Here is a 230,686-nt window from a genome sequence, read left to right on the forward strand (position 1 = left end):
GGTTCAGATGGTGGCTTCGCGCGCTGCGCTCGCACCATCTAACCTTATTCGTTAGGCGACGAATGGCCAAACATGGCGCCCTTCATTTGTATATATTTTCCACCGAACCGGCATAGACCATTGCTTAAACATTTCAGGGACTGGGCCAAACCGATGCTCGAATATTGCAATAGCTTTATGACGTCTCACCCTCCATAAGAATGGCGATAAACATTTTTCTCGACTATTTGATTCTCTCCGTGCAAATCGCATGATCAAAGTGTGTAGCTCTCGCCTAGTAGTTCTTTTCCAATATGCTTCTCTTAGAAGGGGGCTTCCTTCCAGTAATTTATATTTAAAATTTTGGTATCTCATGAAGCAGAATTAGCTACCTAACTACAATTAGCCATCCTAAATGACGTAAAACATTGCGTCAAAGGGTTGCCTAAATAGTTCTCTAAAACTAGAATTTTAGATAAATCATTCATGTGCCGAAATTTAGCATATCCTAAAAATTATGCAAGAACCGTCAAATACTATATCTGGGCGGCCACCTAAGTTGCTCGATCAGGTTAGAGACAAAATTCGCTTGAAGCATTACAGCATTCGTACCGAACAGGCCTATACGGACTGGATTAAACGCTATATTTTATATTTTGGCAAGCGGCATCCGCGAGAGAGGGGCGCTCCGGAAGTGGAGCGGTTTTTGACGCATCTGGCCGTTAATGGCCGGGTCTCGGCTTCCACGCAGAATCAGGCGCGCTGCGCCCTGTTATTCCTCTATAAGGAAGTGCTCGCTGTCGAATTGCCGTGGCTGGATAATGTCGAGCAGGCGAAGGCGCCCAAGCGGTTGCCGGTAGTGTTGAATCGCGAAGAGATTCAGGCGATTCTGTCGCGCCTGAACGGTGTGCACTGGCTAATCGCCAGCCTTTTATACGGTACCGGCATGCGGATCATGGAATGCTTGCGGCTCAGGGTTCAGGATGTCGACATGAAGCGCAGGGAAATTTTGATCCGCGATGGCAAGGGCGCAAAAGACCGGGTCACGATGTTGCCGGTTTCTCTGGTCCAGCATGATAGGATGGGCTGAGGTACGAAGCCCATCAATCGCGAACGATGGGCTTCCTTCGTCAGCCCATCCTATGGTTCTGAATCAGGGAGGTCGGGGTGAAGAGTCCTCTCGATAATCTGCCGTCTTAGTTTTTCCTTCATTCTCGCCTTCCCTCTTTGGAGACGGAGCGAATACACCGCTAAAACAGCTCCATTGCCAGCATCAGCGCATCTTCCCGGCCTTCGGCGGCAGGATAATAGCCCTTGCGGATACCGATCTCGTTGAACCCCATTTTTTTATACAGCCCGAGCGCCACGATATTGCTCGGCCGGACTTCCAGGAATATCGTTTCGGCCTTGCCGCGGGCCGTTTCGATCAGGTGTTCGAGCATTTTGCGGCCGATGCCCTGCTTTTGTGCCTCGGGATCGACGCTGATGTTCAAAATGTGCGCTTCGCCCGCGCCGATCGAAAGGATGCAATAGCCTACGATCTTGTCCAAATCTTCGCAAACGAAGCAGTGGTAATTGGCCCGGAAGCAGTCGATGAAAATGTCTTCGCCCCAGGGAAATTCGTAATTCTGATTTTCGATCGCGAGCACGCCAGGCAGATCGCCATGGGTCATCGTACGCATTCTGAGCAGGTCGATCCGGGAGACCGATTCTGGAAAGACGCGGGCGTAGAACTCCCGGTCGGCATCATAGAAGACATAGCTTTTGATTTTGTCCAGGAGTCCGCGCATGGTTAACCTTTTATTTTTGTTCTCGATAGGTGTTGAGTGCCAGTTGTAAATCGAGCCAGGCCTTTTTCTTTTCGCCGGGCGAACGCAGCAGATACGAAGGGTGATAGACTACAACAACCGGCGTCTGATTTAAAGTATGGGTCCTGCCGCGCAGCTTGGAAACCGCCGCTTCGGTGCGCAGCAGAGACTGGGCGGCGATGCGGCCGACCGCCAGAATGATTTTCGGTCGGATCAGCGCGATCTGGCGATCTAGGTAAGGACGGCAGGCGTCCGCTTCATCCGGCTTGGGGTCACGGTTGTTGGGAGGGCGGCATTTTACGATATTGGCGATATAGACCTCGTTCCGGCCGAGGCCGATCGCCCGCAGCATTTCGGTCAGGAGCTGTCCGGCCGGGCCGACGAAAGGCAGGCCCTGCAAGTCTTCCTGCTGGCCTGGGCCTTCGCCGACGATCAGCCAATCGGCTTTTTTGTCGCCGCTGCCGAAGACGGTCTGTGTGCGGGTTTCACAAAGGCGGCATTTCGGGCAGGTTGAGACAGTTTTTTCCAGCGTGTCCCAGTCCATTTCCGCGACATCGTTAGGGGCTGCGTAGTCGCTGCTCGCCGCGAGGCTTATTGATGCAGGGGGAGGTAAGGGAGGAGTCGGTGCCGCATAAGGCGGGTCTTCACTGTGTAGGGCGATCGCTTCCGACGGCGTATTGCCGGCGCCGGCAGAAGGCGGGGCGGATACAGGGCTGTTCGAGGCTTTGGGCTTCCAGACAGTAATACCCATCGCTTCGAGATAAAGCAGGCGAATCGCGTCGTCCATCGTCAGGCTCCGTAAAATCGAGGGAAAGGCAGGGCGCTGGACCCTGTCCTTTGCTCGTTAAGACAGCCGCCGCGGTCAGACATTCCCTTTTTGCGGATGCTGGCGCAAATCGCTGGACTGCAATTTATTTACCGCATTCACATAAGCTTTGGCCGAGGCGATCACGATGTCGGTATCGGCGCCCAGGCCGTTCACGATCCGTCCGCCTTTTTCGAGGCGTACGGTCACTTCGCCCTGGGAGTCGGTACCGTTCGTGATGTTGTTGACCGAGTACAATTCCAGGCTGGCCTTCGACTGGACCAGGTTCTCGATCGCCTTCAGGCTGGCGTCGACAGCCCCGCCGCCTTCCGCCTCGCCGGTCACTTCCTGGTTGTCGATGCGCAGGGTGATCCGTGCGACCGGGACTTCGCCGGTTTCGGAGCAGACTTTCAGCGAAATCAGCTTGATGAATTCGTCTTCGGCCTCGAAGCTTGCTTCGGAGACCAGGGCCTGCAAATCTTCGTCGAAGATATCATGTTTCTTGTCGGCAAGCTGCTTGAAGCGCATGAAAACGTCGTTCAGCTCTTCTTCCGAATCGAACACCAACCCCAGTTCGGTCATCCGGCTCTTGAACGCATTGCGGCCCGAGTGTTTGCCCAGCACCATCCGGTTCGCGGTCCAGCCGACATCCTCGGCGCGCATGATTTCGTAAGTCTCGCGGTTTTTCAGCACGCCGTCCTGGTGAATGCCGGATTCGTGCGCAAACGCGTTCGCGCCCACGATCGCCTTATTCGGCTGTACCGGGAAACCGGTGATCGACGAGACCAGCTTCGAGCAGGTCAGAATCTCGCGCGTGTCGATGCCGGTGTCGCAGGCGAAGACGTCCTGACGGGTGCGTACCGCCATCACGACTTCTTCGAGCGAGGCGTTGCCGGCGCGTTCGCCGAGACCGTTGATCGTGCATTCGATCTGGCGTGCGCCGTTCATTACTGCGGACAACGAGTTCGCGACCGCCAGTCCCAGGTCGTTATGGCAATGTACTGAAAAGATCGCTTTGTCCGAATTGGGAATGCGTTCGATCAGGTTTTTGATCGTCGCGCCGAACTGCTGCGGAATGCTGTAGCCGACCGTATCGGGAATGTTCAAGGTCCGCGCACCGGCATCGATCACCGCTTCGAGAATTCTGCACAAAAAATCTTCTTCCGAACGGCCCGCGTCCTCGGGCGAAAATTCGACATCGTCGGTATATTGGCGGGCGCGTTTGACTGCACGCACCGCGTATTCGATCACCTGGTCCGGCGTCATCTGCAATTTCTTCTGCATGTGCAGCGGCGAGGTCGCGATGAAGGTATGGATGCGGGCGCGGTTGGCGCCTTTGAGCGCCTCGCCGGCACGGTCGATGTCCTTGTCCAGCGCGCGCGCCAAGCCGCAGACGGTGCTGTCCTTGATCACATTCGCGACCGCCTGGACCGATTCGAAATCGCCGGGGCTGGCGGCCGGGAAGCCGGCTTCGATCACGTCGACCCGAAGGCGCTCCAGCGCCCGGCCGATCCGGATTTTTTCGTCGCGGGTCATCGAGGCGCCGGGGCTTTGCTCGCCGTCGCGCATCGTCGTATCAAAAATGATTAACTTGTCTTTCATGAAAAACTCCCTGCATGGAGAATCATCCACGCATGCCTTGCTGCGGATTTAAAAAAACGGGTTTGTAAAACGATTCTGTAAAGTCGAGATTATGTGCCCCTCAGGGCAGCAGTAGTCTCAGAGACAGCAGGGAAGTTGCCGGCAACAGCAAGGAAGCGGCCTGGTGAGCGGCCGGTATGGAATGGACTATGAAAGGGTATTGTGCGGACATAAGGAAAATATACGCGAAAGAACGTCCATCCTCAAGCGGATTTTAGGTTTTTCTTGCCTGCATCCGGCGGCGCCGGCGCAAGACCAGCGTCAACACCGGGCCCGATACTGCATAGATCACCGATAGAAAGAACAGCATCGATTGCGGCTGGGCCATCACGAACGCAATGCTGAGCATTGCGACGATCGCGAACACGAACGGCACCTTGCCTTTCAGATCGACGCCTTTGAAGCTGAAATAGCGGAAATTGCTGACCATCAGCAGGCCGGTCGCCATCGTCAAAAACAGCGCGGGATATTTCAGGTAGCTCACGCTGTATTGGTATTCGGTCGCAAACCAGATAAAGCCGGCCAGAATCGCGGCCGCGGCCGGGCTCGGCAGTCCCTGGAAATAGCGCTTGTCGGCCGTTTCGACCTGGGTATTGAAGCGGGCCAGACGCAGGGCGCCGCCGGCCATGTGCACGAACGAGGCGAACAAGCCGACTTTGCCGAGGCCGGAAAACGCCCATAAATACATCACCAGAGCCGGCGCAACCCCGAACGAGACCATATCCGATAGGCTGTCGTATTGCACGCCGAATTCGCTTTGTGTGTTGGTCAGCCGGGCGACGCGCCCGTCGAGCCCGTCCAGCACCATCGCAATGAACATGGCGATGACTGCAGTTTCATAGCGTCCGTCGATCGCGGAAGTGATCGCATAAAACCCCGAGAAAAGCGCGCCTGTCGTAAACAAGTTGGGTAACAAATAGATACCGCGGCGGCGTATGGACGGCTTTTTGGCAGTCATGCTGTGATCAATCCTTCTGTCTCGATAAAAATTCCGCAAATTATACAATGAGCGGGCAAGCCGTACCTAGCCTAATGGGGCTCTTTCTTTTGCAGCGTGGTGCCGGCGGGTTTGAAGGTGTGCAGGTCGACCGTACGCTCGTCCCGGTCGGTGGCGCAGCCCCACGATAACGCTTCGTCCTGGGTATAGCGTTTGCCGAGGCGCCAGGCGATTTCGGCGCGGGCTAGTTCGACGCCGAGATAAAAAGCATGGCCGCCGTCGGTTTCGACGCCGAGCTTCGGGAAGAGGTCGAACGGATCGGTTGCGGTGTTGATGCCGTCCCGGTTGAAAATATGCATTCCTTCGGGGCTGATTTGAATCCGGTAGCTCGGGTCCTTAATTTGGGCGGCCAGCTCGCTGATCTCGGCGAAAGAGTACGGGAAAGGCGACGGTTCGTGCAGCGCCATCAGGCCCGGGTCGATGTGTTTCGGCAAGGTATTGTTTTCTTTTGCCGCATGCATGATGCGCCGGGCCAGGTCGGCTTCTTTGACCGCGCGGCAGGCGTGCCGGCTGACTTCGGTGGCCAGGATTTGGTTGATGTTCAGTTCCGAGCAGATCCCGAGCAGCAGCGCGTTCATCCCGGCGGTATCGGCATGGGTCAGTTCGGTGAGGTTGCCGACGCCCATCATGATTTCGATGTCGGGGTGACGCTTTCTGACTTCGTGATAACGGACGACCGATTCGGTGAAGCCGAAATGCAGCGGGTCGAGGATCGGGTCGACGATGAAGGGACGGTTTTTGGTCTGCATGGCCGCGATGCTGCGGTCGAGCGAAGCCAGATCTTCGTGCTTTTCCGGAATCAGGATCGGCGTCGATTCGACCTCGTCCGCGATCCACAGGGTGCTTTCGTGCAGGCTGAGCATGAAGTCGGCGCCGGCTTTCCCGCCTTTGAGCAGGTCGTCGGGGTTCAAAGAGTCGATGCTGACCTGAAAGCCTTCCTGCTTCAGCGCGAGGATCATTTCTTCCATCTGCGGGAACGGCGTGCTCGGCAGGCAGCCGATGTCGATCACGTCGGCGCCGTTCCGTTGATAGTAGTGCGCGCGTTCGATGGCCGCTTCGATGCTCAGGTTCGGCGCATCGACGATCTCGGCGAATATCTTGACCCGGTAGCGGCTGAGATCCGGCTTGTGCGCGGCTTGGCCGAAGTATTGGGGCAGGTCCTTCAGTTCGTCCGGTCCCCGTTCGATCGGCAGGCCTTTGTCCGCCGACAATTTTTCGAGATCGCCCCGGCAGCGGCCCGGCACGATGATCCGGTCGGCGCCGAAGGTGTCGGTCAATCTTCGACCGATCATCTCCGCGGTCATCAACGCGGCGACTTTGACGCCGAGCTGGTGCACTGTATAGCGGAATTCGGGCTGCATCTTTTCGAGGATTGCACGCAGCTGTTTTTCCGCCAGCTTGCCGGTCAGGAAGAGGATATGTTCGCTCATGCGACGGCCTGCAGGCGCGCTTTGACCTTGACGATCAGGTCTTCGACCGTATCGACGACGGTGGTGTATTCGAACGTGCGTAGTTTTTCGGTGCCTTCGAGGTCGATCTTGCGCGGATAGACCATCACCATCCCGCCGGGTGCGGTGGTTTCCATTTCGGGAGCGGTATCGCAGGGAAAGACGATGCTCGGCACCTTGCATTTGCCGGCCTGCGCATACAAGTTGGTAACCAGGCTGTCGGAGATACCCAGCACGCATTTGGCGACCGTGTTCGAGGTGGCCGGCGCCATTACGAAGGTATGGTAATAGCCTTTGTAAAACAGCCCGACCGGCGGCGCCGAGGCGGCTTTGTCGCGGTAAACCGGCATTTGTTCGCGGATGTCTTTCAGGTCGTAGCCGTACATGCGGAGTACCTCTTCGCCGGCTTGGCTGATGTATAAATCGACATGATCGAGCGTTAAAAGAAAGTCCAGGCACTCTTTAATATAGTGACCGGAGCCGGTAATGGCCCAGGCTAAGCGCGGATTATCCATCAATTATTTGTTTGGGGTGTATAAGGTCCGGGTATTATACTCGAAGGTTTGACCGCAGTTCGTACAGAGGAGTTGGGATTTTGTTTGCATCTTTCGAAAAACCGCTGATCATGGGAATCTTGAACGTGACGCCGGACAGTTTTTCCGACGGCGGAAAATATGTCACGGTCGGGGAAGCGGTTCTACAGGCCGAGCGGATGGCGGTCGACGGCGCGGATATCATCGATATCGGCGGCGAGTCGACCCGCCCCGGATCCGATCCGGTGCCGGCGGCGGAACAAATCCGCCGGGTCGTGCCGGTGATCGAGGCGGTCAGAAGCCGATTGCCCGCTTTGTCGATCAGCATCGATACGACGTTGTCCGAAGTCGCCGAAGCCGCCTTGCAGGCCGGCGCCGATATGGTCAACGATGTGTCGGGCGGCACCGGCGATCCCGATATCCTGGCGCTGGCGGCGCGCTTTAATGTGCCGATCGTGCTGATGCACAGCCAGGGAACGCCGAAAACGATGCAGGACAATCCGTATTATGACGAGGTGGTCGGCGAAGTCAGGTCGATTTTGCTGGAGCAAGCCGAGACGGCGTTGCAGGCGGGCATCAAAAGGGAACGGATCGTTCTCGACCCCGGCATCGGTTTCGGCAAGCGCAAACAGGATAATCTCGACCTCTTGGCGCATCTGGATGCGTTCGTCGAACTCGGCTATCCGGTAATGCTGGGGGCGAGCCGCAAGCGCTTCATGGGCGCGTTGTGCAATGTTCAGGAACCGGCCGAGCTGGTGACCGCGACCGCGGTCACGACCGCGCTGGGCGTAATGGCAGGCGTCAAGCTGTTTCGCGTGCATGACGTGAAGGAAAACCGGCAGGCGGCGGATGTCGCCTGGGCGATCAGGCGAAGCCGGGAATCCCGGTAAAACCAGCGCCCCCCAAAAAAGCTCCTAAGGAGCCTTTATCTTGACCGAACCGCAAACCAGTTCCCCTTCCGTGTTGCGCAGATTGCTTTCGGCTCTCGGAACACGGGCGGTTGACTGGTTAATATCGGCTCTTTTGCCTACCCCTTGCCGGCTGCCTCAGCTTGTTGCCGGTCAACGCCAGGCCCGCCGTCGGCATCAGCGGAATGGGCGTGCTGGAGCAACAAAAGCAGGAGCTACGACTTTTTCCAAGGCGAAGATCCCTTTGATTTGGCGCTATTGCACATTCTGCATAACTCATTAGAATGACGCCTAAATATTTTATAAGAGAGCCTCTATGCCTTATGTCAGCCGTAACGATGCGGGCGAAATTATAGGATGATTGCATTATTCGCCGTGCCGGAGGAAATACAGCGCAAGCTCGGCTCCCGAAGGCGGCTGCGCGAGGATTTGGGCATGTTGACCAACCTGATCGACAAGGACGACAGGATTTTTTGGCGCCGTAGCGCGCTTTAGAACGAATGAGCAAAAAAGAGAAAACCGCCTTCGTCTGCACGGAGTGCGGCGCCGACTTTCCGCGCTGGGGCGGCCAATGCACCAGTTGCGGTGCCTGGAATACGATCAAGGAAGTGCGCCTCGGCGCTTCTGCCGGGGAACGTCATAAACGTCGGGACGGCTATGCGGGCAACAAGTCCGAAGTGCAATGGCTGTCCGATGTCGTTTTAGTGCGCGAAGAAAGAATTCAGACCGGTATGTCGGAATTCGACCGGGTCCTCGGCGGGGGGCTGGTCAAAGGCAGCGTGGTTCTGATCGGCGGTGCGCCGGGAGCGGGCAAGAGCACGATATTGCTGCAAATCATCGCGCATATCGCGCAGCAGGGCATTAAGGTTCTGTATGTTTCCGGTGAAGAATCGCTGCGCCAGATTGCCGACCGGGCGCATCGCCTCAAGCTGCCCTCCGATAAGATTTTGATGCTTGCCGAAACCTCGGTACAACGGATTGCCGATGTCATGGACGAGGTTGAACCGCAGGTCGCGGTAGTCGATTCGATCCAGGTCGTTTACACCGAGCAGACCGAATCGGCGCCCGGTTCCGTTTCGCAGGTGCGGGAATCGGCAAGTTATCTGACCCAGTATGCCAAAAAGAATAACGTCGCTCTGTTTTTGGTCGGCCATGTGACCAAGGATCAGTCGCTGGCGGGGCCGATGACCTTGAGTCATATCGTCGATAGCCAGGTGATTCTGGCCGCTACCGATGACGCCCGGTTTCGCGTAATGAGGGCGGACAAAAACCGCTTCGGCAGCGTCGGGGAGCTCGGCTTCTTCGCCATGGACAGCACGGGCCTGAAGGAGGTCAGGAATCCTTCCGCGATGTTTCTGAACCGGCCGGAAAAACCCTCTTCAGGCAGCGTAGTGACCGTGCTGTGGGAAGGAACGAGGCCTTTACTGGTCGAAATTCAGGCGCTGGTGACCGAATGTCAGTACGGCAATCCTCGGCGTCTTGCGGTCGGCTTCGATCAAAACCGGCTGGCGATGCTGCTCGCCGTATTGGCCCGGCATGGGGGTATTTTTACTGCGAACGACGAAATTTACGCAAACGTGGTCGGCGGCATCAAGGTGACCGAAACCAGTTCGGATCTGGCGATCATCATCGGGATCGTTTCGAGTTTGCGCGATAAAATCATCCCGCATGACGTATTTTTTTTCGGCGAGGTAGGGTTGAGCGGCGAGATCAGGCCGGTTGCGAACGGTTACGCCCGGCTCAACGACGCGGCCAAGCACGGCTTTAAAAAGGCGGTGATACCGAAAGCGAATGCGCCCAAAAAGCCGATCGACGGGCTGACTGTCTATCCGGTCGCCACGCTGGCGGAGGCACTGGATATCGCCGCGGAGCTGTAGCCGCATTAAAGTCCGTCCTCAGCTCAGAAAAAACTGCAGGGATTTGTCGTTGATGCCCAAAATGTCGTTATTGCTCAACTTGACGATCCGGTTTGCGATCGGTTCGCCGTTAACGGTCAGCGAACCTTTGTTTTCCAGCGTGGAAACGAAATAGCCTTCTTTTTTCCGAGTGACTATGACAATGCCTTGGCCGGGGCGACCCAACTGTACCATCGTTTTTTTGATCGGGATGATTTTGCCGATATTTTCTCCATCCATGATCTGAAAATTGCCGTTGGGCAGTTCCGGCTCTACACCAAAAAGAAGGGGGGCTGGTGGATCGTTTGCGATGGATTCGTCAAACGGTTTAGGTCCGTCGACCGAACTGGAGTGATTGAACAGAACGTGATGTTTGCCCAGGGCAATCATGTCGTTTTCGTTTAGAACGGCTTCTTTGGTCTTTCCACCGTTTACGATAATCGGAAATTCATCCTGTAATGCCCGGATCGTCGCGACCCCATTGTGCAAGGTGATCACCGCATGAACCGGCGCGATCGCAAGGCTGTCTATGAGGATTTCGTTGGTCTCATCGCGGCCGAGTCTTACCTTTCCTTCATTGAATATGAAGGAACCGATTTCTTTATCTCTAAAATAAACAGTCAGTTTTGGCATTTCATTCAGCCGATCGATAAAAATAACTGTCTTAAATTATAGACAGTATTTTTTTTGATATTCAAGCAACTGATGCAGCAAAATCAGCGCGAAGGCGTGAGGTGCTTGTTGCGTCCCATCCCGGCAGGGACGGGAATTGCCGGGATGGGGGGTGTCCGTGCCAGGTGCGGTTGTTCTGACGGTAATCGTAAAAACTGCAGAACAATCGGTCCAGGCTTTTCGGGGAAGTATCCGGAAAGGATTCGTGGAGAGGAAAGTCGACGGATATTTATTGGGTTGATTTAGGGGCCGGTTTTTCCATCGTTTTTTGATGATGTTGTTTTCTTTCCATCCGCTTCGTCATCATCTGTTCGTGGTGAGCCTTCATCAATTCAAGTTGCTCGTTTTTCAACTGCTCTTTTTTCTTTGGGTCGGTTTCGGATAGGATTCGATTGGAAAGATCGTGCATCTTCAGCATATGTTCCTGATTCATCCGCATATGCTGCTCCAGTTCCTCCTTCGACTTAGGTCCTTTCATTCCCATGCCATGACGCATTCCCATGCCTTGCTGCATGTTCATCGGTTCATCGGGGGTGTCCGTGCTGCCGGCATGGCTTGGCAGGCTGAAAGCGAGCGATAGGAAAAACGTAGCGGCTGTTATTTTTATTGGCTTCATGGCAATGTCCTTGTGTGTTGTGGAGAAATTCGAAAAATATGATAAGGAGATTCCGAATGAGTCGGAAAAGTTCCGCCTCCAGGGAATCGAGCCGATCGGGTTTAAAGGCGAAGAAATCGGTATGCGGATTTCTTTGCGCTGTTGCAAGTCCACTCGGGTATAATCCGGAATATCAAAAACCAGCTTTATTTTTTTGTGATGAGCTATTACAAACACCATGTATTTTTTTGCACCAACCAGCGCGATGACGGCAGAAGCAGCTGCGGGGATCATAATCCTCAGGCTCTGCGCGATTACGCGAAAGAGCAGATCAAAAAACTGAAATTGAGCGGTCCCGGCAAATGCCGGATCAATAACGCAGGCTGCATGGACCGCTGCAATAAAGGGCCGGTGCTGGTAGTGTATCCCGAAGCCGTCTGGTATACCTTCAAAAATCAGGCGGATATCGACGAGATCATTCAGGAGCATCTGATCGGCGGCAGGGTCGTCGAACGGCTGAAAATTTAGTCCGTCGAACGGGGACGGTCACCGGTCGGTTTTTTTGAATTTTACGACCTTGTTCAAGGGGCTCAGGCTGATTTCGTCAATTACGATATCCGCCCGCGAGTCCAGCACATACGAGACCGTTTCGGCGACGTCTTCCGGCAGAATGTAATTGCTGGCGTGATCGCCGGGTTCGAAAGCCAGGCTGTCGAAAAATTCGGTCTTGACCATGCCGGGATTGATCAGCGCGACGCGCAGGCCGCTTTTGCCGCATTCCTCGCGCAAGGCTTGGGCGAATCCGCGTACCGCAAACTTGCCGGCGCAATAAACCGCCCCCTGGCGGGAGCCTTTCAATGCGGCTTCCGAGCCGATAAAGATCAGATCGCTGCGGGCCTTGCGCTTTAACTGCGGCAGCAAAGCGCGGGCCAGAAAGGCCTGCCCGGTAAAATTGACCGCCATCAAAGTCTCGATTTGCGCATAGGAAAATTGTTCGAGCGCGCCGAAACGCCCGATGCCGGCACTGAATACGACAGCGTCGAGCTCGGGGAAGCGTTGGGCAATGTCGGCGATTTGGGTGGGCAGGGCGGCCAGATCGGCAAGGTCCAGTTCGAGTGCATGGAAGCCTTCCCTGCCATGGCTGAATTTGCGGATATCCCTCGATACGCCGATTACCTGGTGCCCTTCCGCCAATAATCGCCGGCCAACGGCCCGGCCGATGCCGGAGCTGGCGCCGGTCACCAGAATGAAGCGTCTCACGCTGCGCATGGAAAAAACTGTTCGGCGGTGATGTAATTCGACAGCAGGTCGCCGCAATACGCCAACATGTCTTTTTCGAGCGAGCGTTCATAGCCGATCATTCCTTCCTTCAACTGCATCGGACCCGCAAACAGTTTTTCATCGGGATAGAGCTTCTGGGCTTTTTTGAAGTACTGCTCGGGTAGGCGAAAAGCGCCGAGGCTGACCGAATGCAGCCGCTTCGGATCGATGTGCGCAAAAACCTGGCCGAAAAATCGCCGATATTGGTTCTGGTAGTCCGATTGAAAAATAAGCGGATCGAAGCGCAGGCCGACCGGCCAGCCCTGTTCCTGCAGCTTGCCGATCGCATCGAGCCGCTTTTGCAGGGAAGGGGCTCTGTGTTCGAGTTTTTCGCTGATTTGTTCGGGGCTCAGGCTGAACGCCACTACGCAGCGCGGTAAGGGTTCCCGAGCCAGCAGGGTTCTGATCTGAGTACTTTTGGTGCGCAGTTCGAGCCAGGCGTTCGGAACTTCGGCGAAAAACGGCAGAAAATGCGCGGCGAAACCGGTTACCGGTTCCAGCGCCAGGCTGTCGCAATCGTAGCCGGAAAAGAAATGCACCGCTTCGTCCCGATGCGCTTCGGCGATCCGGCGGATATCCTGCTGAAAATCTTCGTAATTGACGAATAGGACATAATGCGCGGAAGGGTACATGCCCTGCAGGAAACAGTAGCGGCAATCGTACAGACAGTTGAGCATGTGCGAAAAATAATAATTGCGGCGCGCGCCGATCCCGTAGCCCGAAGGCGTCGGCAATACGAAATTCTTGAATTTCTCGGCCAGGATCAGCGCCGGCCGCTGTTTTTGCAGCCGGAAATTCTGCGCTTTCGGATTGAAAACCTCGCCGTAGCGCCCGCAGGGAATTCGGCGCGCCTCGGGAAAGCGGGCGACGATTTCCTGCACGCGCGGATGGTTCAGCAGGTTTTCTTCGATGTAGATCGTTTCGATCATGGGGTGATCAAAAAAGCAGTAAAAACGGCCCTACATTGTACAAAATTCCGGGCTTGGCGCTGGGATAAGTTACTATTGCGAGTCGTCTAATTCTGCCGTAAAGTAGGTGTGGGTAATGAAGAGGAGTTTGTAATGGGATTGGCTTTAAAAGACACTTTATATCACTGTTACGGCGATTATCTGACTTGGCCTGACAACGTGCGCTATGAGTTAATCGACGGTGTGGCTTACATGATGGCTCCGGCGCCTGACGTAGCGCATCAGGACGTCGCTGGGGAAATTTACTTTCAAGTACGGCAAGCGTTACAGGGTAAATCCTGCCGGGCTTTTATCGCGCCGATAGATGTACGTTTGCCCAAATGTGCCGAATCGGACGACCAAGTCGACACCGTCGTACAGCCTGATGTGCTGGTCGTCTGCGATCCGGGCAAAATAGACCGCCGCGGCATACGCGGCGCTCCCGATTGGATCGTGGAAGTATTGTCGCCTTCGACCGCCGGGCACGACCAGATCAAAAAGCGCCGGCTCTACGAACGGCACGGGGTTCGCGAATATTGGCTGGTACACCCGGTCGATCGCGTGCTGACGGTTTACCGCCTCCAGGACAACGAATTCGGCAAGCCCGAAATCTACGAACTGAAAGGCGAAACCGCAGTCGGCATCCTGCCGGAGATTGTCATCCGTTGGGACGAACTGGCCGCGCGTCTGCCGACCGATTATTGATCAAAAGACCTGCCGGGTTTTAAAAACCCGGCAGGTCTGATCCTGGCCCATTTATCGTATAATAGCCGCATTTTACCGGCTGTTTTGATGTCCCTCAGCGAAACCCTCAAGCAACTCTCCCGCCAGTTACCTCAGTGTTTAAACCAGGACCGGCACGGTTTTAAGCGCCAGCTCGACCGCCTGCGCAGCGAATACCAGAAAGGCAAGAATCCGATCGCGCAAGTGGCTGCGCTGCATGCGAAGATCGGGCAATCGGCCGAAAGACGCCGGCAGCGTCTGGCGAGCGTGCCGGTGCTGAATTTTCCCGATTTGCCGGTCACCGGCAAAAAAGACGAGATCGCCGAACTGATCCGTAACAATCAGGTGGTGATCGTCTGCGGCGAGACCGGCTCCGGCAAGACCACCCAGTTGCCGAAGATCTGCCTGTCGATCGGGCTCGGTTCGGGCGGCTTCATCGGCCATACCCAGCCGCGCCGTATTGCTGCGCGCACGGTCGCGGACCGGATCGCGGAAGAACTTGGTGAGCCGCTCGGCAAGTCGGTCGGCTTCAAGGTGCGTTTCACCGATAAAACCCATGCCGATTCGCTGGTCAAGCTGATGACCGACGGGATCCTGCTCGCCGAGACCCAGAACGATCCTTATTTGAACCAGTACGATACGATCATCATCGACGAGGCGCACGAGCGCAGCCTGAACATCGATTTCCTGCTCGGCTACATGAAATGGCTGTTGCCGAAGCGCCCCGACCTGAAGTTGGTCATTACTTCCGCCACGATCGACCCGGAACGCTTTTCCCGGCATTTCTTCGACGCCCCGATTATCGAAGTGTCGGGCCGCACTTATCCGGTCGAGATCCGCTACCGGCCGGTCGAGGAAACCGAACAGGACGAAGAGGGCAAGAAAACCGCGAACGACGAAACCAGCGACAACCTGCAGCAGGCGATCCTGGAAGCGGTCGACGAACTGACACGCGATTTGCGCGGCGACATTCTGATCTTCATGAGCGGCGAGCGCGAGATCAAGGAAACGACCGAATCGCTGAAAAAACACCATCCGAGCCGGTACGAGATTCTGCCGCTGTATGCGAAGCTGAGCACCAGCGAGCAGGAGCGGGTGTTCAAGCCGAAAGGCGGCAAGATCCGGATTGTGCTCGCGACCAACGTTGCCGAAACTTCGTTGACCGTGCCCGGCATTCGCGGTGTGATCGATACCGGCCATGCGCGGATCAGCCGTTACAGCCACCGCAGCAAGATCCAGCGCCTGCCGATCGAACGGATTTCGCAGTCGAGCGCGAACCAAAGGGCAGGGCGCTGCGGCCGGGTCGCCGAAGGCATCTGCATTCGCCTGTATTCGGCGGAAGATTACCAGGCGCGGCCGGAGTTTACCGAGCCGGAAATCCTGCGCACCAACCTCTCGGCCGTCATCCTGCAAATGACCGCGTTGAACCTCGGCGACATCGAAGATTTCCCGTTCATCGAGCCGCCCGAAGACAAGATGATCCGGGACGGCAAGACCGTCTTGCAGGAAGTCAATGCGCTGGACAAGCAGGGCAAACTGACCGAAACCGGCAAGCAACTGGTCAAGTTTCCGACCGACCCGCGCTTGGCCCGGATGCTGATCGCGGCCGAAAAGCAGCACGCGCTGCACGAGGTCGCGATCATCGTCTCGGCGTTGAGCATTCAGGACCCGCGGGAGAAACCGGCCGACAAGCTGGCGCAGGCCGAGGCGAAGCAGGCGCGTTTTCGCCACGAGGATTCGGATTTTCTGACCCTGTTGAATCTCTGGAACGACTTCGAGGAACAGAAGAAGCACCTGTCGAACAGCAAGCTGCGCAAATACTGCAGCGACCATTTCCTGTCCTATATCCGAATGCGCGAATGGGTCGACATCCACGCCCAAATCATGCAGGTGATCAAGGGCGACCTGAATTTGAAGATCAATACGGTGCCGGCCAGCTACGTGGAAATCCACCGTGCGCTGTTGCCGGGCCTGCTCTCGAACATCGGCTTCAGGCACGAGATCTACGAATACCTCGGCGCGCGCGGGCTCAAGTTCTTCATCTTTCCGGGCTCCGGCCAGCACAAGGCGCGTCCGAAATGGATCATGGCGGCCGAGCAGGTCGAGACCAGCAAGGTTTATGCGCGGACCGTCGCCAAGGTCGAGCCGGAATGGATCGAAGAATGCGCGAAGCACCTGGTCAAACGCAATTATTACGATCCGCACTGGGAAAAGAAAGCGGCGCGTTCTGCGGTGCACGAGCGCACCTTGCTGTTCGGCCTGACGCTGCAGGCCGGGCGCAAGGTGCCTTACGAACATGTCGATCCGAAGGCCGCGCGCGAAATCTTCATCCGCTCGGCGCTGGTCGATCACGACTACCACAGCAACGCGCCGTTCTATCTCGCGAACCGGACACTGCTCGAAGAGGTCGGCTATATCCAGCACAAGGGGCGCCGGGTCGATCTGGTCGAGGACGAGGAATGGCTATACCGGTTCTACGACGAGAAGATCCCGTCCGAGGTCGTGAACGGGATTACCTTCGATCAGTGGCGCAAGAAAGTCGAGCGCGACAATCCGAAATTCCTGTTTTTGACCAAGGAAGATTTGACCCGCGAGCAGGATCATGCGGTCAACGAATGGGATTATCCGGACAGCAAGAAGATCGGCAATTTGACGATAAGGCTGCAATACCGCTTCGAGCCCGGCCACGATGAGGACGGCGTGACCGCGATCATTCCGGTGCACCAGTTGAACCAAGTTTCGCAGGCGCCGTTCGACTGGCTGGTGCCGGGGCTGCTCGAAGAGAAATGCGTTGCGCTGGTCAAGTCGCTGCCGAAGCCGATCCGGAAGCATTTCGTGCCGGTGCCTGAAACGGTCAAAAAATGTCTCGAAATCGAGCCGGATTTCAAGGGGTCCTTATACGAATGGCTCGGCAACCGGTTGCGCAAGCTGACCGGGGAGGCGATTCCGCTGAATGCCTGGAATCCGGAGTCCTTATCCGAGCATCTAAAGATGAATTTCCGGGTCGTCGACGACCAGGACAAGCTGCTCGACTACGGCCGCGATTTGAAAAAGCTTCAGGCCAAGCATGGGGTTAAAGCCGGCGACAGCTTCGACCAGCTGGCCGCCGACGAACTGAATTACACCGGCTGTATCCAGTGGGCGTTCGACGATCTGCCGGATACGCGCCAGTTCATGCAGCGCGGCCAGTCGTTCATCGGCTATCCCGCGATCGTCGACGAAGGCGATGCGGTCGGCGTGCGCCTGTTCGACACCGAACGCAAGGCCGCGCAACAGCATCAGGCCGGCCTGATGCGCCTGTATCAACTGCAGCTTCGCAAGGAATGCACCTACATCCAGAAAAATGTACCGCAATCGGCCGCGGCCGAACTGGCTTATCAACGTCTGCCGAAGCATCCGATCATCCGCTATCAGCCGTCCGGTTCGTATAAAGAGGACCTGTTGTTCTGCATCTTGAGCCATGTGTTTATCGAGGGCCGGACGATTCGAACCAAGGAGGTGTTCGAGCGCAATCTGCAGGCCTCGAAGCCGGATCTGATCTCCGCCGGGAACGACATCGGCAAAATCGTTCTGGACATCATGCAGCAATATGCCGACATCAAAACCTGCCTTGGTCGCCTGAATGCGAACGATCCGTTGACCAAAGACATTAATCAGCAGCTCGACCTGTTGATTTACGCCGGCTTTATCCGCCACACGCCGTATGATCAGCTCAAGGCGATTCCGCGCTATTTGAAAGCGGTCCTGTACCGGCTGGACAAGTTTGCGAACGATCCGCAAAAAAATCAGGAAATCCAGCGTTATGCCATCCGCTTTTGGCAGGATGTCGAGAAAAAATCCAAAAAAGAAACTGTCATTCCGGAGCAGGACCCGTTCCGTTGGGCGCTGGAAGAATTCAGAGTGTCGCTGTATGCGCAGCAACTGAAAACCGCGTTTCCTGTGTCCGCGAAGCGGCTCGAAAAGGCGTGGGACGAACGCGGCTGATTCGAAATTTAAATATTCGAGCAAAATAATTTTGACTCAATAGCATTTATGCACAGGATGAAATCAATGGCTTACAGGATGTCAAGCTGTACGGTAAAAAATCTTTAATGCATCCGTAAGTCATTGATTTTTTATTGATCAGTGGATTGATTCGTTTTTGTACAAACTAACCAAAATCCAATAAAAACGGCACTTTTGGAAGCCCGAAAACAATCTATCCACAAAGTTATCCACAGGTTTTGTGAATAAATATTTTGGATGCTTTTTCGCGTGAAGGAAGCATTTGATCCGCTGCAAGCGATTTGATGCACAAGGTAGACTTTTTATAATAGGCGAAAAATTTCATGCGGCCTCGATACCGGGACTGCCCCGAGCGTCAAGGGCAAGAAAGAACGGAATGAACGGGATTGATATTTTCCGGAGAACGCAGAGCAGGTCGCTTTTGTCTCCGTCCGGCTTATGCTATCGCGGTGGGACGCTTAGGGTGAACCCGGTAAATTCCTGGATCGGAAAATCGGTTTGCCGTTGACAATCGGTTTTTTAATGAGGGCGTTTATGCACAGCAGAAATCAATGACTTACATCATGCCTGACAAGGCCGCCCAAAAACCCAGTATATGATCTAAGTCTTTGATTTATTATTACTTCAGTGAATTGATTCGTTTTTATACAAACTGACTAAGGGGTAATAAAAACGGTACTTTGGAAAGCTCGAAAACAATGTATCCACAAAGTTATCCACAGGTTTTGTGAATAAAATGGCGATATATAATTTCAGGCCCGGAGTCGGCCGGATTTGAAGCGAACGACTCCTTTAAAAGCAGGAAATGACCTTGAGGAATGGGCATATCCTGGCCCTTTTCCCGTATTAATCGTTTTGCTAGGGTTTTCCCCAATAAAGTTTATCCCCGCCGCCAGGCATGAAACTTAGCCAGCCAGTTCAGCAAGGTCTCCGGCTGATGGCCGCGTTTCCAGACGCCTGCTGCGTATTTATTCGCTTCGGCAAGGGTCGGATAGATATGAATCGTACCGAGAATTTTGTTCAGACCGATCCGGTGTTTCATCGCGAGGATGAATTCGGCGATCAGGTCGCCGGCATGTTCGCCTGCAATCGTAACCCCGAGGATTTTATCCTTTCCGGGAACGGTCAAGACTTTCACAAAACCTTGTCCCTCGCCGTCCGCAATCGCCCGGTCCAGCTCGGCCAGGTCGTACAGGCTGGTTTCGTAAGGAATGCCCTGTTCTTTCGCCTCCTGTTCGTTCAGCCCGACGCGTGCGACTTCCGGATCGGTGAAGGTGGCCCAGGGTATCACCGAATAATCGGTGCGGAATTTCAAGATGCCGCCGAACAGCGCGTTGACGGCCGCATACCAGGCCTGATGCGCGGCGGTGTGAGTGAATTGATAGGGTCCGGCCACGTCGCCGCAGGCGAAGATATGCGGGTAATTGGTCCGCTGAAACGCATCGACCTGAAGCGTTTTTTTCGGCGACAGCGCCACGCCGAGTTCCTCGAGTCCGAAACCGTCGACATTGGCTGCCCGCCCCAAGGCGACCAGCACTTCGTCGAAGGCGATGTTCACCGTTTCGCCGTTATGCTCCGCCACTACCGTTTTCTCGTCGTTCCCGACGATAAACCGCTTTGCGGTATGGCCGAGCCTCAGGTCGATGCCTTCCCGGCGGAACCGCTCTTCGACCAGGACCGAGACTTCCGGATCTTCGCGCAGCAGCAAGCGGGGGGCCATTTCGAGCAGCACGACCCGGATGCCGAGGCGCGCAAAACACTGGGCCAACTCGCAGCCGATCGGGCCGCCGCCGAGGACCAAAAGGCGCCTCGGCGCCTTGCGTAAATCCCAGACGGTGTCCGAGGTCAGATAACCGATCCGGTCGAGGCCTGGAATCGGCGGCACCAGCGGCCGTGCGCCCGCAGCGATTACGATCGAGCGCGCAGTAACGTGCCGCGGGCCATGCTCGCCGTTAATTTCGACGGTCCAGGGCGAAATGAGCCTGGCGCTGCCGGCCGCGACATTTACGCCGAGTCCGCTGTAACGCTCGATCGAATCGTGCGGCGCTACCGTTTCGACGACCTGTTGTACCCGTTCCATGACCTCGCCGAAATCGAATTCGGCCTGCATCCGCCGGATGCCGAATTCGCCGGAACGTTTTCCGAGTGCGATCAAGCGGGCGGTGCGAATCAGCGCCTTGGAGGGAACGCAGCCGGTGTTCAGGCAGTCGCCGCCCATCCGGTGTTTTTCGATCAGAATCACCTTGGCCTTTACCGCCGCGGCGATATAGGAGGTGACCAGCCCGGCCGAGCCCGCGCCGATTACCGCGATGTTATAGTCGAACTTTTTCGGGGGCTCCCAACTGCTGGCGGTATCCGGCTTCATCGGGGGAAAGTCTCCACAAATTTTCTGGCGGCGAGCGGGAACAGGCCCAGCAGCACGAAAGCGCCGACCAATGGCGGGGATAAGATGCCGGACAGCGAGTCGATCCTGGCCAGCTGCGTCCCCGCATTCACGTAAACGATCGTGCCGGCCAGCATCCCAAGCTGGCTGACCCAATAAAAGGTAAAGGTCCGGATTTCGGTCAGCCCCATTGCCAGATTGATCACGAAAAACGGAAACAGCGGCACCAGGCGCAGCGAAAACAGGTAATACGGGCCGTCTTTGGCGAGGCCGGCGTCGATTGCGGCGAGACGGTCGCCGAACCGGGACTTGACCGCGTCCCGAAACAGAAAACGCGCAGTCAGAAACGCCAGCGTCGCGCCGATGCTCGACGCGAACGAGACGATCAACGTTCCCCAGACCAGCCCGAACAAGGCGCCGCCGGCGAGCGTCAGGACCGTGGCGCCGGGCAGCGACAAGCCGGTCACCGCGATATAAATACCCGCAAACGCCAGCGTGGCCAGCACGGGATGCGCGTCGCGGTAGCCGATCAGGCGGGCATATTCCGTTTTGAAGCGTTCGAGCGTCAGCCATTGATCGAGATCGAAAAGAAAGAATGCCCCGATCGCGAGAGCGATGATAGCAAGCAGGCGGATTTGTAAGCCCGTCATCGTGTTATTCCTGCAGTGTGTTGAAAATTGGCCGAATAACCGGAAGAATCCTGACAATGTTTATTGTACAATGCGCGCATGTCAAACCTGTTTTCCTTATTGATACTGTTTTTCCCCGGCCGTCCGCCGACGGAAACCGCCTTATTCTATATCCGAAATCAAGCGCGTCTCCGCCGCCGCGGGCGAGACGGCAACGCCTTTTAGATGTCGATGGTGACTGAAGCCATTAAGTTCATCCAGGGGGCCGCTCATTGCCGGGCGCTAGCTTTCGGAGCTTTCTCTCATTTTCAAGGCGTCATTTCGGTTAGTTTATGAATTTATTGACCCGTATCGCTTTTATCGAAGAAGTCGGACGGATTGCCGAAACCAATCAGGACCAATATACGCTCTTGTATGCGGAGATCAACCATACCCTGCAGCTTGCCAGCCTGACGCAGGGCACCGCGGCGGCGGAAGAGCTTTTTTCCCGGATACAGTCGCTGATCATCGGCAAAGTGGCGTCGATTGCGGGCGCCCGTATTGGTAAACTGGATCGCAGCCGCTTCGGCATCCTGCTCAAATTGCCGGTGCAGGAAAGCGTGCAATTCGCCGAACAGCTGGCCCATTTGATCGATCAGCAATGCATTATTGTGGCGGACATCGCCTATTATCCGAAGCTGATTATCGGTGTGACCTCGTTGTCGCCCGAATATAAAACTCCCGAACGCATTCTGGCTGCGGTGGATGAAGCATTGTTTCAGGCCAAGCGGGCCGGCAACAGTGTCGTCAAGCTGATCGAATACGACGATCCGGTGCTGCACGAATATTACGATCTGTTGAAATTGCTGCCGGAGCTCAGGGAAGGGCTCACCAACCATGCCTTCGTGCTGTTTGCACAGCCGATATCGCCGATCAACGGCGCCGACGCCGAAAAAAAAGCCGAGGTCCTGCTGCGGTATAAAAGCGACCAAGGCGACAGCCTGACGCAACGGCGCCTGCTCAGGGCTGCCGAACTGTTCCACATTAGCCGGGAAGTGGACCTCTACGTCGTGCAGCAGTTGTGCCGCTATCTGGCCGAAAATCCCCAGCATGCCATCTATTCGCTGAACATTTCAGGCAGCACGATCCGTTATCCCGGCTTCATCGGGAAAGTCGAACAGAACTTCAAGTATTACGGCATCGATCCGAAAAAGATCTGCTTCGAGATCACCGAAACGGTCGCCGACCATGACTATCAGAACGCCTGCGAGTTCATGCTCCTGTTGAAGAAGCATCTGGGTTGTTTGCTGTCGCTGGACGATATCGGCATCGGCTCGAGCAACCTCGCCAACCTGTCCAAATTCAATGTCGACTTTTTCAAGATCGACGGTTTATTCATGCAGAATCTTCTCAAATGCCCTTATTCGGAGCTGGTCGTCAGCTTTATCTGCACAGCGGCGAAATTATTCGAGCGGGAAACGATTGCCGAATATGTCGAAAGTGTCGAGCAGCTGGAGAAATTGAAGGTTTTAGGTGTCGATTATGCCCAGGGTTATTATGTGGGCAGACCTTCGTTACTGTTCGATCCGGCTTAAAGAACGTTGGTTTTTTGCCCGGCATTCGGTAGAGTGTTCAGTCTTCAATTCAAATCCATCATTATGACTTTATTCCATTCTTTGACTTTTATGGTTCACGGCGGCGCCGACCACGGCGGCGGCATTGCGGCAGCCGTGGCAGGCCTGTTGAACTTTCTCGAAAAACTGGCCGGCATGGAGCCGCCGGAAATATTTGCGGCAGTTTTTCCGGGTATCGAATCGATGCAGAACATCCACCCGATGCTGGTGCATTTCCCGATCGCGTTTTTATCGGCTTTTTTCTTGCTGGATTTGGCGGGCAGTTTGTTTCGAAAGCCGGTCTGGCGTGCGGTCGCGAGCTGGCTGTTATACCTCGGAGCTCTTACCGCGATTTTTACCGCGGCAGCCGGCTTGATCGCCGCCAATTCGGTGGCGCACGGGGGCGATGTGCACGGCATCATGGACAGGCATGAGCATTTCATGCTTACCGTTCTCATCCTGTCGCTGCTGCTTTCGGCATGGCGCGCCCTGCAGGGCGGCGCGATCGAGGGAGCGGCCAATACCCTCTTCCTGATACTGGCTGCGGTGATGGCCGGCGTGCTGGTGCTGGGCGCCGATTTGGGCGGTTTGATGGTATACCGTTACGGGGTGGCGGTATCCGCGGTGCCGGTTACCGAAGAGGCGCTGATGCACAGTCACTCGGGCGAAGAAGCGGCGCACGAGCACGATCATGGGCCGGCTGCCGATCTTGATCATGATTTAGGGCACGCGCACGAATCCTTGCCTGCGTCCGAGCCAGCCCATGACGATCATCAGCATGAGCATGGGCATACTCACGATCATCCGCCAGCAAGCAAATAATCAAAGACCGTAATATTTCCGCTTGCGCCAGAATGTTGCGCGGCTCATTCCGGCGAGCCGGGCCGCTTCGGTAATACGGCCGTCACTTTGCCGCAGCGCTTCGCCGATCGCCAGTTTCTCCTGCTCCGGACTGAGCAGCGGTGAAGATTTCGTTGCCGCATCCGGGACGACCGCTTTCGGTTCGGTAAACTCGGGGGGAAGTTCGGTCGGCCGCAGCGTTGTGCCGCGCCCGACCGCGAACGCGTATTCGATCACGTTGTGCAGTTCCCGGACATTGCCGGGCCAGTGATAGTCGAGCAGCAGGCGCATTGCCTGCGGATCGATCTTCTCGATTCTTCTGAAGCTGCCGGCATTGTGCAGGGCGATGAAATGCCAGATCAGCAGACTGACATCCTCGCGCCGCTCCCGGAGGGGCGGAAGGAAAATCGGCACTACGCGCAGACGGTACATCAGGTCTTCGCGAAAATGCCCGTTCTTGACTTCTTCCCTGAGCGAGCGGTGGGTCGCGGCGACGATCCGTACGTCCGCGCCGATCAGGCGGTCGCCGCCGACCGGCATGAAATTTCTTTCCTGAATCACCCGCAGCAGTTTGGCCTGCAGTTCCAGCGGCAGTTCGGCCACCTCATCCAGAAACAGCGTGCCGCCTTCCGCGCGTTGGAACACGCCTTTGTGGTCCTTGATCGCGCCGGTAAACGCGCCGCGCACATGGCCGAACAGTTCGCTTTCGAGCAGATTCGCGGACAGCGCCGCGCAGTTGACGGCCAGAAACGGCGCGTTTCGGCGTGCGCTGAGGTCATGAATCGCGCGCGCGACCAGTTCCTTTCCCGAGCCGCTCTCGCCCCGTACCAGCACCGTCGCTTCGGTTTCGGCCGCGTTACGGATGATCTGGAACACATTCTGCATGGCCGGCGAACGGCTGATGATGCCTTGAAAGTTTTGCTCACGCTCAGCCGTATTCCTCGATTCGATGGCCGGATTTTTCTGTCCGGCGTCCGCCGTCAACAGGGCGATGCCGCCGGCCGCAGCGCCGTTCCGTCCGTAAAGCAGCCGGGCGGACCGGTGCAGGGTCAGCGTGCCGGCGCGGACGGTGTCTTTCGCATCCGAGCGAATCCGGAATTCCGGCGGGCAGGTATTTCCGGGATCGAGGCCGGTCAACTGTACAGCCCCGGGGCTCCAGTACAGGAGATGCTGATCCCGGTCGACGAGATAAAAGGCGATAGGCCGGCATAACTGGAGAAGGCCGGTAAGGGCGGAACGGCTGTCGAGCTTTTCAAGCCAGGCCTCCGGCAGGTTTAAGGTGTCAGGCATCGATCGGAACGAGGTTTATCGGAAGGATAATCGCAAGCATTGGGAACGCCGATATTAGCCGAGCCGGACAGGCAAATCAATCATGGACATTTCATGGACAAAAGTGGAGTCAATGCGCCTATGGGGAGCAAAGGATGGAGCGGAAGGCTTCTGAGGTATAATTGCTTTTTTTTGCAAACCGAGTTCAAGCGCAAGTGATCGATCAAATCAATTCCTTGTTGCCCCAGACCCAATGCGGCAAATGCGGCTACCGGGGCTGTTTGCCCTATGCGGAGGCCATTGCGGCGGGTAAGGCCGACATCAACCGTTGTCCGCCCGGCGGCGAAGAAGGCATTCAGGCACTGGCGGATTTATTGGGCGTCCTGCCGAAGCCGCTCGATTCCGCCTGCGGCGAACATAAACCCAGAGCCGTTGCGACGATCATCGAAGAAGACTGCATCGGCTGTGCGAAATGCTTGGCGGCTTGCCCGGTCGATGCGATTATCGGCGCCGCCAAGCAGATGCATACGGTGATCGCCTCCGAATGCACCGGCTGCGAGCTCTGCATTGCGCCGTGCCCGGTCGATTGCATCGAGATGCGGGAAATCCCGGCCGAAAGCCCGGTGCTCGCCAAACGCTTGAAGCCGCTGCGCGCGGAGCTGGCGCGGAGCCGCTACGAACTGCGCGGCCTGCGCCTCGCCCGTGAAGAAGCGGAAAAAGCGGCGCGGGCGCGTGAGAAGAAAGCGGCGCTGCTGCTTAAAATGCAGGCCACGGCGAAGCCCTAAACGTTGGTTGACGGCTCGGGACCTGCCAGGTTTTTAAAACCTGGCAGGTCTGAGATGGACGAGTTTCAATCGAATCGTTCGGCCTTGCGTTCCTGCCTCGGCTCTTTCGAGATGCTCGTGCGGATGATTCGCAAACAATCCGCAACTCCCCGAGCGACCGCTTCAGCAATCCGAACTCGGCCCACCTTGCCGGTGACACGGAGTTCGTCTTCCAGATTCACCGCCACGCCGGCCTCGATTAGCACGGCCGGCTGCCGTGCGGTACGCAATACGGCCAATCCGTCGTAATAATGGATACCGCGGTCTCGATCCGCGAACGGCCGGTTTTCGCCTGCGACCGGTGCAGCATGATAGAGAGACGGATGAAAACCGGCCGCCAGCAGGCGGTCGCCGATCTCCCTTGCACAGGCAAGGCTTTCGCCGATTTTCGGATTATGGCGCGAGACGAACAGCGAATAGCCGCGGTAACGTTCGACCTGCTTCAGCCATTCCGGCTGTACGGAATCGTGATGCAGCGAAATAAAAAGGGCGTCGTGCTTCGCCAGATCGGTCCGTTTCGCCAGCACCTCCATCGCGCCGTCCGCGCCGATCAAACGGTAACTGACATCTTTTTGCCTAAGTCGTTTTGCAATCTCTTCCGCAAGCTGCCGGTTCAGCTCCCACTCCGGTACGCCGCCTGCGCTTATTACGCCAGGATGGCGCCGGGAGTGGCCGACGTCAAGCGTTACATCGGCGGCGTTGGCAGAGGAGATTAGGAGAAAGCACAATATTAACTTAACAGTCATAAAAATCGGCTTTTACCCTGTCGGATGAAAATGTAGTTCATATTAGAACGATGCGTAGGGTGGATGCGCTGTCGCTTATCCACTCTACGATTAGGCAACTTTTCGCGGTAACGGCATTGGGCCGGCCGTGAGGCAGTGTCAGAGGGAAATCGATTTGCCGCTGACCATCAATTCGATCTCTTCGACGATTTCCTCCTGCCGCAATCGGTTCCGCTGCCGGATCAGTCCGCTGCTGCCCTCTTCGAGGTGGTGCAGAGCATTCTCCATTTGCATCAGGCGCATGTGATTCTCCACCCGGATCGAGCGCAATAAAATCGCCAGGATCTGGTGGAACAGGTAGTGCTCGGCGATACCCGCAGCGGTTTCTTCCGGAGAGGCGTAAACATGTGGCGGAAATCCGGAAACGTCGGGTTGCGCCTCGGTCAGCGGCAGCAGGCGCTGGCTGGAGGCGCCGCGGTCGTCATGAAAACAGGCAACCAACCCTGCCGTTCCCCGGTGTTTTTGCCTTGACTCGGCAATGGCCGGCAGGATCGCTTCGATCGTAGCCGCGGCGTCGAGTCCGCCGTTCGCGCCCGGCACGCGCAGGTCGTTGGCGCTTTCCGGAAGCAAATCGTGGAGCCGTTCGCCGATCAGGATCGCCGGTGTCCGTTCACCGGTTTGTTCCTGCCAAAGCCGCAGTACGTCCTCGTTGAAACTGCCGCAAAACCCGCGTACCGAGCCGAACAGCAGCCAGATATCGTAGTCCGGCTGTTCGGGCGGAGGCAGCGCGAACGCGACATCGTTCAGTGCGGTGCGCAGGTTTTGCACGAGCAGTTGCTGGTTCTCTTCGCGTTTGCCGATCCTGCGCAGTTCGGCCAGCGCAAAGCTGCGCATCGCGCCGAGAATGCCGGTCAAATCGTCATACAGGGCCAGGCGGGTTTCGATCTCACGCCGCTGGCTCATACGTTTCACTCAACCAGTGTTTCAACCTGTCCAGCCACTGCGATTTGGAAGATTCCAGCTTCAGACCCGAGCCCGGCAATTGTTCGAAGACCTGCTGCAGCCCGGCGGCGGCCTGTTCGGGGGACAGCTCGTTCAGCAAGCCCTCGCCATAGGCCCGCAGCCAGGCCAGATGCGCCTGTTCGGACACCGGTTCGAGCGGGTTCTGTTTCAGGATTTCGCGCAGCAGCCGCCCCTGGCGGAGCTTTTCTTCAACCGCGGCTTCAAGACGCGCCCCGAAGCGGGCGAACAGTTCGAGCTCCAGAAATTGCAGATAATCGAGCCGAATCCGCGCAGACGCGGCCTTGATTGCAGGATGCTGCGCCTTGCCGCCGATCCGCGACACCGAGCGGCCGATGTCGATCGCGGGCAGGATGCCCGAGGCGAACAGTTTGCTGTCGAAATAAATCTGCCCGTCAGTGATCGAGATCAGATTGGTCGGAATATAGGCGGACAGTTCCCCTTGCCGGGTCTCGATGATCGGCAGCGCAGTCATGCTGCCGCCGCCTGAAGATAAGCCCAGTACGGTCGAGCGTTCGAGCAGACGCGAGTGCAGGTAGAAAATATCGCCGGGATAGGCTTCGCGTCCGGGCGGGCGCTGCAGGAGCAGCGACAGTTCACGGTACGACTGCGCATGGCGGGTCAGGTCGTCGTAGATCACCAGCGTATCGCGGCCCAGGCGCATCCAGTGTTCGGCGATCGCGCAGCCGGCGAACGGGGCTAGGTAGCGGAAGCCGGGCAGGGCGTTCGCTTCGGCGACCACCACGACGCTATAGTCGAGCGCGCCGGTCTGGCGCAAGGTTTCGATCGTGCCGGCGACCCCAGCCCGCGTCTGGCCGATCAGCACGATCACGCACAGGACATCGCGGCCCTTCTGATTGATCACCGCATCGAGCGCGAGCGTGCTTTTGCCGGTTCCGTCGTCGCCGATGATCAGCTGGCGCTGGCCCTTGCCGATCGGTATCAGGGCATCGACGATCTTGTTGCCGGTGTAGAGCGGTTCTTTGACGAAGTCGCGTTCGATGATCGGAGGCGCGGCGGCTTCCAGCGGATGAAATTCGCGGAAGCCGGGATCGGGCAGACCGTCCAGGGCATTTCCCAACGGGTCGACGACACGGCCCAGTAAGACTTCTCCGACTCCGATTTCCAGTTTGCGGCCGGTATGCTGAACGGACATGCCGGCTTTGACCCCTTGCGATTGCGCCAGCAGGATTGCTCCCAGCATGTCTTTGCCGAGCTGGAATACCAGGCCGGTGCTGCCGTCGTCAAAGCTGATCAGTTCGTCCAGCCGTGCCGTCGGAAGGCCGCGGATCAAGGCAATCCCGTCCCCTATCCCGACGACATAACCCCTTTCGCTGAGCCGGAGGCCGAACCGGTAGTTCTGCGGATCGAAAGCGACGCGGCTATTTTGCATGATTGGCTTGGCGTTTGAAAAATGCCAGTTCGTCGGCAAGATTGGCATGCATCTGACACTCGCCGACGATGGTCCTGATGCCGGCTATCAACGAGGGATCCTCGGAGAAGGCGGAATCCAGATCGATATCCTGGCCTGCCGCTCCCGACAAGGCTTTGCGGATCGCGGCTTGAAGATCTTGATCGAGAGGATGGGCCGATACGACGGCGGCAAGCGAATCGGCCGACAGCGACGCTGCCGCCTTGCGGAGCGCGGATTGATCGGTCTCGTTCAGCGCGGCCAGGTCTTCGAGAAAAATGTCTACGATTTTTTGGGTCAATTGCGGCGACGCCATCCTGTTGAGCATGGCCGCCGCCTGCTCATACGCCTTGTCAACCGCAGAACGGGCGAGCACCGATTCGCGCGAGGCCAGCAGCTTTTCATTGCGGGCCCGCAATTTTTCCTCTTCGGCGGCAAGCGCTTTCTTGAGATTGTCCATCTCCCGGGTTCGGGTGAGGGCCAGTTCCTCGTGCAACTGACGGCGGTTGTTCTCGCATTCCCGCTGCCAGTCGGCCAGCCGGGATTCGTATTGAAGACGCAACGCTTCGGCTTCCTCGCACATCTTTTGCGCATGTTCGGCGGCATCGCTGAGTTTTTGCTGACGGGTGGCGAGCAGATCCAGGACCGGCCGATAAAGAAAACGTTTAAGGATCCAGACCAGAACCAGGAAGTTGAGGATTTCGAGGATGAATGTCGTCCAGTCGAGTTGCATGGTGTCGGAGTCCCGGCCGGTTATTTCAGGAAATATTCGAGCAACGGGTTGCGGAATAAAATGATCAGCGCAATGACGAGGCAGTAAATGGCCAGAGATTCGATCATCGCTAGGCCGATGAACAAGGTTCGGGTAATCGTTTTTTCGGCTTCGGGCTGCCGCGCCAGGGCTTCCAGCGCGCTGGCGATCGCGCGGCCCATCGCAATGGCAGGCAGCATGGTGCCCAAAGCGATGACCAAGCCTGCGGCTCCCGTCGAGATTATGCCGAATATATGCAGATCACTCATGATTTTCCTCAGAAGAATTTGAAGTCGTTTCGTTTGCTTCGGCTTCCAGCGCGCCGGCAATGTAAATCAGCGCCAGCATGCCGAAAATATAGGCCTGTATGACGGCCTCGACGACATGCAGCATCAACAGCGGCACCGGCACCAGAAAACCGGCAATCAGCAGCACGAGCAGGGCGGCCATTTCCAGACTCATCATGTTGCCGAACAGACGGACGGCCAACGCCAGCGTGCGGCTGATTTCACTGATGATATGGAAGGGCAGCAAAATGATGCTGGGTTCAATATAATGCCGGAAGTGGTTTTTTAAACCGCGACCGCGTATCCCGAACCAGTGGCTTGCCGCGAACACCAGCGCGGCGAGGGCCGAAGTGGCGGACAAATCGCGGGTCGGCGAATGCAGGCCCGGAATCAATCCCACTAAATTGGCGGTCAGCACAAACAGCCATAAGGTAGCGACGAACGGCAGGACCCGGCGCACCGAATCGGGCGGCAATATTTCTATCAGGGCTTCGTCGATTGCGGTCAGCACCGCTTCGACCAGCGTCTGCAGGCGATTGGGTTCGGTTTGCAGCTGCCAGCGCACCAGCAGCGCCAGCAGGGTGAACAGCAGCATGATGCCCCAGGTGGTGGCCACTGTGTTGGTGATCTCGACAGGGCCGATTTTGGCGACGATTTCCGCTCCGAGCTCCGAGCCGATCATGTTTTGTCTCTTAAAAACCGAAATACATTATAGCCGCCTACGGCTATGCCCAATAGGATCAAGTTAAGGGTCCACTGGTCCGAATACCCGGTAATCAATTCGTCCAGCCAGAGGCCGAGATAGGCGCCCCCGACGATCGGAACGATGAACAAGAATCCCAACGTTCCGCCGTACAGAAAAATCCCGGTCCAGGTTGCAGGTTTATGGCCTTTATTCTTAAGGCGCTTGATATCGCGGCGTGTTTGTTCGAGCAGTTTGTGGCGGAACGGCATGGCTATAATCCTCCGCCTTTATGACTGCTTAATTCGACCAGCCGTTTGATCAGCGAGTGTTCGATCTTGGCCAAGGCGGCTTTGGCGGTGTGCACTTCGGAATCGGTTTGCTGCATCGCGGCTTCCAGGCTTTCACAGATGGCGTCTTCACTGTCGCCCAGGAAATAGCGCACCGTAGTGATCGTTAACTGATTGTCCGCGAAACGTAAAACCGCAGCCGGCACCGCTAAAAAACGCCAGACTCCGGTATGATCGGCAAATCGGGCCAATCCGTAACGCAACAACGCCACCGTATGGATATGATCCGCCAGAAGTCCGAAGCTTCCTTCGGCGTCGGCGCCGATAAATTGGCTCACCGTATCGAAACGGGTCATCCCGGCAGTATCGATCAAGGTCAGGCTGAACGTCTTCATGAACCCATTCCCCCTCTCATATAGCAGTCGGCTTCGCTCAGGTGATCGTATTTTCCCCCGATGAATCCTTCGCAGTCGCCGATCGTCTGCTCCAACGGCACATGGACGCCGGGGATGCCGGTATGGTCGGCGACGGTGTTGAAAGGCTGCGTCAGATAGCGCTGCAGGCGACGGGCGCGTTCGACGATCTGGCGGTCTTCCTTGGACAGTTCCTCGATCCCGAGCATGGCGATGATGTCTTCCAGTTCGCGATAGCGCGCCAAATGTTCGCGCACCGCGCGGGCGACCTGATAATGGCGGTCGCCGAGAATACGCCGGTCCATCATGCGGCTGGCGGAACTCAACGGGTCGACCGCGGGATAGATGCCTTTGGCGGCCTGTTGCCGGGACAAAATGACGATACTGTCCAGGTGGCCCAGGATGGTCGCGACGGCAGGATCGGTCATGTCGTCGGCCGGCACATACACGGCCTGCACCGAGGTGATCGAGCCGGACTTGGTCGAAACGATCCGTTCTTCGAGCGAGGCGACTTCGGTCAACAGGGTCGGCTGATAACCGACCGTCGCCGGCATGCGGCCCAGCAGCCCTGAGATTTCGCTGCCGGCCTGTACGAAGCGGAAGATGTTGTCCATCAGGAACAGGACTTCCGATTGCAGGGTGTCGCGCAGGTATTCGGCATAGGCCAGGGCGGTATAGCCGACATGGAAGCGGACGCCGGGCGACTCGTCCATTTGCCCGAAGACCAGCAGCGCCCTGGGCAATACGCCGGCTTCGCCCATTTCCTTCCAGAGTTCGTGGCCTTCGCGCATCCGTTCGCCGACGCCGGCATAGACCGAGACGCCCTGCATCGCGCTGCTGACCGCGTGCATGAACTCCATCATCAATACGGTTTTGCCGACGCCCGCGCCGCCGAACAGGCCGGTCTTGCCGCCGCGCACGAACGGGCATAAGAGGTCGATCACCTTGATGCCGGTTTCCAGGATCCGGCTGGCCGGCAAGGTTTCCGAAAGCAACGGCGGCGGCGAAAGAATATTCCGGTAGGTTTCCGAGGCCAGGGGCGGGCCGCCGTCCAGTGCTTCGCCGAATACGTTCAGCATGCGCCCGAGGCAGGAAGGGTCGACCGGCACGTGCAGCGGGACGCCGCGGTCGTACACCGGCATGCCCCGGTAAATGCCGGAGACCGGATGCAGGGCGATCGCCCGGATCAATTCGGGGTTGATGTGCTGATAGACCACCAGCACGTAGCGGCCTTCGCCGTTCACCACATCCAGCGCCTGGCCGATCGGCGGCAGATAATCGCAGTAAACGTCGACCACGGGTCCATGGGCCGCTTCGATGCGGCCGACTGTCTTTTCGCTTGGAGGTAACATGTACTCCCGATCGGAAATCAATTTCCCGCCGATTCTAACATAGTCCGAAGGTTTCAACAGGGAGACGGCGGCCTTGCAGGGCAAGCGCGCTATGTCAAAAACGGCGGCTTTTTGTTCCCTCTCCGTCGGGAGAGGGTTAGGGTGAGGGAATTGAAACGGCTTTTCTGCATTTTGCCCTCCTTTTACCTCGACAGAATGAGATTTTTTAGAGGAAAAAAGTCCTTTTTGATCCCCTCGTCCCGCCCTCTCCCGAAGGGAGAGGGCGGTCTCGCGCTAAACCGACATAGCGCGCTTGCCCTGGGCGGCATTGCGGGCGTCGACGGCTATCCGTTACGCGCGGCAGGCGGGCCGGCTTGATTCGGTATGGGGCAGGCCGAGCCGCCGTTTTCGAGCCTCGCACCTGCCGTTAAAGCAAAGGGCATTCGTTCCCATGAATGCCGCTTATAGGATCCGCTAGAAATTGGACAACGAAAGCCCCGCTCTGGCATCATGAGCGCCCGATCGCCTTGCAAGGCAAGGCTGCGAATCAATCAAAGAAGGAATAAGCCATGAACAATCTTCCCCCATGCCCGGCATGCGGCTCCGAATTCACCTACGAAGACAACGGTCTCTTCATTTGCCCGGAATGCGCTCACGAATGGACCGCCGATGCGGCGGCCGAAGACGGCGGCGAGGCTCGCGTCGTCAAGGATGCGCACGGCAACGTGCTGCAGGACGGCGATTCCGTGACCGTGATCAAAGACCTCAAAGTGAAAGGTTCGTCGCTGGTCGTCAAAGTCGGCACCAAGGTCAAGAACATCCGCCTCGTCGAGGGCGACCATGACATCGACTGTAAAATCGACGGCATCGGCGCGATGAAGCTGAAGTCCGAATTCGTCAAGAAGAGCTGACTCCGGTTGATTTAGGCGCGTTATTCGCCTATAGTCATCCGCTGCTCTTACGGCCCCTGTTCGTTGGGGGCCGCATGCGGCTACACCACTTTTTTAAAAGACTGCGGACGGGATTAGCCGCGGCTAATAAGAGTAGTATCTCTCTGAAGCACAAGCATCGATGGAAGAATTATTTTTAGGTTGGCTGAAAGAATACGGCTATGTCATCCTGTTCTTATGGTCGATATTAGAAGGCGAAACCGGCCTGATCATGGCCGGGGTGATGTCCCATACCGGCGATATGTCCTACTTGCTCGCGGTCTTCGTGGCCGGGCTCGGAGGATTTGCCGGGGACCAGCTTTATTTTTATATCGGCCGCTTCAACAAGGGGCTGATCCAGCGCAAGCTGCACAAACAGCGGCGCAAATTCGCGATCGCGCATTTGCTGCTGAAAAAATACGGCTGGCCGATCATTTTTATCCAGCGCTACCTGTACGGACTGCGCACCGTCATTCCGATGTCGATCGGCATCACCAAATATTCGGCAAGGCGCTTTGCCTTCATCAACCTGTTGAGCGCCTGGGTATGGGCGGCGATCACGATTACGCCGGCGTATATCTTCGGCGAGGAAATCCTCCGGCTCGTCGTTTTCGCCAAAGAACACTGGTATTATGCCTTGCCGCTGGCGGCCGGTTTTCTGTTCGCCATTACGACTTATTTCCATAGGCTGGAGCGGCGCCTGTTGGAAAGACGGCGGAATCGGATTTCGAAGTAGAGAAGCTGACGTGTTTGCCGAAATGCCGGCCTTTTGCGGCAAAAATCGGCCTTTGGAAATCGTCGGCCCTTTTCTACCTTAGGCTCGGGTGTTGGCCCGTCCATCGTTGCGCCGGCTCTTAGGGTTTCGTTAAAAACCACCTCCCCTTGAAAAAAGGGGATTTCGTCAAAACAACTTCCCCCTTTGAAAAAGGGGGATCGAGGGGGATTTATCTAATAAATCTCCCCCGCCCCCTCGGCAATTGCTCCTGCATTGCCCTACCTCCTGCATGAACGCCAGGGATGGCGTGAATGCAGAGATTGCAGGAGCAAATCTCTGCCCATGCAGTCGTCTTTTTCAAAGAGGGGAGTGAATAATCCGCTTTTCAATAATCGATTTCGGAAAGTTATTTTCTACCAAATCCTTAGCGCACGGCTGTTCCATCAATCGCCAGTTTCGGGACTAAATTTAAGAATCTGAAGGTCGATGTGCTTTTGCGCTAATAATTAACCAACACAATTACTGTATCTACTGTATCCGAGATTCCCGGTATATCGTTTATGATGGAATTAGTTTGGGTCGGCACGGCCTATCTCGTCGGTCTGCTTGCCAGCCGTTTGTCTTTTCCGCCGTTGGTCGGCTATCTGGCCGCGGGCTATATCCTGCATGCGTTCGGGATTGAATCGGAGAGCAGCTTGACGCATCTGGCCGATATCGGTATCGAGTTGTTGCTGTTTACGGTCGGCCTGAAGCTTAAATTACGCTCCCTGCTGCGGCAGGAAGTGCTGAGCGTCGGCGGCTGGCACCTGTTTTTGGTGACCGGCGCTGCCGGCATCGTTTTTCTGCTGCAGGGCGAGCAGACTGCAGGCGGTTTGGTATTGGGCGCGAGCCTGGCTTTTTCCAGTACCGTGCTGGCGATCAAGGTGTTGGAAGACAATGGCGAATTATCCACCCTGCACGGACGGGACGTGCTCAGCATCCTGATCCTGCAGGACATCGTGGCGATCGCCCTGCTGGCTTACGCCGACGGCAGGCAGCCGTCGTATTGGGCCTTCGCGTTATTGCTGCTGCCGATGCTGCGCCCCTTGGCGCACCGGCTGCTTACGTTCAGCGAAGCCGACGAGCTCAAGCTGCTGCTGGGCGTTTCTTTGGCGCTGGCGGGCGGCTTATCCGCCCAGAACGTCGGCGTTTCCCCCGATATCGGCGCCTTGCTGATGGGCGTAATGCTGTCGGCCCACCCACAAATCGAGGAGCTTTCCGATAAACTCTGGAGCCTTAAGGAAGTCTTTCTGGTCGCTTTTTTCCTGCAGATCGGCCTGGCCGAACTGCCGAACCGCGATCAGGTTTTCGATGCGCTCGGCCTGTTGGGACTGTTGCCGCTGCAAGGCATTTTGTTCTTTGCTTTGTTCCTGCTGGCCGGCCTGCGTGCCCGTACCGCCTTTATCTCGTCGCTGGCCTTGATGACCTACAGCGAATTCGCCCTGATCACTACCGGCGCGATGGTAAAGGCGGATCTGTTGACGCCGGAGTGGAATTCGACCGTCGCCCTGGCTGTCGCCGGTTCGCTGGCCGTTGCGGCGCCGCTGAACCGCTACTCGCATGAGCTGTTTTCGAGGTTCGAACCGTTCCTGGTCCGATTCGAAAAACGCGCCTGGCATCCGGACCGTTTGCCTGAATCCATCGGCGTGGCGGAATGGCTGATTGTGGGGATGGGCCGCACCGGCCTGTCCGCTTACCAAACCCTGTATCGTCTGGAAAAGCGGGTCGTCGGCCTGGACGCCGACCCGACCGTGCTGGAAAGCCTGCTGGCCGAAGGACGGCGGGTAATTTACGGGGATGCGGAAGATTCCGAATTGTGGTCAGGACTGCCGCTGGACCGGGTAAAAGGGATCATTCTGACACTGCCCGAATTCGATGCCCGATGCTCGGCGATACGCCAGCTCAGAAAAAGGGGGTATCGGGGGCTGATCGGCACGATCTGGTACTTTCCCGAAGAGCAACAGCAACTGGAGCTGCTCGGTGCGGATTTCATGATTCATCCGTTGGTCGAAGCCGGCAACCAGCTGGCTTTACAGCTCATGCAGAATCCGGCCGGGCCTCGGGAATGACCCGGCCGATAAAACCGATAACTCAATCTACTTGGCTTTAGTTGACCAGTTTATGGTCACGCTGACGCATACAGGTTTTGAATGCCCGTTTAAAGTCCTCGTTGGCTTCATAACCTTTCCATAATCCGGCGGGAATCGCTAACAGAGCACCGCCCGCAGCCCCTGTGGCCGCACTGCCCGCTATCGCGCCAACCGCTGCGCCACCCGCCGCGCCCGTAACGGCGCCCACACCGGCGCCCATGCCGACTTCTTTGGTAATATCCGACGCTTGTTTCGCCAGCTCCTTGCACTCTACCATGTCGCGCTGCACGGTTTCCGGATGCGGATCCATGCGAGGATCCACAATCGGATGCCAGCCGCTCACAGAGGCGCATCCGGTGGCTAATACGGAAAGCACCAAAATCGTCGATAAATTATTTCTTTTCAAGTTTTTCTCCAAAAAGCATATTTTTTTAATCATGCAATAAAATCTTATAATTTTAGAATTAACTAAAAGTTAACAACGTGCTGTTTTGTAGGACAAATTTTTCTCAGCATTCCAAGATTGCTGGAAAATGCGGCATTAGGGAGCCGCTTTTAAGTCCTGTGCCGGTACGGAAGGGAGGGTGTCGAGGGACTGCTTTTGGCGGATGGCGGAGCATGTTGAGTCGTATGGTAGAAGGTGCGCCGTGAGTACTTTTGGAAGCCTTCAAGCCGGGCGGACGTGGATATCCATGCGCCCCAGTTTTTCGAACAGAGTGCGCAAGACGTCGAGTTGTCTACAGGGTGTCGAGTTGTCTACAGGGTGTCGGTGACGGACAGCAGCAGGGTGTATTGGGCGGCTGTGCCGGCGATGTCGAGAACGTCGCGTTTTAGTTTAAAGAGCAGGTCCATAAGATGGGCTGCCGAAGAAAGCTCATCATTCGCGATTGATGGGCTTCGTGCCTCAGCCCATCCTATTGCGCTGGTAATGGTGGAGAGTTCCGGCAGCAGGTTGGCATCGGCCGAGCCGGGGGAGGGTACCCAGGATGCCAGACGGGCATCGTCGAGCGAGGCGGCATTGTGAGCTACCATGCTGGAGCCCGGTTTGTTTTCAACCTCCCAGATGCCGAACAAATTTTTTACCGCAGAAAAAACGCTCATAGCACCACCTGAATCGGCTTGCGCACGGAAGTACCGGCCGCACGCGCCGTTTCGGCGTCCACTTGCGCCTGCCAATGCGCGACCTCGTCCCGAAGCACTTTAATATCGTGCTGTTCGAGCCATCGGCCGTCGAATTTGGTCATTTTGCCCTTCAGCGCGTTGGCGTAAGCCGTTTGCGCCTGGGCGGGCATGTCGGTAGCGAAACTCATGGGGATAGGCTACCGAAACGGATTCTCATTTTCCCGGTGAAAATGAGAAAATTTTTAGGGCTTGACGTGTGTAGTCTGCAGGCTACAATAAGATCATGATGTACGAAATCCGAACTACCGATACGTTTGAGAATTGGCTAAAAGCACTTTGGCCATTGCCAAACGCTTGGACAGAGCAATGAAAGGCAACTTGGGCGATGTGGAGGCGGTTGGCGATGGCGTCTCGGAAATGCGTATTTTTTTCGGACCGGGTTACCGTCTTTATTTCACGATGCAAAACGGAAATTTAATCGTTTTGTTGTGCGGCGGAGACAAGTCATCTCAACAACGGGATATTCAAAAAGCCAAGGAACTGGCCGGAAACTTATAGGCGACACTATGAAAACCGAAACAAAACCTTACAATCCCATCAACTTTTTTCAAAGTAACGAGGAAATCATCGATTATTTGAACGATGCGTTTATGGATGAAGACCCCGACATGTTCATCATTGCGCTGGGACATGTCGCCAAACATAAAGGCATTGCCCAACTGGCCGCCGACACCGGACTGAACCGGGAAAGTCTATATAAAACTCTATCCGGCAAATCGAAACCGAAATGGGACACCGTGCAGCGCATTCTCAAGGCGTTGCACGTGCAATTGAAAGTGGCGGCGTAGGTGGATTGCGGTAATGACTGTAGGGCCGTAGGTACGATTAGCGAAGCGTAATCGTACGAATTCGAGGTTGCATTCCTCCGATTACGCTTCGCTAATCGGAGCTACGCGGGCTCAGGCATGTTTTTCATAAGAATTTATACAGGAATTCCCGTTTGAAAAACACAATGGGATAATACAAGGATGGGCTGACGAAGGAAGCCCATCGATCGCGATAGATGCGCTTCGCAAGCTCAGCGCATCCTACGAGCTTCCGGTTTTTGATTCCAAAGTTATTTTCTAATCGTCTTCTTGATTGCATACATCAGTGGCCGCTGGCCGCCGAACATCGCCCTCGGCGCGCGCATCATCAAGCTGTAATTGCCTTGGTATTTCAGCAACTGTTTATCCCTCAGCATGCGGGCGGTGTCGGTTGGGTCGTAGTCGCCGCAGAGTTTTTCGAAGGCCGGGCGGCGGAAATAGTAGTAGCGGTCGTCCTGCGCTTCGGCTTGTTCCGGCACTTCTTGTTGCAGCAGATGGAACGGCATCGGGTTGGGGTCGTGGTCGGGCGGCGTGGCCAGCGCCGCCGGCGAGGCGTCGAGCCGGGCCAGTTGCGCGGCGATGTAGTTGGGCGTAACGCCGCATTCGAGCAGGTAGACTTTGGCCAGGCTTTTCGACATGCGGCGCAGTTCGGACAGCAGCGCCGAACTGACCCGGTGCAGCGGCGGCAGGTCGGGCAGGGTGTTGTCGTAGTGATGGGCGGGGTTGACGTAGTAGCCGTGCTTGCGGATGGCAGGGAGGACTTCATGGGTGACCCAGCGTTTGAAGGCTTTGGCTTCGGGCTTGTGACTGGTTAGGATGCTGGCGTACAAACCGGATTCGTTGATCGTGGTCACACCGCGATTTCCAAAACCTACAATTCGTAGGTTTTGAATTTCGTCTTCATCCAGTTTTCGGGTCATTGCCTCCGTATCTTTGTATCCCAGAATCTCGGCGACATCCATGGCGATAAACCACGGTTCGCCGTTTTCGTCGGGAATCATGCGCAGGATGTGGGATTGAAATTCGAAATTTTGAACAGGATGGGACATTTTTAGATTCCTCTTTTTGGGGTGCTCTTTATCAAGGGATGGGTGTGTTATTTCTTTTGCCCGACCACCCGGTACAGTGTGGCCTTGCTGATCCCGAACTTTCGGCAGACCATGTCATGGTTGACGCCGTTGAATAGCCGCCGGATGTATTCGTTCCGGCGATGTTTGTTAGGACCCGGGATATAAACGACGTCACCGGCATGCTTCGTCTGGATCCGGTCGATTAATGTGGCCGCAAACTCGCGCGCCTGCGGCTCTTTCATGCCGAACGCGACGGCGGTCATCACAACGTCCTGGTGCAATTGATCAAGATAGGCGCTCATTCCGGAATAAATAAACGGGGTTGATGAAGCTGTTTGGTTGGGATCGGAAAATCGCCCGACGCGGGATCGCCGTCGACGGGCGGCTCGACGGGTAGGGCGAACAGGTCGTTCTGGGCCGGCTGGATAATCGCTTCCAGGAGGTCCCATTCTTTCTGGGCCTTTTTCTGCAGGCGGACCTTGTCGGCGCAGAACAGGGTCATCACGGTGCAGTCCAGGCATTCGTTGCGGGCGCCGGCACGGCGCAAGGTCCAGAGGCTCATCTGGCCTTTGGGGGGGGCTTAGTGACGCGCACTTCGTTGGTCAGGTGCTCGAAGAAGGTGTCGGGCAGGTGCTTGGACAGGTGCTTGGACAGGTGCAGATAGCCGGGCCCGGGGGCGGTGATCTGCAGGCGGTTGAAGAGCAGGTCTTTGGCGATGTCGGTGCCGATCAGGTAAAGGCGCAGGCCGTTTTTGATGACCTTGCTGCGCTGATTGACGTCGACCAGGCTGGATTTGCCGTGGATCTTCTGGCCGGGCGTGCTGGACCCTTTGGTGGCGTAGAGCCGGGGCGGGAGTTGGCCCGGGTGCTGACGCTGCCAGCCGTCCGCCTGGCGGCGGTCGCGGACGAAGCTGTAGGCTTCGTGCGTCCAATGGCCGCCGGTGTCGAGCGCGGCGTGCTCGATCGACGGCCTTGCGCCGGAGCTGCGTAGGCAAGGTTGCGCTTTTTGTAATCCAACAGCTTATACAGCGTTATGTTGGGGTTAACGGTAAACCGATTAATCCAACTTACCTGACCGCTTGACTGCATCGGAGCTCGACATTCGTCGGACTACGCTTCGCCAGTACGCCCTACACGGGCTTGTAAATTAGACTAATCTTAAGTTATTCAATATCTGAAAACGTGGACGAGTCGATAGGATAACAAGTGAACAACTTGCAACGGGTCAGTCAAGCCATTGCCTCTTCACAAGAGCTGCTCGACCTCATCCAGGATGGGGTCTATTATGCCGATGACACCGGCCGTTACACCTACGCCAATCCGATAGCGCTGCGGCAAGTGGGCTACCGTTTGGACGAGTTGACCCGCCTGAGCATTTCCGATCTCATCTGTCCCGAGCAGCGGCAGCTTCTGCCCGAGCATCTGGCGTGCATGGACGCAGGCGAATTGCTGTCGAGCGAGTGGATGCTGGTACGCAAGGACGGCACCTTCCTTCACGTCGAACTGTCTTCCCGCCGACTGCCGGACGGCGGTTACCTCGCCATTGCCCGTGATATCAACGAGCGCAAAGCGGCCGAGGCGGTGTTACTCGAACAGCAGGTGATTTACCGTGCGATCGTGGAAACGCCCGCCGCAGGATTCTGGCTCACCGACACCTCGGGGCGCCTGCTCGAAGTCAACGAGGCTTATGCGCAGCTCTCGGGCTACAGCCGCGACGAGCTGCAGACAATGCACGTCACGGATCTGGAAGCCAAGGAAACGGCAGAAGAGACGGCCGCCCATATCGAGCTGCTGCTGCGCCAGGGTTACGGTCGCTTCCGCACCCTGCATCGGCACAAGGACGGCCGCATCCTGCCGGTGGAGATCGTCGTTACCCTGCGCCAGGACATCGCCGGCGGCCGCTTCTTCGTCTTCATCGAAGACATTGCCGAAAAGATCCGTTACGAAGAGCAGCTGAAAATTGCGGCCACGGTGCTGGAGACCATGGACCAAGCCGTCGTCGTGACCGATGCCGGCAACCGCATCCTCACCGCCAATCCGGCACTCACGCGCATCACTGGCTATACGTTCGACGAGCTGCACGGTAAGAATCCCCAGGTCTTGGCTTCCGGCCGTCACGACAAAGACTTCTACCGCGCCATGTGGGAGGCGCTGATGGCTACCGGCCATTGGGCAGGCGAAATCTGGGATCGCAAGAAGGACGGCGAGATCTATGCCATATGGATGACCATCAATGTCCTGCGCGATGCGGACGGCAATGTGAGCCAATACATCGCGGTCTTCGCCGACATCACCGAAAAGCAGCGTACGGAAGAACTGATCTGGCACCAGGCCAACTTCTGCCCCCTTACCGAACTGCCGAATCGGCGCATGTTCCACGACCGCCTGGAGCAGGAGATTCGCCAGTCGCATCGGAGCGGCGAGCGTTTCGCACTGTTGTATCTGGATCTCGATCACTTTAAGGAAGTCAACGACACGCTGGGCCACAGTATGGGCGATGCCCTGCTGCGGGAGGCGGCGCAGCGCCTGACGGCCTGCGTGCGCGAGACGGATACCGTGGCCCGCCTCGGCGGCGACGAATTCACCCTGTTGCTGCCCGCTTTGCATTCCGGCGAAACCGTCGAGCGCATCATTCATGCGATACTGCAGGCCTTTGATAAGCCGTTCCAGCTCGGCGTCGAGACCGGCTACGTGACGCCCAGCATCGGCGTTACCTTTTTTCCCGACGATGCCGCCGACGCCGAAAACTTGCTCAAACACGCAGACCAGGCGATGTATGCCGCCAAGCAGCAGGGGCGTAACGGCTATCACTACTACACCCCCGGCATGCAGGAAAAGGCTCAATTCCGCATGCGGCAACTGCGGGATTTGCGTTCCGCCCTTGCCAACGGCGAGTTTCACGTGTATTACCAGCCCATCGTCGACCTTGCCGACCAGCGTATCTGCAAGGCGGAGGCGCTGCTGCGCTGGCAGCATCCGGAACGCGGGCTGATCGGCCCAGGCGAGTTCATCGCCCTGGCGGAGGAAAGCGGGATGATTATGGACATCGGCAACTGGGTGTTCGAGGTGGCGGCCCGCCAGGTGCGCCAGTGGCGCGAGCGCTTCCTGCCGACGTTCCAGATCAGCGTCAACAAGTCGCCGGTCCAGTTTCGTTACGATGCCGCCGGCTATGCGGGCTGGCTCAGCCATTTGCAGGCGTTGGAGCTTCCAGGGAACAGTATAGTGGTTGAAATCACCGAGAGCTCGTTAATGGAGAACAACCAGACCATCGAGAACAAGTTGTACGGATTTCGCGACCATGGAATCCAGGTCGCTCTCGACGACTTCGGTACCGGCTATTCGTCGCTCGCCTATCTCAAGCGCTTCGATATCGACTACGTCAAGATCGATCAGTCCTTCGTCCGCAATATGACGGCCGGCTCCGACGACCTCGCGCTCTGCGAGGCCATCATCGTGATGGCCCATCGTCTCGATATTAAGGTGGTCGCCGAGGGGGTGGAGACGCGGCAGCAATATGACCTGCTGCGCGCTGCCGGTTGCGATTACGCTCAGGGCTACCTGTTTTCCAGGCCTATCCCCGCCGATGAATTCGAGCGATTATTGAGAGTCGAGGAGCCTTACCTAAATCCTGCCAAAGCATGAAGGCCCCTGTGAAATACCTTCGCAATCGTAAATGTTTGATACCGGAAATTTACGGTCTTAGCGGCTTTGTTGCCCGTATTGCTCCAGCACATGCCGTATCATGCCTTTGGCAAGCTCATCCTCGCCCAGAAAAACTTTTTCGGCCGATTCCTTTTCCAGCAGCGAGGCTTCCAGTTCACTGTGGGTACGAACCACCGTTTCAATGCCGGGATTATGCATCCGGGCGGTCTTGATCATTTGCCGAAGGTCAAAGGTGTCGGGCGTGGCTACGATTAGCAATCGGGCCTGGGCAATGTGCGTCTGGCTCAGGACCACCGGGTCCGAGGCGTCCCCTGCAACGGCCGGGGTTCCCTTCGTCCTCAGCCGTTCAACCAGTTCGCGGTTCTGCTCGATCACCACAAAGGGAATATCACGCTCGGCTAATGTTTCACCGATGCGCCGTCCCACGCGGCCGTACCCTACCAAGACGACCTGCCCGCACAGGTATCTTTCATCGACCGATGCAGGCAATTCGGCCAACGGGTCATCGGGCCGTTCCAGCAGTCGGGACAACTTCGAGCGGGACCTTATCCAGACCTGAATCGGCGTCACGGTCGCAAAAAACAGGGGATTGATGGCAATGGAGATCAGTGCGCCTGCGAGAATCAAGCTTTGGCCCTCGTGCGGCAACAGTCCCAGGTTTACGCCTAGCCCGGCCAGAATAAATGAGAATTCGCCGATCTGGGCCAGGCTTGTCGCTACGGTAAGCGCCGTACTCAACGGATAGCCGAAGGCGAGGATTAATGCCGTAGCAGCAAGTGTCTTGCCGGTGATGATGATGCCGAGTACGGCCAGAACCTGTATCGGCCGCTCCACCAGAACCATCGGGTCGAACAGCATTCCCACCGACACGAAAAAGAGCACCGCGAAAGCTTCTCGCAGCGGCAAGGATTGTTCGGCGGCACGATGGCTTAATTCGGATTCCCGCATCATCATGCCCGCAAAAAAAGCCCCCAGCGCGAAGGATACGCCGAACAAGGCGGTCGCTGCGTAGGCAATGCTGACCGCTGCGGATACGATGCACAAGGTGAAGAGCTCACGGGAGCCGGTACGGGCGATCTGCCAAAGCAGCATGGGGAAGACCCGGCGCCCAGCCGCGAGCATTAAGGCAATAAACGCGGCCACTTTTCCCAGCGTAATGCCAAGGGCTTGCCATAGTATCCCGTCTTCACCGCTCGGGTTTGTACCGCCGAGCCAACCGGCTAAGTTGGGCAGCAGCACAAGTACGAGTACCATGGCCAAATCTTCGACGATCATCCAGCCGATCGCAATGTGGCCGTTCACCGATTCCAGCGCACCGTGGGCTTCCAATGCCCTAAGCATCACCACGGTGCTCGCCACCGAAAGCGCCAGACCGAACATCAACGAAGCGCCCAATCCCCAACCCCATGCCGTGGCTACGCTCGCCCCGATCGCAGTAGCGACGGCAATTTGCAGCATGGCCCCCGGCAAAGCGATTTTGCGCACTTCCAGCAGGTCATCGAGCGAGAAATGCAAGCCCACGCCAAACATCAGCAGCATCACCCCGATCTCAGCAAGCTGTTCTGCGATTTCGGCATCGACCATGATGCCCGGCGTAAAAGGGCCGATAAGGATGCCGGCCAATAAGTAGCCCACCAGGGCCGGCAGTTTGAGCCGGACGGCCAGGAAACCCAGCACCAGGGCTAAGCCGAACGCGGCGGCAAGGGTCGTAATCAGAGGAACATTATGGAGCATCGACATTCCCCGTCTTTGCAGCGCATTGGATAAGGTCGAACATGAAGGTTTCTTGAAGGGAATGTCGGCTTGAACTATCCCTTAGACTGATGCCGGGATAGCATGTTCAGAACCGCCGAGACTGTATCGAACGTTGAATTGGAATCAGCTCACTGCGGGATTCGATCCAATCTGAACTATCCTATCCCCCTGTTCCTCAGAATGCTCAGGAGTCGAATTTCTTTAATTCCCGATATATACAGACCTTAAGCAACAGCATGGTAGGGATATTAATAGTGGGGATAAGCCGCCCCGCTAACGCAGCATAAAAATCGTCCCCCTGCCAAACATCAATAGCCGATAGCGTTTGAAGAGGAGAAATGACGGATGGCATCGCAATTTGAACATTACGCCTATGAAGGCGATATATTCCTTAAAAAAGTGGCGGGAGAACTCGGTACACCGGATGACACGGATTGTGCCTTCAGAGTGAGCCAGGCTGTGTTTTATGCGTTGAGGGACCGGATCACGGTAGAAGAATCGCAAGATTTGATCTCCCAGCTGCCCATGGCCATCAAAGCGGTTTATGTGAACGGCTGGAAACTGGGAAAAGAAAGGGAAAAATACAAGACCCGCCAAGAGTTTTTAAACGCCGTTTATGCCCATGGGGCCCGTACGGCAGGAAGGGATTTGGGGGATGATCCCCGTCCCAAAGTTCAGGCTGTTTTCAAGGCAATCAAACACTATGTCTCCGAGGGTGAAATGCGGCATGTCAGAAGCCAGCTTCCTCGGGAAATCGCCGACCTTCTGGACGTATAACTTCGGCTCGAGGCTATGTGCCTGCTTGGCGGCGCAGGGCGCTCATCTATGCGTATTCACGGATTTGCGGCTTTGTGTCGGTTTTGCTCATTCAATTTCACTGAGCCTTCCCGGCCAATTTCTGCCATTTGACGAAATTTTCGAATGAATGCTCAGGCTACAAAGCGGTAATGCAGTTGTAGCGCTGGAAGAAAAGCTACGCTTATAAAGCCTGAGTAAGCCCGTATCCTCAAAAGAAAGACCTTGTGAGGCTTAGTACGAAGATGTTTAGGCTTTATCCGTTATGTTTGCCAATAACGCTTTCAGTATCTCCAAGTCTACCGGTTTGACGAGGTGGTGGTTGATGCCGGCTTCTCGTGATTGACGGCGATCTTCTTCCTGGCCCCAACCGGTCAGGGCAATTAATATGATATCTTGGCCTTTGGGTTGCCGCCTGATCCGTCGGGCGACTTCAAAGCCATCCATTCCCGGCATGCCGATATCCAAAAACACTTCAGTTGGCTGAAAGTTTTCGAGGATTTGGAGAGAGGAAGGACCATCATGGGTAGTTATGACCTCATTCCCAAGACCCTTCAGTAACAGGGCGAGACTGTCGGCGGCGTCGTGGTTGTCGTCAACTACCAGCATACGGCGTGAAGATAATGGCAAGGGCAAGGCAGAGCTGTCGTTTTGCAAGCTGCTGCCTGGGTTGTTTCCCTTGTCCGTTAAGGGTAAGCGCACCGTGAACTCACTTCCTTGGCCTGCTCCCTCACTGTCGACCTTCACATTGCCTCCATGCAAGGTCACCAGGCTGTGAACTAAGGTCAGCCCGATGCCTAACCCCCCTTGGGCCCGGTGAGTGGTTCGGTCGACCTGGGTAAAGAGATCAAACACCTTCGGCAGCATCTCGGCGGGTATGCCCATGCCATTATCCCTTACCGATACGACGGCCTGAGCAGCCTCACGCCGGGCGCTTAGCCAGATCCGGCCGCCCTCAGGCGTATACTTGGCGGCATTATTTAAAAGGTTGGCGAAAACCTGGGTCAATCGCATCTTATCCCCCTCCAGCATCAGCGGTTCGGCTGGTAAGTCAAGGTCAAGCTGGTGCTGGCTGGCCTCAATGAACGGCCGACTGGTTTCGACGGCGCTCTGAAGCACCTCGGCCAGGTCAATTTTCTCTTTATGCAGATCGATCTTGCCGCGCGTGATGCGCGATACCTCCATCAGCTCATCCACCAGACGAACCATGTTATTGACTTGGCGCGTCATCATCTCGCGCACACGCTCGACGGTTTCATTGTCAATGCCTGGCAGCCGCAGAATATGCAGGCCATTACTGATCGGGGCTAAGGGATTTCTTAGTTCATGCGCCAGCGTCGCCAGAAATTCATCTTTGCGGCGGTCGGCCTCGCGGAGCGCGTCTTCCAGGCGGTGGCGTTCGGTGATGTCCTGGCTGATGCCGAATCCACCCCGCAGTTTGCCGTTAGCCTCATATTCCAGGTAAGCCTTCTCGCGCACCCATTTGACGTGACCCTCCGCCACAATACGATGCTCAAGGTCATAGGATTCCCCTTTAAGTGCTGCCCGCCATTGGGTATCCACAGATTGACGATCCTCGGGATGAACGCGTTCTAAAAATGTCTCGTAAGTCAGTGGGGTTGCTTTAGGCACGCCGAAAATGCGATAGTTTTCGTCGGACCAGGTCAGCACATTTCGCTGGATATCGAGACGCCACCATCCCATATTCCCGACTTCTTGTGCCCGATCCAGGTCTTTCTTGCTCTGCATTAACGCTTCCTCAGCCCGCTTGCGCTCGGTGATATCCCGAATAATGGCGGTATAAAAACGGCGTCCCTCTCGATGAAACTCGGTAACGGCAATATCCAGGGAGAACTCATGGCCGTTTTTATGGAATCCTTTCGCTTCGCGGTGGACGCCGATCACTTTTTTCACCCCGGTTTCCAGGTATTTTGCTAAATAGTCAGCATGGCGATCCTGATCGGGCCCCGGAATCAGGCAGGCCACATCCTGTCCGATAAGTTCATCTTTGGCATAGCCGAAAATCGCCTCAATGGCGGCATTGACCGATTCGATGGTTCCGGTTTGATCTATGGTAAGGATGCCGTCGGCGGCGCTCTCAACGGTTGCTTTGAGTTGTTCCTCGCTTTCCCGCAAGGCCCGTTCGACCTGGTGACGCTCTTCGATTTGTTGCTTTAAATGACGATTGGCTTCGCGTAAAGCCAGAGTTCGCTCTTCAACTTTTTTTTCCAGTTCCCGGTTTAATAACTTAACTTGATTTTCGTGCCGTTCTTTCTCAAGCACTTCTTCTTGCAATAAGGCATTGGCGCGTGCCAATGCGCTGGGACTCGGCAGTTTTAAAACGATGGGAACGAAAGGCCATAACATGACGGCGGTTGTAAATGAAACAGCCGCCGTGACGGCTTTTGCCAGTCCTTCAAAAAAATAATCCGGATGCCAGATGGTCCAGACTTTTAACAAATGGGTGGTGCCGCAAGCCAAAATAAAAAGGCCGAAAAGGATGAATAGCCAGCGAAAGCTCAGGTCTTGCCTTTTTATGACAAAGTAAAGCAGGGCAAAGGGAATAGAAAAATAAGAAAGCGCAATTAAGCCATCCGAAATCACATGCAAGTACAGTAAATGAGGTTGCCACAGTAGACACATTCCATGCGGCATCAGTCCTTCAATCGATGACAATGGTTGGATTTGGGTTGTCATGGGAAATCTCTCTTATAGATAGAGATGGCAGAAAAGCAGGCGTCTGCATACGAATATGAAAAGACCAAATCAAGCAGGGCCTGAGCCGCTTCGACTTGATCGGCGCATTTTCAGGCACCTCGCGCTCACAATACAAACCGACGGCAAAGGTTTGCGATTGTCCGTTCTGAAAATTAAGCCTACTACTGTTAATATCCTGAGCTAAAAGGAAGTAAAGGTTTTTGTCTACTTAAAGCCTATCCCGGTAGGCTCGCGGCGTGCCAGGTGATGAGGCCGCAAGCCAGGCGGAACATGGCCCATGGCCAAATAAAACGCCACGCGTTCCTCCCAGCGGGTCAGAATCCGGCGAAACCGATTCATCCAACTGTGGGTGCGCTCTACGACCTGAAGCCGCGCCTTGAAGCCGGCTTCCCGCTTGAGGGGCTGCGCTTCTTCACCGCGTGTCCGGCTGTGCGCCCTATATCCGAACGCCTCCGCCAACTCGCGAATTTCCTTAGCGTCGTAACCTCGGTTCGGGCAGAGATTTTGCGGCTGCTCAGGCGTCGGATCGGGACGCGGGATGCCAAGGGCTTCTAAGGTGGCGTACGTCAACTTCCTATCGTGCCGGTTCGCGCCATCAATCACCCGACTGACCGGCAGTCCCGCCGCGTCGGTCAATACGCTGCGTTTGACGCCTTGCTTGCCGCGATCGGTGGGGTTGCGGCCGACTTTTCTCCGCCCCCGCTAATGGAGCTTTGGTCATCGCTCCATCCAGCGACAGCCACGACCAGTCCAGACCTTTCAGTCCGTCATAGGCCAACAGCCCTTCCTGCCAGAAGGCTTGAAAGACGCCGGCCTTAGTCCATTCCATAAAACGCCGATGCGCCGAGCTGCTGGAACAGATGCCGGTGGCGCTCAACGCATTCCACTGACAGCCGGTGCGGAGCACGAACAAGATTGCATTCATCGCCTGCCGATCCGGCACGCGAGGATTATGGCAGCCCAAAGGATGCGGCTTACGCGGCGGCGGCAAAGGTTCCATCCGTGCCCACAACGCATCCGAAAGCCGCCACCCATCATCTTTTAGCGCTAATCCCATACGCGAAATACCTCTTCAATAATCGTTTCGGAATTAGAGGACATGAATCGGGCAGATGTTCCTAATGGGATAGGCTTTTAGCAGCATTTCGACTTTCCACGATGACATGGTCAAATTGAAAGAGGCCTTGACTGGAGTCCTCCAAAAGTAGCCTGCCGCTTAATCATCGCAAAAGCCGACGGTTTGCTAACTACGAATTGGTGCCTGGATTAGAAATCCGTGAATGCCGGTAAAGTGTCGAAATGAGGCGGTCGATGTAAGACACCGGCAAGGGCCGTAGATCCGATTGCGTTGCGCTAATTAGAGCGTGCTGGATTTAACGCTTGATCTGTTACCTGAAAAAAATCGCCGCGCCGATCATGGCCGTGCCGACCAGGATCGTCCACAACGTAGTTTGATGGTTCGCTTCGATCTGCTTGCGCAGCTCGGCGAGTTCGCGGGTTTGCGCTTCGCTGGTCTGTTTTGCGTAGGCCGCGTTGTCGAGCGCTTTGTAAAGCAGCGACGGGACTTCCGGAAGCTGTTCGGCGAGTTCCGGAAAGTGGGACATGAACTGGCTCAGTTTGGCTTTCGGTCCCATCCGTTCCTGAAACCACTTTTCGAGGAACGGCTTGGCGGTTTGCCACAGGTCCAGTTCGGGATAAAGCTGGCGGCCCAGGCCTTCGATATTCAGCAGGGTTTTCTGCAGCAGTACCAACTGCGGCTGCACGTGCATGTCGAAACGGCGGGCGGTCTGGAACAGGCGCAGCAAAAGCTGGCCGAACGAAATATCGCGCAGCGGTTTCTCGAAGATCGGCTCGCAGACGCCGCGGATCGCCGATTCGAATTCCTCGATTCTTGTCGAGTTCGGCACCCAGCCCGATTCGACGTGCATTTTCGCGACCTTCCGGTAGTCGCGATTGAAGAAGGCCAGGAAATTCTCGGCCAGATAATGTTGGTCGGACAGCGACAGGGAGCCGACGATGCCGAAATCGACCGCGATGTATTTGGCCGGCAGGTCGACGAAGATATTGCCGGGATGCATGTCCGCATGGAAGAAATTGTCCCGGAACACCTGCGTGAAGAAGATTTCGACGCCGCGTTCGGCGAGCAGCTTGAAGTCGGCGCCGCCGGCCTTCAGCTGTTCGATCTCGCCGACCGGAATGCCCTGGATTCGTTCCATCACCATTACCTTTTGCCGGGACAGCGGCCAGTGGATTTCGGGCACGTAGATGATCTCGGAGTTTTCGAAATTGCGCCGCAGCTTGGCCGCGTTCGCGGCCTCGCGGACCAGGTCGAGCTCGTCGAGCGTGGTCTTTTCGAATTCGGCGACCACTTCGAGCGGGCGCAGGCGGCGCGCATCCGACCAGAAACGTTCGGCGAAACGGGCCAATTCGTAGAGCAGGGCGATATCGGAATGGATCCGGTCTTCGATGTCGGGCCGGAGCACCTTGACCACGACGGCTTCGCCGCTGTGCAGCTTCGCGGTGTGCACCTGCGCGACCGAGGCTGAGGCCAAAGGATTCGGGTCGAATTCGGCGAATGCCTTGCCGATCGGCATGCCCAGTTCCTGTTCGATGATCCGGCGGGCGACTTCGTTCGGGAACGGCGGCACGCGGTCCTGCAGCTTGACCAGTTCGTCGGCGATGTCTTCCGGCAGGAGATCCTTGCGCGTGGACAGCGCTTGGCCGAACTTGACGTAGATCGGGCCCAGGTCTTCGAGTGTTTTGCGGATCCGCACGCCGCGCGGCTCGTTGCATCGCCGCAGCCAATAATAAGGCGAGAGCGCGGCTAGGAACCGGACCGGACGGAACAGGTGCGTTTTCAGCACGATCTCGTCGAGGCCGTGGAATACCAGCACCCAATTGATATGGATCAAGCGGAGTAAGGTTCTAGGATTGATCACGTCGGATTTGGCGCGGACAGGTGAGGGCGTACGGGATTATTCACTATCCGTAAGCGGTTTGCGGTTTAATACGTTTTCCAGCCGTTCGATCCGGCTGTTCAGGCGGTCGAAATCGGCGCGCAGTTCATCGACCTGGCGGTAAAAAATCTCCGCCTCGGGGGCGGCGGGCAGGTCGCGCGTTTCTTCCTGCAGAAATTCGCTGAGGTTCAGTTCGAAAGTCCGGATCGACTCGCGCGTCCAGCGCGTACCGGTACGGAAGAAGTTGCCGATTTGATGCGCGATTACGTCGCCGGTGAAACGCGACAGTTGTTCTTCAAGATCGATGTTCAGCCTGTCGAACAGGGCCTGGAATTTGCGGCCGGTCGCAACGTCGCCTTCGATTTTGACTTCGCCGGAAAACACCGCGCGCATCGGCCTGGAACTGATGCCCATCATGCCCAGGGCCGACAGCGAACCGCTGATCCGGGTGTCGGGCGGCTCGGGATAGGCGTCGAGTACCTGGATCGCGCTTTCGGTCGGGCACAGATAAACCGTTTCGCCGAACGGTTCGACCGTTAGCGCGATCACCTTGCCGGCCAGGGGCGCGAGCAGTTCGCCGGCGTCCATATCCAGCTTTAGATAACGGTTCAGCGCGCTTTCGAGCGCGGCCGCCAAAAACGGTTTGAACGCCATCTCAGATCTTGTAGCCGCGATGCACCGCGACGATGCCTTGCGTCATGTTGAAAAATTCGCAGCGTTCGAAGCCGGCGTTTTGCATCATCGTTTTCAATTCGGCCTGCTTCGGGTGCATTCGGATCGATTCGGCCAGATAGCGGTAGCTGTCTTCGTCTTTCGCAACGAATTTGCCGATTTTCGGCAGCAGGCTGAACGAATAGAAATCGTAGACTTTTTCGGTGACCGGGTCGGTCGGATGCGAAAATTCGAGGACCAGGCAGCGCCCGCCCGGTTTCAATACCCGGTGCATCGAGCGCAAGGCGGCGTCTTTGTCGGTCACGTTGCGCAGGCCGAAGCCGATGATCACGCAGTCGAAGGTATTGTCTTCGAACGGCAGGCATTCGGCGTTCACCTGGGCGTATTCGATGTTGCCGGTCAGGCCCCGGTCGATCAGCCGGTTACGCCCGGTGCGCAGCATTTCCGAATTGATGTCGGCCAGCACGCACAGGCCCTCCTTGCCGACGCGCTTTTCGAGCAGCGTGGTCAAGTCGCCGGTGCCGCCGGCCAGGTCGAGCACTTTTTCGCCGCTGCGCACGTTGCAAAGCTGCACCGCGATCCGTTTCCAGATGCGGTGAATGCCGAGCGACATCAGGTCGTTCATGATGTCGTATTTTTCGGCGACCGAATCGAAAACGCCGCGCACCAATTTAACCTTGTCCTCGGTGGCGACTTGTTTGAAGCCGAAATGGGTCGTTTTGTGATGAGTCATGTTGTTACTGTAAGGGTTGGGGTTCCTGGCGGTTGTAGCCGGCCGCCTTCAGCCGTTCGAGATAGTCGGCCCATAAGCTGTCGTATTCGGCGCCGAGTTGGTAAAGCAGATCCCAGGTATAAATGCCGCTGTCGTGGCCGTCGCTGAATACCGGGCAAATGCCGTAATTGCCGACCGGCCGAATCTCCCGGATCGTGACCGCTTCCTTGCCGACCTGCAGGATTTCCTGTCCCGGCGCATGGCCCAGGGCTTCCGCCGACGGCGTGTAGACGCGCAGATATTCGCACGGCAGCCTGAAAACCCGGCCGTCGTCGAAACGGATTTCCAGGATCCGGGAAACCTGATGCAGTTTGATTTCGGTCGGCAGCGCGTTGCAGGGTGGGGTATGGAGTCGCATATCTAATCAAAGTGTAGGTTGGGTTAGCCCGATAGGGCGTAACCCAACATGGTGGCTGCATCCATGCAGTCGTCGGCAACTGCTCCCTGCGTTGCCCTACCTCCTGCATCCATGCAGTCGTAACTCAACCTCGCAGTTTACAGAATATACCGGCTCAAATCCTCGTCGTGGACGAATTCGCCCAAGTGGCGGTCAACGTAGGCTGCATCGATCATGACGTCTTTTTCGAGCATGTCCGGGGCGCTGAACGAAATCTCTTCGAGCAGGCGTTCCAGGATCGTATGCAGGCGCCGAGCGCCGATGTTTTCGGTCTTCTCGTTCACTTCCCAGCCCAGTTCGGCAATCCGGCGGATGCCGTCGGTCGCGAAACTCAGGTTGACGCCTTCGGTCTTGAGCAGCGCCGCGTATTGTTCGGTCAGCGAAGCGTCCGGTTCGGTCAGAATCCGGAAGAAATCGTCCGCGGACAGGGCATCCAGCTCGACCCGGATCGGAAAGCGGCCCTGTAATTCCGGGATCAGATCGGACGGTTTGGTCAGATGGAACGCGCCCGAGGCAATGAACAGGATGTGATCGGTCTTGATCGCGCCGTACTTGGTGCTGACCGTGCTGCCTTCGACGATCGGCAACAGGTCGCGCTGCACGCCTTCGCGCGAGACTTCGCCGCCGCCGCTGCCGCCGACATCCGAGCGTTTGCAGATTTTGTCGATTTCGTCCAGAAACACGATGCCGTTCTGCTCGACCGCTTCGACCGCCTTCAGTTTGATGTCCTCGTCGTTGACCAGGCGCGCCGCTTCTTCTTCCTGCAGGACCTTAAAGGCTTTCTTGATCTTCATTTTGCGGCTGCGGGTGCGGCCGGAACCCATGTTCTGGAACAGGCCCTGCAACTGGTTGGTCATTTCTTCCATGCCGGGCGGCGCCATGATTTCGACGCCCATCGGCGCCATCTGCACGTCGATTTCGATCTCCTTGTCGTCGAGGTCGCCTTCGCGCAGTTTTTTGCGCATTTTCTGGCGAGTCGACTCGCGCGTATCGGACAACATACCGGCGTCCGCCTCGGGCAGCAGGATGTCGAGAATACGGTCTTCGGCGGCGTCGTAAGCCTTGATCTGCACTTTTTCCATTTCGGACTGGCGCATCATTTTGACTGCGGTATCGGCCAGATCGCGGATGATCGATTCGACGTCGCGGCCGACATAGCCGACTTCGGTAAATTTGGTCGCTTCGATCTTGATGAACGGGGCGTTGGCAAGCCGCGCCAGCCGGCGTGCGATTTCGGTCTTGCCGACGCCGGTCGGGCCGATCATCAGGATGTTTTTCGGGGTGATTTCTTCGCGCAGCGCAGGGTCCACCTGCTGCCGCCGCCAGCGATTGCGGAGCGCGATCGCGACCGAGCGCTTCGCGCTGGCCTGGCCGACGATGTGCTTGTCCAGTTCGTGAACGATTTCTTTAGGTGTCATCTGGGTCATTACTTTACTCGCTCGGTTCTGCGTCCAATTCTTCGATGCGCAAGTTATGATTCGTATAAATGCAGATATCGGCGGCGATCGCCAAGGCTCTTTCGACGATTTCGCGGGCGCTCAGATCGGTATTTTCGAGCAGCGCGCGCGCGGCCGCCTGGGCGAAGGCGCCGCCCGAGCCGATGGCCATCAGGTCGTTTTCGGGCTCGACCACATCGCCGTTGCCGGAGATGATCAGCGAGGTTTTGGCGTCGGCGATCGTCAGCATCGCCTCCATGCGGCGCAGGGTACGGTCGGTGCGCCAATCTTTCGCCATCTCGACCGCCGCGCGCATCAGATGGCCGCGGTGTTTTTCGAGCTTGCCTTCGAAATGTTCGAACAGGGTAAAGGCGTCTGCAGTCGAACCGGCAAAGCCGGCGATCACCTTGTCATGATACAGGCGGCGGACCTTGCGGGCATTGCCTTTCATGACCGTATTGCCCAGGGTGACCTGGCCGTCTCCGCCGATCACGACTTTGTTGCCGCGGCGCACGGATAATATGGTGGTTCCTCTCAAATTCACGTTTAAAGTCCAAAGTTAAAACGGTGCGTTAATGGCTGCATTTTACATGGTCTGACGCCGGGACGTGCGAAAAAATGCACAAAACAGAACTCTTCAGAAACGGGAGCCGGACGGTAATGGACGGGCTGGACATGAAGGTTCGGTTAAGGTCAGTGTCCATCTCGTTGTGCTACCATGCGACATTATTCAATCCACAATCGGCTGACTTCTATGGATTCACTGAACCAGATAACCGCGACTTTGGCGATGACGATGGGCCTGGCGTGGGCCAGCGGCATCAATCTCTATGCGACGCTGCTGACGCTCGGCTTTCTCGCCAACAGCGGCAACATCGTGTTGCCGCCGGATTTGCAGGTCGTTGCGAATCCGGCCGTGATGCTGGCGGCGGGCCTGATGTACTGCGTCGAATTTTTTGCCGACAAGACGCCGGGCGTCGATACCGGCTGGGATGCGATCCATACCTTCATCCGGATACCGGCCGGGGCGATGCTGGCCGCCGGCGCGGTCGGCGAGCTGAACCCGGCGGTCGAGCTGGCCGCCGCGATCGTCGGCGGCGGCATGGCGGCCGGCTCGCATATGACCAAGGCCGGCAGCCGGGTGTTGATCAATACTTCGCCGGAGCCGTTCAGCAACTGGGCCGCCTCGGTCGGCGAAGACATGGCGGTCGTGGCCGGCGTCTGGGCGGCGCTTCAGCATCCGTTGGTGTTCCTGATCGCGCTTGTGCTTTTTATTGCGTTGATGGTCTGGCTGTTGCCGAAGCTTTGGAACGGCATCAAGAAGGTTTTCCGGGCGATTACGCGGTTTTTCGGCTCGGAGTCGGAACAGCAATCCGGTTCGAATTCGCCTTAATTTCAGTAAGAAGTGCATTCCACAGTCGATTTGAAACAGAAAGCCGTCGTCGATTTATGATTAGAGTCTGAAGCCATAAATCCGATGCCCAAAGCTCGCCATGCCGATTCTTGGCAATGTAAAAAAGTTATCAAATCCGGTTTTGGGCATGGCATCGGGACTCATTGCTTCGCTATAGTGCAAGGCGATCAATGTTGGTGCGTTTCTGCGATATCCATAATTTTGCCGTTTTCTCTCGGCTTATGCTCAAGAATCAAGGGCAAAAAATTGCGTGCATGTGTTTTCGTCGATTCCGGCAAATGTGCCGCAATATGAAGACGAACAATTGAGAAGCTTTCAATCACTTTCGAATGATTTTATCGATTGGCGCGCATCTTGCTTAACCTTGGGGCGTCATTAAAGGCGATAAACGATGACGCTATATTTTTATGTTAGCGCCAATTTACGAAAAATCATGAAAATGAGATTTAATGGACCCCGCACAATCAATGTCACTCACTTCGCCGGCTTTCCCGAAAAGGAAGGACAGCGTCTTAAGATCAGTAACAGGCTCTCCTTTTCCCTATTACGATCAGCAGCGTCGTAATTGGACAATTGCCATGTCTGACTCGATTTCATCGAAGGCTATTGAAAAAATCCTGTTTCCTTATTTCCAACCGATTATTTGTACGGCCAGCGGCAGTATTGTCGGCTATGAAGTCTTAGCCAGACAATACGATGAAAACGGCCATGTCATTTCCGCAGGAGGTTTGTTCAATTCGCCCTTTATCACGGACAGTCAGTTAATATTATGGGATCGCATGTTGCGGCGCCAGGCGCTGAAACACTTCGACGAAAGCAATTTTCAAGGTTATCTTGCAATCAATATTTCCGCCTCCTGGATAAATTACATTGACGATTTTACGGCACTGCCGACACTGCAAATGTTGCAGGAGCTCAACATCGACAAGAGCCGCGTGATCATCGAAATTACCGAATCCAAAGTCGAATTGGAAAAGCTGATCGGCGTGGTGAAGGAATACCGCAAACACGGTTTGAAGGTTGCCATTGACGATTTCGGTGCCGGTTATTCTCAACTGGAGCGAGTCATTGCGATTCGCCCGGATATGATCAAACTGGATATGGAATTGTTCAAGCAGGCTTTGAAAGGAGGAATCGAGCACGATGTCGTGCATTTGATTACCGATTTATGCAAACGCACCGGGTGCCGTCTCGTTTGCGAAGGCGTCGAGTCCGAGGAGGAATTCTTTTATGCATTGGACTGCGGCGCCCATTTCATCCAGGGTTATTTATTTTCGAAGGCGGAGGCCGAATTTAAAAACCCGGATCATTACCACGGCCAGTTTGGGCTGCTGAGAAAAAAATTTCTCCAAAGAACATTGCATAAAGAAACTCGAAAACTGACATTTTTCGAACAGATAAAAAGGTCGGTCGAATTGTTGCGGGTTGCACTGACAACCGATTTCAATCTCGGCGAGTTAGCGACCACCCCCTTCGAGCTCAGCGGCGTACTGCGGTTTTATCTTTGCGATGCCGAGGGCAACCAGATTTCGCCGAATTTTAATTTCGGCGAGGGAAAGTGGCATGAAGAGCCGACGGAGGCCGAATTCAACTGGTCGTGGCGCTCCTATTTTTACCAATTGCTGGCGTTAGAGCATGTCCAGAACAGTCATCGGATCGTGGCGTCCGAACGTTACCGGGATTTCAGCACCGGCCTGCTCTGCAAGACACTGTCGCTCCGTCTGGATGAGCAGCGCATTTTGCTGGTCGACATCATTGCCGAATATTGACTCGAAGGGAGAAAAACGATCCAAGTAACCGAATTCGGCATTGAGAATAATGGGACGTTTTCATCGGCGGGGTGGTCGAAGAGGTTGTGGACAAATCCGCGTCATGAGAGAGGTGCGAACTTTATCGTAAGGAGGCTAACGATGACCCGTATTCTCGTTTTGTATTACAGCATGTATGGTCATGTGGAAACCCTGGCGAAGGCGGTTGCCGAAGGGGCGCGATCCGTCGAAGGGATTGAAGTCGTCGTCAAGCGGGTGCCCGAACTGGTGCCGGAAGAGGCGGCCCGCAAGGCCGGGGCCAAGTTGGATCAAGAAGCGCCGATTGCAACGATCGAGGAATTGCCCGATTACGACGCGATCATTTTCGGAACTCCCACCCGTTTCGGGAACATGTGTGCGCAGATGCGCAATTTTTTGGACCAGACGGGCAAACATTGGCTGAGCGGCGCCCTGATCGGGAAGGTCGGCAGCGTTTTTACCTCCACCGCAACGCAGCACGGCGGCCAGGAAACCACCGTCACCTCGTTTCATACGACACTGCTGCACCACGGGATGGTCATCGTCGGCGTGCCTTATTCCTGCCAGGGCATTCTGAACATGGAAGAGATCACCGGAGGTTCGCCTTACGGCGCGGCAACGCTGGCCGGCGGAGATAATCGCCGGCAGCCGTCGGGTAACGAATTGGGCATCGCCAGGTTCCAGGGCGAGCATGTGGCGAAAATCGCCAAAAAATTGTCCGCCTGCACGGTTTCCGGAAATGCCCGCTTTTGAAATGGGAGCGGTTGCGGAGCGGTTTTCAGTGTAACGCAGAGCTGGAAAAATGAGGCGTTTTCCGTAGCGGTCCGGCGCCTCCTCACTTTGGCCGGGTAAATGAATGGCCCGGCGTTACCGTGCCCGGGCGCTCGCCGGGTTCAGCCTTCGGCCGCTAAATCGACGATTCGGGGTTGCCGATCAGGCTGCCCTGAACCAGATCAATGCCGAGTTCGTTAAGCGTTTCCAGCACGCCGCCGTTTTCGACCGATTTGGCGATCGTAAGTTTGCCGAACGTATGGGCGACGTCGGACAAGGATTTGACGAACATCCGATCGTCAAGGGTATGATCAATCTGGCGGATTAGCGGGGCGCTGATTTTTACGTAATCGATCGGCAGGTTCTTCAAATAATAAAACGATGAAAAGCTGACGCCGAAATTATCCAGAGCGACGCCGCAGCCCAGCCTCTTGAATTGTTGAATGAGTGTTTTTGCCTGCGTATAGTGCGATTCGACGGCCGCTTCGGGAATTTCGAAAATGATTTTTTCCGCGCCGATATCGTAGAGGTCGAACAAGTAAGCCACATCGTCGTAAAAGCCGGAATCTTCGAAAACTTTGCCGGACAGGTTGATCGACAGGCGAAAGTCTTTTCCTTGCCGGCCGGTTTCGTTTAGGGTGCGCAGCGCCTGCTTGAACGCAATGCAGTCGATTTTTCCGGCCAGTCCGAGTTCTTCCGCGTGATTCAGGAAAACTTCCGGAAGCAGCTGCTCGCCGTCGTCCTGCGGCAGGCGCAGCAGGCATTCGTAATGATGCAGTTCGGACGATCGGCTGTCCAGCACCGGCTGGTATTCCAGTTCGAACCGATCTTTCATGATCGCCTGTTCGAGCATCTGCCGGAGGTTCAGCATTTGCTCGATCTTCAGCTGGCTGTCCTGACTCAACCTGCAGCAGTGGAAGCTGCCCGGGCCGATCTGTCCGGCGTGCAGCCGCGCCGCATCCGCATTCGCGTAGAGATCGTTCGGCGTCAGTCCGTGCTCGGGATACACCGCGATGCCGATATGGGCGTTGAGCCGATAATTTTTCCCGGTATGAATAAACGGCGAGGCGCCGATGTCCTGAATCAGTTTTTTCGCGAAGTTGTCGAGGTGATCCGGCTTGACGTGCGAAATCAACAGTGCAAAAACGTTTTTGTTGATTCGGCTGAGCCTGTCGATCGAGCGAAGGCTGTCTTTCAGCCGGCGCGCCACCCAGGTCAGCATCATTTCGCCTGCCCGCGGACCATGAAGATTGTTGATCTCTTCGTACGGATCGATATCGAACAGGAGTACCGCGATCAAATAATCGTAACGCCGCGCGGTTGCCAGCGCGATCGTCAGTTCGTCGCGGAATTGCTGATAGCTGGCGAGGCCGGTGACCGGATCCTGGATCGGCTGGGTCAGCATTTTCTGCTGATACTGCGACCTTTCGCTGTTATCGACGCCGAGGGTCAGAATCACGGCTTCGTCCGGGTTGTTCGGCGGGTTGAACAGCGAGTGCAGCCAGGAGATATCGCGGGTCTTGCCGGTTTCGGAAATCAATTGCCCGTCGACCTGGAACTGCCCGGTAATTTCTCCCGATCTGAGCATGCTCAGTTTTTTGTGGTGTTCCCACTCGGTTTCGGGGATTAAAAGATCGAAAATCTTGCCCTTGATCGAATGTTCTTCCCGGCCCAATTCCTGTACTCCAGCCTGATTGATCGTCAGGATAATGCCGTTCAGTTTTTGCGTCAGAATGATAATCGGCGCGGTGTCGATCAATTGCCGGATGAAGTCGCGCTCGATTGCCAGTTCCCGGCTTTTCTTGATCAATGTCAAGGTATTGCTGTGCACTTCCTGTTCCAGCGATTGCAGTTGCTGGGCCAGCGTCAAGGCGGTCTGGTGCAGTTGATCGACCTCGTCATAATCGGTCGAAGCGATTTTCTTGAATCCGATCCGTTCGCGGAACTTGTCGTACTGGTGTGCCGCCAGCAGTGGCAGCGCTCCCGAAAGCCGCGCGACACGCGAAAAGGTGTAGTGCAGCAGAACTGGCAGCAGGGTCAGGGAGCCCAACAGGCTGATCACGCCATACAGCCAGACTTTCTGCAGGTCTTTTTGCAGGTTTTCTTCGATTTCGGTGATATCGTTGATGAACAAAAACAGTGGCGACTGCTTTTTATCTTCCTGGATCGGCACAATTCCGATTTCGTATGTGGCGCCGGCGAGGTGAATCGTTTTAGTTTGATCGTTCAGTTCGGACAGCGCTACATGCGCGGCGATGTATTGATACAGTCCTTTATTGTCGGACAGGGTCAGCCCTGCCAGTTGATACGGCCAGGGATGCTCGGGCGCGCCGGATAAGGTGGTGTCGGCGGAAAGAATGCCGATATCCGCACCGGTGGCCTGTTTGTATTTAATCATGATGTCCGCGAATGACCGGGTCACGCCGTAGGCGCCGACGGTTTGGGACCGGCCGATAACCGGCACCACGGCCTGCTGAAAACAGATGGAGTCGCAAATGGTGCGGTGTCCGGGTATTTCGGAATGGATCACTTTGTGGATGGTGGCGTCGTCGGTCGGCATCGGACTTCCCCAGGATTTGATCGTGGCGCCGTTGCTGTCGAAAAAAACGATGTTTTCGATACCCCAACTGAGCTGCCATCGCGACCATTTTTCGTCCAGCATCGTGAATGAGGTTTGCCCCCGGCTTGTGTCGGAGCGGGAGCGTTGTTCCCCGAAGATGGACAGCATTTCCGCGAGCTGTTCGAGTACCAAAAACGAATCTTCGGTCAGGGCCCGGGCGATATGGAGATGATTCCGGTGCTCCTTGACACGGTCGAGATAGAAGCTTTCGATCGCATGGCGATAGGCGAAATAGGAAAAAATGCTGTGCATCAGCAGAAACACGCTGCCGAATAAAATAGCGAGTTTCCATCTTAGGCTGAAAAAGAACGGCGATCTCGGCATGGGGGGTCAGAAACGGAAAGAGATTTGCACACCGAACAGGTCCCAGTCCTCCTGGGTGGTATGCAAACGGTCCGGGTTATCGGCCTGCGGTAGCCACATCGTGCCATGCACGCGGTGATATTCGCCGCGCACCATCCAGCTCCGGTTGATGTCCCAACGCAGGCCGAATGTCCAGTCCTGGGCATAGGCGGCGTGGTTGGGCAGGCCGATCCGTTCGAAGCCCATGCCGTTGCGGTTGTCGGTGTTGGCGTAAATCGTATCGTAGCGTACCGTGACTTGCCAGTTCGGTAGAAACCGATAACTGCCTTCGACATACCAGCTTTCGGTCGTAAAACGGCTATTGGGGAGAATGCCGTAGCCTTTGACCACGTTTCGGCGGTAATTGTATTCTCCGGTCAGCGTCAATTTTTCGCCGTTGTACTGCGCGGACAGCATCAAGGGACGTACAAACGAAGTGCCCGGCCCGAATCTGTCGCCCGCCAGCGGATGGTAATCCAGCTGCAGGTCCGCATAGCTGACCGCGAAGACGTATTCGCCGCCGTTCAGTTCGTAGCTCAGTTGGGTGACCACGGTGGGTTGGGCCTCAAATTCGCCGCGCGCGAAAGGGCCCAACTGGATCGACCGGATTTCCTGATTGTTGCCCAGCGGAACGACATAGTTGAACTTAAAGTTGAAATCGCCGTACCCGGTATGCTGTTCGGCATAAAATTGGCCGCCGTCGCCGGAAGTCAGCAGCGAGCGCGAGCGTTCGAAATAATTGCCTTGCGGCAACAGGATTGTCGGATGCGTAAATGCGACGTCGCGGGTTTCGTTGTATAACCCCAGCGGCACTTTGACGCGCCCGCCGCGCAGCCCGAGCCGTCCCGATGTGTATTCCCACAAGGTCAGGTCGGCAAGTCCGTAGTCGACCCGGACGCTGCCGCGATCGATGTTTCCGGCCCGGCGGTAGAGCCCCTGAATCGCAAAGCTCAAGCGGTTAGACGGTTTATAGGACGAATTGAGGCCGATCTCGGTGATGCCGAGGCTGATGCCGTCGTCGCTTTGCCCGAACAGATTATTGTCCGAGGTGTGGAACAGACTTTGCGCGAGAAAGCCGTGCACCTGGATTTCGTCGGGCAAATCTCCGGCTCTGCCCGCCAACGGCAGGCTCCACAGGATGCCCAGACTCAGCCCGCTATTGATAATCGAACAGACGAATTTGCGCATTGCTGTCGGGTTTCTTGCTTACATAGCCGATCGCATTCGGCGTGTTGGTGACTTTTTCGATCATCTCCCGTTCCGAGTCGAGCTGGACCGGAGCGATGCCGGTACCGGAATAGATCATTCGGTCCCAGGCGCGCCGGAACTGGTGCGGAAACATGTCCAGGCTGTTCTTGACGAAGTCTTTATGGACCGGGTCGTCGTCGGTCAGCGTAAAAACCTTGATCGGTTCGCCGTTAGGCCAGATCCTCAGATGCATCGCGAAGATTGCCCGGGTATCGGCGCGTGAATAATGCGCGGATGGGACCGAGGCGTTGACGATGATTTCCGCCGCCCCCGCGACAACCGGGCACAAGCCCAGGCAAACGCCGACGATTGCCGAAGTAATCAGTTTCCTGATGATCGGTTTCCGAAGGCGCAATTTAGCCGTCCCTTGCGCAGGAGCGTCTAGTCACCGGAATCGTCGGATGATGAATTGAAGACAGTCTTGGCGCTGCGGGCATGAGTCCGTCTTGGGGGAAGAAATTCGGAGTTTAAAGTTTTTGCCAGCGCAGGCGGTTTGCATTGCTGACCACGGTCAGCGAAGACATCGCCATCGCCGCGCCCGCGATCATCGGATTCAGCAGGATGCCGGCGAAAGGATACAAAAGGCCGGCGGCGACCGGAATGCTGATCGTGTTGTAGAAAAAAGCGCCGAACAGGTTTTGTTTGATATTGACCACGGTAAGCTGCGACAGCCGGATCACTTCCGGTATTTTCATCAGCGAGCCCTGCAGGATCACCACGTCCGCGCTTTCGATCGCGACGTCGGTGCCGGTCCCGATGGCGAAGCCGACGTCGGCCTGCGCGAGCGCCGGCGCATCGTTGATCCCGTCGCCGACCATGCCGACCGTTTCGCCCTGAGCCTGCAGTTCCCTGACCACGGCCGCCTTATCCTGCGGCAGCACTTGCGCCCTGACTTCGGCAATGCCGGCTTCCTGCGCGATCGCCTGGGCTGTGATCGGATTGTCGCCGGTCACCATCAGCACGCGGATGCCCTGATTGCGCAGCCGCTGTACCGCAGCGGCCGAATCGGGCTTGATCGGATCGGCGACGGCAACGATGCCGGCGAACTGCCGGTCGACCGCGAGCAGCATCGGCGTTTTGCCCTCGGCGCTGAGTTTGGCAAGGTTGTCCTGATGGCTTGCGAGATCGATGCCTTCTTTCTCCAGGAGTTCCCGGTTGCCGAATACGACGCGGCGGCCGCCCTGCGTCGCCTCGACGCCGTGGCCTGTAATTGCCTTGAATTGCGTCACTTTTTTCGGTTGGACCGTTTGTTCCCGCGCTGCCGCCAGCACGGCCGCCGCCAGCGGATGCTCGGAGCCGGCTTCGAGGCTGGACGCGAGTTGCAGCACTTCGGTTTCGGAAAAACCGCCGGCGCCTTCGATCGACACGACCTTCGGCTTGCCCTGAGTGACCGTACCGGTCTTGTCCAGCACCAGGCAGGTCAGTTTGCCGGCTGTTTGCAAGGCGTCGCCTTTGCGGATCAGTATGCCGGTTTGCGCGGCCTTCCCGACCGAAACCATCACCGAAATCGGGGTTGCAAGGCCCAGCGCGCAAGGGCAGGCGATTACCAGCACGGTCATCGAGGTGACGAACGCATAACCCAGGGACGGTTCCGGACCGAAACCGTACCAGACCAGAAAGGTGAAGACCGCCAGACCGATCACGGCCGGCACGAAAATCGCGGAAACCCGGTCGGCCAGTCGCGCGATTTCCGGTTTGCTGTTCTGCGCCTGGCGCACGCTGTGAATGATCTGGGCCAGCGCGGTATCGCGGCCGATGCGGGTCGCCTTGAACAGGAAGCTGCCGCTTTGATTGATCGTGCCGGCGGCGACCGTGGAGCCTTCGATTTTTTCGGACGGCATCGGTTCGCCGGTCAGCATCGATTCGTCGACCGACGAGTGGCCTTCGATCAGCACGCCGTCGACCGCAATTTTTTCGCCGGGGCGGACCCTGAGCGTTTCGCCGAGGCCCACGTCTTCGATCGGCACGTCGAGTTCCGCGCCGTTCCGAACGACCCGGGCCGTACGCGGCTGCAGGCCGATCAATTGGCGGATCGCGGATGAAGTCTTGCCGCGCGCCCGGGTTTCGAGGCCCGAGCCCAGGTTGATGAATGCCAGGATCACGACCGCAGCTTCGAAATAAGCATGCTTGGCCAGGGAGGGCAGGCTGCCGTAATACTCGATCACGATGCAGGAGTAGAGCCAGGCGGCGCCGGTGCCGACCGCGATCAGGGTATCCATGTTCGCCTGCCCGGACTGCAGGGCCTTCAGCGCGCCCCGGTAAATGTGCGCGCCCGAATAGACCAGCACCGCCAAGGTTAATATCGCGACTTCCGGCCAGAACCAGCGTCCGGTGGCGGAGCCCATGTCCGGCAGCCAGTCCGCCATTTCCAGCAGCATCAGGAGGCCGCCGACGCCGCCTGCGACCGCCGCTTTTTTCAGCAGCATCCGGTAACGCGCCAGCTCCTGCTCTTCCTGTTCCGCCGGATCTTCGAATCCTTCCATCACCGCCGCTTCGTAGCCCGCGTCCTTGACGGCTCGGATCAACCGTTCCGGATCGGCTTCGCCTTTTACGGTCGCGGAATGGTCCGCAAAGTTGACGCTGACTTCGGTAACGCCGGACACGCCGCTCAGCGCGCTTTCGACGACGCTGACGCAACCGGCGCAGCTCATCCCTAAAATCGACAAGCGCAGTTCGTTCGATGCTTCTTCTTTGCTCATGAGGTCTCTCCGGCGATTCCCATCGGATTCGGATTATTCGACCGAAAAGCCGGCCTCGGCGATCGCCGCCTTGATCGCTTCCAGATCGGTTTTCGCAGCGTCATAGTCGACGCCGACCTTTTTTTCCTTGCTCGATGCGGTCACCGACAGCACGCCGTCGATCGCGCCCAGTTTGCTTTTGACATTTGCTTCGCAGCCGCCGCATTTCATTCCGGTAACTGCCAATTCAACGAATTCAGCCATGTTCATTCTCCTCGTATTCGTAATTTCCCGAAGTTATATCATACTCGACTGAAACCGGATAATCATGATATAAATGCAGGAGAAGGAGGGGGCGGGCGCTGCTTGCTTTGCTTGGTGAATCACCTTTGCGCGAATCATGGAATTAAAAACACTAACCAATCAAACCATCGCATTGGCGGGGGTCGCACAGGCGGCGGCGCTGGTGCAGCAATTGGCGACGCGGGGTACCTGCGATCAGGAGGCGCTGAACGCCAGCATCGGAAGTGTGCTGAAAATCGATTCGGAAAGTGTGCTGGATGTTTACGGCGGGCTGAACGGCCTGAAGCTCGGCTTGAGGCAATTGCAGTCGCAAATGACCGGCTATCGGGTCGATAATCCGGAACAGGCCCGCTATGCGGCAACTCTGGTGTTTCTGGAGAATCAGCTTTCATCGCGGAAGGATTTGCTCGATGCGATCCGGGTCGGCGTCGAGAAAGCCCAGGCGCAAAGCGAACATTTCGGCCTTCTGCACGAAAACGTGCTGGCCAATCTCGGCGAAGTCTATCACAGTACGGTCAGCACGCTGCAGCCTCGCATCATGGTCAACGGCGAGCAAACCTACCTGTCGCGGCCCGATACCGTCAACAAGATCAGAGCGCTGCTGCTGGCCGGCATCCGTTCGGTGATTCTGTGGAAACAATGCGGCGGCGCGCGCTGGAAATTCATTTTTTACCGCAAAAAAATCCAGAAAGAGCTGGAAAACCTGCTGCAGCAGGTTTGACGCGATAATGACCGTTCTTGTCGAGGCCAATCATCTGTCCCGTTATTACGGAAGCCAGTGTGCGGTCGACGATATCAGTTTTACGCTGCATCGGGGCGAAGTGCTGGGCCTTTTGGGACCGAACGGCGCCGGCAAGACCACCACGATGCAGATGCTCTGCGGCAACCTCGCGCCCAGCGCCGGGCAGATCCTGATCAACGGCGTCGACCTGCTCGACCGTCCGAAAGAAGCCAAGCGCCATCTGGGCTATCTGCCCGATACACCGCCTTTATACCGGGATTTGACGGTCAACGAATTTTTGGCCTATTGCGCCGAACTGCACGGGGTTGATAAAAAAGCGATTCCGGGCGCCGTCAAGCGCGTGCAGGAACGCTGCGGGCTGGACGAGGTGCGGGACAAGCTGATCGGCAACCTTTCGAAAGGCTTCCAGCAACGCACCGGCATCGCCCAGGCGATCCTGCATAGTCCGAAAGTGATCATTCTGGACGAGCCGACGGTCGGCCTCGATCCCTTGCAAATCCGCGAGATCCGGGCGCTGATCCGCGAACTCGGCCGGGAACACGGCATCATTCTATCGACTCATATTTTGACCGAAGTCGAAGAGTCCTGCACCCATGTCCAGATTATCCATCAAGGCCGCCTGGTCCTGCACGAGACGATCGCCGGTTTGCAGCGGCACATGCACAGCTGCACGTTGGAAGTGATTACCCGCATCCCGCCGGATCTGAAGGCGCTGTCGGCCTTGCCGGGCGTGCTGTCGGTCGAGCCTCTGGCCGGCACCCGCCTGTTCGTGCATCACGGCGTCGACGACAATCCCGCCAAGCAGATTGCCGAGTTGGTCGTGGCGTCCGGCTGGGGGCTGGAGGAACTGGTACCGGTCAAAAAATCGCTCGAAGACGTATTCATCCAATTGACCTGGGAGACGGAGGCGGATTCGGAATGAAAATGGCATTCACGATCGCCGCCCGCGAATTCAAATCGCTGTTCCTGTCGCCCTTGGCTTGGACGCTTCTGGCGATTCTGCAGGCGATCCTGGCCTTTCTGTTTCTGACCCAGGTCGAAGCGTTCAATATGCTGCAGCCGAAACTGGCGGGGCTCGACAATGCACCCGGGTTGACCGATATCGTGGTGACGCCGCTGTTCGGCAATGCGGGGATCATTTTTCTGCTGGTCACGCCGCTGTTGACGATGCGCCTGATTACCGAAGAACGGCGGAACAAGACAATGGCGCTGCTTTTGTCCGCGCCGGTTTCCAATGCCGAGATCGTGCTCGGGAAATATTTCGGCGTGGTCGGCCTGTTATGGGTGATGGTCGTGCTGACTGCCCTGATGCCCTTGTCCCTGCTGGTCGGCGGCGACCTGGACCTGGGCAAGCTTGCCGCAAACCTGTTCGCGCTGGCCCTTCTGGCTGCGGCGTTCGCGGCGACCGGCCTTTATACCTCCTGCATTGCAAGTCATCCGACAATCGCCGCGATGACTGCCTTCGGCCTGCTGCTCTTGCTGTGGATTCTGGACTGGACTGCCGGCATGGGTGAACAGCGGGCTTATGTCTTTGAGTATCTGTCGATACTGCGCCATTTCCAGAATCTGCAAAGCGGCCTGGTCAGTACCGCCGATGCCGCCTATTTCCTGCTGTTTACCGCCGTTTTTCTCGTGCTGAGCATTCGCCGCCTCGATTACGACCGTCTGCAAAAATGAAATTGACGCGCCATGTGCATCAACAAATCCGCCTGAAAAACCGGCTTCTGACTTTGCTGTTTCTGTGCGCGGTGGGGGGGGCGGCCTGGCTGAGTGCGCGCTATTCGTATCAGGCCGACTGGACGGAGGCCCGCTCGAATACGCTGTCGCCGGCCACCCGGAAGCTGTTGCAGGCAATGTCCGGTAAAGTCAGCGTGACCGCCTACATCAAGACCGGTTTGCCGATACGCCTGCAGATCGCGCATTTGGTCGACCGCTATACCCATCTCAAGCCGGACCTCAAGCTGGACTTCGTCGACCCGAACAACGATCCGCAAAAGGCCCGCGAGCTGAATATCGGCGAGGAAGGGCTGGTCGTGGTCGAATATCAGGGCCGCAGCGAAAAACTGAATTTTATCGACGAGGCGGCGCTGACCAATGCCTTGCTGCAATTGACGCATGCGGAAGACCGCTGGGTGTCTTTCCTGACCGGACACGGCGAACGTTCGCCCGACGGCGAGGCGAACTTCGACTTGAACCGCTTCAGCAAGGAGCTGCGGCGGCGCAGGATCAATGCGCAAACGGTCAATCTGGCGAAGCTGCCGGCGATACCGGACAATTCGGCGCTGCTGGTGATCGCTTCGCCTTCGGTTGCGTTGCTGCCCGGCGAGATCGAGATCGTCAAGCAGTACGTGCAGCGCGGCGGTAATCTGTTGCTTTTGGCCGATCCGGGCGACAAGACGCTCGATTTCATCTGGCCTCTGCTCGGCCTGCATCCCTTGCCGGGCCGGATAGTCGACAAGGCGGCCAAACTGGCCGGAATCAATGATCCGAGCTTCGTGATCGTCAGTGAATACAGCCGCCATCCGGTCACCCGCAATTTCCAGACGCTGACCGTGTATCCCGCGGCGGCCGGTTTCGACATCGCTGCCGATATCGATTTCGAGAGTGTCCCTTTGCTGAACAGCGGCCCCGAGTCCTGGACCGAAACCGGACCATTGACCGGAACAATACGTTTCCATCCGGACAGCGCCGAAAAGCAAGGGCCGATTACGCTGGCGTACGCCTTGACGCGGAATCTGGAAAACGGCGGCGAACAGCGCATTATTGTGGTCGGCGACGGCGACTTTCTTGCGAACACCTATATTGATAACGCCGGCAATCTGGACATGGGGCTGCGCATGATCAATTGGCTGGTCCATGACGACCGTTTTATCGATATTCCCGCCAAAACCGCGCCGGACCGGACCCTGAAGCTGACCCTAACCAGCATTGCGGTGATCGGCTTCGGCTTTTTGATCGTGCTGCCGCTTTGCTTGCTCGTTACCGGATTTACGATCTGGCACCGGCGCAGGCGCCGATGAGGACATGGCTTTTTCGGTCATTCGTTACCGTGTGGCAGGGTTTTGCGATGAAATCTTTATTACCCGGTTCCTTACGATTCAGGCCATACGGGCTTATCCTCGGATAGCGGGGAAATCGGCTTGATGTTGATGAGTCAGTGTGCAAGAGCGGTTAACGCAACCCGCTGCTCCTCTTCGGAGCGATATTAGTCGATGTAGCCGTCATCTTTCATTTTTTTCTCGTCGACATACTCTCGCACCACCAAGGCAGCCCCCAGGACGACTACAAAGAGTGCAGCAGCGGTAATCGTCAGCTTCAGGAAGATTTCGCCGCTTAACAGAGCGAACCATAACTGGAGCAGAGCAATGACGACCCAGATGACGAAGATGGCCAGACAGATGATCGCACCGGTTCTCATTGGTCCCGCTCCATGATGACCAGATAGGCTTCGCGCCTCCATAGGAGCAGCATGCGGCGAATGTCTTTTTCCATCGTGACCACCTTCCATCCTTGTCTGGCGTTACCGTTCAAAAATTCGCTGAAGCGGACCGGGTCGACTTTGGATGCGCCAAGCAGCAGAGAGCCGAGCAGGCCTTCCTGATAAATCACGACTTTATATTCTTTCATGCAGACCTCGGTTTGGTGTTCAAGTAGGCGTTCATTATAGAAGGAAGAAAGCGAGTGGCTTTGAAAAATCAGGTAGAGCTTGAGAAGACCGTTCTTCGATGACAGGCCATGCTAAGGACTCCGCCTCAAAGGTTCAAGGCGGAGTGTATCGATCCTTTAGATTGAAGTGTATCGAGATTATTTAGTGGTCCATTTTTCGGCCAACAGCGCCGAAAATTTGCCGAGATAAACTCCGATCACGATCGATACGGAAATGACCACGAGCGGATTGCTGAACGAAGCGCCGAGCAGAACGTCTTTTGCCATTTTATCCGGTGTCTGCAAGAGGTAGGCGAAAGTCATCGAATATCCGAACACGCTGGCCGGAATCGCAGACAATTGCGGAATCGCAGCAGCCAGGCACATCACGATCACGGCCACCGTGACGGTCAATGCCGCCATCAACGGGAATCCAAGCATCGCGTCGGAGGGCACGTTCAAAAGCAGGAAAGCGGTGACCCAGGCCATGACGACGCCGAAAATGCTGCAAATCAGCGAGCCCTTGAGGGCTGCATCGTTGGCGCCGAGCGCAAAATAGGTCGCCCAGGGGATTGTTGCCGCCCAGATGAAAAAATAACCATTGAGAGGGCCTACGGCAAAGAATGTCGCGGCGCCTGCCAGGAGGCCGATACTGAAGGAAAGGGCGGTGAGTTTGTTCATATGATTCTCCATTAAAAACGCCTCGACATTACGGAAAATCAATGGATTTCATCAGGGAGGCGGTCCGATGAAAGTCCAGCGCGCTGCATCAGGGTAAAGAACGCAACTTCCGTCCGTTGCCCGGACGGGATGTTAACAAATATTGGCCGCCGGATAAACCGGGCAACAATCAGGCGTAACTGCGGCGTAATGCCCAATAAGCCGCTAGGAAGGTCAGCAAGCTCGGAAATAAGGCGGTCAGCGGAGCGTTCAGTTCGTAAATGAGTCCTAAATGCCCGACGATTTTGTCGATAATATTGAATCCCAATCCGATCACCACGCCGATGATCATCCGCGCGCCGACGCTGATCCCGCGCCTGACGCCGATCACGAAAGGCGCCGAAATCATCAGCATCACGAAGGTCACGAAGGGATTGACCAGGCGGCTCCACAAGGCCAGGTCGAAGACTTGGGATTTCTGGTGGTTTCGCTTTAGAAAATCGGCATATCTAGCCAGTTCGAGAACGGATAAATTGTCCGGGCTGACCACGGTAATGTCCAGAATCTCGGGTGCGATCGAAGAATTCAGCCGCTGTTCCGGGAAAGCCGCGGCCCGCATCTTTTCTTTGGAAATATCCGATTGCCTGATTTGCTGCAACTGCCATTGCTCCTTTCCTAAAAAACTGGCATGGTCGGCATGCAGGGTACTTTGCAAGCGCCGATTTTCATCCAGTTCGTAAATGCTGATGTCGGCCAGATCGCCGTTGTCCTCGATTTTTCGAACATTGATGAACTTGTTTTTTTCGCGCAGCCAGATTCCATACAAAGTATGGGTTTGAACCGCATCGTGCTTGGCGACGGATTTGATCAGCTGTGCCTGTCGTTCGGCGAGCGGGGCAACGCATTCGCCGACGCCGATCGAAACGATTACCAGCACTGCCCCGGCGGCCATTACTGCGCGGATAATGCCGGGTACCGAGAGGCCGGCCGCCTGCATGGCGATCAGTTCGCGGTTATTGGCCATCGCACCGAGGATGAACAGGCTGCCGAGCAGGGCCGAGGCGGGCACCAGCTCATAGAAGACGCGCGGCGAAGTCAGGGCCAGGTACAGGGCGATTTCTTTGAGCCCGTAGCTGCCTCTGCCCAGATCCTTCATCTCGTCGGTAAAAGTAAACAGGTTGAACAGGGTTAGCAGAAACAGGATCGCGATCAGCGAGCCCTTCAGGATTTCCTTGACCAAATAGCGGGTTAATACATTCATTGGGTTCTCGATGCCTTGACTTTAAGCATTAACCATTTCCAGCCGAAAAAGCGGGCGAGGTAGACCAAGCCGATTGCGAGCAGCAAACCATATACGCTGGCCGGACCGAGCCAGGGCGGAATGACCGCTTTTGTGACCCAGCCCTGGCTGACGCGTTCGAGATTGCCGTAAATGAAAAAAATCAAGAACCCGGTCAGGATATTGCCGTAAACGCCGCCGCGGGGAGACAACTGCGCCAGCGGCACCGCGATGAAGCTCAGGAGGAGGGCGCCGAACGGAATCCCCAGGCGCCGCTGCAGCTCGGCGGTTTCAGGCGGCTTGTCCGAGTTCCACAATCGTTCGCTGGGTAGCGCTTCCCGCAGTTCGCGCACGAAAGCTTCCTTACCGTCGATCCGGACCGCATACTGGTTAAATTCTTCGATTACATAATCCAGTTCGCCGGGTTGACCCTGAATCCGCTCCCCCTGCTGCAGTACGATATAACGGCCGTCCGGCAGGTCTTCCAGGCGGCCGGTTTCGGCATTCACGACAGCAAGGGAGCCGCTTTTTTGCCGATGCTGCACAAAAACCTTGTGCATGGTTTTATCCTTGCCGATATCCTCGACGTAAAACACCAGATCGCCGCCGCTGTATTCGCTGAATTTGCCGGGAGCAATGCCCCGAATGTCGGCGGATTGCCTGTCCTTGCTGATCAGCTGTTCTGTCGTCGCTTCCGCCCACGGCGCGACATAAAGCGACAGGCCGGCCGCCGCAAGGCTCAGCGGGACTACGAATTGAAAAACCGACCGGTAAATCGCGCCTGCCCCGGCTCCTGCGGATTGGAGCGCCGACATTTCCTGGTCGCGGTACATGCGCCCCAACACCATCAGCACGGCCATGAAAGTGGCAGCCGGTAAAAACGTGACTCCGGCGATGATCGTTCTAAGGCCGAGAATCGTCAGCAGCACGTCGTTCGAGATCTCTCCCGCGATGGCCTGGTCGAGTACTTTGATGAACTTGCGGCTGACGATGATCACGACGATTACCGACCAGACCGACAGCATCGTTTTGAAAAGGTCCGTCGCGATCATCCTGTCCAGGACGCCGAACAGCGGCTTTCGTGCCGCATAAGTGCCTTGCGGCCAGTTTGCCTCCAAGCGCGTCTCCTCAATCATATTCGTAACAAGTGGTGTATAATCGCCGTAAATTGTTCATTCGCACGGTCTAATTTCCGGTGCGGATGAATCTACCGAGAGCGATTAGACAGAAAGTAAAAAGCAATGGATTATTTTATAGAAAGTGCGCCCATAGAAAAACTGCAATCTGATTGCATCATCGTTGGCATTTACCAGGAAGGCCCACTGACGCCGGCGGCGTCGGCACTCGACGGCCTGACCCGCGGGCTTGTAAAGAAAATTGTCGAGCGCGGCGATCTGAGCGGTAAGAACGGCGAAACGGTGCTGGTCAATGCGCTGCCGGAGGGTGGCATCGAGCGTTTATTATTGGTCGGGCTTGGGAAAAAGGATGCTCTGAACGCCAAAACGTACCGTAAAGCACTTGCGGCCGCCGTCAATGGCCTCAAAAGAACGATCGTCAAATCGGCCGTTTGCTGCCTCGGCGAAGCGGAAGTCAAAGGCGCCGATTCGGCCTGGAAAATCCGCCAGATCGTGGAGGTCTTCAATGATGCGATTTACCAGTTTACTCAGCTGAAAGCGGAAAAAGAGCCCGATTCCAAACTGCAAAGCGTTGTGATCAGCGCGCCGGAAAGCGAGCGGGCGGCCGCCGAAAAGGGGCTCCTGCAGGGTAAGGCGATTGCGGCGGCGATGGAGTTGACCAAGACGCTCGGCGATTTGCCGGGCAATATCTGTACCCCCTCCTATCTGGCCGAGCAGGCCCTTGAACTTGCCCGCTTCGATAAATTGACCGTGAATATTCTCGAAGAAACCGAGATGGCGGCGCTCGGAATGGGGTCTTTGCTGTCCGTCTCGCGCGGCAGCCGCCAGCCGGCCAAATTGATCGCGCTCGAGTATCAGGGCGGCGAGCGCAACAGCAAGCCGATCGTACTGATCGGCAAAGGGTTGACCTTCGACGCGGGCGGCATTTCGCTGAAGCCGGCGCAGGGTATGGACGAAATGAAATACGACATGTGCGGCGGCGCGACCGTGCTGGGCGTGCTGCAGGCCGTTGCCGAAATGCGGTTGCCGCTGAACGTGGTCGGCCTGGTGCCTTCTTCCGAGAATCTTCCCGACGGCGATGCGAACAAGCCGGGCGACATCGTGACCAGCATGTCCGGCAAGACGATCGAAATCCTGAATACCGACGCGGAAGGCCGCCTGATCCTGTGCGATACGCTGACCTACGCCGAGCGCTATAACCCCGACGTGGTGATCGACATGGCGACCCTGACCGGCGCCTGCCTGGTCGCACTGGGCCGGGTGCCGAGCGGCCTGCTCGGCAATGACGACGCTCTGTGCAACGATCTCATCGCAGCGAGCGAGACCGCAGTCGACAGCGTCTGGCGCCTGCCGCTCTGGGAAGAATATCAGGAACTCTTAAAGTCGCCTTTTGCGGATATGGCCAATGTCGGCGGCAAGGATGCGGGCACGATTACCGCCGCCTGCTTCCTGTCCCGCTTCGCCGAAAACTTCCGTTGGGCGCACCTGGATATCGCCGGCACCGCCTGGCGCACCGGCTCCAACAAAGGCGCAACCGGACGTCCGGTGCCGCTGTTGTGCCAGTACCTGATCAACCGCAGCCAGAAGGCTTAAGCCGCCGTTTCAGGATCGATGCCCGAGGTTGCGTTCTATGTCCTGGTTTCCGAAGACGAACAGCAGCGGCTGCTGTTCGTCTGCAAGCTCGTCGAAAAGGCTTATCGGAGCGGCAGCTTTTGCTATGTGCGGACCGATACCGACACACAGGCCCAAAAGCTCGACGATTTGCTCTGGACTTTTCGACGCGGCAGTTTCATTCCTCATCAGCTTTATACGGGAGCCGATCCCTCCTTTGAGAACGTCATTCTGATCGGCTCCTCCGAGCCGCCGCTCCCCTGGCAAAAGGTGATCGTCAATGTGTCCATTCAATTTCCCGAACACATGGATCAGGCCGAGCGAATTCTAGAAATTGTCGACGACACGCCTGAAATCAAATCGGCGGGCCGGCAACGTTATCGTCGCTATCAGCAATTAGGTTTAACGCCCGTTACTCACAAGGTTTAATCCTTTTTTCAACTCATTTCATTCTTTGCTTTAGAAAAACAATAATCGATTAATGGATAAAACATACGCCCCGCACTCCATCGAACAACGCTGGTACAACACTTGGGAAGAAAACGGCTATTTTGCCGCCAAAGCCGAAGGCGACTCCTACTGCATCATGATTCCGCCGCCCAACGTGACAGGCAGCCTGCACATGGGCCATGCGTTCCAGGATACGATCATGGACGCCTTGATCCGTTATCACCGGATGCAGGGGCACAGCACTTTGTGGCAGGTCGGCACCGACCATGCCGGGATCGCGACGCAGATGGTCGTCGAGCGCCTGTGCAATGCAGAAGGCAAAACCCGCCACGATTACGGGCGCGAGAAATTTGTCGAACGGATCTGGCAATGGAAGGAAGAGTCCGGCGGGATGATCACCAAACAATTGCGCCGGATGGGTTCCTCGGTCGATTGGCGCCGCGAACGCTTTACGATGGACCAGGGCATGTCCGATGCGGTGCAGGAAGTGTTTATCCGCCTCTATGAGGAAGGCCTGATTTACCGCGGCAAGCGGCTGGTCAACTGGGATCCGGTGCTGCATACCGCGGTTTCCGATCTCGAGGTGCTGTCCGAAGAAGAAAGCGGCTCGATGTGGCACATCCGTTATCCGCTGTCGAACGGGCAGGGGCATCTGATCGTCGCGACCACGCGGCCCGAAACCTTGCTCGGCGATGCGGCGGTCGCGATCCATTCCGGCGACGAGCGTTATAAGCACCTGATCGGCGAGTTTCTGGAACTGCCTTTGACCGGGCGCCGAATTCCGGTCATCGCGGACGATTACGTCGATCCCGAATTCGGCACCGGTTGCGTAAAGATTACGCCGGCGCACGATTTCAACGATTACGAGGTCTGGACCCGGCACCGTGCCAATACGGTGATCCAGAACCTGCCGCACGGCGGCTTGATCAACATTTTTACCCGCGACGCGAGCGTGGCGGACGATGAACTGATTCCGGAAAAATACCGCGGGCTCGACCGTTTCGAGGCGCGTAAACGGATCGTGGCCGATCTCGAAGCGGCGGGCCTGCTCGAAAAAATCGCCGACCACAAGCTGATGGTGCCGCGCGGCGACCGCACCGGCGCGGTGATCGAACCGTTCCTGACCGACCAGTGGTATGTCAGCGTGGCGCCCCTTGCGAAGCCTGCGATCGAGGCGGTCGAGAACGGCGACATCAAATTCGTGCCGGACAACTGGAAGAACACCTATTTCGAATGGATGCGCAACATCCAGGACTGGTGCATTTCCCGGCAAATCTGGTGGGGGCACCGGATTCCGGCCTGGTACGACGAGGCCGGCAATACCTATGTCGGCCGCTCCGAGCAGGCGATCCGCGAACAGCATAATCTGCCGGCGGAATATCCGCTGCGCCGGGACGAAGACGTACTCGATACCTGGTTCTCGTCCGCGCTGTGGCCGTTTTCGACGCTGGGCTGGCCGGACAAAACGCCGGAATTGGCGCGCCACTATCCGACCAGCGTATTGGTGACCGGTTTCGACATCATTTTCTTCTGGGTGGCCCGGATGATCATGATGGGTCTGAAGTTCAAGGGTGACGTGCCGTTCAGGGAGGTGTACATCCACGGCCTGGTGCGCGATGCGGAAGGCCAGAAAATGTCCAAGTCGAAAGGCAACGTGCTCGACCCGATCGACATCATCGACGGGATCGACCTCGAAAGCCTGGTCGCGAAACGGATTTCGGGCATGATGCAGCCGCATCTGGCGAAAAAAATCGAACAGGCGACCCGCAAACAGTTTCCGGACGGCATCCCGTCGTTTGGCACCGACGCTTTGCGCTTCACGTTCGCCTCGCTGGCTTCGACCGGGCGCGACATCCGCTTCGATCTGGCGCGCACCGAAGGCTACCGGAACTTCTGCAACAAGCTCTGGAATGCGGCGCGTTACGTATTGATGAATACCGAGGGAATGGATAACGGTTTATCGGGCGAGCCTATGAGCTTAACCCAGGTCGACCGCTGGATCCTGGCGCGACTGAACCACGTGATCGACTCGACCCGCCAGGCGATCGACCATTACCGTTTCGACCTGGCCGCCCAGTCGATCTACGAATTCATCTGGAACGAGTTCTGCGATTGGTATCTGGAACTGGCGAAAATTTCGCTGCAGGCAGACGATCCGGCGCTGCAGCGGGGCACCCGCAATACCCTGGTGACTGTGCTCGAAACCGCCTTGCGGCTCGCGCATCCGATTATCCCATTCATCACCGAGGAAATCTGGCAGCGGGTTGCGCCGCTGGCCGGCATAAAGGGCGAAACGATCATGCGGCAGCCGTATCCGGTGACCGATCCTGCGCTGGACGATCCGGAAGCGGTGGCCGAAACCGAGTGGGTGATGAACTTTATCCTGGGCGTGCGCCGGATACGCGGCGAGATGAACATCGCACCGGGCAAGCCGCTGTCGATATTACTGCAGAACGGCAGTGAGAAGGATCGGGTTTATTTCGAAAGCAGCCGGATGTACCTGCACAAGCTGGGCCGTCTGGAGTCGGCTACCTGGCTGGCCGATGAAGAGGCCGCTCCGGAGTCGGCGATTGCTCTGGTCGGCGCCTTGAAAATCCTGATCCCGATGGCGGGCTTGATCGACAAGGACGCCGAATTGGCCCGCCTAGACAAGGAAATTCAAAAGATTCAGAAGGAACTGCCGCGCGTCGAGGGCAAGCTAAACAATTCCGACTTCGTGAATAAGGCGCCGGCCGAGGTGCTGAAGAAAGAAGAGCAAAAGCTGACCGAGTTGCGTTCCTCGTTGGATAATCTCGAACAACAGCGCCGAAAAATCCAGAGTCTGTAATGGCAGGCAAAGCACGAAATAGATCCGCTTTCTTTTGCAGGTTTGTCTTGTAGTTGCCGGCCGATCATCTATATTTAGTATCAAATTCTCTATTTGATGCTCAATATAGCGATGTCTACGCCAACGACCGAATTTCTTTTTAATGGTATTACCAAGTGCCTCATTCAGAAAGGCTTTCTTTCTGAAAACGAGGCACGAACTCATTCGCAGGAAGCGGTAAAGAAAAACGTTTCTCTGGTGAGTTATCTTGTTGCCAATAAGCTGGTTAGCGCCAGAACGATCGCGTCCGTCGCTTCGGCCGAGTTCGGGGTGCCTTTTCTCGAACTCGATGCGCTCGATTTAAAATCGTTGCCGGTCAAATTGATCAACGAAAAATTGATCATCAAATATCAGATCCTGCCGCTGTTCGTGCGCGGCAAAACGATCTTTGTCGCAATGGCCGACCCGACGAACCATCAACCGTTCGACGAAATCAAGTTTCAAACCCGCCTGCATCCCGAATGCATCATTGTCGAAGAAGATAAGCTGCACAAGGCGATTGAGGCCGCTCTCGAGGCGCCCGAGACGTCGATCGCGAGCTTACTCGACGAAGATCTCGGCAACCTCGCGGTTTCCAGTGTCGAAGAAGAGGCGGCCAAGAACGAAGTCAATTCGGACGTGGACGATGCGCCGATCGTCCGCTTCGTGAATAAAATCCTACTCGACTCAGTCAAGAAAGGCGCTTCCGATATCCATTTCGAACCTTACGAAAAAAACTTCCGTATCCGTTTCCGTACCGATGGTATGCTGCACGAGGTCGCAAGTCCTCCGTCGTCGGTCGCCACCAAGGTAATTTCCCGGATCAAGGTGATGGCCAGGCTGGACATCGCTGAACGCCGGGTGCCTCAGGACGGACGGATCAAGTTGATCGTTTCTAAGAACCGCACGCTGGATTTTCGGGTCAATACTTGCCCGACCCTGTTCGGCGAAAAGGTCGTGCTCCGTTTGCTCGATCCGACCAGCGCCCAGTTGGGCATCGAGAAATTGGGTTTCGAGCCTGACCAACAGAAACTTTTTCTGGATGCGATCAATCGGCCTTATGGTTTGGTGCTGGTTACGGGGCCGACCGGCAGCGGTAAAACCGTATCGCTCTATACCGGACTGAATATCCTGAACACGATCGAACGCAATATCTCAACGGCCGAGGATCCGGTCGAAATTACCGTGGAAGGCATCAATCAGGTCAACATGAACGTGAAGGCAGGCCTGACTTTCGCCGGCGCCTTGCGCGCCTTTTTACGGCAAGACCCGGATGTGATCATGGTCGGCGAAATTCGCGACCTCGAAACCGCCGAGATTGCGATCAAAGCGGCCCAAACCGGCCACTTGGTGCTTTCTACCCTGCATACGAACGATGCGCCGCAGACGTTGAACCGGCTAATGCAAATGGGCATTCCGGCCTTCAACATAGTCTCGTCGATCAATCTGATTATGGCCCAGCGTCTAGCGCGCCGTTTATGCCAGCATTGCAAGGAGCCTGCCGACTATCCGGAAAATGTATTGATTTCGACCGGTTTTAAACCGGAAGAATTGAAAGCGCTGCGTATCTACAAGCCTGTCGGCTGCGAACATTGTACGAACGGATACAAAGGCCGGGTCGGCATTTATCAGGTGATGACGCTGAGCGAGGATATGCGCCGGCTGATCCTTGAAGGGGGCAACGCGATGCAGTTGGCCGATCAGGCGAAAGCCGAGGGGATCAACGATCTGCGCGCATCCGGCCTGAACAAAGTGCGCCAGGGCGTGACGAGTATTGAAGAAATTGACCGGGTGACGAAGGAATAAACGACATGGCACAACAAGCTGAACAAATCGATTTTATCTGGGACGGGGTCGACAAGGCCGGCAATAAAATCAAGAATCGTCCTATCTCGGCGCTCAGCGAGACAATTGCCAAAGCCGACCTGAAAAGGCAGGGATTCCGCGTCGTTCGAATCAGAAAAAAACCGAAACCCTTATTTAAAAAGGTACAGAAAATCACCGCCGGCGATATCGCGGTCTTTGCACGGCAACTGGCGACCATGCTTCAGGCCGGCGTTCCTTTGGTCCAGTCTTTCGATATTATCGGCAAGGGCCACGAGAACCCGAGCATGCAGACCATGCTGTTGTCGATCAAGGCCAGTATTGAAGGCGGCAACACGCTGGCGCAGTCTTTGCGCGAACATTCGATCTATTTCGACGAATTGTTCTGCAATCTGGTCGAGGCTGGCGAACAGGCAGGGGTTTTAGAGGCTCTGCTCGACAAAATTGCGACCTATAAGGAAAAAACCGAGTCGATCAAGAAGAAGATCAAGAAAGCGCTGACCTATCCTGTGGCGGTAATCATTGTCGCCGTGATCGTGACCGTGATTCTATTGATGTTCGTCGTGCCGGTGTTCGAGGAGTTGTTTCAAAGCTTCGGCGCGGATTTGCCGGCTTTTACGCAAATGTTCATCAACATGTCGAAATGGATGAGAAGCTGGTGGTGGATCTTGTTCGGATCGATCGGCGGCGTTGTTTATACCTTTTCTTATTTCAAGAAACGGTCCTATGCGTTTAATCACGCGCTGGACAGAATCTTGCTGAAGGTGCCTGTGGTGGGGATGATTTTGAATAAATCCTCAATCGCGCGTTTTGCCAGAACCTTGTCCACAATGTCGGCTGCCGGGGTGCCGCTCGTCGAAGCGCTGGAATCGGTTGCCGGCGCTTGTGGTAACATAGTCTATGCCGACGTGGTCCTGAAAATGCGCGAAGAGGTCGCGACCGGGCAGCGGCTGCAGTTTGCGATGCAGCAGAGTAATCTGTTTCCGCATATGGTCCAGCAAATGGTTGCGATCGGCGAAGAGTCCGGTTCAATGGACGCGATGCTTGCCAAGGTCGCGGATTTTTACGAAGAAGAGGTCGACAATTTAATCGACAATTTGAGCAGCCTAATGGAGCCGTTGATCATGGCTATCCTCGGCATTATGGTCGGCAGCCTGTTGATCGCGATGTATCTGCCTATTTTCAAACTCGGTGCCGCCGTAGGCTAAAATTCGGCTGGATGCGCGCTTATTCCCGTCAATCAAGGATATTTTTAATTACATGACTGTTCTGAGCGATTTTTTGCCTTACATCGTTTTTGTGGTCGGATTGATGGTCGGCAGTTTTTTAAACGTGGTGATCTATCGCCTGCCGATCATGATGTACGGAGGCTGGCGCAAGGAATGCATCGAATTTCTGGAGCTGGCGCCGGAGGCTGTACCGCTTCCGCAAAGCGGTCGTCCTCTCCCTTTAACCGAAGAAGAGCCTTTCAATTTGGTGCTGCCCTTATCGCGCTGTCCGTCCTGTAAGGCGCCGATCAAGCCTTATCAAAATATTCCGGTATTAAGCTACCTGTTTTTAAAGGGTAAATGCGCGCACTGCGGCGCCCGGATTTCCGGCCGTTATCCCGCGATCGAACTGTTGACTGCGGTGCTTTCCGCAGCAGTCGCATGGCATTTCGGCTATACCCTGCAAACCCTGTTCGCGCTGCTGCTGACCTGGTCGTTGATCGCCTTGACCTTTGTCGACATCGACCATCATCTGCTGCCCGACTCGATTACCCTGCCGATGCTCTGGATCGGGCTGATCCTGAGTTTGGGCGGGGTTTTCACCGATGCGCATTCCAGCATTATCGGCGCGGCAGCCGGCTATGGTTCGCTCTGGCTCGTATACCAGTTGTTCAAGCTGGCTACCGGCAAAGAAGGGATGGGCTTTGGAGATTTCAAGTTGCTGGCGCTCTTCGGTGCCTGGCTTGGATGGCAGAGCCTGCCGTTGATCGTTTTGCTGTCCACCCTGACCGGAGCGGTTTTAGGGATTGCCTCGATCGTTTTCGTCAAGCGCGACCATTCCGTACCCATCCCTTTCGGACCCTATCTGGCGATCGCCGGCTGGATTGCGCTGCTCTGGGGAGAATCGATCAATCGGCTTTATCTTGCCTCGATCGGCTTTTGAGCGTTTTGACCGATGCTGAAAGTGGGCCTGACAGGCGGGATCGGCTGCGGCAAAACGACGGTTTCCAATCTGTTTGCGGAGAGGGGCGTTCCGATCCTGGATGCCGATCAGGCCGCCCGCGAATTGACCGAAAAAGGGCAACCCGCGCTGGATCGGATTCGCGAGGCATTCGGCATGCAAGTCTTTAACCCGGACGGTTCCCTGAATCGCCTGCAATTGAAAAAACTCATTTTTGCCGATGCCGGCAAAAAACAGCAGCTCGAAGCGATCCTGCATCCTATGATTCTGGCTGCCTTGGCCGCGAAAGCCGAACGGCTCGATGTCCCCTATTGCATTCTGAGCATCCCATTGTTGTTTGAATCCAAGCTGGAACCGTTCGTCGACCGGATCCTGGTGGTCGATTGCCCGCTCGAACTCCAGATCGAACGCGTCAGCAGACGAGACAAGTTAGACCTCAAAGTCATCCGTGCGATCATCGACAGCCAGGTTTCACGGGACTATCGGCGAAAGCATGCAGACGACCTCTTGGACAACTCACAGGCTGACAATCCACTTGCAGAACAAGTCAAAAAACTGCACAATTTATACCTTTCTTTAAGTCCCTGTCAGCATAAACTTACCTGTGACCAACAAAATCACTTATGAATTTCCTCTCAACGAACGCATCCGGGTTTTCATTAGGCTGGAACAACTTTTCAAACAATTCAATCATTTTCTAAACGGAGCCTCCGTTTGGGACAAACGCGCTGCGCTGAACGTATTGCTCGACATCATGACGATTTTCAGCCGCAACGATTTGAAATCGGAACTGCTAAAAGAACTGGACCGCAATAGCAAAGCCCTGAATAAGCTTGCACACAGTCAGGGGGTAGACTCGGAAAAACTGAATCAATTGCTCGGCGAGGTGAGTCAAACCAGCAAGAAACTTTACGCGTCAAGCGGCAAGATCGGAATTCATGTGATGGAAAGCGATTTGTTCCAAAGCATCGCCCAGAGAAGCTCGATCCCCGGCGGTACCTGTTCTTTCGATCTGCCGGAGTTTCATTATTGGCTGGAGCAGGAGGAGCCGATCCGGCTGAAGGATCTCCAGCAATGGAGCAGCCCTTTCAACGATATCAGAAACGCGATCGATCTGATCCTGAACCTGATCCGCAACAGCAGCGACGAAACCCGGGAAATCGCCAAAGCGGGCTTTTTTCAGATTTCCCTGGACCGCAGCCAGCCTTATCAGCTGGTAAAAGTCAGCCTGGACAAATCGTTGCGCTATTTTGCCGAAATCAGCGGCGGCAAGCACCGCTGCACCGTGCGCTTCATGGTGCCTTCCCACGACGAAAAACGCCCCCTGCAAAGCAGCGACGACGTACCTTTCACCTTATCCTGCTGTCAATTTTAATGCCGGAGAAACAGGCTGCATTGAAAGTCAAATGCCCCGTCTGCCAACGTCCGGTGGAATGGACGGCGGACTATCCGTTCCGGCCGTTCTGCTCCGAACGCTGCAAATTGATCGATCTCGGCGCCTGGGCGGCCGAAGAAAACCGGATTTCCGAAGATCTTCCCGATTCGGGCGACACGGAAGACGGTTTTCCGTATCACTGATCCGTTGCCTGCCGTTAGCCGAGAAACGTCCTGATGCCGGCAATGCCCTGTGCGCCGGCATCGCGGGCGGCACTTAAATCTTTTTTCGTCAAACCGCCCAACGCATACACTGGGATATTGCTCCCTTCGGCGAGCGCGGCAAAACGTTCCCATCCCAATGCAGGCGTTTCGGGGTGGGTAAGGGTCGGCAGCACGGGGGCCAGAACCGCGAAATCGGCACCGATCTTCCGGGCATGTTCGAGTTCTTGCAGATTATGGCACGAGGCGCCGATCCAGCGGTAGCCGGAAGGCCGTTCGCTTAAAGCGAGCAAGTCGCGGGCGGTCAGGTGCAGACCGCGAACCCGATGCTGACCGTAATTCGCGGTGGAATTGATCAGCAGCGCGGCACCGTGTTTCGAGCATAGCGGAGAGGCGATTGCCAGGAATTCGTCAATCCGGTCGCGTGAAGAAGTTTTCAGACGCGCCTGGATCAGCCTGATGTCTTGCGCCAGAAGTTTATGCAAATCCTCCATCAGGTCGCCGCTGATTTGGTCGTCGAGGATCGCATAAAAAGGCGGAAGCTGGGCGGCGGCGATGATCGGCCGGTTGGCGGCCGGAAAGGCGAACTGATTCAATTCGCTCGGTTCGACCCAGCGAATCGGCTGCCCTTGACACCCCCTTGCCGTGCCGGAAAAGCGCTCGACCAGAAAGACCCGCAGGGTAACGTCCCGGTCGGGATAACGGTGATGGATCGTTATTAGCCGGGCTGCAGAAAGGGTGTCGATATCCAGTTCTTCCTTGAGTTCCCTGGCTAAAGCCTGCTCCGGCGTTTCTCCGGCTTCGATCTTGCCGCCCGGGAACTCCCAGAGTCCGCCCTGATGCAGCGATTCATCGCGGCGGGCGATCAATATCCTGCCGTCCGCGCTTTTGATTACGCCGGCCGCGACCTGCAGGAATTTTTGCGCTGCCTTTCGAAAATGATTCACCTGGGTTTCCGGTCCGGATCAGGTTCGGTATTCCGCGTTGATCTTGACGTAGTCGTAGGAAAAATCGCAGGTCAAGACTTCCTGGCGGGCATCGCCCCGGCCCAGTTTGACCGTTACGCGGATTTCCTCGCGGTCCATTACTTCCTGGCCCGCTTCTTCGGTATAGTCGTCGGCGCGCCCGCCTTCCCGGACGATGCAGACGTCGTCCAGGAATATCCGGATATTTTCCAGCACCATGTCGTCTACGCCGGCGCGCCCGACCGCGGCCAGAATCCGTCCCCAGTTCGGGTCGCTCGCAAAAAATGCGGTTTTGACCAGCGGCGAGTGCGCGATCGTTTTCGCGACGCGGACCGCTTCTTCGTCACTTTGCGCTTCTTCGACCACGATCCTCATCAGCTTGGTCGCGCCTTCGCCATCCCGCACGATCGCTTCGGCCAGGCTTTTGCAGACATCCAGCAACGTATCGGCGAAGCGGACGTAATGTTCGGAGTCCGGCAGGATTTCCGGCGCCTCCGAAAGCCCGCTGGCCATCACGACCAGCGCGTCGTTGGTCGAAGTGTCGCCGTCGACGGTGATCCGGTTGAAGGACAGTTCGGCGGCGCGCGCCAGACATTGCTGCAATAAGTCGCGGCCGATCTTCGCATCGGTAGCGACGAACGAAAGCATCGTCGCCATGTTCGGCTGGATCATGCCGGCGCCTTTGGCGATGCCGTTGAAAGTGACCGTCCGGCCGTCGAGTTCGATCGTTTTCGTAACGCCTTTCGGAAACGTATCGGTTGTCATGATCGCGCGGGCGGCCTTGTCCCAGTGGCCGGGAGCCAGATTGCGCACGGCTTCGGGAAGCGCAGTGCCGATCTTGTCGATCGGCAGCGGCATGCCGATTACGCCTGTTGAAAAGGGCAGCACCTGTTCGGTCGAGCCGCCGGTCAGCCGTGCCAGCTCTTCGCATGTCGTGAACGCATCCTGGAGCCCTTGTTTGCCGGTGCCTGCGTTGGCGTTGCCCGAATTGATCAGCAGCCAGCGCGGTGCGGCCGCCAAGTGTTTTCTGGCGACCAGCACAGGGGCGGCGCAGAAGGCATTCTGGGTAAAGACGGCCGCGCAGCTGCCGTGCTCGGCCATTTCGAATACCAAAAGATCGTCCCGGACGCTTTGCTTGATGCCGGCACACACGGTGCCCAAACGAATGCCCGGAATTTCCGGCATGTTCGGAAAATCGCAGCGACCTACCGCCATGGTGAGTTCCTCGTCAATAAAAATAAAAAAACATTGAGTGTTTGGCTCGGCTCCCACGTTCCGGCGCTCGTTGTTATACACATTGGGTAGCCTGCTCCGATAAACGGACCGGCAGGAGTCCGAAGCTTGCTTTGCATTACTCCTGAATACGGCGTTCAAAGCTAGCTTTGAACGCCACTGCTTGAGTTTTGCAGGACTATAACAATGAGCGTTCCAGAGCGGGAGCGCAGTGCGGCTTATCCGTTCTGCCCGCCGACTTCGATTAGGATTACATATTCGTGATTGCCGCTGTGCGTTTCAAGCACGGTATGGCCGTGAATGCGGCACCAGGCCGGAATATCCTGCATCACGCCGGGGTCGGTGCAGATGACTTCCAAATGGGCGCCGGGACGCATTTCTTTGATCTTGTTCTGGGTGCGGATCACCGGCAGCGGGCATAACAGCCGCCGCGCGTTCAGGATTTCCCGGTTCATATGTACCATTCCTGGGGCAGTTCTTTCGCTAGCGGTTTGACCCGGAGCGTCCGTTCCAAGCCGTCCTTGTCCGTGATCTTCACGTCGACCTGTTCGGCTTCGCGGCCCTGGCCGTAGCGTGCGGTAATGCCGGCCGCGAGATACAGATCTTCCGCGGAAGGCGAGCCGTCGATCAATACCAAGGGGCCGTTATGGCTGGTGGCCGCCATGCTGACGAATTCTTTCCGATAGCCTTGCAGGAACCGGCCTTCGCCTTCCTCGCGCGCGACGATCAGTTTGAAATGGGGGGCAGGGCGGATGTGGCGGCCGACTTTCAGCAGCATCACGTCGTCGAGCTCGTAATCCTTGTGGCCGTGCGCCTGCCATAGATCGGCCAGCTTGGCCGAATAATTTTTGTCGGTTAAAAAGCAGCAGCCGCCGGCCGGCTGCGAATACTCGTGAAAGCCGTAGCGTTCGGCCATTTCCATTTGCGGTTTGCGCGAACGTCCGCTGAAGTCGTGCAGTTTCTCGCGGTCGATCCAGCCCTCGCGCTCGGGCAACGTCGGCGTCAAGTTTCTTGCGCACAGGGGCCGGAGCAGCAGATCGTCGGCGCCCGATTCCCTGGCCACGACCGGCATCGTATCCTTGCGCTGCGACATCGGCCGCTGGCCGATCACCTCGCCGGTGATGATGAAGTCGAAGCCGTTTTCGGCAATCCACTGCTTGGCCTTGTTCACCATGAAGATCTTGCAGTCCAGGCAGGGGTTCAAATGCGCGCCGTAGCCGTGCTTCGGGTTGATCAGCACGTTTTTGTACTCTTCGATCACGTCGATGATGTGCAGCTTGATGCCGAGCTGCTCGGCCACCCAGAGCGAATTATTGCGCTTCGGTTTGGCGCGGTCTTTTTCGCGGATCGCATGGGTATGGCCTTCCACGCAAAAACCGGTGAAAAAATTGATGCCTTCGACATGGATGCCCTGGTCCATCACCGTTTTTGCAGCCAGCATCGAATCCAGGCCGCCGGAAATCAGCGCGACGGCTTTGCGTTGTGTGTTCATCTCGGGTAAATCAAAAAAGCGGCTATTATAACCGGTAATTTTTCAAGTTGGCTTCACTTCTCTACGGCTTATCCTAAACTGAATCCAGGTTATATCTCACTGTTAGCGGATTAAGCGATTATGGAATTCAAAGATTATTTAAAAATTCTGGTGCAGCACGACGGCTCCGATCTTTACCTGACGGTCGATGCGCCGCCTGCGGCCAAATTTCAGGGTACATTGAAGCCGCTCGAAAACATCAAATTGACCAAGGAGCGGCTCAAGGAAATCGCCTACGGCCTGATGGACGAGGATCAGCAAAAAGCCTTCGAACATCAGCCCGAACTAAATCTGGCGCTCTCGGAGCCGGGCATCGGCCGTTTCCGGGTCAATATTTTTAAGCAGCGTAACAGCTTCGCGTTGGTGATCCGGAACATCAAGGTCGACATTCCGAATGCGGACAAACTGGGCCTGCCGGAGATATTGAAAAAAGTGATCATGGAAAAGCGCGGCCTGATTCTGTTCGTCGGCGGCACCGGTTCCGGAAAATCGACCTCCTTGGCCGCGCTGATCGACCACCGCAACGCCAATTCGTCGGGCCATATCATCACGATCGAGGACCCGATCGAATACATCCATCCGCACAAGAAATCGCTGGTCAACCAGCGCGAGGTCGGCGTCGACACGCTGAGTTATGAGGACGCGCTGAAGAACACGCTGCGGCAGGCGCCCGACGTGATCCTGATCGGTGAAATCCGTAGCCAGGAAACGATGGAGCACGCGCTGGCGTTTGCCGAAACCGGTCATCTCTGCCTGTCCACGCTGCATGCGAACAACGCGAATCAGGCACTGGACCGGATCATCAATTTCTTCCCCGAAGAGCGCCGGAATCAGTTGCTGCTCGATCTGTCGCTGAATTTGAAAGCGTTCGTTTCCCAGCGCCTGGTGCCGACGGTCGACGGCAAGCGCACCGCCGCGATCGAGATTCTGCTCGGCACGCAACTGGTCCGCGACCTGATTCAGAAAGGCGATATCCACAGCATCAAGGAAGCGATGGAGAAATCCGAAAATGTCGGAATGCAGACCTTCGACAGCCACTTGCTGCGCCTTTACAAGTCGGGCGTGATTTCGCTCGAGGAAGCGCTGCAGAATTCCGATTCCCCGAACAACCTGAAACTGAAGATCAATCTGAGCGAAGGCAAGGGCTCGGCTGCGGCCAAAACCGGCGATGCGGCTCAAGACGGCGGGCTTGGTTCCTTGTCGCTGCAGGCGATTCAGAAAGAAGAAGAGGAAGAAGAGGGAACCTAAAACAAGGCTTCGGACAACAGCGCCGCATTCCCCCCGATCGCCGCGCTGTTGATCGTGACCGTCTGTTCGGAAGCCAGGCGGCGCAGATAATCCGGACCGCCGGCTTTCGGTCCGGTTCCGGACAATCCCATCCCCCCGAACGGCTGTACGCCGACCACCGCGCCGATCATGTTTCGATTGATGTAGATATTGCCGACGCGTGCCCGCTCGACGATGAACCGGATATGGCTTTGGATCCGGCTCTGTATGCCCAGGGTCAGACCGTAGCCGATTCCGTTGATCTGCTCGATGACTTCGGCTAATTTATTCGCGCGATAGCGTACCAGATGCAATATGGGACCGAAAATTTCCTGTTCGAGCTGGCCTATCTGGTCGATTTCGATCAGCGTCGGCGGAAAGAAGCTGCCATGTTTCAATTCAGGGGATAAAGGCATCCGATAAAGAATCTTCGCCTGACTCCGCATGTTTTCGACATGACTCGCCAGCTGATTTGCGGCCTGGGCATTGATCACCGGTCCGATGTCGGTCGCCAAAAGTCCGGGATCGCCGATATTCAACTCCCGCATCGCGCCGCTCAAAAGCTCGATCACGCGGTCCGCGATTTCTTCCTGCACATACAGGACCCGTAACGCGGAACAGCGCTGCCCTGCGCTGTTGAAAGCCGAAAGGGCCGCGTCCATCACCAGCTGCTCGATATGCGCCGAACTGTCCGCGATCATCGCGTTCTGGCCGCCGGTTTCGGCGATCAGCGGCACGATTGCAGGTTGATGCTGTGCAAGCGTCCGGTTAATCGAGCGTGCGGTAGCGGTGGAGCCGGTAAATACGACGCCGCCCAGACCCGGAACGGTCAATAAATGACTGCCGATCAGGCCGCCCTCGGCAGGCAGAAATTGCAGAACTTCGGCCGGGATGCCGGCCTGGTGCATCACCTGGATGCAGCGCATCGCAGTCAAGGAGGTCTGGGCGGCAGGCTTGGCGATGACCGTATTGCCTGCGGCCAGCGCCCCGGCGACCTGGCCGAGAAAAATGGCGATCGGGAAGTTCCACGGACTGATGCAGACCACCGCGCCGCGCCCGGTTTGCGACAGGTAGTTTTCTTCGCCGGTGGGCCCCGGCATCCGCGTCGGCTTTCCGAACAGTTTGCCGGCTTCGGCCGCATAATAGCGGCAAAAATCGACCGCCTCGCGCACTTCGGCCAGCGCGTCCCGGATCGTGCGGCCACCCTCGCGGACGCACAGCGAAACCAGTTCAAGCCGGTGCGCTTCCAACAGTCCGGCCGCTCGGTTCAGATAGGCGGTGCGTTCGGCGACCGGAACCCGCCGCCACTCCGAAAAAGCCTGTAAGGCGGAAGAAGCGGCCTTGCCGACCGTTTCCGGGTCCGCATAAGTTATTTCGCCGATTTGCAGGTGTCGATCGCAGGGATTGAATACCGGCTGTTTGGAGCCATGGCCGGGCCTGCCGTCGATCAATGGATGCGCCTGCCATTTGCGTTCGGCCAGTGCGTCGAGTTCGGCCTGCAGGCCGTCTGCGATGCGGGGAGTGCTCAGGTTGGTCCCGGCCGAATTCAGGCGTTCCGGGCCGAAAAGATCGGCCGGCCGAACTATCCGCACAGGCGCCTCCCGCAATTTAACGATCGGATCCTCGATGATTTGCTCCAAGCTGATCGAGGGATTTTCGACCCGGTTCAGGAATGAGGTATTGGCTCCGTTTTCGAGCAGGCGCCGGACCAGATACGGCAGCAGGTCGTCGAAATTGCCGACCGGCGCATAAACCCGGCAGGCCTGCGAGTGATCTTTCGCCAGTTCCGCGTAAAACGCTTCACCCATCCCATGCAGCCGCTGAAATTCGAAATCTGCATCCGGTTTCGCCATCGTCAGGATCGCGGCGGCGGTATGGGCGTTATGAGTCGCGAATTGCGGGTAAAATGCTTCGGGATGCGCAAGCATCGCTTCCGCGCAGGCCAGGTAAGAGGCATCGGTCGCGCTTTTGCGGGTAAATACCGGATAGCCTTCAAGCCCCAGTTCTTGTGCGCGTTTGATTTCACCGTCCCAGTAGGCCCCTTTGACCAGCCTGAGCGGAATCCGGCGCCGGTGCCTTTCAGACAGCGCGGCCAGCCAGTGAATCACGGGCAGCGCGCGTTTTTGATATGCCTGCACGGCCAATCCGAAACCCTCCCATCCCTGAAGCTCCGGTTGGGCATATACCCACTCAAAAATATCCAGCGACAGGTCCAGCCGTTCCGATTCTTCGGCATCGACGGTCAGATTGATGTTTGCGGCACACGCCACGCGGCTCAAATCGAGCAGCTTGCGGCTCAGTTCGCCGACCGCACGCTGTTTTTGCAGGGGTTCGTAGCGGGGGCAAAGCGCCGACAATTTGACCGATATGCCGGAATTTACGAGAGGATTGTTAAACGCTGCAATTTCAGCCAGCTGTTTGATCGCCTGCCGGTAGGCTTCAAAGTAATGCTCTGCATCCGCCGATGTCAATGCCGCCTCCCCAAGCATGTCGAACGAATAGCGTGCGCCGGACTCTGCAGCCAGCTTACCCACGGCACCTTCGATTGTTTCATCGAACACGAACTGGTCCGCGAGTAACTGCATTCCTTGTTTGACCGCAGTGCGGATCAACGGCGCACTCAGTTTTCCCAGCCAGTCGTCGTCCCCTAGACCTTCGATCCTCCCGGTTATCGACAGGGCGCCATTCAGCAATTTGACCAGCAGCGTATCGTGCGTTGTGCGATGCCGGCTCCAATCCACCGAGCCTAATTTGTCCCGCAAAAATATATCTTGAGTGGCGGAATCGGGTATACGCAACAAGGCTTCGGCAATCTCCATCAGCACGAGACCTTCTTGAGTGTTCAGTTGATATTCATGCAGCAGCGTATTGACCAGGGATTGGCGGCCGCTTTCGGTTCGGACTGCAACGACGAGCTTGCCTGCCAATTGGGCGGAGACGGATGGATCGTAGTTTTTTAAGCTTTCGACAAGCGACGCCGATAGCTGTTCTTCATCGGCGAGATAAGTTGCGTCAATGGCGGCGCGCAGGGCAGGTAACGGATCAGCGTTCATTTTGAGTTGAAGCGGGCAGGCATGAATTTCGAAAGCCGTGACGGAATGAAAAATTTCTGATTCAGACTATCATGTAAACGTTTTCCCATAACTTGCAACCCTTAGAGTAAAGCCCATGGAAATGTATCCGAAAAAAACCTGTTCGATCGATCGGCTGGTGACCCAGCCGAAACTTGTCGAGGCCGCTAAAACCGGCACCAAAACCCAGCAGCGCCGGGACGGCGTGTACGGCTGGCCGGGAGAAACTTTTATCCTCGACGGCCAGGCATTCGTGATTACCGATCTGGTCCGCCAACGGCTGGGCGATCTGACCGACCAGGACGCCCGGGCGGAAGGGTTTCCGGACCTGGAAACTTACAAAGGGTTGATCATTCGAATGCATCCCGGCATGGAATGGAATCCGGACAGTCTGGTTTGGGTGCACAGTTTCGCCGCACTGGTAGAAGTGTGAGGAACGCGTATTATCAGTCTTGCTGACGATCAGGAATAACACATCACCCGGTTGCGCCCGGCCTGTTTACCCCGATAGAGCGCAATATCCGCCAATTTGATGCTTTTCTCTATCGGGTGTTCCGTTCGATGTTCGCAAAGACCGATCGTCAGGGTCACCGAATAGTCTTTACCGTCTATCTGGAAAACGTGTTCCGCCACTGTTGCGCAGATTTTTTCGGCCAGCACCCGGGCCCCGTCAAGGTCCGTGTGCGGCAACAACAGCAGGAATTCCTCTCCGCCCCAGCGGGCCAGCGTATCGCCCTTGCGCAACTGCCGTTTGACGAATTCGGCGACCGCACTGAGAATCTGGTCGCCCGTCTCATGCCCATAGTTATCGTTGATTTTTTTGAAATGGTCGATGTCGACGAACGCCACTGACAGAGCGGTCTGCTCTCTCTCCGCCAATTTTCCTTGTTGAAGCAGAAAGTCGAGCATTCGGCGCCGATTGTACAAACCGGTCAACGGATCGGTATGAGCCTGTTTTTCGAGTTCCTGTTCCAGGTAGATCGAAGCCAGGCGGAAGTAGTAGCTGATCACGCCCTGTGCGGCGAATGCAATCACGATATTGGTGCGGTCAAGCAGTTTGACTAGATTGTCTGAAAGCAGGGGACTGGGCGGACGGTTGGAGGTATAGATGCTGAGCAGCAGAAATTCGATGCAAAGCGCGACCGAGATAAATATGATCGCTTTTCCCTCGAATCGGTTATTGAACAACGTGAACGGGACGGCGGCGAACAGGTAATACTGAAAACCCGCTTGCCAGCCTACCGTCGGAACGACAAGCAGAGTATGTGAAATCACTTCGACCGTCATCAACAGGATGGCCGTATTGTAACGGTCTTGGTGATTCATTAACCACGCGCTGATCCAAAGGATCGAACTGGCGATGTTCAAAAAGGACAATTCGGGGAAGCCCAGGGCGTAAAATATCGGTATGAGGGCTAGATGAACCAGAATGCCGATATAGCCGACCGAATTGATCACCATAAAAATACGGTAATTATGCCGGCTATGGCTACCGTTTCCCGCAATCCTGTTCATGCCACCTCTACCTTTATTCCCAAAAAGCTTCGCCGATGACAAACGCGAAGCTCTCATCCAACAGATGAATTTCGGATGATGGGGTTAATGTGGGGATTATCTTAAGTTGCCTATAATCCTTGTGCAAGTTTAAAATGTCATAAACCTTAAATAATAAGGTTAGTTTTCCAGCCAGTCTTGCGGCTTCAAATATTGGTCGTAAAGTACCGCTTCCCGGCTGCCCGGTTCGGGCTGCCAATTGTAGCGCCAGTGCGCCACCGGGGGCATCGACATCAGAATCGATTCGGTCCGTCCGCCCGACTGCAGGCCGAACAGCGTGCCCCGGTCGTAGACCAGGTTGAATTCGACATAGCGCCCGCGCCGGTAGAGTTGAAATTCGCGCTCCCGCTCGCCGTAAAGTGTAGACTTACGCTTCTGCACGATCGGCAGATAGGCCGGGAGATAGTGGTTGCCGACGCTTTGCAGGAACGCGAACGAACGATCGAAACCCCATTCATTCAGATCATCGAAAAACAGCCCTCCGGCGCCGCGGGTTTCGTTGCGGTGCTTCAGATAGAAATACTCGTCGCACCATTTCTTATAAGTGGGATACACCATTTCTCCGAACGGCTCGCAGGCGGCTTTGGCGGTCCGATGCCAATGGATCACATCTTCCCGGAACGGATAAAAGGGCGTCAGATCGAAGCCGCCGCCGAACCACCACACATCAGGTTCTCCGGCCTTTTCGGCAATTAAAAAACGCACATTCGCATGCGAGGTCGGTACATAAGGATTGTTTGGATGAATAACCAAAGAGACGCCCATTGCCTGAAACTGCCGATCGGCCAATTCCGGGCGTTTGGCCGTGGCCGACGGCGGCAGTTTGAAGCCGGAGACATGCGAGAAATTGACGCCCCCCTGTTCGAAAACGGAACCGCCTGCCAGGACCCGCGTTCTGCCTCCGCCGCCCTCGGTACGCTCCCAAAGATCTTCGACAAAGTGCGCGGCGCCGTCCTCTTCCTGTTCGAGCGCGGCGCAGATTCGATCCTGGAGGTTTAGCAAATAGTCTTTTACGGCTTCAATTCGGTGAGTTTTCATGCTTTTTGCGCTGGGCGAGGTGAATCAGGGCAGGTGGGCCTTCGTCTCCGGAAGGCGGACAATATCTATCGAATATGTTATATTATCACAACTTTGTTAGTTCATTCGCCTTCTCATGCGCTCGTCTTCCTCCTCATCCGCCCATGCTTCGGCAAAACACGACCATACCAAATGCATCAGCGCCGCCCTGGACACCGCCGAGCAGCTTTGCGTGGTGCGCGGCGTGCAATTGACGCCGATCCGCCTGCAGGTTTTGAAACTGATCTGGGAAAGCCACCAAGCGGTCAAAGCGTATGAGCTGCTGGACCGCCTGAAGCCCTTGAAGCAGGAAGCCAAACCGGCGACGGTTTACCGGGCGCTCGATTTTTTGATCGAACAGGGACTGATCCACCGGATCGAAAGCCTGAATGCGTTTATCGGCTGCCATTATTCCGGCCAGCAGCACGAGCAATTATTGCTGATCTGCAAAGAGTGTCACGAAGTCGAAGAGCGCTCCGCACCCGCGGTGATGGACGCGCTGTCGTCCGAAATCGACCAGGCCGGCTTCATCGCCCACAGCAAAGCGATCGAAATTCATGGAATTTGCGCCAAGTGCTCGAAAGAGACGGATGCGCAGGGATAAATTGCAAACTCGCCTCCGCTTTTAAGGCTTTCCCGAAGCCATCCTTTACTGCGGCGCCGGTCGGTTCCCGGTTCGGCGCTTTTTCCTCGCCCCGTCTTGATACCTTACCCGCGATCATCCATACTTCGAGCACTTCTATGTCGCTGAATGTGTCCGGCCGGCTGATCCGTTTTTATTCCGATCAGGCGCTCGGCAAAACGGCCGTATTGGTGAGGGTGGGATGGCAATTTTTTGCGCGATGATCCGGTTCAATCCGAAAAAATGCAGATCATGCAAAGAAGCGGTCTAATTCGCTGCGAACTGGAACTAGGGGACCGATTGATGGAATCATTCGGGTAGAAGCCGATGAAAGACATGTTCTTGACCGAGATTGAAAAAGATTCCGAAGCGATCGTATTGCTGCACGGACTGAAACGCACCCGCCGCAGTATGGAGAAGGCGGCTAGGTTGCTGGCGGATTTCGGTTACAAAATCGTGAATCTCGACTATCCATCCACCCGGCAGGCCGTGGAGCCGTTGGCGCTGGCGTGTATCGGGCGGGCAGTGCGGGAATGCGAGGCCTCCGGAGTCGGCAAGGTCCATTTCCTGACCCATTCGATGGGTGGGATACTGGTCCGCTATTACCTGTCGGTCGAGCCGATCGAAAAGCTGGGACGGGTAGTGATGCTGGCGCCGCCGAACGGGGGCAGTGAGATTGTCGATAAACTGGGAGGCTGGCGGCTGTTTTATCTGCTCAACGGTCCGGCCGGGCTACAGCTCGGCACAGGGCATGACAGCCTGCCGAATCGGCTCGGCAAAGTCGATTTCGAGGCCGGCGTGATCGCCGGCGACAGGACGATCAACCCTTGGCTGTCGCTGCTGTTCCAGGATCCGAACGATGGCAAGGTGGCGGTCAGCCGAACGCAGGTCGAAGGAATGCGCGATTTTATCGTGCTGCCTTATTCCCACACCTTCATTATGCGGCGCAACTCGGTCATCCGCCAAGCATTGCATTTCATACAGCAGGGGCGCTTTTTCAAATAAGCCGCTTATTATTGAACGGTAGTCCGGTTGGCTTGCGCCAACTGGAGTTGTTCGGTCAGACGGGCCGTCGTTTTCATCTGTTTATAGATGCGCATCACCTTGTCGGGATAGCGCGAGCCTTTGCTCAAGCTCCCGTTATAGCGCAGCAAGGTGCGCCGGATATTGCCGTTGCTGACATCTTTGTACTGCGCCAGGATATGGCTGCCGAGCGAAATGTTTTTACGCGGATCGTACAAAGCGGGCAGGCCGCCGATCCTTTTGACTTTTTTGGGATGAGCCTTGGCCAGAACCTGCATTAGACCACGCGCGCCGGCCGGACTGACCGCCTTTTCCTTGAATTTCGACTCGACCGCGATTACGGCCAGGATCAGTTCGGGCTGCAGCCCTTGCTTCAAACCGTTCCGGAACGCTTCGGAAACGATCGTTGCCGCCTTGCTTTCGGAAATTTTGAAGCGCTCTTTGATGTAGCCTGACAAAGCCCTGATTTTTAAATTATTCGGGTCGATGCTGACCGCTTCTTTCGGAAATTCATGTACGTCGTTTGCGTCGATTTTTAAGGTGGGCGCAACGATCCGCGAAGGTTGTTGAGTAAGACCGGCGCCGATCAGAAACAGCATCGGGATGGTGACGGTATCGTGGTAAGCGCGCTTCAGCAAGATTTGAGTTCGCATATTCGGCCTCTTGGTTTTAAGGATGCCGTTTCAGCGCCACACCGCTGGACAGACCCCGGATTGAACGGCAATATCAGGCAAAAGGTCATGACAATTGCCGGAAAAATAAGGAAAAAATAAGTTTCAATAACAGACTCGCCGGGTTTTCAAGACGGGGGCAGCTTATCGCATTACGGTGACCGGTGCAAACTTTCGAGCCCTGTTTGCGCGGTTAAAAAAGGCAGGGGCGGTTTCAATCATGGTGTAGAATTGGCATAAAAATTGTTTTTCAAATCATTAAATTTTAAGTATTTATTTTTTAACTAGGTGATACGAGTCGGCGCTGGCAAACGTATATTCAAAGAGGATAAAATCGGCGCAAAATCACCGCATCCACCGGCAACGATGACCATGAGCGTATTGGAATCGTATCTTCCGGACGCATTTTCCAGTTTTTCTGCCAAATTTCGTCCAGATCGCGACGAATTTCGATAATTTCCAGCGTTTTCATTCGCTCAGCAGCCGGCAGCACAAATCTAAACTCGGCTTCTTTGGAGCGAAGCCCATGGAATTCGATAAATTCAACTGGCGGGCCGGAAGCGTCTTTTTGATAAATCAATTGACTGTCGGCATAAATTTGGACCGCCTGACTAAGGTTTTGGGCCTTTAAGCGAATCAGCGGAGCATCGCGCCGCGACCGAATACGGATGTCCAGATAGTTTTTTTCCTCCCGGGTACGTTCTTCCGCGATGCTGACGTTGGGCGCGGCGAGCCGGACGGGAGCGGTTTCCCGGACGAGCAGGCGTCCGGCAGGAACGAAATCTTCGAAAATGCCCGCGCGGCTGACTGCAGGCTTCGCGCCCAGAAATTGCCGGGTCCAGTCATCGGGTTCGGAGTCGTAACTGAACCAGCGCGCCGTGTTCGAGACGCTGTCCCACGCATAAACGATGCTGTCGGGCTGCGGCCGGTCCGGACTGAAACCGGCAAGGCGGTCTGCCCGGATCAATAAAATCAATGACGCGGTCAGGAATAGGGCCGGCAGCTTCCGGCCGAATGCACGGTAAAGCGGGTCCAGGGCGGGGGAAACCAATGCCAGCGCCGATGCAATGATGAGCATCAGCAGCCGGTCGGCGTGGAAGCCGAGGGCATGATGGGCCAGATAAAGCGTCGGTGCGACAATGATCCAAACGGCAGCCGAACAGAGGCCGGTGATGAGGGTTACGCTTCTGCCGCTCAGAAACAGGCCGAGCGTCCAGGCGACGGCCATCATAAAGCCGGGAACCGCGGTAAAAAATACGCCGCCCGGAAATTCCAGCGCCAGATAAATGCCGGCGGCGAGCCAGATGCACAGCACGGCCGCCGCATATTCGCGCAGCTTGAGCCATCGGCGCAGGCCCGCATGCAGCAGCATGAATGAAGCGGCGGTGAGGCAGCAGGCCGCAAAAAAATAGCATTCCGCATTGTACGGTTCCGGCAGCCGGCGATAATTTCCGTAGACCTGCATCAGGCCGGCATGGAAGGCATAATTGATGAGCGCGATCAAACCGATCTGCAGCAGGAAAATGCCCGGTTGCAGAAAATAATGTCCGATCCTGCGCCGGCGATAGACGGCTTCGGCGATTGCGAGCAGTAAAAACGACATCAGGAGAACGGCAGTTGCCAGCAACGGGAAATGATCGTCCAGCGAAAAGAGGAACAATTTGCCGAAAGGCAGGTTGAAATAACCGAGGCTGCCTTTTGGGCCTGGAACGGAAAGATCGGCATCGGCGAAATGCCGGGCCAGCTGCAGCATGTTCCGGCCCTGCAGAGCGAAGGTGCGCACGTCCAGGCGTTCCGGATTGTCAAGCCGGGTATGGTAATCGGTCCAGCCTTTGATGAACGCGAAATTCATCCCGGGAATGCCGGCTTCCCGAAACACGGTGAAGTCGGTGTCGTTGTGCAGCAGTTTTTTATAGAACGAAAACATCAGCGACGAGGCGAACGGTTGTACCGCGGCCTCTGCATAATGTTCGACCAGCCGGGCGTTGGGTTCGCTGGTCTCGAACATCAAAAGCATCCCTTTGTTGCCGCGCGCCTCGAAATTGAGCGCGATCCGGCAATCTTTCGCCCACGGGTGCCGCTCGACGAACGCCCGGCTGCCTAAAAGCCCCAATTCTTCGGCATCGGAAAATAAAAAGATCAGGTCGTTTTGGAGAGGAGGGCTCTGTTTCAGGATCCGCAGGACTTCCAGCATCGAGGCGACCGCCGCGCCGTCGTCAGCGGCGCCCGGCGCGTTTTCGGCCGAGTCGTAATGGCCCGCGATCAGCACGGCGCCTCGATGGGCTTTTCCGGCTACGCGCGCCAGGATGTTTTTGATCCGAGCGGCTTTGACGAACGGTTTCGGGTAATAGAACCGTGCCGAAGCGAGCGTTTCCTGTATTTCGGCCCGATAGCCGAGAGCGGCGATTTGTTCGAGCAGGTAGACGGCAACCGCCGCATGCGCCGGGGAGCCGACCGGATGCGGTTCGGCCGCGATATGCCGCACATGCGAAAGCGCACGTTCGGCCGAATAAGCGAAAGCTTCCGGTTCCTGTTGGATGCCCGGAGGAGTCAGCATCCGGCTGCATGCCCAAAACGCTAGAGTCCAGGCCAGAACGATAGCAAAAGCCTGTTGTAAGGCGGGTCGTTTGTACATGTCGGACGAGAAGAAGCATGGAAGGAAAGTCAAGTTTAAACGGCTGTTTCGGAACTGACAATTTATGAAATTGTCAAACCCATACGCTTCCTTTAGAAGCGCTTGAACGTGTACCAAAGAGGTTCTTCCGGCCGTTTCCGACGGAGGCCGGGAGACGGATTTTTTTTACTTTGGGAGGTAAAAAATGAACAAGATAAAGTTGTTGGGCCTTGGGTTATTGATGCTTCTGGGCTCTACGTCGTTCGCAGTTGCCGAGGAGCACGCCGCCGCGGCATTGGATCACGCCCAGCAAGCAGTAACTCATGGCAAGGCCGGCCATGCCTCCGTACTGGTGGAGCATGCGACAGAGGCATTGAAACACGCCCGCGCCGCTTCGGAAGTTGCCAAAGGCGAATCCAAAACCCATATCGATGCGGGGGTCAAATCGCTGGAATCTGCGATCGAACACGGAAAGATGGGCACAGGACATGAGCCGCAAGCTACCAAAGCCGCTGAGGAAGCGGTCGAACACCTGAAACAGGGCAATAAGTAAGCGTCTCTATTGAGACAGGGCGGCTGAGGATGCAGCCGCCCTTGAAAAGAGGCTAGCGCTTACCGTTAAGCTGCGCTTCGATTTTTTCCTTGTATTCGAGAAAATGCAGCGTTTGTAAGGCGTCGGTTCCAGCCAGCCCGAACGCGGAAGGGGACAGATTGAGCTCAGTAATATAAACAGGATAAGTCTGGCCGTTTTTCCTGAACTCGATGATCCGTTCGCTGACGGTCTGGAATAGGCGATTGCCGTATTGCCGGGAATTGAATTCCTCCCCGTTCCAACGTACGGTGACGAGGTCGGCGCTGCCCAGACAGGTTCCGGAAATGCTCAAAGGATTCTGATCATGGCCCATCGGCAAATGGAACGGTACGGGACGGCATTGCCAGCCGGTCTCCGGACGCTTGTCGATTTGATAAAACTGCATCGAGGCGGCTTCGGTGGTTTTCCTGGCGAGGAGGGAATGCAGGAAGCGGGCATACTGGTTGACCAGCTGGACCGTCGCCGCATCCGAATGCCTGCGGATATACAGCGAGCCTTTCTCATCCAGTACGTATATCCGGGCGCCGTTATTTTCCTGCAGGATGAAACATTGCACCGTGTGAGGCAGATTTTCCCGGTAAATAGCCGGAATGGGCGTTTCCTCCAATACCTCCGCATCGAACGTTACCGACCCGTAAAGCTTTCTCGGGCTGCTCAGGATTTCAATGAGCCGGGCTTCATCATCGGCCTGCTGATACTGCAAAAGGCCGTTTTGGCGTGAAAACACGAAATAACGGCCGCTGCCCGCCATAAAATAACGGGGAGCGGGATTTTCCGGACCGCTGCGATGGAGTCTGCGCAGGTCCTCAAACAGCCTTTCGATATGCTGGATGATGCGGCGGTCATGCCCGGGTTTTTCGCAGACGACCGACAACCGATTCCCGTCTCCCGATTGCAGCGTTTCGTTCACGATCTCGATCAGACAATTGCACAATCCTTCAATACCCTGCTCGTGGCGGGTCAGGATTTCATTCCAGTGGTTGACCGATACCCGGTCGACCGTTTCTACCAGACATTCGCGCGATGCGCCGCAGCTCAACGGATTGCCTTGGACCGGCACGGCAAACCGGCCCGTTTCCGTTTGCGGCGTTTGACCGATATTGATGATCAGCAGCGAATGCGTCAGGCTGTTGTGGGCGGCATAATTGCCGAGCGAATCGGAGAAATCGAAATAGTTTTTGAAAAACCCGTCCAGATGTTCAAGGAGTGCGTTTAATTCGCCGCAGGTCGGATGGATCGATTCGGCATTGCAGCGGACAGGCGTATCCTGCCGGTAAAATTTGTTTACGCTGACCCAGCATAAGAGCTCGATCAGGGTCGACCGGCGGTAAATCGGGATCTGCAAGGCGGCATTCTGCCGATTTTTCCTTCCGCAGAACAGACGCCATTCGGGATTTTTCGGGGCGGACCGGTCTTCGACGATCGTCAGATCGGGTTTGACCGGGAGTTCGTTTCCTGAGGCGGTGATGATTTCTACCTTGCCGTGCTTGGGCTCGAAAAATGCGCTCAGTTTCCGCGCAAGCAGCTTGATGTCGTTTTTTTGCGGGATTTCGGATTGGATATGGTCGTAGATTAATTGAATGATTTTGTTGTAACAGAGCGTCAATTGACTGATGATCAGGGTATTTTCGGCCAAGAGTTCTTCAATGCCCCACGCGTCCGGTTCAATCGGTGCTGCAGGCGGCGGATCCTGCAATCGCCAACTCAGGGAAATCTCGCGAAAATAGTCCTCTCCTGCGGGCAGGGTGCCGGTTTGCCCGAGATTTCCTCCGGCCGTATTGATCTTGCGGTAAAAAAACTGCCGTATCAGGGCCAGTCTTGTAGGGCTTTGCGATTTGAGCAGATAGTCTTCCAGCCGGAGGTACAGCAGCACATAGGGATCGGTTCGCGGGCCGGTCAATTCGCCTTCGTACACGGCGCGCTTGATTTCCGAGCACAGCCAGTTGACGTGCGGGTATTCGCTTGCATAGCACTCCATCAGCGACAATTTCAATAAAGATTTGTAGGGCGAATGCAGCGCCTTGTAAACGTGCCATTGCGTAGCGCCGAGAAATTCGTTGGCGGGGACGGCCGCCAGACCGCCCAGGTCGAGAATCCGGTCTGCGTCGATCATGCGGCGTTCGACCAGATAGGCCAGATAATGCGGGTAATCGTGTTCGCGCCAGGGCGGCACCAGCCACCAGGCCAGATCCTTGCCGGCGATATAAACCGAAGTGCGGTAAAACTCTTCAAGCAGTAAATAATGCTGGGTTTCGCCGCTGCTGTCCGCGGAAACCGGTTTTTTCCGGGCAAGCAGGAACTGCTCGCTGTTGATCAGGAAAAAGTGCACTTCCAGGTGTAGCGAGGCGGCCCAATTCTCGATCGCCTGCACCTTTTTCTGCAGTTCGTCGAATTCCGGCGCGGTCAAACCGCTCCGATGGCATAACCATACATCCATATCGCTGGTTAGCGTGAAAGCGATGCTGCCGGCGCTGCCCATCAGAAACAGGCCGTCGATCGCCGCCTTGCCGTTATTGCGCTTTTGCGGACGGTAACTGAAGCCTGAGCCGATTTGCCGGGCGGCTTCGAGCGCACGTTTGTCGGGCCGGTAACCGTAAATGCCGGCCGGCGTCGCCGGCGAGACAAACCCCGGCAAGGCCGGATCGTTGATATCGAGGACCAGCGGCAGCGCATCCAGAAATTGCCGCTGAGGAGAGGTCAGAACGTGGCGGATGCTCTCGCGCTTGAAATGATGGAATTTTCTAAACCGGTCCGCAATGACTTGAAGATCGTCGAAACCGATTTGATCTTCGGAAGAGTCTGATTGTAGGGTTGAAAGTCGGTCTGACACGAAGCCGTCTTCAGGAAGTTTTTTCCTTAAGTATAGTACATGAGGGGGCTTCCTTGTCTGCGGACGAAAGGGCGCGGATTCCGATTTTCCGGCTCTTTCCGAGGAAGCCCGTCGTTTCGGTTATTTCAGGAGCCGGCCGCCATGGTTTGCCGTGCGGTCCGGATCGCTTCCCGGACCGTTTCCGGCGCGGTGCCGCCGATATGTTTACGGGATGCGACCGAGCCTTCCAAAGTCAGGGACTCGAACACATCGGCGTCGATCAGCGGCGAAAACTGCTGCAGTTCGGCCAGCGTCAGTTCGGACAGGTCGCGCCCCGTAGTCAGGCCCAGCCGCACGGCCAGACCGACGGCTTCATGCGCATCGCGGAACGCCATGCCTTTGCGGACCAGATAATCGGCCAGATCGGTTGCAGTGGCGAAGCCCTGTTTTGCCGATTTGTACATGTTTTCCTTCTTGGCCCGGATGTGCGGCACCATGTCGGCATAGGCGCGCAGGCAGTTGATCACCGTATCGACCGTGTCGAACAGCGGTTCCTTGTCTTCCTGGTTGTCCTTGTTGTAGGCGAGCGGCTGGCTTTTCATCAGCATCAGCAAAGACACCAGGTGCCCGGTCACCCGGCCGGACTTGCCGCGCACCAGCTCCGGCACATCGGGATTTTTCTTTTGCGGCATGATCGACGAGCCGGTGCAGAAAGCGTCCGGAATTTCGATGAAGTTGAATTGGGCGCTGGACCAGAGAATCAGCTCCTCCGAGAAGCGCGACAGATGCATCATCAGCAGGCTCGCAGCCGCCGTGAATTCGATCGCGAAATCGCGGTCGCTGACCGAATCGAGCGAGTTGGCCGAGGGCCGGCTGAAGCCGAGCAGTTCGGCGGTCAAGGCGCGGTCGATCGGGTAACTGGTGCCGGCCAGGGCGGCCGCGCCGAGCGGCATCACGTTGATCCGCTTCAGGCAGTCCCGGAAGCGCTCGCGGTCGCGCTGCAGCATTTCGAACCAGGCCATCAGATGATGGCCGAAGGTGATCGGCTGCGCGACCTGCAAATGCGTGAAGCCGGGCATGATCGTGCCGGCGTTTATTTCGGCCAGATCCAAGATTGCGGTTTGCAGCCGGTTCAGCTGGTTTTCGATCTGGCCGGTTTCGCTGCGCAGGTACAGACGGATGTCGGTTGCGACCTGATCGTTGCGCGAGCGGCCGGTATGCAGCTTCTTGCCGGCGATCCCGATCAGGTCGGTCAGCCGCGCCTCGATGTTCATATGTACGTCTTCCTGCTTGATCGACCAGGTAAACTCGCCGCGTTCGATTTCTCCCGCAATCTGCCTGAGCCCTTGTTCGATCGCCGCGCATTCGTCATCGGTCAGGATGCCGGTCTTGGCGAGCATCTTTGCATGCGCGATCGAGCCTTGAATGTCCTGTGCGGCCATCCGTTTGTCGAAATCGACAGAAGCGGTAAAAATTTCGACGAAGGCATCGGTTGCCTCGGCAAAGCGGGCGCTGGAAAGTTTTTCGGTGTTAACGTTGGTCATGGGGTAAACGGGGTCAAGTCAGAAGCGGATGATGAAGCATCATTCCCGGAGCGGTCAAAAAATGCGCCGATTATATCAGGTTTGAAAACCTTTTTTCGTTTCCCCGGCCCGCAGCTCAACCAGGCTCAATCAAGAAGCTGGCCGGATAGGCTGGAACCCCAGAGCAGTTGATGTTTGGTGTCCCTTCTCAAGGGTCTCAAACAGCGGCCAGCCTGCTATATAAGGATATTCCCTGCCGTATCGGCCGGGCCGCAAAGCGGTTTGAACTTGAAACGCTACGCGGTAAGCGACGGGCAAAGAAAGCCCGTTTTGATGTTGAGCGCCGAAGGGCCGATGCCTGATGACAAAGGGTGTGGCGCTGTTACACCCCTCGTTGTCCAAGGCGTTAACTGTCTCACTTCGGCCGATTGTGTTGAAAGGGTCGATTTTTGGCCAATTTCAGCCGATTTGACCCTGCGTATAGCGGGTCACGCAATGTTCTGAATATCCCTACATTTTGAGATAAGCCGCTTTCTATCCCAAACCGATTTTTTCAACACAATCCGCCATTAACAGCCAGTTGCTCTTTTACACCGGGCGACTGGTCAAAGTATGGAGCAGTCATTCAATGCGTATCATTAATCGAAAAGCCTTCCTTCCATGCGTAAAAACAAGGTCAAGAATAAAATTAAACGACTTGAATAGACCACAGTTTACTGTCGGCTCGATTCGGTGGTTATCTTTTTTTACCTCTGCAAACTCAACATTATCACGCCAGAAAAAACCAACAAGACTCCACACAGTCCTTGTACCGACAGCTTCTGCTCCGGAAAAAGCAACAGCGCAGCGAAGGTGATCACAAGGATTTGGCCCGCCTTGACTGCTGAGGCGTACCCAGGATTTGGAGCCAGTTTCAGGGCTTCTATATCGGCAAGATTCCCAATGCATGCAAAAACCGAAGCCAGTGCGAGGAGACCAAGAGCTTGCCAGCTTATGCCCAACTGAAAACCTCGCTTCATGCCCAAGATTAAGTAGAGAACCGACGTAAACGTGAACAGGTAGAGCAAAATAAGGGGAGTAGGCAGCACATAAGTCAGTTTCTTGAGAATCAGTGCCATACAGGCGAAACTGAACATGCCAATCAAAGCGGCAACAAACCAACTTATTTGAAAGAAAGCCATATGAAATTTGCTAAAAGAGATAGCGTTTGCTGTGAGAGGCTACGGTAAGCGGGTGAACCCCACGGGAAAATGTCCGCTCGATGGAAAGGTTCGGCGTGGTTAGAAATCGATGCCGGACGAACCGGCCTGACAGCTCGGATATTTGCGTTGGAAGACATTAGCGCCATTTGCGCCATAAACGTTGCTACATTGCGCTTCCAGACACTCCCTTCGATAAACAGACTGCCCATGATCAGTGCCTTCCGCACCCCGAGGCCGCTGCACCCTGATTGTTGCGATTGATGTAGCCTATCTGGGTCGTCGCTGTACTGCCGCTACGGAATGCTTTCTGAAGCTTAACAAATAATTAGAGTGTTTCAAATAGCATCCAGTTGGGATGAATTCATGGCAATTAGGTCACTGTATCTCCTCAGGAGGCTCATTGTCGAGCTTCGTTGGATAGTTGAGATGGAGTTTCTTTTTTTAAGACAGTCCATTATGTAAAACTGGCTAGCCTTAAACCTTTTCAGTGAAATGACTGATTCAGGTCGAACTCAAGCTCCCTATGTCGGGTCTGATTTACAGGAGGAAGCGTCTTTACCATCAAAAAAAAGAAGCGACCTACAACCCTCGCATTGGATTTTCCACTGGGGTAAGAAGATCACCCGATGGGGAAATGACGGTTTTCGAAGGGATAAACAGAACTTATGATGCCATCTGCCAGAGTAACGAAGCTGATGCTTAGCGAGGGACTAATGAAGACCAACCCACGATGCTGTAAAGCACCACCCTTCAGCGCCCTTTGGCGCCGCGTTGCTCCCGGGGCCAGCTGGCTTCTGCGAGAGGCGTTTATCTTAAGCACGCAGATACTTGTAATTATGATTGCACTCCTAAGCCCCGCGGCCCAGGCCAATGATCTGAGTTGCCTCACCCGCATCATCTACCGTGAGGCGGGCGGAAAGTCCGTTGAAGCGGTAGCGATTACCGCCCGCGCTGCGATCAATCGGGCCCAAAAGCAACGCACGACCGCCTGCGGATTGATCCGTAAGGGCACCGTAAAAGCCAAACCCGTACCCATATCCCTAGCGCCTTACTTCAAAGCCATTGCCAGAGCGGCGTTGTATTCCAAGCACGATATCGCCAAAGGGGCAGATTCTTGGAATACCGGGCGCAAGCCGCGCTATAAAGGCGCGATCAAACGTCAGGCTGGAGGCCAGGTTTACTATGCAATGCGAGAGAATTAAGTGGAAAACTCAAGAGTTATTTTCAGACTGATTCAAACAGTAGTCTGAAGTGACGACAGCGCTAAATGAAAAACTGGAAGAGTTGCTTTATTTATCATACAAGTCGTTCCGGAGGGAGAGGGGACTTATCCGGAGCTTCCTAATAAGCGGAATCTGAAAAGACTTGAAGAAATTGTTTAGCTCAAGGCTTGACCGCCACGCCCCAGGGATAGTGTCCGACCCCGATCGATTGGCGGACGCTCATCGTTTCGAGGTCGATGATCGAAATGTCGTTGCTGACGCCGTTGGTCGTGTACAGCCGTTTTTGATCCGGGGAAAAGGCCAAATTCCAGACCCGCTGGCCGACCAGGAAATAATTTTTGACTTCAAACGTCTCCGCATCGACCTGTGCGACCCGGTTCGCAGGGCCCAAAGCGATATAGGCCCATTTGCGGTTCCGGTCGATCGCGACGCCGACCGGCTGGATATTGTCCGGCGTCACGCCCGGAACCTCAAACTTGACCGTCTTGACGATCCGGCGCGTCTCCGCATCGATTACGGCCGCCGTTCCTCCCAGTTCCGAGCTGACCCACAGCTGCTTGCCGTCGGGGGTAAACGTCACTCCCCGCGGGCGCGTATCGACCAGCGTGTTGTCGACGATCTCCAGGCTTTTCTGATCGATCCAGTGCACCATGTTGGTCGCTTCGGAGGCGTTTACAACCCATTTCGAATCCGGGCTGACGGCGACCGGTTCCGGCTCGACTCCGACCTTGATCTTTTTGACGGCTTTTTTCGAAGCGATATCGATCACGGTGACCAAGCTATCGTCTTCGTTCGAGACATAGAGCCGGTTGCCCTCGGGATTCATCGCGAAGGTTTCCGGATCGTCGCCGGAGGGCAGGGTGCCGATCACCTTCAGCGTCTCCGTATCGACGATCTGCAGCGTGTCGTCATCGCCGGCGGCGATGTAAAGATGCCGCCGGTCCTTGCCGAGCACGATCCCGCGCGGACGCCGGCCGACCGGCACGGTTTTCAGCAGCTTGCCTTCGACGGGATCGACTACCGCCAGCGCGTTGTCTTTTTCCAGGGTCACGAAAAGGGTTTCGGCGTACGCCGGGCCTCCGGCCAGAAGCAGAATCGTATAAACAAGGCGTTTCATAAAATTTCCGACAGAGGGGAATAACGTATTTTTCGGGAACAGCCCCGGTATGCAAAGAAAAATCGGGTCATACGGTTTCGAAAGGTCCCGCGGCGCCGGCATAGGGCGACTGGATCAAACCGTGGCGGCTGGCCAGCAAGGTCATTTCCGCCATCGTCTTGACTTCGAGTTTGTCTTTGATCGCGGTGCTGTGATTGCATACGGTCTTGTAGCTCAGGCACAGCCTTTCGGCTATCTCGCGCGGAGTCAGGCCGTTCACCAGCAGGCGGAAAATATCGAACTCGCGCGGCGAGAGCTGTTTGATGCTGTCGGCTTTGTCCTGCTCGTTCACCATCGAAATCGCCACCCTTTGCGCCAATTCCGGTGCGATAAAAGTGCCGCCTTGTGCGATCTTGCATACCGCGGTAATCAGCGTATCCGGTACGCTGGATTTGATGATGTAGCCTCTCGCTCCGGCCTTCAATGCCCGAGAGGCGTAGATCGGCTCGTCATGAATGCTGAATACCAGGATTTTGCAGCGCGGATCGCGCTGCATCAGCCGGCGGATCGATTCGAAGCCGCCGATGCCGGGCATCGAAATATCCAGCACCACCACGTCCGGATGCTGCCGGTCGTATAACTGGCAAGCGCTTTCACCGCGGTCGGTTTCATAGATCATGCCGATGCTGTCGCACAAGGAAAGATAGGTTTTGTAGCCGGCTCTCACCACCGCATGATCGTCCACTAAGAGGACGCTGATTTTTTCAGGCATGCTCGTCTCCTTAAAAAAATAAGCGGGCATGATCCCTGTTATCGGCGACAAAATCCATAGGAAAAATTCCTGAATTTTTAGCTTGCATCAGCGCAGAACCTGGCGTGAACCGCTGAATCTTTAATACAGACGTACCGGAAAAATTCCTTAAGTATTAAAGGAAAAATTCCCTAACCGGATTTCGGGAAATTTTTTAAAATCATTCCCTCCAGCACTTATAGCGGAGTTGTACCGGCCTGATTGTTGCGCCGTTATAAACCTTGAAATGCTGGGTAATTCCTCATGAGCTGTCACGGAAATGAGATGTCCCCTCGGCAAGGAAGTGAGCGATGCGCGACAGGCCGTTTGTTGCTCGACTGTCTGTCCTCATCGCTCCGGCTTCCTCCGTGTTTGTGCCGACATGGTGGGGGCAGACCGTAAAAAGCAGGATCAGTGATCGTCTTCTTCTCATTCGGTCTGCAGGCGCTTGCGTTGCGCCTGCAGATTTTTTTGCCGGGACGGCAACGGAAGCTTGGCCGCAAGAGGAGCATTCAAAAAGAGACGAGATTAAGCGGCAGTCTTCCGGCGGCAAAGGGATTGAATGGCCGCTCAGTCCGGCAGTTGTCGATTTCCGGCTTGTACGCGATAGGGAAGCGCGATCCATCCGTTGGCCGAGCGGAGCCGAAGTCAAAAATTCTTCTGCTGCGCGCGCTATGAAAATGCTCTAAAACACGATGGGCCGGCGTCGGCCGGCCCGCATGAAAAATGCTGAGTTCCGTCTGGCGGCCGTTCACGGCGCTGCCGTTTCGGCCGTAGCACCGGCGGGTGCATAGCCGTTGACTTCGATTTCGAGGAGCGGCTGGCCTTCTTGCCCCATTTGGCGGAATTTCAAGGCGCCGGGGAGAACGACGGGAGCCTCGCCGGCGGCGCAGGCGGTTTTAACCAGAAGCCATGGGGAATCCCGGTACGAGGAACCGTCGTCGTCGCGGTAATTCAAATCGGTCGAGAAATCGACCCAGTTTTCGTCGATGGGCGCTTCGTCGACCAGAGGCTGCGCTTCGCTCTCGCTTTCCGGCTCGAAAACCAGCGAGGTACTGGTCAGCCCTGCGCGGTAGACGACTTCGTCGGCGTTCGAGGTGAACCAGTAAGCGATTTCGGGCGCCCGGCCTTCGACTCCGCCGCGGAGAATATCGTTGATTTCGAAGAACTGCTTGCCCGGCGTGATGCGGTCGGCATCGACATTGTTCAGGCGGATCTTGGCGCCGTAAATGCAGCGGCTTTCTGACTCATTGCGCCAGACCCGGTCGGTCACGAAGCCGACAGTGATCTTGACGGGCCTGAATCTTCTGTTGAATCCATTCAGGACGAGGGGGCGCCTGGCATTCTTGATTTGCTTGTAGCCGTCGGGAATCTTCGGAATGGCGCAAGTATTGTTGGCTCCGCCGTTGGGCTCGAACGTAGGAGGAATGGAGCCTTCTTCGTCGGCGCCGAATTCGCCCGTCAAGTTGCAAAGCGTGTAGGCCGAAAGTCCCCCTTCTTCAACGTCGAACCCTTCTTCGGATAAGGCGATGAAACCGGTGGCCATCGCGGAGGTGGAGCCGAGCCATAGCGCGCCGAGCAAGGCGCTGTGCAGTATGTATTGGTTCATGGTTTTCTCTGTTGTTATTGAACGTTTACCCTCTACGGCCGGACCTCGCTTTTATCCGGACGCAGAGCCCATCGATCCGTCCCTGTGCAAGGCGGTCGATGATACGCGTTGGCCCGGCGCTAACGAAGGGAAAAAGTCACTGAATAAACCGGGAAAATTTCCCGTGATGAATGGCTTGCCGCTTTTTATCATAGTCGGCCGCTTTCCGAGATTTTTTACCCGCCGTCCTATGTTGTCTTCAAAATCCGCCCTTTTTTCACCGTATGGACGGCGTTTGCGTCCATTATGCCTGTTGGCGTTCGCTGCATGGACCGATCCGGCTGTTTCCGAAAACGTTGACGAACCCGGTCCCGACGAACTCGAGACCGTGACCGTCGAAGAGGAGAAATTGACCCGGCTCGGGCCGTGGGAAGGGCTGCAGTTAGCCCGGGAAGAAATCCCGGCGAACGTGCAGTCGCTGAGCGACAAAGACATCAAGTCGTCCATGGCGACCAGCCTGGGCGATTTGATGAACGGCAAGCTTCAGTCGGTCAACGTGAACGATTATGCGGGCAATCCGTTTCAGATGGACATTACCTTCCGCGGCTTTTCCGCCTCGCCGCAACTCGGTACGCCGCAAGGGCTCTCGGTCTTTCTGGACGGCGTCAGGGTCAACGAACCGTTCGGCGATGTCGTCAACTGGGACCTCATCCCGATGAACGCTTTGGCCGGGCTCGATGTGTTTCCGGGTTCCAATCCCCTGTTCGGGTTGAATACGCTGGGCGGCGCATTGGCTTTGCGCACGAAGAACGGATTCGACGATGCCGGCGTGGATGTCAGTTTTCAAGGCGGTTCCTGGGACCGCAAAAAAGGCGAACTGACCGCCGGCTGGAACAAAGGGAAACTCGGCGCTTTTGTCGCATTTACCGGTTTCGACGAGGAAGGCTGGCGGGTCAATTCTCCCTCACAGGTCAATCAAGGCTTTGCCCGGTTCGATTGGCGGGACGATCATTTTTCGCTGCGTTTCAGCACCCTGGCGGTCGGCAACACGCTGCTCGGCAACGGTTTGATACCGAAGGACATGTACAATCAAAATCCGGCGTCGGTGTTTACTTCGCCGGACCGCACCGAAAACGAGCTGCAGCAATATAATCTGGGCGGCGAGCTTTTTTTCAGCGACAACCTGAGCCTGACCGGCCAGATCTATCGCCGCGACAGCCGCCGCACCGCGCTGGCCGGGGACATTTACGAGGATTTCGACGAGATGGACGAAGGCCGGGGGGCAAACAAGCTGGAGGCGGTTCCAGAGCAGCCGGCGGCCAATGGCCAGCCCGTGCCCGTCTGCCGATACCAGGACGTCAATCGCGACAATATTCCGGATTATTACCTCGTGAAAGATCTCAACGGAGACGACTATCTCGACGACGACGAATACGAGGTCATCGACCGCAGCACCATTAACGCTCCGCTGAATTGGAAGCTTGCGGAAGACAATGTCGAGTTGCTGCCGCCGTTGAACGCAAACGACGGATGCGGGCGTCTTCGCTACAACAATCCGGGCGGCCCCGGTTCGCCGGTGCGTCCGCGCAACGGGAAGGCATGGCCCGCAGGCTCCGCCGCTTCCAAAGGCTGGGTCGAAGGCACGCCGATCGGCGTGTTGAGCAATACCGAGATCGGGCAGCAGACGGACGGCGCTTCCCTGCAATTGAACTGGAACAGCGATCGGCATAAATTCATGCTCGGCACATCGATCGATGCGGCCGATACCGACTTCGAAACCAGCCAGCGCTTGGGATTGATCGACGCGGCGCATCGCCTCTACAGCGATCCGGCAAACATCGACCCCATTTATCTGGCCGCCCGCGAAGATATCCGCAACAATTCGTTTACCGGAAAATCCACGACATTCAGCGGTTATTTCAGCGAAACCTATTCCCCCAGGGAAAATCTGCATCTCAGCGTTTCCGGGCGTTTCAACCGGACGCGCGTGAAAAACCGCGTTCGGGCCCGGACGCGCGCCGGCTTCGAAGCGCTGCACCAGATTCTCGACATCCATAAAGTCAGGCCCAACGTCATCCTTTGCAGCGGAACCGATCCGGATACCTGCCCGGCCGAGGCGAACTACAACATCGGCGAGTTCGACCAGGACGTCAGGCAGCCGCTCGATCCGACGCTGGGATTGGGGCGGTACAGCGAAACGCCGACCGCCGAAACGTTCGACTATACCTCGTTCAATCCGTCGGTCGGGATCAGTTACCTGCCATTTAAGGACAGGGCGGTTTTTTATAAGGATTTGAACCTGTTTTTCAACTGGAGCCAGGGGACGCGTACGCCGTCGAGCGTCGAACTGGGCTGCGCCTATGACGGAACGCTGGTGCCGGAGAACCCCGGCGATCCCGAGTCGCCTTTGACGCCGAAGAGCTTTGCCTCCGTGGGCGGGGCCTGCACGCTGCCTACCGCGCTTTCCGGCGATCCTTTCCTGCCGCAGATTTTCGCCAACAGTTTCGAATTCGGCATGCGCGGCAAGTTTTTTGGGGATTTGGAATGGAACGCCGCCGTTTACCGCACCGATCTCGAAGACGATATCTATCTGGTCGGCCTGACGCCGGACCGCAGTTTCTTCGATACCATCGGCAATACCCGCCGGCAGGGGATCGAATTCGGTTTTTCCGGAAAAGCCGGCATCGTCGACTTCAGCCTGAATTACGGCTATACCGATGCGACCTTCCAGTCTCCCCTGGTCATGGTCAGCCCGCACAATAGCAGCGCGGCGGTGATCGCGCCCGACGATTACGATTATTTGAGCCAGGTGCAATACGACAGCAAAGGGCGGCCTTTGAACGCGTTGGACGACATGATCGAAATCAAGCCGGGCGACCGCATGCCGGGCATTCCCCTGCATAACATCAATGCGTCGTTGAATTTTCATCTGACCCCGAAATGGGAGTTCGGCATCAATATGATCGCCCATTCATCGTCCTTCGTGAGAGGCAACGAAAACAACGCGCACAGCCAGGGCAATTACGATTACTATTACGGATACGACACCAGCATCAGCCGGGAACGGTTGTTGCTGCGGGGGCAGCCGTTCAACGATGCGGGCAGCGTCGCCGGCTACGCCATTTTCAATCTGAAAACCCGCTACCAGATTACCCAAGGCTTATCGGTATTCGGCATGGTCAATAACCTGTTCGACCGCCGCTACGCGACCGCGGGGCGCCTCGGCATCAATCCGTTCTCTCCTTCGGAGCGGGGCGCGATCGGACCCAGCGGCTGGAACTACAATTCACGGGACTGGCAAAACAGCACTTTCATCGGTCCGGGCGCGCCGCGCGCCTTCTGGGTGGGGCTCGATTACAAGTTCGAACTTTGACCGGCCGTGCCGTTTCGGCCGGGTTGTGCAACGGCCGTCTCGCCGCCGGGGCGCCGTTCCAAAGCTATCCCGTCGAAGTAGCTCCATGCGCCGGCCGCGCCCGCAGCGATCGTCAGCGGCCACAGATAGGCATCGACATACGCCGCCGAAAACGCGATCAGGCCCAGAAAAACGCCGAGCAGCGTGAAGCGCCGGCCGTTTTTCAATCCGTCGGTATAAGCGCCCATTGCCAGGACCAGCAGAATCAGCAGGCCGGTTTCCTCATGATACAGCCTGCCGGCATTGTGGTAGGCATAGATGACAACCGTCGCGAATACGCAGCCGGCCCAGTGCAGCAGGCGCGGCTGGAGGCTTTTCCGGTCATTCCGGTTGTCCAGGTAGGCCGGTGCGACCGTGGCCAGTCCCAGGACGAACAGCATGAACAGCCAGTAATAATGGCAATGGTCTTGGGCATTGCGGGTGATGTAAGCGCCCAATAAAGACAGCGCCAGTAAGCCGACGAACAAACGGTGCGGGGTTAATGGGATGTTATTGATCATATCGACATTCTAAAGTTGGGTTGAAAGTTTGTTTATCGGCTTCGTGTCCGCCCCGCGCCCGCCGGCATGATGAACCGCCCGTAGGGTACGCTGCGCGTACCTTTTCATAAGGTACGCGCAGCGTACCCTACGACTTTTCGCCGAATGGAGAGCAACGCATTTTTTAACCGCCTCAGGCCGAACGGCCAGTACACGATCACCGTCATCAAGAGGGCAAACAGGGCCGGTTGCCGGCGCACGTCACCGGCAACTTTTTTGGTCAGCGCGAATTCGGGACGCTGCACCGCCTCGGCCAGTGCCTCCGCATCGCTCAGCCGCGCATAGCGGAGTCCCGCAGCGAGCGCCAGCTCTTCCAGGTAAGTTTCGTGCAGCGCGCTCAGATGCTCGCTGCCGGTCACCTTGGCGCTGCCGAACGGGGCATTGCGGGCGTTGTAGCCTTCGATCTGCGACGGATCCAGGTTCGATTCGCCGAACGAAGAGCGGTGCGGCACGTCGTCGGCCGTGTAATAACCGGCGGGTTCGCCGCGACTGTCGAACTTCGGAATCGGCACGGCGGTCAGGCCGCCGACGCCGACGATAATACCCTTGACCTTGCCCTTCAGCGCGGAAAAGTCGGGCCGATACCGCGGATTCGGCGGCGGCGCTTCATGGCCGTCGGTGATGAAAACGACGGACCCGTCCCGGTGTTGCAGCATCTCCAGCGTATTCATCAGGCCCTGGGCGATGTTGCTGTCGGCGGCCCAGGCCATGCGCCAGTCGATCTGGGCAATCGCGGCGTCGATTTCCGCATACGAACCGCACACCTCGATCGGTTCGAACAGCAGCGTCGAGCGCCGTTCGGTGAACAGCCCCAGTCCGACTCTGGACTGGCAGGGCAGTTTGACCAAAAGGTCGCGCAAGTTCCGTTTGACGAATTCGAGCCGGCTGACCGCGCGGCCGTCCTGCGTAGAGTCGGCCGCATTCATGCTGCGGGTGATGTCGACGATGAAGGTCAGGTTGTAAACCGGCCGTTCCTGTTCCTCGGCAGGGCGCGCAAACAGTACCCCCATTGCCAGAACCGCCAGCAGCAGGCATACCGTTCGATAGTCTTTCCACGAAAAATTCATCATTTGAAGCATTTACGGTAAACCGCGCGGAAATCCCGGCACGGTTGTCCATAACTGGGTTTTCTGCTGCACGGTTTCGTCCTCGTCGTCCGGCGAAATCCGGTCCATTTCCGGGAGCAGCCGCATCGCGGCTTCGAGATTGTACTTGGCGTCCCACTGCCGGCTGTCCAGCGCCAGCGACTGCCGGTAGGCCTGTTTGGCCAATCCGGCGAGCGGCAGGGCGGCAGCGATGTCCATCGTTTCGGCGTGAGCGATCGCCTGTTCGAGATACAGGTTGCCGAGGTTGTAGCGGCTTCTGGCCCGCTGCGCGGCATCGCCGTGGTCGATGACCAGGCTCAGCGTCGCCAGCGCCTCGTCGTAGCGGTGCTTGTTTTTCAGATAATACGCCCTGGCCAGCCGCAGCTCGAAGGGGCCGCCGATGACGGGTTCGACCTCGACGTCGCGGCCCGATACGAGGCGGGAGATCAGCGCATTGTTGGCCTGAATCCGGTACAGATCGGCCGCCCCGTAGAGCATGGCAAGAAGGCCCACGGCCAGCGTCAGCCAGAGCAGGGGATGGAGTAGCTGTCTCGTGTTCATGGTTTCGCTTCCGTTTTGACTTCGGCGCCCTTGAGCGCCAGCAGCAGGAGCAGCAGGATAAAGGAGGCCCGGTAACAGAGTCCGCTCAGATCCTGCCGGGGGATCCGTTCGAAATAATGGATCGGCAGATTTTCGAGCCGGCTGATGTCGGCGATGGCCTGCTTCATCGCATCGGGGCTTTCCGCCTGGTAGGCTTGATAAGGAATGTTCAGGCTGGTGAAAAACTGGTGCAGATAGCGCTCCGGCATCGCCTGCGCGTTGTCGTCGCGCGGATCGGCAGGTTGATCGTAAATGCCCGGACTATTAGCCGTGCGCAGAAACAGCCAGTACAGGCGAACCTGTTTTTCCTTGAACCATTGCCGGAGTTTCTGTTCGCTGTCGGGATCGATCGCCGCCGCGCCGTCGGACACCAGGACGATTAGCCGCGATCCGGAGACGATCGGCCGTTCGAAAAACGACAATGCCATCCCCAGGCCCTTGCTGACATGGGTATAGGCGAGTGCCGGCGTCGCGGTCGCCGCGATCGCGGCCTTGACCGCCTCCTTGTTTTCGGTCATCGGCATCACGAACAGCGGCGCGGTGCTGTATTCGGCTACGCCGATCAGATCGTGCTCGCGCCGGTTCACGAAATCGGTCAGCAGACGCCGGGCGGCGGCGGATTTGGATTCTTCGCCTTCGTTACCGTTCGGCGCGCGGCCGGCGAAGCTGTTGTCCATGCTGTTGCTGCGGTCCAGAAGCAGCACGATTTCGGCGCCGTGGCCGATGCGTTCGACGCTTTGGCCGCGGCGGTGCAACCCGGCCATGCCGAGCACCAGGCCGGCCATCGCCAGCATCGCGAACAGCCGGATCAGCCAGTCCAGCAGCCCGGACAGCGGGTCGGGCGGCAGCAGCATCAGGCCCGGATGGGCATGTTCGCGCATGCCTTTGCCGACCAGCGGCAGCAACGCCAACGGCAGCGCGGTCAGCAACCACGGCGATTCCACGCCCAGATTCATCGGCTGCCCCGTTCGATTTGCCGGCAAGCTTGGCAGAGCGCGGTCAGTTTTTGCCGGTCCAGCGCCGTTGCGGAGACATTGCGGCTGAAAAAATAATGGTTGGAATAATTGAAAAACCAGTTCAGTTGGCTATCCAAACGGCGGTACTCGGGATGGGCCTCGTAAAAGCCGGCCAGCTGACGCTGATACAGCGGCTGCCGGTTCAACGCGTTCAGTGCCCGGTGCACGGTGCGCAGGGCTTCGGCCATGTCTTTTTCGGGGATTCGGGACAGCCGTTTCAATGCCTGCTTGAACAGGGTGCGCCGCCGCAAAGCCGGGAAATAGCCGTACAGGAACGTGAGCGCGCCGGCTGCGGCCGCCGCGGCGCCCGAACCTGCCGTAATCAGAATCATTGCCTGGCGCGTGTCCAGCTGCGGCGGCAAGCTGTCGGGCCGGATCGAAGCCCCGCCTTCGGCGCTTTTGACCGCCAGATCGCGCAGCGGCGACATCGTAAAACGCCAGGGCGGGATCTCTTTGTTGAAAGCGCTGCCGCCGCTGCCGAATTGGAGGGTAAAGCCGGGCAGGGTCAGGGTTCTGACCGTCAGCGGTGCGTAAAATACCTGGTAGCGAAGGTCGATCCGGTAGCGTTGGCCGTCCTGTTCGACCTCCACCCTGTTCAGGTTCAGCCAGCGGTTGAGCGGACCTTCGGCCGGCAGGCTGGCGGTGTTCAGCGTGATGCCGGAGCGGGTCTCGATCAGAATCTTCTCCCGAATCTCGTCGCCGATCACATAGCCGAAAGGCCTTGGCGTTTCGACCTCGAAGCGGATCAGCGCTTCCTCGGGCGCGCCGGAGCAGCCTAGCAGCAGTAAGGGAGTCAGGATCAATAGGCGTTTCATGCCGCTCTCTGGTGTAAATAGCGATTGATGGCGGGAATGTCGCAGTGTTCGATGAACAGCGGCTCGCTGCCGAAGGCGCGAAAGGCCCCGATCAGGTGCTGCCGGCGTTTCGCGTAGGCGGCGATGATCCGTTCCCGGAGAGACGGGCGCATGACCAGGGTGCGGGAGACGCTGCTTTCGATGTCGCGGACGGACAGCAAGCCCCAGGAAGGCAGTTGCCGGTATTCGCCCGCATCCCACAGTATCAAAGGAACGATGTCGTGCATTTGCAGGGAAGCCAGCAGGTCGCGCAGGTGCGCGAGCGGAAAATGGGCGTCGGTCAATAGAAACAGCAGCGCCCGTTCGGCGGGCAGATACGCGGCGGCATTCCTGAGTCCGGATGCGCTGCCGGACAATTCGGCGGTTTCGAGCCGGCAGGCGAGGCGGGATACCGCCGCCTCATGCAGACCGGTAGGCAGCAGCCAGTGCGGCTCGATGCTTTCGGACGCGCCGATGAAGCCGAAGCGGTCTCCATAGCCAAAGGCCGAGCGCGCGAGCGTGCGCAGCAGGGCGGTCAGGATCTTCTGCTTGCCGGCATGGCCCATCGACCCGGACAGGTCGGCGAGCAGATACACGTCGATCCGGCTCGGCTGCCGGTAGGCGCGTACGTGAAAATGTTCGAAAGGGTCGAGCACGCTGGCCCGAAGGTCGAGGCGGCGGGGATCGTTGCTCGCGGCCAGCGGCTGGTGCTGTTTGAACAGCAGCCCCGCGCCGCTCATACGGCCCGGGTGCGCGCCGGGGTACACCGCGCCGGACAGCCAGTGCAAACGGTAATGAAGAAGATCGGCTTCAGGCATGGATTGGCGTTATATCGTCATTTCTCTGGAGCCCTGTGCGGGAAGTTCGAACTTCCCGGGATTGTAGGGTACGCTGCGCGTACCTTGTGGGGTGTTTGCCGTCCGAATACGTACAAAAGGTAGGCGCAGCGTACCCTACACCGTTCATGGCGATCGAGTGCCGGGTGGATAATTCATGATTCATCGCAATGCCGGCAATTAAGGTGCGGCGACCTGCTGCAGGATCGCAGCGGCCAGTTGCGGCACCAGTTGTTCCTTACGGTAACCGTACACCGGATTGATGAAAAGGCGGTGCCGGGTGCACACCTCGAATATCGCCTGTACGTCTTCCGGCAGCACGTAGTCGCGCGCTTCCAGCCAGGCGCGGGTCTTGGCGGCGCGGATCAGGTAACTCATGCCGCGCGGGCTTGCGCCGCTGAGCAGCAGCTGTTTCATGTCCACGTCGGCTAGGTGAATGCCGTAGCGTGCGGGATCTTGGGTAGCCTGCCAAAGGTCCAGCGCATAGCGGCGCAGCTTCGGGCTAGTCTGGATTTTTTCCTGCACCGTTTGCGCCAGATCATTCAGGCGGTCGTAGGCGATCCCGCCGGGATCGATGCCGGCGATCAGGCGGTCGACATCATGAAAACGGGGGTCGAACATCAACTGCTCGAGCAGGGCCTCGTCGTCCGGCCGCTCGATGCGGATTTCCATCATGAAGCGGTCTTTCGCGGCGGCCGGCAGTTCGAAGGTTTCTTGCCTTTCGACCCGGTTGCGGTCTGCGAATACCTGAAAGTGCGGCATCGCATGTTCGCGGTTGAAGGCATTGACGCTGCGTTCGGCCATTGCCCGGAGCAGCAGTGAATGCACCTGCGGGCGGGCGCGATTGATCTCGTTGAAGAAAAACGTGCTGAGCCTTTCGCCCTGTTTGAGGAGAGGGCCGGGATCGACGCGCGGACGGCCGTTTTCGTCGAGATAGGTGTAATAGATCAGATCGGCGGGCATCAGATCGATGGTGCCCTCGATGCGTTCGAAATAGCCGCCGAGCCCTTGCGCGACCGCGCGCAGCAGGGTCGTCTTGCCGACCCCGACATGGCCTTCGAGCAATACGTGGCCGCGCGCGAAAACCGCAATCACGATCTGTCTGACGGCCGGCTGTATGCCGATCACGGTTTGATTGAGCTGTTGTTCAAACCGCAGCGCCCGTTCGCGCCATTGGATTAATTCCGCATCGTTCATCATGGAAATTCGAAAAAAACTCCGGCAGACACATGCCGGAGTATTGAGTGGTATATTAGTCAAAGAACGAACTGGAACCGGCCTTGCCGTCCGCGGCTGGTCACCGCGAACGCCCAAGGCTCGCCGCCGGTTCCGGGTAATGCTGCAGCGATATTCATAGAAAGAGGTATCGCACATACAGCGATACCCTCGACAGGGAAATATCGATGCCGGTAAAAATCGCCAGCTGGATTTTCACTTCTTTTCCGTAAGCTTCATGAACACTCCGTAGGGTACGCTCGACTGCATGGGCAGAGATTTGCCTCCTGCAAATCTTCTGCATTCACGCCCTCCCTGGCGTTCATGCAGGAGGTAGGCAGAAAACCGCTTCTGCGTTTTCTGCATTCGCCATACCCTTGTGGTTTAGCAATGCAGAAGCAATTGCCGACGACTGCAAGGATGCAGGAGTTAGAGCAACGCATGGAGCAGTTGCCGACGACTGTAAGGATGCAGGAGTTAGAGCAACGCATGGAGCAGTTGCCGAGCGCGTACCTTTCGGTATCATCGCCACGAACTATTTCAAAGGTACGCAGAGCGTACCTTACAAGCTGGTTACCACGCGCCGGCGTGGTAACCCAGTGCCGGACGCGCCAGCGTCACGAGACACAGGCGCGTCGTAACCGCATTCCCACGCAGCGCGTGGAAACGAGAAACCCGGACATGCCTCAGATTTCGTCCACGTCGTAAACGAACTTGCCGGTCTTGTTGAAATGTTCCCAGCGCTTCTGATTGCGCGCTTCCATTTCGGCGATCGACTGCGATTGTTTGTTCAGTTCGTTGGGGTCGTGTTTCGGGTCGTATTTGCTGCCTTCGACCTTGTCGGGATAGCCCGGCTTCGGCTCCCAGCACACGCCGGGCTCCTTGCAGTGGGTGCCGTCGTAGGCTGCCGCGGTGAAGGCCGTTGCCGCCAACAGGGCGGCAGTGCTGAGCAAGAAAAACTTTTTCATCTCGGATCTCCTCGTTATTGTTGTAACCATTTGGCTTTTTTCGGATCGCCATGATAGATGTCGCGAATCCAGGCCATGATCAATAGCATGTCGTCGGTATTCAAGTTGACGTATTGTGGTCCCATCATGCCGTTCGCGCCGCCGAACAGCAGCTCGAACAGGCCCTTGTCGGTCGCGTTGGCAGGATAGGTCCAGTAGTCGTCTGCCAGGCCCGGCCCCAGTTTGCCTTCGGCTTCGTGGCCGTGGCAGCCCGAGCAGGCGGTCATGAACAGGTCATGGCCTTTTTTGACCGCTTCCGCGTCGCCGTTGTAAGGGTTTTTTCCCGTTTCCTTGAACTGTTTGAAGGCTTCGGTATCCCCGCCTTTCTTGGCGACGCTCAAATCCAGCACTTCGCCGGTGATCGCGTTATGGAAAGTGATTTCCGCGATCGCGACCGAGCTCAATAGGGCGAGGCTCAGCGATGTAGCGGCAAAAATGTGTGTCGTTTTCATAGTTTTCCAGGTTGTTTTTAATTATCCGGCTGATTCCGGTTCGTCCAGCAAAGGCATGCCTTCTTCTTCCAAGAGATCCTCGATATCGTCCTCGGCCTCTTCCAGCGCCTTGTTCAATTCCGCGAGCAGGGCAGGTTTGTCCTTGCGCACGCCGACCGAGGTGCTGTAATGATGGCCGACCTTCTGGCCGTCCGCGCGCTTGTTGTCGTCGGGGATCACGGTCATGGTCAGCGGTGACTGCGACGCTTTCACATAGCGCGCCGCCGCCGGTCCCCACAGTACCGCGATCTCGGCGTTGCCGGCAGCGACTTCGGATACCAGCTTCGCATGATCATATTTCACGTACTGGTTGCGCTTCGACTTGAAGCCGACCAGTTCCTGCGAATAGTTGAACATGTCGTTGTAGCGGCCTATCGCGCGCAGCATCGTTTCGGCCGGCGTTCCCGGCACGAAGGCGATCTTCTTGGCCTTGCGCAACGCCTCGCTGTTCCAGTTTTCTACTTCCGGACCATTCTCTTCGCGGGTAATGAACACGTAGCCGGAACGGTAATAAGGCCGGGTCGTCAGGACTCTCGGGTCGCCGGCGTCGACGCCCAACGTGACGTCGCACAGGCCTTTGTCGAGATAGTCCCGCACGTAATAGCGCGGGTCGGTCCAATAGACCATCTCGACCGGCCTGTTCAGGGTTTTGCCGAGCAGGGACGCGATCTTGTTTTCGAAGCCTTCGCCTTTTTTGTTCGAATACGGCATTTCGTCTTCGGCCGCGCAGACTTTTAACGGCTCCTGGGCCGTTGCCGGGGGATTGGCGGCGAGCAAGCCCGCCGTCAGGCTGAAAGCGGCCGATAACAGTTTTATTTGATCCATTTTGGGGTTTCTCTTGGGGTGCATATTGATCCGTGCGGATTCGTAGATTCGTAGGATGGGTAGAGGCGCTAGCCGAAACCCATCGATCAAAACCCATCAAGGAATAACTTGATGGGTTTCGCTTCGCTCTCGGCAACTGCTCCCTGCGTTGCCCTACCTCCTGCATCCTTGCAGTCGTACCCATCCTACGTTGTCTGCATCGATCAGCTATCCAGTGCGAAGACCATCACGCCGCCGCCCTGCTGGGTGTAGTGCGCGAGTTCCTTGAAGGCGCCCACCGCGCCCAAACCGGCTGTCGGATCCTGCAGGTCGAACACCAGGCCGACGCCCGGCCAGCCGCCGACGCCGTAATAGATCGCGACGTACTGCTTGCCGTCATGCCCGTAGGTGATCGGATGGCCGATGACGCCGGAAGGCAGCTTGAATTTCCACAGTTCCTTGCCGTTGCGCGAATCCAGCGCCTTGATGTAGCCGTCGAGCGTGCCGTAGAACACCAGGTCGCCCGCGGTCGCCATGGTGCCGCCCCAGACCGCGAATTTTTCCTGCACTTCCCAGTCGAATTTGCCGGTCACCGAGTTCATCGCCTTGACCTGGCCGAGCGTGCCTTTCGGGCCCGGATACATGTTCAGCGTCGCACCCACGAAGAACTGGCCTGCGCGATAAGGCAGCATGAACGGTTCCCAGTCCATGCAGATGTGGTTGATGCCCATGAAGAACAGGTTCTTCTCGGGATCGTAGGATTCGATACCCTGGTTGTGGTAACCCATCGCCGACGGGCAGATGCCCTTCGCCTGGTGGTCCATGTGGGTCGAATATTCGGGGTCGCGGACCGGCAGGCCGGTTTTCAGGTCGACCTTTTTGACCCAGTTGACCGTATCGTCGATCTTGAACGCGTTGACCAGGTCGCCGTTTTCGCGGTTCAGGGTATAGACCAGGCCGTTGCGGTCCGGGTGGGTCAGGAGCTTGGTCATTTTGCCGTCGACCATCTGCTCGGACAGGCCCATGTAGTTGACGCCCGCGTAATCCCATTCGTCATGCGGCGTCTTTTGGTAGCCGAATTTGGCCTCGCCGGTGTCGATGTCGCGGCCCCAGATGGTCATCGTCCATTTGTTGTCGCCGGGGCGCATCGTTTCGTTCCACGGCGCGGGATTGCCCGATCCGTAGTAGAGCATGTCCAGTTCGGGGTCGAACGCATACCAGCCCCAGTTGGTGCCGCCGCCGATCTTCCAGGCGTCGCCTTCCCAGGTTTTCAGGCCCAGGCCGAATTGGCCGTAGTGGGGGTTATGGCTGTTGAAGTCTTTGGACAGCTTGATGTCTTCGTCGGGCCCTGTCGCATAGACGCGCCAGGCCTGCTTGCCGTCCTTGATGTAATAGGCGGTCGCATAGCCGCGGACGCCCAGTTCCGCACCGGAAGAGCCGACGATCACCTTATCTTTCGCGACGAACGGCGCGATGGTCAGCGTCGAACCCATCGCGATGTCCGAGTTTTCCATTTTCCAGAGCAATTCGCCGGTTTTCGCGTGCAGCGCGACGATATGGCCATCCAGTTGGTTCAGGAAAACGGTCGCCGGATAGTCGGGACCTGCCGGCGCATAGGCCACGCCACGGTTGACTACGTCGCAGCAGGCGACCGCGCGCGCGGCCGGATTTTGCTTCGGCTTGTACTGCCACAAAATCTTGTCGGGGTTATTCAAATCGATCGCATAGACGTTGTTCGGATACGGGGTATGTACGTACATGATGCCGTCGACGACCAGCGGTCCGCCTTCATGGCCGTTCAATACGCCGGTCGAAAACGACCAGACCGGTTTCAGATGATGCACGTTGCGTGTATTGATTTGCGTCATCTTGCTGAAATGGGTCGCGCTGTAATCCTTGGTCTGCATGACCCAGTTGGTGTCTTCTTTCGACAGCCTGTCCAGTTCTTTGTTGGCCTCTGCCGGCAGCGCGGCCGCCAGAAACGCGCCGCCGCAAGCGAGCGACGCGGCGGTGCGGGTGATTTTGGAAATCCGCATAATTCCCCCTCCAAGGGTTGTTTTTATTGAGCTGAATTTGAAAAGCCTGGATCCGGCGCCTCGGTAAATCGGATATTCGGCCTTCTTGATCAAAACGTTCACAGGGGTACCGAAGCGCGGATCCGAGCAGGCGACATGGTAGCCGAGCGGGGGAGGCGGGCGTTACGGAATAAACCTTCAAATCGGCTAGGAAAAAATCCGAAAAATCGAAAAGAAAAATTCCTGGACGCGGTTTTTCGTGGGTTGAGACAAATTCCTATTTTCAGCTGTAGGGTACGCTGTGCGTACCATTGGGGGACTGAAACGGTACGCACAGAGTACCCTACAGCGGTTTGTGCCTTTTGGGGTAACCCAAGCTGGGCAAAAGGTGTATCACGAGGAATTCTCGTCAGGGTAATCAGGGGGGAAGTGAGATTACCCAGAGTCTTAACGGCATTTGAGGGTATGCCGGGCGCGAGACGGTATGGCGGCCGATCCGTGCTGCGAGACTCCGGTGTCCGGCTTTCGCGACGGGCTGGCCTATGCATCGCGCGATCGAAGGAGCGATGGCAGTAAACCATGGCAGGGCAGACCGTGCCGTTAAGCCGGCTCGGTTCGATTCATGCTCCCTCGACCGGCTCGGTCAGGGTATTTGCCGCCGGCCGGCAAGCCCGGCGTTTATTTTTCGAGCTTGCTCTTCAGGCCGTCCAGCCCGTTTTTCAGGAAGGCGGTGACCGCTTTGACCGCGGCTTCGTCGTTCAGTTTTTCCGGCGGGGTATTGCCGGTATCGCCGCGATAAAAGCGGCTTTTCATGGTCACGATCGATGTGCCTTCGGCCTCGCCCGTCTTGACCTGGATTTCCATCGAGTAGGAACTGGCCGGAAATGCCTCGATGTTTTCCTTTTTGAGCCGGTAGCTGTATTCATGGTCCTTGTCGCTGTAATAATCCAGTTCTTCGGTCAGCTGGCCGCCGTTGTGCAGAGTCAGGGTACGGACGCCGCCCGACTCGTGCTTGCCGTCGCCGGTGCTTTCCTTCACGTCCGGATGCCAGTCGGCAATCGTGCCGAACTCTTTGACCGCGTCCCAGACCTTTTTGAAGGGCGCATTGATCGTAATGCTTTCCAGCCCCTTTTGCGGCGTGGGTCCATGCGCCTGTGCGGCGAAAGGAAAGAGCAGGATGCCCAATAAAATGACGAATGATCGCTTCATGATGTCGTGTCCGTAATGAAATGGGCCATTATCGAAAGCTTTGCCGAAATCATGGAGGGGAATTTTCCCGAAAGAAAGCGGGGAGATTTCCTTTTTACGGTTGCGGCGGAAAGCGGTTGACATGAGACGCGCGTTACGGAACACTCCCGGCTTGTCGAAAACCGCTATTTCCTTAATTTCTACGATGCGTCCCCGAACGATGAGCCTGCGCTATCAAATCAATGTCCGAATTCTGTTGTCCTCGTTATGCATTCTGCTGCTCGGCGGCAGCATTGCGATCTGGCAGGCGCGGCAGGCGGTCAACGAAGAAATCGACGCCTCGGTCAATATGGCGGTGCGACTGATTCAGTTCGGTTTTTCGCAGACCTTGTTCAACGAAGCCGAGTGGCTAAGACGAATCAATTCGCTGAAGGAAACGCGCCATTTGGAGATCCAGCTGCAGGCGCCCTCGGGGCAGGTGCTGAACGTGGCGCAAAAAGAAACGGGAAAGTCCGATGCCGAACAGCCTCCGCAGTGGTTCATCGCGCTGGTCGGCGGCAAGCACAGCAAAACCGAACAGCCGATCGTCACCGCGGACGGCAAACAATTCACCCTGCTGATTCGGGCCAATCCGCTCGACGAGATTACCGAAGTCTGGGGCGAGAGCGTCACGTTTTTCATCTCGCTCTCGGTATTGGCGCTGCTGACTTTCCTGGCCGTGCATCTGGCTTTCGACAAGGCGTTGAAGTCGATCGCCATCATCGTGAACGCGCTGGAAAACATCGAAAAAGGCGATTATCGGCAGAAACTGCCGGAATTTTCGACGCTGGAATACGACAGCATCGCGAAGGCGATCAATCACATGACCGACGAATTGAACAAGGCGCAGCAGGAAAACCGCGCGTTGGCCCAGCATTCCCTGGAAATACAGGAAGACGAGCGGCAGCGGCTGGCGCAGGAACTGCACGACGAATTGGGGCAGTCCCTGACCGCGATCAAGGTGATGGCGGCCACCGCCGCGCACCGGAAAGCCGACATTAAGCGGACTACCGAGGCGATCGTCAACATTTCCGACCATTTGATGAGCGTGGTGCGTTCGATGATGCATCAGCTGCATCCTTTGGTGCTGACCGAACTGGGCCTGAAGGCGGCCATCGAGGATTTACTGAGCCATTGGGGCGCAAGGCATCCGGAGCTGCACTTAAGCCTGGATTGCTCCGATCAGGTGGAAGTGTTGAATCAAAAAATCACCATCCAGATTTTCAGGGTCGTTCAGGAATGCCTGACCAATATCGTGCGCCATGCACAGGCCAGTGAGGCCTCGATCGCGATCCGGATCGTCTCCGAACCCGAAGCGCGGTTGCGGCTGGAGGTGCGCGACAACGGCCGGGGTTGCGAATACGTTAACCTCAAGAGCGGTTTTGGGCTCCGGGGGATGAAGGAGCGCATCCAGAGCCTGGGCGGGGAGTTCAGCATCGACACCCGGGCGCAGCAGGGGATGCGGATTACTGCGAGCATCTCGTTGACGCGGTAAAAAAAGAGGTTTCGAAGGTTCTTCACGCAGGTTATTGTCCTGTCCATTTTGCACGGCGCACAATTTTGCCGAACTCTAATAAGGCTTGTTTAGGTTCTTTCTCCTTAATAGCATGGAAAGCGAAGCGACAGTTGCTCGTAAGGGAGGATTTTCTATCGGTTATGGCTGTGTTACCTTCACGTAATCAATATTCAATGTGGTTGGCAAACGTGCGTCGTTCGGAGTTCCACTCACACCACCTGTCTGCGTCTGGATGATGAGGAACATCGGATTGCCAAGGCGCTGGTTGCAGGTGCTCACCAAGGCGCCGTCCATATATTGTTTAATGCTGGATGCGGTCCAGACAGTCTTGTAAACATGCCAATCGGTATCTGCGGTAGGATAGACCGCATCACAACCGTTACCGATACCATAGCCCGGATTTGCGACATGGAACTGGCACCAGGGCGACGTAGTGTTGTAGCATTCCGTCATGTCAATCTCGGTATATCCGGGTGATCCGACGTCCGGACATGAATCAACGCCAGTATCTCCAGTGAAAGGGTTGGTGGTTTGGCAATTCGCCCCGAGCAGCCACGTGGCAGGCCAGGTATGAGTTTGGGAGCTTGGAAACTGCGCCCGTATCTCGACCGTGCCATAGGTAAAGCTGAAGTTTGACCATTGAATGTCGCCGGTGATGTAGGGCCATGATGCCGGCATATGCCACACCGTCCCGTCTGGGTGGAAGTCTCCGCATGTCCAGTCTTGGGCTTCTGTTGTGATCGTTGCAATCCCATTGGCGACCGACACCTGTTGCGGGATGTTACACTCGGTTTCATTCTGGAGGTATTCACCGTGCCGATTGATAACGGTCCACGCCGAGCTAAGGTACGTTCCTGAAAAATCGTCATAGAAAATGGTCTTCGGAGAGGGCGGAGGGGATATCACGGTTAGATCGGTCTCCGTAAGTTTTCCCTTGAGGCGAACTTTAGACAACGTGTCCTGGTGCCCGCTTTTGTCGGTCACACTTTTGGTTACCACCGTGCCAGTTACCGGCAATGTATTGCTGATTACGCTGAGATTATCCAAATTCATCTGGAACGGTATGGTATTCGTCACAGTTCCCGTCGGGCTATCGTCGTAGTTGTCGGCGTCGATGGGGTTCTCGTGCATATTTCCGTCGGCGTCCGACCCCGTGATCGCGGAGATGGAGACGGCTACTTGCTTCGGCGTCATTCTCAGCTTGATCTTTTCATACGCTTTTGTTGGACAGGAAAGCGAGTCGTTGATGTTTTTAGAACTGCACCGGCTGCCCGTCAGCGTAAAAATGGCCTTTGTGGAACCGGGCGCATACCCGGCAGCATCGCCCAGGGTGCCGCTGAAAGCGTAATGTCCTAGTTTTATATCGAACGGCGTAGTACCGTTGAACTGGCTGGGATCAAAGGCACCGGTGGAATCCGCTACAGGGATGGCCGCCTTCACCTTGAATTTACCGCCCGAATAGGGGGTACAAGAAAAGTTTCCCTGAATGTTTGAGCCCATACAAGCCCGCTTGTCGTTCCAGCTTTCGGTAAAATTAAGTACTGTTATTTCCTTTCGACTGGCTTGGTTTTCCGAAGTCGTTATAAAACCCTGATCCCCACGTGTGCTGGCGCGGACTTCGCTTAAAACAAGAACGGATAAAGCCCCGCAAACTGCCAGGAATAGATGTGGCTCCGCACTAAAATTCATAGCTTTAGTTCCTTTAAGGGACTGAGACCGAATATTGAACTTGCCCGCTGTTCAAATTCATAACCTTGATTCCCGTTCCTATCGACAAGTAGGGCAATAAAGCAAGAAATCGTTGGTTTTGGCCGATTTGAGTCCGCAAAGTTGGCTTATCTTTTCTCAATAACCGACCGCTCGAACTAAATATTAAGCTGATCAAATGGGTGTATCTGTACGGAAGCGCACAGAGCTGCGGAAAGATCAGGATGTTAATGAAATACGGAAATAAATTATCTCGCAGCCAATTGCATTGGAGGCGCTCGAAGTTCTGGTTGATCCGCAGGTTTTAAGATCGTAGGCGGATGCCGATAGGCCATCCGCCATCCGAAACCGACCAATAAAAGGCGGTAGGATGCGCTGAGCGAAAGCGAAGCGCATCGTTCGCGATTGATACCCTAAAGGGCACTCGGTGCGCCTCACGTTGTTCGGCACATCCTACATGACAGTTTGCCCGAGCGACAGTCAACTGAATGGAGCGTTGACCAGTCAACTATGTATTTTTGACAAAAAGGAGACGTAGGGCGCATTTGCGCGGCGTAATGCGCCCTACGTGGATGGGTTAATAAAACACCCTAAACGACCGCTGGATTTCGTCGAATTCGTACAAATACGGTCCGGCTACCTCGCGCTTGTTTGCGATCACGATCAGGTCGTGCGAGAACACCGAGGTGTTGTACCAGTTGAAGCTGCCTTCGATGACGATCGAATCGTCGATGATGCAATATTTGGAATGAATCGGCGAGTAAGGCACTTTGTGGTCGTCCTGGCCGTAGACCAGGCCGACCGGAATGCCAGTGTTCTTCAAGCGCTGCACCGACGGCAGCAAAGGGCGGGCGAGTTCTTCGGCCATGCTGCGTTCGACGCCGACGCGGCCTTCGCGCGCCAGATGGCCGTTGAACAGGATATGCACGTAGACGCCTCGGTGATGCGCCTGGATCAGCGCGTCGACCACGCTGTCGTGGTGGTCGCCCACCAGGTCGCCGATCAGGAACAGGCAGCATTTGATCGAATGGCGGGCGCGGTGGATTTCGGCCAGGATCGCATGGTGCGGCTTGTAATAACGGCCGTTCAGCATCGTATGGCGGCCGAACGTGTACAGCAGGTTGAACTGGCTGAAGGGGTCGATTCCATATTTCTGGATCACGCCGCCGCGCTGGCTTTGGAAGACGTTGTCGAGCAGCCGGCAGACGCCGCGCGAATGGAAGGTCATGCCCGATTCCCAGTTCGCCCACCAGCGGTCGAAAGTGATGTTGAAAGAGCCCAAGATGCAGTCTTCGTCGTTGAAGATGATGAATTTGGTGTGCATGTCCGGCTCGACTTCGATCAGATGATGTTTGGTCGTGCAGAACACGCCGACCATTTCGATGCCGGAGCGTTTCAGCCGCGCATAGTTCTGGCTGTTGGTCAGCGTCATCTTGCGCCAGTCGACGATGCACTGTACGCAGACGCCCTGATGGTGCGCGTGGATCAGGTGCGTGATGAAATCGCCGTCGTCGATGCAGTCGACGCTGACCTTGATCGTGCACAGGCGGTCCGGATTTTCGTACTTGCTGCGGATCACCTTGTCGATATGGTCGTGGATGAAGCGCTTCGGATGATAGGGATGGTAGAGCAGGCCTTTCGTGAACTTCGGCGTCAGCCGGAGCGATTCGAAATGGTGATTGTACCAGTCGACGTCGGTCTGCAGTTCGCCGGCGTTCAGTTCGTAAGTCCGGTAGGCGTTCGGGGTCGCCCATTCCGAGGTAATATGGCGGTGTTTGGGTTGGTCGTCCTGTAGCTGATGGCCGTCCATGTAGATGTAATCGTTCTGCGAGGCGATCGAATGTTCGTGCATATGCACGATGAACGAAAACTTGACGCAGTTGATCCGGCCGAAATGGCTCGACTCGGGATGGATATAAAAATCCCGGGTGCGGCGTTTGTGGCGGTCCCAGTGGATGTCGTAGGGGTCGGTATCGACGATGTAGGTCTCGCGGACATTGTGTTCGCGATAGACTTTCAGGATCACCTTGATATTGGCCTGTACGCCGTAATGGACGTCGAATTCGATCTTGCCCCAGCGAATATAAAACTTGTCGCCGAAGTCGTTGGCGCGCGCAAAGAAGCCTCCCAACTCGCCGTAGACGGGCATGGCAAAATGCTCAGCGATTTGCATCAAAATTCTCCATCGATAAATCAGGCCGGTGAAATCTATGGTTTGGCATAAGTGTTGAGTACCCGGTAAGGTCCTTATTTGGGTTCGAAAGTCATCAGGTAGCCACAATGGTCCGAAACGTGGCCGTAATCCTCGGGCGTAAACAATACCCGGCCGGAAGTGACGGACAAGCCGCTGTCTTTGTGCATGAAGATATAATCGATCCGGTAGTCGTCGGCAAGATAATGGCTCCAATGGGGATCGTTGACCCGGCAGATTTTCGAAGGCTCGCCGTGGGCATTCGCGGCCAGAAACTGATCTTCGTACTCGCCAGAGCCGATCACGTGGCGATAGCCTTGTGATCCCGCCGCGATATTGAAGTCGCCGCAGAGCAGGGTGCCTGTCACTTGGCCGGTGCGTTTGCCGGCAGCCCATTCGCGCAGCCGTTCGAACTGGTTCTGAAAGCCGTCCTCCCACCAGCTCAAATGCGCGGAGAAAATATTCAGTCGGCCGATATGCGGGGCCTCGACCTCGGCCATTACGACTTTACGCGCATGGATATTGTAGGGATCCTCACTTTCCGAGATATAACGCGATTCCGGATGCAGGAGCGGAAAGCGGCTCAGGATCGCGACGCCTTCGCGGTATTTGTTGAAGCCCAGATGCGACCAGTCGGAATATAGATGATAAGGCTTTTTAAGTCGGCTGCCGATGATGCGGGCCGAATTGCTGGGCCAGTCGCCGCGCCCGTCGTTCCAGAGTTCCGCAACTTCCTGGAAGCAGGCGACGTCGACGTCGAGCTCGTCGATCGCCTTGGCGATCGTGGAAAATTTTGCGTCCTGGTCGGCTTCCTGATAGCAGTGCAGGTTCAGGATCAGGATCTTGAGCGGCTTGCGGCGCGCCGCGTAATTGTTGCCGAAATTGTTGTCCCAGAAAGTCCGTCCGCGGCTTTCGACGGAGACCGAATACTGCACGCGAAACGCGTCGGCGGTTTTCAGCCAGCCTTTCCAGATTTGAGTGCCGTATTGATTTGGGTTGCGGGCGTTGCTGTGAAACTCTTTATCCCAATAGGCTCGTTTGAAATGGCAGGCGGTTTGATGCGTGTGGCGCCAGTTGTCGGTCGTCCAGTGCACGGTCACCTTTTCGGCCGCAAGCGGCTGTTCGACCGCGACAGTGACCGGCATGTATTTGCGGCTTTCGGGTAAAGCGGCGCTGAAATTCACGACCTGCACCGGCTGGCGCCCCGGCACGCGGATACCGGAGTCGGCCTGGCTGCGATAGTTTCGGCCGTGATTGTTGTCCCAATATTCGACTTCCTCGGCGCGGTAGCGCAATGAAAAAGTAATGTTGCCCGGCAGGGATTGGGCGGGTTTGAGCTGAAACTGAATATGCGCCTGCCAGAATTCCTTGTTCGGTTCGAGTGCGCTGTGAAAGCGTGCCGGCAGGTCGTGCCAGACACCGTCTTCGCCGGCCCAGTGTATATCCACCTGCTTGTGGTAGCTCAGATTTTCGACGACGATGAAGAACGTCAAATGCTGGCGCACGCCGCCTTTTTTACGGCTAATCACGTTTTCGACGTAATGCAGCTGGATTTCACTCATAGAATGTCATCTGGACGGATGCCCATGAAAGGCAAAAAGGAATGGTGGTAGGGTACGCTGCGCATACTTTTTTCCCAATTGTTATGTCGCGAGAGGGTACGCGCAGCGTACCCTACAATGGGGAATAGAGTATGGTATGCTCATCCTGAACGCGGAAGCGGTTCCATTGCGCTACAGGCTTTGGTATAAATCCAGATATTGGCTGGCGCTTTGCTGCCAGGAAAAATCCTTGCTCATGCCGTTGATCTGCATTTGCTCCCAGGCCTTCGGATTGCCGTACAGAATCGTGGCGCGCTTGACTGCCTCAAGCAGCGACCCCGCCGTGGCTTCGTCGAAGACAATGCCGGTTGCGGAATTATCGTTGATGGTTTGCGGCACCGCATCGACCACCGTATCGGCGAGGCCGCCGGTTCGCCGGACCAAGGGGAGGGTGCCGTAACGCTGGCTGTACATCTGGTTCAGGCCGCAGGGCTCGAAGCGCGACGGCATCAAAAATACGTCCGAGCCGGCTTCGATCGTATGCGCGAGCGCTTCGTCGTAGCCGATCGTGACCGCGATTTTCTCGGGATACAGCTGCGCATAACTCATTAGCTTGCGTTCCATGCTTTTTTCGCCGCTGCCGAGCAGGACGATTTGCAGCGGCATCTCCAGGATGGCTGGCAGCGAGTCCAGAATCAAGTCGATGCCTTTTTGTTCGACCAAGCGCCCGATCAGTCCGAACAGAGGAATTTCGTCGGTTACCGGCAGCGAGAAGCGTTTCTGCAGTTCGGTCTTGTTCGCATTTTTTTTCGCCAGGGTTTGCGCGGTGTAGGTTTGCGCGATGAGCGGGTCGCTTTCCGGATTCCAGTGCTCCAGGTCGATGCCGTTTAGAATGCCGCTCAGCACATGGTTGCGATACCTCAGCAGCCCTTCGAGCCCGTAGCCGAATTCGGGCGTCTGGATTTCCATCGCATAGGTCGGGCTGACTGTCGTGATCCGGTCGCTGTAGACCAGGCCGCCTTTGATGAACGAAAGCAAGCTGTGGAATTCGAGCCCCTCCGGGCTCAACAGCTGGCCGGGCAGATTCAGTGTCGCCGCGGTGCTGGTCGGAAACAAGCCTTGGTAAGCCAGATTGTGGATCGTGAAAACGGTCTTCGGCCGGTTATCTTCAAGCGACAGGAATGCCGGGACGAGGGCGCTCTGCCAATCGTTGCAGTGCACGACGTCGGGCTTCCAGTCCTGATGCACCCGGTCCATCGCGACCTCGACCGCAACCCGGCAGAACAGCGCGAAACGTTCGGCATTGTTCTCCCAGGCGTTGCCGTTTTCATCGACGTAGGGATTGCCCGGATAATTGAAAAAAGTCGGATAATCGACCAGCCAGACCAGAATGTTGCTTTCCGGCATGCGGGTTTCGAGAATGTTTATGCTCCGGTTATCGACACGCAGCGAACAAACATACCGGACGTTGCCGAAGGTCTTGAGCGCCTGGTAATAAGGTATCAGAATCCGGATATCCTGCGACAGTTCCGCCAGGGCTTTGGGCAAGCTGCCGGAAACATCGGCGAGGCCGCCCGTCTTGATCAACGGATGCGCTTCGCTGGTGACAAAAAGAATTTTTTTCATGCAGAGAGTTATTGCTTCAGAATCAGTGCGCCTAACGGGGGTAAGGTTAAAGTCAGCGAGTGCGGCAGATTCATCCACGGAATCGGTTCCGACATCACTGCACCATTGCCGATATTGCTGCCGTCGTAATAGTGCGAGTCGGAGTTAAAAATTTCGGTATAGACGCCCTCGGTCGGGACGCCGATCCGGTAATGCTCGCGCGGTACCGGAGTGAAGTTCAGCACGATGACCAGATCCTCCAGATCGCTCTTCCGGCGATAGCTGATGATCGACTGCTGGATGTCGTGGCAGTCGATCCATTCGAAGCCCTGGTGTTCGAAGTCGTGCTTGAACAGTGCCGGATGCGTTTTATACAGGCGATTGAGGTCCCTGACCAGCGTTTGGATGCCGCGGTGGTGGGCATAATCGAGCACGTACCAGTCCAGCGCGCGGCTGACGCTCCATTCGGTGCCCTGGCCGAATTCGCAGCCCATGAACATCAGCTTCTTGCCCGGATAGGTGAACATGAAGGTGAACAGCAGGCGCAGGTTTGCGAAACGCTGCCATTCGTCGCCGGGCATTTTATTGACCAAGGCGCCTTTGCCGTGCACGACTTCGTCATGCGAGAACGGCAACACGAAATTTTCGGTGAACGCGTAAAGCAGGCCGAAGGTGAGCTGGTCATGATGGTGCATCCGGTGGATCGGATCCTTGCTCATGTAGGAAAGTACATCATGCATCCAGCCCATGTTCCACTTCATCGAAAAGCCGAGACCGCCGGTCCAGGTCGGGCGGGTCACCTGCGGCCAGGCCGTGGATTCTTCCGCCATGATTACGGTGCCGGGATGCTGCTGATGGGTGACCGTATTCAGTTCGCGCAGAAAATCGATCGCCTCCAGATTTTCGTTGCCGCCGTACATGTTCGGTATCCAGTCGTTATGCTCCCGTGAGTAGTCCAGATAGAGCATCGAGGCCACCGCGTCGACCCGCAGGCCGTCGAGGTGGAATTCTTCCAGCCAGTACACCGCGCTCGACAGCAGGAAGTTTTTGACTTCGTTGCGCCCGTAGTTGTAAATCAGCGTGCCCCAGTCGCGGTGTTCGCCTTTGCGCGGATCTTCATGCTCGTACAGCGCGCTGCCGTCGAAGCGGGCCAGAGCGAAATTGTCTTTCGGGAAGTGGGCAGGTACCCAGTCCAGGATGATGCCGATGTCGTTTTGATGGCAGGTATCGACAAAGAAGCGGAAATCGTCCGGCGATCCGTGCCGGCTGGTCGGCGCGAAATAGCCGGTGGTCTGATAACCCCAGGACAGATCCAGCGGGTGTTCGGTGACCGGCAAGAGCTCGATGTGCGTGTAACCCATCTGTTTGACGTAATCGACCAGCTGCACGGCAAGCTGGCGGTAGCTCAGAAAATTGCCTTGATTGTCGCGCCGCCAGGAGCCCAGATGCACCTCGTAAATGGACATCGGCTCATGTAGCCAGTTATGCGCGGTGCGCTGCATCATCCATTGATGATCTTTCCATTGGTAGGTTTTTTCCTTGATCACGATCGACGACGTGTTCGGCCGGAATTCGAAATACTGGCCGTAAGGATCGGATTTAACCAGAATTTCGTTCGTGAAGCGGTTCAGGATTTCGAACTTGTACAAACTGCCGGCCTTCAGGTCGGGAATGAAGATTTCCCAGACGCCGCTGCTGCCGAGGCAGCGCATCGGATGGCAGCGCCCGTCCCACCGGTTGAAGTCCCCGATAACGCTGACCCGGCTGGCGTTCGGCGCCCATACAGAGAATTGTATACCGCTGATACCGTCGACCTGATGCAGATGGGCGCCGAGTTTCTGATAGATATGCCAGTGTTTGCCTTCGCCGAACAGATGCAGGTCGAATTCGGGCGTCTGCGTACCGAAATCGTACGCATCGAAATTTTCGTGGCTGTAGCCGTTCTTGTCTTTCCAGGCCAGGCGGTAATGCGCGGGAAGATCGTCTTCCTCGGCCTGATAGACGAAGAAATCGGAGCCGGGAATCCGTTCGAGGGCTTTGCCGTTATGGCTGAAATTTACCGATTCGGCATGCGGCATGAAGACCTTCACCTCAATGCCTCCATTCTTGGGATGGCGGCCGAGAATCGAAAACGGGTCGTGATGGCGGGCGTTCGCAATTTTTAAATAGTCGTCGTCGAGCGGGTGATAGGACTCGGCGAGGGAGCGGATTTTCGGAGGCGTAATATTCGCCGCTTTCGATGAACCGCTGCTTTCGGCAGCAGTCTGCTTAACGGAGGCGGCGGATTGCGGGGGAGACATCAGCGCAGCGGTTTCGCTAATATTTTGTTTTTCTACGGTTTTGCTTTGCTCGGTCTCGACGCTCGAAGGCGACGGGGTGATGGGGTGGGGGGGCTGGGTCTTTAGGGCGTCAGTATCTTGCAGAGTTTTCGAGCGTTTCGTCACTGGATTTCGCCTCAATTAGAGTAAAATAAATTTGCAGTGAATGTTACCAAACACGACAATAGATGTGAATCTATATCTAGGAGGAGGATCAAATGCCAGACCATTTAGTGAGTCACTTAACACGCAATACCATCGCACTGATTTTGGCGGGAGGTCGAGGTTCACGTTTAATGAATATGACGGACTGGCGCGCTAAACCGGCCGTGCCGTTCGGCGGTAAATTCAGAATCATCGATTTTCCCTTATCCAATTGCGTCAACTCCGGTATTCGCAAGATCGGCATTCTGACGCAGTACAAGGCTGACTCGCTGATTCGGCATATCCAATTAGGGTGGGGATTTCTGACCGGGGAGTTCGGCGAATATGTCCATATCATGCCTGCCCAGCAGCGGCATGACGAAGATTCCTGGTACAAGGGTACGGCCGACGCCGTGTTCCAGAATATCGATATTCTGCGAGCGCGCAATCCTGACTACGTTCTGGTGCTTGCCGGCGATCACATTTATAAGATGGATTATGCCGCGATGATCGCGGATCACGTCGCCCGCAATGCCGATCTGACCATCGGCTGCATTGAAGTCTCTTTGCAAGACGCCACGGCATTCGGCGTGATGGGCGTCGATGAAAACCGCCGAGTGCGGGCGTTCGTCGAAAAACCGGCCAATCCTCCGGTCATGCCGGGCAGAACCGATACTGCGCTGGCGTCGATGGGCATCTACGTATTCAACTCGCGTTTCCTGTTCGAGCAACTGATCAAGGATGCCGATACCAGAGGCAGCCAACATGATTTCGGCAAGGACATCATCCCGTCCGTGATCGACAAATACTTGGTGAACGCCTATCCTTTCCTGGATATGCAAAGCGGCTTGCAAAGCTACTGGCGGGACGTAGGTACGATCGACGCGTATTTCGAAGCGAATATGGAATTGATCGGCGTCAAGCCCGATATGAACCTGTACGATCAGACCTGGCCGATATGGACTTATCAGGACCAAACGCCGCCCGCCAAATTCGTTTTCGACGACGACAACCGGCGCGGCTATGCGGTCGACTCGATGGTATCCGGCGGCTGCATCATCTCCGGCGCTTCGGTTCGGCATTCGTTGTTGTTCTCGAACGTGCGCGTCAATTCCTTTACGACGCTTGAGCATTGCATCGTGCTGCCGCAAGCGAATATCGGCCGTAATTGCCGGATCAAGCGCGCGATCATCGAAAAAGGCTGCGAGATTCCGGAAGGGACGGTCATCGGCGAGAATCTGGCCGAAGACGCAAAGAAATATTACGTCAGCCCGGGCGGCATCGTGTTGGTGACGCCGGATATGCTCGGTCAGAAGCTGCATTTCGTTAGATAGGCAGCTTAAACCGTCGCACCGCCGGAGCCGCGAACGTATCCTGCGGCAACTGGCGGCATCGGATTTTTGAGCCGCGTTTTCAGCTCCCCTTATCTGTAAAATCCAATGGTCGACTGAACAGGGGCGGCTTGTTGTCGAGGCAGAGGCGATATTCCTTGAAATAATAGGTGAATCATTGTTTAATTTGGGCCAAGATAAAAGTGCCTCCAATTTGTGAGGCATTTCATTATTTGCGCGAAGGGCTCCTCTATGAGCGGCGCGGTTCCGTATCGCCGATTTGCGCGCTCTTTTCCATGTGCCGGAACGACCGTTTCGGCAAGCGGCCCGCGTCGCGCCTCTGATGGCGATTTTTCCGGGCTGCGCAATACCCATTCAGCTTTTTGGTTCCGAGATGGATGAATCCCGGCATTATTGCCATGATCGTTCAAAACAGGCCGTAGCGCCTGCGGGCGGGGAAATTCCATGTCGACCGTTCCTCGTCTGGCCTTGTCGGATCCCATCTGCTTCGGTTTTTACCGCAACAGCAAGCCGAGTGCAGGCAAAGGCTCATTAAGATTTTTCATTTTGCTTGAGATGATTGCTTGAATAATGTACTGAACCAACGGCGTGCAGGCGTCCTTCTGCATATAACATCCCTGCCCGGTCATGATCGGCAGGGCGATCTAGGTCAAAACGCATATTATTTCGTTGATTTTCTGCAAAATTGCGGCGTCTCGGTATGGCAGACCTTGCCGCTCGGAATGCCTCACGGCGATGGTTCACCCTACCAATGTTTGTCGGCGCATGCGGGCAATCCGGAACTGATCAGTCTCGATCAACTGGTGCAGTCGGGATGGCTGAATTTTTCCGACCAGGGACCGGTGGTTCGCGAATCGCGCGAGTTCGACAAAAGCGCACTGGTCGCGCAGGCCTATTACGGTTTCCTGGATAGGGCGAGCAAACGAGATCAGGAAGACTTCAAGCAGTTCTGCGAAGCCAAAGCTTTTTGGCTCGACGATTTTGCGCTGTTCATCGTGCTTAGAAACGAGTTCGACTGCAAAAGCTGGAATCACTGGCCCGAGCGTTACAAGGAACGCGATCCGAAAGCGTTAAAGGAAATGGAGCGGCGCCTCAAACGCGAAATCGACTGCATTAAATTCGAGCAATATGTGTTTTATAAACAATGGATGGGACTGAAGCGCTATGCGAACGAGAAAGGCGTTTTATTGTTCGGCGATGTGCCTATTTTTGTCTCGTATGACAGCGCGGACGTTTGGGCCAACCGCGCTGTGTTCAAGCTCGACGAGTCGGGAGAAATGCGAGTCGTTGCAGGGGTTCCGCCGGACTATTTTTCCGCTAACGGGCAGCGTTGGGGCAATCCGCATTACGACTGGAATGTATTGCGGCAAAATGGCTTCCATTGGTGGCTCAAGCGGATGGAAACCCAAATGGAGCTGTTCGATATTCTGCGCATCGACCACTTCCGTGGGTTTGAAGCCGCCTGGGAAATTCCGGCGCACGAAGAGACCGCAATCAACGGCGCCTGGGCCAAAGCGCCCGGCAAAGAGTTGTTGCAGGCAATCAATGACGAACTCGGCGCGATTGCGCTGATTGCCGAGGATTTGGGGGTGATTACCCACGAAGTGGAAGCGCTTCGCGACGAATTCGAGTTGCCGGGCATGAAGATTCTGCATTTCGCATTCGGCGGCAATACGGACAATCCTTATCTGCCGAGTCACTATACCAAAAACTGCGTCGTCTATACGGGCACGCATGACAACGATACGACCATCGGCTGGGTGCACAAGCTGAGCCACCAGCAAAAGCATTTCGTTTACGATTATCTCGGCTTTCCGTCCATTCCGCTGCATTGGGCCCTGATGCAGGCGGCCTTGAGCTCGGTTGCGAACCTTGCCGTGATTCCTATGCAGGATATTCTGGAACTGGATGCCGAGCACCGGATGAATACGCCCGGCACGACGTCCGGTAACTGGAATTGGCGTTTTCAATGGTGCCAGTTAACCGACGAGCGAGCCGGAAAGCTGGCTCACCTGGTCGCTCTGTACGATCGAAAACGTGCGTAGGGTCGGGTTAACGGCATGGATGCCATCACTAAAGGGTGGTCTATGAACAGGGCAATTGCCGAACGATAGCGTAACCCGACAATTCGAAGCCGTAATTTCGGGTTACGCGAGAGGCCGTAAATTGCTTTGTCCATCATTACTTTTTGTAATCCGGACTGCCTCAGTCAAAATCAATCATCGTCTTTCGGTTTCGCCGTTTTTTTGATCTCGGTCAAGGGAATATGGTAGCTTTCGATGATTCGCTGGATTTCCTTCTTGTTTTCGGCGATTAGTTTGTTTAGCAGTTGCTGCCTTTCTTTGTCGCCGTTCCTGACGCCCATTGCCATGGCAAATTCAAACGGGATGCCGGGTTCCGAGTGCATCGGTATCACCGTGTAGCCGTTCTTGGGGCCATGCGAAACGATATAGCCCGCAATGGGTCCCCATACGATTACCATATTGATTTTTTTCGCTTTTAAGTCCCGATCTATCTCCATCGCAACATTGTTGTCTTCGTCGCCGGACATCGACTGGTAGGGGATGCTCATCTCCAGCATTCCGTGTTTTTGCAGCCAGGCGGTTCCCGGTCCCCGGTCGAACATCGCGATTTTCGCGGCGTCCTGTCTTTCCACGGGGAGTTCAGCCAGTTGCTGGGCGCTCTTGATGTTGTCAAAACCCCGGCCTTTGGCGATCAACAGGACATAAGTCGATTGATAATAAGGTTCCGTGGTCAAGGCCATGTCCGAACCGGCAGGGACGTTCATTACCACGTCGCATTTGAATTCCTTGCTGTCCACTTCTTTTTCGTTGACAGGTGCGTTCAAGGTGTTGCGGATAAAGCCGATGCGCTGCGGGAACCACGTATACTCGACTTTCTGTCCCAGCTTCTTTGCAAACAGTTCGGCTATCTTGTTCTCGAAGCCGTCTTTATTTTTGGTCGAATAGGGCGGATTCAACGGATCGGCGCAGACTTTGAATTTTTCTTTGGCATGAACCGGAGCAACGCTTCCGAGCAGAAAGGCGCTGATCAGTAATCGTCGAAAAATGGATTTTGCCTGCATGAATATTGCCTCCAGGGAATAATAATAGGAATCGGGTGCTTAAGAATGGGTAAAAAATTTTAGCCAAACTCAATTTAAAGGGAAAACAGACGGCCTTTATAGCGCACGGCTGTCGAACCGGCAACGGTTAATCAGGATTGCCGCCAAAAAGAATTTAATTGCGGTTCAATAAATAAAAAAGCCCTGACTGAATAATCAGCCAGGGCTTCGATTCAGCCTAAAAAGTGATCAGCTTAATCGGGCAATGCGAACACGGTCAAGGTGCCGCCCAGCTTGGTGAACGAGCTCAGGCTTCTGTATGCGCCCACTGCGCCCAGACCTTCGGTTTCACCTTCGAGGCCGGCTGCGATACCGATACCTGCCCAGCCGCCGATACCCGAGAGTACGCCGACATATTGCTTGCCGTTATAGCTCCAGGTGTTGACGTTGCCGATGATGCCGGATGGCGTTTTGAACCGGTACAACTCCTGGCCGGTTTTCGCATCGACTGCTTTCAGATAGCCTTCCAGCGTGCCGTAGAATACCACACCGCCCGCGGTTGCGACAGAACCTGACCAAACAGAGAATTGCTCTTTATTTGACCATACGATCTTGCCGGTTTTCGCGTCCCAGGCGGTGAATTGACCCAGGTTGGTGGAACCGTCAGGTTGGCCGGTCATGACGTCTGCGCCGGCCGGCATCATGGTCAAAGTTGCGCCAACATAAGGCTGACCTGCAGTGTAAGAGACTTCGAACGGCTCATAGTTCATGCACAGGTGGTTGCCGGAAATGTAGAACAAACCGGTTTGCGGAGAGTAGGATACCGGTTGTTGGTTCTTCGCACCCAGCGCCGCAGGGCAAGCGCCTTCGGTGTTTACGTCTTCGCCGTTTTGCTCGGTGCTGTATTTGGAAACGACTTGCGGACGACCGGTATGCATGTCGACGTGAGTCGCCCAGTTGACCGATTTGTCGAATTTTTCGGCAACCAGCAGTTCGCCGGTTTCACGATCCAGGGTGTAGCCGAAGCCATTACGGTCGAAATGCACGATCGTTTTGTGCATTTTGCCTTTGACTTCCTGGTCAACCAGGACGGTTTCGTTGATGCCGTCATAGTCCCATTCGTCGTGCGGAGTCATTTGGTAAACCCATTTGACCGCTCCGGTGTCCGCGTCGCGAGCCCACAGGGACATCGACCATTTGTTGTCGCCAGGACGTTGTACAGGGTTCCAGGTAGATGGGTTGCCGGAACCGTAGTAAACCAAGTTCAGTTTCGGATCGTAGCTGTACCAGCCCCAAGTAGTGCCGCCGCCGATTTTCCATTGGTCGCCTTCCCAAGTGCTGGTGCTTGAGTTAGGGCCGACCGGAGCTACTTTGCCGTCTTTCCAGGTGGTGGTTTTGCTTGGATCGATCAAGGTGTCGGCGTCTGGACCCATGCTGTAGCCTTTCCATGCCAACTGGCCGGTCTTGATGTCGTAAGCTGCCAGGAAGCCGCGTACGCCGAATTCGCCGCCGGAAATGCCGGTCAGGACTTTGTCTTTAACAACCAACGGAGATTGCGTGTTGGTCATACCCAGTTTAGGATCGCCGTTTTGTACGCTCCACACGCGTTTACCGGTCTTTGCGTCCAAAGCGGTCAGTACGGTGTCGGATTGTTGCAGGAAAATTTTGCCGTCGCCGTAAGCCAGGCCGCGATTAACGGTATCGCAGCACATGACGGGAACGGTAACATCAGCATCTTGTGTCGGGGTGTATTCCCAGATCACTGACTGAGTTTTTTGATCGATTGCGAAAACGGTGTTAGGAAATGGAGTGTGAACGTAAAGAATGTCGTTTACGACCAGTGGACCGCCTTCATGACCACGCAGAACGCCGGTAGAAAAAGACCAGGCAGGTTGCAGGTTCTTTACGTTGCTGGTGTTGATTTGGCTCAACTCGCTGTAACGGGTGCCTGCATAGTTTCCGCCCCACATAGACCAGTTAGCGGGGTTTTGCGAAAGTTGTTCAACTTCGGTGTTAGCCGATGCAATCACCGGTGCAGCCAGGATTGCAGCTACACTCGAAGCTAGCAGCCAACTCTTAATAGGCTTCTTCATATTTTTCTCTCCTGGTATTTTGCTGTGCCACAAAATACGGTTTATTTATTTTTGACTAATATTAGTTTTTGGGTGAATTAGTGTTTTTCTAATGGTCAAACAGGCTCACTCCAGTTGCGTAGATTCAAGGATTTTGCCTAAAAAGTCAATATCAAAAAGGCTAAAAGGCGCATGGCATAAGGGGAAAGCGCAAAAAAATTAATCTGTTGCGATTTTGTGACAACTTTATTTTTGCTTATTTTTTCTCTCCATGCGAGCGGCCGGCTGCGGCCGCCGCCTCAAACCGATTTTATCGAGTAGCCCTCGGCTGTCCAGCATAACGCCTGGCCGGCTTCCCGGCTCCAGGCGGCCAACACGAAACGTTGCGCGGCGTTTCCGTCAATCTGAAAATCATGAGTGTTCGGCCTGTGCGTATGGCCGTGAATCAACCGCAGGCAGCCGTATTTCTGCATCACGCGGATCACCGTTTCCTGATTTATATCCATGATCTCCGGGTTTTTTTTCCGCTTGTGCCAGAAGCTGCGCCAGCGGTACCAGCGCGCGGCCAGCAGGCGTAACAGCAGGGGTTTGCTCAATACCGAGTGCATCCATTCCGGCGTATGGGATTTGGCGCGAAATGCTTGATAAGGAATGTCGTCGGTGCAGAGCAGGTCGCCGTGGGTAAGCAGGGTAGGCGTGCCGTAGAGGTCGATTACGGCGTAATCGCCGAGCAAGGTGACGCCGGTTTCGCGGCAGAAGCGCTCGCCGAGCAGGAAATCCCGATTACCGAGCTGAAGGTATACCCGAGTGCCCGCATCGGTCAATTTTTTGAGCCGGCTTTTGATCTTGCCGTTCGGCGGCGTCGGATCGTCATCGCCGATCCAGGCATCGAACAGATCGCCAAGTATATACAGCGCTTCGGCTCCGTCGGCACCGTCTTCCAGGAGATCCAGGAAGCGGCGGGTGATTTCGGGCTTGTCGAGAGAAAGGTGGAGGTCTGAAATGAAGAGGATCATAATTCAAAATGTAGGATGGGTTTCGGCTGGCGCCTCTACCCATCCTGTTGGGCTTTATTTAATCTCTTCCGCCTTTTCGATCACGATGTCGGTCTTCGGCACGTTTTGATGCGGGCCGCGGTTGCCGGTCGGTTGTTCGGCCATTTTGTCGACCACGTCCATGCCTTCGACGACTTCGCCGAATACCGCATAGCCCCAGCCGCTCGGCGTCGGGCTGGTATGGTTCAGGAACGTATTATCCCCATAGTTGATGAAGAACTGTGCGGTCGCGGAATGCGGATCGTTGGTGCGTGCCATGGCGATGCTGCCGCGTTTGTTCGGCAGGCCGTTGTCCGCTTCGTTCTTGATCGGAGCATCGGTCGCTTTTTGCTGGAACTGGGTGTCGAAACCGCCGCCTTGCGCCATGAAACCTTTGATCACACGATGAAAGATCGTGCCGTTATAAAAGCCCTTGTTCACATAATCGAGAAAATTTTGCGACGAAACCGGGGCTTTGACGGGATCCAACTGGATCACGATGTCGCCAAGAGAGGTGGTCAGTTTGACTTTCGGGGATTCAGACATTTTGTTTTCCGTTGCGAATGAAAGTGTTGAATATAAAACGAGTATCAGGCTCAGAAGGATCAAGCGCATGAGTTTTTTCCTTGACTAAGATACAAAGCGGTTAAGTTTATGTGTTTTCGCCTTGAAAGAGAAGCTTACGCTTGGTAAATTGTAATGTTTTGCAAAGGGCGGTTAAATTTTTCCGCCCGTCCCGATCACGGAATTCTCGGTTCATGTTGAAAATCTACAATACCCTGACGCGTCAAAAAGAAGTTTTTAAACCTCGCAGCGAAGGCAAGGTCGGCATGTATGTCTGCGGCATGACCGTTTACGACTACTGCCACATCGGCCATGCGCGGGTGATGGTCGTGTTCGACACGGTGGCGCGCTATTTTCGGCATTTGGGATACGATTTGACCTATGTGCGGAACATCACCGACATCGACGACAAGATCATCCAGCGTGCGAACGAGAACGGCGAGGATTTCAATCATTTGACCGCGCGTTTCATCGACGCGATGCATGAGGACGAGCGCTCGCTGGCGGTGTTGCCGCCGGACATCGAGCCCCGTGCGACCCAGTCGATTGCTTCGATCATCGCGATGATCGAAACCCTGCTCGCGAAGGGCCATGCCTATATCGGCAGCAACGGCGACGTATTTTACGCGGTCGAAAAATTCAACGACTACGGCAAACTGTCCGGCAAGAAGCTCGAAGACCTGCAGGCCGGCGAACGGGTCGATGTCGATGCCGCGAAACAAAATCCGTTCGATTTCGTGCTCTGGAAAATGGCCAAGGCCAACGAGCCGTCCTGGCCTTCCCCGTGGGGCGAGGGCCGTCCCGGCTGGCATATCGAATGCTCGGCGATGTCCACCTGCTGCCTCGGCAATCATTTCGACATCCACGGCGGCGGCATGGATCTGCAGTTTCCGCATCATGAAAACGAAATCGCCCAGTCCGAGGGGGCGACCGGCGAGAAGTTCGTGAACCTGTGGATGCACAACGGCTTCGTGCGCGTGAACGAAGAGAAGATGTCCAAGTCGCTCGGCAACTTCTTTACCGTGCGGGAAGTGCTCAAGCAATACCGTCCGGAAATCATCCGCTTCTTCATTCTGTCGAGCCATTACCGGAGTCCGCTGAATTATTCGGATGAACAGTTGAATGAGGCGGCAACTGCGCTCAATCGACTCTATACGGCCCTGCGTGGCGTGACCGTTCCGGATTCGCCGATTCTTCCCGACTATCAAGGTCGCTTCGAGCAGGCGATGGATGATGATTTCAATACGGCGGTTGCGGTGTCGGTGTTGTTTGACCTTGCGCGGGAAGTGAACAAAAACAAGAGCAGCGATCTTAAGCGGGCAGAACAACTGGCGGCGAGTTTGAGGCGGTTAGGTGGCTTACTAGGTATACTGCAGAATGATCCCGAGGTTTGGCTCAAAGGCGGTGATGTAGAAGTCAGGCTTCAGTCTGGCCATATGGAATACGAAGCTTATCCTCCTACGGTTGTGATTGGCCCATCCGAAGAAGCAATTAATCACTGCATTCAAGCTCGTCTGGACGCTAAGAAAGCCAAAAACTGGGCGATGGCCGATCAAATCCGCGATCAATTGAAAGAACAAGGCATCATCCTCGAAGACGCGCCGAATGGAACGACCAGCTGGCGGCGCGCTTAGGGGCATTCTGTAGGGTACGCTCCGCGTACCTTTCGAGATCGACTGACACCCTCTCAAAAAGGTACGCGGAGCGTACCCTACAGAATACCGGAATGTTATTTTTACCCGAACCTTGTGTTTACGACTTTGAAACAGTTTAAAGAATGGATTCGATGGGTTCGGGCATCCCCTCATTTCTTTGCAATTTTTCTTAATAATGAACGAAATCAAAGACAAACCGCTCGAAACTTTCTTTACTGAACTGGCCGGCAAGGCGCCGACACCCGGCGGCGGCAGCGCCGCGGCGGTGATGGGTGCCCAGTCGGCTGCCTTGACCAGCATGGTCTGCAACCTGACGATCGGCAAGCCCAAATTCGCGGAAGTCGAAGCCGATATGCAGGCCCTGCTCGGAAAATCCGAAGCGTTGCGTGTTAAGCTGACCGACATGATTAAAGCCGATGTCGATGTGTTTAACCGGCTGATGGCGACTTACGGCTTGCCGAAAGAGACCGACGAACAAAAAGCGGCGCGCAGCGCGGCGATTCAAGAGGCGTTGAAAGAAGCGACCGAAGTACCTTTGACTTGCGCGCTTGCCTGCCGCGAAGCGATCGACCTGAGCCGGATTGCCGCCGAAAAAGGCAATCCCGGTGTGATCAGCGATGCCGGGGTTGCCGCGATGGCAGGCTACGGCGCACTGAAAAGCGCGGCGTTGAATGTCTATATCAATGCAGGCGCTCTGAAAGACCGTGACTTTGCGGAAGCCAAACTGGCCGAGCTGGAGTCGCTGCTGCAGGGAAGCGAGGCTGCTGCCGAGGAAATTTTTCAAATCGTGAAAGCAAAGCTGTAAAGCACCGAAGAAAATGATGATTTGAAAATCCGGAGGATTGATCACAAACTCCGTTTTGCAGCCGCCAACCGATAAAGAAAGCCGGGAAAACTGTTGGCCTGCGTGGGAATTATTTTTGCCTCTCTTTTACTAATGAAGGGGAGGCAAGGGAGTATGGTTTTTACGTTTTCATCCATTGAGCTTTTGACTGTGGCGTAACCGTCTTTAACCGAAGAGACTTCCGCCGTGACGGGTCTTACACTATTCGAAGAGCCCTTGTTCTACATCTTGTTCCTGTTTGTGCTTTGCGGCCTGACAGGAATATTCATCGTTTTTGACATTTTTCTGCGCTGGCGGAAAATGCCTTCCCATTTTTCCGGTCCGGTCGTCCGCAGGCCCTGGCATCACGAGGAATTGCCTGCCTTATTGGTCGAATTAGCGGTCGACCCAGTCCGAGGATTGGCTTCGGAAGAAGCGGGGAGGCGATTGCGGCGCGACGGTAGAAACGAACTGCGGAATATTCGGACTGTTTCTCCTTTGACCATTTTTTTTAGGCAATTTGCCAGCCTGGTGATCTGGGTTCTAATCGGTGCGGTCGGAGTCTCGATCTATCTTGGCGAGAAGGCGGAAGGCATCGCGATCATCTCTATCGTTGCACTGAATGCGGTGATCGGTTTCTTTCAGGAATTTCGTGCCGAAAAGGCTGCCGCTTCTTTAGCCCGCTTGGCCGCACCCAAAGCCAAGATCGTCCGGAACGGCCGTGCGCAGGTATGCGCTGCGGCCGAGATTGTAGCCGGCGATATCCTGCTGCTGGACGCGGGCGATTTGGTGGCGGCCGATGCCCGCCTGCTCGAAGTTTCCTCGCTGCGTGCCAACGAAGTCTCTTTAACCGGCGAATCTCAACCGGTAGATAAGTCAATCGGCATTCTACCGGTTGAAACCCCTTTAGCGGACCGCAGCAACATGGTGTTTCTCGGAACCAGTATCGCCGGAGGTTCGGCGCGGGCGTTAGTCACTGCCATCGGTATGCGTACCGAGTTAGGATTGATTGCGCAGTTATTGGAAACAGCAGAGAAGGATACGACGCCGCTGCAAAAGCGGCTTGACAGAATTACCCGCTATCTCTTGTGGGTATGTCTCGGCATTGTGGCATTGGTATTCTTGCTGGGCTTGCTGCGCTCCCTGGCGCCTTTCGAATTGTTTCTTTCTGCGGTCAGCCTGGCCGTGGCTGCGATTCCCGAAGGTCTACCAGCCGTCGTGACGGTGGCCCTGGCGTTGGGAATGCAGCGCATGATTCGCCGCAACGCCTTGGTGCGTCGTCTGCAGTCGGTCGAAACCCTGGGTTGCGCGCAAGTCATCTGCACCGACAAGACCGGCACCTTGACCGTCGGCGAAATGACAGCGCGCCGACTGCTCGCGGGCGGGCGTTTTTACGAGGTGACGGGCGAAGGCTATCGGGTAGAAGGGAATTTTTTTTGGGGTGATGCGCAATGTGTGCCTTCGCAAGACGCCGCGCTCTATGCATTGCTGTATGCGGCTGCCGCCTGTAGCGATGCCGAACTTGTCGGACAGGGCATCATCGGCGATCCCACCGAAGGTGCGTTGCTGGTCGCCGCCGCCAAAGGCGGCATCGGCCGCGCGGACATCGAAGCCTCTGCGCCCCGCTTGGCAGCGTTGCCTTTCGACTCCGGCCGCAAACGCATGACGGTCGTGCGCAGGGAAGGCGATTCCGCCAAGGCTTTTACCAAGGGAGCATCCGAAGTCGTATTGGCGCGTTGCGCCTATATCCATGACAATAGGGAATTCAGAACGCTGGCCGATGAGGATCGGCAGGCCATCACGCAAGCGGTGGAGGAAATGGCCCGGGATGCCTTGCGCGTGCTCGCCGTCGCTCAGCGTTCGGTGATCGATCACGGTGGTACGGCCGATGAGATCGAGCGGGAGTTGATTTTCCTCGGCCTGTTCGGTTTGCAGGATCCGCCTCGAGCGGAGGCCAAAAGCGCGGTGGCGCGCTGCCGGAGCGCCGGCATAAAGCCGGTGATGATTACCGGCGACCATCCCGATACGGCGGCGGCGATCGCACGTGAGCTGGGCATTTTGGGCGATGACGGCGGCAAACTGATGACCGGCCGTGACCTGGAGCGAATGGCCGATACCGACTTTACCGACATGGTGCGGGATACGGCGGTTTATGCGCGGGTAACGGCCGAAGATAAGCTGCGCATCGTGCGCGCCTGGAAAGCGGACAATAAGGTCGTGGCAATGACCGGGGACGGCGTGAATGATGCGCCGGCGCTGAAGGAAGCGGCCATCGGCATCGCCATGGGGCAAACCGGTACCGAAGTCACGAAGGAGGCCGCCGACCTGATCATTGTCGATGACGACTTTTCCTCGATCGTCGCTGCAGTCGAAGAAGGGCGAGGCATCTACGAAAATATCGCCAAAACCCTCGCTTACCTGCTCGCCGGCAATTCTGCCGAATTAATGGTGATGCTGATCGCAGCGCTCGTGGGCTGGCCGTTGCCGTTATTGCCCTTGCAATTATTGTGGATCAACTTGACTACCGATGGCCTGCCTGCCTTGGCGCTGGCGGCCGACCCGGTCGCTTCCGACGTGCTGAAGCGTCCGCCGCGGCCGCCTGATGCGGAGTTGCTGGACGAAGAGTATGTTCGCCTGACCCTTTTGGCTGGCATTTTGACAGCGGCAACTTCCCTTTCCGCTTTCGCCTTGGAGTTCTATCTGTACGGAGAGGGTTTGGAATATGCGCGAGACGCTACCTTCACGGCGCTGGTGATTGCAGAGTTGTTGCGGGCGTTCGGCGCGCGCAGCAGCCGAAAGACCGTGTTCGAAATAGGGCTGCTGTCGAACCTGTGGCTGTTTCTGGTCATTATACTGAGCTTTTCTCTGCATTTGGTCATCCACCAAGTGCCGGCGCTACAGGCCTTGTTCGGAACGAAGCCGCTGTCCACCGACCATTTTGCTGTCTGGATGGCGTTAGGATGCATTCCGTTGACGGCTTTGGAAGTCAGAAAGATGCTATTGCGTCGGCGAAGGCGTTTCAAATAAGCAGGGTATAAGGCCGGCCATGTCCTATAGCCCTTTGATGGATGAAGAAGATGTTTGCCTCAGGTCCGATCAGCGAATTTCCGATGGCGCCAACCGGGCAGAAAGCATTCACTCATTCCGTGCGCCTCGAAGAGGAATGAATCCGTTCCTTTTCTACACGCGCTACGAAAACGCTTTATCCCCGCTGCGAGGCTTCGGAAACGCTGTTCGAGCGGAGAACGGTTCTGAGAAGGGAGAATTCCGGTGATTTGTCCGGACCGGGACGGATAAAGTGAGACTCGATTCGGCAAAGATCAAGCAACGGTGGATTGCGTATGCGGAACAAAGTCGGCAGCGTTTCCTGACGAAAATAAGCAAAACTTGCTGCCGGCTCGGAAGTAAAATCACCCGGCGCTTCCCTGCGCCCGCCGGTCATTTTGAATGATGTCAATTAGCCAAATTATTTTTCACCAGTTTTCTGACCATTCCCAAAAGCCATTCCCTTTTGATAATTGCCCAATAGCTGATCAGGCCGAGCAGTAGACCGAAGATCAGCTTTCCGAAAGCCGAGGATTCTTCCTGTGCCGCTGCGGTCGCTACGGACGCAGAAGTTGCCGGCCGTCCTCCAGTGGTCGCCGGGCTTGCGGGCGTCGCTACGGAACTCGGTTGCGCAATTTGCACGGCTTTTTTGGCCTGCTGATAGCCCGCTTTTACGTCAGGAAAGCCGAGGCTGTGCCATTCATCCAGATCCTGCCAGACCGGATATTTTTTCTGCCAGAATTCCTTTGTGAAATACGGCGCAAGGCTCATTCCGTGCAGCGAGGGAATGCCTTTTTCGTTCAGGAATTTTTTGTACACGACCAAGCTGATGTCGCCTCCTTCGCCGACGCCGTCGGTCGTAAAGGCTTTTTCGACATGGTCATGGAACATCCAGACGCCCTCGCCGAAGCTGTGCAAACCGTCGTCGACTCCTGAAAGTTCCAGATCCAGGCGCTGCGCCGGCGTCAAACCGTGCACGTCGCGGGTTATAAATGCGTTCGGGCCGTTGTCGACGCCGTCGTAATGGGTCGAGGTCGGTTTGTGGCCGTGCAAATGCACTGCAATTGTTTCCTGAGTGCCGTTATAGACGCGCAGCTTGACCTTTTGGTCCTGCTCCATAACCACCAGCGACTCCCGGAGCGTGTAAGGGAACGAGCGGCCGTTCAGCATGAAATAATCGTCCTTGGCATCGGTCACATCGTAATCCAGGTTCAACCGTTTGCCAATCAGACGAGGATCATTGACCGAGCGAGCGAGTTCGTGCAGTTCTTTGTCCGCGGATTGATAATGCAGGTCATACTCCGAAGCGTATTTTTCGAGGATCGCAACGGACGGATGGCGGACCTGGCCCGCTCCGACGTTGAATACCTGCGGCCAGTTGTTCGGGCGGTTTTCCTCGATCACGAACATGCCCTGCAGCCCCATCGGAATATGCACATGCGGCTGCACATGGCAGTGGTAATACATGGTGCCGGCCTGGCGGGGTTTAATCACATAGGTTTTCTTTTGTCCCGGCATCACGTCCATCGCGCTGGTTTGGCCGACGCCGTCGTTGCCGCCGCCGCTGTGATCCATGTAAGGATGGTCGATTCCGTGCAGATGGATCGAATGCGGCAGATAATGGGTGTTTTCGAGCACCAGCCAGACGATGTCATTCTGTTCGACGCGAATCACCGGCGAGGGCGCACGCAGCAACGGATTGGCGATCGGTTCATAGAGGCTTAGTGTCGACATGTCGCGGGTCTTCGGCGCGAATACCCAAAACGTCGGCTGAATGCCCGGTGCGATGTCGAACGTGGTGGTTGGGTCCTTCATGTCCGGTGAATGACCGTTCAGTTCGGCAATCTCGAGCTTGATGATATATTTGTCCGGGTCGCCGTCGCCGTCCATGTCGTCAGACACCGTGATCGCATCGGCGGCGAGCTGGGTCTGCATCAGGGTATCCATCGAAATGTTGTTGGTGCCTTTCACAAACGCGGCGATTTCGGCCGGATTGTCCGGGTTGCAGAGCAACGACTCCTGAATTTCGACGCCGTCGATGACTTGGGCTTTGCGCCATTCCGGGTCAGTGAAGTTTGAACAGACTTCTTCCACTGCGCCCATTTCGGTTTTTCCGTTGGGCGGCAGATCGGTGGCGGCCTGGCTCCCTAGCGGGGCGATGAGCAAGGGGGCGCCACAAAGAATGGCAAGAAGCTTTTTTTGCATAAATTACCTCGGAAAACTACACGAATAAAACACTTGCACCGGCTGAGCGCAAGTATAATTACCTCATTGATTCTAACAAATTAGAACGACGAAGTCTTCCTTGACGGTAAGTGCGACATTGATCATCAGAGCGTCCACCTAAATAAAAGCAGGTCGAGACAGTGCAGGCTGTTGATTTTTACTTGGATGCGCATCCTTCTATATTAAGGATTTAAAGTTCGCCTTAATAAATCGAACGATTATAATGGATGGTCCAAAAGGTGAAAAGTTCAGTAAGCCGGAACCGGTCGGAGCGGCACTGTTTTGCGGGCTTTGCAAGCTGGCACGTTAATCATGCTGGCCTAAAAGCCAAGTTCATGTATCGCACGCCCGTAGGACAAACCGGGCTTTATGAAGTTCGCTCTTTTAAGCGTACCGGTCTTCGAAACGCGGAATCGCGTTGAGTTTTGCTTTCTGCAGATGTACATAATTCAGACCTAATAACGCTTTCTCCGGTTGAGGATGCTCGATCCAAACGATTCGCGCTTCGCCGTTCATCTCGAGTTTTTCGAATTCGAAGGAAACCGTGGTGTTCAAAACATCGTCGGTAACTGCCTCATTCATCTGAATCATCAGGCCTTCAACCGAAACGTTTATCGCCGTGAAAGGATAATAAGCACCGTTCAATAGGATACGGCCGTTTCCAGGCATCCTTTTCCGGTACATTTTCCGGCGATAAATAAAATCTTCGACATCATAGGAAACCGATTTGAATTCCAGCGCGATTAGTATCTTGTCCTTTTTTATGTCGGCCCGGATGACTTCCATTTCTCCGGCCAGGCGCATTGAGGGAAGGAAGACATCAACCAAGGTTGAGGATTGCAGCGAGTTGAAGATGTCCTTGATGTCGATTTCTCCGCCCTTAAGCTGATCGAGTTCGACCAGCAGGCCGGTAATGGACAGATTCTTAACAGTGATGGACTGTTCTTGCTCGTTCAGAAAGATCATGCCTTTAAGGTGCAAGTCTTTCCGAAAATCGCGCCGTGATTCAAGTCTCATGTTTTCTCTTCCTCCCGATTATGCCGATTTACCTTCCGGCGATTACTTGCAGGGGGTAATTGTAATCAATTTAGGCAGTTTCGTCAGAAAGGGGGGTTACTTTTTTTCGGAGCCGCATTCCGGATAATGTGAGGGATACAAAAAGGGTGGGTAGCAAACGGGGCTTGTTATCCCGCGAGCCGAAAGACAGGAGTGGCTGCATCTGACTATTTTATTCGATGAAATCCGCCGCTTTATTCGATGAAATCCGCCGCCGGTTTTTTGTTTAGTTACGATTCAGGGTATAATATTTACTTTCCTGATGAACTTTCCTGGGGTTATCCAATCACTCTGAGCATAGTCATTGATATTGCGGGGGCTGTGAGCATCATTTTATCTCGCGGGTTATTTCTTTAGGAACATAGACTTAGCGATTTTAAATGATTTCGACGATATGATGCAGAAGCTTTATATTCAAACCAATGGTTGCCAGATGAACGAGTACGATTCCGATAAAATGCGGGATGTGCTGCATGCTTCACATGGGTTGGAATTGACCAACGATCCGAAACAGGCGGACGTTTTGTTGTTGAACACCTGTTCGATTCGCGAAAAGGCTCAAGAAAAAGTGTTTTCTGCGTTAGGCCAGTGGCGGATTCTAAAAGAAAAACGCCCTGAAGTCGTGATCGGCGTCGGCGGTTGCGTCGCCAGTCAGGAAGGCGATGCAATTCAGAAACGGGCCCCGTTCGTCGATATCGTGTTCGGCCCGCAAACCCTGCATCGGTTGCCGCAACTGCTCGATCAAGCTCGCAGCAAGCGTAAGCCGGTTGTCGACATCTCTTTTCCCGAAATCGAAAAATTCGATGCGCTGCCCGAACCGCGCGCCGAAGGCCCGAAGGCATTCGTCTCGGTAATGGAGGGCTGCAGCAAATACTGTTCCTTCTGCGTGGTGCCTTATACCCGCGGCGAGGAAATCAGCCGTCCGCTCGACGACGTGATCGCCGAAATTGCGGCATTGGCCAAACAGGGCGTTCGTGAAGTCAATCTGCTCGGCCAGAATGTGAATGCTTACCGGGGGCGGATGGAAGACGGCGATATCGCCGATTTTGCGTTGCTGCTGCATCATGTAGCCGCTATCGAAGGCATCGGGCGGATCCGTTTTACTACCTCGCATCCGGTCGAATTTACCGACAGCCTGATCGAAGCCTATGGCGAAATTCCGACGTTGGTCGACCATCTGCATCTGCCGGTGCAGTCCGGGAGCGACCATATCTTGAAAATGATGAAACGCGGCCATACCCGCGCCGATTACATCGAAAAAATCCGCAAGCTTCGGGCGGTACGTCCGAACATCTATTTGTCTTCCGATTTCATCATCGGCTTCCCGGGCGAGACCGATCAGGATTTCGAAGATACCTTGGCGCTGGTCGATGAAATCGGTTTCGACCTCTCGTTCAGCTTTATCTACAGTCCGCGTCCGGGGACGCCGGCGGCGGAACTGCCGGACGATGTGCCGGCGGAAGTCAAAAAGCAGCGCCTCGAGCGCTTCCAGAACCGCATTAATGAAAATGCGGCCCGGTTTTCCGAGAGTATGGTGAACACGGTGCAGACCGTGCTTGTCGAAGGCAAATCGAAAAAGAACCCTTTACACATGCAGGGCCGTACCGAAAACAATCGGGTCGTTAATTTTGCCGCCCATCCGCGGCTGGCCGGTCAGTTTGTCGATGTGCTGATTACCGAGGCGCTGCCTAATTCATTGCGAGGCCGGATCGTTGATTCCAGTATTGAAAGAATTGTCGCCAACAGTTAAGGCTGATTTGCCTTCCATGACCTCCCAGGAGCTGATCCTGACGCCGGCCGATAATGTCCGGCTCTCCAATCTCTGCGGACAACTCGATCAACACTTGCGTCAGATCGAAGCGCGTCTCCAAGTCGAAATTTCGAATCGGGGCAACCAGTTCAATATCGCTGGCGCTCCGGCGTCGGTCAGAGCCGCCTGTGCACTCATGCAGAAACTGTTCGAAACTACCGAAAAAGAAGAATTGACCTCGGAATCGATTCATCTGGCGATGCAGGATGCGTCGATCGATGCGATTCTTGCCGCCCCTGAGGAGCCGGACCAGCCGGTGGTCGCAATCAAGACTAAGCGCGGCATGATTCGGGGGCGGGGGGCGAATCAGCAGGATTACCTCAGAAAGATCGTTACCCACGACATCAATTTCGGCATCGGTCCGGCCGGTACCGGCAAGACCTATTTAGCGGTCGCCTGCGCGATCGAGGCTCTGCAGAACGAAAAAGTCAGTAAAATTATCCTGGTGCGTCCGGCCGTCGAGGCGGGCGAAAAGCTCGGCTTTTTGCCGGGCGATATGGCGCAAAAGGTCGACCCTTATCTGCGCCCGCTGTATGATGCATTGTACGAAATGCTCGGCTTTGAGCGCGTCGAGAAAATGCTGGAGCGCGGCATCATCGAAGTGGCGCCGCTGGCGTTCATGCGCGGGCGGACCTTGAACGATGCGTTCATCATTCTGGACGAAGCGCAAAACACGACCACCGAGCAGATCAAGATGTTTCTGACTCGGGTCGGGTTCGGTTCGACTGCGGTCGTGACCGGCGATTTGACCCAGATCGATCTGCCGTCCGAAAAAATGTCCGGACTCCGGCAGGTTCTGGACGTGCTGAAGGATGTCGACGGCATCAGCTTCACCTATTTCGGGGTGCGCGACGTGGTTCGGCATCCTTTGGTGCAGCGCATCGTCTCTGCCTACGAGGCTTATGAAAAAAACACCAAAACGCCGAAAGCATAATATTTCCATTCAGCGCGTTTTTAAGTCGCCGGGACAGCCCGACCGGCGTCAGATCGTCAAATGGATCGATAGCGCGCTGGAAGACAGCCACGAAACTTATGCCTGCGTGATTCGCATCGTCGATGAACAGGAGAGCGCCGCGCTGAACGCCCAATACCGGCACAAACAAGGCCCGACCAACGTGTTAAGCTTTCCGTTCGAATGGCCTGAAGGTTTGGAAAACGCTGAATTCGAAGAAGGCGTTTTACTGGGCGATCTGGTGATTTGCGCTCCCGTTGTCGAACGGGAAGCAGCGGAGCAGCAAAAAACACTACCGGACCATTGGGCCCATATGGTCGTTCATGGCCTTCTGCATTTGCTAGGCTACGACCATATCGAGGAGAATGAGGCCGAAGAAATGGAAACGAAAGAAATCGCGATTCTAAACCAATTGCAAATCGAAAACCCATATTTAGAGGTTATACATCAATGAGTGAAGGGCAGCCTCCGAGTAGGCACTCCTCGCAGAAAAGCTGGATCGGAAAAATCGGCCAGCTGCTGACCGGGGAGCCTCAGGACCTTGACGATCTGCTGGAAATTCTCCGCGACGCCAGGGAAAATCATTTGCTCGATACCGATGCCTTGAGCATGATCGAAGGGGCATTGCAGGTGTCGCAATTGCGGGTCAGGGATATCATGATTCCGCGCGTTCAGATGGTCGTAGTGCCAAAGGATGCGGAGCTCGATACCCTGTTTCCGCTGGTCACTCAATTCGGCCATTCACGTTATCCCGTCATCGAAGAAGACCGCAGCAAAGTGGTCGGTATTTTGTTGGTGAAGGACTTGTTTGCGCATTCGCTCCAAAACAAGCAGCTGAAAGTCGAGCAAATCATGCGACCGGTCATCCTGGTGCCGGAAAGCAAGCGCCTGAATGTGCTGCTGAAAGAACTCCGTACCAAGGGCAATCACATGGCGATCGTCGTCGACGAATACGGGCAGGCGGCCGGCCTGGTCACGATCGAGGATGTGCTCGAGCAAATCGTCGGCGAGATCGAGGACGAGCATGACGAGCAGGATGACGAAAGCTACATTCTGCAGCGCAACGAAAGCGAATACATGATCAAGGCGCTCACGCCGATCGAGGAATTCGACGAATATTTCAATACCCATCTGGCAACCGACGAGTATGACACGGTCGGCGGTTTTATCGTGAACGAAATGGAGCACATGCCGAAGAAAGGTGAAAGCCTGACCGTCGACAATCTGCGGTTTGAAGTCGTCAGGGCCGACACCCGCCGCGTACATCTGGTCAAGCTGAAGCTTCTCGAATGATCAAGGCGATGAAGTTCTTCGCCTAATGTATCGTTCCCGCGTTCCGGTACGTCCTCTCCTTGATGCGCTAAATAGAAACGGCGTTTGCATCGCGCCGGCGGTGCGCGATGCGGGAGAGCGTCCGGGCTTGCCTTCCGTTGGCATGTTTTTCGAGAGTGCCCGAGAGCGGGAGCGATAAGCCTCTTTTTGCCGGACCGCTTGAGTTTTTGACGGTCCCGCGAGCGGTTAAGCCGGTCTGCTTGAGAGAGAAACGGCTTTTCCAAAAGGCTGTATTACAGAAGATCCAGTAACAGGAACAGCACCACTGCCAATGCCAGGCCGCAATGGATCACTCCGCCGATGCTGGCGTAAAGCTTCATCTTGCCGCCCGACGGCAGTTTCTTCACGAGTTCGAAGCGTTTTAGCGCCAGATAAGCACCGTTATACTGGAGCAGTAGAACGATTACGACGGCAATGATGAACGGCAACGGCTTGAAAGTCAGGTGAGGGTAGTGTGAAGAGGCCGCCATGAAGAACAGCATCGGAATCGAAAACATCATGTTGGTTCTCGATGCCAGTCCTGCTGTCGCCAGCGCATCAGCCGCATTCGGCAGCGCCGCTCCGCCAAGAGCCACCTGTTTTGCCGAGGCGATCACGACTTTCTGATTCGGCCAGATGATCAGCCAGACGTTCGTAAACATCAGGATTCCGAGCAGGGCGCCGAGGTAGATGTCCATCGAGGCGATTCTTCCGCCGCTGACTGCAAACATCCCCAAGCCGGTCAGCAAGGTCACTACCGCTCCCCAACGAAACCACCAGAGTGCGCGCGGCACCAGTTTTTGTAATGCGTCCGATTTGGCGGATGCTTCGGCTTCCTTGAAAAATTCGGTTTGCACCAGATTGAAATAATACAGCAACCCGATCCAGGTAATGCCGCCCAATAAATGCCCCCACCGTAAAAGCATTTCCAGACCGGCGTTTGTCGTAACGATACCCATGGCAACTCCTCTTATAATTATTTGTTATGGACGATTTGGTTGAATTGTACGCGAAGCTTAAGCTGATGCCGTACAGAGTAGATATTGGACAGATTCGGCGATAAAAGTCAAGTCACGCTTTGAGCAAAGCGGATGCCTTGGGAAGGCAAAGACATGAGAAGGGAAAAGCAGGGGATCTTTCCCGTTAAGGAATTTTTTCGGGCGATAAAAAGCCCGCATAAAGCGGGCATGTTGAGCATTTTATTATTATTATTGTTATGATGCCGTTGTACTGAATTGTTGACTGTACAACTTTACTCAAGCAGGTTCTTTCTATTTAATTATTGTTATAAGCATAGCTAAATAAGCTATCCTCCTCCGCTGGTTCATTACCCAGCCCGCTCTTTCTTCAAGAGCGGGCGTATTCTAAATCGATTAAAAACGCATTGTCTACAAAAAAACGATTTTTTTTTCGCAGAAAATTATTGATCAAAAAAATAATATATAAAAAACAATTAGATGTGTTATTTTTTTTGGGTTTTTAAAGAAAACGCGCGGATCCGTCATGCCGTTACAATGCGGATCGATTTACATTTAGATCAAAATTTTTGGTCAACAGGATAGCCCTATTTTTCGCTAGGGCGTTTCTCAATGCGCCTCTCTGGCCTTTTTTTCTTCATCGAGGAAAAACCTCAGCCGTTCGCTTAGAATTGAAGACAAATAAAAATTCAATCCTTTCGATTTTTGCGCGAGCCGGATTTGGGTAATGGCGTCGCGGGTTTGCCCCATCGCATAGTAATACTCGGCGAAATAACGGTGCGATTCGGCCGGTTGGTGCAGTTTACCGTAAGTTTCCGCCAGTATTTGGTAGTAAATCGGCAATTTCTGCATGTTGGCACTTAGCGAAAAAAGCGTTTGCCGGGCTTTTTCGGCCTGGCCGGTTTTCAGCAGGGAAGTGATGTATTCGAGCTTGATCGCTTCATTTTCCGGGAACTGGCTGCTCAGTTTTTCGTAAAGCGCAAGCGCTTTGTTGAACTGGCGCTGTTCGAGCGCGGTACGGGCGAGCGCGGCTCCGTATTGCGGTTGGTCCGGAAAATCGGCCGTCAATTTCTGGAAAATCCGTTCCGCTTCGCCGAAATTCTGTTGCGCCAGCGCAGTCAGGCCCAGCCCGTAAACAGCGACGGTTCTTTGTTCTTCGGTTCCCTGATTCAGACGGCTCTCGAAATATTTACGGCTTTCGGCCGTGTCGGTGCCGGTCTGAACCTTCAGCTTGGCCCTGATTAGCTGGTAGCTCAAGGAGTCCGGATATTGTTTGTAAGGATACTGGTCGGCGCGACTGCGGCTATCGGAAATCCGCGAGGTGGTGACCGGGTGCGTGCGCAGAAATTCCGGAATATTCTGGCCGTAATAGCGCGTCGATTGCTGCAGGCGTTCGAAGAAAGTGGGCATGCTGCGCGGGTCGTATTTCGATTCGGAGAGGATATGCATGCCGACCCGGTCGGCTTCTTCTTCGTTTTCGCGGGTAAAGTCGATCTGGAATTGAATGCTGCCGGCTTGAATCGCCACCAAGGCGGCCTGCCCGAGTTGAGGAGACTGCGTACCGAGCAGGATCGCGGCCAGCGTCGCGGCGGCGGTCGGAATCGACAGGCGGTTTGCGGCTTCGGCGGCGCGGTACAGGTGCCGTTGGGTCACGTGCGCAATTTCGTGCGCCATGACGGAGGCCAGTTCGCTTTCCGCTTCGGTGGTCAGAATCAGGCCGGAATTGACGCCGATATAGCCGCCGGGCCCCGCAAACGCATTGATGTCGTTTTCCAACACCACAAAAAAGTGGAACGGATAGCCCGGTAAGTCGCTGACCGTGACCAGCCTTTGACCGATTGACTGAATGTAATGTTGAATTTCCGGGTCCTGATTGATCGTGATCTGCGCGTTCAGGCTGCGGAAGAAAGCTGCGCCGAGCTGTTGCTCCTCCTCCGGTGTGATCAATGTGCCGGAGGAGTCGCCCATGTCGGGAAGCTCGATTTTGCTGATGTCGTCGGCGGCGTGAGGGAGGGGCGGAAAAATAGTCAGACTTAGGGCCAGGGCCAACAGAGCGGTTTTTTGCATTAGCAGGCAGAGACGTATAGGGGATAAGTTATCGGGTTCATGCGGCTTCAGCCGTTATTGTAGCGTATCAATGCGGGTTTGACCTGTTCCGGCTAGAATGGTTGCACCGACAAGCGGATGACGAGTAATGCCCGAAATCGGTAAAATAAGCGTTTTTCATTCCTTCAGACCATAGATCATGCGTACGACTCAATTTCCGCTCAATACCGTTAAAGAAACTCCCGTGGACGCCGTGGTGGCGAGCCATCAATTGATGATTCGGGCGGGGCTGATCCGCAAGCTGGCGGCAGGTTTATACACCTGGCTGCCGCTGGGGCTCAGGGTATTGCGCAAAGTCGAGAAGATCACCCGCGAAGAAATGGAACGCGCGGGCGCTCTGGAGGTCTTGATGCCGGCTTTGCAACCTGCCGAATTGTGGCAGGAAACCGGGCGCTGGGAAAAATACGGTCCGGAACTCGCGCGCCTGAAAGACCGGCATGAACGCGATTTCTGCCTGGGGCCGACGCACGAGGAAATCATCACCGACCTGGCGCGCAACGAGATCAAAAGCTACAAGCAGTTGCCGATCACCTATTACCAGATCCAGACCAAATTCCGCGACGAAATCCGTCCGCGTTTCGGCGTGATGCGCTCGCGCGAATTCGTGATGAAGGACGCTTATTCGTTTCATATGGATCAGGCGTCATTGCAGGAGACGTATGAGGTGATGCACGGCGCCTACACGGCGATCTTCAGCCGTTTCGGCTTGAAGTTCCGCGCTGTGATGGCCGACTCCGGGGCGATCGGCGGCGCGGTGTCGCACGAGTTTCATGTGCTGGCCGAGTCCGGCGAAGACGCGATCGCGTTTTCGACGGGCAGCGAATATGCGGCCAACATCGAACAGGCGGAAGCCTTGCCGCTCACATCGCCCAGAGCCTTCCCGACGGAAACGCTGGAGAAAATCGCAACCCCCGGCCAAAAATCGATTGCCGAAGTCAGCGAGTTTTTAAACGTCGCACCGGAAAAAATTTTGAAGACGATTGCGGTGATGCGCCGTGTTCAGATAGACCAGAATGGGGAGGTCGACGTGTTCTGTTTGCTGTATTTGCGCGGCGACCATGAGTTGAACGAAGTCAAGGCGCGCAAGATTCTGGGCGATTTTCGCTTCGCCCACGACGAAGAAATCGAGCAGCATCTGGGGTGCCGCGCCGGCTATATCGGCCCGCTGCGTGCGCCGTCCGACAAAGTGATTGCCTGGATAGCCGATCATTCGGCCATGCACATGAGCGACTTCGTCTGCGGCGCCAACGAGCCCGGCTATCATTATAAAGGCGCCAATTGGGAGAGGGATTTTACATGGGCATCTGCCGCCAATCTTGCGGAGCATGTCGCGGACATCCGTAATGTGATCGAAGGCGATCCCAGCCCGGACGGTCACGGCGTATTGAAGATCGCGCGCGGCATCGAGGTCGGCCACATCTTCCAGTTGGGCACCAAGTACAGCGAGTCGATGAAGGCGGCGGTGATCAACGAGGGCGGTAAGAACCATACGATGATCATGGGCTGCTACGGGATCGGGATCTCGCGGGTCGTCGCGGCCGCGATCGAGCAGAATCACGACGAGAAAGGGATCATCTGGCCGGCCAGTCTGGCGCCGTTCCAGGTCGCGCTTTGCCCGATGAACATGCATAAGTCCGAACGCCTGAAGGCGGTCGCGGAAAAACTGTATCAGGAACTGCTTGCCGCCGGCATCGACGTGCTGTTCGACGACCGCAAGGTGCGCGCCGGCTTCATGTTTTCGGACATGGAACTGATCGGTATCCCGCATTGCATCGTGGTCGGCGACCGCGGCCTGGATAGCGGCACAGTCGAGTATAAGTCCAGAACTGCAAGCGAAAATCAGGAAATCCCGATGGCCGAGCTGATCGATTTTCTGAAAACCAAGCTGGCTTAATCGGTAGCCGTCAATAACAAAACGGGCGGATAGTCCGCCCGTTTCTTTTTTCAGCTTTTTGCCGGAATTATTGTGCGGCTGTTAGATGGGTAACCGCCGCTTCGGCATGCTCGGTTGCTTCTTTAGCATGACCCAAGTTGCCATGATTGATGGCTTCTTCAAGGTGGCTGGCGCCCTCTTCGAGATGTGCTTTTTGTTCTCCTCTATCGACGATCGCGCCGGCAAGCGCATGTTCCAGCGCGGCGTTGGCATGCTCGACCAGTACGTTTGCATGACCGGCTTTTCCGTGTTCGACGGCAGCTTTGGCATGCTCGAGTGCGGCGGCGGCATGTTCTTCGGCAAAAGCGGAAGAGCAGAGGGCTAACAGGACAGTGGCGCTAAGTGTTATTATTTTTTTTTTCATAATAGCTTTCCTCATTAATTGTTTTAAATGATCCATCCTGCCTTTTTTATTTGCGGCTCATAACGAATCACACGAATAACCGTCAGAAAAGGCGGGATCGAGGTTTATTCAATAATATTGGAATTACACTTTTGTTATGTTGCAGAGGCAACACCGGTATTAGACCATAAATAGCCCTTACAGTTCACCTTGAATTTCAATATTAAAAAACTTTAACATGAAAATTATTGAATAAGGGGGGCGATCGAATTGGAACCCTAGGAAATTCCATTAATGCGGAGTCCAGACTTCATAATTGAATGCCGCCTTTTCTTTGAGATAAATTTTGAAGAGGCCTTCGATTATCGCCGCTACTAATACTAAATCCCCCCTTTATTTGTCGACTCTAAGAGAGAAGGTACCGGTTAGGATGAGTGGGCAAAACGACACGGAGGCAAAGAGGGCCAACTGCTATCGAGTGACATTGACGGATGCAGAGCGGTGCGGCTTGAAAGCTCTCATCAACCGAGGCGGGGGAGGCATAGAAGCTCACCTATGCGCAGATCCTGTTACAGGCCGACGAAGCCGACGGCGGATCGCAGCGCATGGACCAAGACCTTGTCGGGCCTTCGGATGGACGCGAACGAGGCTGCCGTCTACTCTCGGATATTCCAGGTCCGGCTCATCACTACGGCGGCTAAAAGTTTTGCCCAGCTACCCTTAGGGCACCCGCGGTGACAGCGCACGTACACCCGATGCCAATGTCCGAAGCGGACCGGCAGGTCGCGCCATGGCGATCCAGTTCCTGCAATCCAGAGCACCGCTTCAACGAACAATCAATTATCGGCAACGGTCACTCTGCAATCGCCGGCTTTGCCGGGCAAGTGATCCTTGATTTGTGCCCATGGGGCTTCCCTTAGGCAGCAGTTATCTTCATTAACGCCCAAATACCGGTAACATACATCGGATTTTGCCGTAGTTACTCTTTAAGAACGTGCTGTAGTAAGGCAGAGTTTATTGCGGCCGTTGGGATGACGGAAGGTGTGAGATTGTACTGTACCTGTGCGTCAGATTGCCAAAGCGCCCGGCATGAAAAATTCGTTGACCAGCAGCGGCTGATGCATGATTGCGTATACGGTCCGACGTCCCCAGACCGGTGCCCGGATGTCGCCCAACTCCAGAGCCTTCGGACGCCAGGCGGAAGGGCTCAGCGCCGCGACCTGAAGATCCAGTCGTTCGAGGTCGGGATACGAGAATATGACCTCGCCGAGCGGGCGGCTGCCGAGATGCGAGAGGTTCCTGTGCGCCGACCGGATCGTCTGCTTCGGTATGATCGTGCGGGCCAGGATCAGCGGCATACCGTCTGCATGCAGCATTACCTCGCGGGTCAGGCAGTAACGGTGTTCGGCCTGGCCGAGCAGTTTGCGTTCGCTCAGGAACGGCGTCAGCCAGCGATGGTAAATCACTTCGACCTTGACGGCGCTGCCGTAATAGCTGCGCAGGCGCCGGGTCAGCGAGCCGGCTTCGTAAGTCCATGAGGTGACGTTTTCGGGCAGGCGGTGGCGAAGTCCCGGGCGGTTTTCCCGCCAGTCGGGTTCGCGGGAGAATAACAGGCTTTGGAACGGCAAGCGGGGTTAAACCTCGGCGTAATTAATGGATGCCCCAAGCCAGCGGTCGCACAGGGGCTGGACGGCGCCCGGTACCTCGTTGAAGAACCGTTCGCCGATTTCCTGGATATTATCCAGCAAATCGGCGTCCCTCGCCAGATCGGCGATTTTGAAATGCACTGCGCCGGTCTGGCGCGTGCCGAGCACTTCGCCGGGGCCGCGCAGCTCGAGGTCTTTTTCGGCAATCACGAAACCGTCGTTGCTGTCGCGTAAAATGCCGAGCCGCCGACGGGCCATCTCCGATAATGGCGGCTGATACATCAGCAAGCAATAGCTGTCGCTGTCCCCGCGGCCGACGCGCCCGCGCAACTGGTGCAGCTGCGAAAGGCCGAGCCGCTCCGGATTTTCGATGATCATCAGGCCGGCGTTTGGCACGTCGACACCGACTTCGATCACGGTCGTTGCGACCAGAAGATCGATTTGATGCTGTTTGAACGCCTGCATCGCCGCGTCTTTCTCGGCCACCTTCATACGCCCGTGGATCAGCGCGATCCGTACCCCGGGTAGCGCTTCGGTCAGCATTTCCGCGGTTTTTTCGGCCGCTTCGCATTGCAGCGCTTCGGATTCCTCGATCAGGGTACAGACCCAATACGCCTGCTTTTTTTGCGCAACCCAGCCGTTGATGCGGGCGATCACCTCATGGCGGCGGTCGGCCGGAATCACGCTGGTCACGATCGGCTTCCGGCCCGGCGGCAATTCGTCGATCACCGAGATGTCGAGGTCCGAGTATTGCAGCATCGCCAGGGTGCGCGGAATCGGCGTCGCAGTCATCACCAACTGATGCGGACGGATGCCCGACTGGCGGCCTTTTTCCCTCAAAGCCAGACGCTGGTGCACGCCGAACCGGTGTTGTTCGTCGATGATGCAAAGCCCGAGCCGGTCGAATTCGACTCCATCCTGAAACAGCGCATGCGTACCGACCGCAATATGGGCTGTTCCGGATTGCAAAGCTTCCAGAATTTGATGGCGCTGTTTGCCTTTCGCCTGGCCGGTCAACAGTACGACGTTGATTTCGAAATGGCTGAACCAGGCGCTGAAGTTACGGTAATGCTGCTCGGCCAGGAGTTCGGTCGGTGCCATCACAGCGGCCTGATAACCCGAACTGATCGCCAGCAGCGCCGCATAGGCCGCCACGACCGTCTTGCCGGAGCCGACATCGCCCTGCACGAGCCGCATCATCGGCTGGATTTTCCGGCAGCTGTCGGCAATCTCGGCGATCACCCGCTGTTGGGCACCGGTCAGCGGAAAAGGCAGGCGGCGAATGAAGCGATCGGCGGCCACCGGATCGCCGGCCAATACGGGGGCCCGGCAGGACTGGATTTTGCTTTTCGCCGATCTTAGGCTCAGATAGTGGGAGAGCAATTCTTCGAACGCGAGCCGTTTCAATGCCGGATGGCTGCCGTTTTGCAGTGCGGCGGAGGTGGCAGGTTCGCCCGGCGTATGCAGGGTTTGCAGCGCTTCCTGCAGGGGAGGGAAGCGTAACTGCTGCAGGAACGGTTGGGAAATCCAGTCGCTCAGCAGGTGGCGGTCGTGCTCGCACAGCGCAAGCGCCTGTTTGACGGCTTTCCGGATCACGGTCTGGCTGAGCCCTTCGGTCAGCGGATAGACCGGCGTCAGGCGAGTCTCCAGCGAGAAACCGTCGGCGTCGGCAACGATCCGGTAGTCCGGATGGGTCATTTCCAGGCCGGCATAGCCGTAACGGGCTTCGCCGTAGCAACTGACCAGCGCGCCGGGCACAAACGCATGCGCCTGGCTTGCCGAGTAATGAAAAAATTTCAGCGAAACGAAGCCGGTGTCGTCGGCGATCCGGACGATCAGGCTTTTGCGTCCGCGCGGCAGAACGTCCGCGAATTCGACTTTGCCGGCGATCATGGCGGTCATGCCCGCTGCGAGCGAGCCGATCGGGGTGAGCCGGGTGCGGTCTTCGTAACGCGCCGGCAGATGGAACAGCAGGTCCTGAATGACGCGGATGCCCAGCTTTTCGAAACGCCGCGCGGTTTGCGCGCCGATTCCCGCGAGCGCGGCAACCGGTTGCTGCAGACGGTTCATCGATACACGGTTAGGAGGCGGGATATTCCTGGGGCGGCAGGCACATGATGCCGTCGATCTCGACCGGTGCGCCTTTCGGCAGCGCGGCGACGCCGATCGCGGCACGGGCGGGATAGGGCTCCTGAAAATAGCGCCCCATAATTTCGTTGACCAGCGGGAAATGCGACAGGTCGGTCAGGTACACGTTCAGTTTGACGAAATCGGCAAACGTGCCGCCTGCGGCTTCGGCGACTGCCTGCAGGTTCTCGAAGACCTGGACGATTTGGGCTTTGATGTCGCCCTCCACCAGGGTCATCGTTTCCGGCGACAGCGGAATCTGGCCGGACAGGTAAACGGTACGGTCGGCTCTGACCGCCTGCGAATAGGTGCCGATCGCCTGCGGGGCTTTATCGGTGCTGATGGTTTCTTTAATCATGGAGGTAAAGGGGCTGGGATTTCGTAAAACTATTTCTCAAAATCTGGATTGTATCAGGCCCTGACGCGTTCGAGTTTGACCACGATCGGCAGCTTTTTCAGCTTGCGCATGATTTCGGCCAGATGGACGCGGTTTTTGACGCTGAGCGTGATCAGGTCGACGCAGATCTTGTCGTCCTGATCGGCGACGCTGACGTTTTCGATGTTCGAATTCATTTCGGAGATTGCGGCCAGGATCGTGGCCAGTGTGCCGGTCCGGTTCATGACTTCGAGGCGCAATTCGGCCGGAAATTCGGTGGTCAGATCCTGGCTCCATTCGACCTCCAGCCAGTTGGCCTGTTTTTTCCGGGTGTCGCTGCTGTTATGGCACTCGTTATGATGGACGACGATGCCTTTGCCCGGATTGTAGAAGCCGACGATCGCATCGCCCGGAATCGGCCGGCAGCACTTTGCGAGGGTGATGATCATGCCTTCGGTACCCTTGATGATTAAGGGGGCGGTGCGGGCCAGCTGCGTGTCTTCCAGCTTGAGCGCGCCGTGCACGTCGTCCTGGGAAAGCCGTTTGGCGATCAGGAACGGCATTTTGTTGCCGAGGCCGATATCCTCCAACAGGTCGTCCAGCGACGGTTTGGCGATGAGCTTGAGCAGGTCATGAATCCGCTTTTCATCGATCTGTTCGAGATGCAGGTCCATCGCCTGCAATTCTTTTTCGAGCAGGCGGCGGCCGAGCAGGATCGCCTCCTTGCGGTTGAAGTTTTTCAGGTAGCTGCGGATGCTCGAACGGGCTTTGGCGGTGATGACGAAGTTCAGCCACAACGGATTCGGCCGTGCCCACGGGGCCGTGATGATGTCGACCATCACGCCGTTTTCGAGTTTGGTCTGCAGCGGCGCGAGTTGTTTGTCGATGCGTGCGGAGATGCATTGATTGCCGATGTCGGTGTGCACCGCATAGGCGAAATCCACTACGGTCGAGCCGCGCGGCACTTTCACGATATTGCCTTTCGGCGTAAACACGAACACTTCCTGCGGGAACAGGTCGACCTTCAGGTTCTCGATGAATTCCAGGGAATCGCCGGCCGATTTCTGGATTTCGAGGATGTCTTTCAGCCATTCGTTCGCGCGCTTCTGGAATTTTTCGTGCTTGTCGTCGTCCGACTTGTACAGCCAGTGCGCGGCAATCCCCGACTCGGCCATCCGGTGCATCTCGTGCGTGCGGATCTGGATTTCGAGCGGTACGCCGCCGGGGCCGATCAGGGTCGTATGCAGGGACTGATACCCGTTCGCCTTGGGCAGTGCGATGTAATCCTTGAAGCGGCCGGGTTTCGGGTTGTAGAGCGAATGCACGACGCCGATCGTCCGATAGCAGTCGTCGATCGTGTCGACGCAAATGCGGAAGGCGTACACGTCGAAAATGTCCGGCAAGGAAATTTTCTTGTGCCGCATTTTAGTATAAATGCTGTAGAGATTCTTTTCGCGGCCGGACACCTCGCACACGATGCCGGCTTGACTCATCCGGTTTTTGACCGAGTTTTCGACCGTATTGATCGTTTTCAGCCCGCTGCCGCGCGTTTTTTTGACGGCCGTTTTCAGGATCGCATAACGTCTGGGATACATCGCTTCGAAGCTCAAGACTTCGAGGTGCTGCTGGATATTGTTCATGCCCAGCCGATTCGCGAGCGGCGCGTAGATATCCAGCGTTTCCTTGGCGATGCGCCGTTTTTTCTCGGACGGCATCACGCCGAGGGTCTGCATGTTGTGCAGCCGGTCGGCGAGCTTGACCATGATGATCCGCAGATCGCGGGTCATCGCCATGAACATCTTGCGGACGTTCTCGGCCTGGGCCTCGGCCCGCGAAATGCCGTCGATCTTAGTCAGCTTGGTCACGCCGTCGACCAGTTCGGCGACATCGAGACTGAATTCGGCGGCCAATTCGGCCTTACTGATCGGGGTGTCTTCGATTACATCATGCAGAATCGCTGCCATGATGCAGTTGGCGTCCATCCGCATTTCGGCGAGGCTGATCGCCACCGCGACCGGATGGCAGATGTAAGCTTCGCCGCTTTTGCGGAATTGTCCCGAATGCGCCGTTGCACTGAATTCATAGGCCCGGACGCAGTCGTCGATCTGGGACGGGTCGAGATAGCCGCCCAGAATCTCGCATAAACGCCTGACCAGCTTGTCCTGGGGGCGTTCGAGTTCGATCGGATCGGCTATTTCCAACATACATCAATCTCAGAATATCGGATTCGGATCGTGATGCTCGGTGGAGCGGTGCAGAGCACCGACATTATCCATGGTCACATGGCCCGCGGCGATTTCGCGCAGTGCAACGACGGTGTCCTTATCTTTGCCGCGCGGTACGAATTCATCCGCACCGCGACCCAGTTGGCGCGCGCGCGTTGCGGCCAACAGCACCAGCTTAAAGCGGTTCTCGACATGTTCCAAACAATCTTCAATCGTAACTCTGGCCATCGGTATCCTATTAAGTATGAGTTCAAAATCAATCCGATCATTTGACCGGCTTGACGGAGAATGGTTTTCTATTTTTTGATCAGTGCGTTACAAAACGCTTAAATGCATTATATTAGCAATAACGGAATATTAGCAATATTGAACGCTGTTGGAAGCATAGCCCCGGCTGTTAGCCGGGGCTATGCCGATTTGCCTTTTTCCCGGCATTTTTGCCGGCCGGGAAAAGGCAGGGTGCGGAGCGGAGAAAATCTGCGTAGGGGATTATTCGCCGCGCGTATTCAGGATCGCCACGGCCGGCAGTTCCTTGCCTTCGAGGAATTCGAGGAAAGCGCCGCCGCCGGTCGAAGTATAAGACACTTTGTCGCTGATGCCGTATTTGTCAATCGCGGCCAGCGTATCGCCGCCGCCGGCGATCGAGAATGCAGGCGATTCGGCGATTGCTTCGGCCAAGGCCTTGGTGCCGCCTCCGAACTGGTCGAATTCGAATACGCCGACCGGGCCGTTCCAGACGATCGTTTTCGCGGAAGCCAGAATTTCGGCGTATTGCTTCGCGGTTTCGGGCCCGATGTCCATGATCATGTCATCGTCTGCGACCTCATCGACTTTTTTGACGGTGGCGGCCGCGGTTTCGGAGAATTCCTTCGCGCAGACCACGTCGACCGGAATTGGAATGTCGGAGCCGTTTTGTTTCGCCATCGCGATCAGTTGTTTCGCTTCGCCGATCAGATCCGGTTCGTACAGCGATTTGCCGACCGGGAAACCGGCCGCCGCGATGAAGGTGTTCGCGATGCCGCCGCCGACGATCAATTGGTCGACCTTTTCGGACAACGATTTCAATACGGTCAGTTTGGTCGATACTTTTGAGCCGCCGACGATCGCAACCAGCGGCTTGGCCGGGGTTTCCAGGGCGCGGCCGAGCGCGTCGAGTTCGCTGGCCAACAGCGGGCCCGCGCAGGCGACTTTCGCGAATTTCGCGACGCTGTGCGTCGAGGCCTGGGCGCGGTGCGCGGTGCCGAACGCATCCATCACGAACACGTCGCAGAGGGCGGCCATTTTCTGGCCCAGTTCATCCTTGTTCTTGCCTTCGCCGGCATTGAAACGGACGTTCTCGCACAGCACCACTTCGCCGGGTTGAATCTCGATGCCGTCGATCCAGTCTTTCTCCAGGCGGACCGGCTTGCCGAGCAGGTCGGACAGGCGGTCGGCGACCGGCTTCAAGGATGAGGCTTCATCATAGACGCCTTCTTCAGGGCGGCCGAGGTGCGACATTAGCATCACCGCCGCGCCTTTTTCCAGGGCCTGCTGAATAGTCGGCACGCTGGCCTGGATACGGATATCGCTGGTGACTTTGCCGTTCTTGACCGGTACGTTCAAATCCTGACGAATCAATACGCGTTTGCCGGCCAAATCCAGATCAGCCATTCTTTTTACTGACATATTTTTTCTCTCTTGGTTTTAGTAAGGGGGCGAATCGGCTTATTATAAGATATCGGAGGCGGGTTAGTCTTGTTCGCATAGATTATGCAGTTAAGGTATCTTTATCAGTATCCCGTCAATTCCACATACCCCTTTCCTTCGATTTCTTTCCCGTTCCAGCGGCCCCGAACCGAAACCGCGCCTTCCCAATAGCGGTAGCTCAAATTCAGCTCCTGGTCGTTAATCAACGGCACGATTTCGAGCGAAAGCTTTTGGCCCGGCACGGAGAGGCGCCAGCGCGCAGGATAAGTGATCTTCGAGTGCGGGCTTTTCCAGTAGCCGAGTACTTCGACGACGACTTCCCGCTCGGTTAAAGGTAGCTTGCTTCGATCAGCCAAAAACCAGGCGCCTGCACTGTTCGGGTCGGGTCGGCCGTCCTTGCGCCGGAACCGGTAGAACATCAGCTCGCTCTTATCGTCGAGCTGCAGTGCGAACCAGTCCCAGCCCGCCTGTTCTTTAGCCAGGGCGCTCGTGCTCCATTCCCGGTCCATCCAGCTTTCGCCGGTGACGCGGTGGATTTTGCCGCCTACGGTGAGAATTCCGTTCGTAGCGATGCGCGGATAGGAGTAGTAATAGGAGGCATTGCCCGGTTCTGCGCTTTTTTGGCTCAAGCCCTTGTCGCCTTGCAGTACGGGGGAATCTTGGGTTTCCAGATTCAGGTCGATCGCAAACGCTCCGCTTCGTGCCTGCAGGCGAATCGGAAAATCGACATCATCCCGGCTCTCGGCTTTCCAGTCGTACAGCCAGACACGGTAGCGATCGTTGCGTGCGCCGGCCAGCCCATTGGCGGCCCGGCTGAAGCGCTCGTCGGCAAAAAAGCCTCCGGTTTTCGCATCGGTCAGCGCGAAGTGCGCCATATACAGCTGGTTCGTGCGCCAAGCCGACTGCGACGCCGGCCGGTGCGGCGTCAGCGCAAAACGGAAAAAAGTCAGCTCGTAGCCGAACCGGCGCCTACCCTGGGTCTGCAGGTTACCGGTGAAATACCACCATTCGGTCCGGAAGCGCTCGTGCGGGCCGAAATCGTCGGGAAAAGAAAAAGGACGCGGCCGGTAAGCCCGCTCGAAGCCCGGATCGCCGGCAGACAGGGTATCGCTGAACGCATCGTCTTTCGGGGGCTCGACATCGGCCGGATCCTTGTACCGAAACGTCATCAATCCTCCCCCTGCCGCCAACGCCAGCGCGATCGGCAAAAGCCACAGGCGTTTGCTCATCATTCCATCCTCAACGCTTCCGCGGGGTTGATACGCGCCATTTTACGGGCCGGCCACAGGCCGGCCAGGAGCGCGGCGCCGAACGCCAGCAGCAGGCCGTACAGCAGCATCTCCGGGTGGAAATGGAAAGCCATCGTCCAGCCGAAGGCACGCCGGTAGATCACGAAGATCAGTTCATACGCCACCAGGCAGCCGACCGGCAGTGCGAAAAGGCCGGCGCAGAGCCCCATCAGCCCGGTTTCTGTAGCGATCAGGCGGTACAATTGCGCCGGCGTCAGGCCGATCGCGCGGAGAATTCCGATCTGGCGGGCGCGTTCCAACTGCAGGGCGGTTAACGCGCCGAACACGCCGATCATCGCGATTCCGGCCGCCAATCCGCGCAAGGTTTCGGTAATCGCGAAGGTTTGCTCGAAAACATGCATCGACGCCTCGTAGATGGCGCGGGCCGAGCGCAGAGTCTGTCCGGCGGAGAGCGTGCGGCGGATCGATTTTTCCAGTTCGGTGATACCGGCCTCTCTCCGAGCGTAAACGCCGATTCCCGTAAAACCCAGGTCCGGCCAATGCCGAAGATATTGCCGGCGGCTCATTGCGATGTGTCCCCGGTCGCCGCTGTAGTCGGCATAAATGCCGAGCACTTGATACATGGCGGGACCTGTGGGCGCCAGGAGGGTCAGCGTGTCGCCGAGCTTCAGCCGGTGGTGGTAGGCGAAAGCCTCGGTTACGAAAATGGTCGGCTTCTGCTCGAACCGTTCCCAGACCGCCTCGCTCTGCTGCAACAGCAGAAAACCGGCATGGGAACGTTCGTTCAAATCGAAAACCGCGGCCGGAAGCGGGCCCGTTGGAGCCGGCAACGAGGTGCGCAGGACGCTGCTCGTCGCATCGACCCCGGGCAGCGCCTGGATGGCCGCTTTCAGTTTGCGATTTTTGGCCGCCTTGCCGGGGGCGGCCGGGTTGCCGGTCAGGGTCACGTACAGGTCGCCCTGCAGGCTGGTTCGGATCCAGTCCGATACGGTTTGGCGGAAACTGGTGATCATCAGGTCCATTCCGATCGTCGCCGCGACCGCGATCATCAATGCCGCCATCGCGATGCCGGTGCGGCTGATCTCGGCCGAGATCAGCCGCACCGGCAGGCGGCCGATAATGCTCCGGCTCTCGACCAGCCGGCCGATCCCTTGCATCAGCCCCAGGGTTGCGGCCGGCGTTAAGAGCGCAAAGCCGGCCATCAAGAGAAAAATGCCGGCCAGACTGAAACGGATGCTGGACTCGGAGAGTTCGATCACCGCCAGCCCCAAAGCGATCAGCAGCAGCCCGAATCCCAAACCCAGCCGGACCATCCGTTTCGAACCGGACTCCAGCCGGGAACGCGCCAGCGCGGCGGCGGGCGACACCTGGGTCGCTTCGAAGGCGGGAGGCAGCACGGCCAACAGGCTGGCGCCGATGCCGAGCGCGACCGCTTTGAAGATTTGTTCCGGCGCGATCAGCAAAGTATCTGAGCCGGTTGCGAAATAAACGCTGCTTAGCGTGGCCGAGACCGAAGGCAACAAAAACCGGCCGATTCCGATTCCGGCGAGCGTGCCGAGGAGGGTGCCGATCACTGCCAGCAGCAGGGCTTCTCGCAGAATCAGTCCGAAGATTTCCCAGCGCGTGACGCCGAGCGCGCGCAGAATGCCGATCAGTCCGCGCCGCTGCACGACCAGGAAAAGCATGGCGTTATAGATCAGGAACAGTCCGACCAGCAGCGACAACAGGCCCAAAGCCTTCAGGTTGACTGAAAACGCCTCCGTCATTTCGCGCGCGGCTTGCGCCTGCGTTTCTACCGCCGTAATCCGGAGGTTTTCGGGCAGGGCGCGGCGGATTTTTTCCAGAATCGGCCCTTGTTCGGCGCCTTCGGGCAGCATCAGCTCGATCCGGCTGAGCCTGCCGTAGAGTCCCGTCAGTTCCTGGACGGTCGCGATGTCGGCGACGATCACTTTGTCGAGCAGCTGTTCCGCAACGGCATCCGAAGCTTCGATCAGCCCGATTATTGTCAATACATGAAGACCGGTTGCGGTCCGGATCAGAAAAGTATCGCCGGCAGCCGCGTGCAGGCGCCGGGCGGTCCGTTCGCCGATCAGCACCCCGTTGGGTTCCGTCAGCAGTTTCCGCAAGAGCCGGCCGGAGTCGCCGCCAGCCGACTGTTTCTGCCAGGCTGCCCGAAAGTCTTTTTCGATCAGGGGATCGATGCCGTACAGCGTGTAGCGGTCGTCGGAATCCGGGGCGAGGGCGACATCATCGCGGATCAGGGGCGCCATGTTCCGGATGCCCTGCTCGACGCGCAGCCGGATATAAAGTTGTTCGTCCAGCCCTTCATCCTCGCCGATCACATGCGTCGCCCGGCCCGACACCGCTTCGCCGGCCAGTGCGAACGAGCGGAATGCGCTTTCCAGCGCCAGGTCGACCGCGACGACGACGGCCACGCCCAGCGCGACGCCGAGCAGGGCCAGAACCAATTGGCCCGGGTGGCGAAACAGGTGGTTGCGGCTGCTGCGCCTAAGCAGGCCGGCCATCGCCCCGCTCTACCGCTTGCAGCTTGCGGTCGCCGATCGCGTAAAGCCGATTTTCCTTACCGATCATTTCCGGGCTGTGGGTCACCATGATCAGAGTCTTGCCGGCGTGCTGCACCAATTCATCCAGCATGGCGAGGACGGTCCTGCCGGTGTCGAGGTCCAGGTTGCCGGTCGGTTCGTCGGCCAGGATCAGGTCGGGATCGTGGATCAGCGCCCGCGCGACTGCGACCCGCTGCTGTTCGCCGCCGGACAGGCGGTCAGGATACGCGCCTCTGTGCGCTTGCAGCGCCAATTTGTCGAGCATGTCGGCGACTTTGAGCCGTTCCTGCCGGGTGATCCGTTTCCGGGTCAGTTCCAAAGGCAGCAGCAGGTTCTCTTCGACCGTCAGCGTCGGGATCAGGTTGTAATTCTGGAAAATGAAGCCGATATGGCGGCGGCGGAACAGCGTGCGCCGATGCTCGGACTGGCGGGTCAGATTGACGCCGTTCGCGATCACTTCGCCGCTGTCCGGCTGGTCGATTCCGGCGATCAGGTTCAGGAAAGTCGACTTTCCCGAGCCGCTGCGGCCCAGCAGCACGATGCACTCGCTCTGCCGCACGTCGAGATTCAAATCCTCGAAAATCACGCGCCGTCCGCCGGGTTCGGGATAACTCTTGCGTAACTGCTTGAGCTGGAGGACGCAATGGCTCGGCATGATGATCCCCGGATGAAAAGCAAGCGAAAGAAGCTGAATGCTGATTCGACAAGCGCTATGCGAAAGGTTCAACTAAGGATTCGGCCCGGCAAGTTTAACATCCCACCGAGTAGAGGCAATCGGCCGAGCCGGCAGGCCATCAGGCTCGCCTCATCTTGAGACGCGGGTGGGAGGGATGGTCAGCCGATCGCTATCTGGATCGCCTTGCGTGATGACATGCCGGAGACGCACAGTTGGGTGCCAGCTTGCGTCTTGGTTTGTGCGCCGGCCGCAAAGCTCATGCGGCGCAGGTTATCGTCACGAACTCTCATCTCCAAGCAAAATATCAGGACTGATTGGCAGGACACGCGGTAAGCTCCCTACAATCCCCCTCAGATGCTCTTAAAGATGATCAACGCGGTGCTTTGCCATAATAAAATCCACATGGGGCACATAAAGCAATTCGGCTAATTTCCGTACCAGATATTCTTCTTCCGGGTCTAATTTGCCATCCACAAGCGCAATCTTCCAGAGTGATTCGATCAGTTGGATCTTCTGTTCCAAAGTGCAGCGTTTGTTGATCAGCGAGGTAAATTGGAAATAATCAGTGGCCTGCTTGTTTTTCTGTTCGGCAGATGCGATTAAAGCCGCTGCCTGGTCCGTGGTTAAAGAGAAGCTCTGCTTTACCAGGGTTAAAATCAGCTCCCGTTCTTTAGCTTCACCGGTGTCATCCATTGCCATAATCTCCAGGAACAAAGCGATGCTTGCGATTTGCAATTGCTCTTCCTCGGACATTTCAGGCGCCGATAAAGCAAAATGTTGTTCAAAAAAAATTTTAATTTGGGTCAACATGGTGAGCAATGTAAATGATGCATGGGGCACTCGCCTCAAACTCGACAATCTTTAACCTGCGTATGCGTATCGGTCTATTAATAAGGGATTCGACAGATTAAGTTTTACAAGATGCGAAAATATCGAGTTTGGCGTTATAAGCTTTTGTAGAGACTTTCATCAAGCCCAATAACGAATGAAATAGATTGTCGTGACTGTAGGGGATGTTTTTATGCTGCTGTAAGCAATCGGCGTTGATTTTATTGTGCGCAATAAAGTCATTCGAAAACCAGGCGATTAATGGCACATGCTTTTGTACGTCGGGTGCGACAAAATAAGGCAACCCGTGCAAATAGACGTTATTTTCACCCAAAGATTCGCCATGATCGGAAATATACAACATTGCGGTATCGTATTTAGTCGAGTTTTTCTTAAGAAACTGAATCACTTTGGCTAGAAAATAGTCCGTATAAACGATTGTGTTATCGTATGCATTGACGACTTCCTGCCGGCTGCAGTCATTTAGATCGGCCTGATGGCATTCCGGGTCGAAAACCTTAAATTTTGGCGGGTGGCGTAAATGGTAACCGGGGCCATGGCTGCCCTTTTGATGCAGTACGATGACGCCGTGTGTCGTTAAGGCATCCACATAAGCTTGCAGTCGATAGAGTAACACTTCATCGTAACATTCATCCGCGTGACAAAGATCGGCCAGCTTTAAATGCGACAAGTCTTCGGTATATACTCGGTTACACACGTTTTTGCAGCTGTCGTTATTATTGCGCCATAGCACCTTGACGCCTGCATGGCTCAGTACGTCCAATACGTTTTCCGTATATTCGGCTTTGGCAGGGTCATACTTTTCATGACTAAAATCCGAAAACATGCACGGGACTGAAGCGGCGGTAGCTGTACCGCAGGAATGCACATTCGTAAAATTGAACACGGACTCCTGTTTTAAGTAAGGGTTAGTCGGACGTGTATACCCATCCAGAGCGAAATTTTTCGCCCGGGCAGTTTCTCCCAACACGACAATCGTTAAGCTTTTTTTTCCTACGTTTTTCGCTTGTTCCGCTAAATGGGCATCGGCGCCGATCGGGATCAGAGCGTGCTGTCCCTTTAATTTTCGCTTGAGAATGGAAATTGAAGCGTCGACCAGATTCACCGGATTGATTAAGTAACGCAGTTGCCGATTGTTTCGATAAATCGAGGTGTAGTCGCCATAAAAAAAATAACACAAGCCAATCATAAACACTGAACAGACCAGCAGGGTACCGATATTTCCGGTTAATTGCTGAAGTGGCGGTTTATAGGTAAATTGCGTAAGGGCAACGATAAGAGCGGGCAGTGCGCCGAAAACCAGCAGATGGGAAACCATTCGCCAAGTCAGCAATTCGGCAACTTCATGCGCATTGGTTTGCAATATGTTTTGCATCATGCTTTTGTCGATCAGGACGCCGTAAGAGAGCATGAAATAATCAACGGCAGCCGCGGCAAAGATAAATAAAATCAAAATGGTTTTAAGCAGGTATTTAAATCGGAATAAGGTGAAAAACCATACCAAAAGCAGCATCAAAACCAGAAAAAAAGGGGTATAAAATACCAGGCTGGCGAGACACACTCCGCCTTTGAGTTTGAAAAGCTCTCGCCATAAGGCGGTATTGCAAAACAAAATCAAAAATAGCGAAGAGGAAAAAACAAGGTGGGTAGGGGCTAATCGATTGAATCGTTCCATGTAAGGGTAAGTCCGGTGAAATTCTGAGGTGAAACGTAGCTAAAAAGGGTTTTAAGCCGCATGGATGAAAGAATCGACCGGTACAACTTAATTCACTGCCATGTAACCACGATTCGTGCCAAGTGTTTATACTCACCGAAAATAGCGCAATCTTTTGTTTCTAGTATTTAAATTACATCTTGGTTTGCCAAGAGAATGAATGCCGCAGGGAGAGGTTGTGGGTCATATAAACCGGGGGCTGGTTATATACACCTAAGGAAAAAGTTATTTATCGATTAATTGAAGGCCGATCCGATAATGCGCCTGCAATCCTCTCCCTATGCTAAAACCGTTGGACTGAAATGGTTTAATATTTCCGGCCTCCTCGGAGCTATGCTTGAAAGTTGTGGATTTAAGGGGGGTAACTCCCCTAGAGGTGAACGAGGACAACACAGAGAGAGTTTTCGCCAGTGGAGGAACCAGGTCTGGACAACGGATATCAATGTGCCTCGGCAAGCGGCGTAAGAGATGAGTAGGCCCCTCGCCATTCGCTTGCAGGAGCAGGTAGCAAACCACCGTAAGCGACGTGCGTTAAAAGCGCAGGTCGTGAGAGCGTTACCAAAAAGGCGCCTTGAGGCGTCAGGTAGGGATCAACGAAGACGAACAACCGTGAACTGCCTTTCAAGTATCGAAAGACTTCAGATGACGTCAAAACCGGGCCGTGAGCGATGTTGCTCCGGGATCAGCGCAGGCGAAACCCGCTTACGGCCTGCGTGGTGTCTGGCATAGAGGCAGTGTAAGGGTGATTCGGGCCCTTATGTTGAACTGGGGCAACCTTTAATAGCAATGTAAAGGGAAAGGTACAAACTTAAACGGTTGCAAAGGTTGTTGCCGGGATAAGAGCATGAGGAAACGTTCCTTACTTCATCTTCAGGCAAGCTCGTCGGTTTTGGCGCAGGGCGGCAAGGATAACGGTAGGAAGTTTTGCAATATTACATAATTTTATTATATGTTTTATGGCACGACCTTTCCGTATAAAATTATCAGGCGAGTTTGTCGCGTCACTTCACATAACGCCGGCGCGAGGACATCTATTTCGCTGATGCATTCGATGCGTGTTACACGATCGTCAGTTGCGCAGTTAAAGAGCTTGAGTTAAACAATCCTATCAGTAAATAGGCCAATCCATCTTGTTCCTTGTAATATTGAAAGACCAGCCCTTGTCATTCTTTGCCTTCATCGTTTCCTTGTGCCTGACGTGCATGCGGTAGCGGAACTCAGTTGCTAAAGTTGGATTCTCATTTTTAAGTCAAAAATGAGAATTTTTTAGCAAGCGCGTCTCCCTGTAAGACTGTAGAACGCACCGGACAATAACGAGCGCGCAGAGCGCCAGCCTTGTGCAGAGCGGAGTATTATGCCTTTTCACATGACCTGCCTCCGTCACGTGCGTGCCGATGGCTTGAGGGCGGCAGAGAGCCTGAAGACAGGCAAAACATTTTCCTGAAAAAATCTAAATTAAAAAGAGATCTTATGAATTCCTGGACGAAATATCCGCAAATTTACGAAATCAATACCTGGGTCTGGCTGGATGAACTCAGCCGAAGCGCCGGCCGGCCGATCACCCTGGCCTCGGTCCCCGATGTCGAGTGGGACAGCATCGCCGCACTCGGCTTCGATGCGGTCTGGTTGATGGGCGTCTGGGAACGCAGTTCGAAGGGCAGAACGATTTCGATGGCCGATGAAGCCTTGCGGGCGGATTTCCAAGCCGCTTTGCCGGATTTCAAGGAAACCGACAATGTCGGCTCGCCTTACTGCATCAGGCGCTACCGTGTTGACGAGCATCTGGGCGGCCCCGAAGGCCTGGCTGTTGCCAGAGCCAAAATGGCGGCGCGCGGCCTGCGCCTGATCCTCGATTTCGTGCCCAATCATGTCGCACCGGATCATCTGTGGCTGGCCGAGCATCCAACTTATTTTATCCGTGGCGGCGACAAGGATTTGAGCAGAGACCCGGCCTCCTTCATCGACATCGGCGGCAACATTTTTGCCTGTGCCCGGGATCCGTATTTCCCGGCCTGGTCCGACAAGGTCCAACTGAACGGTTTTCATCCCGGATTGCGTGCCGCCGCCGTCGAGACCCTGAATGCGGTCGCCGAGCAGTGCGACGGCGTGCGCTGCGACATGGCGATGCTGTTGCTCAATCCGGTTTTCGAGGAAACCTGGGGCCCCCGCGCGGGCGACAGGCCCGAAACCGAATATTGGGGCGAGGTGATACCGGCCATCAAAAAGGCCCATCCCGACTTCCTGTTCATTGCCGAAGCCTACTGGGACAAGGAATGGGCGTTGCAGCAGCAAGGCTTCGATTTCTGTTACGACAAACGCCTGTACGACCGGCTGGCCCGCGAGTCGGCGGAAAGCGTGCGCCTGCATCTGCGCGCCGACCGCGCTTATCAGGACAAACTGGTCCGTTTCATTGAAAACCACGACGAAGCCAGGGCGGCCGCCGCTTTCAATTCGGAAAGGCACCGCGCCGCCGCGGTCGCCGCGCTGACTTTGCCCGGCGCACGCCTGATCCACGAAGGCCAACTGGAAGGTCTGCGCGTTCGTTTGCCGGTATCGTTGGGGCGCCGACCGGAGGAAGCCGCCGACACGGACTTGCTCGCGTTTTATCTGCAATTGCTCTGCGCATTGAACGAGGGGGATTTCATGCAGGGAGACTGGCAGCTTTGCGAGTGCGGCGGCTGGCCGGACAACATGAGCTGCAACAACCTGGTGGCCTGGACCTGGGTCACGGAAAACAGCCGTTGCCTGATCGTCGTGAACCTATCCGAAACTCAAAGCCAGGGCCTGGTAAAATTCGCCTGGCCGGGTCTCAAGGACGGGCTGTGGCGGTTGAACGACGTGTTCCGGTCAACCGGTTTCGAACGCGATGGGGCGGAGCTGGAAAAGGAAGGTTTCTACGTCGACCTGTCGGCATGGGGTTTTCATTTTCTGGTTGCAGAGCAGGGCAATAATGGCCAGTGAGCGTCGGCTGTCAGACCGATAAACCGTAACAAGTAGGACCGTAGGGCGCAATAGGCGAAGCCGTATTGCGCCGTATGAAGGCATTGTATCCGGCGGAATAGGGTGCGCTATTCCGCCTTCCGTTAGGCTTTCCGAACAGCAATTTTGAGGCCCCTGCCTGTTTCAATTGCCGGGCTTCATTCCTCTTGAAGCGGGCGCGAATGATGTAGAGTAAGCGAAAACAAATTGCGGACGTTCAATACGGGCTTCTACGTACGCGCCCGCCCGTATTTCAGTCGTGCCGATTCCTCTGTAATATGCCGTAAAAAGAAGCAGGCTGATCTTCAAGATCGATGCCGTTCTTAAAGGAGAGGAAAAATAGGAGATTTTTTAACCAAACCCCTATTTAAAATCGCACGAAATGAAATTAGCAGCCGTTATTCAACCGACCCGTCAAGACATCACCAAGCGTTTCTCGGCTTATTGCCCGGATATTCCGGGCTGCGTAGCTCATGCCCCGACACCTGAAAAGGCGCTCGAAGCCCTGAAAATCTGCGTCATCCGTCATATAGACAGCCGGAAAGAACTCGGACTTGACTCCATCAAGAACCATTCACAAGTACAGGTTTTAGAGGTTTAAGTTAGTCATTGCACGACGTAAAAGTCAACAACACGCTTAACGAAATCATATGAATACGAGATTTTTTATCGCCATTATCCAGCTGAGCAACCGGGGATTAGCAAAGAATTATTCCGCTTATTGTCCGGATCTGCCCGGTTGCGTTGCTCATGGAGCGACGGAAGAAAAAGCCCTGGCTGCTTTGCGATCTACCCTTGCTCAACAAATAGGGCGGCTTGGCGAACTTGGGCTCGAACCGCCAACGCCGGCTTGCACTGTTAAAATCCTGCAGATCGGAAGCCCGGAAGAAGAGCAAAATGTGCCGGAATTTGCAAATTTAAACAGCATGTATGTGCACTAGCTGAGGAAGTTTGCCGTGGACGGGGCGCTGTCTTTCGCATTTTATAAAGGGCGTGCGCCATTGCCTTTATGCCTTATCCTACGGCAAAACCAGGCTCTTCTCCCTTTGCCGTTGTCAATAAAGCGCTTTTCGTCACCGACTAGCGCGCCCTCAAACGGATTATCCTGCTTGCTCAAGCCGGTAACCCTGGGCTACTGACCGCACGGGTCCGCCGGCGCGCCGGGATCGGCCGCCTGGGGGACTGTGAAGGCCCGGGTCAGCCTGTCCAGTTCTTCTTCCCTGCGAATATCGGGATAGGCGTAATTTCCAGAAGAAAACCTACCGGCCTCGCCGGCTTGTCCTTCACTGGCTCGAAAGGCAGTTTAGTCCGCGAAACCTGACCGTTAACCTTCATCATTTGATCCGGGGTTGATGAACTGATCGCGACCGGCAGTTTCTACTAGGGCGTTGCTGCAAGGGCAAATCGGTGATTCTGGCTTTCGGCACCGAAGGCGCACAAGCCGGCAGCGGTCATCTGATCGGTTGTCTGGGGATCCGATCTCGGTCGCCGCTCTGGCCGAATCGGCGCGGTTGACGCGCTTTACTGATATTGTATCGGGTATCGTGCTGATCACGGCGCCGCTGATGATGGAGGGGGCTCCGGCAGACAGACTGGGCGGGCGCCGCAGCCGTTCTGGCGCTGATTCTATTGAGTATCCCTCCGGGGCAGGATAGAAAACCGGCACGGAAGCTGGAGCTTATCCCGTTTAGAGCCGAGCGGCGGCGCTCTCGTTTTGCCCGGCCGATTGCTGCTGGAGCAAATTTAGCGTGCTTTCCGGCAGTTTTCTGAGGCCGGCGTTTTCCAAATGCAGCCGGGCGTCTTCATGGACCGCGGTCATGAAGCGAATCAGTTCCATTTCATAGCGTATCTTTTGTTCATGATCCTCGGCATCCCACATTTTGTGCAAAAGATGCTTGGCGTGGTGATGGATCGTTAGTGCGACCGACTCGGGCAAATGGGTGTAGCTTTTCTGAATCGACTCTTTCAACTGGTCGAGCGAGCCGAGGTAGTGCTGATAATCCTTGATATCCTGTTTGCAGCGGGTCTTGTACATCGACAGTTCTGCGTCGTGCCGGGTTTTCAGGAGATCGATTTCGTGTTCCAACTGTACGCTCTGCTTTTTGAGTTCGGCTTCCAGCGCTTTCTCGGCCAGAATACGCTGCTGCTTCAATTCCGCCTGCTGCGCCTGATTGTCTTGCCGCCACTGCAAATCCCTGTCCTTGATCGAGTGCAGCAGATTGACGAGGCCAAGAATGCGTTCGGATAACCAGGCCATGACTAACGGTGGGTGATGATCGTTTGTTGAAGCGCAATCAGGCCTTCAATGTTTGCCTGTTTGCGGTAAGTGCGATTCTGCCGCTTCCATGCCTCAAGCTGATCCGTGGAAACGAGCGATTTGATCGCGGCCAGATCGGTATCGATTGCTTGGGCCAATGAGCGGCTGTGTTTGCGATCGTTGGCGCGCATCAGACGCCGCTTTCGGGCTTCCAGAAAATAACGGGTCTGCAAACGGCGGTGGGAGAATAAGCGTTGTTCCCGGTCGAGTTTTCCCTGAATGAACCAGAGCCGACGCTGCCTGCGCTCGATTCCGGAAAAGTAGCTGCGGAATTCCCGTACGATTTGCCTGACGGCGAGAAGCAGCAGGTGGGTGAACAGCAGGGCGAAAGATGAGAGCAGCGATAAGATCCCGATCGGGTAAAACGCTTTGCTGAAGCTTTGGTTCGGCAGCAACGAAAGGGCTTCGGCAATCAAGAAGAGTATCAGCGAGGCGATGAAGAGGGAAAAGGCTATTTTGATCATCGGTTCGACCCCGAATTTGGAATACTCAAATTCGTCATCTCTATGCTCCGCGCAATCGGATCCGGTTCGTTTCGCTTCGGCTTCATCGGTTATGTTCCCACGTTCTCTGTGGGAACAATACGGCTACTTCTATTTAGATAATTTTGGCGATTTATTTTAGTAAACGTCCCGTACGTAGCGTTTGTCCTTTTTCAACTGGTTCACATAGTCGATCGCCTGCTGCTCACTCATTTTGCCGTGCTCGGCAATCACGTCATGCAGTGCCTTGTCGACATCTTTGGCCATCCGGTACGCATCGCCGCAGACGAAGAAATAGCCGCCTTCTTCGAGCCAGGCGAACAGTTCGGTGCCGTGCTCCCGCATCCGGTCCTGCACATAGATTTTTTCAGCCTGATCACGCGAAAACGCCAGGTCGAGGCGAGTCAAGAGACCCTTTGCCTGCATTGCTTCGATCTCGTCGCGGTACATAAAGTCGGTCGCGGCGTTACGATCGCCAAAGAACAGCCAGTTTTTACCCGGTGCCCCCCGGTATTCGCGTTCCTGCAGGAAGGCGCGGAACGGCGCCAGGCCGGTGCCGGGACCGACCATGATCATCGGCAGGCTATTGTCGTCGGGTACTCTGAAGACTTTGTTCGGAGTAAAGAAGCAGCGCACTTCAGTGTTTTCGTTGACCAAGTCGGCCAAGAAGGTCGAGCAGACGCCCTTATGCTGACGACCGAAACTGTCGTAACGCACGCTTGCGACCGTCAGGTGCACGGAGTCGGGATAAACCTTGCCGCTCGACGAGATCGAATAGGCGCGATGCTGCAGCGGCTTCAGCAGGGCAATGAACTCGGCGGCGGAAAACTCGCAGCCGGGGTTTTGCCGGAGCAGATCCAGGATGTCGCGGCCCCAGAGATAATCGGCCAGTTTGTCCTTGTCGCCGGATTCGAGGATCGCGTTCAATTCCTTGTTGCCGGAGCGGCTGGCGATTTCCTCGACCAGTTCCTTGCTCGGCGTCTTGATTTCGAACTGAGTGCGCAATGCTTCAGACAACGAGGTGAATTCGCCGTTGACCGGCTCGTCTTCGTCGCCGTTACAGCCGATCGCTTGGAGAAGATCCTTGACCAGTTCCGGGCAGTTGGTCGGCACTACGCATAGGGCATCGCCGGCTTCGTAACTCATGCCGGAGCCTGCGATCGAAATCTCGTAATGGCGAGTTTCTTTCGACGAGGAAGGTGCGGTGACCAGGCGATTGACCCGCATTGTGCCGGGGAACGGATTTTTCCGGTTGTACTGCGACTTTTCGGGCGCCGTGGCGTCGGCTTCGACTACCGTTGCGGTCGTGTTGCCGCCGGACATGAACGGAATGACCGCCTTGATCCAGGCTTCGGCAGGCTCTTCGAAATCGACGTCGCAGTCGGTTCGTTCGTAGACACGCTTCGCGCCGAGTTCGGCGAGTCTATCGTCCCAGTCCTTGCCCGCCTTGCAGAACAGGTCATAGCTGGTATCGCCGAGTGCCAGTACCGAATATTGCAGCTTTTCGAGCCGCGCCATTGCCTCGCTTTTGACTGTATCCCAGAGCATCTGCGCATTGTCCGGCATTTCGCCTTCGCCATAGGTGCTGGTGATGACCAGGAGATAATCCATCTCCGCCAGTGCATTCGCTTCGATTTCGTCCATACCCTTGACGACCGGTTTGAGCCCGTGCGCCTTGGCGATTTGCGCGGCATCGTTCGCAACCGATTCGGCATTGCCGGTCTGGCTGCCGTACAGGATGTTGATCGTACGGCTCGCGGTTTGCTGGGCGGCGCCCGCGCTTTGGATCATATGAGTGTGCATACCGGCAAAAAAGCCGCTGAGCCAAGCGCGCTGGCTTTCGCTGTAAGGACCGTCGAGAGGAATTTGCGGTGTTTTCATTTCCGTTTAAATGTAAATCAATAAAAATCGGAGCCCCCTCAAGAGTTGAGGGGGCGCAGCTCGAAGAAATTACGGGTGTGAGATCAGGCCGCCTGTTCGTTCAACATGCCCTGCACGATACTCAGGCCGGCGAGACTGGCCAGATATTGCTCAATCGAGGGAATGCCTGCCTGCGCCGCTTTGTTGACCTGATTCTGCTCGATAATCCAAGCGGTGGAACCAATCGAATGGATGCTTTGCACCGAGCGGTTGATCAGGGCGGTTTTGTAATCGTTCAGGCGTTTATCCGCGAGCAGCCAGGACAGCTGTTCGTCCGTGTAGTTGCTGTAGGCCTCGCGGGTGGTCTTGACCAGCGTATCCTGCAGTTTGCGCGGACGCTCGACGATCAGTTTGCGAGCAGCCTGTTCGGTCCGAGCCTGAGTGCGTTGCGTTTCGGGCAAATGCTTCAGCATGTCCTGCGCGACCTGCTGTGCCTTTTCGAGCACCATGAAGCTGTTGACCAGCTTGAAGGTGAGGTCGGTATCGGTGGAGCCGTAAGCCGGAATCGCGCCGCCGAACAGCGGGCTGGCCGTCCGGTATGCTTCCCGGACCTGTTCGATCTGCCGGCGCGCCAGTTCGACCGACAATTCCTCGATCATTTCTTTGCGGTCCATCGCTTTTTGCAGGAAAACCGCCGACTGGGTCTTGTTCAGCCACAAGGGCAGTGCGAATTTGAAATGTTCGCGTTCGTTCGCCCAATTGTTCAGCAGGTTTTTGGCCTTGCTCGAATTCGCGTAGTCGGCATGCTGTTCCAGCATAGAGAGCACGAACTGCTCATGGGCGCGCGCGACATCGCTGTCCTCGCTCAAGCGGCGCAGCTCTACGGACGATTTGTCGTACAGGTTTTCGAGCCGGTTTTCCGGGTCGTACTGGTAGGCGTTGCCGCCGGACATCCCGTTGCAGAAGCCTTTTCCGAAACCGCCGATGTTCAGCACTGCACCGTTGGTCATGTATTCGCAGCCGAAATCGCCGACGCCTTCGACGACCGCCATCGCCCCCGAGTTGCGCACCGCGAAACGGTCGCCAGCCTCGCCGTTGATGAAGGCCTTGCCACCGGTCGCGCCGAACAGCGCGAAATTGCCGATCAGCACATTGTTGCCGGGCGTTTTGACGCCGCCGCCGGGCGATTCGACAATCAACAGGCCGCCGCACATCGATTTGCCGACACCGTCGTTGCAGGTGCCGAGATGTTCCATCCGCATTCCGTCATTCAGGAACGCGGCATAGCTTTGGCCGGCCGAGCCGGTGGTGCGGATCACGACGGTCTCGGGCGCCAGATAACGGCGGCCCTCGGCGCGGTGGCCCTTACTGTGGTTCAGGTAGATCGGCTTGGCTTTCGCGATCTGCTGTTCGGTCAGTTCATAAGCGAGCATCCGCTCGATATCGATCGCGGTCTGGCCGCCGACGGTCTTGTGCCGGTTATTCAGCTTGAACTCGCTGCCTTCGATCACGACCTGGGGCTGGCCTTTTTCGATCAGTTCGGCCTTTACCTTTTCGATGATCTTGTCGTCGATGGCGAAATTCGCTTCGAGATAGATCGGGTTGGCGATCTTGACTACATCGATATACGCCAACATCTTGCGCAGGTCGACCTGACCGATCAGCGACGGATGCTCGATCAGGTGCAAGAGGTCGGTCTGGCCGCGGATTTCCGCGAGGCTCTTGTAGCCGAGTACGGCCAGGATTTCGCGAACTTCATGCGCGAGGTTCATCAGGTACTGCGCCAATACGCGTGCGTCGCCCTTGAATTCTTCATGCACGGTGGTCAGGCCTGCGGGGCATTTCACGTTGCAGTTCTTCGCCATCACGCAGCGCAGCATCATCAGCGCGGTAGTGCCGAATTCGAATGAATCCGCGCCCAGAATCGCCGATTTGACGACGTCGAGGCCGCTTTGGTGCGCGCCGCTGCAGCGCAGAATCACCTTATCGCGCAGGCCGTTGACCGACAGCGCCTGATGCACTTCGGCAATCCCGATTTCGGGCGAGCGGCCGCTGTTTTTCAGACTGGTGACGGCTGCCGCGCCGGTGCCGCCGGTGTTGCCGGCGACATTGATCACGTCCGCGCCGGCCTTGGCAACGCCGACCGCGATTGTGCCGATGCCTTCGGACGACACCAGCTTGACGCCGACCTTTACGCGGGCGGCTTTCGCATCGTGAATCAGTTGGCCTAAATCCTCGATCGAATAAGTGTCATGATGCGGGGGAGGGCTGACCAGTTCGACCCGCGGCGTGCCGCCGCGCAGCGCCGCGATCTCGACCGAGACCTTCGGCGCCGGCAATTGGCCGCCTTCGCCCGGTTTTGCGCCCTGCGCGATCTTGATTTCGATCTCGCGCAGGTTCGGGTCGGCCAGATAGCCGGCCCAGACGCCGAAACGGCCGGAAGCGAACTGCTTGATGTTGCAGGACTTCAGCGTATTGAAGCGGTTCGAATGCTCGCCGCCTTCGCCGCAGTTACTCAAAGAACCCACGATGTTGAAGCCTTGCGCGACCGCTTCGTGCGCTTCGGCAAGCAAAGCGCCGTGGCTCATCGCGCCGGACGCGAGCGTCGGGGTGATTTCGTGCGCGGGCTGGACTTCGGCCAGCGCGATCGGCTCGCGGGCGGTCTGGATCTTGCTCAAATAGTCTGCGAACAGGCTGTCCGCCTCTTCCACTTTCAACGCCAGCGCATCGCCTTCGACCGCGGCGGTAAAAGCGCTACCAGCGAAGCGGGTCTTGAAGTGCTCGGCCAGCTGCTCCAGGCGCGCTTTCGAAGCATTCGATGTCAATTTGACGGCAAAAGCGTTTTCGCCGGTCTTGCTGACATCCAGGCCGCGGACCAGATAATTGATGTTGCCGCGCAGATTTTGCTTGCCCAGGATCCGGTCGAAATCCCGAGCGTTTTCTGCCTGCGTCACATCGGCCGGAAAATCCATGATGTCGCGCAACGCGGCCGGCCGCGATTCGCGTTCCAGATACAGGTTCTTCGTGAAGCTGCGGTAGGCGGGCGTAATGCCGAAATTGTCGATCTGTTCGGGCGTGCGTTTGGTATAGCCGAAATCGGTATAGGCCGTATCGGAAGCTTCCGGCGATTTATCCTGCGGAATGTACAGGATCGGCTCGTCGGTCATGTTGATGTATTCGCGCACCGCGGTGTTGCCGTACGAGTGGCCGGCACCGTCCTGGCGCTCCTTGAACAGACCCAGGAACGGAATATCCTTTTCTTCCTTTACGCCCAACGCCATTCGGTGCCATTCGGCCGCGCTGGAGGCGATGTCGGCAAAGCGCGCACCGCCGACCGACGAATGAATGTTCGGGAAGTAAGGCGCCAGTTTCGGCTCCTCGGTATCGATATAATTCGATTCGAAAAATTCGCCGCCGATGTAGCTTTCGGCCGTACACAGGCCGAATTTGCCCATTGTCTTCATCAGCGATTTTTCGACGCCTTTCTGGAATTTGTCGAGCGCTTTTTGATAGTCGGCCGCTACGAAATCGGTGATGACGCGGTTATGCACGCTGATCGGGCAGATCGCGGAGGCGCCGAAGCCCAGGATCGTCGCGATGTCGTGCGGACTCGCAGCCTGGCCGGTTTCGGCGATCAGCGAGGAGTTGAAGCGCAGGCCCATTTTGACCAAATGCTGGTTGGCGGCGGCAACCATCAGCAGCGCCGGAATCGCCGCCATTTCGCGGCTGATCTTCATGTCGCTCAGGATGACGATGCCGACATTGTTGCGGGCGGCCTGTTCGACCTGGGCGCAGACGTCCAGCAGCGCCGCTTCGAGCGCGTCTTCGTTAAGCTTTGCGTCGTCAAAATTCGGCCGGTACAGCATGTCCAGCGTGACCGTGCTGACCTGGGCCTGGCGGCGGATCTGTTCGAGCTGGGTACGCTGCAGGATCGGCGAATCGATCACCAGTTGCTTGCTGTATTCATCCGAGAAGGTCGGCTTCGCGCCCAACGCGACGCGCAGCGTCATGCCGTCGCTTTCGCGGATCGAATCGAGCGGAGGGTTGGTCACCTGCGCAAAACGCTGGCTGAAATAGCGCGACATGCCGCCTTCCGCGCTCGACAGCGCGTTCGGTGCAAGGCCGTAGCCCATCGCGGAGACCTTTTCGGCGCCAGTCTGCAAAATCGGGTCAAGCAGGAACTTGAAGCTTTCCTGGTTTAGCGAGTAGGCCGTATGGCGCTGATCGAAATTGAATTCGTGGTCGTTGCTCAGTTCGGACAGATCGACCTTCGGCAGTTCGTCCAAGTGCAGGCTGCGCTGGTTCAGCAGGGTCCGGTAATCCTTTTCCTTCGCGAGCCGCTCCATCACTTGATGGCTGTCGTATTTTTCGCCGGTGCTGTGGTCGAAATAAAGCATGCCGCCGGCCTCGATCCGGCCGCGGGTCAGCACTTCCTTCGGCGGGAAGTCGATCTGGCCGGCTTCGGACATCACGGCCAGGTATTCCTTGGTTTCGACCGAGCGCAGAGGGCGCAGGCCCAGGCGGTCCAGGCGCGCGCCGACGCGGATGCCGTCGTTGAAGATCAGCGCGGCGGGGCCGTCGTTCTTTTCTTCGTAGAGGCTGAAGTATTCAAGCATCGCGCGCACTTCCGGCGACAGGGTCGTATCGTTTTCCCAGGCCGGCGGCATCATCGCGAGCACTGCGGTCACGATGTCCAGGTCGTCTTCGTTGATCCGCCGGGTCAAGGTCTGATCCAGGCGGCCGGAGTCGGACTGGCCGCACGGAAAGCAGATGTGCTTGTTGTGCTGGCGCGCGATTGCGTTTTCGCTGAGCCGGTTCTTCTTGTCGGTATTCAGTTCGCCGTTGTGCGCCATGTAGCGGAACGGCTGCGCCATCATCGTCGCCGGCGCGGTATTGGTCGAAAACCGGGTGTGGAAAAACAGCGTGTTGACTTCGTGGTCGGGATCGTAGAGATCCATGAAATACGGGATCACTTCGAACGAATTCAGCCGCCCCTTGTAAACCTGAGTGCGGGAGCTCATCGACAGCGGATAAAAGCCGTTCAGCTCCGGGCGTGTAAAGCCTTCCTTTTCGAGATCCAGCAGAGCTGCCTGAATATACTTTTCGTACTCGTCATGACTGGCCGACTCCAAATGCTCGGGGCGGCCGAATACGACCTGCTTGATCGGCTGCTGGGCCTTGACCGCGGCTTCGTTCAGAACCGCGTTGTCGACCGGCACGTTACGCCATAAGATAATCGGCAGTTTTGCCTCTCTAAAATGGCGCTCGATCAGTTCCGTGGTGACCGAGTCGTAGTGATCGTGATCTTCCGGAAAAAAGAAATTCGCAACGCCGAACCGGCCGAGCTCCAGGTCATTCAAACCGGTAATCTTTCGGAAGAGTTTCAGCGACAAGTCGATATTGACTCCGGCGCCGTCGCCGACTCCTTCCGAACTCATACCCCCCCGATGCGGGATCGTACACAGCGCCTCATGCGTTTTGACTAAAATGTCGTGCGTCTGTATGCTTTGCTTATGGGTGATGAAACCCACGCCGCAGCTGTCCTGGGATAAATCGGCATCGTAGAGTAAGGGTTGCAGGTCGCTCATTCGGGAATTGTTGTTCATAGTTCAGCCCGTCCTAATTATGCCGCGCCGGCGGCCATAATTGATCGTTTTATTTCAATGCGTGATAGAGTAAGCCGGGCGAAAGCCGGCGCATTGAGTCCGTTACGATATTTTCTTTGCTAAAGAAATTCATTTAGTGAAACCCGCCAATGCTAACAGATTTGTCCGAGTTTGTCATGAGTTACTCGAACTCTAGAAGGGATCGGAAGGCCGTCGAATCGTTTGCGATAGAGGGTGTTATCGTTACGGTTTTTGTTGCTTATATCACCTAATCGTGCGCTTGTCGAGCGGGGAATCGGCTCTGTATTCGGATATAAAATATTTATTGGACAAGGGCTTAATGGCACTGTAAAGTCGGGTTGAACAGGGCGGGAAAACGTTTTGAGCCACGTTCGGACGCGGTTTATTAGGCATACAGTACTTTTCGGAAACATGAAAGAAGATTTTGACGTGGTGGTTGTCGGCGGCGGTATGGTCGGTGCGGCGGTCGGTTGCGGATTAGGCGGCAGCCGCCTGAAAATTGCGGTGATCGAGAGCGCGCCGCCCGAACCTTTCTCGCCGGAACAGCCGCACGATTTGCGTGTTTCGGCGCTCAGCATCGCCTCGAAAAATATCCTGGCGGCGGTCGGCGCCTGGCAAGGCGTCGAAAGTCGCCGGTTTTGTCCCTTCAGGCGGATGCGGGTCTGGGAAACGGCGGGAGATACCGAGTTCCGCAGCGACGACATCGGAGAGCGCGAGCTGGGCTATATCGTCGAAAATCGAATTACCCAATCGGCGCTGCTGGAGCGTCTGCAGGCGTTTGCCAATGTCGAGATCATTTACCGTGTCGACGTGAAAAAAATCCGTTACCAGCCCGGCAAGGCGTCCGAGCTCGAACTTGCGGACGGGCGCGTGTTGTCGGCCAGGGTGCTGGTCGCGGCCGACGGCGGCCAGTCCAGAGTCAGGCAAACGGTGGGCCTCGGGGTAACCGGCTGGGATTATCAACAGCATGCGCTGGTGATCTATGTCGAAACAGCTTATGGGCAGCAGGATATTACCTGGCAGCGCTTCGTGCCGAGCGGACCGCAGGCTTTTCTGCCCCTGGCCGGGCATTACGGATCCATCGTCTGGTACAACTCTCCCGATCAGGTCAACCGTTTAAAAGCGTTATCCGACGAGGACCTGTTGAGGGAATTGCAGACCGCTTTCCCCGATTGCCTCGGCAAGCTCAACAAAGTGCTGGGGCGGGCCAGCTTTCCGTTGAAGCGCCAGCACGCGCAGCATTATGTCAAGCCCGGCGTCGCGCTGGTCGGAGACGCGGCGCACATGATCAATCCATTGGCCGGGCAGGGCGTCAATATCGGTTTTCTCGATGCGGCTGCGCTTGCCGAAGTGCTGCTCGATGCCGATAAAAAGGGCGAGGACATCGCCGATGCCGCCGTATTAAAGCGCTACGAAAAAATGCGCCGGAACGAAAATCTGAAAATGATGACCGTGATGGACGCGTTTTACCGGGTCTTCAGCAACGATCTGCCGCCGGTCAAATTTTTGCGTAATCTCGGCCTGGGATTGGCCGAACGGATCTTGCCGGCAAAGAATTTGGTGATGCGCAGCGCGATGGGAATTACGGGCGATCTTCCCAGGCTGGCGCGCGGCGAGCCGCTCATCTAATTTCTGGCCGGTATGATCCCGCTTTGCGCGGGGGCTGCCGTTTGCGGCGCTCCGCCGGGGCAGGCCGGCTTGTGCCTATTTTTTCATTTGCTTGCTAAATTTCAAACGATATACCTTATTCATGCGTCCTGAGGAACTCATGCTGCTGATCATAAACGTTGGCAGCGCCACGATCAAAAGCCGGCTGTTCGATTCGAGTTTGCGGGAGATCGCGCGAATGAATGCCGATTACGGAAACGGCGGCGGCATTCGGTTGAAAGGCCGGGATAGTCAGGGAAGAGACATCGAGCGGCATATTCCCGAAAACGGCACGGCCCGGCAATCCTTGTCCGCAGTTTTCGACGAGTGGCGGAAACAACTTTCGAGCCTGCAAGCCCCCTTAAAAGCGATCGGCCATCGGATCGTGCACGGAGGCGGCGACTTTGCTTCGGCGACTCGGCTGACTTCCGAGGTGTCGGCCCGTCTTGCGGAGCTGGATGCTTATGCGCCCCTGCATAATCCGCTGAACCGACTCGGCGTTTCAATGGCGGAGGCCGCGTTTCCGGAAGTTCCGCAGTATGCGGTCTTCGATACGGCTTTCCATCGGCAAATGCCTGAATATGCGAGCCGCTATCCTATTCCTTCCGAATTGTCGAGCAATGTCGAGTTTCGCCGCTTCGGTTTTCACGGCATCTCTTGCCAATACAGCGTTTCGAGGGCCGCTGCGCTATTGGCGAAGGACCGCTCCAATATCAATTGCCTCATTTTGCATTTGGGCGGAGGCGCCAGTGCGACTGCGGTACTCGGCGGCAGAGGCGTCGATACTTCGATGGGGTTCTCGCCGACCGAAGGTCTGATGATGGCCACCCGCTGCGGCGATATCGATCCGATGATTCCGATGGTTTTGCTCAGAGAAGGCTGGACTGCCGACCGCTTAGACCGCTTGCTTAACCGCGAAAGCGGCCTGTTGGGAGTCTGCGGCGCGGGCGACATGCGAGAGGTCTTGCGATTGGCCGAAAGCGGCGCTGAGCAGGCCAGGTTGGCCGTCGACATTTATTGCTATCGAATCAGAAAATATATCGGGGCGTTCTGCGCGGTGCTCGGCGAAATCGATGCGCTGATCTTCACCGGCGGCGTCGGCGAGCATGCGCCTTTGATCCGGCAAAAAATTGTCGAAGGGCTCGACCGGCTCGGTTTCGCGATCGACGTTGCAGCCAACTTGCAGAACTCGGAACATGACCGGGATATCGGCAGTCCCAGCAAAAAGTCGCGCATTCTGGTTATCCCTGCCGAGGAGGAGCGCGAGATTGCGGCGCAGATTTTAAACTGTTTGGCATATCGATCTTAAGGAGAACAGGCGTGAAAACCCCTTCAGAACATGCAACGCTTTCCCCCGAAATGCAGAGCCGGATGGACGCCTATTGGCGTGCGGCGAATTATCTGTCGGTCGGGCAAATCTATCTGCTCGACAATCCGCTGCTCGACGCGCCGTTGGCGCTCGAACACATCAAGCCGCGTTTGCTGGGGCATTGGGGTACGACGCCGGGATTGAATTTTATCCATGTCCACCTGAACCGCCTGATCAAGGCGCACGATCTGAACATGATCTTTATCTGCGGCCCGGGGCACGGCGGGCCGGCAATGGTCGCGAATGCCTGGCTGGAAGGCACTTACAGCGAGCGCTACCCGAACGTTTCGCTGGATCGGGAAGGCATGCGCGCTCTATTCAAGCAGTTTTCGTTTCCGGGCGGCGTGCCGAGCCATGTCGCGCCGGAGACGCCCGGTTCGATCCATGAAGGCGGCGAGCTCGGTTATGCCTTATCGCATGCCTACGGCGCCGTATTCGACAATCCCGACCTGATCGCCTGCTGCGTGGTCGGCGACGGAGAAGCCGAAACGGGTCCTCTGGCGGCCTCCTGGCATTCGAACAAGTTTCTGAATCCGGCGCGCGACGGGGCGGTGCTGCCGATTCTGCATTTGAACGGCTATAAGATCGCAAATCCGACGATTCTGAGCCGGATCGATCAGGACGAGCTGATCAAGCTCTTCGAAGGCTACGGCTATCGGCCTTATCTGGTCGAAGGCAGCGATCCGGCGGCGGTGCATCCGCGCATGGCCGAGACGCTCGACCGGTGTCTGGACGAGATCCGGACGATACAGCAAACGGTACGCTCCGGCCAATCCTGGAGCCGCCCGAAGTGGCCGATGATTATCCTGCGTACGCCGAAAGGCTGGACCGGCCCTGCGGCCGTAGACGGCAAGAAAACCGAGGATTTCTGGCGTTCGCACCAGGTGCCGCTGGCCAATCTGGCGGAGAATCCGGCGCACATCGAGGTGCTCGAACAATGGCTCCTGAGTTACCGTCCCGAAGAGCTCTTCGATGCGCAGGGGGCGCCGAAACCCGAGCTGCTGGAGCTTGCGCCGCGCGGCCCGCGTCGGATCAGCGATAATCCGCATGCGAACGGCGGCGTGCTGCTACGCGATCTGCGGCTGCCCGATTTTCGCGACTACGCGCTCGATGTATCCGCTCCGGGCGCGATCGAAGCGGAAGCGACGCGGGTGATGGGCAAGTTTTTGCGCGATGTGATGAGGGGCAATCTCGAACAGCGCAATTTCCGGATTTTCGGTCCCGACGAAACGGCCTCGAACCGTTGGGATGCCGTTTTCGAGGCGACGCCAAGGGCTTGGGAGGAAAAAATCCTGCCGGAAGACACCGATTTGGCCCGCGACGGCAGGGTTATGGAGATTCTCAGCGAGCATACCTGCCAGGGTTGGCTGGAAGGCTATTTGCTGACCGGGCGCCACGGCTTTTTTTCCTGCTACGAAGCGTTCATCCACATCGTCGATTCGATGTTCAACCAGCATGCGAAATGGCTGAAAACCTGCAACCGGATACCCTGGCGACGGCCAATTGCTTCATTGAATTATTTGCTGACTTCGCACGTCTGGCGCCAGGACCATAACGGCTTTTCACATCAGGATCCGGGGTTCATCGACCATGTCGTGAATAAGAAAGCCGAGGTCGTGCGTGTTTATTTTCCGCCCGATGCGAATACCCTGCTGTCGGTGACCGATCACGTGCTGCGCAGCCGCAACTACGTGAACGTGATTGTCGCCGGCAAGCAGCCGGCTCCGCAGTGGCTGACGATGGACCAAGCAATCAAGCACTGTCACGCCGGCATTGGTGTATGGGAATGGGCGAGCAACGACCTCGGTGAAGAACCCGATGTGGTGATGGCCTGCGCAGGCGACGTGCCGACGCTGGAGACATTGGCGGCAGTCGACATACTGCGGACTCAAATCCCCGATTTGAAAATCCGGGTCGTCAATGTCGTCGATCTGATGAAGCTGCAGCCGTCGGGCGAGCATCCGCATGGGCTGTCCGACCGCGATTTCGAACAACTGTTCACTTCCGATAAGCCGATCGTGTTCGCTTACCACGGTTATCCCTGGCTGATTCACCGGCTGACTTACCGCCGCCCCAATCATGAGAATCTGCATGTGCGCGGCTATAAGGAAGAAGGCACGACTTCGACGCCTTTCGATATGGTCGTGATGAACGATGTCGATCGCTTCCATCTGGCGATCGATGTGATCGACAGAGTGCCTCGGTTAAAAGACCGGGCGGTTTATCTGAAACAATATTTCAAGGGCAAGCTGATAGATCACAAGCACTATATCCGGACCTACGGTGAGGACATGCCGGAGATCCGCGAATGGAAATGGCCTGCGGAAACGGTGGGTTCGCATAGGCAAGCTGGTTAAGGCGTCCTTATGCGGCTAAGTCCATGTTCGAGTCCGGTAGGGCTGTTCAGTATCCGTTTAGAATTTGTTAGTATAATTATTAAGAAACTTTTCGGAAATTAATGTCAAACCTGGCAAATTTTTTGAAAATACGTTTTATCGGCTTCAATATAACAAGGTCGTCCAATATTCACCCATGACCGAGGCAAATATGAAAAAAACCTTATTAATCACGGCGATCAGCTCCGTATTTTTGACCGCCTGCGTTACCGATCCTTATACCGGCGAGTCCCGGATCAGCAACACTGCCAAAGGCGGCGGCCTAGGCGCAGCAACCGGTGCGGCAATCGGCACCGCATTCGGCGGCAATGACTGGAAGAATGCAGGCTGGGGCGCTTTGGCGGGCGGCGCGCTGGGGGCTGCGGTCGGCGCTTATATGGATCATCAACAAAAAGAAATGGAGCAGTCCTTGCAGGGTACCGGCATCGAAGTGCAAAGAACCGCCGAGAACACCTTGAATCTCAACATGCCGGAAAGCGTAACGTTCGCCTTCAATTCGTCTACGTTGACTCCTCATGCGCAGTCCGCGTTGAATACGGTGGCCAGTATCCTGAATCAATATCCGGAATCGACGATCACCGTCACCGGTCACACTGACGATATTGGCTCGGATACTTATAATCAGCGCTTGTCGGAGCAACGCGCTGCCAGCGTGTCCAATTATCTCGGACAGCACGGCGTAAATTTTTCCCGTTTGAAACAGCAGGGCATGGGCGAGAGAATGCCGAAGTTTCCGAATACCAACGAGGAAAACCGCGCGCAAAACCGCCGCGTCGAACTGGCGATCGTTGCGAACAGCAATGCGGGCGCGCAGCAAGGCTCTCCGCAACAGCCCCAACAGCAAGGTTATCCTCAACAGCAGGGCTACCCGCAACAGCAGGGTTATCCTCAACAGCAAAGTTACCCGCAACAGCAAGGCTACCCGCAACAGCAGGGTTATCCTCAGCAGCAAAGTTACCCCCAACAGCAAGGTTACCCTCAGCAGGGCTATCCTCAACAGGGCTACCCGCAGCAAGGCTACCCGCAACAGCCGTACGGATATCCGCGCTAAATGCGTTTATCGGCCGGGGAGCGGCAAGCTCTCCGGCTCGCGAGCCCGGCCCCGGTGCAACACGATTGCGCCGGGGCTTTTTTTTGTCCCCATGGATGGCCGGACGAAACGTAGAATACGATACATTGTCTTTCCGTGGGATTAATTTACGGTTCGCTTATGGCATCGGGTATAATCATTACCCGTTGGCCGCATTCTCGGGCGGCCGGTGTTTTTATTTACAGACTTAGACCATCATCGATCAAGGCCTTATGGATTTAAAATTTCTCGATTTCGAACAACCCATTGCCGAACTGGAAGCTAAAATCCGCGAGCTTCGTAATGTGGAGTTCGATAATGACATCAACATATCTGATGCCATCCAGCAGTTGGAAGAGAAAAGCCGCGCACTGACTGAATCTATCTTTGCGACGCTGTCCGACTGGCAGATTTCGCAATTGTCCCGTCATCCGGGACGTCCTTATGCGCTCGATTACATCAAGCTGATGTTCACCGATTTTCATGAATTGCACGGCGACCGCGCTTATGCGGACGATCCGGCGATCGTTTGCGGTCTGGCGCGGTTCGACGGAGAGCCGGTCGTAGTGATCGGGCATCAGAAAGGCCGAGACACCAAGGAAAAAATCTACCGCAATTTCGGGATGCCGCGCCCGGAAGGTTACCGTAAGGCTCTCCGCGTGATGAAGATGGCCGAGCGCTTCCAACTGCCGGTGATCTGCCTGATCGATACGCCGGGCGCCTATCCGGGCATCGGCGCGGAAGAGCGCGGACAAAGCGAAGCGATCGCGAAAAACCTGTTCGAAATGGCCAAACTCAGAACCCCTATCATTTGCACCGTGACCGGTGAGGGCGGTTCCGGCGGTGCTTTGGCGATCGGGGTCGGCGACCGGCTGATCATGCTGGAATACAGCACCTACTCGGTCATTTCTCCGGAAGGCTGCGCTTCGATTCTGTGGAAAAGCGCGGACAAATCGCAGCTTGCTGCGGAGGCGATGGGAATCACTTCCGACCGGATTCGCGAGCAAGGCCTGCTCGATGAAGTGGTCCGCGAACCGGTAGGCGGGGGCCATCGGGATTTTCACGGCGTGGCCGAGAATTTGAAGGAAGCCCTACAACGTCATCTTGAAGAACTGAGACAACTCGATATCGACGAGTTGCTGGAAAAGCGTTATCAGCGCCTGATGAATTTCGGCGCTTTCATCGAAGAGCCGGTTAAATAATAGCCGGCATTTCCGCCGCCCGGTTTAATGCCGGGCCCTTAAACCTCGAGGTTTTAACCCACATGCTGACGCCGCGGCTGATCGAGTCTTCGCTCGCTTTATGCCAGGCGTCTCCCCGGCGAATTTTCCTCGCCTATAGCGGCGGCGTCGATTCGCACGTGCTGCTGCATCTGTGTGCTCAGGAACCGAAACTGCATGAAAGACTTACGGCGGTGCATGTGCATCACGGCCTGCAGGTGCAGGCCGAGGATTGGGCTCGCCATGCCGAAGCGACGGCGCGCGGACTCGGAGTCAACTTTCTGCTGCGCCGCGTGGATGCTCATTCCAAACCGGGCGAAAGTCCGGAAGAAGCCGCCAGAAACGCCCGGTACGCGGCGCTGAAGCCGCTGATGCGCCCGAATGATGTGCTGCTGGTTGCGCAGCATCAGGACGATCAGCTCGAAACGGTTTTGCTGCAGTTGTTGCGGGGTGGTGGCCTGCTGGGGCTTGCCGGGATGCCGGAAAGCATGCCGTTCGGTCCGGGGGTGCTGCTCAGGCCGTTTCTGCATGTCCGGAAACAAGACATAGATCGTTATGCGTTAGCGCATCAATTGGAGTGGATCGAGGATCCGACCAATCGCGAGAGCATGTATGACCGCAACTTTCTGCGTCGGGAAGTGCTGCCGTTATTAAAGCAGCGCTGGCCGGCCTGCGGTCGGACCGTGGGCCGGGCGGCAGGCCATTGCTCAGAAGCTTATGCCGTTCTGGCCGAGATTGCCGCCGAATCTTTCGCCCACGTGCACTCTACTCGCGACAACACGCTGGATATCGAGCGGCTCGGCGCGTTTGACTTTCGAAAGCGCCGGTTGATCATCCGGCACTGGTTCGGGCAAATGGATTTGAAAATGCCGTCTCAGGCTTTTCTGGCGCAGCTGTTCGATCACGTGATCGGCGCCGCCGGCGATAGCGATCCGGTGCTGAATGGGCAGGGCTGCCAAATACGCCGCTACCGGAACAAATTGTATTGCCTGCGAAACGGGCAAGCCGAGGATTTGCAGCCCTTGGATTGGCCCAAGGAAAAGGAATCGCTGATGATCGGCAAACGTATGACCCTGAGTCGAGTCGTTTCGACGGCCGGAATTCCCGAGTCCGTCTGGCGGCAGTCAACCGTAACCGTCAAATTCCGCAGCGGGGGCGAAAAGATCGCGTTGCCCGGGCGCCGAGGTCATCATCTTCTGAAAAATCTCTATCAGGAGATCGGTGTTCCGCCTTGGGAAAGGGCTGCGCTCCCTCTGCTCTATCTCGACGGCCAACTGGCCGCGGTCGCCGACCTTTGGATCGGCGCCGACTATTACCGGGAAGGCCCGTATCCCTGCTTCCGTCCGGTGTTAGCCCGTCATTAATTTGGGCGCGCAAATCGCTAAAGACGATAGCGCCTGTTTGGTGCTAAAATAGCCAACCTTCTGATACCCGTCATCTGTCTAAAATCCGAAGTAAACAATCTTTACATGACCAAATATATCTTTATCACCGGTGGAGTCGTATCTTCCCTCGGTAAGGGCATTGCGGCGTCTTCGCTCGCAGCCATTTTGGAAGCGCGCGGCCTGAAAGTGACTTTAACCAAGCTGGATCCTTACATCAACGTCGATCCGGGCACGATGAGCCCTTTCCAGCACGGCGAAGTATTTGTGACCGAGGATGGCGCGGAAACCGATCTGGATTTGGGACATTACGAGCGTTTTCTGAAGACCACGATGACCCGGAAGAACAACTTCACCACCGGCCAGGTTTACGACAGCGTGCTCCGCCGCGAGCGTAAAGGTGAGTATCTCGGTGCGACCGTACAGGTGATTCCGCATATTACCGACGAAATCAAGAACCGCGTTCAGCAAAGCGCCGAAGGCAAGGATGTAGCGATCATCGAAGTCGGCGGTACGGTCGGCGATATCGAATCGTTGCCGTTTCTCGAAGCGATCCGGCAGATGCGCGTCGATCTCGGCGCTGAGCGCTCGCTGTTCATTCACCTGACGTTGATTCCCTATATCCGCTCGGCGGGCGAACTCAAAACCAAACCGACTCAGCACTCGGTCAAGGAATTACGTACGATCGGCATTCAGCCTGACATTTTGATCTGCCGTTCCGAACAGCCGATTCCGGTAAACGAGCGCCGCAAGATCGCCTTATTTACCAATGTCGAGGAAAAAGCGGTCATTTCGGCGGTCGATGCGGATACGATTTATCGGATTCCGCTCTTGCTGCACGAGCAGGGCCTGGACGATATCGTCGTGAACAAATTGCGTCTGAATGCGCCGCCCGCGGATTTGACCGAGTGGAAAAACGTGGTCGAAGCATTGACGACCTCTACGCATGAAGTGAATATCGCGATCGTCGGCAAATACGTCGACCATACCGATGCGTACAAATCCCTTAACGAGGCGCTAATTCATGCGGGCGTACGGACCCGGAACAAGGTCAGGATCCATTATATCGATTCGGAAACGATCGAAGACGAAGGCGTCGGCGCGCTGAAGAACGTCGATGCGATCCTGGTGCCCGGCGGTTTCGGCGAGCGCGGCGTGGAAGGCAAGATCGCCACGGTCAAGTATGCCCGCGAGAACAAGATTCCTTACCTCGGCATTTGCCTCGGTATGCAGGTCGCAGTGATCGAATTCGCCCGCGACGTGGCGAAACTCGAAGGCGCGCACAGCACCGAATTCCTGCCGAATTCACCGCATCCGGTGATCGGCCTGATTACCGAATGGATGGACGAAGCGGGTCGGATCGAAACGCGCGACGAAAATTCCGACCTGGGCGGTTCGATGCGCCTGGGCGCTCAGCAATGCCGCCTGCAAGCCGATTCGCTGGCGTACAAACTCTATCAGAAAGACGTGATCACCGAGCGTCACCGCCATCGCTACGAGTTCAATAACCAGTATTACGACAAGCTCGAACAGGCGGGCCTGCGCTTTTCCGGCAAATCGATCGACGGCCGCTTGGTCGAAGTAGTCGAGATCGCCGATCATCCCTGGTTCCTGGCCTGCCAGTTCCACCCCGAATTTACCTCGACCCCGCGCAAGGGGCATCCGTTGTTCTCAGGTTTCGTGGTTGCGGCGGCCGAGCATAAAAAGGCAACTGTGTAGGTTGGGTTACAGGCTTTTTCGCAACCCAACATTGACCGGGATAGCTTTTTGTTGGGTTGGCTATCGCCAACCTAACTTACAGGGGCTTTGGCTCAATAAGAATTTAAAAAATTAGAGAATATTCATGCAATTATGTGGTTTTGAAGTCGGCCTCGACAAGCCGCTGTTTTTGATCGCCGGCCCCTGCGTGATCGAAAGCGAGCAACTGGCGCTCGATACGGCGGGCTATTTGAAAGAAGTGACGCAGGAGCTGAACATTCCGTTCATTTACAAATCCTCGTTCGACAAAGCCAACCGTTCCTCGCACGAAAGCTTCCGCGGCCTCGGCATCGAGCGCGGGCTCGAAATTCTGGCGAAAGTCAAAAAACAAATCGGCGTGCCGGTTTTGACCGACGTGCACGAGGACACCCCGCTCACCGAAGTCGCGAAGGTCGTCGATGTGATGCAGACCCCGGCGTTTTTGTGCCGACAGACCAATTTCATTCAGAGCGTCGCGGCCTGCGGGATTCCGGTCAACATCAAAAAAGGCCAGTTCCTGGCGCCGTGGGACATGGCGAACGTCGCGAAAAAAGCGAAGGCTGCCGGCAACGAGCAAATCATGGTCTGCGAGCGCGGCGTTTCGTTCGGCTACAACAACCTGGTTTCCGACATGCGTTCCCTGGCGGTGATGCGAGACACCGGTTGTCCGGTCGTGTTCGACGCAACCCATTCGGTACAATTGCCGGGCGGGCAGGGCAATTGTTCGGGCGGGCAGCGCGAATTCGTGCCGGTGCTGGCGCGGGCCGCGGTGGCGGTCGGCATTTCCGGCCTGTTCATGGAAACGCATCCGAATCCGGCCGAGGCGAAGAGCGACGGTCCGAATTCGTGGCCGATGCATCGAATGAAAGAATTACTCGAAGTTTTATTAACCATCGATCAGGCGGTCAAAGCCCAGCCCCTGATAGAAACTACAATCTAAGGAAACATTCATGGCTGCAATAGTAGATATTCGTGCAAGAGAAATTCTGGATTCGCGTGGTAACCCAACCGTCGAAGCCGATGTGATACTGGCTTCTGGCGTCGTCGGCAGCGCGATGGTGCCATCCGGCGCTTCGACCGGCGAACGTGAAGCGATCGAGCTGCGCGACGGCGACAAATCCCGCTACCTCGGCAAAGGCGTATTGAACGCGGTCGAGAACGTGAAGACCGAAATCCGCTCCGCGATTCTCGGCATGGACGCGGCAGACCAGGAAGGCATCGACAACAAGATGATCGAGCTGGACGGCACCGAATCGAAGTCCCGCCTGGGTGCGAATGCGATGCTGGCAGTCTCGATGGCGGCGGCGCACGCGGCAGCGCAAGAAAGCAAGCAGCCGCTCTACCGCTATCTGAACAAATCAGGCGAATTCGTGATGCCGGTGCCGATGATGAACATCATCAACGGCGGTTCGCATGCGGACAACAGCGTCGATCTGCAGGAGTTCATGATTTTGCCGGTTGGCGCGCCGACTTTCCGCGAAGCGATCCGCTACGGCGCGGAAGTGTTCCATAATCTGGCCAAGGTGTTGAAATCGAAAGGCCTGGCGACCACGGTCGGCGACGAAGGCGGCTTCGCGCCTAACCTGTCTTCGAACGAAGAAGCGATCGGCGTGATCCTGCAGGCCATCGAACAGGCCGGCTTCAAACCGGGCGTTGATATTTACCTGGGCCTGGATGCGGCCGCGTCCGAATACTACAGCGACGGTGTTTACGACTTGGCGTCCGAAAACAAGCAGTACACGTCGGCGCAAATGGCCGACTTCTTTGTCGACTGGGTCAATAAATATCCGATCATCAGCATCGAAGACGGTTTCGATGAAAACGATTGGGACGGCTGGAAACTGATGACCGACAAACTCGGCGGACGCGTCCAGTTGGTTGGCGACGATCTGTTCGTAACCAATCCGAAGATTCTGAAGCGCGGCATCGAGCAGAACATTGCCAACTCGATCCTGATCAAGGTCAACCAGATCGGCACCTTGACCGAAACGCTGGCCGCGATCGATATGGCGAAAAAAGCCGGCTACTCGGCTGTCGTTTCGCACCGTTCCGGCGAAACCGAAGACACCACGATCGCCGATCTGGTTGTCGCGACCGGCACCGGCCAGATCAAGACCGGCTCTCTGAGCCGCTCCGACCGTGTCGCCAAGTACAACCGCCTGATGAAGATCGAGGAAGAGTTGGGCGGCGTGGCCCGCTACGCAGGCCGCAGCGCATTCAAGTCGCTCTAAATCTTGGAATCAAGGCGCAGTCTGGCGTGCTTGCCAGCCTTGCGCCTTGAACAGACGTCATGAAATTTCTCGTTGCGATCATCATCCTGCTGATCCTCCACTTCCAATACCGCCTGTGGCTCGGCGACGGCAGTCTGAAGGAAACGCGCGCCTATCAGCAGCAGTTGGCGGAGCTGAAGAAACTGGCCGAGGAAAAACGCCAGCGCAACGAGAAGCTTTATGCTGAAGTCAGAGACCTGCACAAAGGCCAGGAAGCGATCGAAGAGCGCGCCCGCGACGAATTGGGCATGATTCGCGAAGACGAAACCTTTTTTCAGGTAATCGAAAAATAATCCCTAACATCCATTGGGCTGAATGCGTATTAACGCGATTCCCCTGCTGATATATCCTGTTTGATGACCGAGTCAATCAAATTCTGGGCCGTCGTGCCGGCGGCCGGCGTCGGCAAGCGTATGCAGTCCGACCGTCCCAAACAATACCTCGAACTGGCCGGAAAGACCGTGATCGAGCAGACCCTGAACCGCTTGCTGGAGACGGAGGTGTTCGGTGCGATTGCGGTGGCCGTGTCGGCCGAAGACCCGTACTGGCCCGAACTCGAAGTGTCGCGGCATCCTCATGTGGTGACCGCGCCCGGCGGTAAGGAAAGGGCCGATTCGGTGCTGTCCGCGTTAAAATCCCTGCATGGCCAAGCCGATGACGGGGACTGGGTGCTGGTGCATGATGCGGCGCGTCCTTGTATCACGTCGGAAGATATCCATAAACTGATCGATACCCTGGCCGATGACCCGGTCGGCGGGATTTTGGCGCTGTCCTCGCACGATACCTTGAAGGATGTGCAGGGAAGCTCAATCGTCGGAACGCTCGACCGCCGCCATATCTGGCGCGCCTTGACGCCGCAGATGTTCCGTTACGGTATGTTGAAGACTGCGTTGATCGAAACAGAAGGCAATCCGGCGATCACCGACGAGGCCAGTGCGCTGGAACTTAAAGGCTTCAAGCCGAAAATCGTCGAAGGACGAGCCGACAATATCAAGATTACCCGGCCCGAAGATTTGGCGCTGGCAATGTTTTATCTGGAGCAACAATGATCAGAGTAGGGCAAGGTTACGACGTGCATCGCTTCAACGAGGGCGACCATATCATTCTGGGCGGGGTCACGATTCCTTACGAAAAAGGCCTGGAAGCGCATTCGGACGGCGACGTGGTGCTGCATGCGCTGGCCGATGCGCTGCTCGGTGCGGCCGCGCTCGGCGACATCGGCAAGCATTTCCCGGACACCGATCCGCAGTTCAAAGGTGCGGACAGTCGGATTTTACTCCGCCATGTTTACGGCGTTGTTCGGGCCAAAGGCTATGCGCTGGTCAATGCCGATATCACGATCATCGCGCAGGCGCCGAAAATGGCGCCTCATATCGCGGCAATGTGCCGGAATATCGCCGACGATTTGCAGGCCGACATCGACTGCATCAATGTTAAAGCGACCACCACCGAAAAGCTCGGGTTTGAAGGCCGTAAGGAAGGGATTGCGGTACAGGCAGTGGTGCTGATCGAAAAATAGAACGGGATTCGTGTAAAGGTTCAGGGGGTATTGTCTGTTTACCCTGAACCCCGCACTAAAAACTATTTCATCATTTCCCGCTTGAAAATTGCGTCCAGCTGTTTGTTGACGTTAGGCCGCGGCGGTTCGGCTGGCGGCGGGACCGCTGCAGGCTTGGGCTCGTAGTGCTGTACAACCGGCATCGGCTCCGGGAGCCGTCGGGTACAGTCGCCATTATATTCATAATCACCGACCGGTCTTTCAAAAGTCCATTTGAATGGTTTGCAAACGATCGTATTTCCCAATTTTTCAAACGCGTCATGAGGAGATGGAATATTGGCTAGTGCTGTGAGCGGACTAAGGCCAACAAATAAACCGGCACCGACAAGAGTACCCGCAATTCCGATAGGTTTTAAGAAAACAGCGTCCAAAAATACATCATAGCCATCGCTTTCTATCGGTTGCGGTGTTTGTGCGAAGCCTGGCATCGCAGTTGCCATTGACAAGAGTAAAACCAACGATCTAATTTTTTTCATTCAACTCTCCAAGCGTTTTCGTTTTAAGATCTCATCAAACTGGCTGTAGAATATCCTGATTTCTACCGGACACTCCAGTTATCCGATTCAGTGTAGCATACTGTGCGGGATTTGGGTTATCTACCCGAATCCTTCTTATTTCCCGGGCTACATTGCAACCAGCATGGCTTCCCGGTATCCTGCACCAATGCAAATACATCTGATCTCGATAGGAAACCGCATGCCCGCCTGGGTGCAGCAAGGCTACGACGAATACGCGAAGCGGCTGCCGCGCGAATGCGAATTGATATTAAAGGAAGTTCCCTCGGGCAACCGGGGCAAAAATTGCGATGTCGCCCGTATCGTAAAGGATGAAGGCGAACGCATGCTGGCGGCGCTTCCGGCAAATTGCGTTCCAGTCACGCTCGATTTAGCCGGCAAGCCCTGGTCGACGCCCGAACTTTCCCAGGCGTTGAAGCGCTGGCTCGAAAGCGGCCAGAACGTCGCCTTGCTGATCGGCGGTCCGGAAGGCCTGGCCGAGGCGGCGAAAAAAACGGCCCGCGAATCCTGGTGTTTGTCGAATCTGACCTTTCCGCATCCGCTGGTGCGAATCGTCGTGGCCGAGCAGCTTTACCGCGCCTGGAGCATTCTGAACAACCATCCCTACCATCGCGGATGAACGCCCGAATCATTCTTGCATCGGCTTCGCCGCGGCGGCGGGAACTCCTGGACCAGATCGGTATCGCTTACGAGGTCCGTCCGGTCGACATCGACGAATCGCCGAAGCCGAACGAAGCGCCGGCCGATTACGTGCGCAGAATCGCGGCCGAAAAGTCGGCGGCCTGCCGGGCGCAAACGGCGCCTGCCGGTTTGCCGGTATTGGCTGCCGATACCGCGGTTGTGCTGAACGGCCGGATCATGGGCAAGCCGAAGGACAAGGAAGATGCGTTCGCGATGCTGCGCCTTTTGTCCGGGCAAACCCACCAAGTGTACAGCGCGGTCTCGCTGCGGGGGCAGGAGCACGGCGAGGCGCTGAGCGTGACCGAGGTAACCTTCCGAAAGCTCGGCGAACGGGAAATAACGGCCTATTGGGCAACCCGAGAGCCGGCCGACAAGGCCGGAAGTTATGCGATCCAGGGACTCGGCAGCGTATTGGTGCAGTCGATCCGGGGCAGTTTTTCCGGTGTGGTCGGGCTGCCGTTGTTCGAAACGGCCGAACTTCTCTTACAACAAGGTATCCAGGTTTTGCATGAGTGAAGAAATTCTAATCAATGTGACGCCGCCCGAGACGCGCGTCGCAGTCATCGAAAACGGCATTTTGCAGGAACTCATCATCGAACGCACCCGCCAGCGCGGGTTAGTTGGAAATATCTATAAAGGCGAAGTCTGCCGGGTACTGCCGGGCATGCAGGCGGCCTTCGTCGATATCGGCCTGCCCCGGGCGGCGTTTTTGCACCTGTCCGACCTGTCCAGCAAAGAGCTTGAAAAAAAAGGCTCCGAAAACATCGAACATTATCTTTACGAAGGCCAGCATATCGTCGTGCAGGTGGTGAAGGACCCGATCGGCAGCAAGGGGGCGAGGCTCACGACCGAAATTTCGATTCCGTCACGCTATCAGGTGTATATGCCCTATGCGAACAATTCGGGCGTCTCGCACCGGATCGAGTGCGAGGAAGAACGAGTGCGTCTGAAAGCCTGCCTCGATGCGTTCCGCCAGGAGCACAATTGCGGCGGCTTTATTGCCCGGACCGCGGCCGAATGCGTCGAAGAGCCGGTATTGATCGCCGATATGACCTTCTTGCTGAAGCTCTGGGGGGCGATTTCGGCGAAAATTGCCGGCGCGAAGGCCAAGCAGTTCATCCACAAGGACCTGCCGCTCAGCATCCGCACGCTTCGCGATCTTTACAAGGAAGGCATCGACCGGGTGCGGGTCGATTCGACCGAAACCTATCATCGGCTGGTCGAATTTGCCGAGGTGTTTGTGCCCGAAATCGTGCCGGTGATCGAACATTACACCGGTGAATGCCCGGTATTCGAAATCTACAATGTCGAAAGCGAGATTCAAAAAGCGCTCGACCGCAAGGTCAAGCTGAAGTCCGGAGGTCACTTGGTGTTCGACCAGACCGAAGCGATGACGACGGTCGACGTGAACACCGGCGGCTATGTCTCGGGACGCAATCTGGAAGAGACGATCTTCAAGACCAATCTCGAAGCGGCTCAAGCGATTGCCCGTCAGCTCCGGCTGCGCAATCTGGGCGGCATCATCATTATCGACTTCATCGACATGCAGAGCGACGAGCACAAGCGCCAGGTGCTGCAGGCGCTAGAACGCCATCTGGAGAAGGATCATGCGAAGACTAAGATAACCGAGGTGTCGGTGCTCGGGCTGGTCGAAATGACCCGCAAGCGGACCCGGGAAAGCCTGGAGCACATCCTTTGCGAGCCCTGCAAGGCCTGCGGCGGCCGCGGTGTGCTGAAAACGCCGGAAACGGTCTGTCTCGAAATTTTCCGCGAAATCATCCGCGAGGTTAGACAGTACAAGGTCAAGCAATTGCTTGTTTTGGCCTCAAATGAGGTCGTCGAAATGCTGCTCGACGAAGAGGCCGACATGCTGGCGGAACTCGAAGCGTTCCTCGGCGTGCAGATCAAGTTCCGCGCCGAGGCCGAATACAATCAGGAGCAATACGATGTGGTGCTTTTGTAAGACGAAAAGCGCCCTTCATCCTGCGAAAAAAGCTTCGAACCTTTCCTAAAGCGTCCTTGGCTTTTCACCCGTTTTTATGATTCGCCATTTTACCCGGGCTACCCGGCATCTGCTTTTCTGGGGATTGATTGCCGTCGCTCTGGGCATGACCGGCGTGCGCCTAGCCTTGTCCGGCATCGAAGGCTACAAAGCCAGATTGGCGTCGAGGGTCGGCGTAATGGTCGGCGCTCCGGTCACGATCGGCCGGCTCGGAGCCCGGATGCGCGGCTTTAGTCCCGAGATCGTCCTCAGCGATATCGGCATCGCCTCGATTGCCTCGGCTAAACGCAATGCGATCGAGCTGAGAGAAATCCGTTTGGGCATTCATTTGCTGGAGGCCGCTCTCAAAAGGGATCTGCTGGCCTCGTCCTGGGTGACGCTGGTCGGCGCGAAACTGACCGTCAAACGCAATACCGACGGCAAATTGAGCATCGCCGGCCTGAAAGCGGGCGAGGGCAACCCGTTGTGGCTGCTCGAAACCGGCAAATATGAGGTGCTCGACAGTGACATTACTTGGCAGGACGAGCAGAAGCAGGGACGCCCGTTGACCTTCGAATCCGTCGATATGGCGCTGATTAACGAGGGCGATCGTCATAGGCTGAACGTGCTGATGCAGTTGCCCGAGAAATTCGGCGAAACGCTGCGGGCATCGGTGGACTTCGACGGCAATCTGTTCGATTTCAAAAATCTGCAAGGCCGCGCCTTTCTCGAAGGCCGCAATCTGAATCTGCCGGAATGGGTAACGCTCGATCTGCCCATGGCGATTACGGTGGCGTCCGGGCACGGCGATCTCAGGGTCTGGAGCGACTGGCGGCAGACGCAGGCGGTGGCGGTTAACGCCCAGGCGAATATTCGCGGCTTGAGGCTGAACAGGCCCGGTACCGAACCCTTCGCCGCCGAACAGCTGCAAAGCCGCTTCTATCTGGGGCTTAGCGAAAGACAGTGGCAGCTTAACCTCAAGGAATTCGTGCTGAAGACCCGCGAGCGCGACGAGATCAAAACTTGGCCCGACGCGGTACTCAGCGTCAAAGGCGCAGGGGCACAGGAAAAGGCCGCGCAGCGAATTGCGTTGTATGCCGAGCGTTTGGAACTGCAGGAAGCCGCTCTGTTGGGCCGCTTTCTGCTGCCGAAGGAAAATGCGGCGGCCAAGCCTCTGCGCGATTTCAACCCGAAAGGCGAACTGCGCGATTTTGCGCTGTTTGCGGATTTCGACCAACAAATCCTGTCGATGAACGGCGGCTTCAACCAGGCGGGCTTCGCGGCGGTCGGCGAACTGCCCGGACTGGAGAATCTGTCCGGACGGATCCGGGGCAACCGGCAGCAGGGGGCGATCGAACTGGTCGGCGAAGATACCGTATTCCATGCGCCGGGCCTGTTTCGCGAACCGCTCCCGCTCGATCGGGTAGCGGGGGCTGCCCAATGGCGATATACGGACGAAGGGCTGTCGATTGCCAGTCCGTTGCTGGCGCTGGAATCCCGCGGCATCAAGACGTACAACCGCTTGCATTTTTCCGTTCCGAACCAAGGCGGCGAGCCGTTTATCGATCTGCAGAGCCGGTTTTCCTGCCCCGATGTCAAGGTGATCAGCCGCTATTTGCCGACCAAAAGCATCACGCCCGATGTTGTGGATTGGCTCGATCATGCGTTTGTGAAAGGCACAATCCCGAAAGGCGGATTTCTGCTGTACGGCAATCCGGGCGATTTTCCGTTTAAAGGCTCGGAAGGCGTCTTCGAAGTTCTCTTCGACGCGGAAAATATGGAGCTTGCCTATCAATCGGGCTGGCCGAATCTGACCGGTGCGGCAGCCGAAGTTTTGTTCTATCAGCAGAGTCTGGATGTGGCCGTGCGGCAGGGGGCGTTTTACGGCGTGGCGGTGACGCAGGGCGATGTCGGCATCCGGAGTCTGGAGGCAGCCGGTAAGCTGGCGATCAAAGGCGAGCTGGAGGGCGATATCGGCCAGGCGCTCGAATTCGTGCGGAACTCGCCCTTGGCCGAACGCGCGAATGCGTTTTTGCGTAGTGCGGCGCCGCAAGGGAAAGCCAAGTTCAACCTCGATTTGGAAATTCCTTTGGAAAACGGCGGCGATTATCGGACCGATGTGGAAGCGCAATTCAAGGATGCCGTGTTGGGGCTGAAGTCCCCCGCTTTGACATTGAAAAACCTGACCGGACATCTCAAGTTCGACGGGAAAGGCGTCTATGGCGACAGTCTTACCGCCAGTTTTCTGGACCGTCAGGTCAAAATCAATCTCGACACGGACGACTTTAGAACCGAAGTTCGTGCCGACGGGCGAGCCGGCATCGAAGCGCTCCGCATCAAACTCGATATGCCGTGGCTCGATTTCGCGCAGGGAGAGGCGGCTTACCGGCTTGCCTTGCGCCTGCCGCATACGGCGGGCAAGCCAACCCTGACGATCCAGTCCGATCTGGATGGGGTGCGGCTGGATTTACCCGATATGCTGGCAAAACCGGCAAACCAACAGAAACCTTTGTCGATTGCTTTCGAGTTGGACGATCGGAATAGGCTGCCGGTCCGACTGCATTACGGCGACGACTTCAGCGCCGCGCTCAAAATCGGTTTGAACAAGCCGCATGTCGAGTCGGGCCATATTTTGTTGGGAGCCGGCCGGGCCGAGCAGCGCAGCGAGCCCGGCCTGCTGTTCGAAATCCATCGCGACCGGCTGCAATTACGGGATTGGGTCCGATTGACCGGCACCCGGTCCTCGAACCGGGAAAGTCAATTCGATGCCGCGCAGATCAAGGTGCACGGCGACCAGGGGTTTTGGGGGGAAACCGGCCTCGGGCGGTTCGACCTCGACTTGCAGCGATCGGATTCGTATTGGGAAGGCAGCATCGACAATGCCATTCTGAAAGGGCAGGTCAAGCTGCCGGCCGACTTGCAAGGAGCGGAACGGATCGAGCTGAATCTGGATCGTCTGGATGTTTCCGCGCTGACCCGAATCAGGCTGGAAGATGAAGGCCGGGGAGAGGCGGGCGACTATTTTCCGCGGCTCTCGGTCCGCAGCGCACAAACCTTTTGGAACGAAGCTGATCTGGGCCGGTTTGTGATGGAGACCGAACGGGCCGAAGACGGCTTGTCGTTCGACCGCTTCGAATTGCAGGGCAAAGACCAGAAGCTGGCGTTGACCGGAAGCTGGAAAAGCGCCGGCGGCCGCTCTCAAACCCGTGCCAAGGGACGTCTGGAATTGGTCAAGGGAGGGTCCCTGTTTGCCCGTCTCGGCATCAACAAGGACTTGACCGAAACCAGCGGCGTGATCGATTTCGATCTGAACTGGCAGGCCTCGCCTTACCGTTTTGCGCTGGCCGATCTGAAAGGCGCTGCGGACGTCGATTTCAAGAGCGGACGCATCCTGAGTATCGAACCCGGCTTCGGACGGGTGCTCGGAATTCTGGCGATGGCCCAGTGGTTTAAACGCCTCCAATTGGACTTTCGCGACGTGTATCAGGAAGGGCTGACTTTCAACAGCATTCAAGGCCGCTTTAATCTGGCGCACGGTAAGGCAGTCACCGACGATCTGGTGGTTGATGCTGTGCCGGCTAAAATTTCGATCGTTGGAGAAACCGATTTCGTGAACCGGACGCTCGATCAAGTCGTAACCGTGACGCCAAAAAGTGCCGATGCGGTGCCCATTGCTGGTACAATTATGGGTAAGTTTGCGGCCTTGATCGACAAAACGATCACTGGCACCGAGCATGAAGGCTTTTTTTTCGGCTCGCAATATCTGGTCAAAGGCAGCTGGGAAAACGTGGAGATTTTGACTTTGCATGAAAAGGAAGGTTTGCTCCAGAAAACCTGGAGCGGAATTACCGACTTTCCGTCGCTGCTGCAAAAATGAAGACAATAATGAGAGAGGAATGAATGAGTAAGTGTGCGGCCATCCAGATGGCTTCCAGTCCCAATGTCGGCTCCAATCTGCTGGAAGCCGAAAAGCTGATCGCGGAAGCGGCAAAGGCCGGCGCGAAACTGGTTGCGTTGCCGGAAAATTTTGCGCTGATGGGCGAACATGAGCTGGACAAGATACGGATCAAGGAAGCCGACGGCCAGGGGCCGATTCAAAATTTCCTATCCGAAACGGCCGCGAAACACGGGGTGTGGATTGTCGGCGGCACGATGCCGATCGCGGGAGATGCCGAAAATAAAGTTAGAGCTGCCTGCTTGATCTATAACGACCGCGGCGAGCGGGTTGCACGTTACGACAAGATGCACCTGTTCGATGTCAGCGTGCCGGGGACGAATGAAGTCTACCGGGAATCCGATTCGATCGAGGCGGGTGCGCGTCCTTTGGTTTTCGATACGCCGTTCGGAAGGATAGGCATCGCCGTATGCTACGATTTGCGCTTTCCGGAGTTTTTCCGGGAAATGGCCCGGATGGGGATGGAAATCCTGATCATCCCGTCCGCGTTTACCGCCGAGACCGGCGCCGCGCACTGGGAACTGCTGCTGCGCGCCCGGGCGGTCGAAAATCTGTGCTACATCATCGCGCCGAATCAGGGCGGTTTCCATATCAATGGACGCAAGACCTTCGGGCACAGTATGATCGTCGATCCGTGGGGCGTGGTGTTGGATTGCTACAAAACCGGCGGCGGCTTCGTGATGGCCGACATCGATCTGGAGCGTCTCGAAAAAGTTCGTACGGCGTTTCCGGTGCTGCAGCATCGTCGGTTCATTTAAGGAAAAAAAGGTATGCGGCTGCATTTCGGTTTACTGTTTGCCTGTTTGTTGCTGGCGGCCTGTGCATCCGAAGACCCGCGTTACCGCGACACCTCGGCGCTCGAGAAGCCTCCGACATTGGTGATCGAGAAGCAGGAACCGGCCGGCGGGGCGCCTAAAAACGCGGGCGCGGATAAGGAGCCGGAAGACGCCGCCCCGGGCGCCGATGAAGACCGCGATGAGGCCGAAGCGAAAATCAAGAAAGGCCTGGGCGATCAGGCAGTTTCGATCAGCGAGGCGCCGCCTTGGGTGCTGACGCTCAGGCAGCCTTTCGATACGGCCTGGAACTCGCTGAAGCGCGCAATGATCCAAAGCGGGATTGAAGTCACCGATCTTGAACATGACAAGGGCAAATTTTACGTCAGTTACGATGCGGACAGTTATGTGTCCGTGCACGGCTCAGTGATCGAAAAAACCCTTGACCTGTTCAATAACGATTATGAGAAGCAGACCTATGTGTTGACCGTTTCGCCGGAAGACTCCATTTCGAAAGTGACCGTTGCGCCGGGGAAGGATGCAGAATACCGGAAAAGAACCGACCGTGACGATGAAGAAATTGCCGGCGGGGCAGATACGGAGGAGGACAAGCCGACGGCCGGCGACGGCGACGAAAAACTGTTGAGATCGCTCTATTTCACATTGAAAGACGATCTCCGCGAAGATTGATGACTTTATACCGACCTTGCGCCTTTTTACTCTAACCGAACCGTTTTAATGGAATTGATTACCCTGGCCAAACAGGCCATCCTGAAACCTTCAGGCATTACCGAAAGCGAAATCGATACGATCATGAGCCGCCTGATGTCTTCCAGGGCGGATGCGGCCGATATCTATTTCCAGTCCACCCGTGCCGAATCCTGGGTCATGGAAGGAGGCATCATCAAGGAGGGCAGCCATAACATCGCGCAGGGCGCCGGCGTGAGGGCCGTGTCCGGAGACAAGACCGGCTTTGCCTACAGCGACCGGATCGAACTGCCGGTCCTAATGGAGGCGGCCAATAACGTGAAGGCGATCGTGCGCCAGGCTCAACAGGCCAGCGTGGGATTGTCTTTGCCGCCGAGCTGGCCGTCCTACTACGCGCCGATCGACCCGATCCGATCGCTCGAAGATCGGCAGAAAATTGATTTATTGCGCCGGGTCGAAAGCGAAACGCGCAAGCTGGATTCCCGCATCGAGGAGGTGATCGTCAGCCTGATCGGCGTCCATGACCATATCCTGGTTGCGGGGCAGGACGGTGCATTGGCCGCCGATGTGCGGCCGCTGGTCCGAATGAATGTGACCGTGATCGTCGTACAGAACGGCCGACGCGAGCAGGGCAGCATGGGCGGCGGCGCGCGCAGCGATTACCGTTATTTCATCGAACAGGACCGGGCGCTGAATTACGGACGCGAAGCGGTGCGCCAGGCACTGGTCAACCTCGAAGCGGCCGAGGCGCCGGCCGGCAATATGACCGTTGTTCTGGGGCCGGGGTGGCCGGGCATTCTGTTGCATGAAGCGATCGGGCATGGGCTGGAAGGGGACTTCAACCGCAAGGGCACTTCCGCGTTCAGCGGTCGGGTGGGACAGCGGGTCGCTTCCGATCTCTGCACGGTTGTCGATGACGGCGCCCTGCCGGGCCGACGCGGTTCGCTGAATATCGATGACGAAGGCACTCCGACCGAGCGGACGGTCCTGATCGAAAAAGGCATCCTGAAAGGCTACATGCAGGACAAGACGAATGCACGGCTGATGGGCGTCAAACCCACCGGCAACGGCCGCAGGGAATCCTATGCGCACGCGCCGATGCCGCGGATGACCAATACCTACATGCTGCCCGGTCCGCACAATCCGGAAGAAATCATTCGCAGCGTCGAGAAAGGCATTTACGCGAAAAACTTCGGCGGCGGACAAGTCGACATTACTTCCGGTAAATTCGTGTTTTCGGCCAGCGAGGCCTACCTGATCGAAAACGGCAGAATTACCCGGCCGGTTAAAGGCGCAACCCTGATCGGCAACGGGCCGGATGTCTTGACCCGCGTGTCGATGGTCGGCAACGATCTGGAGCTGGATTCCGGCGTCGGCACCTGCGGCAAGGATGGCCAAAGCGTGCCGGTCGGCGTCGGCCAGCCGACCCTGAAAATCGACGGCTTGACCGTGGGCGGAACGAGCGTTTAACCGATTTTTGAAAAAATCATCAGGTCTGCCAGGATTTAAAAACCTGGCAGGTCTTTAATTCATCAGGTCGGGTTCATAAAGCAACCCGATACCGAATCCCAAGAGTCTATTTTGCAAAACCAGGATCAACTCAGCGAATTGAAAGCCATCGTCCAGTCTTTGCTGGACGAGGCTCTCCGGCAGGGCGCCAGCGCCGCGGAAGCCGGCCTCAGCCAGGAAAACGGCCTGTCGGTGACGGCCCGGATGGGCGATATCGAAACGATCGAGCACCACCGGGACCAAGGTCTCGGCGTAACGGTCTACTTCGGCCAGCGCAAGGGCTCGGCGAGCACCACGCATCTTTCTCCCGAGGCGATCAAGGATACCGTCGCGGCGGCCTGCAGCATCGCCCGGTACACGAATGCCGACGACTGTGCCGGTTTGCCCGATCGGGAGTTGTTGGCGACCGAATTCCCCGATCTCCAGCTGAACCATCCCTGGCCGATCGATGCAGAAGCGGCGATTGCGCTCGCGATCGAATGCGAAGATGTCGCGCGCGGTTACGATCCCGAAATCAGCAATTCGGAAGGCGCCAGCGTGAATACCCATCAGGGCATCCATGTGCTGGGCAACACGCTGGGCTTCCTGCACGGAACGATGTCTACCCGGCATTCCTTGAGCTGTTCGGTGCTGGCCGAACGCGGCGGTAACATGCAGCGCGACTACTGGTACAGCGTGGCCCGGAATCCTTCGGATCTGGAGTCAGCCATTCATGTGGGCCAGAAAGCCGCCCAGCGCACGTTGAGGCGCCTCGGCGCGCGCGGTTTGAGCACCCGGCAATGTCCGGTGCTGTATGCGGCGGAGATTGCGACCGGCCTGCTCGGTTCGTTCATCGGCGCGATCAGCGGCGGAGTACTGTACCGGAAGTCTTCTTTTCTGCTGGATTCGCTCGGCAAGCGGATTTTTCCGGAATTCATCCATATTCATGAGTACCCGCATTTGATCGGTGCACTCGGCAGCGCAGCGTACGACAGCGAAGGCGTCGCGACCCGCCCGCACGACATCGTCAGCCAAGGCGTCGTCCGCAGTTATGTGTTGGGAACCTACTCGGCCCGAAAGCTCGGCATGAAGAGCACCGGCAACGCCGGCGGCGTGCACAATCTGCTCATCGATCCGGGCACGCAGGATTTCAACGAGATGCTGAAGCTGCTGGATACCGGCCTGCTTGTGACCGAACTGATGGGGCAGGGAGTGAATATGGTCACGGGAGACTATTCGCGCGGTGCGGCCGGTTTTTGGGTCGAGAACGGCAAGATACAATACCCGGTCGAAGAAATCACAATCGCCGGCAATTTGAAGGATATGTTCAGGAATATCGTGGCAGTCGGTAACGATGTCGATCTGCGTGGCAATGTCCGCACCGGATCGATTTTGATCGAGCGGATGTCGGTTGCCGGCGCATAATAATATGTTTATTGCGGAATCGTAGGGAGGGTTACGGCGCTCCAACCCTTGAACCTCTGATATACGAGAAAGTTTTCCGCGCGCCGTAACCCGCCATTGCCGTTTATACCAACGGTGGGTTACGGCGTGCGGAAAACAGCGCAATACATTTAAAACCTTTCAACTGCGCGCCTAACCCACCCTACGCCGTTACGCCGCATTCAACTGCTTTATACACTCCGCAATCAACTGCGGCCCTTGATAAATCAAGCCGCTGTAAATTTGCACCAGACTGGCGCCGGCCGCGAGCTTCTCCAGCGCGTCCTCCGCACTTAGTATGCCTCCCGCCGCAATGATCGGACAGTGTCCATTCAATTCTTCCGCCAGTCGGCGTACGACAGCCGTGGACTTGTCCTTGACCGGCGCTCCGCTCAATCCGCCCGCTTCCGCGGCCAACGGATGCCCGCTGATAGCAGTACGGTCGAGCGTCGTATTGGTCGCGATCACACCGTCGATCGCGAAGGCGACCAATAACCGGGAAATCTGTTCGATTTCTTCGTCGTTCAGATCCGGCGCGATTTTGACGACGACCGGTACGTAACGCAGATGTTTCTCGGCCAATGCGAATTGCTCTTCCTTCAAGGCCGAAAGCAGGTTTTTGAGCTCGTCGGTTTGCTGCAGTTGGCGCAGATTTTTCGTATTCGGCGAAGAAATATTGATCGTGACGTAGCTGGCCCAGGGATAGACCTTGCGGAAGCCGATTAAATAATCCTGGGCTGCCTGCTCGATCGGAGTATCGAAATTCTTGCCGATGTTAATGCCTAGAATGCCCTTGTAGTCGGCCTGGCGGACCCGTTCGACCAGATGATCCACGCCAAGATTGTTGAACCCCATCCGGTTGATAATCGCCCGATGCTCGGGCAGCCTGAACAAGCGCGGTTTCGGATTGCCGGGCTGGGGACGAGGCGTGACCGTTCCGATCTCGATAAAACCGAAGCCGAGCGAAGCCAATGCATCGATATGGTCGCCGTCTTTATCAAGGCCGGCTGCGAGCCCGACCCGATTTTTAAAGTTCAATCCCATCACTTCTATCGGCGCAGCCTCAACTTCAGGATAGAGCGAACGACTGATGCCCGAGGCGTAAGCTGCATCGAGCATTTTCAGCGTAACGCGATGCGCGGTTTCAGGAGATAGCTTAAACAGGAACGGACGTAATAGAGGGTAGAAATTCATGTCGAAAAAACGATTAATGCTGGCTGGAAAATTGATAAGGTTCCGGCGCAACGCGCGGTGTGCGGTTCAGGATCAGATCGGCCAGCAGTTCGGCCGAAGCCGGTCCCATTGCCAGACCGTTTCTGAAATGGCCCGCATTGATGTAGAGATTCTCGATTTCGGGGTGCCGGCCGATGTAAGGGATGCCGTGTTCGGTTCCCGGCCTGAGGCCCGCCCAATGTTTGATGATCGGGAACTGCTTTAATGAAGGCATTAGCGCCCAAGCAAAATCCTTCAACTTATTGTGTATTTCCGGCGACGGCGTTTTGTCGAATTGAGCGAGTTCGACCGAACTCCCTGCGAGAATCTTGCCGTCCCGGCGCGGGATCAGGTAGCGGTCCTCGTCGAGTACCATATGCCGGAGCGTATCGGGCCGGGCTTCGAACAGCAGCATTTGGCCTTTGACCGGCACGATGTTCGGCATACAAGCCGGCGGCAGGGCCGGAAACAGTTGCCCGAATAGTTCGCCGGTCCAAGCACCGGCGCTGATGATCAGCCGGTCGACTGCGAATGTACCTTGCGTGGTATTGATTGCATTAATCCGGGATTGATACATGTTGGCTGAAACTAATTCGCACGCTTCGATGATTTTAACGCCTCTGTCGGTCAAGTCCTGTCTGAGCGATTTGACTAACCGGGGATTACGCGCCTGCGCGATATCGGGCAGCCAAAGCGGATTTTCGGGCCGGGTGTTCAGATTATCGAAAAAAGCCGCTCCGGGCGCTTCGTACCGAATTACGTTGCGGCGGCACCAGTCGATTGCCGCCTGGATGTCGGGATTTTTGGTGACCAGTAAACCGCATGGCGTCCATTCGGGATCCAGCCGAGTGTCTTTTATGAGCTGTTCGGCCAGGATCGGATATAAGACGAGGCTGCGCATCACCAAGCGGGAAATCGCATCCGGTTGCCGCCAAGGGTATAACGGGAGCAAAATGCCGCCGCCTGCCCAGGATGATTCCTGGCCGAGCCGGTTTTTTTCGATCAACGTAATGCGGGCGCCGGCTTGGTGGAGTTCTCTGGCGGTTAAAAGGCCGATGATGCCGCCGCCGATCAGCGTGAAGTCTGGATGTTGGATCATGGATCAATAAAAGCCGGGGAAAGAACCGGGATGTTGGTTCAGAAGTATAAATAATCGATAGGTGTAGATATCGGTTTACTGAAGCGGATCGGTTTACCAAGCCTCAAGTCACCTTTGGAAACCTAAAAGCTGATTAATCTAACATAATATTGCCGTTCCCGGTTCGGTATTTGATGGTAAGAAGGGGCGAATTATGATAAATAGCGGATATTCATGGCATTAAAGCTGAGAATGAGCAGAAACTTTACTTTCTGCCTTTCAGATACCCAATTGTTTGGTTGTTGTTAGAGTGCAACAAAAAAGCTTCTACAAAGTATTTTTAGTTTATTAGAAATTACTTTTTAGATTAGTAGAGAATAGAAAGTCTTTCCAACAACTATGTTGCAATCACGGAAATTGACCGCCGATTTTGTTGTTTTAGGCGTACAATGATAATATTCTTTTTGCCAAAGTCATTTAAGTTTTTGTTTTTAAAGTAAAAAATATGATAAAAAAATTAACATAAAAACTTGTAATGGGAGGGTATTATTGCTATTATTACGCCGTGGAATACGCTTTGTTGTTTCAAAGCAAAATTTTGTAAAATTACAACCTCATGAGGAGGAATAAATGAGCAAGAAAATTTATACACCCTGCGCTATTGCGGCAGCGGCTTTGACTCTGGCAGGCGTTGCCGCCGCGCCGGAAGTGCAGGCCCACTCGAAAGCGGAGCGCGTTGCCGAAGCCGCAAGCAACAAAGCGGATGCTCTGGAAGCGCAATTGCAGGCGGTTCAAAACGAATTGGCCAGCCTGCGCGCCCAAGTCAACGCACCTCGAGCCGATTCCGAAAAAGTTCAAGAGCTGGATCAATGGATGCAGCAAGTTAAATCCGCACCGGTTAAGGTTGAAACCAAGGATAACATGGTTTTCTTCCGTGGCGGTTATGCACGAAACGATCACAAACGCGACGGCGTTTCGATCTACAGCGATGTAGCCGGCAGCCAGTTGGGATTGCCAGGTCAAAACGGCGACAATGACGCTTGGTACATCGGCGCTGGTTTTGATTTCAGCGTCAATGACGACCTGTTCGGCTTGATGGACAACACCGAAGTATTGGCCGAACTGATGTTCGAATGGAAAGAATTTGCTACTGCGACCCAGGGCAACGTTCTTGCACAGGATCCTACTTTCCTGGCCACCGGCGCTTTGGGACCAACGCGCGAAGTTAGCGTGTCTCAATTGTCTCTGACCGCGGCTCCTAAAATCAAATTCATGAAAGGCAGTGATTTCAGACCGTGGATCATTCCGGTCGGTTTGGGTCTGCACATCATCAGCCCGCCGTCTGAATCGATCACCGTATTCAACCCAGGCGTGATGTTTGGCGCCGGTGCTGACTACAAAGTCTGGAAAGACGTGTATGTCGGTGTCGACGGTCGTTACCATTTGACTGGCGGTGCAGGGGACGGCGTCAATACCGACGGTTTCACCGCCGGCGGTTATGTCGGATTAGGCTTCTAAAAAGAGCTCTTTCCGCCGCTATCAAAAAAGGAGGACCGAGGTCCTCCTTTTTTTTTGTCTGAAATTTTGTATCTGTCGGATACACAGGAAGGAGTGAATTCATTTGCCTTCAGTGAGGATAATCCGGGCATTGTCTGAGGCGTAGGTTCGAACCAGAAATGTACTGAAAAGAGCCGGATTTCATCGAGCAGACCCTGATCGTCGACCGTTTGGCAATTAACTTTTTATCGGTTGAGGGGAGATCTGCCGGGCCTTTGATCGCGAATGAGAAAGCTTCGCTTTAATGGGGCTCCTTATGGAAGGTGAGAGTTTGTTGAGAATTTCTTTTAAGTTTATTGCGGGGGAACGCGTTGAGTTGGATTATCCGTCGTGTAGGTTAATCCAACTTCTTCGGGAAAAAGTTCTGGTTAGTGCTATAGGATCAGGAGGCCAGTTTCTGTATTGCTTTTTGTGCCAGAGGGCTTAATTCTTTGCCGTCTTGCTGGCAGTAAGCAATGATCTGGTTCTTCATTCGAGGATCCCAAGATCTTTTTATATGATTTTTAACGCCTTCGGCCGCGAGTTCCTTATCGCTTTCCGAATTGAAGAAATCGCTAATATCGTTAGCCATTTTGATCAGTTTTTCGATGTGCATTGCTCAATTATCAGGTAATCAGGGTAGGATAAATGGTATGGGTCAGCCGTTCGGGGCGACTGTAGACGACGTGCTGATCATCCCGGGCGAAACCGACGAGGGTCATGCCGGCTTCTTCGGCAAGGCGAATGGCCAATCCGGTCGGTGCGGACATGGTTGCCAGCAGAGTAATGCCGACGCTGGCGGCCTTTTGTACCAATTCGTAGCTGGCCCGACTGGTCATGAGCAGGAATCCGGAAGCCGGGTTTTTGCCGAGACGCAATAACAAGCCGATCAATTTGTCGAGTGCGTTGTGGCGGCCGACATCTTCGCGAAGGTATTGGATACCTTGTCCCGGCAAAATCCATGCGGCCGCATGCACTGCACCGGTCAGTTGATTCAGTGTTTGTTGCTGGCGAATTTCGTTCAGTGCTGCGAACAGTTCGCCAGCGGCCAATTGCAAATCGCCGCCGACCATTTTGGTGTCACGCACCGCCTGTTGCAAGGTCGTCGCGCCGCAGAGTCCGCAGCCGGTCCGGCCGGTCAGATTGCGTCCTTTGTCGGCTAGATTGGCAAAACGTGCTTCGGGAATTTTAATGCGTGCTTCTATTCCATTCGAACGGTTATAGACATGAATCGACAGCAGTTCGGCAGGATCTTGGATGATGCCTTCAGTTATGCTGAATCCGAGCGCAAAATCCTCGATATTAGCCGGCGTCATCAGCATCACTACATGCGGCTGGCCGTTGTAAACCAGCGACACCGGCACTTCTTCGGCAATATAATCCTGCTGGATGCTGTGCTGCTGGCCGCGCCAGCGCTCGACCCGGCTTTGCTGGTAACTCGGCCAGCCCAGCTCGGGCGAAAGCGGCTGCATCACGACATTGGCCATGCTTATCCCTTGGCGAGCAGTTCCAGTTGTTCTTCGGAAAATGCCTGATAGTTTTGCTGCCATTCCGAAGTCTGGCTGACTTTGGTGACCTGCACGGCGGTGACTTTGTATTCGGGGCAGTTGGTTGCCCAGTCCGAATTGTCGGTCGTGATTACGTTTGCGCCAGATTCCGGGAAGTGGAAAGTCGTGTAAACGACGCCCGGCTGAACACGGTCGGTAATCAGCGCTCTCAGCACAGTTTCACCGGAACGGCTCTTGACGCCGACCCAGTCGCCGTCCTTCAGGCCGCGGTCTTCCGCATCATGAGGATGGATTTCGAGACGGTCCTCGGCATGCCAGGCTACATTACCGGTGCGACGGGTTTGTGCGCCGACGTTGTATTGCGACAAGATCCGGCCGGTGGTCAGGATTAACGGGAACATCCGGGTCGTGCGTTCGTGCGTCGCGATGTATTCGGTCAGCATGAACAAGCCCTTGCCGTTATCGCGCATGAATTGATGTTCGTGCATGGTCGGTGTGCCTTCCGGCGCGGCCTCGTTGCACGGCCACTGAACGCTGCCGAGGCTGTCGATTTTATCGTAACTGACACCGGTAAAGGTTGGCGTCAACCGGGCGATTTCATCCATGATTTCGGATGGATGGCTGTAGTTCATCGGATAGCCCATCGCATTTGCCAGCATCTGGGTGATTTGCCAGTCTTCATAACCTGCGAGCGGCGCCATGACCTTGCGTACCGGCGAGATCCGGCGTTCGGCATTCGTGAAGGTTCCGTTTTTCTCGAGGAAAGAGGAGCCGGGCAGAAATACATGCGCGAATTTCGCAGTTTCATTTAGAAACAGATCCTGCACGATGATGCATTCCATCGATTCCAGCGCATGATGCACGTGTTGGATGTCCGGATCCGATTGCGCGATATCTTCGCCTTCGACGTACAGGCCTTTAAAACTTCCGTCGCCGGCCGCATCGAACATGTTTGGAATGCGCAGACCGGGCTCGCCTTGCAGCGGGACGCCCCAGTTTTGTTCGAACAGCTTGCGTGTCGCATCGTCCGAAACATGGCGGTAACCGGGGAATTCGTGCGGGAACGAGCCCATGTCGCAGGAGCCCTGCACGTTGTTTTGGCCGCGCAGCGGATTCACGCCGACGCCTTCGCGTCCGAGGTTGCCGGTTGCCATTGCGATGTTCGCGATGCCGATCACGGTTGTTGAGCCCTGGCTGTGCTCGGTGACGCCGAGGCCGTAGTAGATCGCAGCATTTCCTGCATTCGCATAAAGACGAGCGGCGGCGCGGATTTCGCTGGCCGGTACGCCGGTCACTGCTTCGGCCGCTTCGGGGGCATGACGTTCGTCGGCAATAAAGCGGCGCCATTTGTTGAACGACTCGAGATCGCAACGTCCCTCGATAAAGGCTTCATCGATGAAGCCTTCGGTGACCACGACGTGCGCAAGCGCATTGATCAGAGCGACGTTGGTGCCCGGACGCAGTTTCAAATGGTGCGAAGCCTTGACATGCGGCGATTTAACCAGATCGATCTCGCGCGGATCGACTACGATCAGCTTCGCGCCTTGGCGCAGGCGTTTTTTCATCTGCGAGCCGAATACCGGATGGCCGTCGGTGGGGTTCGCACCGATTACCATGATCACATCGGCCTTCATTACCGAGTCGAAGTTTTGAGTGCCGGACGATTCGCCGAAAGTCTGCTTCAGCCCGTAACCGGTCGGGGAGTGGCAGACGCGTGCACAGGTGTCGACATTGTTGTTGCCGAAGCCGGCACGGATCAGTTTCTGTACCAAATAGGTTTCTTCGTTCGTGCAGCGCGACGAAGTGATGCCGCCGATTGAATCGCGGCCGTATTTAGCCTGGATCCGTTTCAGCTCGGAGGCGGCATAGCTGATCGCTTCTTCCCAGCTGACTTCCTGCCAATGGTCCTTGATGCTCTTGCGGATCATCGGTTTAGTGATCCGGTCCTTATGAGTCGCATAGCCGAATGCGAAACGGCCCTTCACGCAAGAATGGCCATGGTTGGCCTTGCCGTCTTTGTGCGGTACCATCCGGACTACCTGATCGCCTTTCATTTCGGCGCGGAACGAACAGCCAACCCCGCAATAGGCGCAAGTGGTTACGATCGCATGTTCTGGTGTGCCGTGTTCGATCACCGATTTTTCGATTAGCGTCGCGGTAGGGCAGGCCTGGACGCAGGCGCCGCAGGAGACGCATTCGGAATCCATGAAAGACTGGTTCTGGCTAGGTGAAATTTTCGAGGCAAAGCCGCGGCCGTCGATCGTTAGCGCGAAGGTCCCTTGAGTTTCTTCACAGGCACGCACGCAGCGCGAACAGACGATACATTTGCTCGGATCGAATGTAAAGTACGGGTTGCTTTGATCCTTGACTGCGCCCAGATGGTTTTCGCCGGCAGGATTATAGCGTACTTCGCGGAGGCCGACCGCCCCGGCCATGTCCTGCAGTTCGCAGTCGCCGTTCGCGGCGCAGGTCAGGCAGTCGAGCGGATGATCCGAAATGTAGAGTTCCATGACGCCGCGGCGCACATCGGCCAGTTTTTTATTCTGGGTCGTGACGACCATGCCTTCGGCGACCGGCGTGGTGCAGGAGGCGGGCATGCCGCGCATGCCTTTGACTTCGACCACGCACAAGCGGCAGGAGCCGAACGGCTCGATGCTGTCGGTCGCGCACAGCTTCGGAATATCGATGCCGATGCTGGCCGCTGCGCGCAGAACCGATGTGCCGGCAGGTGCAGTGACCTGAAATCCGTCGATTTCCAGATTGACCAGTTGATCGGATTGTCTGGCTGGGGTGCCGAAATCTTTTTCTTTATCGAGCGACATAGCGAATACCTCTTATTATCAGGCGGCGTCTTATTAGGCGGCGTCGGCTTGGCCGGCGATACCGAAATCTTGCGGGAAATGGTTCAGGGCACTGAGTACCGGATAAGGCGTCATGCCCCCCAGAGCGCACAGGGAGCCGTTAAGCAACGTATTGCAGAGATCGCGCAGCAGAGGCACATTCTTTGCAAGATCGCGTCCTTCGATGATGTCGCTGATCACTTCGACGCCCCGGGTTGAGCCGATCCGGCACGGCGTGCATTTGCCGCACGATTCGATCTTGCAGAATTCCATGCTGTAGCGCGCCATTTCGGCCATGTCGACCGTATCGTCGAACGCGATTACCCCGCCGTGGCCGAGCACGGCCCAAATCGCCGCGAACGCTTCATAGTCGAGCGGAGTGTCGAATTGCGATTCGGGCAGGAAGGCGCCCAGAGGTCCGCCGACCTGAACGGCTTTAATCGGGTGCCCGCTCGCCGAGCCGCCGCCGAAATCGTAGAGCAGTTCGCGCAGCGTCATCCCGAACGCAATTTCGACCAGTCCCGGGTGTTTGATATTGCCGGCCAGTTGTAACGGCAGCGTGCCGCGTGAGCGGCCCATTCCGTAGTCACGGTAGTAGTTGCCACCCTTGTCCAGAATGATCGGCACCGAGGCCAACGAAATGACGTTGTTCACGATAGTCGGCTTGCCGAACAGGCCACTGATCGCCGGCAGGGGCGGTTTGAAGCGGACCAGGCCGCGCTTGCCCTCGAGGCTTTCCATCAGCGATGTCTCTTCGCCGCAGATGTAAGCGCCCGCGCCGAGGCGTACTTCCAGGTCGAATTTTTTACCGCTGCCCAGAATATTGTCGCCGAGGTAGCCTGCCTCGTAAGCTTTGGAGATCGCCGCATTCAACGCCTTATGAGCATGCGGATATTCAACGCGCAGGTAGATATAGCCCTGGGTTGCGCCGACCGCGATACCGGCGATCGTCATGCCTTCGATCAGGACGAACGGGTCGCCTTCCATCACCATTCGGTCGGAATAGGTGCCCGAATCGCCTTCATCCGCATTGCAAATGATGTATTTTTGCTCGGACGGAGTGTTCAGCACCGTGTTCCATTTGATTCCGGTCGGAAACGCCGCGCCGCCGCGGCCGCGCAGGCCCGAATCGGTGACTTGCTTGACGATGTCCGCGCCGGACATGGCGAGCGCGTTTTTAAGGCCGCGGTAGCCTTCGTGAGCGAGGTAATCGTCGAGGCTCACCGGGTCGGTAATTCCAACGCGTGCGAACGTCAAGCGCTGTTGAGCTTTTAGATAAGGGAGTTCTTCGATCAGGCCCAGTGCGAGGGAATGATTGCCGCCGTTCAGAAAATCGGCATCGAATAATCCGGCGACGTCTTTGGCTTGCACCGGCCCGTAAGCCATCCGTCCTTTAGTGACCGCAACTTCGACTAAGGGTTCCAGCCAGAAAAGCCCGCGCGAGCCGTTGCGGACTAATTCAATCTGAATGCCGCGTTTCACGGCTTCTTGTACGACGGCCGCCGCAACGCGGTCTGCGCCCAATGAAACGGCAGCTGCATCACCCGGAATATAAATTTTGTGAATCATGCAGATGCCTCCTCAGGCTTGATTACGCAGTCGAACAAGTCCGCACTGACGCGTCCGTAAAGCTGCTCGCCGATCTGCATCGACGGCGAGGCGGCGCAAAGCCCCAAGCAATAGACAGGCTCCAGCGAGAAAGCGCCGTCCGCGGTGGTTTCGTGATAATCGATACCCAGTCTGTTTTTGACATGCGCCTCCAGTTGCTTGCCTCCCATCGCCTGGCATGATTCGGCACGACAAATGTGGACGGTGGTTTTTCCGGGCGGTGTCTCGCGAAAATAGTGGTAAAAACTGATGACCCCGTGCACTTCGGCGCGGGATAGATTCAACGCCTTAGCGATGTCGGGAATAGTGGCGGCCGGGATATAACCGAGCTTGTCCTGGATGCCGTGCAGGATCGGTAACAGCGCGCCGGGGAGGTCTTTCAGCTTGGCGATGATATCTTGCACTTCGGCATGGCTAGCGCCGGATTCAGTCATGTTTGTCTCTCTGGCTAAAAAATTAGAACAATCGAAGGGATTTTTCGCGTTGTTCATAAGTGGTCCACCCAGATTAACACAATTGAATTTCGAAGTAAAAAGATCATAAAAGTGACAAAAAATTATGTTATTGAAATTTCAATATTGTAAAAAGAGCAGAAATAATCAATTTGATGGTTGAGCATAAATAAAAGTTTCGGATAAGAAATGAAGCGGGCGAACCGGGGGCAGTACCGTTAAGGCAGAGGGGGAATTGCCGAATGAACGGACGCAACATTTCTGCTTCAAGATATAAGAAGAACTGTCATGCAAGGCGTTTTCAGAAATACAGCGGGCGTTTACATCGTCAATCGTCGAATCCCGTTGATCAACCTGCTGATGGCGGCATCGAGTTGCGTTTGATCCAGCATGCCGTACGAAATACGCAGACAGGGATTGTCGGCCAATCCGAACGCGCTGCCTGGAATGGCGGCGACTTTGAAGTCGTCGATCAGCATTCTCGCCAATTCGAGGTCGTTTTTTCCGGTATCGATCTTGAGCAGCAGATAGAAGGCGCCTTCGGGCTCCGGGATTTCGCACAAGCCCTTCAGCGGCTGCAACCGGGCGATCACCTGTTCGCGTTTCGCAGCCAGCTCCGGCAGGCGGTTTTTGCAATAATCGGCGCCGGTTCTTAACGCGCCGGCGGCGGCGATCTGATTGACCAGCGGCGGACAGATCAGGTTGGTATCTTGGATTTTCAGCAGCGATGGTGTTAAGGCTTCGGGATAGGCCATGTAGCCGATCCGCCAGCTTGCAAAGCCGTAGGCTTTCGAGAGCGAGTAGAGCGAAATCGTATGCGGCGCGGCGCCGGGCAGCGAGCCCGGCGAGAAATGCCGGGCTTCGCCATAGGTAAAATATTCGTAGGCTTCGTCGCTGATGTGGTACAGCCCGTATGCGCGGCACAGCGCGTTGACGGCGCGCAGCGCGGCTTCGGGATAGACCGCGCCGCTCGGGTTGTTCGGCGAAATGGTGACGATCGCGCGGGTTTTTTCGTTGATCGCTGCACGCAGGCCAGTGACGTCGAGCTGATAGGCGCTGTCGGTCGGTACGCCAACCGGAAGGCACCCCAGCATGCGGATTGCCATTTCCTGGTTGAAATAATAGGGCAGGGGCAGAATGATTTCATCGCCGGGATCGGCGATCGCAAGCAGTACGTTCAGAAACGCCATGTTCGAGCCCGCGGTAATCATCACGCCTGTGCCGGTGTCCGTATCGATTCCGTTTTCCCGGCGCAGCTTGTCCCGGAGCAAGTCTAAAAGCGGCGAATAACCGAATGCCGAACCGTAAAGGTGCTGCTCGGCTTGCCTGCCGAAATCGCGAATCGCGTCGAGGGCCGAGTCGGGCGGCGGATAGGAAACCATACCCTGGCCGAGCGAAAGCGTGCCGGGATTGTCGCGGGTCCAGGCGCCGACGACAGGAATGATCGGCGATTGCACGGCGGCAATACGCCGGCTCGGGTCCGGGTGTGCATGTAGTTCCATTTTTATCGGATCGAACAAATCGGGTGATTAGAAAAAATAAGTTTTCGGTTGCAAACCTGACAGGATTTTTAAAAATCGGGCAGATCGGCAAGTCTATAGTGCTGTTACAGGAATGGGCCGGCGAAATCCGTTGCTTGATATTTTATTCAGGCGCCGGGCTATTGAGAAACAGATGGGCGCCGGTGAGGAAAGAAGGGCTGCGCTTGCCCCTCCGGGAGCGCCGAACCAATCCGCAAGGCTTTACCGTTCATTTTGGGCCTCCAGCGCGGCCAGTTCGGCCATCGTATTCACGTTGGCGAAAATCTCCGGTGTGGCGCTGAAATCGGCCGGCACGAGCCGATGCAGTTCGAGCCAGCGGTCGGCTTTACGGCCGCCGTGGCTCAGATATTCTTGCAGGCTGTCTTTCAAATCGGTTTTGAGCGCAAGGAAAACCGGATGCAGGCGCTCACCGTCGTGCGCGGCCGCGATGTCCGCGTCGTGCTCTGCCCTTGTCGCGAGCAGCTTGTCTACATGTTCGGCCAGAATCAGCGGCGAATCGCAGGGCAACACCGCCAGGACTTCCGCTTCGGTATGCCGCATCGCAGCCAGGATGCCCGCTAATGGCCCGTCGAAACCGGCGGTCAGGTCAGGCACGACCGGCCGGCCAAAAGCACGGTATCGGTTGAGATGGCGGTTGGCATTGATGATAATTTCGGAGACTGCGCCGGCCAGCGCGTCGATCGCGTAACAGACCAGGGGACGGCCGCGGTACAGGATCAGCCCTTTGTCCTGATTGTGCATCCTGCGTGCCCGACCTCCCGCCAGAATCACCCCTGCCACTGTTGTTCGATCGTGCATAATGTTAAGCTGTGACGGTTGTTCACTTTTCGTTTTGACCATGTTCCGATGTGCCGTGATTTTGATCAGCCTGTTATTCCTTGCCGGTTGCGCAGGGATAAACGGCGGCGCCCCGGTGCCCGGCGAGTATGTGTACTACTACCAGGTCGAGACGCGAAAGCCCTACGACGAAGTACTCGACGAGCTGAAAAGCGCGATTGCGGAAAACAATTTCAGGATAACAGCACACAGCCGGGTCGGTAAAGTGATCCGCGAGCGCGGCGACAAGGATTTTCCGGATTTCGACACGATCCAGTTCTGCAACCTGACCCATGCGAGGACAATGCTGAAGATGGCACCGGAAGCGATAAAGTATATGCCTTGTAATGTCGTAATGTATCGGCAGGACGGCAAGACGATCGTCAGGACTCACCTGTTACCGACCGATTCGGACAATCCCGAATTGAATCGTTTCTTGGAAACAATGAACCAAAAGCTGAAAGAGATTCTCGACTTTGCTGTCGAGGAGTAGGAGAACGGCCGCGTAACGCTTCCCGGTCAAGCAAAACCCGGCGGCGCCGGATACCGGAAGCGATTTTCTCACGAGAGATAGGATATCCATTCGGTATCCTTTCGCTATCCTTATTTTCCGCTCGCATTGTTTCTTTTCCCGTTATATTCCATGCATATCGACAAATCCTGACAATTACGGATCGGTAGAGTTTCCGCCTCTATTTGTCGCCAGGCGATCCGCATGATGGCGCCAGGTTCTCCTTCATGTTACTTATCTTTCGCCGATTCCGCCGGATCAAGCGTCCTTTAATATTCTGCGTTACGCCGGATGCCCTAACTGCGCCGGCAGGAGTTGCGTA

General features: G+C 56.2%; 193 protein-coding genes and 1 pseudogene. 77 read left to right on the forward strand and 117 right to left on the reverse strand.

What is annotated here, in order from left to right:
* The first annotated feature begins 496 nt into the window (after positions 1-496).
* Positions 497-1,069, forward strand: a complete 573-nt coding sequence (locus JJL52_RS03680) for a phage integrase N-terminal SAM-like domain-containing protein (protein WP_272901703.1) — start codon at positions 497-499, stop codon at positions 1,067-1,069.
* A 160-nt stretch (positions 1,070-1,229) separates the two neighbouring features.
* On the opposite strand, the gene rimI is transcribed toward JJL52_RS03680, so the two are convergent.
* From rimI to JJL52_RS03710, 6 genes are all read right to left on the reverse strand, one after another.
* A complete protein-coding gene (rimI, locus tag JJL52_RS03685) occupies positions 1,230-1,769 on the reverse strand; it encodes a ribosomal protein S18-alanine N-acetyltransferase (RefSeq protein ID WP_202051051.1) in 540 nt (179 codons plus the stop codon).
* A 10-nt stretch (positions 1,770-1,779) separates the two neighbouring features.
* On the reverse strand, positions 1,780-2,574 hold the full coding sequence (locus JJL52_RS03690; protein WP_202051052.1) for a uracil-DNA glycosylase: 795 nt from the start codon (positions 2,572-2,574) through the stop codon (positions 1,780-1,782).
* Positions 2,575-2,649: 75 nt separating this feature from the next.
* Complete coding sequence (locus tag JJL52_RS03695; RefSeq protein WP_202051053.1) at positions 2,650-4,194, reverse strand: 2-isopropylmalate synthase; 1,545 nt, start codon at positions 4,192-4,194, stop codon at positions 2,650-2,652.
* A gap of 253 nt (positions 4,195-4,447) precedes the next feature.
* The gene (gene pssA / locus JJL52_RS03700; RefSeq protein ID WP_202051054.1) at positions 4,448-5,191 is read right to left on the reverse strand and encodes a CDP-diacylglycerol--serine O-phosphatidyltransferase; all 744 of its coding nucleotides are present in this window, start codon (positions 5,189-5,191) and stop codon (positions 4,448-4,450) included.
* Between the two features lie 71 nt (positions 5,192-5,262).
* The gene (locus JJL52_RS03705) at positions 5,263-6,660 is read right to left on the reverse strand and encodes a DUF6513 domain-containing protein (protein WP_202051055.1); all 1,398 of its coding nucleotides are present in this window, start codon (positions 6,658-6,660) and stop codon (positions 5,263-5,265) included.
* Positions 6,657-7,193 carry a flavoprotein gene (locus tag JJL52_RS03710; RefSeq protein ID WP_202051056.1) on the reverse strand — a complete coding sequence of 179 codons (537 nt, stop codon included), beginning with the start codon at positions 7,191-7,193 and terminating at the stop codon, positions 6,657-6,659. The genes JJL52_RS03705 and JJL52_RS03710 overlap by 4 nt, the downstream gene beginning before the upstream one ends.
* Positions 7,194-7,273: 80 nt before the next feature.
* Here JJL52_RS03710 and folP point away from each other — a divergent pair, with 80 nt between their 5' ends.
* From folP to radA, 3 genes are all read left to right on the forward strand, one after another.
* A complete protein-coding gene (gene folP / locus JJL52_RS03715; protein ID WP_202051057.1) occupies positions 7,274-8,101 on the forward strand; it encodes a dihydropteroate synthase in 828 nt (275 codons plus the stop codon).
* Positions 8,102-8,476: 375 nt separating this feature from the next.
* A complete protein-coding gene (locus JJL52_RS03720) occupies positions 8,477-8,614 on the forward strand; it encodes a hypothetical protein (RefSeq protein WP_202051058.1) in 138 nt (45 codons plus the stop codon).
* 5 nt (positions 8,615-8,619) lie between these two features.
* Positions 8,620-9,996 carry a DNA repair protein RadA gene (gene radA, locus JJL52_RS03725; protein WP_202051059.1) on the forward strand — a complete coding sequence of 459 codons (1,377 nt, stop codon included), beginning with the start codon at positions 8,620-8,622 and terminating at the stop codon, positions 9,994-9,996.
* 18 nt (positions 9,997-10,014) lie between these two features.
* On the opposite strand, the gene JJL52_RS03730 is transcribed toward radA, so the two are convergent.
* Together JJL52_RS03730 and JJL52_RS03735 are read right to left on the reverse strand one after the other, a co-directional pair.
* Complete coding sequence (locus JJL52_RS03730; protein WP_202051060.1) at positions 10,015-10,647, reverse strand: FHA domain-containing protein; 633 nt, start codon at positions 10,645-10,647, stop codon at positions 10,015-10,017.
* A gap of 268 nt (positions 10,648-10,915) precedes the next feature.
* Positions 10,916-11,302, reverse strand: a complete 387-nt coding sequence (locus JJL52_RS03735; RefSeq protein WP_236994033.1) for a hypothetical protein — start codon at positions 11,300-11,302, stop codon at positions 10,916-10,918.
* 198 nt (positions 11,303-11,500) lie between these two features.
* Between JJL52_RS03735 and JJL52_RS03740 the strand changes: the two genes are divergently transcribed.
* Positions 11,501-11,809 carry a (2Fe-2S) ferredoxin domain-containing protein gene (locus tag JJL52_RS03740; RefSeq protein WP_202051061.1) on the forward strand — a complete coding sequence of 103 codons (309 nt, stop codon included), beginning with the start codon at positions 11,501-11,503 and terminating at the stop codon, positions 11,807-11,809.
* 18 nt (positions 11,810-11,827) lie between these two features.
* Here the strand turns inward: JJL52_RS03740 and JJL52_RS03745 are convergent, their stop codons facing one another.
* The gene (locus JJL52_RS03745; protein WP_202051062.1) at positions 11,828-12,550 is read right to left on the reverse strand and encodes an SDR family oxidoreductase; all 723 of its coding nucleotides are present in this window, start codon (positions 12,548-12,550) and stop codon (positions 11,828-11,830) included.
* Positions 12,538-13,530 (reverse strand): SPL family radical SAM protein, encoded by a 993-nt coding sequence (locus tag JJL52_RS03750; RefSeq protein ID WP_202051063.1) that lies wholly within the window; start codon positions 13,528-13,530, stop codon positions 12,538-12,540. The genes JJL52_RS03745 and JJL52_RS03750 overlap by 13 nt, the downstream gene beginning before the upstream one ends.
* A 132-nt stretch (positions 13,531-13,662) precedes the next feature.
* Between JJL52_RS03750 and JJL52_RS03755 the strand changes: the two genes are divergently transcribed.
* Together JJL52_RS03755 and hrpA are read left to right on the forward strand one after the other, a co-directional pair.
* Positions 13,663-14,253: a Uma2 family endonuclease gene (locus JJL52_RS03755; RefSeq protein ID WP_202051064.1), complete on the forward strand. Its 591-nt coding sequence runs from the start codon at positions 13,663-13,665 to the stop codon at positions 14,251-14,253.
* Between the two features lie 87 nt (positions 14,254-14,340).
* Positions 14,341-18,255, forward strand: a complete 3,915-nt coding sequence (gene hrpA, locus JJL52_RS03760; RefSeq protein ID WP_202051065.1) for an ATP-dependent RNA helicase HrpA — start codon at positions 14,341-14,343, stop codon at positions 18,253-18,255.
* A 901-nt stretch (positions 18,256-19,156) separates the two neighbouring features.
* Here the strand turns inward: hrpA and JJL52_RS03765 are convergent.
* Positions 19,157-20,641, reverse strand: a complete 1,485-nt coding sequence (locus JJL52_RS03765) for a dihydrolipoyl dehydrogenase family protein (protein WP_336885036.1) — start codon at positions 20,639-20,641, stop codon at positions 19,157-19,159.
* Positions 20,638-21,309 (reverse strand): TVP38/TMEM64 family protein, encoded by a 672-nt coding sequence (locus JJL52_RS21645; protein WP_336885037.1) that lies wholly within the window; start codon positions 21,307-21,309, stop codon positions 20,638-20,640. Before JJL52_RS21645 ends, JJL52_RS03765 begins: the two co-directional genes overlap by 4 nt.
* A 311-nt stretch (positions 21,310-21,620) precedes the next feature.
* Between JJL52_RS21645 and JJL52_RS03770 the strand changes: the two genes are divergently transcribed.
* Positions 21,621-22,862: an EAL domain-containing protein gene (locus JJL52_RS03770; protein ID WP_202051066.1), complete on the forward strand. Its 1,242-nt coding sequence runs from the start codon at positions 21,621-21,623 to the stop codon at positions 22,860-22,862.
* Between the two features lie 63 nt (positions 22,863-22,925).
* Positions 22,926-23,702, forward strand: coding sequence for a DUF2231 domain-containing protein (locus JJL52_RS03775; RefSeq protein ID WP_236994034.1), 777 nt, complete (start codon positions 22,926-22,928; stop codon positions 23,700-23,702).
* Here the strand turns inward: JJL52_RS03775 and JJL52_RS03780 are convergent, their stop codons facing one another.
* Entirely contained in the window at positions 23,703-25,010 is a 1,308-nt protein-coding gene (locus JJL52_RS03780) for a sigma-54 interaction domain-containing protein (RefSeq protein WP_202051067.1), read from the reverse strand. It abuts the gene before it with no gap.
* Positions 25,011-25,204: 194 nt separating this feature from the next.
* On the opposite strand from JJL52_RS03780, the gene rsxB reads away from it, so the two are divergent.
* Complete coding sequence (rsxB, locus tag JJL52_RS03785) at positions 25,205-25,774, forward strand: electron transport complex subunit RsxB (protein WP_202051068.1); 570 nt, start codon at positions 25,205-25,207, stop codon at positions 25,772-25,774.
* Between the two features lie 65 nt (positions 25,775-25,839).
* Here the strand turns inward: rsxB and JJL52_RS03790 are convergent, their stop codons facing one another.
* From JJL52_RS03790 to atpD, 9 genes are all read right to left on the reverse strand, one after another.
* A complete protein-coding gene (locus tag JJL52_RS03790; protein ID WP_202051069.1) occupies positions 25,840-26,559 on the reverse strand; it encodes an N-acetylmuramoyl-L-alanine amidase family protein in 720 nt (239 codons plus the stop codon).
* Between the two features lie 138 nt (positions 26,560-26,697).
* A complete protein-coding gene (locus tag JJL52_RS03795; RefSeq protein WP_202051070.1) occupies positions 26,698-27,501 on the reverse strand; it encodes a F0F1 ATP synthase subunit gamma in 804 nt (267 codons plus the stop codon).
* Entirely contained in the window at positions 27,485-28,951 is a 1,467-nt protein-coding gene (locus tag JJL52_RS03800; protein ID WP_202051071.1) for a F0F1 ATP synthase subunit alpha, read from the reverse strand. Before JJL52_RS03800 ends, JJL52_RS03795 begins: the two co-directional genes overlap by 17 nt.
* Entirely contained in the window at positions 28,941-29,702 is a 762-nt protein-coding gene (locus JJL52_RS03805; RefSeq protein WP_202051072.1) for a F0F1 ATP synthase subunit delta, read from the reverse strand. Before JJL52_RS03805 ends, JJL52_RS03800 begins: the two co-directional genes overlap by 11 nt.
* Positions 29,703-29,722: 20 nt before the next feature.
* Positions 29,723-29,989 (reverse strand): F0F1 ATP synthase subunit C, encoded by a 267-nt coding sequence (locus JJL52_RS03810; protein ID WP_202051073.1) that lies wholly within the window; start codon positions 29,987-29,989, stop codon positions 29,723-29,725.
* On the reverse strand, positions 29,982-30,689 hold the full coding sequence (locus JJL52_RS03815) for a F0F1 ATP synthase subunit A (protein WP_202051074.1): 708 nt from the start codon (positions 30,687-30,689) through the stop codon (positions 29,982-29,984). Before JJL52_RS03815 ends, JJL52_RS03810 begins: the two co-directional genes overlap by 8 nt.
* On the reverse strand, positions 30,686-30,961 hold the full coding sequence (locus tag JJL52_RS03820; protein ID WP_202051075.1) for an AtpZ/AtpI family protein: 276 nt from the start codon (positions 30,959-30,961) through the stop codon (positions 30,686-30,688). The genes JJL52_RS03815 and JJL52_RS03820 overlap by 4 nt, the downstream gene beginning before the upstream one ends.
* A 2-nt stretch (positions 30,962-30,963) precedes the next feature.
* Positions 30,964-31,374 carry a F0F1 ATP synthase subunit delta/epsilon gene (locus tag JJL52_RS03825; RefSeq protein ID WP_202051076.1) on the reverse strand — a complete coding sequence of 137 codons (411 nt, stop codon included), beginning with the start codon at positions 31,372-31,374 and terminating at the stop codon, positions 30,964-30,966.
* Positions 31,371-32,744, reverse strand: a complete 1,374-nt coding sequence (gene atpD / locus JJL52_RS03830; RefSeq protein WP_202051077.1) for a F0F1 ATP synthase subunit beta — start codon at positions 32,742-32,744, stop codon at positions 31,371-31,373. Before atpD ends, JJL52_RS03825 begins: the two co-directional genes overlap by 4 nt.
* Before the next feature lie 548 nt (positions 32,745-33,292).
* Here atpD and JJL52_RS03835 point away from each other — a divergent pair.
* From JJL52_RS03835 to JJL52_RS03845, 3 genes are all read left to right on the forward strand, one after another.
* On the forward strand, positions 33,293-33,634 hold the full coding sequence (locus JJL52_RS03835; protein ID WP_202051078.1) for a zinc ribbon domain-containing protein YjdM: 342 nt from the start codon (positions 33,293-33,295) through the stop codon (positions 33,632-33,634).
* A gap of 160 nt (positions 33,635-33,794) precedes the next feature.
* Positions 33,795-34,388 (forward strand): DedA family protein, encoded by a 594-nt coding sequence (locus JJL52_RS03840; RefSeq protein WP_202051079.1) that lies wholly within the window; start codon positions 33,795-33,797, stop codon positions 34,386-34,388.
* A gap of 539 nt (positions 34,389-34,927) precedes the next feature.
* On the forward strand, positions 34,928-36,475 hold the full coding sequence (locus JJL52_RS03845; RefSeq protein ID WP_202051080.1) for a cation:proton antiporter family protein: 1,548 nt from the start codon (positions 34,928-34,930) through the stop codon (positions 36,473-36,475).
* A 37-nt stretch (positions 36,476-36,512) separates the two neighbouring features.
* Here JJL52_RS03845 and JJL52_RS03850 read toward each other — a convergent pair whose 3' ends face one another.
* From JJL52_RS03850 to JJL52_RS03860, 3 genes are all read right to left on the reverse strand, one after another.
* Positions 36,513-36,902 (reverse strand): glycine zipper family protein, encoded by a 390-nt coding sequence (locus tag JJL52_RS03850; RefSeq protein WP_202051308.1) that lies wholly within the window; start codon positions 36,900-36,902, stop codon positions 36,513-36,515.
* Between the two features lie 350 nt (positions 36,903-37,252).
* Positions 37,253-37,597, reverse strand: coding sequence for a hypothetical protein (locus JJL52_RS03855; RefSeq protein ID WP_202051081.1), 345 nt, complete (start codon positions 37,595-37,597; stop codon positions 37,253-37,255).
* Positions 37,594-37,806 carry a hypothetical protein gene (locus JJL52_RS03860; RefSeq protein WP_202051082.1) on the reverse strand — a complete coding sequence of 71 codons (213 nt, stop codon included), beginning with the start codon at positions 37,804-37,806 and terminating at the stop codon, positions 37,594-37,596. The genes JJL52_RS03855 and JJL52_RS03860 overlap by 4 nt, the downstream gene beginning before the upstream one ends.
* A gap of 148 nt (positions 37,807-37,954) precedes the next feature.
* Here JJL52_RS03860 and JJL52_RS03865 point away from each other — a divergent pair, with 148 nt between their 5' ends.
* Positions 37,955-38,176 (forward strand): type II toxin-antitoxin system RelE/ParE family toxin, encoded by a 222-nt coding sequence (locus JJL52_RS03865; protein ID WP_236994036.1) that lies wholly within the window; start codon positions 37,955-37,957, stop codon positions 38,174-38,176.
* An 8-nt stretch (positions 38,177-38,184) separates the two neighbouring features.
* Positions 38,185-38,466 carry an addiction module antidote protein gene (locus JJL52_RS03870; protein WP_202051083.1) on the forward strand — a complete coding sequence of 94 codons (282 nt, stop codon included), beginning with the start codon at positions 38,185-38,187 and terminating at the stop codon, positions 38,464-38,466.
* A gap of 269 nt (positions 38,467-38,735) precedes the next feature.
* Here the strand turns inward: JJL52_RS03870 and JJL52_RS03875 are convergent, their stop codons facing one another.
* From JJL52_RS03875 to JJL52_RS21725, 4 genes are read right to left on the reverse strand one after another with little or no spacing between them, the layout of a single operon-like run.
* A complete protein-coding gene (locus tag JJL52_RS03875) occupies positions 38,736-39,533 on the reverse strand; it encodes a BRO-N domain-containing protein (protein WP_202051084.1) in 798 nt (265 codons plus the stop codon).
* 47 nt (positions 39,534-39,580) lie between these two features.
* The gene (locus tag JJL52_RS03880) at positions 39,581-39,856 is read right to left on the reverse strand and encodes a Mor transcription activator family protein (RefSeq protein ID WP_202051085.1); all 276 of its coding nucleotides are present in this window, start codon (positions 39,854-39,856) and stop codon (positions 39,581-39,583) included.
* Positions 39,853-40,116: a hypothetical protein gene (locus JJL52_RS03885; RefSeq protein ID WP_202051086.1), complete on the reverse strand. Its 264-nt coding sequence runs from the start codon at positions 40,114-40,116 to the stop codon at positions 39,853-39,855. The genes JJL52_RS03880 and JJL52_RS03885 overlap by 4 nt, the downstream gene beginning before the upstream one ends.
* Entirely contained in the window at positions 40,113-40,517 is a 405-nt protein-coding gene (locus JJL52_RS21725) for a terminase gpA endonuclease subunit (RefSeq protein ID WP_202051309.1), read from the reverse strand. Before JJL52_RS21725 ends, JJL52_RS03885 begins: the two co-directional genes overlap by 4 nt.
* A 242-nt stretch (positions 40,518-40,759) precedes the next feature.
* Here JJL52_RS21725 and JJL52_RS21510 point away from each other — a divergent pair, with 242 nt between their 5' ends.
* The gene (locus JJL52_RS21510) at positions 40,760-43,195 is read left to right on the forward strand and encodes a sensor domain-containing protein (RefSeq protein WP_336885038.1); all 2,436 of its coding nucleotides are present in this window, start codon (positions 40,760-40,762) and stop codon (positions 43,193-43,195) included.
* Positions 43,196-43,252: 57 nt separating this feature from the next.
* On the opposite strand, the gene JJL52_RS03900 is transcribed toward JJL52_RS21510, so the two are convergent.
* Complete coding sequence (locus tag JJL52_RS03900) at positions 43,253-44,950, reverse strand: cation:proton antiporter domain-containing protein (protein ID WP_202051087.1); 1,698 nt, start codon at positions 44,948-44,950, stop codon at positions 43,253-43,255.
* A 366-nt stretch (positions 44,951-45,316) separates the two neighbouring features.
* Here JJL52_RS03900 and JJL52_RS03905 point away from each other — a divergent pair, with 366 nt between their 5' ends.
* Positions 45,317-45,748 carry a DUF2267 domain-containing protein gene (locus JJL52_RS03905; protein WP_202051088.1) on the forward strand — a complete coding sequence of 144 codons (432 nt, stop codon included), beginning with the start codon at positions 45,317-45,319 and terminating at the stop codon, positions 45,746-45,748.
* Positions 45,749-46,015: 267 nt separating this feature from the next.
* On the opposite strand, the gene JJL52_RS03910 is transcribed toward JJL52_RS03905, so the two are convergent.
* The 8 genes and pseudogenes from JJL52_RS03910 to hslV all read right to left on the reverse strand — a co-directional run bounded on the left by JJL52_RS03910 (position 46,016) and on the right by hslV (position 55,262).
* Positions 46,016-48,463 (reverse strand): PAS domain S-box protein, encoded by a 2,448-nt coding sequence (locus JJL52_RS03910; protein WP_202051089.1) that lies wholly within the window; start codon positions 48,461-48,463, stop codon positions 46,016-46,018.
* A 236-nt stretch (positions 48,464-48,699) separates the two neighbouring features.
* Positions 48,700-49,541: pseudogene (locus JJL52_RS03915) on the reverse strand (IS5 family transposase).
* A gap of 331 nt (positions 49,542-49,872) precedes the next feature.
* On the reverse strand, positions 49,873-51,423 hold the full coding sequence (gene ubiB, locus JJL52_RS03920; RefSeq protein WP_202051090.1) for a ubiquinone biosynthesis regulatory protein kinase UbiB: 1,551 nt from the start codon (positions 51,421-51,423) through the stop codon (positions 49,873-49,875).
* Between the two features lie 36 nt (positions 51,424-51,459).
* Entirely contained in the window at positions 51,460-52,095 is a 636-nt protein-coding gene (locus JJL52_RS03925) for a ubiquinone biosynthesis accessory factor UbiJ (RefSeq protein ID WP_202051091.1), read from the reverse strand.
* A gap of 1 nt (position 52,096) precedes the next feature.
* Positions 52,097-52,846 (reverse strand): bifunctional demethylmenaquinone methyltransferase/2-methoxy-6-polyprenyl-1,4-benzoquinol methylase UbiE, encoded by a 750-nt coding sequence (gene ubiE / locus JJL52_RS03930; protein WP_202051092.1) that lies wholly within the window; start codon positions 52,844-52,846, stop codon positions 52,097-52,099.
* 4 nt (positions 52,847-52,850) lie between these two features.
* The gene (locus JJL52_RS03935; protein ID WP_202051093.1) at positions 52,851-53,243 is read right to left on the reverse strand and encodes a gamma-butyrobetaine hydroxylase family protein; all 393 of its coding nucleotides are present in this window, start codon (positions 53,241-53,243) and stop codon (positions 52,851-52,853) included.
* A 137-nt stretch (positions 53,244-53,380) separates the two neighbouring features.
* Positions 53,381-54,709: an ATP-dependent protease ATPase subunit HslU gene (hslU, locus tag JJL52_RS03940; RefSeq protein WP_202051094.1), complete on the reverse strand. Its 1,329-nt coding sequence runs from the start codon at positions 54,707-54,709 to the stop codon at positions 53,381-53,383.
* Positions 54,710-54,713: 4 nt separating this feature from the next.
* Positions 54,714-55,262 carry an ATP-dependent protease subunit HslV gene (hslV, locus tag JJL52_RS03945; RefSeq protein ID WP_202051095.1) on the reverse strand — a complete coding sequence of 183 codons (549 nt, stop codon included), beginning with the start codon at positions 55,260-55,262 and terminating at the stop codon, positions 54,714-54,716.
* A gap of 210 nt (positions 55,263-55,472) precedes the next feature.
* On the opposite strand from hslV, the gene JJL52_RS03950 reads away from it, so the two are divergent.
* The 3 genes from JJL52_RS03950 (at position 55,473) to wrbA (ending at position 58,672) form a co-directional block, all read left to right on the forward strand.
* Entirely contained in the window at positions 55,473-56,111 is a 639-nt protein-coding gene (locus JJL52_RS03950; protein WP_202051096.1) for a DUF4126 domain-containing protein, read from the forward strand.
* Between the two features lie 599 nt (positions 56,112-56,710).
* Positions 56,711-57,901 (forward strand): EAL domain-containing protein, encoded by a 1,191-nt coding sequence (locus JJL52_RS03955; RefSeq protein WP_202051097.1) that lies wholly within the window; start codon positions 56,711-56,713, stop codon positions 57,899-57,901.
* A 141-nt stretch (positions 57,902-58,042) separates the two neighbouring features.
* A complete protein-coding gene (gene wrbA, locus JJL52_RS03960) occupies positions 58,043-58,672 on the forward strand; it encodes an NAD(P)H:quinone oxidoreductase (RefSeq protein ID WP_202051098.1) in 630 nt (209 codons plus the stop codon).
* Between the two features lie 154 nt (positions 58,673-58,826).
* Here the strand turns inward: wrbA and JJL52_RS03965 are convergent, their stop codons facing one another.
* From JJL52_RS03965 to JJL52_RS03985, 5 genes are all read right to left on the reverse strand, one after another.
* Entirely contained in the window at positions 58,827-61,634 is a 2,808-nt protein-coding gene (locus JJL52_RS03965) for a bifunctional diguanylate cyclase/phosphodiesterase (RefSeq protein ID WP_202051099.1), read from the reverse strand.
* A 6-nt stretch (positions 61,635-61,640) separates the two neighbouring features.
* Positions 61,641-62,840 carry a TonB-dependent receptor gene (locus JJL52_RS03970; RefSeq protein ID WP_202051100.1) on the reverse strand — a complete coding sequence of 400 codons (1,200 nt, stop codon included), beginning with the start codon at positions 62,838-62,840 and terminating at the stop codon, positions 61,641-61,643.
* Positions 62,809-63,255 (reverse strand): substrate-binding domain-containing protein, encoded by a 447-nt coding sequence (locus JJL52_RS03975; protein ID WP_236994039.1) that lies wholly within the window; start codon positions 63,253-63,255, stop codon positions 62,809-62,811. The genes JJL52_RS03970 and JJL52_RS03975 overlap by 32 nt, the downstream gene beginning before the upstream one ends.
* Before the next feature lie 112 nt (positions 63,256-63,367).
* The gene (locus JJL52_RS03980; protein ID WP_202051101.1) at positions 63,368-65,599 is read right to left on the reverse strand and encodes a heavy metal translocating P-type ATPase; all 2,232 of its coding nucleotides are present in this window, start codon (positions 65,597-65,599) and stop codon (positions 63,368-63,370) included.
* Between the two features lie 33 nt (positions 65,600-65,632).
* Positions 65,633-65,842 carry a heavy-metal-associated domain-containing protein gene (locus JJL52_RS03985; protein ID WP_202051102.1) on the reverse strand — a complete coding sequence of 70 codons (210 nt, stop codon included), beginning with the start codon at positions 65,840-65,842 and terminating at the stop codon, positions 65,633-65,635.
* Between the two features lie 136 nt (positions 65,843-65,978).
* Here JJL52_RS03985 and hflD point away from each other — a divergent pair, with 136 nt between their 5' ends.
* From hflD to JJL52_RS04005, 4 genes are read left to right on the forward strand one after another with little or no spacing between them, the layout of a single operon-like run.
* The gene (gene hflD / locus JJL52_RS03990; protein WP_202051103.1) at positions 65,979-66,602 is read left to right on the forward strand and encodes a high frequency lysogenization protein HflD; all 624 of its coding nucleotides are present in this window, start codon (positions 65,979-65,981) and stop codon (positions 66,600-66,602) included.
* A gap of 7 nt (positions 66,603-66,609) precedes the next feature.
* Positions 66,610-67,545 carry an ABC transporter ATP-binding protein gene (locus tag JJL52_RS03995; RefSeq protein WP_202051104.1) on the forward strand — a complete coding sequence of 312 codons (936 nt, stop codon included), beginning with the start codon at positions 66,610-66,612 and terminating at the stop codon, positions 67,543-67,545.
* Positions 67,546-67,547: 2 nt separating this feature from the next.
* Positions 67,548-68,300, forward strand: a complete 753-nt coding sequence (locus JJL52_RS04000; RefSeq protein WP_202051105.1) for an ABC transporter permease subunit — start codon at positions 67,548-67,550, stop codon at positions 68,298-68,300.
* Positions 68,297-69,643 carry a GldG family protein gene (locus JJL52_RS04005; RefSeq protein WP_202051106.1) on the forward strand — a complete coding sequence of 449 codons (1,347 nt, stop codon included), beginning with the start codon at positions 68,297-68,299 and terminating at the stop codon, positions 69,641-69,643. The genes JJL52_RS04000 and JJL52_RS04005 overlap by 4 nt, the downstream gene beginning before the upstream one ends.
* Positions 69,644-69,828: 185 nt before the next feature.
* On the opposite strand, the gene JJL52_RS04010 is transcribed toward JJL52_RS04005, so the two are convergent.
* The 5 genes from JJL52_RS04010 to lptF all read right to left on the reverse strand — a co-directional run bounded on the left by JJL52_RS04010 (position 69,829) and on the right by lptF (position 73,343).
* Entirely contained in the window at positions 69,829-70,041 is a 213-nt protein-coding gene (locus JJL52_RS04010; RefSeq protein ID WP_202051107.1) for a hypothetical protein, read from the reverse strand.
* Positions 70,038-70,250 carry a DUF4177 domain-containing protein gene (locus JJL52_RS04015; protein WP_202051108.1) on the reverse strand — a complete coding sequence of 71 codons (213 nt, stop codon included), beginning with the start codon at positions 70,248-70,250 and terminating at the stop codon, positions 70,038-70,040. Before JJL52_RS04015 ends, JJL52_RS04010 begins: the two co-directional genes overlap by 4 nt.
* Positions 70,251-70,427: 177 nt before the next feature.
* A complete protein-coding gene (locus JJL52_RS04020) occupies positions 70,428-70,949 on the reverse strand; it encodes a DUF1097 domain-containing protein (protein ID WP_202051109.1) in 522 nt (173 codons plus the stop codon).
* A gap of 169 nt (positions 70,950-71,118) precedes the next feature.
* The gene (lptG, locus tag JJL52_RS04025; RefSeq protein ID WP_202051110.1) at positions 71,119-72,189 is read right to left on the reverse strand and encodes an LPS export ABC transporter permease LptG; all 1,071 of its coding nucleotides are present in this window, start codon (positions 72,187-72,189) and stop codon (positions 71,119-71,121) included.
* The gene (gene lptF / locus JJL52_RS04030; RefSeq protein WP_202051111.1) at positions 72,186-73,343 is read right to left on the reverse strand and encodes an LPS export ABC transporter permease LptF; all 1,158 of its coding nucleotides are present in this window, start codon (positions 73,341-73,343) and stop codon (positions 72,186-72,188) included. The genes lptG and lptF overlap by 4 nt, the downstream gene beginning before the upstream one ends.
* A 105-nt stretch (positions 73,344-73,448) precedes the next feature.
* On the opposite strand from lptF, the gene JJL52_RS04035 reads away from it, so the two are divergent.
* The 9 genes from JJL52_RS04035 to yacG all read left to right on the forward strand — a co-directional run bounded on the left by JJL52_RS04035 (position 73,449) and on the right by yacG (position 83,820).
* Positions 73,449-74,936 carry a leucyl aminopeptidase gene (locus JJL52_RS04035; RefSeq protein WP_202051112.1) on the forward strand — a complete coding sequence of 496 codons (1,488 nt, stop codon included), beginning with the start codon at positions 73,449-73,451 and terminating at the stop codon, positions 74,934-74,936.
* Positions 74,937-74,954: 18 nt separating this feature from the next.
* Positions 74,955-75,383, forward strand: a complete 429-nt coding sequence (locus JJL52_RS04040; RefSeq protein ID WP_202051113.1) for a DNA polymerase III subunit chi — start codon at positions 74,955-74,957, stop codon at positions 75,381-75,383.
* Positions 75,384-75,435: 52 nt separating this feature from the next.
* On the forward strand, positions 75,436-78,231 hold the full coding sequence (locus JJL52_RS04045; protein ID WP_202051114.1) for a valine--tRNA ligase: 2,796 nt from the start codon (positions 75,436-75,438) through the stop codon (positions 78,229-78,231).
* A 111-nt stretch (positions 78,232-78,342) separates the two neighbouring features.
* Positions 78,343-80,055 (forward strand): type IV-A pilus assembly ATPase PilB, encoded by a 1,713-nt coding sequence (pilB, locus tag JJL52_RS04050; RefSeq protein ID WP_202051115.1) that lies wholly within the window; start codon positions 78,343-78,345, stop codon positions 80,053-80,055.
* Positions 80,056-80,060: 5 nt separating this feature from the next.
* Positions 80,061-81,281, forward strand: coding sequence for a type II secretion system F family protein (locus JJL52_RS04055; RefSeq protein ID WP_202051116.1), 1,221 nt, complete (start codon positions 80,061-80,063; stop codon positions 81,279-81,281).
* 52 nt (positions 81,282-81,333) lie between these two features.
* Positions 81,334-82,224 carry a prepilin peptidase gene (locus tag JJL52_RS04060; RefSeq protein ID WP_202051117.1) on the forward strand — a complete coding sequence of 297 codons (891 nt, stop codon included), beginning with the start codon at positions 81,334-81,336 and terminating at the stop codon, positions 82,222-82,224.
* Between the two features lie 12 nt (positions 82,225-82,236).
* Complete coding sequence (coaE, locus tag JJL52_RS04065; RefSeq protein ID WP_202051118.1) at positions 82,237-82,869, forward strand: dephospho-CoA kinase; 633 nt, start codon at positions 82,237-82,239, stop codon at positions 82,867-82,869.
* The gene (gene zapD, locus JJL52_RS04070) at positions 82,847-83,617 is read left to right on the forward strand and encodes a cell division protein ZapD (RefSeq protein WP_202051119.1); all 771 of its coding nucleotides are present in this window, start codon (positions 82,847-82,849) and stop codon (positions 83,615-83,617) included. The genes coaE and zapD overlap by 23 nt, the downstream gene beginning before the upstream one ends.
* A complete protein-coding gene (gene yacG / locus JJL52_RS04075) occupies positions 83,617-83,820 on the forward strand; it encodes a DNA gyrase inhibitor YacG (RefSeq protein ID WP_202051120.1) in 204 nt (67 codons plus the stop codon). Before zapD ends, yacG begins: the two co-directional genes overlap by 1 nt.
* Positions 83,821-83,834: 14 nt before the next feature.
* Here the strand turns inward: yacG and JJL52_RS04080 are convergent, their stop codons facing one another.
* From JJL52_RS04080 to JJL52_RS04095, 4 genes are all read right to left on the reverse strand, one after another.
* Positions 83,835-84,785, reverse strand: a complete 951-nt coding sequence (locus JJL52_RS04080; protein ID WP_202051121.1) for a Nudix family hydrolase — start codon at positions 84,783-84,785, stop codon at positions 83,835-83,837.
* A gap of 18 nt (positions 84,786-84,803) precedes the next feature.
* On the reverse strand, positions 84,804-86,018 hold the full coding sequence (gene argJ, locus JJL52_RS04085; RefSeq protein WP_202051122.1) for a bifunctional glutamate N-acetyltransferase/amino-acid acetyltransferase ArgJ: 1,215 nt from the start codon (positions 86,016-86,018) through the stop codon (positions 84,804-84,806).
* A gap of 236 nt (positions 86,019-86,254) precedes the next feature.
* On the reverse strand, positions 86,255-86,491 hold the full coding sequence (locus JJL52_RS04090; protein WP_202051123.1) for a sulfurtransferase TusA family protein: 237 nt from the start codon (positions 86,489-86,491) through the stop codon (positions 86,255-86,257).
* Positions 86,488-87,528: a tRNA (5-methylaminomethyl-2-thiouridylate)-methyltransferase gene (locus JJL52_RS04095; RefSeq protein ID WP_202051124.1), complete on the reverse strand. Its 1,041-nt coding sequence runs from the start codon at positions 87,526-87,528 to the stop codon at positions 86,488-86,490. The genes JJL52_RS04090 and JJL52_RS04095 overlap by 4 nt, the downstream gene beginning before the upstream one ends.
* Before the next feature lie 120 nt (positions 87,529-87,648).
* Here JJL52_RS04095 and JJL52_RS04100 point away from each other — a divergent pair, with 120 nt between their 5' ends.
* Positions 87,649-88,815, forward strand: a complete 1,167-nt coding sequence (locus tag JJL52_RS04100; protein ID WP_202051125.1) for a PilT/PilU family type 4a pilus ATPase — start codon at positions 87,649-87,651, stop codon at positions 88,813-88,815.
* Here JJL52_RS04100 and putA read toward each other — a convergent pair.
* Positions 88,812-91,886: a bifunctional proline dehydrogenase/L-glutamate gamma-semialdehyde dehydrogenase PutA gene (gene putA, locus JJL52_RS04105; RefSeq protein WP_202051126.1), complete on the reverse strand. Its 3,075-nt coding sequence runs from the start codon at positions 91,884-91,886 to the stop codon at positions 88,812-88,814. The two genes, JJL52_RS04100 and putA, sit on opposite strands and share 4 nt — an antisense overlap.
* A 115-nt stretch (positions 91,887-92,001) precedes the next feature.
* On the opposite strand from putA, the gene JJL52_RS04110 reads away from it, so the two are divergent.
* On the forward strand, positions 92,002-92,337 hold the full coding sequence (locus JJL52_RS04110; protein ID WP_202051127.1) for an ASCH domain-containing protein: 336 nt from the start codon (positions 92,002-92,004) through the stop codon (positions 92,335-92,337).
* Between the two features lie 29 nt (positions 92,338-92,366).
* Here JJL52_RS04110 and JJL52_RS04115 read toward each other — a convergent pair whose 3' ends face one another.
* The gene (locus tag JJL52_RS04115) at positions 92,367-93,419 is read right to left on the reverse strand and encodes a GGDEF domain-containing protein (protein ID WP_202051128.1); all 1,053 of its coding nucleotides are present in this window, start codon (positions 93,417-93,419) and stop codon (positions 92,367-92,369) included.
* A 159-nt stretch (positions 93,420-93,578) separates the two neighbouring features.
* Positions 93,579-94,496: an oxygen-dependent coproporphyrinogen oxidase gene (gene hemF / locus JJL52_RS04120; RefSeq protein ID WP_202051129.1), complete on the reverse strand. Its 918-nt coding sequence runs from the start codon at positions 94,494-94,496 to the stop codon at positions 93,579-93,581.
* Positions 94,497-94,611: 115 nt separating this feature from the next.
* Here hemF and JJL52_RS04125 point away from each other — a divergent pair, with 115 nt between their 5' ends.
* Together JJL52_RS04125 and JJL52_RS04130 are read left to right on the forward strand one after the other, a co-directional pair.
* Positions 94,612-95,118, forward strand: coding sequence for a transcriptional repressor (locus JJL52_RS04125; RefSeq protein ID WP_202051130.1), 507 nt, complete (start codon positions 94,612-94,614; stop codon positions 95,116-95,118).
* Between the two features lie 345 nt (positions 95,119-95,463).
* Positions 95,464-96,141 carry an esterase/lipase family protein gene (locus tag JJL52_RS04130; protein WP_202051131.1) on the forward strand — a complete coding sequence of 226 codons (678 nt, stop codon included), beginning with the start codon at positions 95,464-95,466 and terminating at the stop codon, positions 96,139-96,141.
* Between the two features lie 8 nt (positions 96,142-96,149).
* On the opposite strand, the gene JJL52_RS04135 is transcribed toward JJL52_RS04130, so the two are convergent.
* Both JJL52_RS04135 and JJL52_RS04140 read right to left on the reverse strand, forming a co-directional pair.
* On the reverse strand, positions 96,150-96,812 hold the full coding sequence (locus tag JJL52_RS04135; protein WP_202051132.1) for a lytic transglycosylase domain-containing protein: 663 nt from the start codon (positions 96,810-96,812) through the stop codon (positions 96,150-96,152).
* Between the two features lie 337 nt (positions 96,813-97,149).
* Entirely contained in the window at positions 97,150-99,465 is a 2,316-nt protein-coding gene (locus tag JJL52_RS04140; protein WP_202051133.1) for a M20/M25/M40 family metallo-hydrolase, read from the reverse strand.
* A gap of 184 nt (positions 99,466-99,649) precedes the next feature.
* On the opposite strand from JJL52_RS04140, the gene smbP (JJL52_RS04145) reads away from it, so the two are divergent.
* Complete coding sequence (gene smbP, locus JJL52_RS04145; protein ID WP_202051134.1) at positions 99,650-99,997, forward strand: small metal-binding protein SmbP; 348 nt, start codon at positions 99,650-99,652, stop codon at positions 99,995-99,997.
* Positions 99,998-100,049: 52 nt separating this feature from the next.
* On the opposite strand, the gene JJL52_RS04150 is transcribed toward smbP (JJL52_RS04145), so the two are convergent.
* From JJL52_RS04150 to JJL52_RS04160, 3 genes are all read right to left on the reverse strand, one after another.
* Entirely contained in the window at positions 100,050-102,866 is a 2,817-nt protein-coding gene (locus JJL52_RS04150) for a class I adenylate cyclase domain-containing protein (protein ID WP_202051135.1), read from the reverse strand.
* A 125-nt stretch (positions 102,867-102,991) separates the two neighbouring features.
* Positions 102,992-104,389, reverse strand: a complete 1,398-nt coding sequence (argH, locus tag JJL52_RS04155; RefSeq protein WP_202051136.1) for an argininosuccinate lyase — start codon at positions 104,387-104,389, stop codon at positions 102,992-102,994.
* Positions 104,390-105,114: 725 nt separating this feature from the next.
* Positions 105,115-105,549, reverse strand: a complete 435-nt coding sequence (locus JJL52_RS04160; protein ID WP_202051137.1) for a hypothetical protein — start codon at positions 105,547-105,549, stop codon at positions 105,115-105,117.
* 734 nt (positions 105,550-106,283) lie between these two features.
* On the opposite strand from JJL52_RS04160, the gene JJL52_RS04165 reads away from it, so the two are divergent.
* Positions 106,284-106,772 (forward strand): hypothetical protein, encoded by a 489-nt coding sequence (locus JJL52_RS04165; RefSeq protein WP_202051138.1) that lies wholly within the window; start codon positions 106,284-106,286, stop codon positions 106,770-106,772.
* 181 nt (positions 106,773-106,953) lie between these two features.
* Here the strand turns inward: JJL52_RS04165 and JJL52_RS04170 are convergent, their stop codons facing one another.
* A complete protein-coding gene (locus JJL52_RS04170) occupies positions 106,954-107,910 on the reverse strand; it encodes a PQQ-dependent catabolism-associated beta-propeller protein (RefSeq protein ID WP_202051139.1) in 957 nt (318 codons plus the stop codon).
* 67 nt (positions 107,911-107,977) lie between these two features.
* A complete protein-coding gene (locus JJL52_RS04175; protein WP_202051140.1) occupies positions 107,978-108,661 on the reverse strand; it encodes a response regulator in 684 nt (227 codons plus the stop codon).
* Between the two features lie 432 nt (positions 108,662-109,093).
* Here JJL52_RS04175 and JJL52_RS04180 point away from each other — a divergent pair, with 432 nt between their 5' ends.
* Positions 109,094-109,357 (forward strand): hypothetical protein, encoded by a 264-nt coding sequence (locus JJL52_RS04180; protein ID WP_202051141.1) that lies wholly within the window; start codon positions 109,094-109,096, stop codon positions 109,355-109,357.
* A 73-nt stretch (positions 109,358-109,430) separates the two neighbouring features.
* Here the strand turns inward: JJL52_RS04180 and JJL52_RS04185 are convergent, their stop codons facing one another.
* A complete protein-coding gene (locus tag JJL52_RS04185) occupies positions 109,431-110,288 on the reverse strand; it encodes a hypothetical protein (RefSeq protein ID WP_202051142.1) in 858 nt (285 codons plus the stop codon).
* 274 nt (positions 110,289-110,562) lie between these two features.
* Here JJL52_RS04185 and JJL52_RS04190 point away from each other — a divergent pair, with 274 nt between their 5' ends.
* Positions 110,563-113,640, forward strand: coding sequence for a TonB-dependent receptor (locus JJL52_RS04190; protein ID WP_236994040.1), 3,078 nt, complete (start codon positions 110,563-110,565; stop codon positions 113,638-113,640).
* On the opposite strand, the gene JJL52_RS04195 is transcribed toward JJL52_RS04190, so the two are convergent.
* From JJL52_RS04195 to JJL52_RS04250, 12 genes are all read right to left on the reverse strand, one after another.
* Positions 113,622-114,179, reverse strand: a complete 558-nt coding sequence (locus tag JJL52_RS04195; protein WP_202051144.1) for a hypothetical protein — start codon at positions 114,177-114,179, stop codon at positions 113,622-113,624. The two genes, JJL52_RS04190 and JJL52_RS04195, sit on opposite strands and share 19 nt — an antisense overlap.
* A gap of 104 nt (positions 114,180-114,283) precedes the next feature.
* A complete protein-coding gene (locus tag JJL52_RS04200; RefSeq protein ID WP_202051312.1) occupies positions 114,284-115,288 on the reverse strand; it encodes a vWA domain-containing protein in 1,005 nt (334 codons plus the stop codon).
* Between the two features lie 9 nt (positions 115,289-115,297).
* Positions 115,298-115,864 (reverse strand): MxaK protein, encoded by a 567-nt coding sequence (locus JJL52_RS04205; RefSeq protein WP_202051145.1) that lies wholly within the window; start codon positions 115,862-115,864, stop codon positions 115,298-115,300.
* Complete coding sequence (locus JJL52_RS04210) at positions 115,861-116,859, reverse strand: vWA domain-containing protein (protein ID WP_202051146.1); 999 nt, start codon at positions 116,857-116,859, stop codon at positions 115,861-115,863. Before JJL52_RS04210 ends, JJL52_RS04205 begins: the two co-directional genes overlap by 4 nt.
* Positions 116,856-117,734: a nonribosomal peptide synthetase MxaA gene (locus JJL52_RS04215; RefSeq protein ID WP_202051147.1), complete on the reverse strand. Its 879-nt coding sequence runs from the start codon at positions 117,732-117,734 to the stop codon at positions 116,856-116,858. The genes JJL52_RS04210 and JJL52_RS04215 overlap by 4 nt, the downstream gene beginning before the upstream one ends.
* A complete protein-coding gene (locus JJL52_RS04220) occupies positions 117,731-118,570 on the reverse strand; it encodes a DUF58 domain-containing protein (RefSeq protein ID WP_202051148.1) in 840 nt (279 codons plus the stop codon). The genes JJL52_RS04215 and JJL52_RS04220 overlap by 4 nt, the downstream gene beginning before the upstream one ends.
* Positions 118,571-118,768: 198 nt before the next feature.
* A complete protein-coding gene (locus tag JJL52_RS04225; RefSeq protein ID WP_202051149.1) occupies positions 118,769-119,788 on the reverse strand; it encodes an AAA family ATPase in 1,020 nt (339 codons plus the stop codon).
* A 701-nt stretch (positions 119,789-120,489) separates the two neighbouring features.
* A complete protein-coding gene (locus tag JJL52_RS04230) occupies positions 120,490-120,771 on the reverse strand; it encodes a methanol dehydrogenase [cytochrome c] subunit (RefSeq protein WP_202051150.1) in 282 nt (93 codons plus the stop codon).
* 14 nt (positions 120,772-120,785) lie between these two features.
* A complete protein-coding gene (gene moxG / locus JJL52_RS04235; RefSeq protein ID WP_202051151.1) occupies positions 120,786-121,262 on the reverse strand; it encodes a cytochrome c(L), periplasmic in 477 nt (158 codons plus the stop codon).
* Between the two features lie 21 nt (positions 121,263-121,283).
* Positions 121,284-122,126 (reverse strand): methanol oxidation system protein MoxJ, encoded by an 843-nt coding sequence (gene moxJ, locus JJL52_RS04240; protein ID WP_202051152.1) that lies wholly within the window; start codon positions 122,124-122,126, stop codon positions 121,284-121,286.
* 203 nt (positions 122,127-122,329) lie between these two features.
* On the reverse strand, positions 122,330-124,141 hold the full coding sequence (locus tag JJL52_RS04245; protein ID WP_202051153.1) for a methanol/ethanol family PQQ-dependent dehydrogenase: 1,812 nt from the start codon (positions 124,139-124,141) through the stop codon (positions 122,330-122,332).
* Between the two features lie 657 nt (positions 124,142-124,798).
* Positions 124,799-125,329, reverse strand: coding sequence for an SRPBCC family protein (locus tag JJL52_RS04250; protein WP_202051154.1), 531 nt, complete (start codon positions 125,327-125,329; stop codon positions 124,799-124,801).
* A 199-nt stretch (positions 125,330-125,528) separates the two neighbouring features.
* On the opposite strand from JJL52_RS04250, the gene JJL52_RS04255 reads away from it, so the two are divergent.
* Positions 125,529-126,842: a LapD/MoxY N-terminal periplasmic domain-containing protein gene (locus JJL52_RS04255; RefSeq protein ID WP_202051313.1), complete on the forward strand. Its 1,314-nt coding sequence runs from the start codon at positions 125,529-125,531 to the stop codon at positions 126,840-126,842.
* Between the two features lie 159 nt (positions 126,843-127,001).
* Here JJL52_RS04255 and JJL52_RS04260 read toward each other — a convergent pair whose 3' ends face one another.
* The 5 genes from JJL52_RS04260 to glgB all read right to left on the reverse strand — a co-directional run bounded on the left by JJL52_RS04260 (position 127,002) and on the right by glgB (position 136,351).
* The gene (locus JJL52_RS04260) at positions 127,002-128,552 is read right to left on the reverse strand and encodes a glycoside hydrolase family 16 protein (RefSeq protein WP_202051155.1); all 1,551 of its coding nucleotides are present in this window, start codon (positions 128,550-128,552) and stop codon (positions 127,002-127,004) included.
* Positions 128,553-129,147: 595 nt separating this feature from the next.
* Positions 129,148-130,743 carry a phospholipase D-like domain-containing protein gene (locus JJL52_RS04265; RefSeq protein ID WP_202051156.1) on the reverse strand — a complete coding sequence of 532 codons (1,596 nt, stop codon included), beginning with the start codon at positions 130,741-130,743 and terminating at the stop codon, positions 129,148-129,150.
* A gap of 74 nt (positions 130,744-130,817) precedes the next feature.
* On the reverse strand, positions 130,818-132,323 hold the full coding sequence (locus JJL52_RS04270) for an endonuclease/exonuclease/phosphatase family protein (protein WP_202051157.1): 1,506 nt from the start codon (positions 132,321-132,323) through the stop codon (positions 130,818-130,820).
* A gap of 171 nt (positions 132,324-132,494) precedes the next feature.
* Positions 132,495-133,928, reverse strand: coding sequence for a glycogen synthase GlgA (gene glgA, locus JJL52_RS04275; protein ID WP_202051158.1), 1,434 nt, complete (start codon positions 133,926-133,928; stop codon positions 132,495-132,497).
* 8 nt (positions 133,929-133,936) lie between these two features.
* A complete protein-coding gene (gene glgB, locus JJL52_RS04280) occupies positions 133,937-136,351 on the reverse strand; it encodes a 1,4-alpha-glucan branching protein GlgB (protein ID WP_336885039.1) in 2,415 nt (804 codons plus the stop codon).
* Positions 136,352-136,443: 92 nt separating this feature from the next.
* Between glgB and glgC the strand changes: the two genes are divergently transcribed.
* A complete protein-coding gene (gene glgC, locus JJL52_RS04285; RefSeq protein WP_202051159.1) occupies positions 136,444-137,703 on the forward strand; it encodes a glucose-1-phosphate adenylyltransferase in 1,260 nt (419 codons plus the stop codon).
* A gap of 581 nt (positions 137,704-138,284) precedes the next feature.
* Positions 138,285-139,766: a 4-alpha-glucanotransferase gene (malQ, locus tag JJL52_RS04290; RefSeq protein WP_202051160.1), complete on the forward strand. Its 1,482-nt coding sequence runs from the start codon at positions 138,285-138,287 to the stop codon at positions 139,764-139,766.
* A 170-nt stretch (positions 139,767-139,936) separates the two neighbouring features.
* Here the strand turns inward: malQ and JJL52_RS04295 are convergent, their stop codons facing one another.
* From JJL52_RS04295 to JJL52_RS04310, 4 genes are all read right to left on the reverse strand, one after another.
* Positions 139,937-140,806, reverse strand: a complete 870-nt coding sequence (locus JJL52_RS04295; RefSeq protein ID WP_202051161.1) for a quinoprotein dehydrogenase-associated putative ABC transporter substrate-binding protein — start codon at positions 140,804-140,806, stop codon at positions 139,937-139,939.
* A gap of 233 nt (positions 140,807-141,039) precedes the next feature.
* Entirely contained in the window at positions 141,040-142,878 is a 1,839-nt protein-coding gene (locus JJL52_RS04300) for a methanol/ethanol family PQQ-dependent dehydrogenase (protein ID WP_202051162.1), read from the reverse strand.
* A 278-nt stretch (positions 142,879-143,156) separates the two neighbouring features.
* A complete protein-coding gene (lpxH, locus tag JJL52_RS04305) occupies positions 143,157-143,873 on the reverse strand; it encodes a UDP-2,3-diacylglucosamine diphosphatase (RefSeq protein ID WP_202051163.1) in 717 nt (238 codons plus the stop codon).
* Between the two features lie 54 nt (positions 143,874-143,927).
* Positions 143,928-144,506 carry a peptidylprolyl isomerase gene (locus JJL52_RS04310; RefSeq protein WP_202051164.1) on the reverse strand — a complete coding sequence of 193 codons (579 nt, stop codon included), beginning with the start codon at positions 144,504-144,506 and terminating at the stop codon, positions 143,928-143,930.
* 143 nt (positions 144,507-144,649) lie between these two features.
* Here JJL52_RS04310 and cysS point away from each other — a divergent pair, with 143 nt between their 5' ends.
* From cysS to JJL52_RS04325, 3 genes are all read left to right on the forward strand, one after another.
* Positions 144,650-146,089 carry a cysteine--tRNA ligase gene (gene cysS / locus JJL52_RS04315; protein ID WP_202051165.1) on the forward strand — a complete coding sequence of 480 codons (1,440 nt, stop codon included), beginning with the start codon at positions 144,650-144,652 and terminating at the stop codon, positions 146,087-146,089.
* A 196-nt stretch (positions 146,090-146,285) separates the two neighbouring features.
* The gene (fchA, locus tag JJL52_RS04320) at positions 146,286-146,915 is read left to right on the forward strand and encodes a methenyltetrahydrofolate cyclohydrolase (RefSeq protein ID WP_202051166.1); all 630 of its coding nucleotides are present in this window, start codon (positions 146,286-146,288) and stop codon (positions 146,913-146,915) included.
* Between the two features lie 225 nt (positions 146,916-147,140).
* Positions 147,141-149,960 (forward strand): cation-translocating P-type ATPase, encoded by a 2,820-nt coding sequence (locus tag JJL52_RS04325; protein ID WP_336885040.1) that lies wholly within the window; start codon positions 147,141-147,143, stop codon positions 149,958-149,960.
* Positions 149,961-150,135: 175 nt separating this feature from the next.
* Here JJL52_RS04325 and JJL52_RS04330 read toward each other — a convergent pair whose 3' ends face one another.
* From JJL52_RS04330 to JJL52_RS04340, 3 genes are all read right to left on the reverse strand, one after another.
* Positions 150,136-150,375 carry a hypothetical protein gene (locus JJL52_RS04330; RefSeq protein ID WP_202051167.1) on the reverse strand — a complete coding sequence of 80 codons (240 nt, stop codon included), beginning with the start codon at positions 150,373-150,375 and terminating at the stop codon, positions 150,136-150,138.
* 11 nt (positions 150,376-150,386) lie between these two features.
* Positions 150,387-152,183 carry a multicopper oxidase domain-containing protein gene (locus tag JJL52_RS04335; RefSeq protein WP_202051168.1) on the reverse strand — a complete coding sequence of 599 codons (1,797 nt, stop codon included), beginning with the start codon at positions 152,181-152,183 and terminating at the stop codon, positions 150,387-150,389.
* Positions 152,184-152,588: 405 nt separating this feature from the next.
* The gene (locus JJL52_RS04340; protein ID WP_202051169.1) at positions 152,589-153,221 is read right to left on the reverse strand and encodes a PilZ domain-containing protein; all 633 of its coding nucleotides are present in this window, start codon (positions 153,219-153,221) and stop codon (positions 152,589-152,591) included.
* A 433-nt stretch (positions 153,222-153,654) separates the two neighbouring features.
* On the opposite strand from JJL52_RS04340, the gene miaB reads away from it, so the two are divergent.
* Genes miaB through JJL52_RS04360 form a run of 4 tightly spaced genes read left to right on the forward strand, consistent with a single transcriptional unit; the run spans position 153,655 to position 157,315 of the window.
* A complete protein-coding gene (miaB, locus tag JJL52_RS04345) occupies positions 153,655-155,010 on the forward strand; it encodes a tRNA (N6-isopentenyl adenosine(37)-C2)-methylthiotransferase MiaB (protein WP_202051170.1) in 1,356 nt (451 codons plus the stop codon).
* 16 nt (positions 155,011-155,026) lie between these two features.
* On the forward strand, positions 155,027-156,004 hold the full coding sequence (locus JJL52_RS04350) for a PhoH family protein (protein ID WP_202051171.1): 978 nt from the start codon (positions 155,027-155,029) through the stop codon (positions 156,002-156,004).
* Positions 155,973-156,476: an rRNA maturation RNase YbeY gene (gene ybeY, locus JJL52_RS04355; RefSeq protein WP_202051172.1), complete on the forward strand. Its 504-nt coding sequence runs from the start codon at positions 155,973-155,975 to the stop codon at positions 156,474-156,476. Before JJL52_RS04350 ends, ybeY begins: the two co-directional genes overlap by 32 nt.
* Positions 156,473-157,315 (forward strand): CorC family transporter, encoded by an 843-nt coding sequence (locus tag JJL52_RS04360; protein ID WP_202051173.1) that lies wholly within the window; start codon positions 156,473-156,475, stop codon positions 157,313-157,315. The genes ybeY and JJL52_RS04360 overlap by 4 nt, the downstream gene beginning before the upstream one ends.
* A gap of 272 nt (positions 157,316-157,587) precedes the next feature.
* On the opposite strand, the gene JJL52_RS04365 is transcribed toward JJL52_RS04360, so the two are convergent.
* Together JJL52_RS04365 and JJL52_RS04370 are read right to left on the reverse strand one after the other, a co-directional pair.
* Positions 157,588-158,292 (reverse strand): urate hydroxylase PuuD, encoded by a 705-nt coding sequence (locus JJL52_RS04365; RefSeq protein ID WP_202051174.1) that lies wholly within the window; start codon positions 158,290-158,292, stop codon positions 157,588-157,590.
* Positions 158,293-158,919: 627 nt separating this feature from the next.
* A complete protein-coding gene (locus JJL52_RS04370; protein ID WP_202051175.1) occupies positions 158,920-160,377 on the reverse strand; it encodes a M48 family metalloprotease in 1,458 nt (485 codons plus the stop codon).
* 178 nt (positions 160,378-160,555) lie between these two features.
* Between JJL52_RS04370 and JJL52_RS04375 the strand changes: the two genes are divergently transcribed.
* Positions 160,556-162,310: a proline--tRNA ligase gene (locus JJL52_RS04375; RefSeq protein ID WP_202051176.1), complete on the forward strand. Its 1,755-nt coding sequence runs from the start codon at positions 160,556-160,558 to the stop codon at positions 162,308-162,310.
* 67 nt (positions 162,311-162,377) lie between these two features.
* On the opposite strand, the gene smbP (JJL52_RS04380) is transcribed toward JJL52_RS04375, so the two are convergent.
* From smbP (JJL52_RS04380) to JJL52_RS04440, 14 genes are all read right to left on the reverse strand, one after another.
* Positions 162,378-162,749, reverse strand: coding sequence for a small metal-binding protein SmbP (gene smbP, locus JJL52_RS04380; RefSeq protein ID WP_236994041.1), 372 nt, complete (start codon positions 162,747-162,749; stop codon positions 162,378-162,380).
* Between the two features lie 599 nt (positions 162,750-163,348).
* A complete protein-coding gene (locus JJL52_RS21730; protein WP_436231507.1) occupies positions 163,349-163,513 on the reverse strand; it encodes a transposase in 165 nt (54 codons plus the stop codon).
* 246 nt (positions 163,514-163,759) lie between these two features.
* Positions 163,760-164,320 (reverse strand): chorismate--pyruvate lyase family protein, encoded by a 561-nt coding sequence (locus tag JJL52_RS04390; RefSeq protein WP_202051178.1) that lies wholly within the window; start codon positions 164,318-164,320, stop codon positions 163,760-163,762.
* A gap of 6 nt (positions 164,321-164,326) precedes the next feature.
* Entirely contained in the window at positions 164,327-166,408 is a 2,082-nt protein-coding gene (gene recG / locus JJL52_RS04395; RefSeq protein ID WP_202051179.1) for an ATP-dependent DNA helicase RecG, read from the reverse strand.
* Positions 166,409-166,418: 10 nt separating this feature from the next.
* Positions 166,419-166,823, reverse strand: a complete 405-nt coding sequence (locus tag JJL52_RS04400) for a RidA family protein (protein ID WP_202051180.1) — start codon at positions 166,821-166,823, stop codon at positions 166,419-166,421.
* A 53-nt stretch (positions 166,824-166,876) separates the two neighbouring features.
* The gene (locus JJL52_RS04405; RefSeq protein WP_202051181.1) at positions 166,877-169,045 is read right to left on the reverse strand and encodes a RelA/SpoT family protein; all 2,169 of its coding nucleotides are present in this window, start codon (positions 169,043-169,045) and stop codon (positions 166,877-166,879) included.
* 9 nt (positions 169,046-169,054) lie between these two features.
* Entirely contained in the window at positions 169,055-169,294 is a 240-nt protein-coding gene (rpoZ, locus tag JJL52_RS04410; RefSeq protein ID WP_202051182.1) for a DNA-directed RNA polymerase subunit omega, read from the reverse strand.
* A 261-nt stretch (positions 169,295-169,555) separates the two neighbouring features.
* Positions 169,556-170,731, reverse strand: coding sequence for a phosphoglycerate kinase (locus JJL52_RS04415; protein ID WP_202051183.1), 1,176 nt, complete (start codon positions 170,729-170,731; stop codon positions 169,556-169,558).
* A 104-nt stretch (positions 170,732-170,835) separates the two neighbouring features.
* Entirely contained in the window at positions 170,836-171,981 is a 1,146-nt protein-coding gene (locus tag JJL52_RS04420; protein ID WP_236994042.1) for a lipocalin-like domain-containing protein, read from the reverse strand.
* On the reverse strand, positions 171,981-174,527 hold the full coding sequence (locus JJL52_RS04425; RefSeq protein ID WP_202051185.1) for an FtsX-like permease family protein: 2,547 nt from the start codon (positions 174,525-174,527) through the stop codon (positions 171,981-171,983). Before JJL52_RS04425 ends, JJL52_RS04420 begins: the two co-directional genes overlap by 1 nt.
* Positions 174,511-175,221 (reverse strand): ABC transporter ATP-binding protein, encoded by a 711-nt coding sequence (locus tag JJL52_RS04430; protein WP_202051186.1) that lies wholly within the window; start codon positions 175,219-175,221, stop codon positions 174,511-174,513. Before JJL52_RS04430 ends, JJL52_RS04425 begins: the two co-directional genes overlap by 17 nt.
* Positions 175,222-175,400: 179 nt before the next feature.
* Positions 175,401-175,532 (reverse strand): glycosyltransferase family protein, encoded by a 132-nt coding sequence (locus tag JJL52_RS21515; RefSeq protein WP_272901704.1) that lies wholly within the window; start codon positions 175,530-175,532, stop codon positions 175,401-175,403.
* Positions 175,533-175,602: 70 nt separating this feature from the next.
* On the reverse strand, positions 175,603-176,052 hold the full coding sequence (locus tag JJL52_RS04435) for a tellurite resistance TerB family protein (protein WP_202051187.1): 450 nt from the start codon (positions 176,050-176,052) through the stop codon (positions 175,603-175,605).
* Positions 176,053-176,149: 97 nt separating this feature from the next.
* Positions 176,150-177,766: a phosphoethanolamine transferase gene (locus tag JJL52_RS04440; protein WP_202051188.1), complete on the reverse strand. Its 1,617-nt coding sequence runs from the start codon at positions 177,764-177,766 to the stop codon at positions 176,150-176,152.
* A 1,509-nt stretch (positions 177,767-179,275) separates the two neighbouring features.
* On the opposite strand from JJL52_RS04440, the gene JJL52_RS04445 reads away from it, so the two are divergent.
* The 3 genes from JJL52_RS04445 (at position 179,276) to JJL52_RS04455 (ending at position 181,725) form a co-directional block, all read left to right on the forward strand.
* Complete coding sequence (locus JJL52_RS04445; protein ID WP_202051189.1) at positions 179,276-180,766, forward strand: alpha-amylase family glycosyl hydrolase; 1,491 nt, start codon at positions 179,276-179,278, stop codon at positions 180,764-180,766.
* 400 nt (positions 180,767-181,166) lie between these two features.
* A complete protein-coding gene (locus tag JJL52_RS04450) occupies positions 181,167-181,385 on the forward strand; it encodes a type II toxin-antitoxin system HicB family antitoxin (RefSeq protein WP_202051190.1) in 219 nt (72 codons plus the stop codon).
* Positions 181,386-181,434: 49 nt separating this feature from the next.
* Positions 181,435-181,725: a type II toxin-antitoxin system HicB family antitoxin gene (locus tag JJL52_RS04455; protein WP_202051191.1), complete on the forward strand. Its 291-nt coding sequence runs from the start codon at positions 181,435-181,437 to the stop codon at positions 181,723-181,725.
* A 746-nt stretch (positions 181,726-182,471) separates the two neighbouring features.
* On the opposite strand, the gene JJL52_RS04460 is transcribed toward JJL52_RS04455, so the two are convergent.
* The 4 genes from JJL52_RS04460 to JJL52_RS04475 form a co-directional block, all read right to left on the reverse strand.
* Positions 182,472-183,041, reverse strand: a complete 570-nt coding sequence (locus tag JJL52_RS04460; protein ID WP_202051192.1) for a hypothetical protein — start codon at positions 183,039-183,041, stop codon at positions 182,472-182,474.
* A 2-nt stretch (positions 183,042-183,043) separates the two neighbouring features.
* Positions 183,044-183,565, reverse strand: a complete 522-nt coding sequence (locus JJL52_RS04465; protein WP_202051193.1) for a hypothetical protein — start codon at positions 183,563-183,565, stop codon at positions 183,044-183,046.
* Positions 183,566-183,721: 156 nt separating this feature from the next.
* On the reverse strand, positions 183,722-185,464 hold the full coding sequence (locus JJL52_RS04470) for a sulfite reductase subunit alpha (protein WP_202051194.1): 1,743 nt from the start codon (positions 185,462-185,464) through the stop codon (positions 183,722-183,724).
* An 83-nt stretch (positions 185,465-185,547) separates the two neighbouring features.
* On the reverse strand, positions 185,548-191,049 hold the full coding sequence (locus tag JJL52_RS04475; protein ID WP_202051195.1) for a glutamate synthase-related protein: 5,502 nt from the start codon (positions 191,047-191,049) through the stop codon (positions 185,548-185,550).
* A gap of 432 nt (positions 191,050-191,481) precedes the next feature.
* On the opposite strand from JJL52_RS04475, the gene JJL52_RS04480 reads away from it, so the two are divergent.
* The 12 genes from JJL52_RS04480 to ispF all read left to right on the forward strand — a co-directional run bounded on the left by JJL52_RS04480 (position 191,482) and on the right by ispF (position 205,679).
* The gene (locus JJL52_RS04480; RefSeq protein WP_202051196.1) at positions 191,482-192,699 is read left to right on the forward strand and encodes a UbiH/UbiF/VisC/COQ6 family ubiquinone biosynthesis hydroxylase; all 1,218 of its coding nucleotides are present in this window, start codon (positions 191,482-191,484) and stop codon (positions 192,697-192,699) included.
* Between the two features lie 139 nt (positions 192,700-192,838).
* Entirely contained in the window at positions 192,839-194,026 is a 1,188-nt protein-coding gene (locus JJL52_RS04485) for an acetate/propionate family kinase (RefSeq protein WP_236994043.1), read from the forward strand.
* A gap of 11 nt (positions 194,027-194,037) precedes the next feature.
* Positions 194,038-196,443 carry a phosphoketolase gene (locus JJL52_RS04490; protein WP_202051198.1) on the forward strand — a complete coding sequence of 802 codons (2,406 nt, stop codon included), beginning with the start codon at positions 194,038-194,040 and terminating at the stop codon, positions 196,441-196,443.
* A gap of 190 nt (positions 196,444-196,633) precedes the next feature.
* Complete coding sequence (locus JJL52_RS04495; protein ID WP_202051199.1) at positions 196,634-197,533, forward strand: YiaD family glycine zipper/OmpA-like lipoprotein; 900 nt, start codon at positions 196,634-196,636, stop codon at positions 197,531-197,533.
* 251 nt (positions 197,534-197,784) lie between these two features.
* The gene (gene accA, locus JJL52_RS04500; protein ID WP_202051200.1) at positions 197,785-198,753 is read left to right on the forward strand and encodes an acetyl-CoA carboxylase carboxyl transferase subunit alpha; all 969 of its coding nucleotides are present in this window, start codon (positions 197,785-197,787) and stop codon (positions 198,751-198,753) included.
* 62 nt (positions 198,754-198,815) lie between these two features.
* Positions 198,816-200,135, forward strand: coding sequence for a tRNA lysidine(34) synthetase TilS (tilS, locus tag JJL52_RS04505; protein ID WP_202051201.1), 1,320 nt, complete (start codon positions 198,816-198,818; stop codon positions 200,133-200,135).
* Positions 200,136-200,240: 105 nt separating this feature from the next.
* Positions 200,241-201,872 (forward strand): CTP synthase, encoded by a 1,632-nt coding sequence (pyrG, locus tag JJL52_RS04510; protein ID WP_202051202.1) that lies wholly within the window; start codon positions 200,241-200,243, stop codon positions 201,870-201,872.
* Between the two features lie 124 nt (positions 201,873-201,996).
* Complete coding sequence (kdsA, locus tag JJL52_RS04515) at positions 201,997-202,830, forward strand: 3-deoxy-8-phosphooctulonate synthase (protein WP_202051203.1); 834 nt, start codon at positions 201,997-201,999, stop codon at positions 202,828-202,830.
* Positions 202,831-202,840: 10 nt separating this feature from the next.
* Positions 202,841-204,121, forward strand: a complete 1,281-nt coding sequence (gene eno, locus JJL52_RS04520; protein ID WP_202051204.1) for a phosphopyruvate hydratase — start codon at positions 202,841-202,843, stop codon at positions 204,119-204,121.
* A 59-nt stretch (positions 204,122-204,180) separates the two neighbouring features.
* Positions 204,181-204,453: a cell division protein FtsB gene (gene ftsB, locus JJL52_RS04525; protein WP_202051205.1), complete on the forward strand. Its 273-nt coding sequence runs from the start codon at positions 204,181-204,183 to the stop codon at positions 204,451-204,453.
* A 63-nt stretch (positions 204,454-204,516) separates the two neighbouring features.
* Positions 204,517-205,209, forward strand: a complete 693-nt coding sequence (gene ispD / locus JJL52_RS04530; protein WP_202051206.1) for a 2-C-methyl-D-erythritol 4-phosphate cytidylyltransferase — start codon at positions 204,517-204,519, stop codon at positions 205,207-205,209.
* Positions 205,206-205,679 carry a 2-C-methyl-D-erythritol 2,4-cyclodiphosphate synthase gene (gene ispF, locus JJL52_RS04535; protein WP_202051207.1) on the forward strand — a complete coding sequence of 158 codons (474 nt, stop codon included), beginning with the start codon at positions 205,206-205,208 and terminating at the stop codon, positions 205,677-205,679. Before ispD ends, ispF begins: the two co-directional genes overlap by 4 nt.
* A 62-nt stretch (positions 205,680-205,741) precedes the next feature.
* Here ispF and JJL52_RS04540 read toward each other — a convergent pair whose 3' ends face one another.
* A complete protein-coding gene (locus JJL52_RS04540; RefSeq protein ID WP_202051208.1) occupies positions 205,742-206,194 on the reverse strand; it encodes a hypothetical protein in 453 nt (150 codons plus the stop codon).
* A gap of 187 nt (positions 206,195-206,381) precedes the next feature.
* Between JJL52_RS04540 and rlmH the strand changes: the two genes are divergently transcribed.
* From rlmH to pmbA, 8 genes are all read left to right on the forward strand, one after another.
* Positions 206,382-206,852 carry a 23S rRNA (pseudouridine(1915)-N(3))-methyltransferase RlmH gene (gene rlmH, locus JJL52_RS04545; protein ID WP_202051209.1) on the forward strand — a complete coding sequence of 157 codons (471 nt, stop codon included), beginning with the start codon at positions 206,382-206,384 and terminating at the stop codon, positions 206,850-206,852.
* A complete protein-coding gene (locus JJL52_RS04550) occupies positions 206,849-207,430 on the forward strand; it encodes a Maf family protein (RefSeq protein ID WP_202051210.1) in 582 nt (193 codons plus the stop codon). Before rlmH ends, JJL52_RS04550 begins: the two co-directional genes overlap by 4 nt.
* Positions 207,423-208,877, forward strand: a complete 1,455-nt coding sequence (rng, locus tag JJL52_RS04555; RefSeq protein ID WP_202051211.1) for a ribonuclease G — start codon at positions 207,423-207,425, stop codon at positions 208,875-208,877. The genes JJL52_RS04550 and rng overlap by 8 nt, the downstream gene beginning before the upstream one ends.
* Positions 208,878-208,953: 76 nt before the next feature.
* Positions 208,954-212,772 carry a YhdP family protein gene (locus JJL52_RS04560; RefSeq protein ID WP_202051212.1) on the forward strand — a complete coding sequence of 1,273 codons (3,819 nt, stop codon included), beginning with the start codon at positions 208,954-208,956 and terminating at the stop codon, positions 212,770-212,772.
* A gap of 23 nt (positions 212,773-212,795) precedes the next feature.
* A complete protein-coding gene (locus JJL52_RS04565) occupies positions 212,796-213,608 on the forward strand; it encodes a carbon-nitrogen hydrolase family protein (protein WP_202051213.1) in 813 nt (270 codons plus the stop codon).
* Between the two features lie 12 nt (positions 213,609-213,620).
* Entirely contained in the window at positions 213,621-214,313 is a 693-nt protein-coding gene (gene bamC / locus JJL52_RS04570) for an NlpB/DapX family lipoprotein (RefSeq protein ID WP_202051214.1), read from the forward strand.
* A gap of 48 nt (positions 214,314-214,361) precedes the next feature.
* Positions 214,362-215,801: a metalloprotease TldD gene (gene tldD / locus JJL52_RS04575; RefSeq protein WP_202051215.1), complete on the forward strand. Its 1,440-nt coding sequence runs from the start codon at positions 214,362-214,364 to the stop codon at positions 215,799-215,801.
* Positions 215,802-215,912: 111 nt separating this feature from the next.
* Entirely contained in the window at positions 215,913-217,244 is a 1,332-nt protein-coding gene (pmbA, locus tag JJL52_RS04580) for a metalloprotease PmbA (RefSeq protein ID WP_202051216.1), read from the forward strand.
* A 189-nt stretch (positions 217,245-217,433) separates the two neighbouring features.
* On the opposite strand, the gene JJL52_RS04585 is transcribed toward pmbA, so the two are convergent.
* Positions 217,434-218,456, reverse strand: coding sequence for a quinone-dependent dihydroorotate dehydrogenase (locus JJL52_RS04585; RefSeq protein WP_202051217.1), 1,023 nt, complete (start codon positions 218,454-218,456; stop codon positions 217,434-217,436).
* Between the two features lie 13 nt (positions 218,457-218,469).
* Complete coding sequence (gene thiO / locus JJL52_RS04590) at positions 218,470-219,573, reverse strand: glycine oxidase ThiO (RefSeq protein WP_202051218.1); 1,104 nt, start codon at positions 219,571-219,573, stop codon at positions 218,470-218,472.
* 609 nt (positions 219,574-220,182) lie between these two features.
* Between thiO and JJL52_RS04595 the strand changes: the two genes are divergently transcribed.
* On the forward strand, positions 220,183-221,070 hold the full coding sequence (locus JJL52_RS04595; protein WP_202051219.1) for a putative outer membrane beta-barrel protein: 888 nt from the start codon (positions 220,183-220,185) through the stop codon (positions 221,068-221,070).
* Between the two features lie 421 nt (positions 221,071-221,491).
* Here JJL52_RS04595 and JJL52_RS04600 read toward each other — a convergent pair whose 3' ends face one another.
* The 7 genes from JJL52_RS04600 to mobA all read right to left on the reverse strand — a co-directional run bounded on the left by JJL52_RS04600 (position 221,492) and on the right by mobA (position 229,835).
* Positions 221,492-221,704 carry a formate dehydrogenase subunit delta gene (locus JJL52_RS04600; RefSeq protein WP_202051220.1) on the reverse strand — a complete coding sequence of 71 codons (213 nt, stop codon included), beginning with the start codon at positions 221,702-221,704 and terminating at the stop codon, positions 221,492-221,494.
* Positions 221,705-221,714: 10 nt separating this feature from the next.
* Positions 221,715-222,575, reverse strand: a complete 861-nt coding sequence (fdhD, locus tag JJL52_RS04605) for a formate dehydrogenase accessory sulfurtransferase FdhD (protein WP_202051221.1) — start codon at positions 222,573-222,575, stop codon at positions 221,715-221,717.
* A gap of 2 nt (positions 222,576-222,577) precedes the next feature.
* Complete coding sequence (gene fdhF / locus JJL52_RS04610) at positions 222,578-225,418, reverse strand: formate dehydrogenase subunit alpha (RefSeq protein ID WP_202051222.1); 2,841 nt, start codon at positions 225,416-225,418, stop codon at positions 222,578-222,580.
* 33 nt (positions 225,419-225,451) lie between these two features.
* Positions 225,452-227,005, reverse strand: coding sequence for a formate dehydrogenase beta subunit (locus tag JJL52_RS04615; protein WP_202051223.1), 1,554 nt, complete (start codon positions 227,003-227,005; stop codon positions 225,452-225,454).
* Positions 227,002-227,478 carry a formate dehydrogenase subunit gamma gene (locus JJL52_RS04620; RefSeq protein WP_202051224.1) on the reverse strand — a complete coding sequence of 159 codons (477 nt, stop codon included), beginning with the start codon at positions 227,476-227,478 and terminating at the stop codon, positions 227,002-227,004. The genes JJL52_RS04615 and JJL52_RS04620 overlap by 4 nt, the downstream gene beginning before the upstream one ends.
* Positions 227,479-227,816: 338 nt before the next feature.
* Positions 227,817-228,998 carry a pyridoxal phosphate-dependent aminotransferase gene (locus JJL52_RS04625; protein WP_202051225.1) on the reverse strand — a complete coding sequence of 394 codons (1,182 nt, stop codon included), beginning with the start codon at positions 228,996-228,998 and terminating at the stop codon, positions 227,817-227,819.
* Between the two features lie 240 nt (positions 228,999-229,238).
* Positions 229,239-229,835 (reverse strand): molybdenum cofactor guanylyltransferase MobA, encoded by a 597-nt coding sequence (gene mobA / locus JJL52_RS04630; protein WP_202051226.1) that lies wholly within the window; start codon positions 229,833-229,835, stop codon positions 229,239-229,241.
* Positions 229,836-229,875: 40 nt separating this feature from the next.
* On the opposite strand from mobA, the gene JJL52_RS04635 reads away from it, so the two are divergent.
* Entirely contained in the window at positions 229,876-230,346 is a 471-nt protein-coding gene (locus JJL52_RS04635) for a DUF302 domain-containing protein (RefSeq protein ID WP_202051227.1), read from the forward strand.
* The last annotated feature ends 340 nt before the right edge of the window (positions 230,347-230,686 follow it).

Origin of the sequence: Candidatus Methylomicrobium oryzae (assembly GCF_016745425.1) — a bacterium.
GTDB classification, from domain to species: Bacteria; Pseudomonadota; Gammaproteobacteria; order Methylococcales; family Methylomonadaceae; genus Methylomicrobium; species Methylomicrobium oryzae.

Coding starts and splice junctions, on each gene's coding strand:
- JJL52_RS03740 (WP_202051061.1), top strand. CDS start 11,501: ATGAGCTATTACAAACACCATGTATTTTTTTGCACCAACCAGCGCGAT.
- JJL52_RS04420 (WP_236994042.1), bottom strand. CDS start 171,981: ATGAGCAAACGCCTGTGGCTTTTGCCGATCGCGCTGGCGTTGGCGGCA.
- JJL52_RS04550 (WP_202051210.1), top strand. CDS start 206,849: ATGAACGCCCGAATCATTCTTGCATCGGCTTCGCCGCGGCGGCGGGAA.
- JJL52_RS04365 (WP_202051174.1), bottom strand. CDS start 158,292: ATGGGTATCGTTACGACAAACGCCGGTCTGGAAATGCTTTTACGGTGG.
- JJL52_RS04435 (WP_202051187.1), bottom strand. CDS start 176,052: ATGTTGACCCAAATTAAAATTTTTTTTGAACAACATTTTGCTTTATCG.
- JJL52_RS04165 (WP_202051138.1), top strand. CDS start 106,284: ATGAAGACCAACCCACGATGCTGTAAAGCACCACCCTTCAGCGCCCTT.
- JJL52_RS04465 (WP_202051193.1), bottom strand. CDS start 183,565: ATGATCAAAATAGCCTTTTCCCTCTTCATCGCCTCGCTGATACTCTTC.
- JJL52_RS04195 (WP_202051144.1), bottom strand. CDS start 114,179: ATGATCAATAACATCCCATTAACCCCGCACCGTTTGTTCGTCGGCTTA.
- tilS (WP_202051201.1), top strand. CDS start 198,816: ATGCTGACGCCGCGGCTGATCGAGTCTTCGCTCGCTTTATGCCAGGCG.
- pilB (WP_202051115.1), top strand. CDS start 78,343: ATGTCTACGCCAACGACCGAATTTCTTTTTAATGGTATTACCAAGTGC.
- JJL52_RS04430 (WP_202051186.1), bottom strand. CDS start 175,221: ATGCCGAGCCATTGCGTCCTCCAGCTCAAGCAGTTACGCAAGAGTTAT.
- JJL52_RS03795 (WP_202051070.1), bottom strand. CDS start 27,501: ATGAGCCAGCGGCGTGAGATCGAAACCCGCCTGGCCCTGTATGACGAT.
- JJL52_RS03770 (WP_202051066.1), top strand. CDS start 21,621: ATGAATTTATTGACCCGTATCGCTTTTATCGAAGAAGTCGGACGGATT.
- JJL52_RS03950 (WP_202051096.1), top strand. CDS start 55,473: ATGGATTCACTGAACCAGATAACCGCGACTTTGGCGATGACGATGGGC.
- smbP (WP_236994041.1), bottom strand. CDS start 162,749: ATGGATCATTTAAAACAATTAATGAGGAAAGCTATTATGAAAAAAAAA.
- JJL52_RS03695 (WP_202051053.1), bottom strand. CDS start 4,194: ATGAAAGACAAGTTAATCATTTTTGATACGACGATGCGCGACGGCGAG.
- moxG (WP_202051151.1), bottom strand. CDS start 121,262: ATGAAAACGACACACATTTTTGCCGCTACATCGCTGAGCCTCGCCCTA.
- ispD (WP_202051206.1), top strand. CDS start 204,517: ATGACCGAGTCAATCAAATTCTGGGCCGTCGTGCCGGCGGCCGGCGTC.
- JJL52_RS04440 (WP_202051188.1), bottom strand. CDS start 177,766: ATGGAACGATTCAATCGATTAGCCCCTACCCACCTTGTTTTTTCCTCT.
- ubiE (WP_202051092.1), bottom strand. CDS start 52,846: ATGACTCATCACAAAACGACCCATTTCGGCTTCAAACAAGTCGCCACC.
- JJL52_RS04130 (WP_202051131.1), top strand. CDS start 95,464: ATGAAAGACATGTTCTTGACCGAGATTGAAAAAGATTCCGAAGCGATC.
- JJL52_RS03820 (WP_202051075.1), bottom strand. CDS start 30,961: ATGCCGTTCCGCCACAAACTGCTCGAACAAACACGCCGCGATATCAAG.
- JJL52_RS03690 (WP_202051052.1), bottom strand. CDS start 2,574: ATGGACGACGCGATTCGCCTGCTTTATCTCGAAGCGATGGGTATTACT.
- JJL52_RS04450 (WP_202051190.1), top strand. CDS start 181,167: ATGAAATTAGCAGCCGTTATTCAACCGACCCGTCAAGACATCACCAAG.
- JJL52_RS03980 (WP_202051101.1), bottom strand. CDS start 65,599: ATGAGCAAAGAAGAAGCATCGAACGAACTGCGCTTGTCGATTTTAGGG.
- JJL52_RS04000 (WP_202051105.1), top strand. CDS start 67,548: ATGGCATTCACGATCGCCGCCCGCGAATTCAAATCGCTGTTCCTGTCG.
- JJL52_RS03995 (WP_202051104.1), top strand. CDS start 66,610: ATGACCGTTCTTGTCGAGGCCAATCATCTGTCCCGTTATTACGGAAGC.
- JJL52_RS04560 (WP_202051212.1), top strand. CDS start 208,954: ATGATTCGCCATTTTACCCGGGCTACCCGGCATCTGCTTTTCTGGGGA.
- pyrG (WP_202051202.1), top strand. CDS start 200,241: ATGACCAAATATATCTTTATCACCGGTGGAGTCGTATCTTCCCTCGGT.
- kdsA (WP_202051203.1), top strand. CDS start 201,997: ATGCAATTATGTGGTTTTGAAGTCGGCCTCGACAAGCCGCTGTTTTTG.
- JJL52_RS03835 (WP_202051078.1), top strand. CDS start 33,293: ATGAACAATCTTCCCCCATGCCCGGCATGCGGCTCCGAATTCACCTAC.
- JJL52_RS03965 (WP_202051099.1), bottom strand. CDS start 61,634: ATGCCGAGATCGCCGTTCTTTTTCAGCCTAAGATGGAAACTCGCTATT.
- JJL52_RS04620 (WP_202051224.1), bottom strand. CDS start 227,478: ATGACTGAATCCGGCGCTAGCCATGCCGAAGTGCAAGATATCATCGCC.
- rpoZ (WP_202051182.1), bottom strand. CDS start 169,294: ATGGCCAGAGTTACGATTGAAGATTGTTTGGAACATGTCGAGAACCGC.
- JJL52_RS03765 (WP_336885036.1), bottom strand. CDS start 20,641: ATGAAGCCGGATACCGCCAGCAGTTGGGAGCCCCCGAAAAAGTTCGAC.
- fchA (WP_202051166.1), top strand. CDS start 146,286: ATGAACGAAATCAAAGACAAACCGCTCGAAACTTTCTTTACTGAACTG.
- JJL52_RS04445 (WP_202051189.1), top strand. CDS start 179,276: ATGAATTCCTGGACGAAATATCCGCAAATTTACGAAATCAATACCTGG.
- JJL52_RS04600 (WP_202051220.1), bottom strand. CDS start 221,704: ATGCACATCGAAAAACTGATCAAAATGGCTAACGATATTAGCGATTTC.
- JJL52_RS03985 (WP_202051102.1), bottom strand. CDS start 65,842: ATGGCTGAATTCGTTGAATTGGCAGTTACCGGAATGAAATGCGGCGGC.
- JJL52_RS04340 (WP_202051169.1), bottom strand. CDS start 153,221: ATGAGACTTGAATCACGGCGCGATTTTCGGAAAGACTTGCACCTTAAA.
- JJL52_RS04010 (WP_202051107.1), bottom strand. CDS start 70,041: ATGAGAACCGGTGCGATCATCTGTCTGGCCATCTTCGTCATCTGGGTC.
- JJL52_RS04405 (WP_202051181.1), bottom strand. CDS start 169,045: ATGTTGGAAATAGCCGATCCGATCGAACTCGAACGCCCCCAGGACAAG.
- JJL52_RS03775 (WP_236994034.1), top strand. CDS start 22,926: ATGACTTTATTCCATTCTTTGACTTTTATGGTTCACGGCGGCGCCGAC.
- JJL52_RS04260 (WP_202051155.1), bottom strand. CDS start 128,552: ATGAATTTTAGTGCGGAGCCACATCTATTCCTGGCAGTTTGCGGGGCT.
- JJL52_RS04210 (WP_202051146.1), bottom strand. CDS start 116,859: ATGAATCTGGGCGTGGAATCGCCGTGGTTGCTGACCGCGCTGCCGTTG.
- JJL52_RS03710 (WP_202051056.1), bottom strand. CDS start 7,193: ATGGATAATCCGCGCTTAGCCTGGGCCATTACCGGCTCCGGTCACTAT.
- JJL52_RS04100 (WP_202051125.1), top strand. CDS start 87,649: ATGGAATTCAAAGATTATTTAAAAATTCTGGTGCAGCACGACGGCTCC.
- JJL52_RS04225 (WP_202051149.1), bottom strand. CDS start 119,788: ATGATGAACGATGCGGAATTAATCCAATGGCGCGAACGGGCGCTGCGG.
- JJL52_RS03735 (WP_236994033.1), bottom strand. CDS start 11,302: ATGAAGCCAATAAAAATAACAGCCGCTACGTTTTTCCTATCGCTCGCT.
- JJL52_RS03810 (WP_202051073.1), bottom strand. CDS start 29,989: ATGAGTGATCTGCATATATTCGGCATAATCTCGACGGGAGCCGCAGGC.
- recG (WP_202051179.1), bottom strand. CDS start 166,408: ATGAACCGTCTGCAGCAACCGGTTGCCGCGCTCGCGGGAATCGGCGCG.
- JJL52_RS04140 (WP_202051133.1), bottom strand. CDS start 99,465: ATGTACAAACGACCCGCCTTACAACAGGCTTTTGCTATCGTTCTGGCC.
- JJL52_RS21645 (WP_336885037.1), bottom strand. CDS start 21,309: ATGACGGGCTTACAAATCCGCCTGCTTGCTATCATCGCTCTCGCGATC.
- JJL52_RS04335 (WP_202051168.1), bottom strand. CDS start 152,183: ATGCAAAAAAAGCTTCTTGCCATTCTTTGTGGCGCCCCCTTGCTCATC.
- JJL52_RS04160 (WP_202051137.1), bottom strand. CDS start 105,549: ATGGCTTTCTTTCAAATAAGTTGGTTTGTTGCCGCTTTGATTGGCATG.
- fdhF (WP_202051222.1), bottom strand. CDS start 225,418: ATGTCGCTCGATAAAGAAAAAGATTTCGGCACCCCAGCCAGACAATCC.
- atpD (WP_202051077.1), bottom strand. CDS start 32,744: ATGTTACCTCCAAGCGAAAAGACAGTCGGCCGCATCGAAGCGGCCCAT.
- yacG (WP_202051120.1), top strand. CDS start 83,617: ATGCCGGAGAAACAGGCTGCATTGAAAGTCAAATGCCCCGTCTGCCAA.
- JJL52_RS04470 (WP_202051194.1), bottom strand. CDS start 185,464: ATGAAAACACCGCAAATTCCTCTCGACGGTCCTTACAGCGAAAGCCAG.
- radA (WP_202051059.1), top strand. CDS start 8,620: ATGAGCAAAAAAGAGAAAACCGCCTTCGTCTGCACGGAGTGCGGCGCC.
- JJL52_RS04090 (WP_202051123.1), bottom strand. CDS start 86,491: ATGAACCGGGAAATCCTGAACGCGCGGCGGCTGTTATGCCCGCTGCCG.
- JJL52_RS04035 (WP_202051112.1), top strand. CDS start 73,449: ATGGATTATTTTATAGAAAGTGCGCCCATAGAAAAACTGCAATCTGAT.
- JJL52_RS03815 (WP_202051074.1), bottom strand. CDS start 30,689: ATGATCGGCTCGGAGCTCGGAGCGGAAATCGTCGCCAAAATCGGCCCT.
- JJL52_RS04255 (WP_202051313.1), top strand. CDS start 125,529: ATGAGCCTGCGCTATCAAATCAATGTCCGAATTCTGTTGTCCTCGTTA.
- rlmH (WP_202051209.1), top strand. CDS start 206,382: ATGCAAATACATCTGATCTCGATAGGAAACCGCATGCCCGCCTGGGTG.
- JJL52_RS04370 (WP_202051175.1), bottom strand. CDS start 160,377: ATGCAAAAAACCGCTCTGTTGGCCCTGGCCCTAAGTCTGACTATTTTT.
- fdhD (WP_202051221.1), bottom strand. CDS start 222,575: ATGGCCAATGTCGTGATGCAGCCGCTTTCGCCCGAGCTGGGCTGGCCG.
- hemF (WP_202051129.1), bottom strand. CDS start 94,496: ATGAAAACTCACCGAATTGAAGCCGTAAAAGACTATTTGCTAAACCTC.
- JJL52_RS04095 (WP_202051124.1), bottom strand. CDS start 87,528: ATGAACACACAACGCAAAGCCGTCGCGCTGATTTCCGGCGGCCTGGAT.
- JJL52_RS04270 (WP_202051157.1), bottom strand. CDS start 132,323: ATGAGTGAAATCCAGCTGCATTACGTCGAAAACGTGATTAGCCGTAAA.
- argH (WP_202051136.1), bottom strand. CDS start 104,389: ATGACCAACGTTAACACCGAAAAACTTTCCAGCGCCCGCTTTGCCGAG.
- JJL52_RS04125 (WP_202051130.1), top strand. CDS start 94,612: ATGCGCTCGTCTTCCTCCTCATCCGCCCATGCTTCGGCAAAACACGAC.
- JJL52_RS04295 (WP_202051161.1), bottom strand. CDS start 140,806: ATGCAGGCAAAATCCATTTTTCGACGATTACTGATCAGCGCCTTTCTG.
- bamC (WP_202051214.1), top strand. CDS start 213,621: ATGCGGCTGCATTTCGGTTTACTGTTTGCCTGTTTGTTGCTGGCGGCC.
- hrpA (WP_202051065.1), top strand. CDS start 14,341: ATGTCCCTCAGCGAAACCCTCAAGCAACTCTCCCGCCAGTTACCTCAG.
- JJL52_RS03900 (WP_202051087.1), bottom strand. CDS start 44,950: ATGCTCCATAATGTTCCTCTGATTACGACCCTTGCCGCCGCGTTCGGC.
- JJL52_RS04375 (WP_202051176.1), top strand. CDS start 160,556: ATGCGTACGACTCAATTTCCGCTCAATACCGTTAAAGAAACTCCCGTG.
- JJL52_RS03755 (WP_202051064.1), top strand. CDS start 13,663: ATGGGATTGGCTTTAAAAGACACTTTATATCACTGTTACGGCGATTAT.
- rimI (WP_202051051.1), bottom strand. CDS start 1,769: ATGCGCGGACTCCTGGACAAAATCAAAAGCTATGTCTTCTATGATGCC.
- wrbA (WP_202051098.1), top strand. CDS start 58,043: ATGACCCGTATTCTCGTTTTGTATTACAGCATGTATGGTCATGTGGAA.
- JJL52_RS03855 (WP_202051081.1), bottom strand. CDS start 37,597: ATGAGCGTTTTTTCTGCGGTAAAAAATTTGTTCGGCATCTGGGAGGTT.
- ybeY (WP_202051172.1), top strand. CDS start 155,973: ATGAAAAAAACACCAAAACGCCGAAAGCATAATATTTCCATTCAGCGC.
- JJL52_RS04425 (WP_202051185.1), bottom strand. CDS start 174,527: ATGGCCGGCCTGCTTAGGCGCAGCAGCCGCAACCACCTGTTTCGCCAC.
- JJL52_RS04540 (WP_202051208.1), bottom strand. CDS start 206,194: ATGAAAAAAATTAGATCGTTGGTTTTACTCTTGTCAATGGCAACTGCG.
- JJL52_RS04585 (WP_202051217.1), bottom strand. CDS start 218,456: ATGAATTTCTACCCTCTATTACGTCCGTTCCTGTTTAAGCTATCTCCT.
- JJL52_RS04005 (WP_202051106.1), top strand. CDS start 68,297: ATGAAATTGACGCGCCATGTGCATCAACAAATCCGCCTGAAAAACCGG.
- JJL52_RS03880 (WP_202051085.1), bottom strand. CDS start 39,856: ATGAGCGCCTATCTTGATCAATTGCACCAGGACGTTGTGATGACCGCC.
- JJL52_RS04040 (WP_202051113.1), top strand. CDS start 74,955: ATGCCCGAGGTTGCGTTCTATGTCCTGGTTTCCGAAGACGAACAGCAG.
- JJL52_RS04170 (WP_202051139.1), bottom strand. CDS start 107,910: ATGAAACGCCTTGTTTATACGATTCTGCTTCTGGCCGGAGGCCCGGCG.
- cysS (WP_202051165.1), top strand. CDS start 144,650: ATGTTGAAAATCTACAATACCCTGACGCGTCAAAAAGAAGTTTTTAAA.
- JJL52_RS03935 (WP_202051093.1), bottom strand. CDS start 53,243: ATGCGACTCCATACCCCACCCTGCAACGCGCTGCCGACCGAAATCAAA.
- JJL52_RS04015 (WP_202051108.1), bottom strand. CDS start 70,250: ATGAAAGAATATAAAGTCGTGATTTATCAGGAAGGCCTGCTCGGCTCT.
- JJL52_RS04400 (WP_202051180.1), bottom strand. CDS start 166,823: ATGATTAAAGAAACCATCAGCACCGATAAAGCCCCGCAGGCGATCGGC.
- JJL52_RS04215 (WP_202051147.1), bottom strand. CDS start 117,734: ATGAAACGCCTATTGATCCTGACTCCCTTACTGCTGCTAGGCTGCTCC.
- JJL52_RS04185 (WP_202051142.1), bottom strand. CDS start 110,288: ATGAACCAATACATACTGCACAGCGCCTTGCTCGGCGCGCTATGGCTC.
- coaE (WP_202051118.1), top strand. CDS start 82,237: ATGCTGAAAGTGGGCCTGACAGGCGGGATCGGCTGCGGCAAAACGACG.
- JJL52_RS04475 (WP_202051195.1), bottom strand. CDS start 191,049: ATGAACAACAATTCCCGAATGAGCGACCTGCAACCCTTACTCTACGAT.
- accA (WP_202051200.1), top strand. CDS start 197,785: ATGGATTTAAAATTTCTCGATTTCGAACAACCCATTGCCGAACTGGAA.
- eno (WP_202051204.1), top strand. CDS start 202,841: ATGGCTGCAATAGTAGATATTCGTGCAAGAGAAATTCTGGATTCGCGT.
- JJL52_RS03745 (WP_202051062.1), bottom strand. CDS start 12,550: ATGCGCAGCGTGAGACGCTTCATTCTGGTGACCGGCGCCAGCTCCGGC.
- JJL52_RS03790 (WP_202051069.1), bottom strand. CDS start 26,559: ATGACTGTTAAGTTAATATTGTGCTTTCTCCTAATCTCCTCTGCCAAC.
- JJL52_RS04055 (WP_202051116.1), top strand. CDS start 80,061: ATGGCACAACAAGCTGAACAAATCGATTTTATCTGGGACGGGGTCGAC.
- glgA (WP_202051158.1), bottom strand. CDS start 133,928: ATGAAAAAAATTCTTTTTGTCACCAGCGAAGCGCATCCGTTGATCAAG.
- JJL52_RS21515 (WP_272901704.1), bottom strand. CDS start 175,532: ATGAGAGTTCGTGACGATAACCTGCGCCGCATGAGCTTTGCGGCCGGC.
- JJL52_RS04175 (WP_202051140.1), bottom strand. CDS start 108,661: ATGCCTGAAAAAATCAGCGTCCTCTTAGTGGACGATCATGCGGTGGTG.
- miaB (WP_202051170.1), top strand. CDS start 153,655: ATGATGCAGAAGCTTTATATTCAAACCAATGGTTGCCAGATGAACGAG.
- lptG (WP_202051110.1), bottom strand. CDS start 72,189: ATGAATGTATTAACCCGCTATTTGGTCAAGGAAATCCTGAAGGGCTCG.
- JJL52_RS04250 (WP_202051154.1), bottom strand. CDS start 125,329: ATGAAGCGATCATTCGTCATTTTATTGGGCATCCTGCTCTTTCCTTTC.
- tldD (WP_202051215.1), top strand. CDS start 214,362: ATGGAATTGATTACCCTGGCCAAACAGGCCATCCTGAAACCTTCAGGC.
- JJL52_RS04635 (WP_202051227.1), top strand. CDS start 229,876: ATGTTCCGATGTGCCGTGATTTTGATCAGCCTGTTATTCCTTGCCGGT.
- JJL52_RS04455 (WP_202051191.1), top strand. CDS start 181,435: ATGAATACGAGATTTTTTATCGCCATTATCCAGCTGAGCAACCGGGGA.
- JJL52_RS04060 (WP_202051117.1), top strand. CDS start 81,334: ATGACTGTTCTGAGCGATTTTTTGCCTTACATCGTTTTTGTGGTCGGA.
- hflD (WP_202051103.1), top strand. CDS start 65,979: ATGGAATTAAAAACACTAACCAATCAAACCATCGCATTGGCGGGGGTC.
- JJL52_RS03955 (WP_202051097.1), top strand. CDS start 56,711: ATGTCTGACTCGATTTCATCGAAGGCTATTGAAAAAATCCTGTTTCCT.
- JJL52_RS04310 (WP_202051164.1), bottom strand. CDS start 144,506: ATGCGCTTGATCCTTCTGAGCCTGATACTCGTTTTATATTCAACACTT.
- JJL52_RS03805 (WP_202051072.1), bottom strand. CDS start 29,702: ATGCAACTCGACTGGACGACATTCATCCTCGAAATCCTCAACTTCCTG.
- JJL52_RS04205 (WP_202051145.1), bottom strand. CDS start 115,864: ATGAACACGAGACAGCTACTCCATCCCCTGCTCTGGCTGACGCTGGCC.
- JJL52_RS03780 (WP_202051067.1), bottom strand. CDS start 25,010: ATGCCTGACACCTTAAACCTGCCGGAGGCCTGGCTTGAAAAGCTCGAC.
- mobA (WP_202051226.1), bottom strand. CDS start 229,835: ATGCACGATCGAACAACAGTGGCAGGGGTGATTCTGGCGGGAGGTCGG.
- rng (WP_202051211.1), top strand. CDS start 207,423: ATGAGTGAAGAAATTCTAATCAATGTGACGCCGCCCGAGACGCGCGTC.
- JJL52_RS03680 (WP_272901703.1), top strand. CDS start 497: ATGCAAGAACCGTCAAATACTATATCTGGGCGGCCACCTAAGTTGCTC.
- JJL52_RS03925 (WP_202051091.1), bottom strand. CDS start 52,095: ATGGCGTTCAAACCGTTTTTGGCGGCCGCGCTCGAAAGCGCGCTGAAC.
- thiO (WP_202051218.1), bottom strand. CDS start 219,573: ATGATCCAACATCCAGACTTCACGCTGATCGGCGGCGGCATCATCGGC.
- JJL52_RS03860 (WP_202051082.1), bottom strand. CDS start 37,806: ATGAGTTTCGCTACCGACATGCCCGCCCAGGCGCAAACGGCTTACGCC.
- JJL52_RS04330 (WP_202051167.1), bottom strand. CDS start 150,375: ATGACCGGCGGGCGCAGGGAAGCGCCGGGTGATTTTACTTCCGAGCCG.
- JJL52_RS03720 (WP_202051058.1), top strand. CDS start 8,477: ATGATTGCATTATTCGCCGTGCCGGAGGAAATACAGCGCAAGCTCGGC.
- smbP (WP_202051134.1), top strand. CDS start 99,650: ATGAACAAGATAAAGTTGTTGGGCCTTGGGTTATTGATGCTTCTGGGC.
- JJL52_RS04360 (WP_202051173.1), top strand. CDS start 156,473: ATGAGTGAAGGGCAGCCTCCGAGTAGGCACTCCTCGCAGAAAAGCTGG.
- lpxH (WP_202051163.1), bottom strand. CDS start 143,873: ATGATCCTCTTCATTTCAGACCTCCACCTTTCTCTCGACAAGCCCGAA.
- JJL52_RS04565 (WP_202051213.1), top strand. CDS start 212,796: ATGAGTAAGTGTGCGGCCATCCAGATGGCTTCCAGTCCCAATGTCGGC.
- JJL52_RS04230 (WP_202051150.1), bottom strand. CDS start 120,771: ATGAAAAAGTTTTTCTTGCTCAGCACTGCCGCCCTGTTGGCGGCAACG.
- lptF (WP_202051111.1), bottom strand. CDS start 73,343: ATGATTGAGGAGACGCGCTTGGAGGCAAACTGGCCGCAAGGCACTTAT.
- JJL52_RS04265 (WP_202051156.1), bottom strand. CDS start 130,743: ATGCAAATCGCTGAGCATTTTGCCATGCCCGTCTACGGCGAGTTGGGA.
- JJL52_RS04200 (WP_202051312.1), bottom strand. CDS start 115,288: ATGATGAATTTTTCGTGGAAAGACTATCGAACGGTATGCCTGCTGCTG.
- JJL52_RS03910 (WP_202051089.1), bottom strand. CDS start 48,463: ATGACAACCCAAATCCAACCATTGTCATCGATTGAAGGACTGATGCCG.
- putA (WP_202051126.1), bottom strand. CDS start 91,886: ATGAACGCTGATCCGTTACCTGCCCTGCGCGCCGCCATTGACGCAACT.
- JJL52_RS03885 (WP_202051086.1), bottom strand. CDS start 40,116: ATGAGCCTCTGGACCTTGCGCCGTGCCGGCGCCCGCAACGAATGCCTG.
- glgC (WP_202051159.1), top strand. CDS start 136,444: ATGCCAGACCATTTAGTGAGTCACTTAACACGCAATACCATCGCACTG.
- JJL52_RS03800 (WP_202051071.1), bottom strand. CDS start 28,951: ATGCAAAATAGCCGCGTCGCTTTCGATCCGCAGAACTACCGGTTCGGC.
- JJL52_RS04350 (WP_202051171.1), top strand. CDS start 155,027: ATGACCTCCCAGGAGCTGATCCTGACGCCGGCCGATAATGTCCGGCTC.
- JJL52_RS03750 (WP_202051063.1), bottom strand. CDS start 13,530: ATGATCGAAACGATCTACATCGAAGAAAACCTGCTGAACCATCCGCGC.
- JJL52_RS04615 (WP_202051223.1), bottom strand. CDS start 227,005: ATGATTCACAAAATTTATATTCCGGGTGATGCAGCTGCCGTTTCATTG.
- JJL52_RS04020 (WP_202051109.1), bottom strand. CDS start 70,949: ATGAACAAACTCACCGCCCTTTCCTTCAGTATCGGCCTCCTGGCAGGC.
- JJL52_RS03840 (WP_202051079.1), top strand. CDS start 33,795: ATGGAAGAATTATTTTTAGGTTGGCTGAAAGAATACGGCTATGTCATC.
- JJL52_RS04625 (WP_202051225.1), bottom strand. CDS start 228,998: ATGGAACTACATGCACACCCGGACCCGAGCCGGCGTATTGCCGCCGTG.
- JJL52_RS04485 (WP_236994043.1), top strand. CDS start 192,839: ATGCTGCTGATCATAAACGTTGGCAGCGCCACGATCAAAAGCCGGCTG.
- JJL52_RS04115 (WP_202051128.1), bottom strand. CDS start 93,419: ATGAACAGGATTGCGGGAAACGGTAGCCATAGCCGGCATAATTACCGT.
- JJL52_RS03845 (WP_202051080.1), top strand. CDS start 34,928: ATGATGGAATTAGTTTGGGTCGGCACGGCCTATCTCGTCGGTCTGCTT.
- JJL52_RS03825 (WP_202051076.1), bottom strand. CDS start 31,374: ATGAAGACGTTCAGCCTGACCTTGATCGATACTGCCGGGATGACCCGT.
- JJL52_RS04460 (WP_202051192.1), bottom strand. CDS start 183,041: ATGGCCTGGTTATCCGAACGCATTCTTGGCCTCGTCAATCTGCTGCAC.
- hslU (WP_202051094.1), bottom strand. CDS start 54,709: ATGACCCAGATGACACCTAAAGAAATCGTTCACGAACTGGACAAGCAC.
- JJL52_RS04480 (WP_202051196.1), top strand. CDS start 191,482: ATGAAAGAAGATTTTGACGTGGTGGTTGTCGGCGGCGGTATGGTCGGT.
- JJL52_RS03970 (WP_202051100.1), bottom strand. CDS start 62,840: ATGCGCAAATTCGTCTGTTCGATTATCAATAGCGGGCTGAGTCTGGGC.
- JJL52_RS03870 (WP_202051083.1), top strand. CDS start 38,185: ATGAAAACCGAAACAAAACCTTACAATCCCATCAACTTTTTTCAAAGT.
- ispF (WP_202051207.1), top strand. CDS start 205,206: ATGATCAGAGTAGGGCAAGGTTACGACGTGCATCGCTTCAACGAGGGC.
- ftsB (WP_202051205.1), top strand. CDS start 204,181: ATGAAATTTCTCGTTGCGATCATCATCCTGCTGATCCTCCACTTCCAA.
- JJL52_RS04220 (WP_202051148.1), bottom strand. CDS start 118,570: ATGCCTGAAGCCGATCTTCTTCATTACCGTTTGCACTGGCTGTCCGGC.
- JJL52_RS03705 (WP_202051055.1), bottom strand. CDS start 6,660: ATGAGCGAACATATCCTCTTCCTGACCGGCAAGCTGGCGGAAAAACAG.
- argJ (WP_202051122.1), bottom strand. CDS start 86,018: ATGGCGGTAGGTCGCTGCGATTTTCCGAACATGCCGGAAATTCCGGGC.
- JJL52_RS04300 (WP_202051162.1), bottom strand. CDS start 142,878: ATGAAGAAGCCTATTAAGAGTTGGCTGCTAGCTTCGAGTGTAGCTGCA.
- JJL52_RS03905 (WP_202051088.1), top strand. CDS start 45,317: ATGGCATCGCAATTTGAACATTACGCCTATGAAGGCGATATATTCCTT.
- JJL52_RS04495 (WP_202051199.1), top strand. CDS start 196,634: ATGAAAAAAACCTTATTAATCACGGCGATCAGCTCCGTATTTTTGACC.
- JJL52_RS04245 (WP_202051153.1), bottom strand. CDS start 124,141: ATGCGGATTTCCAAAATCACCCGCACCGCCGCGTCGCTCGCTTGCGGC.
- pssA (WP_202051054.1), bottom strand. CDS start 5,191: ATGACTGCCAAAAAGCCGTCCATACGCCGCCGCGGTATCTATTTGTTA.
- JJL52_RS04595 (WP_202051219.1), top strand. CDS start 220,183: ATGAGCAAGAAAATTTATACACCCTGCGCTATTGCGGCAGCGGCTTTG.
- JJL52_RS03730 (WP_202051060.1), bottom strand. CDS start 10,647: ATGCCAAAACTGACTGTTTATTTTAGAGATAAAGAAATCGGTTCCTTC.
- JJL52_RS04045 (WP_202051114.1), top strand. CDS start 75,436: ATGGATAAAACATACGCCCCGCACTCCATCGAACAACGCTGGTACAAC.
- JJL52_RS04135 (WP_202051132.1), bottom strand. CDS start 96,812: ATGCGAACTCAAATCTTGCTGAAGCGCGCTTACCACGATACCGTCACC.
- JJL52_RS04415 (WP_202051183.1), bottom strand. CDS start 170,731: ATGTCAGTAAAAAGAATGGCTGATCTGGATTTGGCCGGCAAACGCGTA.
- JJL52_RS04110 (WP_202051127.1), top strand. CDS start 92,002: ATGGAAATGTATCCGAAAAAAACCTGTTCGATCGATCGGCTGGTGACC.
- JJL52_RS03875 (WP_202051084.1), bottom strand. CDS start 39,533: ATGTCCCATCCTGTTCAAAATTTCGAATTTCAATCCCACATCCTGCGC.
- moxJ (WP_202051152.1), bottom strand. CDS start 122,126: ATGGATCAAATAAAACTGTTATCGGCCGCTTTCAGCCTGACGGCGGGC.